The 230,686-nt window shown below is 48.5% G+C and carries 210 protein-coding genes, 2 tRNA genes and 12 pseudogenes (1 of these 224 cut by a window edge); 98 read left to right on the plus strand and 126 right to left on the minus strand.

What is annotated here, in order from left to right; all coding sequences use genetic code 11:
* Positions 1-415: 415 nt before the first annotated feature.
* The 11 genes from fimA (at position 416) to ACK8NJ_RS11705 (ending at position 13,964) form a co-directional block, all read left to right on the plus strand.
* The gene (gene fimA / locus ACK8NJ_RS11655) at positions 416-979 is read left to right on the plus strand and encodes a type 1 fimbrial major subunit FimA (RefSeq protein WP_001296758.1); all 564 of its coding nucleotides are present in this window, start codon (positions 416-418) and stop codon (positions 977-979) included.
* Between the two features lie 362 nt (positions 980-1,341).
* Positions 1,342-2,052: a fimbria/pilus periplasmic chaperone gene (locus ACK8NJ_RS11660; RefSeq protein ID WP_139823622.1), complete on the plus strand. Its 711-nt coding sequence runs from the start codon at positions 1,342-1,344 to the stop codon at positions 2,050-2,052.
* Positions 2,053-2,093: 41 nt separating this feature from the next.
* The gene (locus ACK8NJ_RS11665; RefSeq protein WP_328180501.1) at positions 2,094-4,745 is read left to right on the plus strand and encodes a fimbria/pilus outer membrane usher protein; all 2,652 of its coding nucleotides are present in this window, start codon (positions 2,094-2,096) and stop codon (positions 4,743-4,745) included.
* Positions 4,746-4,758: 13 nt separating this feature from the next.
* Complete coding sequence (locus ACK8NJ_RS11670; RefSeq protein WP_000876770.1) at positions 4,759-5,289, plus strand: fimbrial protein; 531 nt, start codon at positions 4,759-4,761, stop codon at positions 5,287-5,289.
* Between the two features lie 12 nt (positions 5,290-5,301).
* Positions 5,302-5,805: a fimbrial protein gene (locus ACK8NJ_RS11675; protein WP_000825458.1), complete on the plus strand. Its 504-nt coding sequence runs from the start codon at positions 5,302-5,304 to the stop codon at positions 5,803-5,805.
* A gap of 58 nt (positions 5,806-5,863) precedes the next feature.
* Positions 5,864-6,778, plus strand: coding sequence for a fimbrial protein (locus ACK8NJ_RS11680; RefSeq protein ID WP_000520696.1), 915 nt, complete (start codon positions 5,864-5,866; stop codon positions 6,776-6,778).
* A 332-nt stretch (positions 6,779-7,110) separates the two neighbouring features.
* On the plus strand, positions 7,111-9,390 hold the full coding sequence (gene ydeP, locus ACK8NJ_RS11685; protein WP_000726711.1) for an acid resistance putative oxidoreductase YdeP: 2,280 nt from the start codon (positions 7,111-7,113) through the stop codon (positions 9,388-9,390).
* A gap of 247 nt (positions 9,391-9,637) precedes the next feature.
* Positions 9,638-9,835: a two-component system connector SafA gene (safA, locus tag ACK8NJ_RS11690; RefSeq protein ID WP_000543389.1), complete on the plus strand. Its 198-nt coding sequence runs from the start codon at positions 9,638-9,640 to the stop codon at positions 9,833-9,835.
* 74 nt (positions 9,836-9,909) lie between these two features.
* Positions 9,910-10,671: an acid stress response transcriptional regulator YdeO gene (gene ydeO, locus ACK8NJ_RS11695; RefSeq protein WP_001556574.1), complete on the plus strand. Its 762-nt coding sequence runs from the start codon at positions 9,910-9,912 to the stop codon at positions 10,669-10,671.
* A 401-nt stretch (positions 10,672-11,072) separates the two neighbouring features.
* Complete coding sequence (locus ACK8NJ_RS11700) at positions 11,073-12,755, plus strand: sulfatase-like hydrolase/transferase (protein ID WP_080030145.1); 1,683 nt, start codon at positions 11,073-11,075, stop codon at positions 12,753-12,755.
* A gap of 51 nt (positions 12,756-12,806) precedes the next feature.
* Complete coding sequence (locus tag ACK8NJ_RS11705) at positions 12,807-13,964, plus strand: anaerobic sulfatase maturase (protein WP_062875693.1); 1,158 nt, start codon at positions 12,807-12,809, stop codon at positions 13,962-13,964.
* On the opposite strand, the gene ACK8NJ_RS11710 is transcribed toward ACK8NJ_RS11705, so the two are convergent.
* A complete protein-coding gene (locus ACK8NJ_RS11710; RefSeq protein WP_123008810.1) occupies positions 13,930-14,052 on the minus strand; it encodes a hypothetical protein in 123 nt (40 codons plus the stop codon). The genes ACK8NJ_RS11705 and ACK8NJ_RS11710 overlap by 35 nt on opposite strands.
* A 202-nt stretch (positions 14,053-14,254) precedes the next feature.
* On the opposite strand from ACK8NJ_RS11710, the gene ACK8NJ_RS11715 reads away from it, so the two are divergent.
* The 14 genes and pseudogenes from ACK8NJ_RS11715 to ACK8NJ_RS11780 all read left to right on the plus strand — a co-directional run bounded on the left by ACK8NJ_RS11715 (position 14,255) and on the right by ACK8NJ_RS11780 (position 36,496).
* The gene (locus ACK8NJ_RS11715) at positions 14,255-15,940 is read left to right on the plus strand and encodes an ABC transporter ATP-binding protein/permease (protein WP_137554775.1); all 1,686 of its coding nucleotides are present in this window, start codon (positions 14,255-14,257) and stop codon (positions 15,938-15,940) included.
* Between the two features lie 37 nt (positions 15,941-15,977).
* Positions 15,978-18,349, plus strand: a pseudogene (locus ACK8NJ_RS11720) (TonB-dependent receptor plug domain-containing protein).
* 56 nt (positions 18,350-18,405) lie between these two features.
* Positions 18,406-21,189, plus strand: a complete 2,784-nt coding sequence (locus ACK8NJ_RS11725; RefSeq protein WP_411962490.1) for a M16 family metallopeptidase — start codon at positions 18,406-18,408, stop codon at positions 21,187-21,189.
* Between the two features lie 361 nt (positions 21,190-21,550).
* Complete coding sequence (locus ACK8NJ_RS11730; protein ID WP_000358718.1) at positions 21,551-22,951, plus strand: glutamate decarboxylase; 1,401 nt, start codon at positions 21,551-21,553, stop codon at positions 22,949-22,951.
* Between the two features lie 155 nt (positions 22,952-23,106).
* On the plus strand, positions 23,107-24,642 hold the full coding sequence (gadC, locus tag ACK8NJ_RS11735) for an acid resistance gamma-aminobutyrate antiporter GadC (RefSeq protein ID WP_000246026.1): 1,536 nt from the start codon (positions 23,107-23,109) through the stop codon (positions 24,640-24,642).
* A gap of 130 nt (positions 24,643-24,772) precedes the next feature.
* Positions 24,773-26,092: a family 10 glycosylhydrolase gene (locus ACK8NJ_RS11740; protein WP_000350347.1), complete on the plus strand. Its 1,320-nt coding sequence runs from the start codon at positions 24,773-24,775 to the stop codon at positions 26,090-26,092.
* A gap of 375 nt (positions 26,093-26,467) precedes the next feature.
* Positions 26,468-27,850 (plus strand): diguanylate cyclase DosC, encoded by a 1,383-nt coding sequence (gene dosC, locus ACK8NJ_RS11745; RefSeq protein WP_000426277.1) that lies wholly within the window; start codon positions 26,468-26,470, stop codon positions 27,848-27,850.
* A 24-nt stretch (positions 27,851-27,874) separates the two neighbouring features.
* On the plus strand, positions 27,875-30,274 hold the full coding sequence (gene dosP, locus ACK8NJ_RS11750) for an oxygen-sensing cyclic-di-GMP phosphodiesterase DosP (protein WP_001559139.1): 2,400 nt from the start codon (positions 27,875-27,877) through the stop codon (positions 30,272-30,274).
* Positions 30,275-30,531: 257 nt separating this feature from the next.
* Complete coding sequence (ddpX, locus tag ACK8NJ_RS11755) at positions 30,532-31,113, plus strand: D-alanyl-D-alanine dipeptidase (RefSeq protein WP_034173774.1); 582 nt, start codon at positions 30,532-30,534, stop codon at positions 31,111-31,113.
* Positions 31,114-31,126: 13 nt separating this feature from the next.
* The gene (locus tag ACK8NJ_RS11760; RefSeq protein ID WP_411962491.1) at positions 31,127-32,677 is read left to right on the plus strand and encodes an ABC transporter substrate-binding protein; all 1,551 of its coding nucleotides are present in this window, start codon (positions 31,127-31,129) and stop codon (positions 32,675-32,677) included.
* Position 32,678: 1 nt separating this feature from the next.
* Positions 32,679-33,701, plus strand: coding sequence for an ABC transporter permease (locus tag ACK8NJ_RS11765; RefSeq protein ID WP_000145091.1), 1,023 nt, complete (start codon positions 32,679-32,681; stop codon positions 33,699-33,701).
* Positions 33,698-34,594 (plus strand): D,D-dipeptide ABC transporter permease, encoded by an 897-nt coding sequence (gene ddpC, locus ACK8NJ_RS11770; RefSeq protein ID WP_000979593.1) that lies wholly within the window; start codon positions 33,698-33,700, stop codon positions 34,592-34,594. Before ACK8NJ_RS11765 ends, ddpC begins: the two co-directional genes overlap by 4 nt.
* Positions 34,591-35,577: an ABC transporter ATP-binding protein gene (locus ACK8NJ_RS11775; protein ID WP_024044120.1), complete on the plus strand. Its 987-nt coding sequence runs from the start codon at positions 34,591-34,593 to the stop codon at positions 35,575-35,577. The genes ddpC and ACK8NJ_RS11775 overlap by 4 nt, the downstream gene beginning before the upstream one ends.
* A complete protein-coding gene (locus tag ACK8NJ_RS11780; RefSeq protein WP_328180507.1) occupies positions 35,570-36,496 on the plus strand; it encodes an ABC transporter ATP-binding protein in 927 nt (308 codons plus the stop codon). Before ACK8NJ_RS11775 ends, ACK8NJ_RS11780 begins: the two co-directional genes overlap by 8 nt.
* 55 nt (positions 36,497-36,551) lie before the next feature.
* On the opposite strand, the gene osmC is transcribed toward ACK8NJ_RS11780, so the two are convergent.
* The gene (gene osmC / locus ACK8NJ_RS11785; RefSeq protein WP_000152305.1) at positions 36,552-36,983 is read right to left on the minus strand and encodes a peroxiredoxin OsmC; all 432 of its coding nucleotides are present in this window, start codon (positions 36,981-36,983) and stop codon (positions 36,552-36,554) included.
* A 344-nt stretch (positions 36,984-37,327) separates the two neighbouring features.
* Here osmC and bdm point away from each other — a divergent pair, with 344 nt between their 5' ends.
* The 5 genes from bdm to ACK8NJ_RS11810 all read left to right on the plus strand — a co-directional run bounded on the left by bdm (position 37,328) and on the right by ACK8NJ_RS11810 (position 41,180).
* Complete coding sequence (gene bdm / locus ACK8NJ_RS11790; RefSeq protein WP_000495766.1) at positions 37,328-37,543, plus strand: biofilm-dependent modulation protein; 216 nt, start codon at positions 37,328-37,330, stop codon at positions 37,541-37,543.
* Between the two features lie 101 nt (positions 37,544-37,644).
* A complete protein-coding gene (gene sra, locus ACK8NJ_RS11795) occupies positions 37,645-37,782 on the plus strand; it encodes a stationary-phase-induced ribosome-associated protein (RefSeq protein WP_000841554.1) in 138 nt (45 codons plus the stop codon).
* Between the two features lie 155 nt (positions 37,783-37,937).
* On the plus strand, positions 37,938-39,635 hold the full coding sequence (maeA, locus tag ACK8NJ_RS11800) for a malate dehydrogenase (protein ID WP_000433462.1): 1,698 nt from the start codon (positions 37,938-37,940) through the stop codon (positions 39,633-39,635).
* Positions 39,636-39,768: 133 nt separating this feature from the next.
* Positions 39,769-40,779, plus strand: coding sequence for an alcohol dehydrogenase AdhP (gene adhP, locus ACK8NJ_RS11805; protein WP_000642407.1), 1,011 nt, complete (start codon positions 39,769-39,771; stop codon positions 40,777-40,779).
* A 116-nt stretch (positions 40,780-40,895) separates the two neighbouring features.
* Entirely contained in the window at positions 40,896-41,180 is a 285-nt protein-coding gene (locus ACK8NJ_RS11810; RefSeq protein WP_000781370.1) for a HigA family addiction module antitoxin, read from the plus strand.
* Between the two features lie 50 nt (positions 41,181-41,230).
* Here ACK8NJ_RS11810 and fdnI read toward each other — a convergent pair whose 3' ends face one another.
* From fdnI to fdnG, 3 genes are read right to left on the minus strand one after another with little or no spacing between them, the layout of a single operon-like run.
* Complete coding sequence (gene fdnI, locus ACK8NJ_RS11815) at positions 41,231-41,884, minus strand: formate dehydrogenase-N subunit gamma (RefSeq protein ID WP_000045648.1); 654 nt, start codon at positions 41,882-41,884, stop codon at positions 41,231-41,233.
* Positions 41,877-42,761: a formate dehydrogenase N subunit beta gene (gene fdnH / locus ACK8NJ_RS11820; RefSeq protein WP_001240582.1), complete on the minus strand. Its 885-nt coding sequence runs from the start codon at positions 42,759-42,761 to the stop codon at positions 41,877-41,879. The genes fdnI and fdnH overlap by 8 nt, the downstream gene beginning before the upstream one ends.
* Before the next feature lie 12 nt (positions 42,762-42,773).
* Complete coding sequence (fdnG, locus tag ACK8NJ_RS11825) at positions 42,774-45,821, minus strand: formate dehydrogenase-N subunit alpha (RefSeq protein WP_407219948.1); 3,048 nt, start codon at positions 45,819-45,821, stop codon at positions 42,774-42,776.
* 231 nt (positions 45,822-46,052) lie between these two features.
* Here fdnG and yddG point away from each other — a divergent pair, with 231 nt between their 5' ends.
* From yddG to ACK8NJ_RS11875, 10 genes and pseudogenes are all read left to right on the plus strand, one after another.
* Complete coding sequence (gene yddG / locus ACK8NJ_RS11830; protein ID WP_000198204.1) at positions 46,053-46,934, plus strand: aromatic amino acid efflux DMT transporter YddG; 882 nt, start codon at positions 46,053-46,055, stop codon at positions 46,932-46,934.
* Between the two features lie 258 nt (positions 46,935-47,192).
* On the plus strand, positions 47,193-48,293 hold the full coding sequence (gene ompC / locus ACK8NJ_RS11835) for a porin OmpC (RefSeq protein WP_112836653.1): 1,101 nt from the start codon (positions 47,193-47,195) through the stop codon (positions 48,291-48,293).
* A gap of 760 nt (positions 48,294-49,053) precedes the next feature.
* Positions 49,054-49,341: pseudogene (locus ACK8NJ_RS11840) on the plus strand (leucine Rich Repeat family protein); the annotation flags it as partial.
* 443 nt (positions 49,342-49,784) lie between these two features.
* Entirely contained in the window at positions 49,785-51,038 is a 1,254-nt protein-coding gene (locus tag ACK8NJ_RS11845; RefSeq protein WP_328136461.1) for a leucine-rich repeat domain-containing protein, read from the plus strand.
* A 314-nt stretch (positions 51,039-51,352) separates the two neighbouring features.
* Positions 51,353-52,741: a nitrate/nitrite transporter NarU gene (narU, locus tag ACK8NJ_RS11850; RefSeq protein ID WP_001207933.1), complete on the plus strand. Its 1,389-nt coding sequence runs from the start codon at positions 51,353-51,355 to the stop codon at positions 52,739-52,741.
* A gap of 94 nt (positions 52,742-52,835) precedes the next feature.
* The gene (gene narZ, locus ACK8NJ_RS11855; RefSeq protein WP_411962497.1) at positions 52,836-56,576 is read left to right on the plus strand and encodes a nitrate reductase Z subunit alpha; all 3,741 of its coding nucleotides are present in this window, start codon (positions 52,836-52,838) and stop codon (positions 56,574-56,576) included.
* Positions 56,573-58,117 (plus strand): nitrate reductase subunit beta, encoded by a 1,545-nt coding sequence (gene narH, locus ACK8NJ_RS11860; RefSeq protein WP_000702569.1) that lies wholly within the window; start codon positions 56,573-56,575, stop codon positions 58,115-58,117. Before narZ ends, narH begins: the two co-directional genes overlap by 4 nt.
* Complete coding sequence (gene narW, locus ACK8NJ_RS11865) at positions 58,117-58,812, plus strand: nitrate reductase molybdenum cofactor assembly chaperone (protein WP_001166367.1); 696 nt, start codon at positions 58,117-58,119, stop codon at positions 58,810-58,812. The genes narH and narW overlap by 1 nt, the downstream gene beginning before the upstream one ends.
* Positions 58,809-59,489: a respiratory nitrate reductase subunit gamma gene (narI, locus tag ACK8NJ_RS11870; protein ID WP_000617115.1), complete on the plus strand. Its 681-nt coding sequence runs from the start codon at positions 58,809-58,811 to the stop codon at positions 59,487-59,489. Before narW ends, narI begins: the two co-directional genes overlap by 4 nt.
* Positions 59,490-59,567: 78 nt before the next feature.
* Positions 59,568-60,461: a PhzF family isomerase gene (locus tag ACK8NJ_RS11875; RefSeq protein ID WP_097485362.1), complete on the plus strand. Its 894-nt coding sequence runs from the start codon at positions 59,568-59,570 to the stop codon at positions 60,459-60,461.
* A gap of 83 nt (positions 60,462-60,544) precedes the next feature.
* Here ACK8NJ_RS11875 and nhoA read toward each other — a convergent pair whose 3' ends face one another.
* Positions 60,545-61,390 carry an N-hydroxyarylamine O-acetyltransferase gene (gene nhoA / locus ACK8NJ_RS11880; protein ID WP_115424716.1) on the minus strand — a complete coding sequence of 282 codons (846 nt, stop codon included), beginning with the start codon at positions 61,388-61,390 and terminating at the stop codon, positions 60,545-60,547.
* Positions 61,391-61,564: 174 nt separating this feature from the next.
* Here nhoA and ACK8NJ_RS11885 point away from each other — a divergent pair, with 174 nt between their 5' ends.
* Positions 61,565-62,134 (plus strand): flavin reductase family protein, encoded by a 570-nt coding sequence (locus tag ACK8NJ_RS11885; RefSeq protein ID WP_000077285.1) that lies wholly within the window; start codon positions 61,565-61,567, stop codon positions 62,132-62,134.
* Between the two features lie 3 nt (positions 62,135-62,137).
* On the opposite strand, the gene pptA is transcribed toward ACK8NJ_RS11885, so the two are convergent.
* Complete coding sequence (pptA, locus tag ACK8NJ_RS11890) at positions 62,138-62,365, minus strand: tautomerase PptA (protein ID WP_001120147.1); 228 nt, start codon at positions 62,363-62,365, stop codon at positions 62,138-62,140.
* Between the two features lie 305 nt (positions 62,366-62,670).
* On the opposite strand from pptA, the gene ACK8NJ_RS11895 reads away from it, so the two are divergent.
* Together ACK8NJ_RS11895 and ACK8NJ_RS11900 are read left to right on the plus strand one after the other, a co-directional pair.
* Positions 62,671-64,647: an alkyl/aryl-sulfatase gene (locus ACK8NJ_RS11895; RefSeq protein WP_001176573.1), complete on the plus strand. Its 1,977-nt coding sequence runs from the start codon at positions 62,671-62,673 to the stop codon at positions 64,645-64,647.
* 94 nt (positions 64,648-64,741) lie between these two features.
* A complete protein-coding gene (locus ACK8NJ_RS11900) occupies positions 64,742-65,791 on the plus strand; it encodes a GGDEF domain-containing protein (RefSeq protein WP_000236740.1) in 1,050 nt (349 codons plus the stop codon).
* A gap of 74 nt (positions 65,792-65,865) precedes the next feature.
* Here the strand turns inward: ACK8NJ_RS11900 and ACK8NJ_RS11905 are convergent.
* Positions 65,866-66,416 (minus strand): annotated as a pseudogene (locus ACK8NJ_RS11905) (ISAs1 family transposase); the annotation flags it as partial.
* 240 nt (positions 66,417-66,656) lie between these two features.
* Between ACK8NJ_RS11905 and ACK8NJ_RS11910 the strand changes: the two are divergent.
* Complete coding sequence (locus ACK8NJ_RS11910; protein WP_000807556.1) at positions 66,657-66,986, plus strand: SymE family type I addiction module toxin; 330 nt, start codon at positions 66,657-66,659, stop codon at positions 66,984-66,986.
* Positions 66,987-67,036: 50 nt separating this feature from the next.
* Here ACK8NJ_RS11910 and ACK8NJ_RS11915 read toward each other — a convergent pair whose 3' ends face one another.
* Entirely contained in the window at positions 67,037-67,339 is a 303-nt protein-coding gene (locus ACK8NJ_RS11915; protein WP_000228044.1) for a hypothetical protein, read from the minus strand.
* Positions 67,332-69,092: an RHS repeat-associated core domain-containing protein gene (locus tag ACK8NJ_RS11920; protein WP_411962498.1), complete on the minus strand. Its 1,761-nt coding sequence runs from the start codon at positions 69,090-69,092 to the stop codon at positions 67,332-67,334. Before ACK8NJ_RS11920 ends, ACK8NJ_RS11915 begins: the two co-directional genes overlap by 8 nt.
* A 53-nt stretch (positions 69,093-69,145) precedes the next feature.
* Between ACK8NJ_RS11920 and ACK8NJ_RS11925 the strand changes: the two genes are divergently transcribed.
* Positions 69,146-69,388 carry a SymE family type I addiction module toxin gene (locus ACK8NJ_RS11925; protein ID WP_000936139.1) on the plus strand — a complete coding sequence of 81 codons (243 nt, stop codon included), beginning with the start codon at positions 69,146-69,148 and terminating at the stop codon, positions 69,386-69,388.
* Positions 69,389-69,443: 55 nt separating this feature from the next.
* Here ACK8NJ_RS11925 and ACK8NJ_RS11930 read toward each other — a convergent pair whose 3' ends face one another.
* Both ACK8NJ_RS11930 and ACK8NJ_RS11935 read right to left on the minus strand, forming a co-directional pair.
* Positions 69,444-69,716 carry a hypothetical protein gene (locus tag ACK8NJ_RS11930; protein WP_000104378.1) on the minus strand — a complete coding sequence of 91 codons (273 nt, stop codon included), beginning with the start codon at positions 69,714-69,716 and terminating at the stop codon, positions 69,444-69,446.
* Between the two features lie 6 nt (positions 69,717-69,722).
* Positions 69,723-71,348 (minus strand): RHS repeat-associated core domain-containing protein, encoded by a 1,626-nt coding sequence (locus ACK8NJ_RS11935; RefSeq protein WP_411962532.1) that lies wholly within the window; start codon positions 71,346-71,348, stop codon positions 69,723-69,725.
* Positions 71,349-71,611: 263 nt separating this feature from the next.
* Between ACK8NJ_RS11935 and ACK8NJ_RS11940 the strand changes: the two genes are divergently transcribed.
* Positions 71,612-71,854 (plus strand): SymE family type I addiction module toxin, encoded by a 243-nt coding sequence (locus tag ACK8NJ_RS11940; protein WP_198445216.1) that lies wholly within the window; start codon positions 71,612-71,614, stop codon positions 71,852-71,854.
* Between the two features lie 38 nt (positions 71,855-71,892).
* On the opposite strand, the gene ACK8NJ_RS11945 is transcribed toward ACK8NJ_RS11940, so the two are convergent.
* From ACK8NJ_RS11945 to ACK8NJ_RS11960, 4 genes and pseudogenes are all read right to left on the minus strand, one after another.
* Complete coding sequence (locus ACK8NJ_RS11945) at positions 71,893-72,249, minus strand: hypothetical protein (RefSeq protein ID WP_112834947.1); 357 nt, start codon at positions 72,247-72,249, stop codon at positions 71,893-71,895.
* A gap of 1 nt (position 72,250) precedes the next feature.
* Positions 72,251-72,706 (minus strand): annotated as a pseudogene (locus tag ACK8NJ_RS11950) (hypothetical protein); the annotation flags it as partial.
* 136 nt (positions 72,707-72,842) lie between these two features.
* Positions 72,843-73,271 carry a hypothetical protein gene (locus tag ACK8NJ_RS11955; RefSeq protein ID WP_106906168.1) on the minus strand — a complete coding sequence of 143 codons (429 nt, stop codon included), beginning with the start codon at positions 73,269-73,271 and terminating at the stop codon, positions 72,843-72,845.
* A 73-nt stretch (positions 73,272-73,344) separates the two neighbouring features.
* Positions 73,345-75,165, minus strand: a pseudogene (locus ACK8NJ_RS11960) (RHS repeat-associated core domain-containing protein); the annotation flags it as partial.
* A gap of 11 nt (positions 75,166-75,176) precedes the next feature.
* On the opposite strand from ACK8NJ_RS11960, the gene ACK8NJ_RS11965 reads away from it, so the two are divergent.
* On the plus strand, positions 75,177-75,419 hold the full coding sequence (locus ACK8NJ_RS11965; RefSeq protein ID WP_000936139.1) for a SymE family type I addiction module toxin: 243 nt from the start codon (positions 75,177-75,179) through the stop codon (positions 75,417-75,419).
* Between the two features lie 46 nt (positions 75,420-75,465).
* Here the strand turns inward: ACK8NJ_RS11965 and ACK8NJ_RS11970 are convergent, their stop codons facing one another.
* The 6 genes from ACK8NJ_RS11970 to ACK8NJ_RS11995 all read right to left on the minus strand — a co-directional run bounded on the left by ACK8NJ_RS11970 (position 75,466) and on the right by ACK8NJ_RS11995 (position 84,008).
* Positions 75,466-75,732 (minus strand): MafI family immunity protein, encoded by a 267-nt coding sequence (locus tag ACK8NJ_RS11970; protein WP_000989061.1) that lies wholly within the window; start codon positions 75,730-75,732, stop codon positions 75,466-75,468.
* Entirely contained in the window at positions 75,729-80,387 is a 4,659-nt protein-coding gene (locus ACK8NJ_RS11975) for an RHS repeat-associated core domain-containing protein (RefSeq protein WP_411962499.1), read from the minus strand. The genes ACK8NJ_RS11970 and ACK8NJ_RS11975 overlap by 4 nt, the downstream gene beginning before the upstream one ends.
* A gap of 18 nt (positions 80,388-80,405) precedes the next feature.
* On the minus strand, positions 80,406-80,858 hold the full coding sequence (locus ACK8NJ_RS11980) for a DcrB-related protein (protein WP_000141612.1): 453 nt from the start codon (positions 80,856-80,858) through the stop codon (positions 80,406-80,408).
* Positions 80,859-80,908: 50 nt separating this feature from the next.
* Entirely contained in the window at positions 80,909-82,903 is a 1,995-nt protein-coding gene (locus ACK8NJ_RS11985) for a type VI secretion system Vgr family protein (protein ID WP_411962500.1), read from the minus strand.
* Between the two features lie 221 nt (positions 82,904-83,124).
* Positions 83,125-83,481, minus strand: coding sequence for a hypothetical protein (locus ACK8NJ_RS11990; protein WP_000819258.1), 357 nt, complete (start codon positions 83,479-83,481; stop codon positions 83,125-83,127).
* Complete coding sequence (locus tag ACK8NJ_RS11995) at positions 83,478-84,008, minus strand: hypothetical protein (protein ID WP_000058705.1); 531 nt, start codon at positions 84,006-84,008, stop codon at positions 83,478-83,480. The genes ACK8NJ_RS11990 and ACK8NJ_RS11995 overlap by 4 nt, the downstream gene beginning before the upstream one ends.
* Before the next feature lie 937 nt (positions 84,009-84,945).
* On the opposite strand from ACK8NJ_RS11995, the gene ansP reads away from it, so the two are divergent.
* Positions 84,946-86,445, plus strand: coding sequence for an L-asparagine permease (ansP, locus tag ACK8NJ_RS12000; protein WP_001300590.1), 1,500 nt, complete (start codon positions 84,946-84,948; stop codon positions 86,443-86,445).
* 112 nt (positions 86,446-86,557) lie between these two features.
* Here ansP and ACK8NJ_RS12005 read toward each other — a convergent pair whose 3' ends face one another.
* The gene (locus ACK8NJ_RS12005) at positions 86,558-87,619 is read right to left on the minus strand and encodes a YncE family protein (RefSeq protein ID WP_000550676.1); all 1,062 of its coding nucleotides are present in this window, start codon (positions 87,617-87,619) and stop codon (positions 86,558-86,560) included.
* Positions 87,620-87,860: 241 nt separating this feature from the next.
* Here ACK8NJ_RS12005 and pqqU point away from each other — a divergent pair, with 241 nt between their 5' ends.
* Positions 87,861-89,963 carry a TonB-dependent receptor PqqU gene (pqqU, locus tag ACK8NJ_RS12010; protein WP_411961647.1) on the plus strand — a complete coding sequence of 701 codons (2,103 nt, stop codon included), beginning with the start codon at positions 87,861-87,863 and terminating at the stop codon, positions 89,961-89,963.
* Positions 89,964-89,998: 35 nt separating this feature from the next.
* Here pqqU and mcbR read toward each other — a convergent pair whose 3' ends face one another.
* Together mcbR and curA are read right to left on the minus strand one after the other, a co-directional pair.
* Positions 89,999-90,664 (minus strand): colanic acid/biofilm transcriptional regulator McbR, encoded by a 666-nt coding sequence (gene mcbR / locus ACK8NJ_RS12015; protein ID WP_001308642.1) that lies wholly within the window; start codon positions 90,662-90,664, stop codon positions 89,999-90,001.
* A 198-nt stretch (positions 90,665-90,862) separates the two neighbouring features.
* Positions 90,863-91,900 (minus strand): NADPH-dependent curcumin/dihydrocurcumin reductase, encoded by a 1,038-nt coding sequence (curA, locus tag ACK8NJ_RS12020; RefSeq protein ID WP_089706008.1) that lies wholly within the window; start codon positions 91,898-91,900, stop codon positions 90,863-90,865.
* Positions 91,901-92,080: 180 nt separating this feature from the next.
* Between curA and ACK8NJ_RS12025 the strand changes: the two genes are divergently transcribed.
* Positions 92,081-92,599, plus strand: coding sequence for a GNAT family N-acetyltransferase (locus ACK8NJ_RS12025; protein ID WP_411961648.1), 519 nt, complete (start codon positions 92,081-92,083; stop codon positions 92,597-92,599).
* The gene (locus tag ACK8NJ_RS12030; protein WP_411961649.1) at positions 92,596-93,045 is read left to right on the plus strand and encodes a DMT family transporter; all 450 of its coding nucleotides are present in this window, start codon (positions 92,596-92,598) and stop codon (positions 93,043-93,045) included. Before ACK8NJ_RS12025 ends, ACK8NJ_RS12030 begins: the two co-directional genes overlap by 4 nt.
* On the opposite strand, the gene ydcY is transcribed toward ACK8NJ_RS12030, so the two are convergent.
* Both ydcY and ortT read right to left on the minus strand, forming a co-directional pair.
* Entirely contained in the window at positions 93,046-93,279 is a 234-nt protein-coding gene (gene ydcY / locus ACK8NJ_RS12035; RefSeq protein WP_000018633.1) for a DUF2526 family protein YdcY, read from the minus strand.
* Between the two features lie 85 nt (positions 93,280-93,364).
* Positions 93,365-93,538 (minus strand): orphan toxin OrtT, encoded by a 174-nt coding sequence (gene ortT, locus ACK8NJ_RS12040; protein WP_000061178.1) that lies wholly within the window; start codon positions 93,536-93,538, stop codon positions 93,365-93,367.
* Between the two features lie 194 nt (positions 93,539-93,732).
* Between ortT and yncL the strand changes: the two genes are divergently transcribed.
* Positions 93,733-93,828 (plus strand): stress response membrane protein YncL, encoded by a 96-nt coding sequence (gene yncL, locus ACK8NJ_RS12045; protein WP_001303494.1) that lies wholly within the window; start codon positions 93,733-93,735, stop codon positions 93,826-93,828.
* Positions 93,829-93,924: 96 nt separating this feature from the next.
* On the opposite strand, the gene patD is transcribed toward yncL, so the two are convergent.
* From patD to hicA, 8 genes are all read right to left on the minus strand, one after another.
* Entirely contained in the window at positions 93,925-95,349 is a 1,425-nt protein-coding gene (patD, locus tag ACK8NJ_RS12050) for an aminobutyraldehyde dehydrogenase (RefSeq protein WP_125097074.1), read from the minus strand.
* Between the two features lie 21 nt (positions 95,350-95,370).
* Positions 95,371-96,165, minus strand: coding sequence for an ABC transporter permease (locus tag ACK8NJ_RS12055; protein ID WP_000555471.1), 795 nt, complete (start codon positions 96,163-96,165; stop codon positions 95,371-95,373).
* Positions 96,155-97,096: an ABC transporter permease gene (locus ACK8NJ_RS12060; RefSeq protein ID WP_411961651.1), complete on the minus strand. Its 942-nt coding sequence runs from the start codon at positions 97,094-97,096 to the stop codon at positions 96,155-96,157. Before ACK8NJ_RS12060 ends, ACK8NJ_RS12055 begins: the two co-directional genes overlap by 11 nt.
* Positions 97,097-98,110: an ABC transporter ATP-binding protein gene (locus ACK8NJ_RS12065; RefSeq protein WP_001599848.1), complete on the minus strand. Its 1,014-nt coding sequence runs from the start codon at positions 98,108-98,110 to the stop codon at positions 97,097-97,099.
* Between the two features lie 17 nt (positions 98,111-98,127).
* On the minus strand, positions 98,128-99,273 hold the full coding sequence (gene ydcS / locus ACK8NJ_RS12070) for a putative ABC transporter substrate-binding protein YdcS (protein ID WP_411961652.1): 1,146 nt from the start codon (positions 99,271-99,273) through the stop codon (positions 98,128-98,130).
* Positions 99,274-99,517: 244 nt separating this feature from the next.
* Positions 99,518-100,924, minus strand: a complete 1,407-nt coding sequence (locus ACK8NJ_RS12075; RefSeq protein WP_411961653.1) for a PLP-dependent aminotransferase family protein — start codon at positions 100,922-100,924, stop codon at positions 99,518-99,520.
* Positions 100,925-101,002: 78 nt separating this feature from the next.
* A complete protein-coding gene (gene hicB / locus ACK8NJ_RS12080) occupies positions 101,003-101,419 on the minus strand; it encodes a type II toxin-antitoxin system antitoxin HicB (RefSeq protein WP_001270286.1) in 417 nt (138 codons plus the stop codon).
* A gap of 45 nt (positions 101,420-101,464) precedes the next feature.
* The gene (gene hicA, locus ACK8NJ_RS12085) at positions 101,465-101,641 is read right to left on the minus strand and encodes a type II toxin-antitoxin system mRNA interferase toxin HicA (RefSeq protein WP_000813794.1); all 177 of its coding nucleotides are present in this window, start codon (positions 101,639-101,641) and stop codon (positions 101,465-101,467) included.
* A gap of 221 nt (positions 101,642-101,862) precedes the next feature.
* Here hicA and ACK8NJ_RS12090 point away from each other — a divergent pair, with 221 nt between their 5' ends.
* Positions 101,863-102,093, plus strand: a complete 231-nt coding sequence (locus ACK8NJ_RS12090; protein ID WP_000494244.1) for a YncJ family protein — start codon at positions 101,863-101,865, stop codon at positions 102,091-102,093.
* Between the two features lie 91 nt (positions 102,094-102,184).
* On the opposite strand, the gene rlhA is transcribed toward ACK8NJ_RS12090, so the two are convergent.
* Entirely contained in the window at positions 102,185-104,146 is a 1,962-nt protein-coding gene (gene rlhA, locus ACK8NJ_RS12095; protein WP_088144673.1) for a 23S rRNA 5-hydroxycytidine C2501 synthase, read from the minus strand.
* Between the two features lie 72 nt (positions 104,147-104,218).
* Positions 104,219-104,755, minus strand: a complete 537-nt coding sequence (gene sutR, locus ACK8NJ_RS12100) for a DNA-binding transcriptional regulator SutR (RefSeq protein WP_000429508.1) — start codon at positions 104,753-104,755, stop codon at positions 104,219-104,221.
* A 91-nt stretch (positions 104,756-104,846) separates the two neighbouring features.
* On the opposite strand from sutR, the gene ydcO reads away from it, so the two are divergent.
* Positions 104,847-106,019 carry a BenE family transporter YdcO gene (gene ydcO, locus ACK8NJ_RS12105; protein ID WP_042097662.1) on the plus strand — a complete coding sequence of 391 codons (1,173 nt, stop codon included), beginning with the start codon at positions 104,847-104,849 and terminating at the stop codon, positions 106,017-106,019.
* Positions 106,020-106,053: 34 nt separating this feature from the next.
* On the opposite strand, the gene ACK8NJ_RS12110 is transcribed toward ydcO, so the two are convergent.
* The 3 genes from ACK8NJ_RS12110 to tehA form a co-directional block, all read right to left on the minus strand.
* Entirely contained in the window at positions 106,054-106,722 is a 669-nt protein-coding gene (locus ACK8NJ_RS12110; RefSeq protein ID WP_001261031.1) for a DUF3313 domain-containing protein, read from the minus strand.
* Positions 106,723-107,024: 302 nt separating this feature from the next.
* On the minus strand, positions 107,025-107,618 hold the full coding sequence (gene tehB / locus ACK8NJ_RS12115) for a tellurite resistance methyltransferase TehB (RefSeq protein ID WP_000586719.1): 594 nt from the start codon (positions 107,616-107,618) through the stop codon (positions 107,025-107,027).
* Complete coding sequence (gene tehA, locus ACK8NJ_RS12120; RefSeq protein ID WP_001296725.1) at positions 107,615-108,607, minus strand: dicarboxylate transporter/tellurite-resistance protein TehA; 993 nt, start codon at positions 108,605-108,607, stop codon at positions 107,615-107,617. Before tehA ends, tehB begins: the two co-directional genes overlap by 4 nt.
* Positions 108,608-108,730: 123 nt before the next feature.
* On the opposite strand from tehA, the gene ydcK reads away from it, so the two are divergent.
* Positions 108,731-109,711: a YdcK family protein gene (gene ydcK, locus ACK8NJ_RS12125; RefSeq protein ID WP_411961654.1), complete on the plus strand. Its 981-nt coding sequence runs from the start codon at positions 108,731-108,733 to the stop codon at positions 109,709-109,711.
* On the opposite strand, the gene rimL is transcribed toward ydcK, so the two are convergent.
* From rimL to hglS, 4 genes are all read right to left on the minus strand, one after another.
* On the minus strand, positions 109,703-110,242 hold the full coding sequence (gene rimL / locus ACK8NJ_RS12130) for a 50S ribosomal protein L7/L12-serine acetyltransferase (RefSeq protein ID WP_001306517.1): 540 nt from the start codon (positions 110,240-110,242) through the stop codon (positions 109,703-109,705). The two genes, ydcK and rimL, sit on opposite strands and share 9 nt — an antisense overlap.
* Before the next feature lie 62 nt (positions 110,243-110,304).
* Positions 110,305-110,529, minus strand: coding sequence for a YdcH family protein (locus ACK8NJ_RS12135; protein ID WP_001296778.1), 225 nt, complete (start codon positions 110,527-110,529; stop codon positions 110,305-110,307).
* Positions 110,530-110,668: 139 nt separating this feature from the next.
* Entirely contained in the window at positions 110,669-112,324 is a 1,656-nt protein-coding gene (gene opgD / locus ACK8NJ_RS12140) for a glucan biosynthesis protein OpgD (RefSeq protein WP_000375963.1), read from the minus strand.
* 224 nt (positions 112,325-112,548) lie between these two features.
* Positions 112,549-113,892, minus strand: a complete 1,344-nt coding sequence (gene hglS, locus ACK8NJ_RS12145; protein WP_411961655.1) for a 2-oxoadipate dioxygenase/decarboxylase HglS — start codon at positions 113,890-113,892, stop codon at positions 112,549-112,551.
* 216 nt (positions 113,893-114,108) lie between these two features.
* On the opposite strand from hglS, the gene ACK8NJ_RS12150 reads away from it, so the two are divergent.
* Positions 114,109-115,032: a LysR substrate-binding domain-containing protein gene (locus ACK8NJ_RS12150; RefSeq protein ID WP_000414564.1), complete on the plus strand. Its 924-nt coding sequence runs from the start codon at positions 114,109-114,111 to the stop codon at positions 115,030-115,032.
* A 37-nt stretch (positions 115,033-115,069) separates the two neighbouring features.
* Here ACK8NJ_RS12150 and trg read toward each other — a convergent pair whose 3' ends face one another.
* Entirely contained in the window at positions 115,070-116,710 is a 1,641-nt protein-coding gene (gene trg / locus ACK8NJ_RS12155; protein ID WP_411961657.1) for a methyl-accepting chemotaxis protein Trg, read from the minus strand.
* A gap of 389 nt (positions 116,711-117,099) precedes the next feature.
* Between trg and hokB the strand changes: the two genes are divergently transcribed.
* Positions 117,100-117,249: a type I toxin-antitoxin system toxin HokB gene (hokB, locus tag ACK8NJ_RS12160; RefSeq protein WP_001320773.1), complete on the plus strand. Its 150-nt coding sequence runs from the start codon at positions 117,100-117,102 to the stop codon at positions 117,247-117,249.
* Here hokB and ACK8NJ_RS12165 read toward each other — a convergent pair.
* From ACK8NJ_RS12165 to cybB, 3 genes are all read right to left on the minus strand, one after another.
* A complete protein-coding gene (locus tag ACK8NJ_RS12165) occupies positions 117,227-117,295 on the minus strand; it encodes a hypothetical protein (RefSeq protein WP_212734533.1) in 69 nt (22 codons plus the stop codon). The genes hokB and ACK8NJ_RS12165 overlap by 23 nt on opposite strands.
* Before the next feature lie 25 nt (positions 117,296-117,320).
* Complete coding sequence (locus ACK8NJ_RS12170; protein WP_001559099.1) at positions 117,321-117,494, minus strand: hypothetical protein; 174 nt, start codon at positions 117,492-117,494, stop codon at positions 117,321-117,323.
* 244 nt (positions 117,495-117,738) lie between these two features.
* Entirely contained in the window at positions 117,739-118,269 is a 531-nt protein-coding gene (cybB, locus tag ACK8NJ_RS12175) for a cytochrome b561 (protein ID WP_001559098.1), read from the minus strand.
* A 188-nt stretch (positions 118,270-118,457) separates the two neighbouring features.
* On the opposite strand from cybB, the gene gap reads away from it, so the two are divergent.
* Positions 118,458-119,459, plus strand: coding sequence for a type I glyceraldehyde-3-phosphate dehydrogenase (gene gap, locus ACK8NJ_RS12180; RefSeq protein WP_001559097.1), 1,002 nt, complete (start codon positions 118,458-118,460; stop codon positions 119,457-119,459).
* Between the two features lie 40 nt (positions 119,460-119,499).
* Here the strand turns inward: gap and aldA are convergent, their stop codons facing one another.
* From aldA to hrpA, 3 genes are all read right to left on the minus strand, one after another.
* Positions 119,500-120,939 carry an aldehyde dehydrogenase gene (gene aldA / locus ACK8NJ_RS12185; RefSeq protein WP_001559096.1) on the minus strand — a complete coding sequence of 480 codons (1,440 nt, stop codon included), beginning with the start codon at positions 120,937-120,939 and terminating at the stop codon, positions 119,500-119,502.
* Between the two features lie 196 nt (positions 120,940-121,135).
* Entirely contained in the window at positions 121,136-121,936 is an 801-nt protein-coding gene (ydcF, locus tag ACK8NJ_RS12190) for a DUF218 domain-containing protein YdcF (RefSeq protein ID WP_001027934.1), read from the minus strand.
* Positions 121,937-122,208: 272 nt separating this feature from the next.
* On the minus strand, positions 122,209-126,111 hold the full coding sequence (hrpA, locus tag ACK8NJ_RS12195) for an ATP-dependent RNA helicase HrpA (protein ID WP_411961658.1): 3,903 nt from the start codon (positions 126,109-126,111) through the stop codon (positions 122,209-122,211).
* 200 nt (positions 126,112-126,311) lie between these two features.
* Here hrpA and azoR point away from each other — a divergent pair, with 200 nt between their 5' ends.
* On the plus strand, positions 126,312-126,917 hold the full coding sequence (azoR, locus tag ACK8NJ_RS12200; RefSeq protein WP_000048948.1) for an FMN-dependent NADH-azoreductase: 606 nt from the start codon (positions 126,312-126,314) through the stop codon (positions 126,915-126,917).
* A gap of 53 nt (positions 126,918-126,970) precedes the next feature.
* On the opposite strand, the gene ACK8NJ_RS12205 is transcribed toward azoR, so the two are convergent.
* The 8 genes and pseudogenes from ACK8NJ_RS12205 to ACK8NJ_RS12240 all read right to left on the minus strand — a co-directional run.
* Positions 126,971-128,263 (minus strand): phosphatase PAP2/dual specificity phosphatase family protein, encoded by a 1,293-nt coding sequence (locus ACK8NJ_RS12205; protein WP_411962534.1) that lies wholly within the window; start codon positions 128,261-128,263, stop codon positions 126,971-126,973.
* Positions 128,264-128,276: 13 nt separating this feature from the next.
* Positions 128,277-130,019 (minus strand): bifunctional alpha/beta hydrolase/class I SAM-dependent methyltransferase, encoded by a 1,743-nt coding sequence (locus ACK8NJ_RS12210; protein ID WP_411962535.1) that lies wholly within the window; start codon positions 130,017-130,019, stop codon positions 128,277-128,279.
* Between the two features lie 30 nt (positions 130,020-130,049).
* A complete protein-coding gene (locus ACK8NJ_RS12215) occupies positions 130,050-130,946 on the minus strand; it encodes a phosphatidate cytidylyltransferase (protein WP_000890942.1) in 897 nt (298 codons plus the stop codon).
* The gene (locus ACK8NJ_RS12220) at positions 130,946-131,551 is read right to left on the minus strand and encodes a CDP-alcohol phosphatidyltransferase family protein (protein WP_024229520.1); all 606 of its coding nucleotides are present in this window, start codon (positions 131,549-131,551) and stop codon (positions 130,946-130,948) included. The genes ACK8NJ_RS12215 and ACK8NJ_RS12220 overlap by 1 nt, the downstream gene beginning before the upstream one ends.
* Before the next feature lie 170 nt (positions 131,552-131,721).
* Positions 131,722-134,028 carry a DUF2773 domain-containing bactofilin gene (locus ACK8NJ_RS12225; protein WP_411961659.1) on the minus strand — a complete coding sequence of 769 codons (2,307 nt, stop codon included), beginning with the start codon at positions 134,026-134,028 and terminating at the stop codon, positions 131,722-131,724.
* A 63-nt stretch (positions 134,029-134,091) separates the two neighbouring features.
* Complete coding sequence (gene pdxI / locus ACK8NJ_RS12230) at positions 134,092-134,952, minus strand: pyridoxine 4-dehydrogenase (RefSeq protein ID WP_033869963.1); 861 nt, start codon at positions 134,950-134,952, stop codon at positions 134,092-134,094.
* Between the two features lie 230 nt (positions 134,953-135,182).
* A complete protein-coding gene (gene paaY, locus ACK8NJ_RS12235) occupies positions 135,183-135,773 on the minus strand; it encodes a phenylacetic acid degradation protein PaaY (protein WP_206288982.1) in 591 nt (196 codons plus the stop codon).
* Positions 135,755-135,907, minus strand: a pseudogene (locus tag ACK8NJ_RS12240) (phenylacetic acid degradation operon negative regulatory protein PaaX); the annotation flags it as partial. The pseudogene ACK8NJ_RS12240 and the gene paaY, both read right to left, overlap by 19 nt.
* On the opposite strand from ACK8NJ_RS12240, the pseudogene ACK8NJ_RS12245 reads away from it, so the two are divergent.
* Positions 135,908-136,114 (plus strand): annotated as a pseudogene (locus tag ACK8NJ_RS12245) (helix-turn-helix domain-containing protein); the annotation flags it as partial.
* A 171-nt stretch (positions 136,115-136,285) separates the two neighbouring features.
* Here the strand turns inward: ACK8NJ_RS12245 and ACK8NJ_RS12250 are convergent.
* Genes ACK8NJ_RS12250 through ACK8NJ_RS12260 form a run of 3 tightly spaced genes read right to left on the minus strand, consistent with a single transcriptional unit; the run spans position 136,286 to position 139,441 of the window.
* A complete protein-coding gene (locus tag ACK8NJ_RS12250) occupies positions 136,286-136,612 on the minus strand; it encodes a YdbL family protein (RefSeq protein WP_001306533.1) in 327 nt (108 codons plus the stop codon).
* A gap of 7 nt (positions 136,613-136,619) precedes the next feature.
* Positions 136,620-136,805, minus strand: coding sequence for a YnbE family lipoprotein (locus ACK8NJ_RS12255; protein WP_000698145.1), 186 nt, complete (start codon positions 136,803-136,805; stop codon positions 136,620-136,622).
* Positions 136,802-139,441 carry a YdbH family protein gene (locus ACK8NJ_RS12260; RefSeq protein WP_411961660.1) on the minus strand — a complete coding sequence of 880 codons (2,640 nt, stop codon included), beginning with the start codon at positions 139,439-139,441 and terminating at the stop codon, positions 136,802-136,804. The genes ACK8NJ_RS12255 and ACK8NJ_RS12260 overlap by 4 nt, the downstream gene beginning before the upstream one ends.
* A gap of 207 nt (positions 139,442-139,648) precedes the next feature.
* On the opposite strand from ACK8NJ_RS12260, the gene ldhA reads away from it, so the two are divergent.
* Both ldhA and hslJ read left to right on the plus strand, forming a co-directional pair.
* Positions 139,649-140,638 carry a D-lactate dehydrogenase gene (gene ldhA, locus ACK8NJ_RS12265; protein ID WP_000762229.1) on the plus strand — a complete coding sequence of 330 codons (990 nt, stop codon included), beginning with the start codon at positions 139,649-139,651 and terminating at the stop codon, positions 140,636-140,638.
* A gap of 110 nt (positions 140,639-140,748) precedes the next feature.
* Positions 140,749-141,171 (plus strand): heat shock protein HslJ, encoded by a 423-nt coding sequence (gene hslJ / locus ACK8NJ_RS12270; protein WP_064226711.1) that lies wholly within the window; start codon positions 140,749-140,751, stop codon positions 141,169-141,171.
* Here the strand turns inward: hslJ and ACK8NJ_RS12275 are convergent.
* Positions 141,168-141,434, minus strand: a complete 267-nt coding sequence (locus ACK8NJ_RS12275) for a putative hemolysin (RefSeq protein ID WP_064226710.1) — start codon at positions 141,432-141,434, stop codon at positions 141,168-141,170. The two genes, hslJ and ACK8NJ_RS12275, sit on opposite strands and share 4 nt — an antisense overlap.
* A 273-nt stretch (positions 141,435-141,707) precedes the next feature.
* Here ACK8NJ_RS12275 and nifJ point away from each other — a divergent pair, with 273 nt between their 5' ends.
* The 3 genes from nifJ to uspF all read left to right on the plus strand — a co-directional run bounded on the left by nifJ (position 141,708) and on the right by uspF (position 147,287).
* The gene (gene nifJ, locus ACK8NJ_RS12280; RefSeq protein ID WP_115423583.1) at positions 141,708-145,232 is read left to right on the plus strand and encodes a pyruvate:ferredoxin (flavodoxin) oxidoreductase; all 3,525 of its coding nucleotides are present in this window, start codon (positions 141,708-141,710) and stop codon (positions 145,230-145,232) included.
* Between the two features lie 361 nt (positions 145,233-145,593).
* Positions 145,594-146,712 (plus strand): porin OmpC, encoded by a 1,119-nt coding sequence (ompC, locus tag ACK8NJ_RS12285; RefSeq protein WP_252332656.1) that lies wholly within the window; start codon positions 145,594-145,596, stop codon positions 146,710-146,712.
* Positions 146,713-146,852: 140 nt separating this feature from the next.
* The gene (uspF, locus tag ACK8NJ_RS12290; RefSeq protein WP_001295593.1) at positions 146,853-147,287 is read left to right on the plus strand and encodes a universal stress protein UspF; all 435 of its coding nucleotides are present in this window, start codon (positions 146,853-146,855) and stop codon (positions 147,285-147,287) included.
* Between the two features lie 283 nt (positions 147,288-147,570).
* On the opposite strand, the gene ACK8NJ_RS12295 is transcribed toward uspF, so the two are convergent.
* A complete protein-coding gene (locus ACK8NJ_RS12295) occupies positions 147,571-147,753 on the minus strand; it encodes a hypothetical protein (RefSeq protein ID WP_137647632.1) in 183 nt (60 codons plus the stop codon).
* Between the two features lie 548 nt (positions 147,754-148,301).
* Between ACK8NJ_RS12295 and ACK8NJ_RS12300 the strand changes: the two genes are divergently transcribed.
* Positions 148,302-149,252 (plus strand): omptin family outer membrane protease, encoded by a 951-nt coding sequence (locus tag ACK8NJ_RS12300; RefSeq protein WP_001201817.1) that lies wholly within the window; start codon positions 148,302-148,304, stop codon positions 149,250-149,252.
* Between the two features lie 183 nt (positions 149,253-149,435).
* Complete coding sequence (locus ACK8NJ_RS12305) at positions 149,436-150,920, plus strand: alpha/beta hydrolase (protein ID WP_328071954.1); 1,485 nt, start codon at positions 149,436-149,438, stop codon at positions 150,918-150,920.
* 69 nt (positions 150,921-150,989) lie between these two features.
* On the opposite strand, the gene cdtC is transcribed toward ACK8NJ_RS12305, so the two are convergent.
* The 39 genes and pseudogenes from cdtC to ACK8NJ_RS12500 form a co-directional block, all read right to left on the minus strand.
* Complete coding sequence (gene cdtC, locus ACK8NJ_RS12310) at positions 150,990-151,562, minus strand: cytolethal distending toxin type IV subunit CdtC (protein WP_001220161.1); 573 nt, start codon at positions 151,560-151,562, stop codon at positions 150,990-150,992.
* On the minus strand, positions 151,559-152,380 hold the full coding sequence (cdtB, locus tag ACK8NJ_RS12315; RefSeq protein WP_000734594.1) for a cytolethal distending toxin type IV nuclease subunit CdtB: 822 nt from the start codon (positions 152,378-152,380) through the stop codon (positions 151,559-151,561). The genes cdtC and cdtB overlap by 4 nt, the downstream gene beginning before the upstream one ends.
* A complete protein-coding gene (gene cdtA, locus ACK8NJ_RS12320) occupies positions 152,377-153,090 on the minus strand; it encodes a cytolethal distending toxin type IV subunit CdtA (RefSeq protein ID WP_411961661.1) in 714 nt (237 codons plus the stop codon). The genes cdtB and cdtA overlap by 4 nt, the downstream gene beginning before the upstream one ends.
* Positions 153,091-153,988: 898 nt before the next feature.
* Positions 153,989-154,570: a tail fiber assembly protein gene (locus ACK8NJ_RS12325; protein WP_139535857.1), complete on the minus strand. Its 582-nt coding sequence runs from the start codon at positions 154,568-154,570 to the stop codon at positions 153,989-153,991.
* Positions 154,570-157,980 (minus strand): prophage tail fiber N-terminal domain-containing protein, encoded by a 3,411-nt coding sequence (locus ACK8NJ_RS12330; RefSeq protein WP_411961662.1) that lies wholly within the window; start codon positions 157,978-157,980, stop codon positions 154,570-154,572. Before ACK8NJ_RS12330 ends, ACK8NJ_RS12325 begins: the two co-directional genes overlap by 1 nt.
* Positions 157,981-158,044: 64 nt before the next feature.
* Entirely contained in the window at positions 158,045-158,644 is a 600-nt protein-coding gene (locus tag ACK8NJ_RS12335) for an Ail/Lom family outer membrane beta-barrel protein (RefSeq protein ID WP_060565155.1), read from the minus strand.
* Between the two features lie 67 nt (positions 158,645-158,711).
* Positions 158,712-162,107 carry a phage attachment tail tip protein J gene (gene gpJ, locus ACK8NJ_RS12340; RefSeq protein ID WP_411961663.1) on the minus strand — a complete coding sequence of 1,132 codons (3,396 nt, stop codon included), beginning with the start codon at positions 162,105-162,107 and terminating at the stop codon, positions 158,712-158,714.
* Between the two features lie 60 nt (positions 162,108-162,167).
* Positions 162,168-162,815 carry a tail assembly protein gene (locus tag ACK8NJ_RS12345; protein ID WP_032198003.1) on the minus strand — a complete coding sequence of 216 codons (648 nt, stop codon included), beginning with the start codon at positions 162,813-162,815 and terminating at the stop codon, positions 162,168-162,170.
* Positions 162,713-163,456, minus strand: a complete 744-nt coding sequence (locus ACK8NJ_RS12350; protein ID WP_411961664.1) for a C40 family peptidase — start codon at positions 163,454-163,456, stop codon at positions 162,713-162,715. Before ACK8NJ_RS12350 ends, ACK8NJ_RS12345 begins: the two co-directional genes overlap by 103 nt.
* Positions 163,457-163,460: 4 nt before the next feature.
* Positions 163,461-164,159 (minus strand): phage minor tail protein L, encoded by a 699-nt coding sequence (locus ACK8NJ_RS12355; protein WP_001526979.1) that lies wholly within the window; start codon positions 164,157-164,159, stop codon positions 163,461-163,463.
* Positions 164,159-164,497 carry a phage tail protein gene (locus ACK8NJ_RS12360; protein WP_000024053.1) on the minus strand — a complete coding sequence of 113 codons (339 nt, stop codon included), beginning with the start codon at positions 164,495-164,497 and terminating at the stop codon, positions 164,159-164,161. The genes ACK8NJ_RS12355 and ACK8NJ_RS12360 overlap by 1 nt, the downstream gene beginning before the upstream one ends.
* Entirely contained in the window at positions 164,490-167,723 is a 3,234-nt protein-coding gene (locus tag ACK8NJ_RS12365; RefSeq protein WP_411961665.1) for a phage tail tape measure protein, read from the minus strand. The genes ACK8NJ_RS12360 and ACK8NJ_RS12365 overlap by 8 nt, the downstream gene beginning before the upstream one ends.
* 471 nt (positions 167,724-168,194) lie before the next feature.
* On the minus strand, positions 168,195-168,554 hold the full coding sequence (ydaY, locus tag ACK8NJ_RS12370) for a protein YdaY (RefSeq protein ID WP_122984268.1): 360 nt from the start codon (positions 168,552-168,554) through the stop codon (positions 168,195-168,197).
* A 150-nt stretch (positions 168,555-168,704) separates the two neighbouring features.
* Positions 168,705-169,667, minus strand: coding sequence for a phage tail tube protein (locus tag ACK8NJ_RS12375; RefSeq protein WP_001516456.1), 963 nt, complete (start codon positions 169,665-169,667; stop codon positions 168,705-168,707).
* A gap of 26 nt (positions 169,668-169,693) precedes the next feature.
* Entirely contained in the window at positions 169,694-170,086 is a 393-nt protein-coding gene (locus tag ACK8NJ_RS12380) for a phage tail terminator-like protein (protein WP_001526972.1), read from the minus strand.
* Entirely contained in the window at positions 170,083-170,463 is a 381-nt protein-coding gene (locus ACK8NJ_RS12385) for a hypothetical protein (RefSeq protein WP_001029819.1), read from the minus strand. The genes ACK8NJ_RS12380 and ACK8NJ_RS12385 overlap by 4 nt, the downstream gene beginning before the upstream one ends.
* Positions 170,464-170,847, minus strand: a complete 384-nt coding sequence (locus ACK8NJ_RS12390) for a hypothetical protein (protein ID WP_000524260.1) — start codon at positions 170,845-170,847, stop codon at positions 170,464-170,466.
* A complete protein-coding gene (locus tag ACK8NJ_RS12395) occupies positions 170,847-171,242 on the minus strand; it encodes a hypothetical protein (protein WP_000634210.1) in 396 nt (131 codons plus the stop codon). The genes ACK8NJ_RS12390 and ACK8NJ_RS12395 overlap by 1 nt, the downstream gene beginning before the upstream one ends.
* A 3-nt stretch (positions 171,243-171,245) precedes the next feature.
* On the minus strand, positions 171,246-171,422 hold the full coding sequence (locus ACK8NJ_RS12400) for a hypothetical protein (RefSeq protein WP_000908084.1): 177 nt from the start codon (positions 171,420-171,422) through the stop codon (positions 171,246-171,248).
* 42 nt (positions 171,423-171,464) lie between these two features.
* Positions 171,465-172,604, minus strand: coding sequence for a P22 phage major capsid protein family protein (locus ACK8NJ_RS12405; RefSeq protein ID WP_001526967.1), 1,140 nt, complete (start codon positions 172,602-172,604; stop codon positions 171,465-171,467).
* A 98-nt stretch (positions 172,605-172,702) separates the two neighbouring features.
* A complete protein-coding gene (locus tag ACK8NJ_RS12410) occupies positions 172,703-173,467 on the minus strand; it encodes a DUF6651 domain-containing protein (RefSeq protein ID WP_000770040.1) in 765 nt (254 codons plus the stop codon).
* A 104-nt stretch (positions 173,468-173,571) separates the two neighbouring features.
* Positions 173,572-174,684: a phage minor head protein gene (locus ACK8NJ_RS12415; RefSeq protein WP_024188982.1), complete on the minus strand. Its 1,113-nt coding sequence runs from the start codon at positions 174,682-174,684 to the stop codon at positions 173,572-173,574.
* A complete protein-coding gene (locus ACK8NJ_RS12420; protein ID WP_000763705.1) occupies positions 174,668-176,074 on the minus strand; it encodes a DUF4055 domain-containing protein in 1,407 nt (468 codons plus the stop codon). Before ACK8NJ_RS12420 ends, ACK8NJ_RS12415 begins: the two co-directional genes overlap by 17 nt.
* Before the next feature lie 2 nt (positions 176,075-176,076).
* Positions 176,077-177,378 carry a terminase large subunit domain-containing protein gene (locus ACK8NJ_RS12425; RefSeq protein WP_411961666.1) on the minus strand — a complete coding sequence of 434 codons (1,302 nt, stop codon included), beginning with the start codon at positions 177,376-177,378 and terminating at the stop codon, positions 176,077-176,079.
* A complete protein-coding gene (locus ACK8NJ_RS12430; RefSeq protein ID WP_000089437.1) occupies positions 177,359-178,453 on the minus strand; it encodes a terminase small subunit in 1,095 nt (364 codons plus the stop codon). Before ACK8NJ_RS12430 ends, ACK8NJ_RS12425 begins: the two co-directional genes overlap by 20 nt.
* Before the next feature lie 3 nt (positions 178,454-178,456).
* A complete protein-coding gene (locus ACK8NJ_RS12435; protein WP_411961667.1) occupies positions 178,457-178,666 on the minus strand; it encodes a hypothetical protein in 210 nt (69 codons plus the stop codon).
* A complete protein-coding gene (locus ACK8NJ_RS12440) occupies positions 178,644-179,576 on the minus strand; it encodes a hypothetical protein (protein ID WP_411961668.1) in 933 nt (310 codons plus the stop codon). The genes ACK8NJ_RS12435 and ACK8NJ_RS12440 overlap by 23 nt, the downstream gene beginning before the upstream one ends.
* Positions 179,577-180,102: 526 nt before the next feature.
* A pseudogene (locus ACK8NJ_RS12445) lies at positions 180,103-180,360 on the minus strand (ParB/Srx family N-terminal domain-containing protein); the annotation flags it as partial.
* A 588-nt stretch (positions 180,361-180,948) separates the two neighbouring features.
* Positions 180,949-181,062, minus strand: a complete 114-nt coding sequence (locus ACK8NJ_RS12450) for a hypothetical protein (RefSeq protein WP_001305859.1) — start codon at positions 181,060-181,062, stop codon at positions 180,949-180,951.
* 226 nt (positions 181,063-181,288) lie between these two features.
* Positions 181,289-181,834 carry a glycoside hydrolase family 108 protein gene (locus ACK8NJ_RS12455; RefSeq protein ID WP_000836754.1) on the minus strand — a complete coding sequence of 182 codons (546 nt, stop codon included), beginning with the start codon at positions 181,832-181,834 and terminating at the stop codon, positions 181,289-181,291.
* A gap of 1 nt (position 181,835) precedes the next feature.
* Positions 181,836-182,114, minus strand: coding sequence for a phage holin family protein (locus tag ACK8NJ_RS12460; protein WP_411961669.1), 279 nt, complete (start codon positions 182,112-182,114; stop codon positions 181,836-181,838).
* Entirely contained in the window at positions 182,104-182,496 is a 393-nt protein-coding gene (locus ACK8NJ_RS12465; RefSeq protein ID WP_105289122.1) for a putative holin, read from the minus strand. The genes ACK8NJ_RS12460 and ACK8NJ_RS12465 overlap by 11 nt, the downstream gene beginning before the upstream one ends.
* A 559-nt stretch (positions 182,497-183,055) precedes the next feature.
* Positions 183,056-183,130: transfer RNA gene (locus ACK8NJ_RS12470), tRNA-Gly, on the minus strand.
* 3 nt (positions 183,131-183,133) lie between these two features.
* A tRNA-Thr gene (locus ACK8NJ_RS12475) sits at positions 183,134-183,209 on the minus strand.
* A 364-nt stretch (positions 183,210-183,573) separates the two neighbouring features.
* Positions 183,574-184,110, minus strand: coding sequence for a DUF1133 family protein (locus ACK8NJ_RS12480; protein WP_021555308.1), 537 nt, complete (start codon positions 184,108-184,110; stop codon positions 183,574-183,576).
* Positions 184,107-184,397, minus strand: coding sequence for a DUF1364 domain-containing protein (locus tag ACK8NJ_RS12485; RefSeq protein WP_000228029.1), 291 nt, complete (start codon positions 184,395-184,397; stop codon positions 184,107-184,109). Before ACK8NJ_RS12485 ends, ACK8NJ_RS12480 begins: the two co-directional genes overlap by 4 nt.
* Positions 184,397-184,996: a DUF1367 family protein gene (locus tag ACK8NJ_RS12490; RefSeq protein WP_000940343.1), complete on the minus strand. Its 600-nt coding sequence runs from the start codon at positions 184,994-184,996 to the stop codon at positions 184,397-184,399. Before ACK8NJ_RS12490 ends, ACK8NJ_RS12485 begins: the two co-directional genes overlap by 1 nt.
* A gap of 38 nt (positions 184,997-185,034) precedes the next feature.
* Positions 185,035-185,323: pseudogene (locus ACK8NJ_RS12495) on the minus strand (hypothetical protein).
* A gap of 222 nt (positions 185,324-185,545) precedes the next feature.
* Entirely contained in the window at positions 185,546-185,701 is a 156-nt protein-coding gene (locus tag ACK8NJ_RS12500; protein WP_000813259.1) for a Hok/Gef family protein, read from the minus strand.
* Between the two features lie 287 nt (positions 185,702-185,988).
* Here ACK8NJ_RS12500 and ACK8NJ_RS12505 point away from each other — a divergent pair, with 287 nt between their 5' ends.
* Together ACK8NJ_RS12505 and ACK8NJ_RS12510 are read left to right on the plus strand one after the other, a co-directional pair.
* Positions 185,989-186,873 (plus strand): hypothetical protein, encoded by an 885-nt coding sequence (locus ACK8NJ_RS12505; RefSeq protein WP_000273481.1) that lies wholly within the window; start codon positions 185,989-185,991, stop codon positions 186,871-186,873.
* On the plus strand, positions 186,861-187,322 hold the full coding sequence (locus ACK8NJ_RS12510; protein ID WP_187221783.1) for a hypothetical protein: 462 nt from the start codon (positions 186,861-186,863) through the stop codon (positions 187,320-187,322). Before ACK8NJ_RS12505 ends, ACK8NJ_RS12510 begins: the two co-directional genes overlap by 13 nt.
* 205 nt (positions 187,323-187,527) lie before the next feature.
* On the opposite strand, the gene ACK8NJ_RS12515 is transcribed toward ACK8NJ_RS12510, so the two are convergent.
* From ACK8NJ_RS12515 to ACK8NJ_RS12550, 8 genes are read right to left on the minus strand one after another with little or no spacing between them, the layout of a single operon-like run.
* Positions 187,528-187,839 (minus strand): hypothetical protein, encoded by a 312-nt coding sequence (locus tag ACK8NJ_RS12515; protein ID WP_187221785.1) that lies wholly within the window; start codon positions 187,837-187,839, stop codon positions 187,528-187,530.
* Positions 187,832-188,086: a hypothetical protein gene (locus ACK8NJ_RS12520; protein ID WP_137511026.1), complete on the minus strand. Its 255-nt coding sequence runs from the start codon at positions 188,084-188,086 to the stop codon at positions 187,832-187,834. Before ACK8NJ_RS12520 ends, ACK8NJ_RS12515 begins: the two co-directional genes overlap by 8 nt.
* The gene (locus tag ACK8NJ_RS12525; protein ID WP_411961670.1) at positions 188,083-188,505 is read right to left on the minus strand and encodes a DUF977 family protein; all 423 of its coding nucleotides are present in this window, start codon (positions 188,503-188,505) and stop codon (positions 188,083-188,085) included. The genes ACK8NJ_RS12520 and ACK8NJ_RS12525 overlap by 4 nt, the downstream gene beginning before the upstream one ends.
* Before the next feature lie 15 nt (positions 188,506-188,520).
* Positions 188,521-189,267: a DUF1627 domain-containing protein gene (locus ACK8NJ_RS12530; protein ID WP_187221788.1), complete on the minus strand. Its 747-nt coding sequence runs from the start codon at positions 189,265-189,267 to the stop codon at positions 188,521-188,523.
* 22 nt (positions 189,268-189,289) lie between these two features.
* Positions 189,290-190,036: an ATP-binding protein gene (locus ACK8NJ_RS12535; protein WP_161983334.1), complete on the minus strand. Its 747-nt coding sequence runs from the start codon at positions 190,034-190,036 to the stop codon at positions 189,290-189,292.
* Positions 190,037-190,042: 6 nt separating this feature from the next.
* On the minus strand, positions 190,043-190,900 hold the full coding sequence (locus ACK8NJ_RS12540) for a YdaU family protein (protein ID WP_161983335.1): 858 nt from the start codon (positions 190,898-190,900) through the stop codon (positions 190,043-190,045).
* 12 nt (positions 190,901-190,912) lie between these two features.
* Positions 190,913-191,335 carry a toxin YdaT family protein gene (locus ACK8NJ_RS12545; RefSeq protein WP_161983336.1) on the minus strand — a complete coding sequence of 141 codons (423 nt, stop codon included), beginning with the start codon at positions 191,333-191,335 and terminating at the stop codon, positions 190,913-190,915.
* Positions 191,319-191,546 (minus strand): Cro/CI family transcriptional regulator, encoded by a 228-nt coding sequence (locus tag ACK8NJ_RS12550; RefSeq protein WP_000920566.1) that lies wholly within the window; start codon positions 191,544-191,546, stop codon positions 191,319-191,321. Before ACK8NJ_RS12550 ends, ACK8NJ_RS12545 begins: the two co-directional genes overlap by 17 nt.
* Positions 191,547-191,622: 76 nt before the next feature.
* Between ACK8NJ_RS12550 and ACK8NJ_RS12555 the strand changes: the two genes are divergently transcribed.
* The 3 genes from ACK8NJ_RS12555 to ACK8NJ_RS12565 all read left to right on the plus strand — a co-directional run bounded on the left by ACK8NJ_RS12555 (position 191,623) and on the right by ACK8NJ_RS12565 (position 192,528).
* Entirely contained in the window at positions 191,623-192,030 is a 408-nt protein-coding gene (locus tag ACK8NJ_RS12555; protein ID WP_000787423.1) for a helix-turn-helix domain-containing protein, read from the plus strand.
* 197 nt (positions 192,031-192,227) lie between these two features.
* Positions 192,228-192,362 (plus strand): hypothetical protein, encoded by a 135-nt coding sequence (locus ACK8NJ_RS12560; protein WP_261988269.1) that lies wholly within the window; start codon positions 192,228-192,230, stop codon positions 192,360-192,362.
* A 10-nt stretch (positions 192,363-192,372) separates the two neighbouring features.
* A complete protein-coding gene (locus ACK8NJ_RS12565) occupies positions 192,373-192,528 on the plus strand; it encodes a YdaF family protein (protein WP_001169151.1) in 156 nt (51 codons plus the stop codon).
* Here ACK8NJ_RS12565 and ACK8NJ_RS12570 read toward each other — a convergent pair.
* Positions 192,525-193,013: a superinfection exclusion B family protein gene (locus tag ACK8NJ_RS12570; protein ID WP_001312793.1), complete on the minus strand. Its 489-nt coding sequence runs from the start codon at positions 193,011-193,013 to the stop codon at positions 192,525-192,527. The genes ACK8NJ_RS12565 and ACK8NJ_RS12570 overlap by 4 nt on opposite strands.
* A gap of 441 nt (positions 193,014-193,454) precedes the next feature.
* On the opposite strand from ACK8NJ_RS12570, the gene kilR reads away from it, so the two are divergent.
* The 13 genes and pseudogenes from kilR to ACK8NJ_RS12635 all read left to right on the plus strand — a co-directional run bounded on the left by kilR (position 193,455) and on the right by ACK8NJ_RS12635 (position 202,475).
* Positions 193,455-193,676: a killing protein KilR gene (gene kilR, locus ACK8NJ_RS12575; RefSeq protein WP_000560220.1), complete on the plus strand. Its 222-nt coding sequence runs from the start codon at positions 193,455-193,457 to the stop codon at positions 193,674-193,676.
* Positions 193,676-193,846, plus strand: a complete 171-nt coding sequence (locus tag ACK8NJ_RS12580) for a YdaE family protein (protein WP_097421803.1) — start codon at positions 193,676-193,678, stop codon at positions 193,844-193,846. The genes kilR and ACK8NJ_RS12580 overlap by 1 nt, the downstream gene beginning before the upstream one ends.
* A gap of 73 nt (positions 193,847-193,919) precedes the next feature.
* Positions 193,920-194,194 (plus strand): annotated as a pseudogene (locus ACK8NJ_RS12585) (hypothetical protein).
* 98 nt (positions 194,195-194,292) lie between these two features.
* Positions 194,293-196,326: a RecE family exodeoxyribonuclease gene (locus ACK8NJ_RS12590; RefSeq protein WP_411961672.1), complete on the plus strand. Its 2,034-nt coding sequence runs from the start codon at positions 194,293-194,295 to the stop codon at positions 196,324-196,326.
* A complete protein-coding gene (locus tag ACK8NJ_RS12595) occupies positions 196,304-196,600 on the plus strand; it encodes a host-nuclease inhibitor Gam family protein (protein WP_411962536.1) in 297 nt (98 codons plus the stop codon). Before ACK8NJ_RS12590 ends, ACK8NJ_RS12595 begins: the two co-directional genes overlap by 23 nt.
* A gap of 5 nt (positions 196,601-196,605) precedes the next feature.
* On the plus strand, positions 196,606-197,385 hold the full coding sequence (gene bet, locus ACK8NJ_RS12600) for a phage recombination protein Bet (RefSeq protein WP_262938647.1): 780 nt from the start codon (positions 196,606-196,608) through the stop codon (positions 197,383-197,385).
* On the plus strand, positions 197,382-198,062 hold the full coding sequence (locus ACK8NJ_RS12605) for a lambda exonuclease family protein (protein WP_411961673.1): 681 nt from the start codon (positions 197,382-197,384) through the stop codon (positions 198,060-198,062). The genes bet and ACK8NJ_RS12605 overlap by 4 nt, the downstream gene beginning before the upstream one ends.
* A gap of 32 nt (positions 198,063-198,094) precedes the next feature.
* The gene (gene ralR / locus ACK8NJ_RS12610) at positions 198,095-198,289 is read left to right on the plus strand and encodes a type I toxin-antitoxin system endodeoxyribonuclease toxin RalR (RefSeq protein ID WP_001307771.1); all 195 of its coding nucleotides are present in this window, start codon (positions 198,095-198,097) and stop codon (positions 198,287-198,289) included.
* A pseudogene (locus ACK8NJ_RS12615) lies at positions 198,282-198,471 on the plus strand (DUF1187 family protein). Before ralR ends, ACK8NJ_RS12615 begins: the two are co-directional and overlap by 8 nt.
* A 99-nt stretch (positions 198,472-198,570) precedes the next feature.
* Positions 198,571-198,786, plus strand: a complete 216-nt coding sequence (gene xisR / locus ACK8NJ_RS12620) for an excisionase XisR (protein ID WP_000079604.1) — start codon at positions 198,571-198,573, stop codon at positions 198,784-198,786.
* Between the two features lies 1 nt (position 198,787).
* Positions 198,788-200,023: a tyrosine-type recombinase/integrase gene (locus ACK8NJ_RS12625; protein WP_411961674.1), complete on the plus strand. Its 1,236-nt coding sequence runs from the start codon at positions 198,788-198,790 to the stop codon at positions 200,021-200,023.
* A 51-nt stretch (positions 200,024-200,074) separates the two neighbouring features.
* Positions 200,075-201,010 (plus strand): tRNA 2-thiocytidine(32) synthetase TtcA, encoded by a 936-nt coding sequence (gene ttcA, locus ACK8NJ_RS12630; protein WP_001157382.1) that lies wholly within the window; start codon positions 200,075-200,077, stop codon positions 201,008-201,010.
* A 116-nt stretch (positions 201,011-201,126) separates the two neighbouring features.
* Positions 201,127-202,475, plus strand: a protein-coding gene (locus ACK8NJ_RS12635) for an IS3-like element IS1397 family transposase (RefSeq protein WP_106376426.1) whose coding sequence is annotated in 2 segments (ribosomal slippage) — positions 201,127-201,607 and positions 201,607-202,475 — 1,350 coding nt in all. Because the reading frame shifts where the segments join, the coding sequence is not laid out codon by codon here.
* Between the two features lie 98 nt (positions 202,476-202,573).
* Here ACK8NJ_RS12635 and dbpA read toward each other — a convergent pair.
* The 4 genes from dbpA to ydaN form a co-directional block, all read right to left on the minus strand.
* Positions 202,574-203,947: an ATP-dependent RNA helicase DbpA gene (gene dbpA / locus ACK8NJ_RS12640; RefSeq protein ID WP_001599773.1), complete on the minus strand. Its 1,374-nt coding sequence runs from the start codon at positions 203,945-203,947 to the stop codon at positions 202,574-202,576.
* A gap of 29 nt (positions 203,948-203,976) precedes the next feature.
* Entirely contained in the window at positions 203,977-204,150 is a 174-nt protein-coding gene (gene ynaL, locus ACK8NJ_RS12645) for a protein YnaL (protein WP_001296046.1), read from the minus strand.
* A gap of 274 nt (positions 204,151-204,424) precedes the next feature.
* Entirely contained in the window at positions 204,425-205,408 is a 984-nt protein-coding gene (gene zntB, locus ACK8NJ_RS12650) for a zinc transporter ZntB (protein WP_000387388.1), read from the minus strand.
* A gap of 13 nt (positions 205,409-205,421) precedes the next feature.
* Positions 205,422-205,469: a protein YnaN gene (gene ydaN / locus ACK8NJ_RS12655; RefSeq protein ID WP_211180494.1), complete on the minus strand. Its 48-nt coding sequence runs from the start codon at positions 205,467-205,469 to the stop codon at positions 205,422-205,424.
* Between the two features lie 193 nt (positions 205,470-205,662).
* On the opposite strand from ydaN, the gene dgcM reads away from it, so the two are divergent.
* A complete protein-coding gene (gene dgcM / locus ACK8NJ_RS12660) occupies positions 205,663-206,895 on the plus strand; it encodes a diguanylate cyclase DgcM (RefSeq protein ID WP_001308631.1) in 1,233 nt (410 codons plus the stop codon).
* A gap of 20 nt (positions 206,896-206,915) precedes the next feature.
* Here the strand turns inward: dgcM and smrA are convergent, their stop codons facing one another.
* From smrA to ACK8NJ_RS12675, 3 genes and pseudogenes are all read right to left on the minus strand, one after another.
* Positions 206,916-207,479, minus strand: coding sequence for a DNA endonuclease SmrA (smrA, locus tag ACK8NJ_RS12665; protein ID WP_001046832.1), 564 nt, complete (start codon positions 207,477-207,479; stop codon positions 206,916-206,918).
* A gap of 253 nt (positions 207,480-207,732) precedes the next feature.
* Positions 207,733-209,188, minus strand: a pseudogene (locus tag ACK8NJ_RS12670) (DHA2 family efflux MFS transporter permease subunit).
* Complete coding sequence (locus ACK8NJ_RS12675; protein WP_000587190.1) at positions 209,185-210,213, minus strand: HlyD family secretion protein; 1,029 nt, start codon at positions 210,211-210,213, stop codon at positions 209,185-209,187. Before ACK8NJ_RS12675 ends, ACK8NJ_RS12670 begins: the two are co-directional and overlap by 4 nt.
* A gap of 96 nt (positions 210,214-210,309) precedes the next feature.
* Here ACK8NJ_RS12675 and ACK8NJ_RS12680 point away from each other — a divergent pair, with 96 nt between their 5' ends.
* The gene (locus ACK8NJ_RS12680) at positions 210,310-211,125 is read left to right on the plus strand and encodes an AraC family transcriptional regulator (RefSeq protein WP_000156573.1); all 816 of its coding nucleotides are present in this window, start codon (positions 210,310-210,312) and stop codon (positions 211,123-211,125) included.
* A gap of 172 nt (positions 211,126-211,297) precedes the next feature.
* On the opposite strand, the gene ACK8NJ_RS12685 is transcribed toward ACK8NJ_RS12680, so the two are convergent.
* The gene (locus ACK8NJ_RS12685) at positions 211,298-212,206 is read right to left on the minus strand and encodes a LysR family transcriptional regulator (protein ID WP_000885449.1); all 909 of its coding nucleotides are present in this window, start codon (positions 212,204-212,206) and stop codon (positions 211,298-211,300) included.
* 175 nt (positions 212,207-212,381) lie between these two features.
* Between ACK8NJ_RS12685 and abgA the strand changes: the two genes are divergently transcribed.
* From abgA to uspE, 6 genes are all read left to right on the plus strand, one after another.
* The gene (abgA, locus tag ACK8NJ_RS12690; RefSeq protein WP_411961675.1) at positions 212,382-213,692 is read left to right on the plus strand and encodes a p-aminobenzoyl-glutamate hydrolase subunit AbgA; all 1,311 of its coding nucleotides are present in this window, start codon (positions 212,382-212,384) and stop codon (positions 213,690-213,692) included.
* Positions 213,692-215,137 (plus strand): p-aminobenzoyl-glutamate hydrolase subunit AbgB, encoded by a 1,446-nt coding sequence (gene abgB / locus ACK8NJ_RS12695; RefSeq protein ID WP_411961676.1) that lies wholly within the window; start codon positions 213,692-213,694, stop codon positions 215,135-215,137. The genes abgA and abgB overlap by 1 nt, the downstream gene beginning before the upstream one ends.
* 36 nt (positions 215,138-215,173) lie before the next feature.
* A complete protein-coding gene (abgT, locus tag ACK8NJ_RS12700; RefSeq protein ID WP_000062969.1) occupies positions 215,174-216,700 on the plus strand; it encodes a p-aminobenzoyl-glutamate transporter in 1,527 nt (508 codons plus the stop codon).
* 10 nt (positions 216,701-216,710) lie between these two features.
* On the plus strand, positions 216,711-217,226 hold the full coding sequence (gene ogt, locus ACK8NJ_RS12705) for a methylated-DNA--[protein]-cysteine S-methyltransferase (RefSeq protein WP_000945046.1): 516 nt from the start codon (positions 216,711-216,713) through the stop codon (positions 217,224-217,226).
* Positions 217,227-217,420: 194 nt separating this feature from the next.
* Positions 217,421-218,173: a fumarate/nitrate reduction transcriptional regulator Fnr gene (gene fnr / locus ACK8NJ_RS12710; RefSeq protein ID WP_000611911.1), complete on the plus strand. Its 753-nt coding sequence runs from the start codon at positions 217,421-217,423 to the stop codon at positions 218,171-218,173.
* A gap of 151 nt (positions 218,174-218,324) precedes the next feature.
* Positions 218,325-219,275, plus strand: a complete 951-nt coding sequence (gene uspE, locus ACK8NJ_RS12715) for a universal stress protein UspE (RefSeq protein WP_001262123.1) — start codon at positions 218,325-218,327, stop codon at positions 219,273-219,275.
* Between the two features lie 49 nt (positions 219,276-219,324).
* Here the strand turns inward: uspE and ACK8NJ_RS12720 are convergent, their stop codons facing one another.
* Positions 219,325-219,582, minus strand: coding sequence for a DUF2534 family protein (locus tag ACK8NJ_RS12720; protein WP_000605090.1), 258 nt, complete (start codon positions 219,580-219,582; stop codon positions 219,325-219,327).
* Between the two features lie 243 nt (positions 219,583-219,825).
* On the opposite strand from ACK8NJ_RS12720, the gene ynaI reads away from it, so the two are divergent.
* Positions 219,826-220,857: a low conductance mechanosensitive channel YnaI gene (gene ynaI / locus ACK8NJ_RS12725; RefSeq protein ID WP_000559899.1), complete on the plus strand. Its 1,032-nt coding sequence runs from the start codon at positions 219,826-219,828 to the stop codon at positions 220,855-220,857.
* 50 nt (positions 220,858-220,907) lie between these two features.
* Here ynaI and mppA read toward each other — a convergent pair whose 3' ends face one another.
* On the minus strand, positions 220,908-222,521 hold the full coding sequence (gene mppA / locus ACK8NJ_RS12730; protein WP_059328019.1) for a murein tripeptide ABC transporter substrate-binding protein MppA: 1,614 nt from the start codon (positions 222,519-222,521) through the stop codon (positions 220,908-220,910).
* A gap of 336 nt (positions 222,522-222,857) precedes the next feature.
* The gene (gene pgrR, locus ACK8NJ_RS12735) at positions 222,858-223,757 is read right to left on the minus strand and encodes a DNA-binding transcriptional regulator PgrR (protein WP_000817700.1); all 900 of its coding nucleotides are present in this window, start codon (positions 223,755-223,757) and stop codon (positions 222,858-222,860) included.
* A 137-nt stretch (positions 223,758-223,894) separates the two neighbouring features.
* Here pgrR and ACK8NJ_RS12740 point away from each other — a divergent pair, with 137 nt between their 5' ends.
* The 3 genes from ACK8NJ_RS12740 (at position 223,895) to mpaA (ending at position 226,543) form a co-directional block, all read left to right on the plus strand.
* On the plus strand, positions 223,895-224,815 hold the full coding sequence (locus ACK8NJ_RS12740) for an alpha/beta hydrolase (protein WP_000981716.1): 921 nt from the start codon (positions 223,895-223,897) through the stop codon (positions 224,813-224,815).
* 70 nt (positions 224,816-224,885) lie between these two features.
* Positions 224,886-225,524 (plus strand): SDR family oxidoreductase, encoded by a 639-nt coding sequence (locus ACK8NJ_RS12745; protein ID WP_000800186.1) that lies wholly within the window; start codon positions 224,886-224,888, stop codon positions 225,522-225,524.
* Between the two features lie 290 nt (positions 225,525-225,814).
* Complete coding sequence (gene mpaA, locus ACK8NJ_RS12750) at positions 225,815-226,543, plus strand: murein tripeptide amidase MpaA (RefSeq protein ID WP_000219122.1); 729 nt, start codon at positions 225,815-225,817, stop codon at positions 226,541-226,543.
* Here mpaA and ycjG read toward each other — a convergent pair.
* Positions 226,518-227,483 (minus strand): L-Ala-D/L-Glu epimerase, encoded by a 966-nt coding sequence (ycjG, locus tag ACK8NJ_RS12755; RefSeq protein ID WP_411961677.1) that lies wholly within the window; start codon positions 227,481-227,483, stop codon positions 226,518-226,520. The genes mpaA and ycjG overlap by 26 nt on opposite strands.
* A gap of 118 nt (positions 227,484-227,601) precedes the next feature.
* Here ycjG and tpx point away from each other — a divergent pair, with 118 nt between their 5' ends.
* Positions 227,602-228,108: a thiol peroxidase gene (gene tpx / locus ACK8NJ_RS12760; protein WP_000084387.1), complete on the plus strand. Its 507-nt coding sequence runs from the start codon at positions 227,602-227,604 to the stop codon at positions 228,106-228,108.
* A gap of 43 nt (positions 228,109-228,151) precedes the next feature.
* Here tpx and tyrR read toward each other — a convergent pair whose 3' ends face one another.
* Positions 228,152-229,693, minus strand: coding sequence for a transcriptional regulator TyrR (tyrR, locus tag ACK8NJ_RS12765; protein ID WP_001306544.1), 1,542 nt, complete (start codon positions 229,691-229,693; stop codon positions 228,152-228,154).
* 147 nt (positions 229,694-229,840) lie between these two features.
* On the minus strand, positions 229,841-230,686 hold the 3' portion of the coding sequence (locus tag ACK8NJ_RS12770; protein ID WP_000138723.1) for a YcjF family protein. 216 nt of this gene lie beyond the right edge of the window; only the last 846 of its 1,062 coding nucleotides appear in the window; the start codon falls outside the window, past its right edge; it ends in the stop codon at positions 229,841-229,843.

Genomic DNA, 230,686 nt, shown 5'->3' on the forward strand with positions numbered 1-230,686 from the left:
GTTTAGAGCAATTCCGTGTTAGTTACACCAGGCAAACATTAACCATAGCTAATGTTTTATAGCCATATAAGCCATTGGTCGCTCTTGACCTTTCCTGACACTTCCCTTGTTCGCAATAATATTCTGTTTAGTCACGGTTTATAAATATCATGCATAATGAAATCGTCATGTTATTTAGCGACATAAAATGTCTTTGCAAATACTCTCTACAACAAGTGCTGCAATAAACTTGTTGTGATTAGGTGTCCTTGTAATTTAAAGATATTATCGTTCTTCGTGAAATGTAATAACCCTGGAAACTATATTATCAGGGCAACAACCAATTAAGAATGATTCTTGTTTTATAAGCAATAACAGAATGACTTAATTGTTAACTCTCTTTATTCAGCTACTTAAATATAAATTTTGGAGAATTATGAAACTCAAACATGTCGGTATGATTGTCGTTTCTGTGTTGGCGATGTCGTCTGCTGCGGTAAGCGCAGCCGAGGGTGATGAATCAGTAACGACCACTGTTAATGGCGGTGTTATTCATTTTAAAGGTGAAGTGGTAAATGCCGCTTGTGCGATTGATTCAGAATCAATGAACCAAACGGTTGAGCTGGGTCAGGTCCGTTCTTCTCGTCTGGCTAAAGCGGGTGACCTCAGCTCCGCCGTTGGCTTCAATATCAAGCTGAATGATTGTGATACCAATGTTTCCAGTAATGCAGCTGTTGCATTCCTGGGTACTACTGTCACCAGTAATGACGACACATTAGCGCTGCAGAGTTCAGCGGCAGGCTCTGCCCAAAATGTCGGTATTCAAATTTTGGACCGTACGGGGGAGGTATTAATACTTGATGGTGCCACTTTTAGCGCTAAAACTGACTTGATTGATGGCACGAATATACTGCCGTTCCAGGCTCGTTATATTGCTCTCGGGCAGTCAGTAGCTGGTACTGCAAACGCTGATGCGACCTTCAAAGTTCAATATCTATAATTCAATCTTAAGGTGGCTATACGTCATCTGAAATTGAAACAGGGTGTGTGTGGCATGGCTACGCACACCCGAGCAATTCACCAATGTTCATCTCATTATTAATGAGGAATAGTTTGTGTTTTGGAGCGGTATGAAAAAATCACATAATATCTAAACGATCAATAAACAACAGTAGTTAAACTTACTGTTATTTAAAATATTTACTTTGTAGCAAGGTTTTCCTATTAAAAGAGAACCAACATTTATTACAAACGCATTAAGTCTGGAAACCCGGCGAGTCGCCAATGTATTAGCAACATTTACCGATTGTCTGATGTAACGGTTTCCCCGCTTATCCTCTTAACACATGGAGAATGCATCAGATGCAAACTGCGCGTACCCCCTACTCTATTTCCTTTATGGCGACAGTGTTACTTTTATTGCTCTTTGCTTGCCATAGCACCGTTGCCAACGCAGCTGTCGCACTAGGTGCGACGCGGGTAATTTATCCGGCAAACCAGAAACAGGTTTTATTGCCTGTCACGAATAATGATCCTGCCAGTGTCTATCTCATTCAGTCATGGATAGAAAATGCAGGTGACCAAAAAGACACCCAGTTTGTCATTACGCCACCGCTTTTTTCCATGCAAGGTAAAAAAGAGAATACGCTGCGGATAATCAACGCCACTAATCATCAGTTACCAGGCGACCGTGAAAGCCTGTTCTGGGTTAATGTCAAAGCTATTCCTGCTATGGAAAAAGACCAGAAGAATGAGAATACATTACAGCTGGCAATTATTAGCCGCATAAAAATGTTTTATCGCCCCACGAACCTGGCAATGGCACCTGAAGAAGCGCCTGCAATGCTTCGGTTTCGTCGCAGCGGTAGCAAACTTACTCTTATTAATCCAACGCCCTACTTCATTACCGTAACAAATATGAAAGCAGGAAATAGCAATCTCCCAAATACCATGGTGCCGCCAAAAGGTGAAGTATCGGTGGATATCCCGCATGCTGCAACCGGGGATATCAGTTTTCAGACGATCAATGATTACGGTGCATTAACTCCGCGTATTAAGGCAAACATGCAGTAAACCAGTGACCTAATTAATAATAAACTCAATCGGAATTAATAATGACAGCCTTTCGTGCCGCATTTAAGGCATATCGTATGCATCAGGTGTTACTACTGCCTCGCTTTGCACGGCTTACCATTGCCCTTGGCTTAGCAACTGCGGTATTTCCCGTTGACGCAGAGTATTATTTTAATCCACGGTTTTTAAGCAATGATCTTGCTGAATCTGTCGATTTATCCGCCTTTACTAAGGGACGCGAGGCACCACCTGGTACATATCGGGTCGACATTTATTTGAACGACGAATTTATGACTAGTCGGGATATTACTTTTATTGCAGATGATAATAACGCAGATCTCATCCCATGCCTGAGTACAGATCTTCTTGTCAGTCTTGGCATAAAAAAATCTGCATTATTATACAATAAGGAACATTCGGCAGAAAAATATGTGCCGGACAACAGCGCATGCACACCACTTCAGGATCGTTTGGCCGACGCATCAACTGAGTTTGATGTTGGTCAGCAACATCTGTCACTCTCCGTTCCGCAAATTTATGTTGGCAGAATGGCTCGCGGCTATGTTTCTCCTGATCTGTGGGAAGAAGGAATAAATGCTGGGCTTCTAAACTATAGTTTTAATGGTAATTCTATTAATAATCGTAGTAACCATAATGCAGGAAAATCCAACTATGCATATTTGAATTTACAGAGTGGCATCAACATTGGTAGTTGGCGACTGCGCGATAACTCAACGTGGAGTTATAACAGTGGGAGTAGCAATTCATCTGACAGCAATAAATGGCAGCATATCAATACGTCGGCTGAACGTGACATTATTCCCTTACGCTCACGCTTAACGGTAGGTGATAGTTATACCGATGGCGATATTTTTGATAGTGTGAACTTTCGTGGCCTCAAAATAAATTCAACAGAAGCGATGTTGCCCGATAGCCAACATGGTTTCGCTCCGGTGATTCATGGTATTGCCCGCGGCACCGCACAAGTGAGTGTAAAACAGAATGGATACGATGTTTATCAGACTACTGTCCCACCCGGCCCTTTTACTATTGATGATATCAACTCTGCGGCCAATGGTGGTGATCTGCAAGTAACCATAAAAGAGGCAGACGGCAGTATTCAGACATTATATGTTCCTTATTCGTCTGTTCCGGTTCTCCAACGTGCTGGATATACGCGTTATGCGCTTGCCATGGGGGAATATCGTAGTGGAAATAACCTGCAAAGCTCCCCCAAGTTCATACAAGGTAGCTTGATGCATGGACTGGAAGGAAACTGGACACCTTATGGCGGAATGCAAATTGCAGAAGATTATCAGGCCTTCAACCTTGGTATTGGTAAAGATTTAGGACTTTTTGGTGCCTTTTCTTTCGATATCACGCAGGCCAATACGACACTTGCAGATGGCACCCGTCACAGCGGGCAATCGATTAAATCCGTCTACAGCAAATCCTTCTACCAGACGGGAACCAATATCCAGGTCGCAGGATATCGCTATTCTACGCAAGGTTTTTATAACTTATCCGACAGTGCCTACAGTCGAATGAGTGGTTACACCGTCAAGCCTCCTACCGGAGACAGCAACGAGCAGACACAATTTATTGATTATTTTAATCTGTTCTACAGTAAGCGTGGTCAGGAACAAATAAGCATCTCTCAGCAGCTTGGAAATTACGGTACGACATTTTTTAGTGCCAGTCGCCAAAGTTACTGGAACACGTCACGCAGCGACCAGCAAATATCATTTGGATTAAATGTGCCGTTTGGTGATATTACGACTTCGCTGAATTACAGCTATTCCAATAATATATGGCAAAACGATCGGGATCATTTACTTGCTTTTACGCTTAATGTTCCCTTCAGTCATTGGATGCGTACAGACAGTCAGTCGGCATTTCGTAATTCAAACGCCAGTTACAGTATGTCAAACGATTTGAAAGGCGGCATGACCAATCTATCGGGAGTTTATGGCACTCTGCTGCCGGATAATAACCTGAATTATAGTGTTCAGGTCGGTAACACCCACGGGGGTAATACATCGTCTGGCACCAGTGGTTACAGTTCTCTTAATTATCGTGGAGCTTACGGTAATACGAATGTCGGTTACAGTCGGAGTGGTGACAGCAGCCAGATTTATTACGGAATGAGTGGTGGCATTATTGCTCATGCTGATGGCATCACCTTTGGACAGCCGCTGGGCGACACAATGGTTCTGGTTAAGGCTCCTGGCGCTGATAATGTCAAAATAGAGAACCAGACCGGTATTCATACCGACTGGCGTGGCTATGCCATATTACCATTTGCGACAGAATATAGAGAAAATCGTGTCGCTCTTAACGCGAATTCCCTTGCAGATAATGTTGAACTGGATGAAACCGTGGTCACTGTCATCCCAACTCACGGTGCTATTGCCAGAGCAACATTTAATGCACAAATCGGCGGGAAAGTATTAATGACGTTGAAGTACGGTAATAAGAGCGTTCCATTCGGTGCAATTGTCACTCACGGAAAGAATAAAAATGGCAGCATTGTCGCGGAAAACGGTCAGGTTTATCTGACTGGACTTCCACAGTCAGGGAAATTACAGGTTTCATGGGGCAAAGATAAAAACTCAAACTGTATTGTCGAGTACAAGCTTCCTGAAGTTTCTCCTGGTACCTTACTGAACCAGCAGACAGCAATCTGTCGCTAAGGAACAATAGATTATGAAATACAATAACATTATTTTCCTCGGTTTATGTCTGGGGTTAACCACCTATTCTGCTTTATCCGCAGATAGCGTTATTAAAATTAGCGGGCGCGTCCTCGATTATGGCTGCACAGTCTCATCGGATTCGCTTAATTTTACCGTAGATCTCCAAAAAAACAGTGCCAGACAATTTCCAACGACCGGTAGCACAAGTCCAGCCGTCCCTTTTCAGATTACGTTAAGTGAATGCAGTAAAGGGACAACGGGGGTTCGGGTTGCATTTAACGGGATTGAGGATGCAGAAAATAATACTCTGTTGAAACTGGATGAAGGAAGCAATACGGCCTCCGGTTTGGGTATAGAAATACTGGACGGAAATATGCGTCCGGTGAAATTGAATGACCTTCATGCCGGGATGCAGTGGATCCCACTGGTACCAGAACAGAACAATATTTTGCCTTACTCCGCTCGTCTGAAGTCAACTCAGAAGTCCGTCAATCCGGGACTGGTGAGGGCTTCGGCAACCTTTACCCTTGAATTTCAATAATCAGAGTCAGATATGAAAAGACTTCACAAGAGGTTCCTGTTAGCTACGTTTTGCGCGTTATTCACAGCAACTCTCCAGGCCGCCGATGTCACTATCACTGTTAATGGTCGGGTAGTCGCTAAACCCTGCACTATTCAAACCAAAGAAGCTAACGTTAATCTCGGGGATCTTTATACGCGCAATCTGCAACAACCTGGTTCTGCATCAGGCTGGCACAATATTACTTTGTCATTAACCGATTGTCCGGTTGAAACAAGTGCAGTGACGGCAATCGTGACAGGTTCAACTGACAATACGGGTTATTACAAAAATGAAGGTACTGCCGAAAATATTCAGATAGAGCTAAGGGATGACCAGGATGCGACGTTAAAAAATGGCGATAGCAAAACGGTTATTGTTGATGAGATCACTCGTAATGCACAGTTTCCACTTAAGGCAAGAGCTATCACGGTGAATGGAAACGCAAGCCAAGGAACGATCGAGGCGCTAATCAATGTGATCTACACCTGGCAATAACGTCGATTCGATTTTCTTAGCCTCTTTTTAAATCAATTTTTTAACCTTAGGATATATCATGGGTAAAACAATAAGTATGAAGCTTCTGTTCGGTATTTATCTTCTATTAATGGCAGGCAAAGTTTTTGCCTTCAGTTGTAATGTCGATGGCGGGTCAAGTATTGGAGCAGGTACAACCTCTGTTTATGTTAATCTCGACCCTGTAATACAACCGGGCCAGAATCTGGTTGTAGACTTGTCTCAGCATATAAGTTGCTGGAATGATTACGGCGGCTGGTACGACACTGATCATATAAACCTGGTACAAGGCTCAGCTTTCGCAGGCTCTCTACAGTCATATAAAGGATCGCTGTACTGGAATAATGTGACCTACCCCTTCCCGTTGACGACAAATACTAATGTATTAGATATTGGTGATAAGACACCGATGCCATTACCGTTAAAACTCTATATTACCCCAGTCGGTGCGGCCGGTGGAGTTGTCATAAAAGCCGGGGAAGTTATTGCCCGTATTCATATGTATAAAATTGCAACATTAGGAAGCGGAAATCCGCGTAATTTTACGTGGAATATTATTTCAAATAACAGTGTTGTTATGCCAACAGGCGGCTGCACCGTTGATAGTCGTAATGTCAACGTGAATCTCCCGGACTTTCCTGGAAGCGCAGAAATACCCCTTGGCGTATATTGCTCAAGTGAACAAAAGCTCTCATTTTATCTTTCGGGTGCTACCACTGACAGTGCCAGACAAGTGTTTGCTAACACAGCACCAGATGCAACAAAAGCATCGGGAGTGGGTGTCTCTCTGATGCGTAATGGAAAAATACTGGCTACGGGAGAAAACGTCTCCCTGGGGACAGTAAATAAAAGCAAAGTACCTCTGGGTTTAAGCGCAACCTATGGACAAACAGGAAACAAGGTTGCAGCCGGAACCGTCCAGTCAGTCATTGGTGTCACTTTTATCTATGAATAATTGTGATTCTGACATTGGTCTATGCGCTCCATTCACGAAAATTGCGCGGATATTTATTTTGTGAAGGCTATTATCCTACATCTGTAAGAAAATCCGCGCACAATTGAAGCCAGAGTCTTATTTTTTATATTGAAAAATATGTTAATTTAAACACTATGAGAGATGATGCTTAATTTATCGTATTTAATCTTTTGTTTAACGATAATAGATTAAAATAGAAAGAGAGTAGTCCCCTACTCTTATATATCCATGTTGACGATAATCCCTTTGTATATACTGTGCATCATCGCTATTACAAATCCTAATAATTCATTTCCACACAGGATAAGCAGATGAAGAAAAAAATTGAATCCTACCAGGGAGCTGCCGGTGGTTGGGGTGCTGTTAAATCCGTAGCGAATGCAGTACGTAAGCAGATGGATATACGCCAGGATGTTATTGCCATGTTTGACATGAATAAGCCAGAGGGCTTTGACTGTCCGGGTTGTGCATGGCCAGATCCTAAGCACAGTGCGTCATTCGACATTTGTGAAAACGGCGCAAAAGCAATCGCCTGGGAAGTCACGGATAAGCAGGTAAACGCCTCTTTCTTTGCTGAGAATACGGTTCAATCATTACTTACCTGGGGAGACCACGAGCTTGAGGCTGCGGGGCGTCTCACCCAGCCTTTGAAATATGATGCCGTCAGCGACTGTTACAAGCCATTAAGCTGGCAACAAGCTTTCGACGAAATTGGCGAACGCCTTCAAAGCTATAGTGATCCCAATCAGGTTGAATTCTATACTTCGGGCCGCACTTCCAATGAAGCTGCCTTTCTTTATCAGCTTTTTGCCCGTGAATACGGGAGCAATAACTTCCCCGACTGCTCCAACATGTGCCATGAACCGACCAGTGTGGGTTTGGCAGCGAGTATCGGTGTAGGTAAAGGGACCGTGTTGCTGGAAGACTTTGAGAAATGCGATTTAGTCATTTGCATTGGGCATAACCCTGGTACAAACCACCCTCGCATGTTGACTTCGTTGCGCGCTTTAGTGAAACGGGGAGCGAAAATGATCGCCATCAATCCTCTACAGGAACGTGGCCTGGAGCGATTTACCGCACCGCAAAACCCGTTTGAAATGCTGACGAACTCTGAGACTCAGTTGGCCAGTGCCTACTATAACGTGCGCATTGGTGGTGATATGGCGTTGCTCAAGGGGATGATGCGCCTGTTAATTGAGCGCGATGATGCTGCAAGCGCCGCAGGTCGGCCCTCATTGCTGGATGACGAATTTATTCAAACGCATACCGTCGGCTTTGACGAGCTACGCCGTGACGTGCTCAATTCCGAGTGGAAAGATATCGAACGTATTTCTGGATTAAGTCAGACTCAAATCGCCGAACTGGCTGATGCATATGCCGCTGCCGAACGCACCATTATCTGTTACGGAATGGGGATCACTCAGCACGAACATGGTACCCAGAATGTACAGCAACTGGTCAATCTGCTGTTGATGAAAGGTAACATTGGCAAGCCTGGTGCGGGTATCTGCCCACTACGAGGTCACTCTAATGTACAGGGCGACCGAACCGTCGGTATCACCGAGAAACCGTCTGCAGAGTTTCTGGCTCGCCTGGGTGAGCGCTATGGTTTCACCCCACCTCATGCACCTGGACATGCTGCAATTGCCAGCATGCAAGCAATATGTACGGGGCAGGCTCGAGCATTGATCTGCATGGGGGGCAACTTTGCTCTGGCAATGCCAGATCGGGAAGCGAGCGCTGTACCGTTAACACAATTAGATCTGACGGTACACGTAGCCACTAAGCTTAACCGCTCTCATCTGCTGACCGCACGGCATAGCTATATTCTGCCGGTTCTGGGACGCAGCGAGATTGACATGCAAAAAAGCGGTGCGCAGGCGGTAACCGTTGAGGATTCAATGTCGATGATTCATGCCTCGCGTGGCGTGTTAAAACCCGCCGGTGTAATGCTGAAATCAGAGTGTGCAGTGGTCGCGGGAATCGCGCAGGCAGCACTACCCCAGAGCGTGGTAGCCTGGGAGTATCTAGTGGAAGATTATGATCGCATTCGCAATGACATTGAAGCTGTGCTGCCAGAGTTCGCCGACTATAACCAGCGCATCCGTCATCCCGGTGGTTTTCACCTGATAAATGCAGCTGCTGAAAGGCGCTGGATGACGCCGTCAGGTAAGGCTAATTTCATTACCAGTAAAGGGCTGTTAGAAGATCCCTCTTCAGCGTTTAACAGTAAGCTAGTCATGGCGACAGTACGCAGTCACGATCAGTACAACACGACGATTTATGGTATGGATGATCGCTATCGAGGGGTATTCGGTCAACGAGATGTGGTCTTTATGAGTGCTAAACAAGCTAAAATTTGCCGTGTAAAAAACGGCGAAAGAGTTAATCTTATTGCGCTTACGCCAGACGGTAAGCGAAGCTCACGCCGCATGGATAGATTAAAAGTGGTCATTTACCCTATGGCTGACCGCTCACTGGTGACCTATTTTCCAGAATCGAATCACATGCTAACACTTGATAACCACGATCCATTAAGTGGCATTCCTGGCTATAAAAGTATTCCGGTTGAATTAGAACCATCAAATTAATTCGCCTCCTCATTTCTTCTGCTGTCATCCGCACAGCAGAAGAATTCCTCATTGACCATTGTCGCGCAATTTACTCACATGTGCTAAATTAAACTGCTCGTTATAAGATATATACCTCCGCCTACAGCTGTAAGAAACTCCGCTCAGTACTGAAGCGCCAGTCCTATTTCCTCTATTCTCCAGCCTGTTATATTAAGCATACTGATTAACGATTTTTAACGTTATCCGCTAAATAAACATATTTGAAATGCATGCGACCACAGTGAAAAACAAAATCACGCAAAGAGACAACTATAAAGAAATCATGTCTGTAATTGTGGTTGTCTTATTACTGACACTTACGTTGATAGCCATTTTTTCGGCAATTGATCAGCTGGGTATTTCAGAAATGGGTCGCATTGCAAGGGATCTTACACATTTCATTATCAATAGTTTGCAAGACTGAAAATAAACAGCAAATTATAAATATGAAATGTTAAAAAAGTATCGATAAAAACTTTATTGTTTTAAGGAGATAAAATGTCGCTCGTTTGTTCTGTTATATTTATTCATCATGCCTTCAACGCTAACATTTTAGATAAAGATTACGCCTTCTCTGACGGCGAGATCCTGATGGTAGATAACGCTGTTCGTACGCATTTTGAACCTTATGAGCGGCATTTCAAAGAAATCGGATTTAATGAAAATACCATTAAAAAATATCTACAATGCACTAACATCCAGACAGTGACGGTGCCTGTTCCTGCGAAGTTTTTACGTGCTTCAAATGTACCGACTGGATTGCTTAATGAAATGATTGCTTATCTCAACTCGGAAGAACGCAATCATCATAATTTTTCAGAACTTTTGCTTTTTTCTTGCCTGTCTATTTTTGCCGCATGCAAAGGTTTCATTACACTATTAACTAACGGTGTGCTATCCGTTTCCGGGAAAGTGAGAAATATTGTCAACATGAAGCTGGCGCACCCATGGAAGCTGAAAGATATTTGTGACTGCCTGTACATCAGTGAAAGCCTGTTGAAGAAAAAACTTAAGCAAGAGCAAACGACATTCTCACAGATTCTTTTAGATGCCAGAATGCAGCACGCAAAAAATTTGATACGCGTAGAAGGTTCAGTCAATAAAATTGCCGAACAATGTGGTTATGCGAGTACATCTTATTTTATTTATGCGTTCCGCAAACATTTTGGCAACAGTCCAAAGAGAGTTTCTAAGGAGTACCGTTGTCAAAGGCACACGGGTATGAATACGGGCAACACGATGAATGCTTTAGCTATTTGATTATTTGCTAACGAGTAGTCAACCACACACGCTACGTAAGAATTAAATGGGGCAGCTATTCCCTGCCCCGCGTTGTTTTTAGGCGATATATTTATTGAAATAAATAAGTGACATTCATCACATATTTATGCATTTGCATAACCTGTTGCATGATTATTTATGATCTCAATTCGGAATTTTGTCAGTAAAACACAATAATTCATTAAATATCAATAGATTAGTTGTTTATCTGCGAGAAATTACTTAGTAGAATAGAAAGTAATGTCAACAGTTTATGGACTGTTATTTCTCTTTTTTTAGCTAAATCTGCTATCTCTTTATGTGACTAACTTCACTTACATCCACTTATTTCTCTTCGTAAAATTACTTTGGAATTAAGTACAATAAGAAGAGGAACATTTATGAAGTCTGCATTAAAGAAAAGTGTCGTAAGTACCTCGATATCTTTGATACTGGCATCTGGTATGGCTGCATTTGCTGCTCATGCGGCAGATGATGTAAAGCTGAAAGCAACCAAAACAAACGTCGCTTTCTCAGACTTTACGCCGACTGAATACAGTACCAAAGGAAAGCCAAATATTATCGTACTGACCATGGATGATCTTGGTTATGGACAACTTCCTTTTGATAAGGGATCTTTTGACCCAAAAACAATGGAAAATCGTGAAGTTGTCGATACCTACAAAATAGGGATAGATAAAGCCATTGAAGCTGCGCAAAAATCAACGCCGACGCTCCTTTCATTAATGGATGAAGGCGTACGTTTTACTAACGGCTATGTGGCGCACGGTGTTTCCGGCCCCTCCCGTGCCGCAATAATGACCGGTCGAGCGCCCGCCCGCTTTGGTGTCTATTCCAATACCGATGCTCAGGATGGTATTCCGCTAACAGAAACTTTCTTGCCTGAATTATTCCAGAATCATGGTTATTACACTGCAGCAGTAGGTAAATGGCACTTGTCAAAAATCAGTAATGTGCCAGTACCAGAAGATAAACAAACGCGTGACTATCATGACAACTTCACCACATTTTCTGCGGAAGAATGGCAACCTCAAAACCGTGGCTTTGATTACTTTATGGGATTCCACGCTGCAGGAACGGCATATTACAACTCCCCTTCACTGTTCAAAAACCGTGAACGCGTCCCCGCAAAAGGTTATATCAGCGATCAGTTAACCGATGAGGCAATTGGCGTTGTTGATCGTGCCAAAACACTTGACCAGCCTTTTATGCTTTACCTGGCTTATAATGCTCCGCACCTGCCAAATGATAATCCTGCACCGGAGCAATATCAGAAGCAATTTAATACTGGTAGTCAAACAGCAGATAACTACTACGCTTCCGTTTATTCTGTTGATCAGGGTGTAAAACGCATTCTCGAACAACTGAAGAAAAACGGACAGTATGACAATACTATTATTCTCTTTACCTCCGATAATGGTGCGGTTATCGATGGTCCTCTGCCGCTGAACGGGGCGCAAAAAGGCTATAAGAGTCAGACCTATCCTGGCGGTACTCACACCCCAATGTTTATGTGGTGGAAAGGAAAACTTCAACCCGGTAATTATGACAAGCTGATTTCCGCAATGGATTTCTACCCGACAGCTCTTGATGCAGCCGATATCAGCATTCCAAAAGACCTTAAGCTGGATGGCGTTTCCTTGCTGCCGTGGTTGCAAGATAAGAAACAAGGCGAGCCACATAAAAATCTGACCTGGATAACCTCTTATTCTCACTGGTTTGACGAGGAAAATATTCCATTCTGGGATAATTACCACAAATTTGTCCGCCATCAGTCAGACGATTACCCGCATAACCCCAATACCGAGGACTTAAGCCAATTCTCTTATACGGTGAGAAATAACGATTATTCGCTTGTCTATACAGTAGAAAACAATCAGTTAGGTCTATACAAACTGACGGATCTACAGCAAAAAGATAACATTGCCGCCGCCAATCCGCAGGTCGTTAAAGAGATGCAAGGCGTGGTAAGAGAGTTTATCGACAGCAGCCAGCCACCGCTTAGCGAGGTAAATCAGGAGAAGTTTAACAATATCAAGAAAGCACTAAGCGAAGCGAAATAACTAAACCTTCATGCGGCGGATTTTTCCGCCGCCTTATTGAGCGAGATAGCGATGCACGTTACAGCCAAGCCCTCCAGTTTTCAATGTAATCTCAAATGTGATTACTGTTTTTACCTTGAAAAAGAGTCGCAGTTTACTCATGAAAAATGGATGGATGACAGCACTCTGAAAGAGTTCATCAAACAATATATCGCAGCGTCTGGCAATCAGGTCTATTTTACGTGGCAAGGCGGTGAACCCACTCTGGCTGGTCTGGATTTTTTCCGTAAAGTTATTCACTATCAACAACGCTATGCAGGCCAAAAACGTATTTTTAATGCATTACAAACGAATGGCATTTTATTGAATAATGAATGGTGTGCCTTTCTCAAAGAACATGAGTTTCTGGTTGGTATCTCGATCGATGGACCCCAGGAGCTACATGACCGTTACAGACGCAGTAATTCAGGTAACGGTACTTTTGCAAAAGTGATAGCAGCCATCGAGCGTCTGAAATCATTTCAAGTAGAGTTTAATACGTTAACCGTCATTAATAACGTTAATGTCCATTACCCTCTTGAGGTTTATCATTTTTTAAAATCTATCGGTAGTAAACATATGCAATTTATCGAATTGCTCGAAACCGGGACGCCGAATATTGATTTCAGTGGTCATAGTGAGAACACATTCCGTATCATTGATTTTTCTGTGCCTCCTACGGCTTATGGCAAGTTTATGTCGACCATTTTTATGCAATGGGTTAAAAACGATGTGGGTGAAATTTTCATCCGTCAGTTTGAAAGCTTTGTCAGCCGTTTTTTGGGGAATGGGCATACCAGTTGTATTTTCCAGGAGTCCTGCAAGGATAATCTGGTTGTTGAAAGTAATGGAGACATTTACGAATGCGACCATTTTGTCTATCCACAGTACAAAATTGGAAACATTAATAAATCTGAACTCAAAACGATGAACAGTGTTCAACTGACAGCGCAAAAAAAACGGATTTCAGCGAAATGTCAGCAATGTGCATATAAACCTATCTGCAATGGCGGTTGCCCTAAGCATCGTATTACTAAAGTAAACAATGAGACTGTTTCCTATTTTTGCGAAGGTTATAAAATCCTTTTTTCAACCATGGTGCCTTATATGAACGCCATGGTGGAGTTAGCTAAGAACAGAGTACCGCTTTACCACATTATGGATGTTGCAAGACAAATGGAGAATAATTAATAACGCTCCCTCTTAGCTCCAGTCTTAGCCTCCTTCTTATGACCTTAACAAGGCACCCGACATAAATTCCTGTCGGGTGTTTCGTCATCATCATCTTCCCTTGCGAAAATCCTGGCTTACGTGGTATGCGTCAGGGCATTAGCAATATCCTTGATTATCAATAGCATAACCATAACCACTGAAAATGAAATATTCCTTTATATTTCATATTGTTAAATGATACTTAAATAAATTTCATCAGTAAATCATTGCCATAGATAATCATTGGATGGCACAATCAATTTACGCTAATGATAACCATTCCCATTACGTTTCGTATGTTGATAGCAAAGTATCTCTGTCTGCTGAAGCCCTTTTGGCTGCGTAAGAATAATAAAACTTCAGTGCTGTTAATCATTATTATCCTCGCCATGATCCTTGGCGTTGTTAAAATTCAGGTCTGGTTAAACGACTGGAATAATGATTTTTTCAATGCGCTAAGCCAGAAAGAAACCGATAAGCTTTGGCAGCTTGTTCTTTGGTTCCCTGCCCTGCTGGGGATCTTTGTATTAATATCCGTAAACAAAACATGGTTAATTAAACTACTGACTATTCGCTGGCGCGAATGGTTAACAGATTACTACCTTAATCGCTGGTTTGCAGATAAAAACTACTACTTCACGCAGATCTACGGTGAGCATAAAAATACAGATAACCCTGACCAACGTATCGCTGAAGACATTCTCTTACTGATCAGCAAAACGCTCAGTCTTTCATTTGGCTTCATTCAGTCACTTAGCATGCTGATCACCTTTACCGTTATTCTTTGGCAAAGCGCGGGTACGCTCTCATTCACTGTTGGTGGAACAGAATGGAATATCCAGGGGTATATGGTCTATACCGTCGTGCTCATTGTGATCGGTGGAACTTTATTTACTCATAAGGTTGGTAAACGTATTCGTCCGCTTAATGTGGAAAAACAACGTAGCGAAGCGACATTTCGAACTAATCTTGTGCAGCATAATAAGCAGGCAGAACTGATTGCGCTAAGCAATGCTGAGTCTCTACAACGCCAGGAGTTGAGCGACAATTTTCATACCATTAAAGAGAACTGGCATCGTTTAATGAATCGTCAGCGGTGGCTTGATTACTGGCAGAATATTTATTCGCGCTCGCTTAGCGTTCTTCCCTACTTTCTGTTATTGCCACAGTTTATTAGCGGACAGATCAATCTGGGCGGACTGATGAAATCGCGCCAGGCATTTATGCTGGTATCGAACAATTTAAGCTGGTTTATTTATAAATATGACGAACTTGCTGAACTGGCTGCGGTTATCGATCGTTTGTATGAGTTCCATCAACTCACCGAACAGCGCCCTACGAATAAGCCTAAAAATTGCCAACATGCGGTACAAGTGGCTGACGCGAGTATTCGTACTCCTGATAATAAGATCATATTAGAGAACCTGAACTTTCATGTTTCGCCAGGCAAATGGCTATTACTGAAAGGTTACTCTGGTGCGGGAAAAACCACACTGCTTAAAACATTATCCCACTGCTGGCCGTGGTTCAAAGGTGATATTTCTTCTCCTGCTGACAGTTGGTATGTGTCACAAACACCGTTAATCAAAACCGGCTTACTGAAAGAGATAATTTGTAAAGCACTTCCCCTGTCCGTAGACGATAAATCGTTGAGCGAAGTACTGCATCAGGTTGGTCTGGGGAAATTGGCTGCGCGTATTCATGACCACGATCGCTGGGGCGATATTCTTTCCAGCGGCGAAAAACAACGTATCGCGCTGGCACGATTAATTTTACGACGTCCGAAATGGATATTTCTTGACGAAACTACCTCTCATCTTGAGGAACAAGAGGCTATCCGCTTACTGCGTTTAGTGCGTGAAAAACTCCCCTCAAGCGGCGTCATTATGGTTACACATCAACCCGGTGTCTGGAACCTGGCCGATGATATTTGTGACATTAGCGCGGTTTTATAAAAACAATAAAAGCCCTGCTGTACGGAGATAAAAATAAATGAAGCGAGTTCTTATTCCTGGCGTCATTTTATGTGGCGCTGATGTGGCGCAGGCCGTCGATGACAAAAATATGTACAAGCATGTTTTTGAAGAGATGACGGTCTATGCTCCTGTCCCTGTACCCGTAAACGGCAACACGCATTACACCAGTGAAAGCATCGAGCGTTTACCGACCGGGAATGGCAATATCAGCGATCTGCTGAGAACCAACCTGCGGTACGCATGGATTCAACGCAAAGTACCTCATTGAACCAGGGAGATATTCGCCCGGAGAAAATCTCTATTCACGGTGCGTCGCCCTACCAGAATGCCTATTTGATTGACGGTATTAGTGCAACTAATAACCTGAACCCAGCGAATGAGTCCGATGCCAGTAGTGCAACCAATATTAGCGGGATGTCACAGGGCTATTATCTTGATGTCAGCTTACTGGACAATGTGACGCTTTATGACAGTTTTGTGCCGGTTGAATTTGGTCGCTTCAATGGCGGGGTAATTGATGCAAAGATCAAACGCTTCAACGCTGATGATAGCAGCGTGAAACTGGGTTACCGCACTACGCGTTCGGACTGGTTAACATCGCATATCGATGAGAATAACAAGAGCGCATTTAATCAAGGCTCTTCAGGAAGTACTTATTACTCCCCAGATTTTAAAAAGAACTTTTATACTTTGTCATTTAATCAGGAACTCGCTGATAACTTCGGCGTTACCGCCGGTTTATCGCGCCGCCAGTCTGATATCACCCGCGCGGATTATGTTTCGAATGACGGCATTGTCGCCGGTCGGGCACAGTATAAAAACGTTATCGATACCGCATTGAGCAAATTTACCTGGTTTGCCAGCGACCGCTTTACCCACGATTTTACCTTAAAATATACCGGCTCCAGTCGTGATTATAATACCAGCACCTTCCCGCAGTCTGATCGCGAAATGGGTAATAAATCCTACGGTCTGGCATGGGATATGGATACGCAGCTCGCATGGGCCAAACTACGTACTACCGTTGGTTGGGATCATATTAGTGATTATACCCGTCACGATCATGACATCTGGTACACCGAACTTTCATGTACATATGGTGATATTTCAGGGCGTTGCACCCGTGGCGGATTAGGACACATTTCCCAGGCTGTAGATAATTACACCTTCAAAACACGCCTGGACTGGCAAAAATTCGCCGTGGGTAATGTTTCGCATCAACCCTACTTCGGCGCGGAATACATCTATTCCGATGCTTGGACTGAACGCCATAACCAGTCTGAATCCTATGTGATTAATGCTGCAGGAAAGAAAACTAACCATACCATTTACCATAAAGGTAAAGGCAGTCTGGGAATTGACAACTACACGCTGTATATGGCGGATCGCATTAGCTGGCGGAATGTGTCGTTAATGCCCGGTGTGCGGTATGACTATGACAACTATCTGTCAAACCACAATATCTCCCCGCGATTTATGACGGAATGGGATATTTTTGCTGATCAAACCTCAATGATTACCGCAGGTTATAACCGTTACTATGGCGGGAATATTCTTGATATGGGATTACGTGATATCCGCAATAGCTGGACGGAATCGGTATCAGGCAATAAAACCCTGACGCGTTATCAGGATTTGAAAACGCCTTATAACGATGAACTGGCAATGGGGTTGCAGCAGAAAATCGGTAAGAACGTTATTGCGCGTGCAAACTATGTTTATCGTGAAGCGCATGATCAAATCAGTAAAAGCAGTCGTACCGACAGCGCGACTAAAACCACCATTACTGAATATAACAACGACGGCAAAACCAAAACGCATTCGTTCAACCTCAGTTTTGAACTGGCCGAACCCCTGCATATCAGCCAGGTAGATATTAACCCGCAAATTGTCTTTAGCTATATCAAGAGCAAGGGCAACTTGTCGTTAAACAATGGTTATGAGGAAAGCAATACCGGTGATAACCAGGTGGTTTATAACGGTAATCTGGTCTCTTACGATAGCGTTCCAGTGGCAGATTTTAATAACCCATTAAAGATCTCCTTAAACATGGATTTCACGCATCAACCGAGCGGGTTGGTGTGGGCGAATACGCTGGCCTGGCAAGAAGCGCGTAAAGCTCGCATTATCCTGGGTAAGACGAATGCGCAATACATCAGCGAATATTCAGATTACAAGCAGTATGTTGACGAAAAACTGGATAGCAGCCTGACCTGGGACACCCGCTTGTCCTGGACGCCACAATTTCTGAAACAACAAAACCTGACGATCAGTGCCGATATTCTCAATGTACTGGATAGCAAAACCGCGGTTGATACAACGAATACCGGTGTGGCGACCTACGCCAGTGGCCGTACTTTCTGGCTTGATGTCAGCATGAAATTTTAATAGTTCGGATTTTACTTAACCGGGTAAATTTGCCCGGTTTTCGCATGGAGATAATTATGAGAAACCTCTGTTTCTTACTGACGTTAGTGGCAACTCTGTTGCTCCCCGGGCGACTGATTGCCGCCGCCTTACCGCAGGATGAAAAGTTAATTACCGGGCAACTGGACAATGGCTTGCGATATATGATTTATCCGCATGCTCAACCAAAGGATCAGGTAAATTTATGGCTGCAAATTCATACCGGTTCATTGCAGGAAGAGGACAATGAGCGCGGCGTGGCTCATTTTGTAGAACATATGATGTTTAACGGCACAAAAACATGGCCGGGTAATAAAGTCATCGAAACATTTGAGTCAATGGGCCTGCGTTTTGGTCGCGATGTTAATGCCTATACCAGCTATGACGAAACGGTGTATCAGGTGAGTTTGCCGACTACGCAGAAACAAAATCTGCAACAAGTGATGGCAATCTTCAGTGAATGGGGTAATGCCGCAACCTTTGATAAACTCGAAGTAGACGCTGAACGCGGCGTAATTACTGAGGAATGGCGTGCCCATCAGGATGCGAAATGGCGCACCTCTCAGGCGCGCCGCCCTTTCCTGCTGGCAAATACCCGTAATTTAGAGCGTGAACCTATCGGCCTGATGGATACTGTCGCCACGGTCACACCGGCACAATTGCGCCAATTTTATCAACGCTGGTATCAACCAAATAATATGACCTTTATCGTGGTCGGCGATATTGACAGTAAAGAAGCGCTGGCGCTGATTAAGGATAATTTAAGTAAGCTTCCGGCTAACAAAGCAGCTGAAAATCGCGTCTGGCCGACAAAAGCCGAAAACCACCTGCGCTTTAATATCATTAATGATAAAGAAAACCGGGTGAACGGCATCGCACTCTATTATCGCCTGCCAATGGTGCAAGTGAGCGATGAGCAAAGCTTTATCGAACAAGCTGAATGGAGCATGTTGGTTCAGCTGTTCAATCAGCGTCTGCAGGAACGCATACAGTCGGGCGAGTTGAAGACTATTTCTGGCGGCACTGCGCGCAGCGTTAAAATTGCACCCGATTATCAGTCGCTGTTTTTCCGTGTAAATGCACGAGACGATAATATGCAGGATGCTGCGAATGCATTAATGGCAGAGTTGGCAACTATTGATCAGCATGGTTTTTCTGCTGAAGAACTCGATGATGTCAAATCTACCCGCCTCACCTGGCTCAAAAATGCGGTTGATCAGCAAGCTGAACGTGATTTACGTATGCTGACCAGTCGCCTGGCATCCAGCTCATTAAATAATACGCCGTTCTTGTCGCCGGAAGAGACATATCAACTTTCGAAACGTCTGTGGCAGCAAATTACCGTGCAAAGTCTGGCGGAAAAATGGCAGCAGTTAAGAAAGAACCAGGATGCATTTTGGGAGCAAATGGTAAACAATGAGGTTGCTGCCAAAAAAGCATTGTCTCCTGCGGCTATCCTGGCGCTGGAAAAAGAGTACGCCAACAAAAAGCTGGCGGCTTACATCTTCCCAGGCAGAAATTTATCGTTAACAGTAGACGCTGACCCACAGGCGGAAATTAGCAGCAAAGAAACGCTGGCTGAGAATCTGACATCATTAACACTTTCCAATGGTGCCAGGGTTATTCTGGCAAAATCCGCGGGTGAAGAGCAAAAGCTACAAATTACTGCCGTATCGAATAAAGGCGATTTAAGTTTCCCTGCGCAGCAAAAATCACTTATCGCGCTGGCAAATAAAGCAGTAAGCGGAAGCGGCGTTGGTGAACTCTCCTCTTCCAGCCTGAAACGCTGGAGTGCGGAAAACTCGGTAACCATGAGCAGTAAAGTCAGTGGCATGAATACGTTGCTCTCCGTTAGCGCGCGGACTAATAACCCTGAACCTGGTTTCCAGTTAATTAACCAGCGAATCATCCACAGCACGATTAACGATAATATTTGGGCATCGCTACAAAATGCTCAAATTCAGGCGTTGAAAACGCTCGACCAGCGTCCAGCGGAGAAATTCGCCCAGCAGATGTATGAGACGCGCTATGCTGATGACCGCACGAAATTACTGCAAGAAAATCAGATTGCACAGTTTACTGCCGCAGATGCGCTGGCTGCCGATCGCCAGTTGTTTTCATCTCCAGCGGATATCACGTTTGTCATTGTCGGTAATGTCGCAGAAGACAAACTCGTGGCGTTAATTACGCGTTACTTAGGATCAATCAAACACTCTGATTCGCCATTAGCCGCAGGTAAACCATTAACTCGCGCGACGGACAACGCATCGGTTACTGTAAAAGAACAAAATGAACCTGTGGCACAGGTTTCACAGTGGAAGCGTTATGATTCCCGGACACCGGTTAACCTGGCGACGCGTATGGCGCTCGATGCTTTTAACGTCGCACTGGCAAAAGATCTACGCATTAATATTCGTGAACAGGCCTCTGGGGCATACAGCGTTTCTTCTCGCCTCTCGGTTGATCCTCAGGCCAAAGATATCAGTCATTTGCTGGCTTTTACTTGTCAACCGGAACGACATGATGAACTGTTAACGTTAGCGAATGAAGTGATGGTTAAACGTCTGGCTAAAGGGATCAGTGAGCAAGAACTGAACGAATACCAGCAAAACGTTCAGCGCAGCCTCGATATCCAACAGCGTAGCGTTCAACAATTAGCGAACACCATTGTAAATAGTCTTATTCAATATGACGATCCTGCAGCATGGACTGAGCAGGAGCAATTATTGAAACAAATGACGGTAGAGAATGTTAACACTGCCGTTAAACAATATCTTTCTCATCCGGTGAATACCTATACCGGAGTATTATTGCCAAAATAATAACAGCCCCGTCAACACATCGTTGGCGGGGATTTTATCAATATTCGCTATTTTTATGTAATAATTTTATAAATGCGTTCAAAATAATAACCAAGTACTAATAGTGATATTTTAAGGTCTGATTTTTACGTGATAATTCAGGAGGCGTAGAAAGTGCATAAAAATAACAACACAAAACACCTTGCTACCACCCAATAATTCAATAATGTATTGATTTTCAATGAAAAAATATTATTCGCATAATATCTCACGATAAATAACATTAGGATTTTGTTATTTAAACACGAGTCCTTTGCACTTGCTTACTTTATCGATAAATCCTACTTTTTTAATGCGATCCAATCATTTTAAGGAGTTTAAAATGGATAAGAAGCTAGTAACGGATTTAAGGTCGGAACTACTCGATTCACGTTTTGGTGCGAAGTCTATTTCCACTATCGCAGAATCAAAACGTTTTCCGCTGCACGAAATGCGCGACGATGTCGCATTTCAGATTATCAATGACGAATTATATCTTGATGGCAACGCTCGTCAGAACCTGGCCACTTTCTGCCAGACCTGGGACGACGAAAATGTCCACAAGTTGATGGATTTATCCATTAACAAAAACTGGATCGACAAAGAAGAATATCCGCAATCTGCAGCCATCGACCTGCGTTGCGTAAACATGGTTGCCGATCTGTGGCATGCGCCTGCGCCGAAAAATGGTCAGGCCGTTGGCACCAACACCATTGGTTCTTCCGAGGCCTGTATGCTCGGCGGGATGGCGATGAAATGGCGTTGGCGCAAGCGTATGGAAGCTGCAGGCAAACCAACGGATAAACCAAACCTGGTGTGCGGTCCGGTGCAAATCTGCTGGCATAAATTCGCCCGCTACTGGGATGTGGAGCTGCGTGAGATCCCTATGCGCCCCGGTCAGTTGTTTATGGACCCGAAACGCATGATTGAAGCCTGCGACGAAAACACCATCGGCGTGGTGCCGACTTTCGGCGTGACCTACACCGGTAACTATGAGTTCCCGCAACCGCTGCACGATGCGCTGGATAAATTCCAGGCCGACACCGGTATCGACATCGACATGCACATCGACGCCGCCAGCGGTGGCTTCCTGGCACCGTTCGTCGCCCCGGATATCGTCTGGGACTTCCGCCTGCCGCGTGTGAAATCGATCAGTGCTTCAGGCCATAAATTCGGTCTGGCTCCGCTGGGCTGCGGCTGGGTTATCTGGCGTGATGAAGAAGCGCTGCCGCAGGAACTGGTGTTCAACGTTGACTACCTCGGTGGTCAGATTGGTACTTTCGCCATCAACTTCTCCCGCCCGGCGGGTCAGGTGATTGCACAGTACTATGAATTCCTGCGCCTTGGCCGTGAAGGCTATACCAAAGTACAGAACGCTTCCTACCAGGTTGCTGCCTATCTGGCGGATGAAATCGCCAAACTGGGGCCGTATGAGTTCATCTGTACCGGTCGCCCGGACGAAGGCATCCCGGCGGTTTGCTTCAAACTGAAAGATGGTGAAGACCCGGGATACACCCTGTATGACCTCTCTGAACGTCTGCGTCTGCGCGGCTGGCAGGTTCCGGCCTTCACTCTCGGCGGTGAAGCCACTGACATCGTGGTGATGCGCATTATGTGTCGTCGCGGCTTCGAAATGGACTTTGCTGAACTGTTGCTGGAAGACTACAAAGCCTCCCTGAAATATCTCAGCGATCACCCGAAACTGCAGGGTATTGCCCAGCAGAACAGCTTTAAACATACCTGATAACGTTTAACGGTAACGGTGTCCCGAAACACACCCGTTTCGGGACAATTTCCAAAGTCTGTTCACTGGCATTAGCAACGGAAAATATTGTTCTGAATACGCTTCAGAACAAAACAGGTGCGGTTCCGACAGGAATACCGTTTTAGGGGGATAATATGGCTACATCAGTACAGACAGGTAAAGCTAAGCAGCTCACATTACTCGGATTCTTTGCCATAACGGCATCGATGGTAATGGCTGTTTATGAATACCCTACCTTCGCAACATCGGGCTTTTCATTAGTCTTCTTCCTGCTATTAGGCGGGATTTTATGGTTTATTCCCGTGGGACTTTGTGCTGCGGAAATGGCCACCGTCGACGGCTGGGAAGAAGGTGGTGTCTTCGCCTGGGTATCAAATACTCTGGGGCCGAGATGGGGATTTGCAGCGATCTCATTTGGCTATCTGCAAATCGCCATTGGTTTTATTCCGATGCTCTATTTCGTGTTAGGGGCACTCTCCTACATCCTGAAATGGCCAGCGCTGAATGAAGACCCTATTACCAAAACTATTGCAGCACTCATCATTCTTTGGGCGCTGGCATTAACGCAGTTTGGTGGCACGAAATACACGGCGCGAATTGCTAAAGTTGGCTTCTTCGCCGGTATCCTGTTACCTGCATTTATTTTGATCGCATTAGCGGCTATTTATCTGCACTCCGGTGCCCCCGTTGCTATCGAAATGGATTCGAAGACCTTCTTCCCTGACTTCTCTAAAGTGGGCACCCTGGTTGTATTTGTTGCCTTCATTTTGAGTTATATGGGGGTAGAAGCATCTGCAACCCACGTCAATGAAATGAGCAATCCAGGGCGCGACTATCCACTGGCTATGTTACTGCTGATGGTGGCGGCAATCTGCTTAAGCTCTGTTGGCGGTTTGTCTATTGCGATGGTCATTCCGGGTAATGAAATCAACCTCTCCGCAGGTGTAATGCAAACCTTTACCGTTCTGATGTCCCATGTGGCACCGGAAATTGAGTGGACGGTTCGCGTGATCTCCGCACTGCTGTTGCTGGGGGTTCTGGCGGAAATCGCTTCCTGGATTGTTGGTCCTTCTCGCGGGATGTATGTCACAGCGCAGAAAAACCTGCTGCCAGCGGCATTCGCTAAAATGAACAAAAATGGCGTACCGGTAACGCTGGTCATTTCGCAGCTGGTGATTACTTCTATCGCGTTGATCATCCTCACCAATACCGGTGGCGGTAACAACATGTCCTTCCTGATCGCACTGGCGCTGACGGTGGTGATTTATCTGTGTGCTTATTTCATGCTGTTTATTGGCTACATTGTGTTGGTTCTTAAACATCCTGACTTAAAACGCACATTTAATATCCCTGGTGGTAAAGGGGTGAAACTGGTCGTGGCTGTTGTCGGTCTGCTGACTTCAATTATGGCGTTTATTGTTTCCTTCCTGCCGCCGGATAACATCCAGGGTGACTCTACCGATATGTATGTTGAATTACTGGTCGTGAGTTTCCTGGTGGTACTTGCCCTGCCCTTTATTCTCTATGCTGTTCATGATCGTAAAGGCAAAGGGAATACCGGCGTCACTCTGGAGCCAATCAACAGTCAGAACGCACCAAAAGGTCACTTCTTCCTGCACCCGCGTGCACGTTCACCACACTATATTGTGATGAATGACAAGAAACACTAACCATGTCTGAATGGTTATAAGATAAGGGAGCGATAATTCATCGCTCCCTTTTTCGTGCTTGCTGTCGTATTGACTTAACCGGGATAAGTACGAGAATGAGCGCACATCTGTTTACCGGAAACCAGCACATATGGATATCTGCTCCCGAAACGAGAAATTAGCGATTAGAAGACCAGCGATACTGGTTGCACTGGCACTTTTACTGTGTAGTTGTAAAAGCACGCCTCCAGAGTCCATGGTGACACCACCAGCGGGTTCAAAGCCACCAGCCACGACGCAACAATCGTCACAACCGATGCGTGGCATCTGGCTGGCCACGGTGTCTCGCCTCGACTGGCCACCGGTTTCCTCGGTTAACATTAGTAACCCCACCAGCCGGGCCCGTGTACAACAACAGGCGATGATCGACAAACTGGATCATCTGCAACGTCTCGGCATAAACACGGTCTTTTTCCAGGTCAAGCCAGACGGTACCGCCCTGTGGCCATCGAAAATTTTGCCGTGGTCCGATCTTATGACCGGTAAGATTGGTGAAAATCCGGGTTACGATCCGCTGCAATTCATGCTCGACGAAGCCCACAAGCGTGGGATGAAAGTACACGCATGGTTTAACCCCTATCGCGTATCGGTTAATACGAAGCCCGGTACTATCAGGGAACTGAATAGCACTCTGGCTCAACAACCAGCGAGCGTTTATGTGCAACACCGCGACTGGATCAGAACGTCCGGCGATCGCTTTGTCCTCGACCCGGGCATCCCTGAAGTTCAGGACTGGATCACATCAATAGTCGCGGAAGTGGTTTCCCGCTATCCGGTAGATGGCGTGCAGTTTGACGACTATTTCTATACTGAGTCACCGGGTTCACGGCTAAATGATAACGAAACGTACCGCAAATACGGAGGCGCATTTGCGTCAAAAGCAGACTGGCGGCGCAACAATACTCAGCAGTTAATTGCGAAGGTATCGCACACCATTAAAAGCATTAAGCCGGAAGTCGAATTTGGCGTTAGCCCGGCAGGCGTGTGGCGTAACCGATCACACGATCCGCTCGGTTCCGATACCCGAGGCGCGGCAGCCTATGACGAATCCTACGCTGACACCCGTCGATGGGTGGAACAAGGATTGCTGGATTACATTGCTCCCCAAATTTACTGGCCGTTCTCACGGAGTGCCGCACGTTATGACGTTTTGGCAAAATGGTGGGCGGATGTCGTTAAACCGACCAGGACCCGCCTGTATATCGGTATCGCCTTCTATAAAGTGGGTGAACCTTCAAAGATAGAGCCAGACTGGATGATTAACGGCGGCGTGCCGGAACTGAAAAAGCAGCTCGATCTTAACGATGCCGTGCCAGAAATTAGCGGCACAATCTTGTTCCGTGAGGACTATCTGAATAAGCCACAGACTCAACAAGCGGTCAGCTATCTGCAAAGTCGTTGGGGCAGTTAAACTCCCATTCTTACTTTGTAACAAGCCGGTGCTTTCCCCCCGGCTTGTTACCCTCTTGAAATATCCCACTAGTAATCATGCTTACTTAAGTCAAATTAACTACGCAATTAACCACACTTAGTTAAACAGTCATAAATCCCCTAATAAAAATGTATGAATATGAAAAAACATACGATATTCGCTGTCACCGAAAAATAATTACGATGGGCTATACTCTTCTGAAGAACAGTAGCGTAGATTGAAACTGTCCTAAGTCGCTTATTTGTTTTCAGTATATCTTCATATTTCAGGAGAATATGGTGCAGTTAGTCGATCTCGCACGTTGCGTTTCGTTTTGATTCCGTCTGCTTTCCCAGCCTTATAAGGGTGTGAATTATGGAGATGTATTTTAAAAGAATGAAAGATGAGTGGACCGGGCTTGTCGAACAAGCAGATCCGCTCATTCGTGCTAAAGCCGCGGAAATTGCCGTTGCGCATGCCCATTATCTGAGTATTGAGTTTTACCGAATTGTCCGTATCGACCCGCATGCCGAAGAATTCTTGAGTAATGAACAAGTTGAGCGGCAGTTGAAAAGTGCGATGGAACGCTGGATTATTAACGTGCTTTCTGCCCAGGTTGACGATGTCGAAAGGCTAATACAAATCCAGCATACCGTTGCGGAAGTGCATGCCCGCATAGGAATTCCGGTAGAAATTGTCGAGATGGGGTTTCGGGTGCTGAAAAAAATCCTCTATCCAGTCATCTTCTCTTCGGATTATTCCGCCGCAGAAAAACTCCAGGTCTACCATTTCTCTATTAACAGTATTGATATCGCTATGGAAGTGATGACCCGCGCGTTTACCTTTAGTGACAGTAGTGCCTCAAAGGAAGATGAAAACTATCGTATCTTCTCGTTACTGGAAAACGCCGAAGAAGAAAAAGAACGGCAAATAGCCTCAATACTTTCATGGGAAATAGATATTATCTATAAAGTCCTGCTGGATTCTGATTTAGGCAGTAGTTTGCCTTTAAGCCAGGCTGATTTTGGCCTGTGGTTTAACCATAAAGGTCGACATTATTTTAGCGGCATAGCCGAAGTGGGCCATATCTCCCGTCTGATTCAGGATTTCGACGGTATTTTCAATCAAACCATGCGTAATACCAGGAATTTGAATAACAGAAGTTTGCGGGTGAAATTTTTATTACAGATAAGAAATACCGTATCGCAAATTATTACCTTGCTGCGTGAATTGTTTGAAGAAGTATCGCGCCACGAAGTCGGTATGGATGTCCTGACGAAATTACTTAACCGCCGTTTCCTACCGACGATCTTCAAACGCGAAATTGCCCATGCCAACCGGACCGGTACACCGCTGTCAGTGCTGATTATTGACGTTGATAAATTCAAAGAGATCAACGATACGTGGGGCCATAACACTGGCGATGAAATTCTGCGTAAAGTCTCTCAGGCCTTTTATGACAACGTCCGCAGTAGTGATTATGTTTTCCGCTACGGGGGCGATGAATTTATCATTGTTTTGACTGAAGCTTCGGAAAACGAAACGTTACGTACCGCAGAACGTATTCGCAGTCGGGTGGAGAAAACCAAACTGAAAGCCGCAAACGGCGAAGATATTGCCCTCTCACTTTCCATCGGTGCCGCCATGTTTAATGGTCATCCTGACTATGAGCGCCTCATTCAAATAGCCGATGAAGCTCTGTATATCGCCAAAAGACGAGGTAGAAACCGTGTTGAACTCTGGAAAGCCAGTCTTTAGATGCGCCAGGATGCAGAGGTAATCATGAAGCTAACCGATGCGGATAATGCCGCCGATGGCATTTTTTTCCCCGCCCTTGAGCAAAATATGATGGGCGCGGTGTTAATTAACGAAAATGATGAAGTGATGTTTTTCAACCCCGCCGCAGAGAAGCTCTGGGGGTACAAACGTGAAGAAGTCATTGGCAATAACATTGATATGCTGATTCCGCGGGATTTGCGTCCCGCGCATCCTGAATACATCCGTCACAACCGTGAAGGCGGTAAAGCGCGCGTCGAGGGGATGAGTCGGGAGCTGCAGCTGGAGAAAAAAGACGGCAGTAAAATCTGGACCCGTTTTGCGCTATCGAAAGTGAGCGCCGAGGGGAAAGTTTATTACCTGGCGCTGGTACGGGATGCCAGCGTAGAAATGGCGCAAAAAGAACAGACCCGACAATTGATTATTGCCGTTGACCATCTCGACCGACCGGTGATTGTCCTCGATCCGGAACGCCATATTGTGCAGTGCAATCGCGCATTTACCGAAATGTTTGGTTACTGCATTAGCGAAGCCAGCGGTATGCAGCCCGATTCACTCCTTAACATTCCTGAATTCCCTGCCGATAACCGCATTCGTTTACAACAGTTGCTTTGGAAAACCGCCCGCGATCAGGACGAATTTCTGCTGTTGACGCGCACCGGTGAAAAAATCTGGATTAAAGCCTCTATCAGCCCGGTTTATGACGTGCTCGCGCATCTGCAGAACCTGGTAATGACTTTCTCGGATATCACCGAAGAACGGCAAATCCGCCAGCTTGAAGGCAATATTCTCGCCGCCATGTGCAGCAGCCCGCCATTTCATGAAATGGGGGAAATCATTTGTCGTAACATCGAATCTGTACTCAACGAATCGCATGTTTCGCTGTTCGCGCTGCGCAACGGGATGCCGATACACTGGGCGTCATCTTCGCACGGTACAGAAGTTCAAAATGCGCAAAGCTGGTCAGCGACCATTCGTCAGCGTGATGGCGCGCCGGCGGGGATCCTGCAAATTAAAACCTCGTCAGGAGCAGAAACCAGCGCCTTTATCGAACGCGTGGCAGATATCAGCCAGCATATGGCCGCGCTGGCGCTGGAACAGGAAAAAAGCCGTCAGCATATTGAACAACTCATCCAATTTGATCCGATGACCGGTCTGCCAAATCGCAATAACCTGCACAATTACCTCGATGACCTGGTCGACAAAGCCGTCTCTCCGGTGGTCTATCTCATCGGTGTTGACCATATTCAGGATGTGATTGATAGCCTTGGCTATGCGTGGGCCGATCAGGCATTGCTGGAAGTGGTCAATCGCTTTCGTGAAAAACTCAAACCGGATCAGTATCTCTGTCGTATCGAAGGTACGCAGTTTGTCCTCGTGAGCCTCGAAAACGACGTCAGTAACATTACCCAGATCGCCGATGAGCTACGGAATGTGGTCAGCAAGCCGATAATGATTGACGATAAACCATTCCCGCTTACCTTGAGTATTGGCATCAGCTACGACGTGGGTAAAAACCGCGATTACCTGCTCTCCACTGCTCACAATGCAATGGATTATATTCGCAAGAATGGCGGTAACGGCTGGCAGTTCTTCAGCCCGGCGATGAACGAAATGGTAAAAGAGCGTTTGGTTTTAGGCGCAGCGCTGAAAGAAGCAATTAGCAATAACCAACTGAAACTGGTTTACCAGCCACAAATCTTCGCAGAAACGGGTGAACTCTACGGCATCGAAGCCCTTGCTCGCTGGCACGATCCCCTGCATGGTCATGTGCCCCCTTCACGGTTTATTCCTCTCGCAGAAGAGATTGGTGAAATCGAAAATATTGGACGCTGGGTCATCGCGGAAGCTTGTCGTCAGTTAGCAGAATGGCGTAGCCAGAATATTCATATCCCGGCGCTTTCCGTTAACTTGTCGGCGCTGCACTTTCGCAGTAATCAACTGCCTAATCAGGTGTCTGATGCAATGCACGCCTGGGGTATTGACGGCCACCAGCTGACGGTGGAAATCACGGAAAGCATGATGATGGAACACGATACCGAAATCTTTAAGCGCATTCAGATCCTGCGCGATATGGGCGTGGGTTTATCGGTAGATGATTTTGGCACGGGCTTTTCCGGATTATCCCGCTTAGTCAGTCTTCCGGTAACGGAAATCAAAATTGACAAAAGTTTTGTCGATCGTTGTCTGACCGAAAAACGCATCCTTGCCTTACTTGAAGCCATTACCAGCATTGGGCAAAGCCTTAATTTAACCGTCGTGGCGGAAGGCGTCGAAACCAAAGAGCAATTTGAGATGCTACGCAAGATCCACTGTCGCGTTATTCAGGGATATTTCTTTTCCCGCCCCCTGCCCGCCGAAGAAATTCCAGGCTGGATGAGCAGTGTGTTACCGCTGAAAATCTGACAAATTCCTCTCGCCCGCACTCGCGGGTTTTCATTTAACGTGACACTGTCACTTAAATACTGTGATTTCAGCTACGATTCCGGGAGATTCCTTCCTTAACTTCCCCTCTTGCACCAAAACTGCACTACGATGCACAAATGTTGATCAAAAGTTAAAAAATATAACTTTAAGCCAGCATTCTGGCGCTTATCCCGGCATGGCATGAGATCTGCATAAGCGGAAAGCGCAGCAATTTTTGTCTTATACAGGAACCGTTTATGTCGGATACCACCGAACTGGTTGATTTAGCCGTGATCTTCCCTGATCTGGAGATCGAACTGAAATACGCCTGCGCTGATAACATCACAGGTAAAGCTATTTATCAGCAAGCGCGTTGTCTGTTACACAAGGATGCGATTACCGCGCTGGCGAAAAGTATCAGTATCGCCCAGCTGTCAGGCTTACAACTGGTGATTTACGATGCGTATCGCCCACAACAAGCACAGGCGATGTTGTGGCAAGCCTGCCCAGACCCGCAATATGTTGTTGATGTGGCGGTCGGTTCTAATCACAGCCGTGGCACGGCGATCGACCTGACGCTTCGTGATGAGCACGGGAACATACTGGATATGGGTGCAGAGTTCGATGAAATGCACGAACGTTCCCATGCTTATCACCCTTCCGTCCCGCCCGCCGCTCAGCGCAATCGGCTGTTGCTGAATGCGATTATGACTGGTGGCGGTTTTGTCGGTATCTCCAGCGAATGGTGGCACTTCGAATTACCCCAGGCAGCGAGTTACCCACTACTCGCTGATCAATTCACCTGTTTTATATCCCCTGGCACACAGCACGCCAGTTAATCAGGAAACTGTCATGAAGAGATCGATATCGTTTCGTCCTACATTGCTCGCGATCGTCCTTGCCACAACAATGCCGGTTGCGCACGCCGCCGTACCGAAAGATATGCTGGTGATCGGTAAAGCTGCCGACCCGCAAACCCTCGACCCAGCGGTGACAATTGATAATAACGACTGGACAGTGACCTACCCGTCTTATCAGCGACTGGTTCAGTACAAAACGGACGGTGATAAAGGCTCAACCGACGTTGAAGGCGATCTGGCTAGTAGCTGGAAAGCGTCTGACGATCAAAAAGAGTGGACGTTCACCCTGAAGGACAATGCTAAATTTGCCGATGGCACACCTGTCACTGCCGAAGCAGTAAAACTCTCTTTTGAGCGGTTACTAAAAATCGGCCAGGGGCCAGCAGAAGCATTTCCCAAAGATTTAAAGATTGATGCTCCCGACGAACATACAGTGAGGTTTACCCTTAGCCAGCCATTCGCACCGTTCCTCTACACGCTGGCGAATGACGGTGCATCCATTATCAATCCGGCGGTCTTAAAAGAACATGCGGCCGATGATGCCCGTGGTTTCCTCGCGCAAAATACCGCTGGCTCCGGACCGTTTATGCTGAAAAGCTGGCAAAAAGGTCAGCAATTAGTTCTGGTGCCAAATCCGCATTACCCCGGCAATAAACCGAACTTTAAACGAGTATCGGTAAAAATTATCGGTGAAAGTGCCTCCCGTCGCCTGCAACTCTCCCGTGGCGACATTGACATTGCCGATGCGCTGCCGGTGGATCAACTCAACGCCCTGAAGCAGGAAAACAAAGTCAACGTGGCAGAGTATCCGTCACTGCGCGTCACCTATCTGTATCTGAATAACAGCAAAGCGCCGCTTAATCAGGCGGATCTGCGTCGGGCCATTTCCTGGTCTACCGATTATCAGGGCATGGTTAACGGCATTCTGAGTGGTAACGGAAAACAAATGCGCGGCCCGATTCCGGAAGGCATGTGGGGATACGATGCGACGGCAATGCAATACAACCATGACGAAACGAAAGCCAAAGCCGAATGGGATAAAGTGACGGGCAAACCCACCAGCCTGACGTTTCTCTATTCTGATAATGATCCGAACTGGGAGCCTATTGCTCTGGCGACACAATCCAGCCTCAACAAGCTGGGCATCAATGTGAAGCTGGAAAAGCTGGCGAACGCCACCATGCGCGACAGAGTGGGTAAAGGTGATTACGACATTGCGATTGGCAACTGGAGTCCGGATTTTGCCGACCCGTATATGTTTATGAATTACTGGTTTGAGTCCGACAAAAAAGGTCTGCCGGGTAACCGCTCGTTCTATGAAAACAGTGAGGTCGATAAGTTACTGCGCAATGCGCTAGCGACCACCGACCAGACGCAGCGTACCCGGGACTACCAGCAGGCACAGAAAATCGTCATTGATGACGCTGCTTATGTGTACCTGTTCCAGAAAAACTACCAACTGGCGATGAACAAAGAGGTGAAAGGCTTTGTGTTCAATCCCATGCTGGAACAGGTCTTCAATATCAATACCATGAGTAAATAACGTGACCTTCTGGAGTATTTTACGCCAACGCTGCTGGGGGCTGGTGCTCGTGGTGGCGGGCGTCTGTGTGATAACGTTTATTATCTCGCACCTGATCCCCGGCGATCCGGCGCGGTTACTGGCGGGTGACCGCGCCAGCGATGCTATCGTGGATAATATTCGCCAGCAACTGGGACTGGACCAGCCACTGTACGTACAGTTTTACCGCTACGTCAGCGACCTGTTTCAGGGTGACCTGGGAACATCCATTCGTACCGGGCGTCCGGTGCTGGAAGAGTTGCGCATATTTTTCCCGGCGACGCTGGAACTGGCTTTTTGTGCCCTGCTGCTGGCACTCCTGATTGGCATCCCGCTGGGCATACTCTCTGCAGTCTGGCGAAATCGCTGGCTGGATCATCTGGTGCGAATAATGGCCATTACCGGAATCTCCACACCTGCGTTCTGGCTTGGGCTGGGCGTCATTGTGCTGTTTTATGGTCATCTGCAAATTCTTCCCGGCGGCGGAAGGCTTGATGACTGGCTGGATCCACCAACGCACGTTACCGGCTTTTATCTGCTCGATGCGCTGCTTGAAGGCAACGGTGAGGTCTTCTTCAATGCGTTGCAACATCTTATCTTACCGGCATTAACGCTGGCGTTCGTTCACCTGGGGATTGTCGCCCGCCAGATCCGCTCAGCGATGCTGGAACAATTGAGTGAAGACTACATTCGTACCGCCCGGGCCAGCGGCTTGCCCGGCTGGTATATCGTTTTATGTTATGCGCTACCCAATGCGTTGATCCCCTCGATTACCGTATTGGGACTGGCGCTGGGCGATTTGTTGTATGGCGCAGTGCTCACCGAAACCGTTTTTGCCTGGCCCGGAATGGGGGCATGGGTAGTGACATCAATACAGGCGCTCGACTTCCCTGCGGTGATGGGATTTGCCGTCGTGGTTTCGTTTGCTTATGTGCTGGTGAACCTGGTGGTGGATTTGCTCTATTTGTGGATTGATCCGCGTATCGGACGTGGAGGTGGTGAATGATGCTAAGCGAGGAAACGTCAGCCGTGCGCCCACCAAAACAAACGCGATTTAACGGTGCAAAACTGGTATGGATGCTGAAAGGCAGCCCGCTTACCGTGACCGGCGCAGTCATCATTGTATTAATGCTACTGATGATGATTTTTTCACCGTGGCTGGCGACGCATGATCCCAACGCCATTGATTTAACCGCCCGCCTTTTGCCGCCTTCTGCGGCGCACTGGTTTGGCACCGATGAAGTGGGACGCGATCTGTTTAGCCGCGTACTGGTCGGCAGTCAGCAATCAATTCTCGCCGGATTAGTGGTGGTCGCCATTGCAGGTATGATGGGGTCGCTACTCGGGTGTCTATCCGGTGTGCTTGGCGGACGCGCAGACGCGATTATCATGCGCATCATGGACATTATGCTGTCGATTCCTTCGCTGGTGCTGACAATGGCACTGGCAGCCGCTCTCGGGCCGAGTTTGTTTAACGCCATGCTGGCGATTGCTATTGTGCGAATTCCCTTTTATGTGCGCCTGGCGCGGGGGCAAACATTAGTTGTTCGCCAGTATACCTATGTTCAGGCGGCGAAAACCTTTGGTGCGTCGCGTTGGCATCTGATCAACTGGCATATTTTACGTAACTCCCTGCCGCCGCTGATTGTGCAGGCATCGCTGGATATCGGTAGCGCGATTTTAATGGCCGCCACGTTGGGATTTATTGGCCTGGGTGCTCAACAACCGAGTGCTGAATGGGGGGCGATGGTGGCGAATGGTCGCAACTATGTACTCGATCAGTGGTGGTATTGCGCATTTCCGGGGGCAGCGATTTTGCTTACCGCCGTCGGGTTTAATCTCTTTGGTGATGGTATTCGCGATCTGCTTGACCCGAAAGCAGGAGGAAAGCAGTCATGACCCAACCCGTTCTGGACATTCAACAGCTGCATTTGAGTTTCCCCGGTTTTAACGGCGACGTTCACGCGCTCAACAATGTGTCATTGAAAATCAACCGCGGTGAAATTGTCGGTCTGGTGGGAGAATCCGGCTCGGGTAAATCAGTCACTGCAATGTTGATTATGCGTCTGTTACCGACGGGCAGTTATTGCGTACATCGGGGACATATTTCACTGCTGGGAGAAGATGCTCTTAACGCTCGGGAAAAGCAGCTTCGTCAGTGGCGCGGCGCACGAGTGGCGATGATCTTTCAGGAACCGATGACCGCCCTTAATCCGACACGTCGAATAGGTCTTCAGATGATGGACGTGATCCGCCATCATCAACCCATAAGTCGTCGGGAAGCCAGAGCTAAAGCGATTGCCCTGCTGGAAGAGATGCAAATCCCGGATGCCGTAGAAGTTATGTCGCGCTATCCGTTTGAGCTTTCAGGTGGTATGCGCCAGCGGGTAATGATTGCGCTGGCATTCTCCTGCGAGCCGCAATTGATTATTGCCGACGAACCGACTACGGCGCTGGACGTCACGGTACAGTTGCAGGTACTGCGTCTGCTTAAACATAAAGCCCGCGCCAGTGGAACTGCGGTACTGTTCATCAGCCATGATATGGCAGTGGTGTCGCAACTGTGCGATAGCGTTTACGTGATGTATGCCGGAAGCGTGATTGAGAGCGGCGTGACGGCAGACGTTATCCATCATCCCCGGCATCCGTATACCATTGGTTTGCTGCAATGCGCACCAGAACATGGAATACCACGCCAGCCATTACCCGCCATTCCGGGGACGGTACCAAACCTCACCCATTTGCCTGACGGCTGCGCTTTTCGCGATCGTTGCTATGCGGCAGGTGCACAGTGTGAAAACGTCCCGGCGCTAACAGCGTATGGTGACAACAACCACCGCTGCGCCTGTTGGTATCCTCAGCAGGAGGTCATTAGTGTCTGACACGTTATTAACGTTACGCGACGTCCATATCAATTTCCCGGCCCGAAAAAACTGGCTTGGTAAAACTACGGAACATGTTCATGCCATCAATGGTATTGATTTACAGATCCGTCGTGGTGAAACCTTAGGGATCGTCGGTGAGTCAGGCTGCGGCAAAAGCACCCTCGCACAGCTTTTAATGGGTATGCTGCAACCGAGCCACGGGCAGTACATCCGTTCAGGATCACAACGCATTATGCAGATGGTGTTTCAGGACCCGCTCTCTTCGCTTAATCCGCGCTTACCGGTGTGGCGCATCATCACGGAACCGCTCTGGATTGCTAAGCGTAGTAGTGAACAACAGCGGCGAGCGTTGGCAGAGGAGCTGGCTGTGCAGGTGGGTATTCGTCCGGAGTATCTCGACCGCTTGCCTCATGCGTTCTCAGGCGGGCAGCGGCAACGTATCGCCATTGCCAGAGCACTCTCTTCGCAGCCTGACGTGATTGTGCTTGATGAACCAACCTCGGCGCTGGATATCTCCGTGCAGGCGCAGATCCTCAATTTACTGGTAACGCTACAGGAAAATCGCGAGCTGACTTATGTGCTGATTTCACACAATGTCTCCGTGATACGTCATATGAGCGATCGGGTGGCGGTGATGTATCTCGGACAGATTGTGGAACTAGGAGACGCGCAACAGGTGCTGACAGCTCCGGCACATCCATACACCCGATTATTGCTGGATTCCCTCCCCGCCATTGATAAACCGCTGGAGGAAGAATGGGCATTACGTAAAACGGATCTACCAGGAAACCGCACGTTGCCACAAGGCTGTTTTTTCCGCGAACGCTGCCCTCTGGCAACCCACGGATGTGAAGTCCGGCAATTATTAACAATAAGGGAGGACGGACGTGAGATCCGGTGCTGGCGGGCGCTGTAGAGACGCTAACAACGCATCAGGCAATCACACGCCTGACGCGTCATACGGCAACGCTTTATGATTTCAACTGGTAATCAAGCGTAATTTCAGCTTTCAGTACTTGAGAAACCGGGCATCCTGCTTTTGCTTTCTGGATAATGCCATCAAAAGTAGAGGCATCAATACCCGGCACCGCAACTTCGCTTTTCAGTGCGATTTTAGTAATCGCAAAACCGGCATCCACTTTATCCAGCGACACATCTGCGGTGGTATCAATCGATGTTGGCGTGAATCCCGCTTCCCCCAGCATTAATGAAAGCGCCATTGAGAAACATGCGGCATGCGCTGCGCCAATCAGTTCTTCAGGGTTGGTTCCTTTTTCGCCTTCAAAACGCGTGTTAAATCCATACGGCTGTTGGTTCAGCACGCCGCTCTCGGTGGATACTGTTCCCTTCCCGCGTTTGATATCGCCTTCCCAGTGTGCCTGACCTTTCTTATGGATTGTCATTGTTGCTCTCCTGTGGGCTTAAAAAGGAAATTATAGACTACGTGAGAAACCGCACGAGGATAAGCAGGATATTCCGAATAAAATCCGGCGAAAACATTATCTCTGTACTTAAATTAAATTCCCACAATAGATAACGGGGAATATATAATCCAAAAGATATTGTATCAATATTAATCGGATCGCCCCAATTACAATCCCTATGAATATCATGGTGTTAAAATATAAAAATTATCAACCAGGACTAATCTTAACAACGAAGCGGCAAATATTTGCCATGCTGAATGTGCTTTATAAATCTGCGATCCGTAGCAGACACCAAAAATACACAGACACGGAGAATCGCTATGTTTACTTATTATCAGGCAGAAAATTCAACAGCAGAACCCGCTCTGGTTAATGCCATTGAGCAAGGCCTTCGGGCAGAGCACGGTGTTGTCACTGAAGATGACATTCTCATGGAGCTGACCAAATGGGTGGAAGCTTCTGATAACGACATCCTCAGTGATATCTACCAGCAAACGATCAATTATGTGGTCAGTGGCCAGCACCCTACGCTTTAAGGTGCTATGCTTGATCGGCAACCTAATTTAGGGGTTTAGCACGTGTTTCTTCGCTACGGCGATGTTGTCCTTAAAACTAGCAACAGGATTGAGGAGTTAAAATGAAATCGAACCGTCAGGCACGTCATATTCTTGGACTGGACCATAAAATTTCTAACCAGCGCAAAATAGTTACCGAAGGTGACAAATCCAGCGTGGTAAATAACCCAACCGGCAGAAAACGCCCCGCTGAAAAGTAATTCATAACCATCAGTCCTCAATGACGATTAAACACCATTGCCTGCGCAATGGTGTTTTTGTTTTTATCTGCTTTATACTTGGGGTCGACGCCCTGGCGGTAAAGCAAAGACGATAAAAGCCCCCAGGGATGGATATTCAAAAAAGAGTGAGTGACATGGAACCAAAAACAAAAAAACAGCGTTCTCTTTATATCCCTTACGCTGGCCCTGTACTGCTGGAATTTCCGTTGTTGAATAAAGGCAGCGCCTTCAGCATGGAAGAACGCCGTAACTTCAACCTGCTGGGGTTACTGCCGGAAGTGGTCGAAACCATCGAAGAGCAAGCGGAACGAGCATGGATCCAGTATCAGGGATTCAAAACCGAAATCGACAAACACATCTACCTGCGTAACATCCAGGACACTAACGAAACCCTCTTCTACCGTCTGGTAAACAATCATCTTGATGAGATGATGCCTGTTATTTATACCCCAACCGTCGGCGCAGCCTGTGAGCGTTTTTCTGAGATCTACCGCCGTTCACGCGGCGTGTTTATCTCTTACCAGAACCGCCACAATATGGACGATATTCTGCAAAATGTGCCGAACCATAATATTAAAGTGATTGTGGTGACTGACGGTGAACGTATTCTGGGGCTTGGTGACCAGGGCATCGGCGGGATGGGCATTCCGATCGGTAAACTGTCACTCTATACCGCCTGTGGCGGCATCAGCCCGGCGTATACCCTTCCGGTGGTGCTGGATGTCGGGACGAACAACCAACAGCTGCTTAACGATCCGCTGTATATGGGCTGGCGTAATCCGCGTATCACTGACGACGAATACTATGAATTCGTTGATGAATTTATCCAGGCTGTGAAACAACGCTGGCCGGACGTGCTGTTGCAGTTTGAAGACTTCGCACAAAAAAATGCGATGCCGTTACTTAACCGCTATCGCAATGAAATTTGTTCTTTTAACGATGACATTCAGGGCACCGCGGCGGTAACGGTCGGCACACTGATCGCTGCCAGCCGCGCGGCGGGTGGTCAACTGAGCGAGAAAAAGATTGTCTTCCTCGGCGCAGGCTCTGCGGGGTGCGGGATTGCCGAAATGATCATCGCCCAGACTCAGCGTGAAGGATTAAGCGAGGAAGCGGCGCGGCAGAAAGTCTTTATGGTTGATCGCTTTGGCCTGCTGACCGACAAGATGCCGAACCTGCTGCCTTTCCAGACCAAACTGGTGCAGAAGCGCGAAAACCTCAGTGACTGGGATACCGACAGCGATGTGCTGTCACTGCTGGATGTAGTGCGTAATGTAAAACCAGATATTCTGATTGGCGTCTCAGGACAGACCGGGCTGTTTACGGAAGAGATCATCCGTGAGATGCATAAACACTGTCCGCGTCCGATCGTGATGCCGCTGTCTAACCCGACGTCACGCGTGGAAGCCACACCGCAGGACATTATCGCCTGGACTGAAGGTAACGCGCTGGTCGCCACTGGCAGTCCGTTTAATCCAGTGGTATGGAAAGATAAAATCTACCCTATCGCCCAGTGTAACAACGCCTTTATTTTCCCGGGCATCGGGTTGGGCGTTATTGCTTCCGGCGCGTCACGTATCACCGATGAGATGCTGATGTCTGCAAGTGAAACGCTTGCTCAGTATTCGCCGCTGGTCCTGAACGGCGAAGGTCTGGTACTACCGGAACTGAAAGATATTCAGAAAGTCTCCCGCGCAATTGCCTTTGCGGTTGGCAAAATGGCGCAGCAGCAAGGCGTGGCGGTGAAAACCTCCGCCGAAGCTCTGCAACAGGCCATTGATGATAATTTCTGGCACGCCGAATACCGCGACTACCGCCGTACCTCCATCTAAGCCTGCGCCCGGTGGTGAAAGCTGCCGGGCAATTTTCCTCTCTCTTTTTCAGATCTCATCCATACTGGGTAGTGGCGAATAAATCTCATTTGCCTCACCTGCTATGCAGAACATCATCCGAAAAGGAGGAACTATGAAGGCTGCAGTTGTTACGAAGGATCATCATGTTGACGTTACGGATAAAACACTGCGCTCACTGAAACATGGCGAAGCCCTGCTGAAAATGGAGTGTTGTGGTGTATGTCATACCGATCTTCATGTGAAGAATGGCGATTTTGGTGACAAAACCGGCGTAATTCTGGGACACGAAGGTATTGGTGTGGTGGCAGAAGTGGGTCCAGGTGTCACCTCATTAAAACCAGGCGATCGTGCCAGCGTGGCGTGGTTTTACGAAGGATGCGGTCATTGCGAATACTGTAATAGTGGTAACGAAACCCTCTGCCGTTCTGTTAAAAACGCCGGATACAGCGTTGATGGCGGGATGGCTGAAGAGTGCATCGTGGTCGCCGATTACGCGGTAAAAGTGCCCGATGGCCTGGACTCGGCGGCGGCCAGCAGCATTACCTGTGCGGGCGTCACCACCTATAAAGCGGTGAAACTGTCAAAAATTCGTCCCGGTCAGTGGATTGCTATCTACGGTCTTGGTGGACTGGGTAACCTCGCCCTGCAATACGCGAAGAATGTCTTTAACGCCAAAGTGATCGCCATTGATGTCAATGATGAGCAGTTGAAACTGGCAACCGAAATGGGTGCAGATTTAGCGATTAACTCACGCACCGAAGACGCCGCCAAAATTGTGCAGGAGAAAACCGGTGGTGCACACGCTGCGGTGGTGACAGCGGTAGCTAAAGCTGCGTTTAACTCTGCGGTCGATGCCGTTCGTGCAGGCGGGCGTGTTGTGGCAGTCGGTCTGCCGCCGGAGTCTATGAGCCTGGATATCCCACGGCTGGTGCTGGATGGTATTGAAGTGGTCGGTTCGCTGGTCGGCACGCGCCAGGATCTCACCGAAGCCTTCCAGTTTGCGGCCGAAGGCAAAGTGGTGCCGAAAGTCGCCCTGCGTCCGTTAGCGGACATCAACACCATCTTTACTGAGATGGAAGAAGGCAAAATCCGTGGCCGTATGGTGATTGATTTCCGCCGCTAAGAGGCCTTTGCTGCGACTGCCATGTTCGGGTCGCAGCATCGCACACTCTCCAACATGAAATGGCTAAATGGATTATTGTTGCGTAGGAAGGAACGCTACTGAGAGTAAAGACACTAATGAAAATGGCCAATCATCCCCGCCCGGGGGACATTATTCAGGAATCACTGGACGAACTTAATGTCAGCCTGCGCGAGTTTGCCAGAGCAATGGAAATTGCGCCCTCAACGGCAAGCCGATTGCTGACCGGAAAAGCAGCTTTGACACCAGAAATGGCGATTAAACTTTCCGTGGTGATCGGCAGTTCGCCGCAAATGTGGCTGAATCTGCAAAACGCCTGGAGTCTGGCAGAGGCAGAAAAAACGGTGGATGTGTCGCGACTGCGCCGTCTGGTTACGCAATAAAAAAATGGCGCTTCTTAAAGCGCCATTTTCAGCTTAAAGTTCAAAAGAGATTATATCCCTTCTTCACTCTCTTTTTTCGCTTCTGCCTTCTCGATTTCACGATACCAGCGTGGATGGTGTTTCTTCGCCCAGCGGCGGCTCACCTTCCCCTCGATCATCCCTTTAATCGATCCTTTCACCCAGAATGCCATATACATATGGATCAGGATGGCGTGGATCAGGATGATACCCGCAGCCGCGTGAATCAACAGGCTATAACGGACAACCTGCATCGGGAAGTACTGCGCAAAGTACGGACGCCAGATAATCACCCCGGTCACCAGCAGCACGAAAATCATGCTCATGATTGACCAGAACATCATCTTTTGCCCGGCGTTGTACTTACCGACATCCGCCACTTTATGCTCATTGCCTTTCAATACTTCGACAATGTTCAACAGCCACGGAATATCTTTCTTATCCGGGATGTTGTGATGCACAAAACGCACAAACATAAACATCAGCGCGACGAAAATCGCAATGCCGAAGAACGGGTGCAAAATGCGTCCCATCTGCGGCGTACCGAAGGTTTGCGTCAGCCATTGCAGCGTCGGGAAGAAGAACGAAATCCCGGACAGCGCCACCAGGAAGAAGCAAATCACCACGGTCCAGTGACAGGCGCGATCAATAAATTTGGTGCGCACAATCATTTTCGACTTACTCATGATGATCCTCCTCGTCATCGTCCACTTCCTTATTCGGGCCAATACCGATGTAGTGGAAAATCAACCCGGCAAAAGTGGCAATAAAGCCAGCCGCTGCCAGCGGTTTCAACGCGCCTTTCCACAGGCTTACCGAGGTGTCGATCTTCGGATCTTTCGGCAGACCGTGATACAGCTCCGGCTGATCGGCATGATGCAGCACGTACATAACGTGCGTACCACCGACCCCTTCCGGGTTGTAGACGCCAGCATGTTCGTAACCACGCGCTTTCAGTTTCGCCACGCGCTGTTCCGCCAGCTCCAGCATCTCCTTCTTGGTGCCGAAGTGGATAGCCCCGGTCGGACAGGTTTTCACACAAGCCGGTTCCTGGCCGACGCTGACGCGATCGACGCAGAGCGTGCATTTATATACCCGGTTATCCTCTTTGTTGAGGCGCGGAATATTAAACGGACACCCGGCAATGCAGTAACCACAGCCGATGCAGTTTTCCGACTGGAAATCGACAATCCCGTTAGCGTACTGAATGATTGCACCAGCAGACGGGCACGCCTTCAGGCAGCCCGGATCTTCACAGTGCATACAGCCGTCTTTACGGATCAGCCACTCCAGCTTGCCGTTCTGTTCGGTTTCGCTAAAGCGCATCACCGTCCAGGACTTGGCGCTCAGATCGGCGGGGTTATCGTAAACCCCGACGCAGTGCCCCACTTCATCACGGATGTCGTTCCACTCTGAACACGCCACCTGACAGGCTTTACAGCCGATACAGGTGGAAACGTCGATAAGTTTCGCGACTTCTGCTTTGTAATCACGCACCTGCGAAGGCGGCGTGATGGAGTTAGTTGCGGACCTTTTGATAATGTCCTGCGTTTCCATAGCCATCTGTTCGCCCCCTTACGCCTTCTCGATGTTGACTAAGAACGCTTTATATTCCGGCGTTTGCGAGTTTGCATCACCGACATTCGGCGTCAGAGTGTTAGCGATATAACCTTTACGCGCGACACCCTCAAAGCCCCAGTGGATTGGAATACCCACCGTTTCAACCTGCTGACCGTTTACATTCAGCGGTTTCAGACGGCGCGTTACCACCGCCACCGCGCGGATAAAGCCACGCTTGCTTGAGACAGTGACACGATCGCCATTATTAATGCCTTTCGCCGCCGCCAGCGTTTCGCTGATTTCCACAAACTGTTCCGGCTGAGCAATTGCGTTGAGCAACGCGTGCTTGGTCCAGGTGTGGAAGTGCTCGGTCAGACGATAGGTCGTACCCACATACGGGAACTGCTCTTTTTTACCCATCCGCAGCGCGTCTTGTTCATACAGACGAACCACCGGGTTAGACACCACGTTCGGATGCAGCGGGTTAGTGCCCAGCGGCGTTTCAATTGGCTCGTAGTGCTCCGGGAACGGACCTTCCGCCATTTTGTTGATGGCAAACAGGCGTCCCATCCCTTCCGGCTGCATGATAAACGGTCCGGTTGGTGTACCTGGCGCGGCATTGCCGAAGTCCGGAATATCGTTACCCGTCCACTTGCTGCCGTTCCACTGGATCAGCATCCGTTTCGGATCCCACGGTTTACCGTTGATATCCGCCGAAGCACGGTTGTAGAGTACGCGACGGTTGAGCGGCCACGCCCAGGCCCATCCCAGCGTATTCCCCAGACCGGACGGGTCGGAGTTATCGCGGTTAGCCATCTGGTTGCCCTGCTCTGTCCAGCTACCGGTGTAGATCCAGCAAGACGATGCGGTTGTACCGTCATCACGCAGATGCGCAAAGCTACTCAGCAACTGACCTTTCTTCGCAATCAGCACGCCATTGGCATCATAGAGATCTTCCAGCGCGTAGCCGTTGTTCTCTTTAGCTACTTCGTCAGATTGCGGTTCGTGCGGCTGCTTGTAGTTCCAGCTCATCTTCATCAGCGGTTCTACGCCTTTACCACCTTCGGCCTGGTACAACTCGCGCAGATGATGGTAGATACCCGCCAGAATTTCGCCGTCGTTACGCGCTTCGCCCGGCGCGTCCTGACCTTTCCAGTGCCACTGCAACCAGCGACCGGAGTTAGCGATAGAACCATCTTCTTCAGCAAAGCAGGTCGAAGGCAGACGGAATACTTCAGTCTGAATAGACGCCGGATCGACATCGTTCGACTCGCCGTGGTTCTGCCAGAAGGTTGAGGTTTCAGTCACCAGCGGATCGATAACCACCATGTACTTCAGTTTGCTCAGGCAGCTCACCACTTTGTTTTTGTCCGGGAAGGACGCAACCGGGTTAAAGCCCTGGCAGAAATAACCGGTGACTTTGCCTTCGTCCATCATGTTGAAATACTTGATGACGTCGTAGGTCTGGTCCCACTTCGGCAGCCAGTCATAGCCCCAGTTGTTCTCTTTCTGTGCAGCATCACCGTAGAAAGATTTCATCAGGCTAACGAAGAACTTCGGATAGTTGCTCCAGTAGTTCACCTGATCAGCCAGCGTCGCTTTCGGCGTATTCGCTTCCAGATACGACTGCAAATCAACCTGTTTTTCTGACGGCAGCGTCAGATAACCCGGCAGGCTGGTTGAGAGCAGACCTAAGTCGGTCAGGCCCTGAATGTTGGAGTGACCACGCAATGCGTTCACGCCGCCACCAGCCATACCCATGTTACCGAGCAGCAATTGGATCATCGCCATGGTGCGGATGTTCTGCGCACCCACGGTGTGCTGCGTCCAGCCCAGCGCGTACAGGAAGGTGGTTGTGCGATCCGGTGCGCTGGTGGAGGCCAGCACTTCACACACTTTCAGGAAGTCGGCTTTTGGCGTACCACAGATGTTTTCTACTACGTCTGGCGTGTAGCGGGAAACGTGCGCTTTCAGCAGGTTCCACACACAGCGCGGATGAGTCAGCGTGTCATCGCGTTTCGCATAGCCGTTTTCATCGAACTGATAGTTCCAGGACGACTTATCGTATTCACGTTTTTCAGCGTCGTAGCCGCTGAACAGACCGTCTTCGAAAGCAAAATCATCACGCACCAGCAGGCTGGCATTGGTGTAATGCTTAACGTATTCGGCATTGATTTTGTTGTTTTCGATCAGGTAGCGCAAAACGCCAGACAGGAACGTAATGTCCGTACCGGAACGAATAGGTGCGTAAATATCCGCTACAGAAGCGGTACGCGTAAAACGGGGATCGACAACGATCAAGGTTGCATCGTTGTTGTTTTTCGCTTCCATCGCCCAGCGGAAACCGACGGGATGCGCTTCAGCAGCGTTACCGCCCATCACCATTACGACGTTAGCGTTTTTGATATCCACCCAGTGGTTGGTCATCGCACCGCGACCAAATGTTGGAGCAAGACTTGCTACCGTTGGTCCGTGTCAGACGCGCGCCTGGTTGTCTACCGCCAGCATCCCGAGGGAGCGGGCAAATTTTTGAGTCAGCATCCCGGTTTCGTTGCTGGCACCGGAGGCACACAGCATACCGGTAGAAAGCCAACGGTTTACCGTTACGCCCTGCTCGTTCTTTTCAATAAAGTTAGCGTCACGGTCAGCTTTCATCAGCTTCGCAATACGGGAGAATGCTTCATCCCAGCTAATGCGCTGCCATTTGTCAGAACCTGGCGCACGATATTCCGGGTAGCGCAGACGGTTTTCGCTGTTGACGTAATCCAGCAAACCGGCCCCTTTCGGGCACAGCGCACCACGGCTTACCGGATGATCCGGGTCACCTTCAATGTGATAAATCGCTTCTCTGGCGTTTTTCGCGCCATCACCCAGGCTATACATCAATAGCCCGCAACCTACGGAACAGTATGTGCAGGTGTTACGGATCTCTTTAGCGCGTAATAATTTGTAGTTTCGCGCCTGAGCCAGTGCTTGCTTCGGGGCAAAGCCCAATGCCGCTACCGTTGTTCCAGCCATACCGCCCGCGCAGATTTTAAAAAATTGTCTGCGACTGACGTCCATTGCTTTCCTCTTTTTTCAGGGGTATTACTGCGCGAGGAAACTAACAGTAAAATTCTGAATCTTTTTGCGCGAAATCAAAAAGAACACGTGTTTGCCACAAAATAATCCGCCTGCGCAAATTGACCTACCTCAATAGCGGTAGAAAAACGCACCACTGCCTGACAGGCCAGTTAAAAAAATGCTATAAAATTCAGCTTAATTTTTAACGGCAAGAGAGACAAAACAGCGAGCATGACACGACAAAAAGCAACGCTCATAGGGCTAATAGCGATCGTCCTGTGGAGCACGATGGTAGGATTGATTCGCGGTGTCAGTGAGGGGCTCGGCCCGGTCGGCGGCGCAGCTGCTATCTATTCATTAAGCGGGCTGCTGTTAATCTTCACGGTTGGATTTCCGCGTATTCGGCAGATCCCGAAAGGCTATTTACTCGCCGGGTGTCTGTTATTCGTCAGCTATGAAATCTGTCTGGCGCTTTCCTTAGGATATGCGGCGACCCGTCATCAGGCGATTGAAGTGGGTATGGTGAACTATCTGTGGCCCAGCCTGACAATTCTCTTTGCCATTCTGTTTAATGGTCAGAAAACCAACTGGCTGATTGTACCAGGATTATTATTAGCCCTGGTTGGCGTCTGCTGGGTGTTAGGTGGTGACAATGGGTTACATTATGATGAAATCATCAATAATATCACCACCAGCCCATTGAGTTATTTCCTGGCGTTTATTGGTGCGTTTATCTGGGCAGCCTATTGCACAGTAACGAATAAATACGCACGCGGATTTAACGGAATTACCGTTTTTGTCCTGCTAACGGGAGCAAGTCTGTGGGTTTACTATTTTCTCACGCCACAACCAGAAATGGTATTTAGCACGCCTGTCATGATTAAACTCACCTCTGCGGCATTTACCTTAGGATTTGCTTATGCTGCATGGAACGTCGGTATATTACATGGCAACGTCACCATTATGGCGGTAGGTTCGTATTTTACGCCCGTCCTTTCCTCAGCGCTTGCAGCCGTGCTGCTCAGCGCCCCGCTGTCGTTCTCGTTCTGGCAAGGCGCGCTAATGGTCTGCGGCGGTTCCCTGCTCTGCTGGCTGGCGACACGTCGTGGCTAAAATAATTGTCGGGTCTACGGCCCGGCAGTTAATCAGATAAATTCCGACAATATTAAAAAATAAATTTCGAATACCAGTAATTCACCTTATATCTCATTTCGACTTCGATCACATATCGATAAATAATATTATTTCATCTATTTTTCTCATTGTTTTTAATCACCATTCTATTTTAAAAACAGTATGTCATTTATAAATGACGCCGTTTAAAATTCGTTTAAAAAATACGTTTAACGATAATTAAAAGGATTCTGTTAAATGAAATTAAAAATAGTTGCGGTGGTTGTAACTGGTTTGTTAGCTGCGAACGTAGCACACGCTGCCGAAGTCTATAACAAGGATGGTAATAAACTCGACCTTTATGGCAAGGTTACCGCTCTACGTTATTTTACTGATGATAAGCGTGACGATGGTGATAAAACTTATGCCCGTCTCGGCTTTAAAGGAGAAACGCAAATCAATGATCAAATGACTGGTTTTGGTCACTGGGAATATGATTTTAAAGGCTATAACGATGAAGCCAACGGCTCGCGCGGCAACAAGACCCGTCTGGCCTATGCAGGTTTAAAAATTAGTGAATTTGGCTCTCTGGACTATGGTCGAAACTACGGTGTCGGCTATGACATTGGTTCATGGACCGATATGTTGCCAGAATTTGGTGGCGATACCTGGAGTCAGAAAGATGTCTTCATGACATACCGTACTACCGGTGTGGCAACCTATCGCAACTACGATTTCTTCGGCTTAATTGAAGGGCTGAACTTTGCCGCGCAATATCAAGGCAAAAATGAACGTACTGACAACAGTCATCTTTATGGTGCTGACTACACGCGTGCCAATGGTGACGGTTTCGGTATCTCCTCAACTTATGTTTATGATGGCTTTGGTATCGGTGCGGTGTATACCAAATCCGATCGGACAAATGCACAGGAAAGAGCCGCCGCTAATCCTCTCAATGCCTCCGGTAAGAATGCAGAACTGTGGGCTACAGGTATAAAATATGATGCCAACAACATCTACTTTGCAGCTAATTACGCTGAAACATTAAACATGACCACCTATGGCGATGGTTATATCTCTAACAAAGCACAAAGTTTTGAAGTAGTGGCACAATATCAATTCGACTTCGGCTTGCGCCCATCACTCGCTTACCTGAAATCGAAAGGCAGAGATCTGGGTCGCTACGGCGACCAGGACATGATTGAGTATATCGACGTTGGTGCGACGTATTTCTTCAACAAAAATATGTCGACCTATGTTGATTATAAAATCAACCTGATTGATGAAAGCGACTTTACCCGTGCCGTAGATATTCGCACCGATAACATCGTCGCAACGGGCATTACCTATCAGTTCTAACATCCTCTCCTGACCAGCCCTTCTCTGGGCTGGTTTTTGATTTAAGTGCTGCTGTATGACTCCTTAAGTAAAAATGAGCAATTTTTGATATTTCTGGTCATTCACCTCAATTAATATTCTCCCATACCCTCCGGGGACATCTTACTATAATATTTATTGATGAGTGATTATGACCAATATTAATACAGCTTGTGTAAAAAATAATGCCAGTTATCAATTAAATAACGCATTACCTAACAAAGAAACCATCTCCTGCGATTTTTGTGAACGACTGGCACAATGGGGTAATAAGTCGCTTAATAATGGTGAAGAAAGAGCAATTGCCGTGGAGCGAATTAAAGAAGCTTACAATTCGAACATGGCATCTCTTGATTTGTCATATCTTGATTTGAGTGAGTTACCGCCTATCCCCTCGACAGTTAACACGTTAAATCTGGAAAACAATTGTCTAACTTATCTTGACTTTACTGACAATGCCAGCCTCGTCAATATCAACCTCAGCTTTAATAAAATTAAAACGATAACCTTTCCAAATGAATCAAAACTGGAAAATATTTATATTGATCACAACAATCTGGAAAATTTGGATTTAAAAAATCAGCATTCATTGGTTAACCTGGAAGCGCAAAATAACAACCTGACAAAAATTAATATTTCTGATAGTTATAAACTGAAATTTCTTAATCTTGATTATAACAAGCTAGCATCGCTGGATCTCTCCCGGCAAGAATCTCTGATTGAGTTAAGTGCCCATCACAATATGATCAATGACATTATATTACACAATCACCCCATAGTGGAGAAAATCACTTTAAACGACAACCATATTGCACATTTAAACACCAAAGCCACTACAAAACTGGAATATTTAAACTTAAGCAATAACAATTTATTGCCAACAGATGACATTGATCAATTAATATCATCAAAACATCTTTGGCATGTATTAGTTAACGGCATCAACAATGATCCACTTGCCCAAATGCAGTACTGGACTGCAGTAAGAAATATAATTGATGACACTAATGAAGTGACCATTGATTTATCTTATAACCTGGCAATCACAAATATCGATACCAGCGATGAACATCTTGTAGAAGTAAGCGAGAATTCCGAAGGAAATCATATAAAAGACAATGACTCAATGTCTATTCGTTATAGATCAAAATATTATTCCAGAGAGTACGCTTTAATAGAAGAAGAAACAATATTTTCTGACGCAGAACTAAAAGCCATTCTGCCTATGCATCGCATGTACGGGGTTGGTGACTATAAGTCAAATTCCTCTTCTCTACCCTCACACTCGGGGCTAAAGGACCCAACGGGCACACCCGTCTGTTATTATATTCATAATGAGGATAAACCTTCCTTAGGTTTTGGTCCAACATCCAATAATTGGTTAAGCCAATCCTTTACAACAGAGTTATAAAACACATCCTGATTTATCAAGGGTAATAAATCATTAAAATAAAGCATTACTACGGAGCAGTTATGAAATTCCCTTCAATATTTAATAAAATAAATCCACAATCCATACAGCAACATCCAGAAAAAAATGAACTTAACTGGATGCGCGAATTAAACCAATGGAAAGAAGAACGTATACTTACAGGTGAAATCCATCGTTCGGAATGCCGAAACGAAGCCGCTAAAAGGATAAACTGTGCTTTTTTGTCGAAACAGAATGACATTGATTTATCAGGACTTAATTTAACTACCCAACCACCAGGGCTGCAAAACTTCACCTCTATCAATCTTGATAATAACCAACTCACACATTTTGATACAACCAACTACGATAGACTCGTAAAGCTTAGTCTGAATAGTAATGCTCTTGAGTCAATAAATTTTCCTCAAGGCAGAAATGTAAGCATTACACATATATCTATGAATAATAATTCTCTCAGAAATATTGATATAGATAGGCTTTCATCAATTACTTATTTTAGTGCGGCACATAATCAACTAGAGTTTGTGCAATTAGAATGTTGCGAAAGGCTGCAGCACCTGAATCTCAGCCACAATCAATTAACTGATATTGTTGCAGGAAATAAAGATGAACTCTTACTTCTGGATCTATCCAATAATAAACTAACAAGTTTACATAATGCCTTATTTCCCAACTTGAATACGTTACTTATCAACAACAACTTGCTTTCTGAAATTAAAATATTCTTTAGCAACTTCTGCAATGTTCAGACATTAAACGCTGCGAACAATCAGTTGGAAAAAATAAACCTTCATTTCCTGACTTATCTTTCATCTATCAAAAGTTTAAGGCTGGACAATAATAAAATATCCCGCATTGACACTAAGAATACATCCGATATTGAAACTTTATTCCCCATAATAAAACAGTGCAAAAACTTAAATTTTTTAAATGTTTCTGGCGAGAACAATTGCCCTACTATGCAGCTCATGTTATTTAATTTGTTTTCCCCAGCACTTAAGCTTAATACTGGCCTGGCAATCCTTTCGCCTGGTGCATTTGAAGTTCACTCTGACGGAGTATATGTGGATAACGAACTGTTTCACTATCATATTAAAAATGCATGTAACCCATATAATATACATACTTATAAAACAGAAGAATTTGTAAACCAGAGGAATATAAAAATTAAAAATATGACCTTAGATGAAATAAACAATACTTACTGTAATAACGATTATTACAATGAGGCGATAAGAGAGGAACCGATAGACTTTCTGGACAGAACGTTTTCCTCCAGTTCATGGCCTTTTTAGTGAATAAATTATCACTAATTCTATAAGTGTCTGGTCTTGTTAAAAATATAAACCCTTTGGATTCATCATCTGAAGGGTTGGATCATGACATGCATACATAGCTTAACATCCGTTTAATGGTTAGCTTGTTAGTTACATTTAGTAACACATATCTGTCTGTTTAATCCCCATTCTGCCCCCGCGGTTACGCTTTCTTATCTATTCTTTCAATCAGCACTTCACCCAATTCATCCTTAATTCTAATAACTGGCTATTGCGCCTTACCTCCTGTTTTGTCTTTTTTTCATTACCAATGTGTACATGTGAGGAACAATATGGCACTGCAAAATGAGAAAACTAGTCGTTATCTTTTGCGCGACTGGAAACCAGAAAATCCAGCCTTCTGGGAAAATAAAGGAAAACATATTGCACGAAGAAACCTCTGGATATCAGTCAGTTGTCTACTTCTTGCCTTCTGTGTCTGGATGCTATTTAGCGCAGTTACTGTTAATCTCAATAAAATCGGTTTTAATTTCACTACCGATCAACTCTTTTTATTAACCGCATTACCCTCCGTTTCTGGCGCATTATTGCGTGTCCCCTACTCCTTTATGGTGCCTATATTCGGTGGACGCCGATGGACGGTTTTTAGTACTGCAATCCTGATTATTCCTTGCGTCTGGCTCGGAATTGCCGTGCAGAATCCGAATACTCCTTTTGGGATATTTATCGTTATCGCTTTGCTATGCGGTTTTGCAGGTGCGAACTTTGCTTCGAGCATGGGCAATATCAGTTTCTTCTTCCCAAAAGCCAAACAAGGGAGCGCACTTGGGATTAATGGCGGATTAGGAAACTTAGGTGTAAGTGTGATGCAGCTGGTTGCACCACTGGTCATTTTTGTACCCGTATTTGCCTTTCTCGGCGTCAATGGCGTACCGCAGGCCGACGGTTCGGTGATGTCGCTGGCGAATGCCGCATGGATTTGGGTGCCATTACTGGCGATTGCCACGATCGCCGCCTGGTCAGGGATGAATGATATCGCCAGTTCACGCGCGTCAATTGCCGACCAGCTGCCAGTGTTACAACGCCTGCATCTCTGGCTGCTGAGCCTGCTTTACCTTGCCACCTTCGGTTCGTTTATCGGTTTTTCTGCGGGTTTTGCCATGCTGGCGAAAACTCAGTTCCCTGATGTGAATATTCTGCGCCTGGCGTTCTTTGGCCCATTTATCGGTGCCATCGCGCGGTCGGTTGGTGGTGCTATTTCCGATAAATTCGGCGGCGTGCGGGTGACGTTGATCAACTTCATTTTTATGGCGATTTTCAGCGCCCTGCTGTTCCTTACCTTACCGGGCACAGGCTCCGGTAATTTCATCGCATTTTACGCCGTATTTATGGGGTTGTTTCTGACCGCAGGTCTGGGAAGTGGTTCTACTTTCCAGATGATCGCCGTCATCTTTCGCCAGATAACCATTTATCGGGTGAAGATGAAAGGCGGTAGTGATGAGCAGGCTCAGAGAGAAGCCGTCACCGAAACGGCGGCGGCTCTGGGCTTTATCTCAGCCATTGGCGCAGTGGGCGGCTTTTTTATTCCGCAGGCGTTTGGCATGTCGCTCAATATGACCGGCTCGCCGGTGGGCGCGATGAAAGTGTTTTTAATCTTCTACATCGTTTGTGTGCTACTGACCTGGCTGGTTTATGGTCGGCGGAAGTTCAGCCAAAAATAAGAGATCGATGCCTGACACGTCTTATCAGGCTACAACCGTGTCGCATCCGACAAGGCATCAGATCCCAATTCATTCCTGGAGCAGGAGTTATGTCATGAGTAAACTTTTGGATCGCTTTCGCTACTTCAAACAAAAGGGCGAAACCTTTGCCGATGGTCACGGACAGGTGATGCATAGCAACCGCGACTGGGAGGACAGCTATCGCCAGCGTTGGCAGTTCGACAAAATCGTGCGTTCCACCCACGGTGTTAACTGTACAGGCTCCTGTAGCTGGAAAATCTACGTTAAAAATGGTCTGGTGACCTGGGAAATCCAACAGACCGATTACCCGCGCACTCGCCCTGACCTGCCAAATCACGAACCTCGCGGCTGCCCGCGTGGCGCAAGTTACTCCTGGTATCTCTACAGCGCTAACCGCCTGAAATACCCGCTCATTCGTAAACGACTGATTGAACTGTGGCGCGAAGCCCTCAAGCAACACAGCAATCCGGTACTGGCGTGGGCATCGATTATGAACGATCCGCAAAAGTGCCTGAGCTACAAACAAGTACGTGGACGCGGCGGCTTTATCCGCTCCAACTGGCAGGAGCTAAACCAGCTGATTGCCGCTGCTAACGTCTGGACCATCAAAACTTACGGCCCGGATCGCGTTGCCGGTTTCTCGCCGATCCCGGCGATGTCGATGGTTTCTTACGCCGCCGGAACACGTTATCTGTCGCTGTTAGGTGGCACCTGTTTAAGCTTCTACGACTGGTATTGCGACCTGCCGCCCGCCTCGCCGATGACCTGGGGCGAGCAAACCGACGTACCGGAATCTGCCGACTGGTATAACTCCAGTTACATCATCGCCTGGGGGTCTAACGTACCGCAGACACGTACGCCGGACGCCCATTTCTTTACCGAAGTACGCTACAAAGGCACTAAAACCATCGCCATTACCCCTGACTACTCTGAAGTGGCCAAATTGTGCGATCAGTGGCTGGCACCGAAACAAGGCACTGATAGCGCCCTGGCGATGGCAATGGGCCATGTCATTTTAAAAGAGTTTCATCTCGATAATCCCAGCGACTATTTTATCAACTACTGCCGCCGCTACAGCGACATGCCGATGCTGGTAATGCTGGAACCTCGTGACGATGGCAGCTACGTTCCCGGACGCATGATCCGTGCGTCTGACCTGGTGGATGGACTGGGCGAAAGCAACAATCCGCAGTGGAAAACCGTGGCGGTTAATACCGCAGGTGAACTGGTGGTGCCGAACGGTTCGATTGGTTTTCGCTGGGGAGAAAAAGGCAAATGGAATCTGGAATCCATTGCCGCCGCTACGGAAACCGAATTGTCGTTAACTCTGCTCGGTCAACATGATGCCGTTGCAGGCGTGGCCTTCCCCTACTTTGGCGGCATTGAAAATCCGCATTTTCGCAGCGTAAAACACAATCCGGTCCTGGTGCGCCAATTGCCCGTTAAAAACCTGACATTAGCCGATGGCAACACCTGTCCGGTCGTCAGCGTTTATGATTTGGTACTGGCGAATTATGGCCTCGATCGCGGGCTGGAAGATGAAAACAGCGCGAAAGATTACGCTGAAATCAAACCGTACACCCCAGCCTGGGGTGAGCAAATTACCGGCGTGCCGCGCCAGTATATTGAAACCATCGCCCGTGAATTTGCCGATACCGCCCATAAAACGCATGGGCGCTCGATGATTATCCTCGGCGCAGGTGTTAACCACTGGTACCACATGGACATGAACTACCGGGGAATGATCAATATGCTGATCTTCTGCGGTTGTGTCGGGCAAAGCGGTGGCGGCTGGGCACACTATGTCGGTCAGGAAAAACTGCGCCCGCAAACCGGCTGGTTGCCACTGGCCTTTGCGCTCGACTGGAACCGACCACCGCGCCAGATGAACAGCACCTCGTTTTTCTACAATCATTCCAGCCAATGGCGCTATGAAAAAGTCTCTGCTCAGGAGTTACTTTCACCGCTCGCCGATGCCAGTAAGTACAGCGGTCATCTGATTGATTTCAACGTTCGCGCCGAACGTATGGGCTGGCTACCTTCTGCGCCGCAGCTGGGGCGTAACCCGCTCGGGATTAAAGCTGAAGCCGACAAGGCCGGATTATCCCCCACAGAATTCACCGCCCAGGCGCTGAAATCGGGCGATTTACGCATGGCCTGCGAACAACCAGATAGGGGCAGCAATCATCCGCGTAATTTGTTTGTCTGGCGTTCTAACCTGCTTGGCTCCTCCGGCAAAGGTCACGAGTATATGCAGAAGTATCTGCTGGGAACCGAAAGTGGGATTCAGGGTGAGGAACTCGGTGCCAGCGACGGGATCAAACCAGAAGAAGTCGAGTGGCAAACTGCGGCGATTGAAGGCAAGCTCGACCTGCTGGTGACGCTCGACTTCCGTATGTCCAGTACCTGCCTGTTCTCCGATATCGTTCTGCCCACCGCCACCTGGTATGAAAAAGACGATATGAACACCTCGGATATGCATCCATTTATTCATCCGCTTTCTGCGGCGGTCGATCCGGCCTGGGAATCACGCAGCGACTGGGAAATCTACAAAGGTATTGCCAAAGCATTTTCGCAAGTGTGCGTGGGCCATCTTGGCAAAGAAACCGACGTGGTATTACAACCACTGCTGCATGACTCTCCGGCAGAACTCTCCCAGCCGTGTGAAGTGCTCGACTGGCGCAAAGGCGAATGCGATCTGATCCCGGGTAAAACCGCGCCGAATATTGTAGCGGTGGAACGCGACTACCCTGCTACCTATGAACGCTTTACCTCGCTCGGGCCATTGATGGACAAACTTGGCAACGGCGGTAAAGGGATTTCGTGGAATACCCAGGATGAAATCGATTTCCTCGGCAAACTCAACTACACCAAGCGTGAAGGCCCGGCACAGGGGCGTCCGCTGATTGACACCGCCATTGACGCATCAGAAGTGATTCTGGCTCTTGCACCGGAAACCAATGGTCATGTTGCAGTCAAAGCATGGCAGGCGCTGGGCGAGATCACCGGACGCGAACATACCCATCTGGCGCTGCACAAAGAGGACGAGAAGATTCGCTTTCGCGATATTCAGGCGCAGCCACGTAAAATTATCTCCAGCCCCACATGGTCCGGTCTGGAAAGCGATCACGTTTCCTATAACGCGGGGTACACCAACGTTCATGAGTTAATTCCGTGGCGCACGCTGTCGGGACGCCAGCAGCTCTATCAGGATCATCCGTGGATGCGTGCTTTTGGTGAAAGCCTAGTGGCTTATCGCCCGCCTATCGACACCCGTAGCGTCAGTGAAATGCGCCAGATACCGCCAAACGGCTTCCCGGAAAAAGCACTTAACTTCCTGACGCCGCATCAGAAATGGGGCATTCACTCAACCTACAGTGAAAACCTGCTAATGCTGACGCTCTCTCGCGGTGGACCGATTGTCTGGATTAGCGAAACCGATGCCCGTGAACTGACCATTGTCGATAACGACTGGGTGGAAGTGTTTAACGCCAACGGCGCGCTGACTGCCCGCGCGGTGGTCAGCCAACGTGTACCGCCGGGTATGACCATGATGTATCACGCCCAGGAACGCATTATGAATATTCCTGGTTCGGAAGTAACTGGCATGCGCGGCGGCATTCATAACTCGGTCACCCGCGTTTGTCCGAAACCAACGCATATGATTGGCGGTTACGCGCAGCTGGCCTGGGGCTTTAATTACTACGGCACCGTCGGCTCGAACCGTGACGAATTCATCATGATCCGCAAGATGAAGAACGTTAACTGGCTGGATGATGAAGGTCGCGATCAGGTACAGGAGGCGAAAAAATGAAAATACGTTCGCAAGTCGGCATGGTGCTTAACCTCGATAAATGTATCGGCTGCCATACCTGTTCGGTGACCTGTAAAAACGTCTGGACCGGACGCGAAGGCATGGAGTACGCATGGTTTAACAACGTCGAAACCAAACCGGGCATTGGTTATCCGAAAAACTGGGAAGATCAGGAAGAGTGGCAAGGCGGCTGGGTGCGTGATGTGAATGGCAAGATCCGCCCGCGTCTGGGCAGCAAGATGGGCGTAATAACCAAAATCTTCGCCAACCCGGTGGTGCCGCAGATTGATGATTACTACGAACCTTTCACCTTCGACTACGAACATTTGCATAGCGCACCGGAAGGCAAACATATCCCTACTGCTCGCCCGCGTTCACTGATTGACGGCAAACGGATGGACAAAGTGATCTGGGGGCCAAACTGGGAAGAATTGTTGGGCGGCGAATTCGAAAAACGCGCCCGTGACCGCAACTTCGAGGCCATGCAAAAGGAGATGTACGGGCAGTTTGAAAACACCTTCATGATGTACCTACCGCGCTTGTGCGAACACTGCCTCAATCCCAGCTGCGTGGCGACCTGCCCAAGCGGCGCTATCTACAAACGCGAAGAAGACGGCATTGTGCTGATCGATCAGGATAAATGCCGTGGCTGGCGTTTGTGCATTAGCGGTTGTCCGTACAAAAAAATCTACTTCAACTGGAAAAGCGGCAAGTCAGAAAAATGCATCTTCTGTTACCCACGAATTGAGTCAGGCCAACCCACCGTGTGCTCAGAAACCTGCGTGGGTCGCATCCGGTATCTGGGCGTGCTGCTTTACGACGCCGACCGCATCGAGGAAGCGGCGAGCACCGAGCGCGAAGTTGACCTCTATGAACGCCAGTGCGAAGTGTTCCTCGATCCGCTCGATCCCTCAGTGATCGAAGAAGCCCTGAAACAAGGTATTCCACAAAACGTGATTGAAGCTGCTCAGCGTTCGCCAGTCTACAAAATGGCGATGGACTGGAAACTGGCGTTACCGCTGCACCCTGAATACCGCACCCTGCCGATGGTCTGGTACGTTCCTCCGCTGTCACCGATTCAGTCTTACGCTGATGCGGGCGGCTTGCCGAAAAGCGAAGGCGTGCTGCCCGCCATCGAAAGCCTGCGTATTCCGGTGCAATATCTCGCCAATATGTTGAGTGCCGGCGATACCGGTCCGGTACTGCGGGCGCTGAAACGGATGATGGCGATGCGCCACTATATGCGTTCACAAACCGTGGAAGGCGTTACCGATACCCGCGCCATTGACGAAGTAGGCCTGAGCGTCGCCCAGGTCGAAGAGATGTATCGCTACCTCGCCATTGCCAACTATGAAGACCGTTTTGTCATTCCAACCAGTCATCGGGAAATGGCGGGCGATGCCTTCGCAGAACGCAATGGCTGCGGTTTTACCTTTGGCGACGGTTGCCACGGCTCGGACAGCAAATTCAACCTGTTCAACAGTAGCCGTATCGATGCCATCAACATCACCGAAGTGCGCGACAAAGCGGAGGGCGAATAATGCAGATCCTCAAAGTGATCGGCCTGTTGATGGAGTATCCGGACGAGCTGTTATGGGAATGTAAGGAGGACGCGCTGGCGTTGATCCGCCGCGACGCACCGATGCTTACGGATTTTACCCGCAACCTGCTTAACGCGCCGCTGCTGGATAAACAGGCCGAATGGTGCGAAGTGTTTGACCGTGGACGTACCACATCGCTGCTGCTGTTCGAACATGTTCATGCCGAGTCCCGCGATCGCGGCCAGGCAATGGTGGACCTGCTGGCGGAGTATGAAAAGGTCGGTCTGCAGTTGGATTGTCGAGAACTGCCCGATTATCTGCCGCTGTATCTGGAGTACTTAAGCGTACTGCCGGACGATCAGGCGAAAGAAGGCTTGCTCAACGTTGCGCCGATCCTCGCCCTGCTTGGCGGACGCTTAAAACAACGCGAGGCACCGTGGTACGCGTTATTTGACACCCTGTTGCAACTGGCAGGAAGTACACTTTCAAGTGACAGTGTCACAAAACAGGTGAACAGTGAGGAGCGCGATGACACCCGCCAGGCACTGGATGCGGTGTGGGAAGAGGAACAGGTGAAGTTTATTGAAGATAACGCCACGGCGTGTGACAGCTCGCCGCTTAATCAATATCAGCGACGCTTTAGCCAGGATGTCGCGCCGCAGTATGTCGACATCAGTGCGGGAGGTGGGAAATGATTCAGTATCTGAACGTCTTTTTTTACGATATCTACCCGTACATTTGTGCGACGGTGTTTTTCCTCGGCAGCTGGCTGCGCTACGACTACGGGCAGTACACCTGGCGCGCCTCCTCAAGTCAAATGCTCGATAAACGCGGGATGGTGATATGGTCGAATCTGTTCCATATCGGCATTTTGGGGATTTTCTTCGGGCACCTGTTCGGCATGTTAACGCCGCACTGGATGTACGCGTGGTTTTTGCCAGTGGCAGCGAAACAACTAATGGCGATGGTACTCGGCGGCATTTGCGGTGTGTTGACGTTGATTGGCGGCGCAGGACTGCTGTGGCGCAGGCTGACTAATCAGCGCGTGCGTGCAACTTCCACTACGCCGGATATTATCATCATGAGCATTTTGCTGATCCAGTGTCTGCTGGGGCTAAGTACCATACCGTTTTCAGCACAGTATCCTGATGGTAGCGAAATGATGAAGCTGGTGGGTTGGGCGCAAAGCATTGTCACTTTCCGTGGAGGATCGTCAGAGATGCTCAACGGCGTAGCGTTCGTCTTCCGCCTGCATCTGGTGTTGGGAATGACCATCTTCCTGCTCTTCCCGTTCACCCGACTGGTGCATGTGTGGAGCGCGCCGTTTGAGTACTTTACTCGTCGGTATCAGATTGTGCGTTCGCGGCGATAATTTCACCCTGGCCGGATAGCCCTTCGCTCTCCGGCCACTTGCAGGCTATGATAGTTCTCCAGTCACAGGAGAACGTTAATGAAACCGCAGGTTTACCACGTCGATGCTTTTACCTCACAACCGTTTCGCGGCAATTCTGCCGGTGTTGTTTTCCCCGCCGATAATCTCAGTGAAGCGCAAATGCAGCTTATCGCCCGCGAATTAGGTCATTCGGAAACTGCTTTTCTGCTGCACAGCGACGACAGCGATGTACGCATCCGCTACTTTACGCCAACGGTTGAAGTGCCGATTTGCGGTCACGCGACAGTAGCTGCGCACTATGTACGTGCGAAGGTGTTAGGTTTAGGAAATTGCACGATCTGGCAAACGTCACTGGCAGGAAAACATCGCGTGACTATCGAAAAGCACAACGATGATTATCGTATTTCGCTGGAACAAGGTCCGCCGGGCTTTGAACCGCCGCTGGAAGGTGAAACACGTGCGGCGATTATCAACGCGCTTCATCTCACTGAAGACGATATTCTGCCAGGCTTGCCAATTCAGGTGGCAACCACAGGACACTCAAAAGTGATGATCCCACTGAAACCGGAAGTGGATATCGACGCCCTTTCGCCTGACCTTAATGCGCTGACCGCTATCAGCAAACAGATTGGCTGCAATGGTTTCTTCCCGTTCCAGATCCGCCCAGGCAAAAACGAAACCGACGGTCGTATGTTCTCGCCTGCGATTGGTATTGTGGAAGATCCGGTGACTGGCAATGCCAATGGCCCGATGGGTGCATGGTTGGTACATCACAACGTATTGCCCCACGATGGCAACGTGTTGTGTGTTAAAGGCCATCAGGGGCGCGCATTGGGGCGTGACGGCGTGATTGAAGTAACGGTGACAATTCGCGATAACCAACCGGAGAAAGTCACCATTTCTGGCACAGCGGTGATTTTGTTTCATGCCGAATGGGCAATTGAATTCTGAAACCGTTGCCTGATGCGCTTCGCTTATCAGGTCTATGTATGCCGGATAAGGCGTTTACGCCGCATCCGGCAACCTGACATAAATTATTTTCCCGCCTCCGGGTGCGTATCAAACGCCGCCATCACCAGCGCTAACTCATCCACGGTAAAGCCATGTTTCGCATCATCCACCCCCAGACCAAACTGTTCCTGCATCACGGCATATAACGACGCCACATCTGGTAGATTTCGCTGTTCCACCGCGTGCCCATCTTCATAATGGGTAAAATGAAAATTGGTCAGTGTCAGCTTGCCGCCGTCCGGCAAATGGCGGCACATCAGCAAATGATGGCGAAAATGCGACTGCGGCCAGTGCGCAGACCAGAAATTGCCCATTACATAATCGCTTTGTTGCTGCTCGCAGAGATCAAAACGGTACATCGACTGCCAGTGCTGATGATGATTAAACTGCAACACCCAATCATCACCCTCCTGCAACAACCGATACTCTCCGTGTGGCGTGGTCTGCACGAGCTCGGGAACTAATCGAATCGGCGCGGTTAGCGTCTGTCCACCGAAACCGACATCAGCAATCCATTTTTCCCCTTCCACTTCCACCAACAACAAACGATGGGTGCGCGGCGGTAATGCTGGCGGATTTGATAACACTACGCGCCCTAACAAGCTGCGAACGTTAAACCCCAGCTCGCGTAACACCCGCTCAAACACGCCATTCTGCTCAAAACAGTAACCGCCACGACGGGCTGTCACCAGTTTCTCTTCCAGCGATTGATCATCAAGCTGTATTTCCCTGGGCAGCAAAACGTCGAGGTTTTCAAACGGAATGGTGCAATTGTGTTTCAGGTGCAATGCACGCAGCGTATCAATATTGGCCGCAGCAGCTCCCAACCAGTTAATACGGGCAAAATAGTGATTCAGAATGGGCGTCATCAGGCGTTTCCCTTAGTGGTTTTCTCAACTTATAACCTGGAATAGACGCCGCACTGGCTATTTTGTGCGATCGCGGACATGCATCACGTTCGCAAATCGCCAATCCCGTTAATTTCGTTACTTATTGCGTTACGAGCTACGCTTTTAAAACACCCTTCATAGCGAGGCGATATCGTGAGCCAATTCATTCCCGTCGAATTACACCATGCCAGCCGTCTGTTAAATCATGGCCCAACTGTCATGATCACCAGTTTCGATGAGCAATCCCAGCGGCGTAACATTATGGCAGCAGCCTGGTCAATGCCGGTGGAGTTTGAACCGCCACGCGTGGCGATTGTGGTAGATAAATCGACATGGACCAGGGAGTTGATTGAACGTAATGGTAAGTTTGGCATCGTTATCCCGGGCGTTGCAGCAACTAACTGGACGTGGGCGGTGGGAAGTGTGTCGGGTCGTGAAGAAGATAAATTTAATTGCTACGGCATTCCGGTAGTGAGAGGCCCGGTGCTTGGTTTGCCGCTGGTCGAGGAAAAATGTCTGGCGTGGATGGAGTGTCGCCTGCTACCTGCAACTTCCGCGCAAGAAAAATACGATACGCTATTTGGCGAAGTGGTATCTGCAGCGGCAGACGCACGAGTATTTGTCGAAGGCCGCTGGCAGTTTGATGATGACAAACTCAATACGTTGCATCATTTAGGTGCTGGCACGTTTGTTACCAGCGGCAAGCGTGTTACGGCAGGTTAAGCATTACATGCTGTAACCGGGTTTCTTTATCAAAGCCTCCATTTGGGGCGCGATTTCGGCATCCCAGATAGCTTGCCAAGATTCTGGTTGAATCTGCTGTAGAGAAATGCTTATCGAGCTATCTTTACTGTTCAGATGGCGAATAATAACGTCGGTAATATCTGCAGCAAGTGCTGCTTTTTGTTGTTCGTCCAGTTCACGCGGAAAACATTTAATGTCTATGTGCGGCATGATTGTGCTCCTTTTGAAAGATGTCAGTAAAATTAACACACGTTGTGAATGTCGTGTGTCCGGTAATGCGTTTTTACGGCAATAATGCCTACTTGAAATTGTACATATTTGTACTACACACTTTTAAATAAAGCGCCAATGAAAACGTTAACTTGCAGAATATATTCTTCGCCAACATGCCATTAAGAAAACATCAATTTCCCGGCTTGCCAATTTGTTAACGCCCATTATAGTTATTCTTGCCCTCACTAAAAATTTTCATCCGTAATTACCCCCAATAAAAATCCATTCTGGAGACGCTTAAGATGCAGCTTAATCATATCGTTAAAAGTCTGCTAATAACGGGATTATTCACCACCAGTTCTTTACCTCTCCTCGCGGCGGAAGCTCCTAAAGACGCCACCGCAGCCACGCAACAAGCAAACAATTTACTCTACAACCAGTTGCCGTTTGCCGATAACACTGACTTTACTGATGCCCATAAAGGTTTTATTGCCCCTATCCCTCAAGACGTGATTAAGGGCGAACAAGGGAATGTTATCTGGGATCCACAACATTACGCTTTTATCAAAGAAGGCGATAAAGCCCCTGATACGGTGAATCCGAGTTTATGGCGTCAGGCGCAACTGATAAATATCAGCGGGTTATTCGAAGTAACTGAAGGTGTCTATCAGATTCGCAATCTCGATCTATCAAATATGACCATCATTGAAGGCAAAGAGGGTATTACCGTCGTTGATCCCCTTGTTTCAGCAGAAACAGCCAAAGTGGGTATGGATCTCTATTACAAAAATCGCGGCAAAAAACCGGTAGTGGCGGTTATCTATACACACAGTCATGTCGATCACTACGGTGGTGTTCGTGGCGTAATTGATGAAGCTGACGTTAAATCAGGCAAAGTTAAAATCTATGCGCCAGCCGGATTTTTGGAGGAAGCCGTTTCCGAAAACATCATGGCTGGCAATGTTATGAGCCGACGAGCCAGTTATATGTATGGCAACTTATTGAAACCTGATGTTAAAGGCCAGGTGGGGGCTGGACTGGGAACGACTACTTCAGCAGGAACAGTCACGTTGATTGCTCCTACTAACTACATCACCAAAACCGGACAAAAAGAAACTATTGACGGGTTGACTTATGATTTCCTGATGGCGCCAGGTTCTGAAGCGCCTTCTGAAATGCTGTGGTTTATTGAAGAAAAGAAACTGATCGAAACCGCTGAAGATGTCACGCACACCCTTCATAACACCTATTCGCTGCGTGGGGCTAAAATTCGCCAACCGCTGCCGTGGTCAAAATATATTAATGAAGCTCTCAATTTGTGGGGTGATAAAGCCGAGATTATTCTCGCTCAACATCACTGGCCAACCTGGGGCAACGATAACGTGGTCAAACTGCTTAAAAGCCAGCGTGATTTGTATCGTTACATCAATGATCAAACTCTGCGCATGGCTAATCAAGGGATGACCCGTGATGAAATTGCCGCAAACTTTAAACTGCCCTCTTCACTGGCTAACACCTGGGCGAATCGCGGCTATTACGGTTCGGTAAGTCATGACGTGAAAGCAACTTACGTGCTTTATCTCGGCTGGTTTGATGGTAACCCCGCGACGCTTGATGAACTGCCGCCAGAAGAAGGCGCAAAAAAATTCGTCGAGTATATGGGCGGTGCTGATGCCATTTTACAGAAAGCCAAACAGGATTATGACCAGGGTAATTTCCGCTGGGTTGCCCAAGTTGTTAGTAAGGTGGTGTTTGCCGATCCAAACAACCAGGCAGCGAGAGATCTGGAAGCTGATGCGCTTGAGCAGTTAGGCTATCAGGCTGAATCTGGGCCGTGGCGTAATTTCTATCTCACTGGTGCACAGGAATTGCGTAATGGCGTACAAAAATTACCAACACCAAATACTGCCAGCCCAGACACCGTGCGTGCGATGACGCCGGAGATGTTCTTTGATTATCTTGCCGTCCATATTAATGGTGAGAAAGCGGCAGATGCCAAAACCGTGTTGAATTTCGATTTTGGTGAAGATGGCGGCACCTATAAAGTGGAGCTTGAAAATGGTGTTCTCAATCATACCGCTGGTGTAGAGGCTTCGGATGCTGATGCCACTATCACTCTGTCTCGTGATGTATTGAACAAAATTGTACTGAAAGAAGAGACGCTGAAAGAAGCCACGGCCAAAGGAGATGTCAAAATTACTGGCAATGAGGAAAAACTCAACGAGCTGTTAGGTTATATGGATAATTTTGAATTTTGGTTCAATATAGTGACACCATAAATTTACTGCATACCGGGCAGGTATCCTGCCCTTTTTTGGTTAAAAAATGGCTGAACGAAGAAAAACTCATCACTCATGGAAAACCCGCCGCGATATGGTTATTCGCGGCATGACGATTAGTTTGCCATGGTTTGCTTTTATCAATGTCAGTTTTGCATTGATAATTTTGCTGCGCCGTGTTCTGTTTAATGACCTTACTCCACCCTGGTTAAATGAAAAAAGCCTTATACATTCTATTGATATATCTGCAACGGGTATTCTGCTGATTTGCAGTGGTTTACTACTCATCCCTCGGCAAAAAACATTACCTATCCAGGTGCTATTAGTTGCCCTGAGCCTGCTATGGTCATGGTGTAGTTATCACTTTATTGCGTACTGGACGCTGCAGTTTGCTTATCCACTATGTGTATTATTAATGCTTAGTGGCGTTGTCGCACTTTATTTCCATACCCCATCATTGCTCGCATTTGTCATTCCCTTATGGTTCACCACTCCAATAGCGAGTCTTATGCTTAATCAACAGATCAATATTCATTTTGCTGTTGTATGGTGTATTTTTTCACTGGCGCTATATGGTGGGCGACTCATTTTGTTACGTTGGTTTGAAGAAGCATGGGTACAAAACAGTTATAACAACCAGTTAATTAATCGCCTTGATGCATTAGCACATCGTGATCCTTTAACTGGGATAGCAAACCGACGTGCAATGAACAGTATCTTACACGACGCGATGGATAACGGCGGGTCATTTGCTCTTATTATGCTGGATGTCGATTTTTTTAAACGTTACAACGACACTTACGGGCACCCTGCTGGGGATCGTTGTCTAATACAAGTTGCCGACGCTCTACAGCGTTCAACTCGCCAGTCGGAGGATGTTGTTGTCCGTTATGGTGGCGAAGAGTTTGCCATCATACTTTTTAATGCAACATTGCCGGAAGCAGAGACGGTAGCAGCCAGAGTGAAGCAAGAACTTAAACTGGCAGCTATCCCACATCAGGCATCTGCTGTTAATGCATTCGTTACGGTTAGTCAGGGGATTACCTGTTCTGCTCCCGCAAAAACGGCTGAACAAATTATTTCAGATGCCGACGCTGCGTTATACCGGGCGAAAGAAAGTGGGCGAAATCGATGGGCTTTATAAGCATTAGGGGACTGGACAGATTACGTCTCTCCTCGCTTAACAAGGGCTGACGGAGGGTAATAACTGTCTATAGCTATCTTCTTAGCGATGTCTTTCTGGTATCACATTGGATCGGTGCAATTATTTTTCCTTTAATACCCATTATGTTAAGAAATTCAGAAACAGCTGTAATCTCATTGTTTTTTTCATTCGTCTTGATCTTCCAAGGAATCTGACTGTGCATTATTGAGAACACACTAATAACGTGAATCGCTCCCTTGCGACGACTCTTGTCATAAGAGTACCGGAGCGTTTTTCCATCAATTGCAATGACGTCTTTATCATCTGAAGAATGGCAGTCAAGCATCCAGTTAATAAAGCACTCATGAAATTTTTCAGGACTGATACAGGATACAACTCTGGCAATGGTATCGTGAACAGGAATACCATTATCAAAATCACCATATTGCTTCAAAAAATCGAGATGTGTTTCCCCAAAATCCTCTATATCTTCCCAGCCTTCTGCACCCGAAATAACGGCACAAATAGTCAACAGTAGAATATCCGATAATTTATGCTCCACTTTCCAGGCTTGTCTGTAATCGAGGATAATAGAAATATGTTCCATCAATTTTTTAAGTTCCATTTTGTTCTCCTTAATTATGTAAAGAGTATTTGATCATGTATAAGCAATAAAAAACAGCTTTAGGTAATGAGGAATATCTCAATTTTTAAACATAAAATGCGAATTATTTAGTACAAAAAAGCAGCGTTACGTGATCTTTCCATGGAAAAGAGAGTAATACACTGATTTTTAACGCAGATTGCCAGTGCTACCAACACTGACAATCTGCTCACCACAAGCAACTAACAGAGGTAGTTAATCATGGCTGAACACGATATTACGCCAGAAGTCGCCATTTCCAAAACACAGCGCCGCTATAAAGTCGGCTATGTCAGAGCCCGCCACATAAACAGCAAAACCTACATGACCACGTACTACTCACGACACCCCAGCCTGAACCTTAAGGGCGACTGGCTGAAAGAGGCCGGATTTGATACCGGACGGGGTGTCACGGTGAAGATTTCGGAGGGGTGCCTGACCATCATCGCTGACAGTGACGAGGTGCAGGAACTGCGGGAGGAACTTTATCAGGTTAAACAGGTGGTTAAGGGGATGCGGAACGGGATGTTTAGTGTGCTGAACGAGAATTAAATAATAAAAAAGCCGGGGAGATTTAAAATCTTCCCGGCTTTCTTTATCATCTAAAAAGGTAATAATCCTCTAATAGGAGAAAATTTTGTAATATCAATACCTTGTAATTTAAAGTAATTAAAAGCATCTTCTATATTGGAAAACGCACTAATTTCTTCAGTTGCATAATCTTCGAACACTTCCATTTTATTTTCTGGTATTTTGAAAAAATAGGTATTGTATTTTTCATCCTGTTTTTTAATGGCATATTGGAAAAAATAACTTTCACCATTTATTTCCTTTATCTCATCAAAACCTCTAACCTTACCATTCTCTATAGCAACAATTAATTTTTCAATAGACAAATCAACCATCTATATCTATCCTCACCATTGTCCCATCAGAACGTTTAATATTTATATGAGGCAAAGAACCATGCCCTGTGCCTTTATGGTCATCATGACCATATACACGACCAGTATTAGAATCAATAGGGTAATCTTTCCTATAACGGACAGTACCATCTCTTTTCTTAAATTGTTCCATCTTATGTTTTTTTCTAATACCGGCGGCATCCTGCGAACCGATCCCTCTTACTTTTTGAGCATCAGGAAAGGCCTCCATCAATAAATCATGGGCTTCCTGTTTTGATTTAACTGTGACAACGGTTCCTTGAGGCCCCTCTCGCAAAGATTTCGCGTTTTTGGAACATGCAGTCAGTCCCAGCGGATCGATCCAAGAGAGCGGATTCGGCGCGTATTGGTAGAGGTTTATTCCCCCCGCTAACCCTATCGGGTCCGTTACCATGAACCGCCCGACATCCGGATCATAGTACCTGTGCAGATTGTAGTGCAGCCCCGTTTCCCTGTCGAGGTACTGTCCCTGGTAGCGCAGGTTCTGCTCCACCCTGCCGTGGTCCTTCTCCTGTATCGTGTTACCCCAGACCTGATACCCCGTCTCCCACACGATTTTCCCGTCACTGTCCGTCATCTCTTCCGGCGCGCCGTTCACATCCGTGTGAAAATACAGTATCCGGTTCGGGCCCTCTTTGCCCGCCTTATCCACCCGCGCCAGCGGTTCATAACTCCCCGGGTCGCTGTAGATATACAGGCTGCTTATTCCCTCCGGCCTGCTCTCCTGCGCCAGCCGCATTCCGTCCCATAAAAATGCCGTCCGGTTGTACGGTTTACCGTCAGGGCTGATGTGCTGTTTTTCCGTCCGCCTCCCCAGCGCATCGTACACATACCGGTACGTTCCCCGCGCTGTCGTCACTTCCACCATCCGGTGTTCCGCATCATAACGGTAACTCTGCGTGCCGCTCCGCCCCTCCTTTTCCACCGTCCGGCCAAATTCGTCGTAACGGTAGTGCACACCACGGTAAGACATCAGCCGGTTGAACGGCACCACGCTGTTTTCTGCCGTGGCCCTTTCCCCCGCGCGCCGCCCCAGCAGGTTTCCCGCCGCGTCGTACTCCCAGCTCGCCAGATACCCCTCATCCTCCGAGCGGCACGCCGTGATGCGCCCCGTGGGGTCGTAGAAGTAATCCGTTTCCCCCCGCCGGCTGTGCCGCGTCTTCAGCAGTTCATCCTCGCCGCTGTAGCTGTACTGCCGGTCCGTGAACGTCTCCGGTACCACCCCGCGCATCCCGCTGTATGTCTCCCTGCGCTTCAGCCGCCCGGCGGGGTCATAAAGCTGCCGCGTGCTCAGTCGCCCCTGACTTCTGAGCACTTCCCGGTGCAGGGCGTCACGTGTGAACTCGCTGATGACCTCCCGGTCCAGATTTATCTGCTGGAGATGGCCGCTGCCGTAGTACAGATGACGCTGCGTTCTGCCATCCGGAAAGGTGGTGGCAGTCCGGTTGCTGAGTTCATCGTACTGATGGGTCAGGACGCCCTGCGCCGTCTCCTCAGTCAGCATCCGCCCCAGTCTGTCGTAACTGAAGCGGATAATCTCCGGTGCGTCTGTTTCCCCGGCATCCGACCGTCGGCGGCGGATTTCCAGTAGCTGGTCTGCCGCATCATGGACGTATTCCGTACGGCTATCGGCTGTCTCCTTTGCCGTGAGCCGGCCCGCCGCATCACGTGCCAGCCGGTGGCGGATTTCACCGCCCCGGTCCCCGGTGAACACCACTTTCGTGACCGAGTTCAGCGCGTTGTAACGGTACGTCTGGCTCTGCCGTCGTGCTGCCAGCGCAGCATCTGCCCAACCGCAGCGACACGCCGGTGATCAAAATCAGCGCCAAATGGCTGAGAGAAGCGGGATTTGAGATCGGCACAGGCGTTACTGTGAAGATCTCGGAAGGCTGCCTGATCCTGCTTGCGGATAACAACGAAGTACAGGAACTGCGCAGGGAACTTTATCAGGTTAAACAGGCGGTTAAGGGAATGCGTGACGGGATGTTTAGTGTGCTGAACGAGAGTTAAATAATAAAAAGCCGGGAGAATAAACCATCCCGGCACGTTATTAAATATATAGAGTTCAAATCAAATTAATCAAATAATTCAATTCTTGTTTTAAATAAGCATCATTCTTTTTCTCAATAAGCTCCATCATATATTTTTTTGTGTCATCATTGCCATACTCATTAATATAGAGTGAAATTGCATCCATAATATCTCGCTCATAATTATCCAATGCTAGAACATATATATCAATTAACGCGCGTAGTTGCTCATTTGATAAGGTGTCTATCAAACTATCTTCAAGTGTTTCATAACGAAAAACAAGCTCATTCCGACTAATGGTACTCATAATATATTACCTGTAAGGCCCTCGACCTGGTTGCATTGGTATATGTGCATCCGGCGACGTAACAGCTATATTCCCTGAAGCATCATATTTTACTATTGGAACAACTGGATTATTCTTGCCACCATAATTCCCATTTACAACCCCTGATGTAGGTAATGATTCTATATGAGCATGAGGTACTTCATCTGCAAAACCTTTGGGGCGAGTTCTTTGCTTAGCAGGATCAAGCCTCACTGCAACAGTATTTCCGTCAGGTAATGCTTTTGTCCAGACTTCTCCCCCGCTATGCGCTTGTACCGACGAATAACCTCGATTACGCAAAGTTTGTCGTATTTCCCCTGGCGTTTTTCCTGCAAAATTGGGTAGGCCACCTATTTCTTCCTGAATATTCTGTGTACTTCTGTAGCGCCCATCGCTTCCCCTTAATTTACAAAGACCAAGAGGATCAATATAACTTAGCGGATTAGGCGCATAAGCATATAAGTTCAGCCCCCCAGCCAGCCCTATCGGGTCCGTTACCATGAACCGCCCGACATCCGGATCATAGTACCTGTGCAGATTGTAGTGCAGCCCCGTTTCCCTGTCGAGGTACTGTCCCTGGTAGCGCAGGTTCTGCTCCACCCTGCCGTGGTCCTTCTCCTGTCTCGTGTTACCCCAGACCTGATACCCCGTCTCCCACACGATTTTCCCGTCACTGTCCGTCATCTCTTCCGGCGCGCCGTTCACATCCGTGTGAAAATACAGTATCCGGTTCGGGCCCTCTTTGCCCGCCTTATCCACCCGCGCCAGCGGTTCATAACTCCCCGGGTCGCTGTAGATATACAGGCTGCTTATTCCCTCCGGCCTGCTCTCCTGCGCCAGCCGCATTCCGTCCCATAAAAATGCCGTCCGGTTGTACGGTTTACCGTCAGGACTGATGTGCTGTTTTTCCGTCCGCCTCCCAAGCGCATCGTACACATACCGGTATGTCCCCCGCGCTGTCGTCACTTCCACCATCCGGTGTTCCGCATCATAACGGTAACTCTGCGTTCCGCTCCGGCCCTCCTTTTCCACCGCACGGCCAAATTCGTCGTAACGGTAGTGCACACCACGGTAAGACATCAGCCGGTTGAACGGCACCACGCTGTTTTCTGCCGTGGCCCTTTCCCCCGCGCGCCGCGCCAGCAGGTTTCCCGCCGCGTCGTACTCCCAGCTCGCCAGATACCCCTCATCCTCCGAGCGGCACGCCGTGATGCGCCCCGTGGGGTCGTAGAAGTAATCCGTTTCCCCCCGCCGGCTGTGCCGCGTCTTCAGCAGTTCATCCTCGCCGCTGTAGCTGTACTGCCGGTCCGTGAACGTCTCCGGTACCACCCCGCGCATCCCGCTGTATGTCTCCCTGCGCTTCAGCCGCCCGGCGGGGTCATAAAGCTGCCGCGTGCTCAGTCGCCCCTGACTTCTGAGCACTTCCCGGTGCAGGGCGTCACGTGTGAACTCGCTGATGACCTCCCGGTCCAGATTTATCTGCTGGAGATGGCCGCTGCCGTAGTACAGATGACGCTGCGTTCTGCCGTCCGGAAAGGTGGTGGCAGTCCGGTTGCCCAGTTCATCGTACTGGTGGGTCAGGATTCCCTGCGCCGTCTCCTCGCTCAGCATCCGCCCCAGTCTGTCGTAGCTGAAGCGGATAACTTCCGGCGCATCCGTTTCCCCGGCATCCGACCGTCGGCGGCGGATTTCCAGTAGCTGGTCTGCCGCATCATGGACGTATTCCGTACGGCTATCGGCTGTCTCCTTTGCCGTGAGCCGGCCCGCCGCATCACGTGCCAGCCGGTGGCGGATTTCACCGCCCCGGTCCCCGGTGAACACCACTTCCGTGACCGCGTTCAGCGCGTTGTAACGGTACGTCTGGCTCTGCCGTCGTGCTGCCAGCGCAGCATCTGCCCAACCGCAGCGACACGCCGGTGATCAAAATCAGCGCCAAATGGCTGAGAGAAGCGGGATTTGAGATCGGCACAGGCGTTACCGTGAAGATCTCGGAAGGCTGCCTGATCCTGCTTGCGGATAACAACGAAGTACAGGAACTGCGCAGGAAACTTTATCAGGTTAAACAGGCGGTTAAGGGGATGCGGAACGGGATGTTTAGTGTGATAAACGAGAAATAAATAAAAGGGGCGAGGCTGATTTCGCCCCCTTTTATTATTTAACAATATTTAATTTCATATTTCCCTATAATATCGAACACATGGTCATAAGTACTGATAATTATGTGCTGAACTCCATCTCTTTGGATATCCTCTACTAAATCGAAACTTGATTTAGTATATTGTTCAAAAGGATAATCATCAACTTTGTATATAGATAACTTTTCAATTTTGCTAATAAAAAACTCGAGACTAATATCATAAGCATCTTTAATAGCAGGTTTGCAGGCAGACAACGATAAGGAAGCTTTGATGGTAAAGTTAAATGGATACAGATTTAACTCTGTCCCAGTTAAAATCAACGCATCTCGACCATATATTTGACCATATTTTGTTTCTAGTGCTTTTACAATCATATTAGCCACAACCTCTTGTCCTCACTGTTCTGCCGCCATTTTGAGTTGAAAATCTTCGATCTAAATTAATTTTTGACAATTCCTCTGGAGTAGCCCATCTCGAAGGAATCTTCGATACACCGGCTGCTTTGGCAGCATAAAGTAGTCTGTTATCTAAAGTAAAGACTGAATCTTTATGAGCACCTTGTGATAACAATCTCTCTTGAACATTTACAGGTAAATCCCGCATTCTAACTTTTCTAATAGGTTCAACGTGATTTATATATGACGGGTCATTTATAAGTCTGTGAATAAGTCCATTAACATTTCTTCCGTCTTCAAAAACACCATTTATACTATCTTGTGAGAATAGAATTGTTTTAGGACTTACTGGTGATAATCCAAGAGGATCTATCCATGATAACGGGTTTGGAACATAACTATAGAGGTTTAATCCCCCCTCCAGCCCTATCGGGTCAGGATGCGCAATCTACCTATCTGAACGATCGTACCATCAACTTCGTATATAAATTATCAAGACTGTAACGTCATAGCGCCATGACTTACTGTTATGATTTCATAAACAGGGAAGATATAATTCCTTACCCGATATATTATTGGTGCTTCGATTTAAAAAACTCCCAATACTTTGGAGTATATCCTTTAAATGCTCTATGTTTCCCTTTTTCATAAGCTTTCAGGAAACATTCGTAAGCCTCATCGTTTTCACCTAATTCTAGACAAACACCCCCTAAGTTAATCAGTTCAGATGTGGAATATAGTGGAATTTCACACTTAAAAATTTCAACTGCCCAGTATTTTGCCTCATTATATTTTTTAAGGTCAAAATACACACCATAAATGCAACGAATCAACCATGCAGAAACTCCATCACCAAAAGAATATTTCGGCTCAGGTAAACTATCCCACAAAGAAAGATAAAGTTTTAAAGCACCATAGGCATCTCCTTGATCTTCAAGAACGTTACCATCTTCGATTTGCTTTACTATGCTTTCTTCAAGCACTGGTCTGGTACTACTCATTGCAAGCTACTCCATATGTATAAAATGAAAATTCACATAGTTCTAACTAGCTAATATATAACAACCGATTTCTCTATTTTATGATTGGCGGTACAATTGGAGGTGTCACTGGTGGTAAGTATACTTGACCAAGTTTAGCCCCAGCAGAACGGTTAAGAGAATAATGATCCAAATAATAATTTTTTGAATCCAGCATCCAATCCCTGACAGGTTTAGACTTCGGCCCCAAAAATCTACCAGTATTATTCCACCATGTAACGGCATCTGTCTTATGAGACATATCTGCTTCACTTAATGGATGCCAGACACCTTCAGAATCTTTAAACTCCATCCGGGAACCTGTCCCTCTAATTTTTCCATCATTTCTCATCCGAGCAATAACCTCACGGCCTGTTCGGCTATTCTTCCCTGGGGTTCTTCCTAAGAAATCACAACGTTTTGACAGCCCTAATGGGTCAATCCACCCCAGCGGATTAGGCGCATAAGCATACAGGTTCAGCCCGCCCGCCAGCCCTATCGGGTCCGTTACCATGAACCGCCCGACATCCGGATCATAGTACCTGTGCAGATTGTAATGCAGCCCCGTTTCCCTGTCGAGGTACTGTCCCTGGTAGCGCAGGTTCTGCTCCACCCCGCCGTGGTCCTTCTCCTGTATCGTGTTACCCCAGACCTGATACCCCGTCTCCCACACGATTTTCCCGTCACTGCCCGTCATCTCTTCCGGCGCACCGTTCACATCCGTGTGAAAATACAGTATCCGGTTCGGGCCCTCTTTGCCCGCCTTATCCACCCGCGCCAGCGGTTCATAACTCCCCGGGTCGCTGTAGATATACAGGCTGCTTATTCCCTCCGGCCTGCTCTCCTGCGCCAGCCGCATTCCGTCCCATAAAAATGTCGTCCGGTTGTACGGTTTACCGTCAGGGCTGATGTGCTGTTTTTCCGTCCGCCTCCCCAGCGCATCGTACACATACCGGTATGTCCCCCGCGCTGTCGTCACTTCCACCATCCGGTGTTCCGCATCATAACGGTAACTCTGCGTTCCGCTCCGGCCCCCCTTTTCCACCGCACGGCCAAATTCGTCATAACGGTAGTGCACACCACGGTAAGACATCAGCCGGTTGAACGGCACCACGCTGTTTTCTGCCGTGGCCCTTTCCCCCGCGCGCCGCGCCAGCAGGTTTCCCGCCGCGTCGTACTGCCAGCTCGCCAGATACCCCTCATCCTCCGAGCGGCACGCCGTGATGCGCCCCGTGGGGTCGTAGAAGTAATCCGTTTCCCCCCGCCGGCTGTGCCGCGTCTTCAGCAGTTCATCCTCGCCGCTGTAGCTGTACTGCCGGTCCGTGAACGTCTCCGGTACCACCCCGCGCATCCCGCTGTATGTCTCCCTGCGCTTCAGCCGCCCGGCGGGGTCATAAAGCTGCCGCGTGCTCAGTCGCCCCTGACTTCTGAGCACTTCCCGGTGCAGGGCGTCACGTGTGAACTCGCTGATGACCTCCCGGTCCAGATTTATCTGCTGGAGATGGCCGCTGCCGTAGTACAGATGACGCTGCGTTCTGCCATCCGGAAAGGTGGTGGCAGTCCGGTTGCTGAGTTCATCGTACTGATGGGTCAGGACGCCCTGCGCCGTCTCCTCGGTCAGCATCCGCCCCAGTCTGTCGTAACTGAAACGGATAATCTCCGGTGCATCCGTTTCCCCGGCATCCGACCGTCGGCGGCGGATTTCCAGTAGCTGGTCTGCCGCATCATGGACGTATTCCGTACGGCTATCGGCTGTCTCCTTTGCCGTGAGCCGGCCCGCCGCATCACGTGCCAGCCGGTGGCGGATTTCACCGCCCCGGTCCCCGGTGAACACCACTTTCGTGACCGAGTTCAGCGCGTTGTAACGGTACGTCTGGCTCTGCCGTCGTGCTGCCAGCGCAGCATCTGCCCAACCGCAGCGACACGCCGGTGATCAAAATCAGCGCCAAATGGCTGAGAGAAGCGGGATTTGAGATCGGCACAGGCGTTACTGTGAAGATCTCGGAAGGCTGCCTGATCCTGCTTGCGGATAACAACGAAGTACAGGAACTGCGCAGGGAACTTTATCAGGTTAAACAGGCGGTTAAGGGAATGCGTGACGGGATGTTTAGTGTGCTGAACGAGAGTTAAATAATAAAAGAGCCGGGAAGGTTTAATTTCTTACCCGGCGTTATTACTATTTAACTAATCTTTTTAAATAAATAACAACATCATGTTCTAACAAATTATTGAAGATATTATTAAAAGTACATAGATGCTCATATTCACTCTTTGTTATAACAAGGTCATTTTCGCAGATATAATCACATAATATTTCAAAAGCTAATGGTTCTTCCCCAAAATCGATGTAACTCAACGCATAATTCAGTTCATCTTCAGAAAGTCTGTCATGAAAATTTTCACCAAATTCTTTTAACTCGATACCAGTAGCAGTAGTCATCATTTTGCGCCCGGTAAAGGTGGAATCGGTCCACTATCAGGAAATGCAGTAACTATTCTTCCCTTGGCTGGTTGGAAAACTACTCGAATCTGTACTCCATCTCTGACTTCCCATGCCACCCAATTAGCAGCTTTTCCTGCTTTCGTTAATGCGCCTCCAGTTCCTTGCTGGGCGTACCATTTAGTCGATGGTGAATTCACAATATCATCAACTTCGGAAATAATCTTTTTCGCATCCCATGATTGAGGAAAAGTCGTTTTACCTGGCTGACCAGGCCACATATGACCACCACTACCAGGACCATCACCATGAAGAATGTGTTGTTGCGCTTTTGGACCACAACCAAATAACCCCAGCGGATCGATCCATGACAGCGGATTCGGCGCATATCGGTATAAGTTTAACCCGCCTCTCAGCCCTATCGGATCCGTAACTATGAACCGCCCGACATCCGGATCATAGTACCTGTGCAGATTGTAATGCAGCCCCGTTTCCCTGTCGAGGTACTGTCCCTGGTAGCGCAGGTTCTGCTCCACCCCGCCGTGGTCCTTCTCCTGTATCGTGTTACCCCAGACCTGATACCCCGTCTCCCACACGATTTTCCCGTCGCTGCCCGTCATCTCTTCCGGCGCACCGTTCACATCCGTGTGAAAATACAGTATCCGGTTCGGGCCCTCTTTGCCCGCCTTATCCACCCGCGCCAGCGGTTCATAACTCCCCGGGTCGCTGTAGATATACAGGCTGCTTATTCCCTCCGGCCTGCTCTCCTGCGCCAGCCGCATTCCGTCCCATAAAAATGTCGTCCGGTTGTACGGTTTACCGTCAGGGCTGATGTGCTGTTTTTCCGTCCGCCTCCCCAGCGCATCGTACACATACCGGTATGTCCCCCGCGCTGTCGTCACTTCCACCATCCGGTGTTCCGCATCATAACGGTAACTCTGCGTTCCGCTCCGGCCCCCCTTTTCCACCGCACGGCCAAATTCGTCGTAACGGTAGTGCACACCACGGTAAGACATCAGCCGGTTGAACGGCACCACGCTGTTTTCTGCCGTGGCCCTTTCCCCCGCGCGCCGCGCCAGCAGGTTTCCCGCCGCGTCGTACTGCCAGCTCGCCAGATACCCCTCATCCTCCGAGCGGCACGCCGTGATGCGCCCCGTGGGGTCGTAGAAGTAATCCGTTTCCCCCCGCCGGCTGTGCCGCGTCTTCAGCAGTTCATCCTCGCCGCTGTAGCTGTACTGCCGGTCCGTGAACGTCTCCGGTACCACCCCGCGCATCCCGCTGTATGTCTCCCTGCGCTTCAGCCGCCCGGCGGGGTCATAAAGCTGCCGCGTGCTCAGTCGCCCCTGACTTCTGAGCACTTCCCGGTGCAGGGCGTCACGTGTGAACTCGCTGATGACCTCCCGGTCCAGATTTATCTGCTGGAGATGGCCGCTGCCGTAGTACAGATGACGCTGCGTTCTGCCATCCGGAAAGGTGGTGGCAGTCCGGTTGCTGAGTTCATCGTACTGATGGGTCAGGACGCCCTGCGCCGTCTCCTCAGTCAGCATCCGCCCCAGTCTGTCGTAACTGAAGCGGATAATCTCCGGTGCGTCTGTTTCCCCGGCATCCGACCGTCGGCGGCGGATTTCCAGTAGCTGGTCTGCCGCATCATGGACGTATTCCGTACGGCTATCGGCTGTCTCCTTTGCCGTGAGCCGGCCCGCCGCATCACGTGCCAGCCGGTGGCGGATTTCACCGCCCCGGTCCCCGGTGAACACCACTTCCGTGACCGCGTTCAGCGCGTTGTAGCGGTACGTCTGGCGGCAGCCGTCCGGATTTATCTGCTCCGCCAGACGGTTCAGCACATCATGGCGGAACCGGTAGCTTTCTCCGTTCTCGTTTGTCAGCGTGACCAGACGCCCGTAAGCATCGTACCCGAACGCCGTCCTGCGCCCCGTCGCGTCCGTCCGGCTGCGCACCCGGCCCTGTCCGTCCCGCTGCCAGCGCGTTATCCTCCCCATCGGGCTGGTGTACTTCACCAGCCTGCCCGCCGCGTCCGACTGGTAATTCACCGTGCGGCCGTCCGCCAGTATCACCTCCGTCAGGTGGCCGCTGTCGTCATACCCGTAGCGCGTGCTGTGGCTCTGCGCGTCTGTCATCCGTATCAGCCGCGTGCGTTCGTCGTAGAACCAGGCCGTCTGCGAGCCGGAACAGTCCGTGTGCCGCATGAGCTGTCCGTCTTCGTTCCACTGAAGGTATTTATTCCCCCCACGGGCATCGGTTATCTGCACCACCTGGCCGTGGCGGTCATACTGATACCGGGTGTTCTGCTGCAGCGGGTCGGTCACCGCAAGAAGATTGCCGCGTTCATCGTACTCACAGCACCAGCTGTTCCCCGCCGCGTCCACCTCCGTTTCCGGCTGGTGCCACACCGGGTGCCACTGTGTCTGTGCCACCCGCCCCAGCGGGTCGTGCGTCTCCGTGATATGCCCCTGCCGGTCATACACATAGCGCCATTTGCCGCCCTGCGCATCGGTCATTCCCAGTAACAGCCGTTCTTCGTCGCTCCAGCGGAACGTCGTCACCTGCCCGGCTTCGTCCTGGTACGCCGTCACCTGGTTCTGCGCGTCCCACTGATGATAACGCGTGCGCCCCAGCCCGTCCGTCACGCACAGCCTGCGTGCCGCGAGGCTCCACGCCAGCCGGTACTGTTCACCGCTGTCCGTGTGGTGCCCCGTCACCCGCCACGCTGCGTCATCCGGGCCTTCATACCAGCCCCACTGGTAATAATACCCTTCGCCGCCCGGCTGGCGGTGCAGGGTCATGCAGTGGTTTTCGTCGTAAGCAAACTCGCGCAGCAGGTGCCCCGTGCTGTCGTACACGCCGTTCAGGTGGCCGGCCTCGTCATAGCGGTAACGACGCAGCAGTAAAGGAGCCGTCTCAGGGAAATGCTGATAAATCTGTGTCACCCGCCGGGGATGCGCCGCCAGTTCATAATGCAGACGGATGCACGGACGCTGCTGTTCACCGCTGATTTGCGTGATGCGCCCCAGCTCGTCGTAGTACAGATTCAGACAGTTGCTGTTGCGGTCGCCCAGCATTTTCAGCCGCTGGCGCTGCGGGTGATGCGGGTCGGCTTCAAACAGAAAAAACTGCCCGTCATCGCTGCTGATAAGCCAGTGCCCCTGCTCACCCCGCCGTACTGCCAGTCCTTCGCCGGGGCTGTAAAACCCGCTCCCCGGCAGCACGGCCTCCATATCCAGGCGTCGTCCCATGCCCGACACAAAGGTCATGCAGTTTTCGTCAGCAGTACCCGGCGTGCGCTCGAGGCTGACTTCATACATCACACTCCAGCCCTGACCGAACATCCCTTCCGTGCGGTCGTCACGACTGCTGTACACGCGCTGCCAGTCCAGCGGAAAGTGGCCCGGCAGACTGAAGTCAAAATCATCGTCATCGGCCAGATATTTGGCTCCGGTGGCGGCATTGACCGGATGCGGAAGGGCACTGATGGCCTTCTGCGTCATCACCCCCATCCCGACACTGGCAGCAAAACAGGCGATTTTAGAAAGCATTTTGCCCGGGCGAAGAAACATCAGCGCCACGGTTGCCACCAGGGTTATCTGCGACCTGCCGCTTCTGATATCCCTGACCACCAGTAACGGACCGCCAATGCGGACATCCGGTGACACAAACGCCCCGTTCCCCGGCTCATTCACCACCCTGGCCTCGCAGGTACAGCGTGCCCCGCTGCGCGCCGCCGGCTGGCTGTTGATACGCACATCCCGCGCGCCTTCCGCGATATATTCCGCTGCGGGCGGTTCATCATCGCCTTTGAACAGATTACTGATGCTGCCAATAACCGCATTCACTCCCTGAAAGGCGGTTTCCAGCATACCGCCCGGACTCAGCAGGTTAAGGGCCGTTCCCAGGGGGTCATCCAGAAAGGCGGTTTTTTTTTGTGCGAGAAACTGCGTCAGTGAGGAGGGATGTTTATGGCAGTCGATTTTATCGTCAGGGGTCGGGGTGGAGCCCGGGGCCGCACTGGCCACGGTGGGCTGCCATAGTTCCGACACAAAATGTGTCACGCCATCCACCATTTCAGAACGCCCTTCTTCCGTACTGAGCTGGTCGTGCAGCGCCCGGGACATCAGCACAGGCCCTGTCACCGGGTTAACCGCCAGGGCTATGGCCCCCGCCATTTCCAGATATTCCCCGGCCACATCCAGGAACGTTCTGGCATCCTCCTGACGCTGCGCTTCTTCCTGTTCCGCCTTCGCCTGCGCCTCCTGCGCCTCAATGTCCTGCCGCGATGCCGCAGTCGCCGCGGCCCGCGCGGCAGGTTTGCTGTTGATCCATGTGTCGCCAGAGCCGGTGAGGATGTAACCTTCAATCTGAGGCGGGAAAAGCCAGTTCGCCAGTTGCTCACTTTCCCTACTGATTCGGTCATTCCAGCCCTGATACGACATAAATACCGCTGTTGCTATACCGATCGCTAAAATGGTTGAGCAGCCCAGCGTTGCCACTTCAACTCCGCCCAGCGCCGCCATGGTTCCGACAACCAGAACATCCACCAGGGCTGTGGCGGCAACCTCTACAACTGCCCCCAGCACATCTGCCATAAACGACGTATGCAGCAGGGCATCACCCTGCCTTGCCGCCCAGAATGCCTCTTCCATGTCCCGTTCCCTGTGTGATTAATTCGTCCCGGCTTCCTGCCGCATCCTGAAGCGCAGATTCTTTTTAATTTCAGCCCAGCGCGTCATATCTGCCGGGGTCAGCGGTGTGGTTCGGGCGTAGGTGAAGGCCATCATGACCCGCTCACCCGGCAATACAAATGCCACCTGACACTGGTACACCTGCTCGTTACCCCGGAGAAACTGGCTCTGTATTTCCAGTCCTTCTTCACCGTCATTAATCCCCACCCGTGTTACCTGAACGGGCGTGTAGTGAAGATCCTTTACCTGTTTCTCCAGTTTTTTCATTTGCTGTTCAATCTGGGAGGCTAATTCGTCTCCTTCCTGCATCTGGCCCCGGCTGATAATGAGTGCAGCGTCGGGATCGCTGAGGCGCAGCATATTAATAGTACTGTCCTGAATAATATTCCCGGAAAAAGTCACAACAGTTTCATTGAGATAATACTCCGTCATAATGATATGAGTCCTTTTAAATTAATAAATTATTTAATGATGTTTTTTGTTTATTTTTTAGTCATAAAGGCGACGTCTATCGCCAATTGAAGGGCTGTTTTTTCCGATGTTCCAGGCGGAAGTATATCTGCCACCCTGTTATTCATATTTAAATCAAGCTGACCTGATTGTGTATTTATCTTTCCATTTTCTGTTGCAGTAATATTAAAATTCTTACAGGTTATATTAAATATTCCGTCACTGGTCATTTGCAGGATAGTGTTCCCACAACTAAGAATCATGGAATCTCCCGCAGCAAGGCGTAAATTCTGTACGGCCTGAATCGTTTTATTTTGTCCGGCAAGGGAGGTATCATCCATCTGAACTGTAAGAGAACGTTCCTCACCAATTATCGCTGTTTCTGTTTTATCAATGACTTTAAGGCGATTATTGCCCACCCAGTGGCTTTCATTATTATTTACTTCAATCCGCTGATCTTTTTCGGCATGTAGCCAGACCTCTTCACCGCCAGGTTTATCCTCAAAACGTAGTGCGTTGGCATTGGTTGGGCCGCCGCCGATAGTGTGACTGTAAAATCCGCTTTGCGTCGCTGCGCCCGGTAGTCCCCACGGTGGCATGGTGTCCTGGTTGTAGGTACGCCCAACAATTATCGGTAAATCCGGATCACCGTTTTTGAAATCCACCAGTACTTCCTGACCAATGCGCGGGATCTGAATGCCACCGAATCCTTTACCCGCCCACGGATAACTGACACGGACCCAGCAGGAACTATTTTCGTCATTCTTACCGTAACGATCCCAGCCAAACTGAACTTTCACCCGGCCATATTTATCTGTCCAGATTTCCTGCCCTGCCGGGCCGGTGACGATGGCGCTCTGCGGGCCTTTAGTGTGGGGTTTGCTCAGGGTTCGTTGTGGGCGGTAAACTTCGCTGGTGGGATGCAGTTCAAAGCTGGTTGAGTAAGAGAAATGCTGCTCCTGGCCGCTGTGTTGCGCATTGTCCTGTATAAATAGCGTGGTCTGTACCAGCAGATATTCCCGGTTCACTTCGGCTGTCGGATAGTTTTCCAGGATGAAGGTAAAACCTGTCATCAGGGTACGAATATTGCCGCTGCCCTGTACCCGACTACCTGGGCTACGCTGTTCTTCCATGCGAATGCGTGTCAGCATTTCACCTTCACTCTTTGTGAAGTAATCTCCCGGCCATTCGTAGTGCTCATATTCAGCAAGGCCGGTTTCACGCGGATTAGCCACGGTGCTCTTCAGCAGTGAACGCGGCTTCATAAAGTCGAAATCATTCAGCACCCACTGTCCACTGCGCAGACTTTCATTTGCTGTGATGGTATGGATAAACTCCTTGTCCAGTTTCAGCCCTTTCTGGTAATAACACACCAGCGGCGAATCTGCGCATGCCTTGTGGACATTAATGGCATCAGCCAGCACTAACGTGTGACTGTTCTCGCTGTGCTCAAACCACCAGTAGATACCCCACTCCTGCATCAGGCGCTGAACAAAATCGAAATCTGTTTCACCGTACTGCACCTGCCAGGTGCGAGTCGGATAATTTTCCACCAGTCGTTTTTCCACTGGCCAGGGGTACTCATCCAGTACCTCATCCAGGATCTCCACCACGTTTTTATTCTGAAACGCTTTGTAGTCACTAGTGTGGGTCAGTATTTTTAACCACGGTTCGAGCCGCAGTTCATACACCACCGAACGTCCTTGATGACCAGCCACGCGTGCCGCCGTCACCAGCCCGCTGATATAACGTTTTCCGCCGCCATCCAATTCGATATTGACGCACAGATCTTTGCCCACCATCGGTTTGAGCTGCAGGTTGGCTGCGGGGGAAACATAGCCCAGGTTCAGGATGTCAGGAGTTTTTAATTTAATAGAATAAGTAAATAGTTCCCCTACTGTTTCTGTACCCCCTAAGCTTGCAAACAGTAACATTCCATCAGGAACTGCGCTGCCGCTCAAAGTCACGTTATGTGTACCCGATCCAGTTAGTGCGCCGGATGGATAATCTGTAGCTGCAAAACTCATAATTAATCCTTTTAACTAGAAATGGATAAGTGCTAATAAGAAATCTTACAGAGAATAAAATATGCAATATATTCGTAGCTGGCATAAAACATCTCAATACTTATGCGTGCTACTGAAGATACTATCAACCATATATGCCTTGAAGAATGCACCGTCATGTTAACCTGGTGGAAACATTCACCTAAAGTACATTAATAAAACTAATAAAATTATTTAATTTGTTATTTGATATGATTATCATCAAGTCTTAAAATACGTTCTCCGGTTCTAATTATGCTAAAACCATAGTATTCTTTTTTACTTCCGGAAGAGAGCATATATTTCCCTATATACATAACATCTGAAGATAGCTCACTTATATCAATACATACGGGTTCGAACTGACCTGTCACTCTTTTCAACTTTATTGCATTGCCATATTTACCTTCATATAAAACATAATTTGAAATAATATTCCCATCGTCTGGTTTTGAACAAATCTGTCCGTCTTGCAAATATACACTACCGGGTAACAATGGGCGAACATAATCACCAACAGTGCATCCCGACAAAAAGAAAAACAAAAAGAATCTCTTCATATGACACCCGCAGGAAATAAATTAAGCACCTTTTTGTATTTTTCCGATAGAGTGTTCACTGATTCAGTTGTATCACCTACATAGTTAACATTTGCCAAATCAGCCACCAGTCCATAGTTAATTAATAGCCAATAATCAGCAACTATAGATGCTTGTTGTTCCATGGAATAAGAAGAAATTGACTGTAAATTAAGATCGTAATGATAATTTGCCGCCCAAGAAAATAAACCACGCAACTTAACTGCATACCCTTTCTGATATTGCCAAACATGCATCATTTCATGAATAAACAAGTGAGAAGCACCTGCTACTGTTTCACGATCACCAGGCATTGCTTGCGATGAATAATCTGAACTATAAACAGCATCAGGATAATACATTTCCCCGTTTGGGGTCATCGCTGTTCTTTCCCCTTGACCAGGCAAATATTTTTCATTGTGGATCCATACCTTGCTATAATCAATTGTATTCTCAAAAATCGATCTGGCCAATGTTAATTCACCAGATGTCATTCTCCTTAATGACATATCCTTTCCCCTGGAAATAATATCTTTCAGATAAAACACAAACGCCCTTTGATGTTCAATATTCCCACTTTATACAGTATTGATGACATCATCTTCATAGAAAATAAAATCAAAGCAAGTTATCAACGTTTCCCGTTATGATTTCTTAACATTAATTCTCAGCATTTTTATTAATCTATCTTCAATATCAATAACCGATGCAAATGATTACGCAGCTAACATAATTCTCATCAATTGATTAATGTCTGTAAACGCTACCGCCCCACCCTGATATCTTAATCTGCACATAGCAATCTTAACGTTATGCCCCATACATTAGTAATGTAAATTAAGAATTCGGAATATATCAAATTCACTTCATAAATTAATATCGGGAATGATATACACATTAATTATAATGAAGTAATGTTTTAAGAGTTGTAATGACCATGGAACAGGACTAATTCCAGAAGCTCCTGTTGGGCAATAGCGCGTTTATCATCCTACATGCCTCTTACATTTTTTAGCCTTTTCTTTAACGTCAGCAATTGGCTCATTTAATCAGCAATTGTATTGGTATTTGGCGTATTACCCCTGAAACCCGTCATGTGCTAGCACCTCACTATTCAATGAGCCAACCACGCCAGTGTCCACTGCAACCACTGGCGTTCAGAGCGACGAACGAGTGGCGCAAGAGTAGGACTGCCGTCGGGCATCATCAAACCAATAGTGGTTGTTTCCGTCAAAATTTCATCAGGTTGCTATTTTGTTGCCGGCCGCCTTTATCCCCACATATTTATAGCGGGATTATTTTGCATCGTTACACGATAAAAGGTAGGATTCTGCGCCGACAGTTATACCCATAAAGAATAATGGTGAATCTTGTCATCGCCAGGATGAATAAACATTGTTCATGGCAACTTATATGACTTTTTCATTAAAGCAATCAGGGAGAGCAATGAGTAAACACGACACCGACACTTCAGATCAACACGCCGCGAAACGCCGCTGGCTTAATGCCCACGAAGAGGGGTATCACAAAGCGATGGGCAATCGCCAGGTGCAGATGATCGCCATTGGCGGCGCGATTGGTACGGGTTTGTTTTTAGGCGCGGGAGCCCGACTGCAAATGGCGGGGCCAGCACTGGCACTGGTCTATTTGATCTGCGGCCTGTTTTCATTTTTTATTCTGCGTGCATTGGGTGAGCTGGTGTTACACCGCCCTTCCAGTGGCAGTTTTGTCTCTTATGCCCGTGAGTTTTTAGGAGAGAAAGCCGCTTACGTTGCAGGCTGGATGTACTTCATCAACTGGGCGATGACGGGGATTGTCGATATTACCGCCGTTGCACTGTATATGCATTACTGGGGCGCATTTGGTGGTGTACCGCAGTGGGTCTTTGCGCTCGCTGCGCTGACCATCGTTGGCACCATGAATATGATTGGTGTGAAATGGTTTGCCGAGATGGAGTTCTGGTTTGCGCTTATTAAAGTGCTCGCCATTGTGACCTTTTTGGTCGTGGGTACAGTGTTCCTCGGTAGTGGTCAGCCGCTGGATGGCAACACCACTGGCTTTCATTTAATTACCGATAACGGCGGCTTCTTCCCCCACGGTTTGCTACCTGCGCTGGTGTTGATTCAGGGCGTAGTGTTTGCTTTTGCCTCCATTGAAATGGTGGGTACAGCTGCCGGAGAATGTAAAGATCCGCAGACCATGGTGCCTAAAGCGATTAACAGTGTGATTTGGCGTATTGGCCTGTTTTACGTCGGCTCCGTGGTGTTGCTGGTTATGTTATTGCCGTGGAGCGCGTATCAGGCGGGGCAAAGTCCGTTCGTGACGTTTTTCTCTAAACTGGGTGTGCCGTACATCGGCAGCATTATGAACATTGTGGTGCTGACCGCTGCCCTCTCCAGCCTGAACTCAGGTCTGTACTGCACCGGACGTATTCTGCGCTCGATGGCGATGGGCGGTTCCGCACCGAGTTTTATGGCGAAAATGAGTCGTCAGCATGTGCCGTATGCCGGGATTCTGGCGACACTGGTTGTGTATGTCGTCGGCGTATTCCTCAACTATCTGGTGCCGTCGCGCGTATTTGAGATTGTGTTGAACTTCGCGTCGCTGGGAATCATCGCTTCATGGGCGTTTATCATCGTGTGCCAGATGCGCCTGCGTAAAGCGATTAAAGAAGGCAAAGCAGCAGATGTCAGTTTTAAACTGCCTGGCGCACCCTTCACTTCCTGGCTGACATTACTGTTTTTACTGAGTGTCCTTGTGCTGATGGCGTTCGATTACCCGAACGGGACTTATACTATCGCGGCGCTGCCGATTATCGGTATTCTGCTGGTTATAGGCTGGTTTGGTGTGCGCAAACGCGTTGCTGAAATTCACAGCACTGCGCCAGTCGTCGAGGAAGATGAAGAAAAACAGGAAATTGTGTTTAAACCTGAAACGGCGAGTTAATTGCAAAATTGCCCGGCTACGTGCCGGGCAAATTCAAATTACTGACGAAGGTGCCGGATGCGGCGTGATAAAAGTCAGGCAAGTCTCTCCGTTTTCACCCTCGCCATATCTATTACAGCGCAATACGAATCACATCGTCCGGCTGGGTTGCTTCCTGCTGTTTAGTGGATTTTTGTTTCACACTGACATACAGCGTTTTACCATCGGCAGACAGCGCCAGGCTGTTCGGATAAGTCGGCGTATCGAACGTTTTCACCACTTTATAGCTTTTCGCGTCAATCACACTGACTTTACCTGCCTGACGATGCGTTACGTAGGCTTCATTACGCGCCGGGTTAAACAGCACAGCCAGTGATTCCGGTGCCGCAACCTTCGCCAGAATATTGCCATTACGGGTATCGACCACTAACACTTCTGCGGCTTTAGAATCGGTGATAAATGCACGCTGCCTGGCGGTATCAAGGCTAATGTTGATAAAGAAGTGCTCTTTGCCGTCATCCAGCAGCTTTTTACGGCTGAGGATTTTATTGTCGGCGGTGTCGATGGTAATCAATTCGCCGTCAGCGTTAGTGGTGTAAAGACGTTTGCCTTTGCTATCCAGCGCCAGACCGGTACTCATTTTACCGGTGTTCTGGATGGCGGTTTTCAGTTTGATATTCTCGCCATCAACGACCCAAATCACGCTCTCTTTACCAATACCACTGATGTAAACGGTGTTCGTGGCATCATCAGCTACCAGCTCACGCGGTTGCAGCGGGCGCACCTCTTCCGTGCGCTTACGATCATCCAGCACCAGACGGCCTTTCACTTCGCCCGTTTTGGCATCTATCGCCGTGACCGCGCTGTTTACTGTGTTACCAAACCACAACGTCTGAGTCGTGTTATTGATGGTGGCACCAAACGGCTTGAGATCGTTATGGATCGCCTGCGTCACTTCCAGAGTGACCGGATCAAGACGATAAACCACGCCGCCTTTATCCAGTTTGCGGCTTTGCGAAGTGGCGAGCCACAGCGCGTTTTCTTGCTGGCTATAAGCCATTTCGTAGGCACCTTTACCTACCGCTTTACGCAGCATTTCTTCTGCGGCCTGCGTACTGAATGATGAAGCAACAAGCAATGAACCTAACAGTAATGAACCACGCAGGCGCGATGAAAACAGATGACGTAAATGCATGACGACTCCCTTTGATGAACCGATATTTTTGCTGCTTCACAATGCTTCGCTAAGCGTAATCATCGTTACGCTCTTGTTATAAATGGGAATGGTAATCATTATTTTCTTAAATGTGGAGCATTTCTTGCCGTTACGACTACAATTTTCTCAATTACTTAACGTATCGTGCCGTTTCGTTTTCCATAAATTTACAATTTTATTACCATAGCGGCGTTTTCCCATTCTTAACCTGGCTTTTTTCATGAAGATTTTTTCCGTCCGACAGACCGTTTTGCCCGCACTGCTTGTCCTTTCCCCTGTTGTTTTTGCCGCTGATGAACAGACCATGATTGTCAGTGCCACGCCGCAGGTGGTTTCAGAACTGGATACCCCAGCAGCCGTGAGCGTGGTGAATGGCGAGGAGATGCGTCTGGCAACACCGCGCATTAACTTGTCTGAATCACTGACCGGCGTGCCTGGTTTGCAGGTACAAAACCGGCAGAACTATGCGCAAGATTTACAGCTGTCGATTCGCGGATTTGGCTCCCGCTCCACTTACGGAATTCGCGGTATTCGCCTGTATGTGGACGGTATTCCCGCCACCATGCCCGACGGACAAGGGCAAACATCCAACATCGATTTAAGCAGTGTACAAAATGTGGAAGTGCTGCGCGGCCCCTTCTCTGCTCTGTATGGCAACGCGTCTGGCGGTGTAATGAATGTCATCACCCAGACCGGACAACAGCCACCAACCATTGAAGCCAGTAGTTACTACGGCAGTTTTGGCAGCTGGCGCTATGGGCTGAAAGCAACAGGCGCAATGGGCGACGGCACTCAGCCTGGCGATGTCGATTACACCGTCTCAACCACGCGCTTTACGACCCACGGCTATCGTGATCATAGTGGCGCACAGAAAAATTTAGCCAATGCCAAACTGGGCGTACGCATTGATGACGCCAGCAAATTAAGCCTGATTTTCAATAGTGTGGATATCAAAGCAGATGACCCAGGTGGGCTAACCGAAGCAGAATGGAAGGCGAATCCGCAACAAGCGCCACGCGCTGAACAGTACGACACGCGAAAAACCATCAAGCAAACTCAGGCTGGGTTGCGCTATGAACGTAGCCTGAGCGCACAAGATGATATGAGTGTGATGATGTATGCCGGGGAGCGAGAAACGACCCAGTACCAGTCAATCCCGATGGCACCACAACTTAACCCGTCGCATGCGGGCGGCGTGATTACTCTGCAACGCCATTATCAGGGGATAGACAGCCGCTGGACACACCGTGGCGAGCTGGGCGTTCCGCTCACGTTCACTACCGGCCTGAACTACGAAAACATGAGTGAAAATCGCAAAGGCTACAATAACTTCCGCCTGAATAGCGGCGTGCCGGAATACGGGCAAAAAGGTGAGTTGCGCCGCGACGAACGCAATCTGATGTGGAATGTCGATCCCTATTTACAGACGCAGTGGCAGCTGAGCGAAAAACTGTCGCTGGATGCTGGCGTGCGCTACAGCTCCGTGTGGTTTGATTCCAACGACCATTACGTTACTCCGGGTAACGGCGATGACAGCGGTGATGCCAGTTATCACAAATGGCTACCTGCCGGTTCGTTAAAATATGCAATGACCGATGCCTGGAATATCTATCTGGCAGCCGGGCGAGGTTTTGAAACGCCGACGATTAATGAGCTGTCTTATCGTGCTGACGGTCAAAGCGGTATGAACTTTGGTTTAAAACCATCCACCAACGATACAATTGAGATCGGCAGTAAAACGCGTATTGGTTATGGGCTGCTTAGTCTCGCATTGTTCCAGACCGACACCGATGATGAAATTGTTGTCGATAGCAGTAGCGGTGGGCGTACGACTTACAAAAATGCCGGAAAGACCCGTCGTCAAGGCGCTGAACTGGCATGGGATCAACGTTTCGCGGAAGATTTTCGCGTAAAAGCGTCCTGGACCTGGCTTGATGCGACCTATCGCAGCAATGTGTGCAATGAACAGGATTGTAACGGTAACCGGATGCCAGGGATCGCCCGTAATATGGGCTTTGCATCGATAGGTTATGTACCGGAAGATGGTTGGTATGCAGGCACGGAAGCGCGTTATATGGGTGATATTATGGCAGATGATGAAAATACGGCCAAAGCGCCGTCTTATACTCTCGTCGGCTTATTCACCGGGTATAAATACAATTACCACAATTTAACTGTGGATTTATTTGGTCGTGTCGATAATTTATTCGATAAAGAATACGTTGGTTCTGTCATTGTCAATGAGTCAAACGGGCGATATTACGAACCTGCACCCGGGCGAAATTATGGTGTCGGCATGAATATTGCGTGGCGATTTGAGTAATTACCTTGATGCCCGGTATTTGCCGGGCATTTAATTTAACGATTGTATTGCTGGTATAAAATAGCAATATTTTGTTGCATAATTTCAGCAAGACAATGTCTGCATCCCTCTTTGTCTTTTGCTTTTAACGCGGCGAGTAATAGACGATAGTTTTCTATACGCTCCCGTAATTCCGCTGGATTAATCGCTTCATAAAGATAATGTAAACCAGGTCCCATCCTGACCCACAGTTGCTCAATCATCTCACACAGGATGGGCATATTTGAACGATGATAAATTGCTAAGCGAAATAGCCTGTTCGCATTAATGATTTGTTCCATGTCGCCCTTTTCTTGCGCCTGCTGTAATTTCTCGAGCAATTCCTCGAGTTCCGCCAGGTCTTGCGGGGTGAGGTTTTCAACAGCCAGAGTAACTGCCATTAATTCCAGCTCGTAGCGGATCCGATTGATTTCGTCTAATTGACGTTTCCCCACTTCCGGAACTGTAAATGCTTGCGCTGGTGCGACAGAAAGCGCATTCACCGAAACCAGACGTAATAATGCTTCACGCACAGGTGTAATACTCATACCTAATTGCTCCGCCAGATTTTTAGTAATCAGGCGTGCGCCAGGTTTTAGTGCGCCAATACTAAGCTGATGTTTCAGGTCGTTCTCAACCTGCAGAGTCAAACTGACATGTTTCATTTTTTCCGTTCCAGGCATTTTAATTCCTTCGCGTGTTTTCTGTCCAACCCTGCCTGCATGGCAGAAGGAGTTCACCTGGGGTATTAAAGTGAATAATCATAAACCACTCACGTTTGTTGTTATTAGGAGCAGAACAATGACGTGGTTAGTTAATTAAAGCTGAAAATAAGCTTTTTGCCTGGATTTTTATGGCGGCTTTACGCCGCCGTCGTATCTTTAATCATCACCCGCCACGCGGATCACCACTTTGCCGAAGTTTTTACCCTTCAGCAGGCCGATAAACGTCTGTGGCGCATTCTCTAAACCGTCAGTAATTTCTTCGCGGTAGTGGATTTTATCCTCTTTAACCCATTGCCCCATCTCCTTCTGAAACTCATGGATGCGGTGACCATAATCCTGAGCGATAATAAATCCTTGCAAGCGAATACGTTTTTTCAGCACCGTAGCCATCAGCAGAGGTAAACGATCCGGGCCGGGTGGTAGCTCTGTAGCGTTATAGCTGCTCACTAAGCCGCAGACGGGAATGCGCGCAGATGTATTAAGTAACGGTAGCACCGCATCAAATACTTTACCGCCCACGTTTTCATAATAGATATCAACGCCTTTTGGGCACGCTTTCGCCAGTTGTTCGGCAAAATCATCCGCGTGATGGTCAAGACAAACATCAAAGCCTAACACCTCGGTAGCATGGCGGCATTTTTCCGCGCCACCGGCAACCCCCACCACCCTGCAACCTTTAAGTTTGCCGATTTGCCCCACCGTTGCTCCCACAGGACCTGTCGCCGCCGCAACCACCAGCGTTTCGCCCTCTTTAGGCTGACCGATATCCAGTAGGCCCATATAAGCAGTAAAGCCTGGCATCCCCAGCACACCCAGCGACCACGATGGATTTTGCGGATGATCGCTAAGTTTCACCAGATCATCACCACTGGATATGTCATAGTCCTGCCATCCACTGTAGCCCAGCACCCAGTCGCCAGGCTGATAATCAGGATGATTCGACTCCACGACACGGCTCACCGTGCCGCCGACCATCACGCCGCCAATATCAACAGGCGGTGAATAAGATGGCTCATCGCTCATACGTCCACGCATATACGGGTCCAGGGACAAATAAACTGTGCGCAGTAACACCTGTCCTTCACCCGGGGTGGCGACATCATCTTCTTCAAGACGAAAATTCTCCGGAACCGGCGCGCCATGCGGACGCGAGGCCAGAACCCAACGTCGATTACGCTGCTTTTGTTGCCCCATAATGCTCTCCTGTGCTTTTAGCATGAATCCATCAATAGTAGCAGGCTCACGGGATTGGTTTTGTTTGCAGCCGTCACATCCCCTCTGCAACACGCAATAATTTCATCGAGGAATCCGTTGCTTCGGGCTGTTTTCGATAGTATTGATAACATCATCATCATTATTTTATTGAGGCCAGACATGTCCATCCGTTTTGCCCGCAAAGCCGACTGTGCTGCCATTGCGGAAATTTATAACCACGCCGTGTTGTATACGGCGGCTATCTGGAATGACCAAACGGTGGATGCAGATAACCGCATTGCCTGGTTTGAAGCGCGGACCATAGCAGGTTATCCGGTGCTGGTGAGCGAAGAAGATGGCGTAGTGACGGGATATGCCTCGTTTGGCGACTGGCGTAGTTTCGATGGTTTTCGCCATACCGTGGAACATTCGGTTTATGTCCATCCCGATCATCAGGGCAAAGGTCTTGGGCGTGAATTGTTAAGCCGATTGATTGATGAAGCGCGTGATTGCGGGAAGCATGTCATGGTCGCGGGGATCGAATCGCAAAATCAGGCTTCGCTGCATCTCCACCAGTCGCTGCGATTTGTCGTCACCGCGCAAATGCCGCAGGTGGGCACTAAATTTGGGCGCTGGCTGGATCTGACATTTATGCAGTTGCAACTCGACGAGCGCACTGAACCGGACGCGATTGGATGAATCAGTCGCTCACCCTTGCTTTTTTGATTGCCGCCGGAATTGGTCTGGTTGTCCAGAACACGCTGATGGTGCGCATCACCCAGACCTCCTCTACCATTCTCATCGCCATGTTGCTGAACTCACTGGTGGGGATTGTGCTCTTTGTTTCTATTTTATGGTTTAAACAAAGTATGGCGGGGTTTGGCGAACTGGTGTCCAACGTGCGCTGGTGGACACTTATACCTGGCTTGCTGGGATCGTTTTTTGTCTTCGCCAGTATCAGCGGATATCAGAATGTGGGAGCGGCGACAACTATTGCGGTACTGGTCGCCAGCCAGCTGATTGGCGGTCTGGTGCTGGATATCTTCCGCAGCCATGGCGTACCACTACGAGCGTTGATCGGCCCAATTTGTGGCGCAATTTTACTTGTGGTTGGCGCCTGGCTGGTGGCCAGACGCTCATTTTAATCAGAGGATGGTGCCGCCTTTGGTTAACTGTTCATGGCGCGCTTCCATATCTTCTTTATGCTTGCGACCGTGATGAGCAATAGCGGTGCGCAAACGCTGCTGCTGGGTGTAGCGATCTTCCCGACTTAACTCCGCGTCATCGCTCAGGGCGATTAATAATTCGTTCATATGGGCAATGACGCTCTCTTCAATCGCGGCATCCACGCGCGCGATGACTTCATCCAGATGCGACATACTTTCTCCTTAGCCACTTGTGAAATTTATCGATTCATCCAAATGATATAAGTCTGCGTGGTGCCGTCAAGCCAGTGAGTAAGATTTAAAACAGTGAAAACAACAGCGCCACCGGGAAACTCATCGGCCATGTTGCCCCCACCAGAAAGGCGCTTAAGAAACGGATGCGTTTCTTATCGTGAGAAAGAAACCAGGTGATAAGAAATGCGATTGCTGCCATAACCGCATAAAAAACAAGCATGTGTTGATAGAGAGACATGTACGGGCGTCCAGCCAGATGAATAAAACGCGCGCAAATATGCGTCATTTTTTGACGTACATCAAGTTTTTTAACCGGTTTGAGAAAAAAACATCAAACAGCAACTTGCCCTTATCCATCTTCAGAATGAGTATTATTGCGGATTTTCTTAACCCGTACTATACACATAGGGGCAATGATAAAAGGTGGCAAAAATGAATGTTTCCAGTAGAACTGTAGTACTGATAAATGTCTTTGCTGCTGTTGGTTTGTTTACTCTTATCTCTATGAGATTTGGCTGGTTTATTTGATGTAGTGATTTTGCACGCAGCACGTACTGTCAGAGAAATCAGTGCTCTGACAGTACGCAAGATCATCTCATACTCTTACGATCTGCAATATTATCCTTAATGTTTAACCATGACGTGGCGGACGACGGTGTAATCCTCCAGCCCATAAAGTGACATATCCTTGCCGTAACCAGAAAGTTTCTGCCCACCGTGCGGCATTTCACTTACCAGCATGAAATGGGTATTGACCCAGGTACAACCATATTGCAGCCGCGAGCCGACGCGATGCGCCCTGCCCACATCTTTCGTCCATACCGAGGATGCAAGTCCGTACTGGCTGTCATTTGCCCAGTTTACCACCTGTTCTTCATTGTCGAAGAGCGTAACACTCACTACTGGACCAAATACCTCTTTTTGCACGATGGCATCGTCCTGTAATGCGCCAGCCAGTAGCGTCGGCGCATAGTAATAGCCATTACCCTTGCGCTTTTCACCGCCAGTGATCACTTTGATGTGCCCTGTCGCTTTCGCCTCTTCTACTGCCTTGCTGACGCGTTCGAGATGCGCCAGCGAGCTTAAAGGTCCAAGCTCCGTAGACTCGTCATCCGGCGCACCAGATTTTAACGTTGCCACCGCAGCACCCAGTTTTTCCACCAGCGTATCGTAAATGCCTTTTTGCGCGTAGATCCGACAAGCCGCAGTACAATCCTGTCCGGCATTGTAATAGCCAAATGTACGTACACCTTCGACCACTGCTTCAATATCCGCATCATCAAAAACAATCACTGGCGCTTTGCCACCAAGTTCCATATGAGTACGCTTAATGGAGGGCGCGGTATGGCTGATGATGTGCTCGCCGGTGGCGATAGAGCCCGTCAGCGACACCATCCGCACTTTGGGATGACCGGTCAGCGGATCGCCCACCGTTTTGCCTCTGCCAAACAGTACGTTAATCACGCCTGCCGGGAAGATATCTTTCGCCAGCTCTGCTAACTTCAACGCGGTCAGCGGGGTAATTTCTGATGGTTTAAGCACTACACAGTTCCCTGCCGCCAGCGCCGGAGCCAGTTTCCACGCGGCCATCATCAGCGGATAATTCCACGGTGCGATCGAAGCCACGACCCCCAACGGATCGCGACGGATCATCGAAGTATGACCTTCAAGATATTCACCTGCCGCCAGACCATTCAGACAGCGCGCCGCACCAGCGAAAAAGCGAAAAACATCGACAATCGCCGGGATTTCATCATTGAACGCACTATGCAGCGGTTTGCCACAATTACGGGACTCCAGTTCGGCAAAAACCTGACCATTTTCTTCGATAACATCAGCCAGTTTCAGCAGACATTCCGCACGCACTTTCGGCGTGGTTTGCCCCCATTCGGCAAATGCTGCATCTGCCGCGCGCACAGCAGCATCGACCTGCTCTGCGGATGCCTCGGCAATCTCCAGTAAAACGTCCCCCGTTGCCGGATTATAGACAGGCTGTTTTTCCCCTTCGCCGCTAACCAGTTCTCCGTTAATCAGTAACTTATGTTGCATAGCATATTCCTGTATCAGTGGTTATTGACCATTGTCGCCTTCGCGGGTTAGCCACCAGGCCCCCAGGATCGGCAAGGTTGTTACCAACATAACCAGCAGTGCCACCACGTTGGTTACCGGTACATCACGCGGTCGCCCAAGCTGATTGAGCAACCACAACGGTAACGTTCGTTCATGACCTGCCGTAAAGGTCGTCACGATGATTTCATCGAACGACAAGGCAAACGCCAGCATTCCTCCTGCCAGTAGCGCCGAACTGAGATTCGGCAACACTACGTAGCGGAAGGTTTGCCAGCCATTGGCCCCAAGATCCATTGACGCCTCAACCAGACTCCACGAGGTGCGGCGAAAACGGGCGATGACATTGTTAAACACCACCACTACGCAAAAAGTCGCATGACCGACCACGATGGTGAAAAATCCCGGCTCCAGATTGATGGTTTTAAAGGCGGTTAATAACGCCAGACCAGTGACAATGCCCGGCAGCGCAATGGGCAGCAGCAGTAACAGCGAAATGGCGTTTTTGCCGAAAAAGTCTCGTCGCCACAGCGCGGCAGCGGCCAGCGTCCCTAACACCAGCGCCATTAATGTCGCCAGCGCCGCCACTTTAAGTGACAGTGTCACGGCATCAAGAATATCACTACGCTGTGCTGCCACGCTAAACCAGCGCAGCGTCAGGCCCTGCGGTGGAAAACTAAACGCCGCATCTTCAGTGTTAAACGCATAGGCGGCGATAATCAGGATGGGAAAATGTAGGAAAACTACGCCGCCCCAGGCCGCCAGTTTGAGAAAAAACGGTGCGCGTTCAGAGTGCATCGAACGCTCCCAGACGTTTCACGAACGCCAGGTACAGTGCGATGAGAACAATCGGCACCAGGGTGAATGCCGCCGCCATCGGCATATTGCCAATCGCCCCCTGCTGGGAATAAACCATATTGCCGATAAAATATCCTGGCGGGCCAACCAGTTGCGGGACGATAAAATCACCCAGTGTGAGTGAGAAGGTAAAGATAGAGCCAGCGGCAATACCCGGGATCGCCAGCGGCAGCACCACATAGCGAAAGGTTTGCCGTGGACGCGCGCCAAGATCAGCCGACGCCTGCAATAATGACGGCGGCAAACGCTCAAGCGCCGCCTGCACGGGCAGGATCATGAACGGCAACCAGATATAGAGAAACACCAGAAAGCGCCCCAGCCCGGAAGTTGACAGCGTATTGCCGCCCACCGCAGGTAATGTAAGGAACGCAATCAGCAGTGGTTCCAGCCCAAGATGTTGTAAAAACCACTGAGCCACGCCATCTTTTGCCAGCAATAACGTCCAGGCATAGGCTTTCACAATGTAGCTCGCCCACATCGGCAACATTACCGCAATATAAAAAAACGCTTTCATTTTCCCGCTGGTATAGCGCGCCATATACCACGCCATTGGAAAAGCCAGAATGGCGCTGGCGATAGTGACTGCCACAGCCATAGTCAGCGTGCGGAGAATGATGTCGTAATTCGCCGGATTAAACAGCGCACGGATATTCGCCAGCGTCAGTTCCGGCGTTACCGACATGGTGAAATCGTCAAAGGTATAAAATCCCTGCCATAACAGTGTCAGCAGCGAGCCGAAATAGACAATGCCAAACCACATTAGCGGGCCAAGCAGCAGTAAAAACAGCCCCAGCCCCGGATTACGCCAGAAGAAACCGGACACCTTACCCAGACCTGGACGTGAAGGTGATTGCAATACATTCATCGCCATTCACCTCTCCTCAACCAGCGGCACCATCACATCACGCGACCAGGAAACCATCACCTGTTGTCCGGGCGTGAGCGTGGCAGGCAGTTCTTCGCCTGTCATATTGGCCTGACTCACCAGCAGTTTTTCACCGCCGTTCAGTCTCAGTTCAAAACGAGTTGCCGCTCCCTGATATTGCACTGCCTGGATCGTGCCATTAGCCTGCACTTCGCCGGGGGTGTTGAAGCGGATATGTTCCGGTCGCAGGGCGAAGCTTCCCGTCATGCCACAAAGTTTCTCTGCCATCAGTCCATCAAAAACATTCGATGTACCAACGAACCCGGCAACAAACGGCGTGCGCGGGCGCATATAGAGATCGCGCGGGGAATCGACCTGCTCAATGCGTCCATTATTGAAAACCGCAACACGATCAGACATCGATAACGCTTCGCCCTGATCGTGGGTAACGAAGATAAAAGTGATACCGAGAGACTGTTGCAGCTTTTTTAGTTCCAGTTGCATCTGCTCACGCAATTTGAGATCCAGTGCGCCGAGCGGTTCATCCAACAGCAATACGCGCGGTTCATTCACCAGTGCTCTGGCGATGGCGACTCGCTGGCGCTGACCACCAGAAAGTTGTGACGGTTTGCGTTGCTGAACAAAACCCAGCGCCACTTTCTCCAGCGCCTCTTGCGCCATCGCATGCCGCTGTTTTTTATCCACGCCTTTGACCATCAGCCCGTAGGCGACGTTGTCAAGAATCGACATATGCGGAAATAGCGCGTAGTCCTGAAAGACGGTATTCACGTCCCGCTCCCACGGTGGCAGATTGCTGGCGGGTTTACCAAAGATAGAGATAGCCCCGCCGGAAAGCTGTTCGAATCCGGCAATCAGGCGCAGGCAGGTGGTTTTGCCGGAACCGGACGGCCCCAGCATAGAGAAGAACTCACCATCTTTTATCGCAATACTGACGCCATCTACTGCGCGCACGTCACCGTACAACCGCGAGACGTTATCAAACTCCACTGCGTACGTCATAAAACACCCCAGCGAAGTTAGCGACCGCCCATAATGGCAATGTAATCCTGCGTCCAGCGACTGTAGGGAACAAACTTGCCCCCTTCTGCTATAGGCGTTTTCCAGAAGGCGATTTTATCGAAATAGTTAAAACCGTTTGTTTCACAACCTTTCTCGCCTAATAACGGACTGGCTTTACACCCTTCCGGCACTACTGGTAACGAGCCAAACCAGGCCGCCACATCGCCCTGCACTTTTGGGGTTAATGACCAGTTCATCCATTTGTAGGCGCAAACCGGATGTTTCGCTTCGCTATGTAGCATGGTGGTGTCAGCCCAACCGGTAACGCCCTCTTTCGGGAAAACGGTAGCGACAGGCTGGCCTTCGGCTTTCAGGGCGTTGGCCTGATAGGGCCAAGCACTGGAAGCAACCACACCCTCGTTTTTGAAATCGCTCATTTGCACGGTAGTGTCATGCCAGTAGCGATGGATCAAACTATGTTGATCGCGCAGCACTTTCAGCACCGCCTGGTACTGTTCTTCGGTGAGTTGATACGGATCGCTGATGCCCAACTGCGGCTGAGTGGCTTTAACGAACAACGCAGCGTCCGCAATGTAGATAGGGCCATCATAAGCCTGGACGCGGCCTTTATTGCTCTTGCCGTCCGGCAGATTCTGCTCAACAAAAACCACTTGCCAGCTATCCGGCGGCGTCGGGAAGGTTTTAGTGTTGTACATCAGCAGGTTCGGCCCCCATTGGTAAGGTGTGCCGTAAACTTTGCCGCCAACGTTAAACCAGTCGCCTTTAACCACGCGCGGATCGAGCGCTTTCCAGTTGGGAATCAAGGCGGTATTAATCGGCTGCACGCGTTTGCCCATAATCAGGCGCAGCGAGGCATCGCCGGATGCCGTAACCAGATCGTAACCCCCTTTGGTCATCAGACTGACCATTTCATCGGAAGTCGCGGCGGTTTTCGCATTCACCGCGCAGCCTGTCTCTTTTTCGAATTGCGTTACCCAGTCGTATTGTTTATCAGTTTGTCCGCGTTCGATGTATCCCGGCCAGGCGATAATATCCAGTCGCCCTTCCGGTTTATCTAAATTGGTAGGCGGTTCGGCGGCGTGAGCGGTCATTATTGTCATGGTGAGCGCACACAGGCTGCTGCGGGCAAATGTCTTGCTCATAAGGTCTTACTCCTGTCGTAATTAATTGTTCAGCCGCCGTGCCGTAAAAATATCTCCTTGTTTAACCATAGACGGCGGCTTGCAGGCACACCTTCGCCCCTGAGAAAATTTAATCAGGTTGTGAGCTACCGCGCATTATGCCGTCTGTAAGGTTATCTTCTGGAGTATAGACAAGGAGTTAGGAAATATGACTGCTATTCGAAATTCATATTACTTTACCTGAGAGGAATTAAATTAAACGCTATTACAGTCGTTCTTGAATAAGTTTGCCTAATTGTTTAACCGCCTGTTCTTCGCGCTCGCCCCACTGCCACGCGGTATTAAAACGGAAAAAACGTGACCAGTTTTCACCGGTAGAAAACATTTTACCCGGCGCAATACTGATATGATGCGTCAGTGCTGCCAGGCTTAATTCGCCCGCATCTAACGGCGCGGGGAGCTCCAGCCAGAGAAAATAACCGCTGTCATTATGATGAATTTTCACTTCCGCAGGCAGATAACGCAGCAGTGCCTGCCAGGCACGTTGTTTACGCTCCGCAAGCTGGCGACGCAAGCGACGAAGATGGGCGTCGTATCGGCGCGTGGAAAGGTAATCCACCAGTGCAAGCTGCATCGGTGAGCTGGTGGAAAGCGTACTCATCAACTGCAAGCGTTGAATTTTACGTGCATGTTTTCCGGCGGCGACCCAACCAATACGAAAACCAGGCACCAGACATTTCGAAAACGAAGAGCAATGCAAAACACCATCGTGGTGATCCCATGCTTTCGCAGGCAGCGGTTTTTCCCGTCCAAAATAAAGTTCGCTGTACACGTCATCTTCAATCAGCGTTACGTTGTACTGATTGAGCAACGCTACCAGCCTCGCTTTTTTCTGCGGCGTTAAGGTAAATCCGAGTGGATTCTGGCTATTAGTCATCAGCCAGCACGCTTTCACCGGATACTCCTGCAACGCTAGTTCCAGCGCCTTGAGATCAATCCCTTCTTTAACGTCCGTCGCCACCGATAACGCCTTCAGCCGTAACCGCTCCAGCGCCTGCAACGCGCCGTAGAAACAAGGATTCTCTACTATCACCCAATCGCCTGGTTCCGTTACCGCTTGTAAACTGAGGTTTAATGCCTCTAACGCCCCGGCGGTAATGACAATTTCATCAGGAGAAATAGTGATGCCCTGTAAGGCATAGCGACGAGCAATAGCCTGACGCAGTTCTGCGTTTCCTGGCGGTAAGTTTTCAATCACGCTCATCGCCGTGGCGGTTTTGCTTACCTGCGCCAGCGAGCGGTTTAGTTGTTGGAGGGGGAAAAGTCGCGGGTCGGGAAAGGCCGAGGCAAACGGAACTACCGACGGATCGCGACTGGCCTGCAACATATCAAAAATATAGGTGTTGATATCGACTGCTTCATCTCGAGTGACTGGAATGACTGGCGCTTTCGGCATTTTTATTGCCTGTGGCGCAACGTAATAACCCGACTGCGGTCGCGCGATAATATGTCCCTGACTTTCGAGCAACTGATAGGCATGGCTGACAGTCATAAAGCTCATGCCAGAAAGCGCCACCTGGTCACGCAACGAAGGCAAACGATCGCCAGGTTGCCAGATACCCGACACAATCTGCTCGCGTAATTGTTCTGCAAGCTGCTGGTATTTTTTCATTATCGAATCGTAATTATGTGCAGATGATTCGGCAGTCTATATCAGTTGTTAAAAATGACAACTTTTCATTAACTGTTATCAAACCATCACCAGCGATAACTCTTTGCCAAGCGCCTTAGCCGCAAGCTGGACGGCGTCGATTTTTGTCGCATGGTGCAAGTTAAATAAGCGAGTAATCTCCTGTTTAGGTTTGCCAATTCGTCTGGCTAACTCTTGCTGAGTGATTTCTGACTGTAAAAAAGCATTTAACAGCAATACCTTAGAGGCGACGCTCAAAGGTACTTCAATAAAGTGATCGTGACTATTTAATGGCGAAGGTAAAGGGATAAGCTCGTTATCTTCAAAATAAAAATCAAATGCGGTCAGTAAAGCATCTTTTGCCGCTTCCATCGCTTCAGCGACAGTTTCGCCCTGCGTCAACGCTTCAGGGATATCCACAAAAGAAACCATATAACCGCCTTCCGGCGCGGGTGTAAGAGTGACGGGATAACGCATAATTTCGACTGTCTCTCGCATGTCATTAACCTTTTTAATTGGCGATTAACTCAAACCGAGTTGTTTCAGGATTGCTTTACGCAATGGTTCTTTAATCTCATCGCAGGGGTGACGCGGCATGACACTGCGCCTCCCATGAAACCTGAGTTTCAAATGGTTGCTGCCATTCGCTACATCGACGCCCTGAGATTCGAGCCAACGTCTGAACTCGCTTTGTTTCACATCGCCTCCCTGCCGCTGAGTATATCAACAAAGTAAACATTAGTGTTTACCTCCGTGTGTAATTTGCTCGAAAATAGCACTAAATCGCCGCAACGGCAGAATGCAATGCAAAATCAGGAAGGAAGATTCCATAATTTCTTTGCGCTAATTTGCAAAACTGAATAATAACCTCAAGAAACGATCGGCATCATAGCGGCAAAAGGTAAGAAAAAGGTGGCAGGATGTTTACGAAGGCGTTATCGGTTGTCTTATTAACGTGTGCGCTGTTCTCAGGACAACTCATGGCAGGGCACAAAGGACATGAATTTGTGTGGGTAAAGAATGTGGATCATCAGCTGCGTCATGAAGCGGACAGCGATGAATTGCGTGCTGTGGCGGAAGAGTCGGCGGAAGGTTTGCGCGAGCATTTTTACTGGCAAAAATCGCGCAAACCAGAAGCGGGACAACGTTGAGTCATTTATTGCCGGATGCGGCGTGACGCCTTACCCGGCCAACAATATAATGCAGATTCAATAAGTTGTGAGTAACCAGAAAACTGGCGTTTTACCCTTTTCGCTTCGGTAAAGTTTTCAGCAGCTCATCCGGACTTACGGAGGCGACAACACTTCCCGGTAACGGCATTTTCAGAATGTGATTTTTGATTTTGCCAATGACGTGCATCTCACATGGGCGACAATCGAACTTTAGCGTTAATACTTCATCGCCATTAACCAGTTGCATTGGCGTCGCCTTCCAGCTTTTGATATTGCCTTTCGCCTGTTTCGGGCACAAATTAAAGGCAAAGCGCAGACAATGCTTGGTGATCATCACCGGGACTTCGCCCTTCTCTTCATGTGCCTCATACGCCGCGTCAATCAGCTGCACACCATAGCGATGATAAAATTCACGCGCTTTCTGGTTGTAAACGTTCGCGAGGAAACTCAGATGCGTTTGCGGATAAACCGGCGCAGGATCAGCAACCGGTTTACGGCTGCCGCGCTGGTAACTGGCAAGACGCGCAGCATCCAGCATTTCGGCGGCTTCACGGCGGAACTGGTTTAACAGACTGTTTGGTACAAACAGCGCACCAGGCAGGTTAATTTGCACATCGCGGGCGTAATAGAGGGTTTGCCCCAGCTTAGCCAGACCATCTTTCAGGTTATTAAGCGCTTTTTCGGCGTTATTAGCTTCGTCGAACTGCCCGTCCAGCGTATGCGTGACGCTGACGCCCTCTTCACTGGTCAGGGTCAGAATCAGTTGTTCCAGCCAGCCGCCCAGTTCAATGTCTACCGCTACGCGACGTTCGCTGGATGTTTTGGTCAACGCCTGCTGCCAGTTATGGTCCAGATTACGATTAAGCGGATGATGCGGGCGAATTTTGTGCAAATCTGCTGGCATTTCATTGGGCCAGACGCGGTACTGATTTTCTCCGGTTTTTTCGACTGTATTGGCGCGAAAGCCAACCACTTCACGTTTAATCATCACATTCAGACCATCGCCATTTGCTAACGGCTCGGTGACGGCAACATCGAGATGATCCTTCGCCACTTTTAATACTTCACCGACCGGGAGGCCGATAAACTTGGGGGAGTCGAACGCGCCGATATCCCCTTTACGGGCATTCACAAAATAATCTGTGCTACCACGGTGGAAAGTCTTTTCCGTCGATGGAACAAAGAAATGTTCAGTACGACCTGATGAAGCACGCGCCAGATCGCCACGTTCTTCAATAATGGCATCCAGCATTTGGCGATAATGCGCGGTGATATTCTTCACGTAGCTCATATCTTTGTAACGCCCTTCAATCTTGAAGGAGCGCACGCCAGCATCAATCAGCGCGCCAAGGTTGGCAGTCTGATCGTTATCTTTCATCGACAGCAGATGTTTTTCATAGGAAACCACCCGCCCCTGATCGTCTTTCAATGTGTATGGCAAACGGCATGCCTGAGAGCAATCGCCACGGTTGGCGCTACGCCCTGTTTGCGCATGAGAAATGTAGCACTGACCAGAATAGGCCACGCACAATGCACCATGAATAAAGAATTCAATGGTCGCGTCCGTGGCCTGGTGAATCGCGCGGATCTGCTCAAGATTCAGCTCTCGCGCCAGCACAATCTGCGTAAAGCCAACATCAGAGAGGAACTTCGCTTTTTCGACTGTACGAATATCGCACTGCGTACTGGCGTGCAGTTCAATCGGCGGAATATCAAGTTCCAGAATCCCCATATCCTGAACAATCAGCGCATCGACGCCGGTCTGGTAGAGGTCGGTAATCAGCCGTTGCGCAGGTTCCAGCTCATCATCATGCAAAATGGTGTTAAGCGTGACAAAAATTTTTGCACCATAACGATGGGCAAACGGCACCAGTTCGGCAATATCTTTCAGGCTATTACTGGCATTATGACGGGCACCAAAACCAGGGCCGCCGATATAAACAGCATCGGCACCGTGCAAAATAGCTTCGCGGGCAATGGCGGCATCGCGTGCCGGGCTTAACAGTTCAAGTCGATGAGAAGATACGGTCACATTCTTATCCAGTAGCTGAAAAATGGCGGCTATTTTAGCCACAAGCGCGACGTTGCGAAATAGTTTTCCCGCTTAACTGCGTGGGTAATGGATGAGAGAATGAAAATGTACGATTTGCTCCCCACCATTACGATAGATATGCGTAACGTCTGCAGCAAATCGAGCGCCTTCTCCACAATTAAGGCTCTGCCATTCACCATCAACGCACAGATCAAGTTGCCCATCAATGACGACAACATGTTCGATTACTCCCTTCTCATGGGGCGTCGATTCACTTAATGCACCTGGTGCCATCTGAATCGAGAAGTGTTCAAAGCAGAGTTGTGGATCATAAGGAAACAGTGAAGTGATCACCATCGCCTGCTGTTGCGGATCATAAACTGAAGGCGTATCGGACTGCGGCGGAGAAATAAATGTCGAAAATGGCACGTTCAACCCGGTGGCAATTTTCCATAATGTCGCGACCGTCGGGCTGGACTCATTACGCTCAATCTGCCCTAACATCGCTTTAGAAACGCCCGTCGCTTCTGCCAGTCGCGAAAGACTCCAGCCGCGCTGCTGACGTAGCTGTTTAAGTGTGGTGGATAAAAAGCGAGTGAGATTTTCCATGTGACTCCTCCGGCAAAGCGGAAGTTTATCACTTGTGCGTTATAACGGACAAATGCTACGGTGCCTGTACGCTATAACGCACGAGGTGACCATGCGTCTGTTTTCTATTCCTCCACCCACGCTACTGGCGGGGTTTCTGGCGGTATTAATTGGCTACGCCAGTTCAGCGGCAATAATCTGGCAAGCAGCGATTGTCGCCGGAGCCACCACTGCACAAATCTCTGGCTGGATGACGGCGCTGGGGCTGGCAATGGGCGTCAGTACGCTGGCTCTGACATTATGGTATCGCGTACCTGTTCTCACCGCATGGTCAACGCCTGGCGCGGCTTTGTTGGTCACCGGATTACAGGGACTAACACTTAACGAAGCCATCGGCGTTTTTATTGTCACCAACGCGTTAATAGTCCTCTGCGGCATAACGGGACTCTTTGCTCGTCTGATGCGCATTATTCCGCACTCGCTTGCGGCGGCAATGCTTGCCGGGATTTTATTACGCTTTGGTTTACAGGCGTTTGCCAGTCTGGATGGTCAATTTACGTTGTGTGGCAGTATGTTGCTGGTATGGCTGGCAACCAGGGCCGTTGCGCCGCGCTATGCGGTAATTGCCGCGATGATTATTGGGATCGTGATCGTTATCGCGCAAGGTGACGTTGTCACAACTGATGTTGTCTTTAAACCCGTTCTCCCCACTTATATTACCCCTGATTTTTCGTTTGCTCACAGTCTGAGCGTTGCACTCCCCCTTTTTCTGGTGACGATGGCATCGCAAAACGCTCCAGGTATCGCAGCAATGAAAGCAGCCGGGTATTCGGCTCCTGTTTCGCCGTTGATTGTGTTTACTGGATTGCTGGCGCTTGTTTTTTCCCCTTTCGGCGTTTATTCCGTCGGTATTGCGGCAATCACCGCGGCTATTTGTCAAAGCCCGGAAGCGCATCCGGATAAAGATCAACGTTGGCTGGCAGCTGCCGTTGCAGGCATTTTTTATTTGCTCGCAGGTCTGTTTGGTAGTGCCATTACCGGGATGATGGCTGCCCTGCCCGTAAGTTGGATCCAGATGCTCGCAGGTCTGGCGCTGTTAAGTACTATTGGCGGCAGTTTGTATCAGGCGCTGCATAATGAGCGTGAGCGCGACGCGGCGGTGGTGGCATTTCTGGTAACGGCAAGTGGATTGACGCTGTTCGGGATTGGTTCTGCGTTTTGGGGATTAATTGCCGGAGGCGTTTGTTACGTGGTGTTGAATTTAATCGCTGACAGAAACCGATGATAAAAAGCGCCATCTAACGATGGCGCGACTGGAATTACTTTTTGTTAACGTCAAACATGGTGGCATCGGTCGCCATGTCATCAATAACTTGTTTAATATTTTCGAAAGCCATTGGCGTACTTTCGTTATTCAGGTCTTTCCCTTCGCCCTGACGAACGACTTTGATAACCGGTTTATTAGTCGCTGCATCAATCAGCTCACCTTCAAAATAGAGGCGAGTATCCATGGTACGGTGGCCTGTAGCCATTTGCGTCCCCGCAACCACTAATGCAACAGGAACCACTTCATAGAATTGCAGCCCTTCTTTGCTGGTATCTACGCCGGTAATGGCCCCACGGAAAATCAGACTACGCGGCCCAGCGGTGGTAACCAGTGGTTTACGCTGCGCTATCGCTTCTTTCATTTCGGTGTTGGTATAGTTCAAAATTTTATCCAGAACTTTCTGCCCTACCTGGGTAGAAGGTTTTGGCACCGGATAATAAGTGATTGGGTTCCAGACGATGCTGTCATATTTGCTTTGATCAAAACTCGGGTCTACCCAACGTAAAACAGGTTTACCTGTTGCTGAGGTTGTTTCTTTTAAATCAGAGTAATTGTTTAAAAAACCAGAATATTTATCTGGCTGGGTGATTTTAGAGGCACAACCAGACAGAGCCAACAAGCCGCATAAAGCTGCAACTTTCGCAATTGATGTGGTACGCATGAATAGTTTCCTGAGATGATTATATTACTTTCTAAGTTATAGCAAAAAGCGCCGCTTCGTGTTGTGGCAAAAAAAGTGTTGGTGAAAATAAATTTTTCAGCCCCTTTTCAGACGACATAGTCAATGCCGAAAAAGGGGCTAAGTCAATCATCAGTAGTTAAATTTCAGTAAGTTAAGCGGCTAAAAAACTTCGACTACTGTGATTAATTTCACATCCCTTCGATAAAAAATATGCTTACCGAAAAGAAGAACAGTAAACCATCTCAGCGTGGGGAATTTTCACGCGCTTTGTTCTTACCGGGTCATTTTTTACGTGCCAGCATCGTGGCGAAACGCAGTTTAATACGATTACCGTTGGCGTCGGTGCGGTGCAGCTCGCCGACGTCTTCATTGTATTTCACCATCTCCCAGCCTTCGTAATATCGACGTAATTCCCCCTCTTTGAAGGCAAACGGGAAGCCGACGGTACATGGATAATCAGCGGTATCCATCGCCGCCACAATCAGGTTGTAACCGCCAGGTTTAGTGCAACGTTGCATATTGGCAATCAGCCCTGGGATGGTTTTAGCCTCAAGGAACATCAGCACCACAGTCGAAAGAATAAAATCGTATTGCCCATCAAACGTGAGGTTATTCAGATCAACGACCCGGGTGTGTAAATTATCCAGATTTTCAATGGATTTAATGCGCTCGACGTTGGCGATACTCATGGCATTTTTATCCCATGCGTCAACATCATAACCATTGGCTGCCAGGTAAAGACTATTACGACCATTGCCACAGCCCAGATCCAGCGTTTTACCCGGTTTAACCACTTTCACCGCTTCCAGCACTTCAGAGTGTGTGCGGGTTAATTCATATTTATCAGTAAAATAGTTTTCATCACGAATGATCATTCTTTGTCCTCTGCTTTCATTAAAACGGCGCGCTCGGTTCTGACTAACAATTTTCCCTGCATCAGAAGCGCAAAAGTACGGATGAGCAGTATTGCAATAATAAAATTGGTAAAGATAAACAGCGGCACCGCCAGCGTATGGAAAAATCCATTATCGCTGCCACTCCCCAGATGCAAACCGGTGGTTGCCAGTGCAGATACGCCGAACGAGAAACTCCAGAATGAAGCATTAAATGGCTGGGAGAGATACCATGGCATCAGACGTAGCATAAACAGCAGTTGCAGCAGTCCATAACCGAAAAGCATTTTCGCCAGCGTGTCACCCTCGCCGCCGTTGACGCTCAGCCAGGCACTACAGGCCACCAGTGCAGGAGCGAGCTGAATGCCGAGTGAGGTCCGCAGTGCCGTGGGTAATTCTCCCGAACTGCGCAGACGCTGCAAGATCACAGGTTCAAGGCTTAGCCATGAGAAAACGCCTGCGCCTAAAAACACCAGACCTGCGTCGGTGTAGCCCAACGCACCACAGGCCATTGCGCTGATAAAGTTGTTGGCAACTGTCGGCAGATACAGTCCAGGCGTGGTAGCTTCTTCAGGATGAGATCCGCGCCATAATCCCGCAGTTTGCCAGGCGGCATAAGCCAACTGTACAACGACACCAAAACTGAACAGGCATACCGCCAGTGGGCGAAACCACGGAACAAAACCAATCGCCACCAGCATCGTCGTTGCCGGAAACAAACTCACAAAACTGCTCAGCACTGGATGGCGAACTTCCGCCAGCACGCTATGCGGAAAGCGTATGAGTCGGGTAATAAATGCGCTAGTCAATAATCCCCAGATGATCATCGCCAGAATCACCAGCCCATCCCCTAACCAGTGGCTGACCTGCCAAACCTGGCTGGCATAGCGCCAGGCAAATCCCATCCCTATCGTCCCCAACACAATACCAAAGTAGCCTGCCGGCAAATTGAGCACTTTATCGCTCTGCATCTTCTTACTCATTTTGTTTAATTTATAAAGTATATTTGAAATGCATTTTATGGAATTTTCTCGAGCATAGCCAGAGCCGCAGAATTTGCTACGGTTATAGTAAGTCACCTGTGGGAAAACGCTATGCGCAAATATCGTCTAAGTGAAGAACAGCGAGCCTTTAGTTATCAGGATGATGGCACTAAAAAAAGTGTGTTATTACGGCAAATTATCGCCATGAGCGATTTTAACGATGTGATAGCAGGAACCGCTGGCGGCTGGATCGATCGCGAAACGGTGTTAGCGCAGGAAGGAAATTGCTGGATTTACGATCAGAATGCTATTGCGTTCGGCGGAGCGGTGATTTCCGGTAATACGCGTATCACCGGCACCAGCGTCCTTTGGGGAGAGGTTTACGCAACGGATAACGTCTGGATCGATAATAGTGAAGTCAGTCAGGGTGCATATATAAGTGACAGCGTCACCATTCGTGACTCATTAGTTTGCGGTCAATGTAGAATATTTGGTCACGCCTTAATTGATCAACATTCTATGATCGTCGCCGCGCAAGGCTTAACCTCCGACCATCAACTCCTGCTACAAATTTATGATCGCGCAAGGGTTAGCGCCTCGCGTATTGTCCACCAGGCACAAATTTATGGCGATGCCGTCGTCCGGTATGCTTTTATTGAACATCGCGCCGAAGTTTTTGATTTTGCCAGCGTTGAAGGTAATGAAGAGAACAACGTCTGGCTATGCGATTGCGCTAAAGTTTACGGTCACGCGCAGGTGAAAGCTGGCATAGAAGAAGATGCCATTCCGACGATTCATTACAGTTCACAGGTGGCGGAATATGCCATTGTGGAAGGTAATTGTGTGTTAAAACATCATGTCTTGATTGGCGGAAATGCCGTGGTACGTGGCGGACCGATTCTGCTCGACGAGCACGTTGTAATACAAGGTGAGAGCCGTATTACAGGTGCGGTGATAATTGAAAACCATGTGGAGTTAACCGACCACGCCGTCGTTGAAGCCTTTGATGGCGACACGGTTCATGTCCGTGGTCCAAAAGTCATTAACGGCGAGGAGCGCATTACGCGAACGCCGCTGGCAGGGTTATTGTGAATCGATAATACGCGCGTATAAGTTCACATCATCATAGGCATCATTCAGGAACTCAGCCTGTTTCAGGCAACCTTCAAGGATAAAACCATTGCGCAAAGCGACCTGGTTGCTTTGCGCATTGTCCACCCGACATTTGATCACGAAGCGTCTAAGTTCACCAGACTGAGCGTAATGATGAATCAATGCCTGCAGCGCCTGAGAAATGATCCCCTGCCCCTGATGAGATTCGTCCAGCCAGTAGCCGATTTCAGCGGTTTTATTCAGTGGTTCAATACGATTAAACGAGATAACGCCGATAAGTTCATCTTCTTTGAAAATCATGAACATTTTGGCATAGCCGCGTTGATGCAACATCACATTACCCTGCACCGTTTTTCGCGTGTCCTCTTCACTCTGAACAAACTGCGGCCAGTTTAGCGACTGCTGTAACCAGGTTTTATTTTTACAGATTAACTGATAAAGAGGTATGACATGACTTTCTGCAACAGCATGTAATTCAAGTGATTCACTTACTTTTATCGTTTCAGTCATCTTATCTCCAGTCAATCCATGCAGTTGTTAAAAAAGCCGCCTGGCTGGCGGCTTAGGAAAGTTTACACCTCTTTGACGCTCTCCTGCTGCAGGATTTTGAGCATCTCATCTTTTAACTGTAACTTTTGTTTTTTCATGCGGACCACTTCCGCATTGTACCCTCGACCGTCGGAACCTTCCTTTCTGGCAATTTCATGATCAAGTTTATTGTGTTTATCGAACAAGGACATAAAGCGAGGATTTTCGTTTTTCAGACGGGATATTAAATCTCGGTATTCTGGAAACATACGCACTCCCTGTTAGTGGCTGACAAGGTGTATCTGAAATACACACCATCAGATTACTCATTTAACTTAGGGAAAAATGCGAGCGGGATCGTGTTTAACCAGACGGCACCTCCCGAAGAAGGTGCCGAAGAAAAAACGATTAACTCATCACGCGGTCGTCAACATACTGACGTTTATCGGGCGCTGGCGGGAAATACTGATACAGCCATGTTTCACTGATAGCGTCGCCCTGACAACGCAGATACATCCGCATATCGACCGGATCAGTGGAGTCCGAAGTCGGATACCAGTCAAACTGAATACGATAACCATCAATGGGTTCAATATAGAGAATTTCGATTTGCTTCGCTTCCCCACTGGAAAGCGTAATCACCGGCTCAATGCCTTTTGGTGCGGCAGCTTTCAGATCACCACCAACGAAATCGACGGCAAAACGACGCGCCCATTTTTCGGGATAGTGTTCACCAGGCGCCCAACCTTCCGGGAAACCGCCCATGCCGGTACGCGTCGCCATAACGCGCGCTAATGGGCAATGAACAGGCGGTTGCGCACTCCAGTACAGACGATACTGGAATGCAAACTCATCACCCGCTTTTACAGTTTTTTCTGGCTGCCAGAAGCAGACAATGTTATCCAGCGTTTCGCCCGTTGTTGGGATTTCCATCAGGCCGATGGTGCCCTTACCCCACTTGTTACGCGGTTCCACCCACAGACTTGGGCGTTTGTTATACCAGCCCATAATGTCCTGATAATGAGAGAAATCACGATCCAGTTGCAATAAACCAAACCCTTTCGGGTTGTTGTCGGTGTAAGCATTGAACTGCAATTTTTGCGGATTATTCAGCGGACGGCAAATCCACTCGCCATTGCCCCGCCACATGGACAGACGATCTGAGTCATGGATTTGCGGATGAATGGTGTCGCACATCCGACGTTCATTAGTACCGCAGCTGAACATGCTGGTCATCGGCGCAATGCCCAGCTGTTTAATGTCTTTGCGCGCATACAGGTGATTTTCCACATCCATAATCACCTGACTTTTCTCACAATGGATAGTGAACTTATAGGCACCAGTAATGCTGGCGCTATCGAGCAACGCATAAACGGTAAAGGTGGTTGCCCCCGGTTTTACCGTATCAAACCAGAAGGCAGTAAAGTCGGGGAACTCTTCTTTACTGTCGGTGTAAGTGTCGATCGCCAGGCCGCGAGCCGATAGACCGTATTGATATGTATCATCAACCGCGCGGAAATAACTCGCGCCGAGGAATGATACGACATCACGGCGCGCCAGTTCGGGGGCTTTAAACACGCGAAAACCGGCAAAACCGAGATCGCTTTGCCCTTCTAATTGTTTGGTATCAACACCCGCATCGTTGTATTTGAACAACTCCGGGCGAAAGTGAATTTCACGCGCCAGATGTGTTGCGGGATCAACAGAAAACATACGAACGCGGCGACGGAATCCCATTCCCATATGGAAGAACTGAGCGTCCAGTTGACGGTTCTCAACGTTATGCCAGAGCGATTTTTCGGCGTCGTATTGAATACTGTTATAAGCCTGCGGCGTCATTGTCGCCAGAGTGTCAGGTAACGGACGCGGCGCACCACGCCACGCTGTTTGCGCTAAGTCGTGCGCCATTGACTGTAGAATGGAGAAGTCAAAACGTTGGGTTTGCCCGTCGGCAATATCAGAATCTGCCGCGAATGCCGCCTGAGAAAAAAGAGAAGCAATGCCGCTGGTACCGCACACGGCGGCCATAGCCATTGAACCTTTAATAAATCGTCTACGATCCATACCTGAAAGTGAGTCCTTCTGGTGTTGTGAATGGTCCCGCGCTGGTCGTTTTCAGCGGCAAGAAAGTGCTTATTTATGACCGCTCACTCTAGACAATATTTATTAATAATCCAATTGTTGAACTCAGAGAATATGCATTAATCGGCAATTTTTTTATGTCGATGGGATGAGCCTGATTCGTTTGTAAAATCAGGCAAATTTTTGCAAAGGCGTATGGTCAGAATTTAAAGCAAACCACAGCGACGTTTACTGCGTTCTTCCGCTTCCTGATAAAGCTGGAACTCATCCAAAACCGGACAACCCAACGCCTGCTCAAATGCTTCGCGACTGGCATTACCGTGACTGCGTGTCTGCGTTTCATTACCCAGATTTGACTGGAAGATCCCCGCCGCGCTAACAGGCAAGAAATCTTCATAGGTAATGGGTTGCGCCACTACCCAACCACGTTCAATTAAGGGCTGTGGATCGTCTCCGGAATGAATCGCCTGACGATGCGCCTCACCTGAAGGCGTCAGACGGTACCGGAACCATGCCAACCCTTGCTGACGCATTAAAAACTCACTGTCAGGAAAAGTGCGGAAGGTTTCCTGTAAATGCATTTGGTGAGTGAGATTATCCTGCCCGGTTCCAGCGTTACGCAGAAGATCATCATACAGTTGTCGCCCTTTCGGCGTTAATGCCACACCACGCTGCTCTATTTCACCAAAGCGCGCGGTATGCGTACCCTGTTTCTGCCCTGCAAACAACACCGTCTCTTCCAGTGCTTTAAAGCTGGTCTGGCGTAGTAAAATCGGTACCTCGCGGCGCGGCGGCCCTTCGATCAGAATTTTGGGTTCAATCCCGCATTCAGGCATCATCGACTGCACCCGGTCAATATCCAGCGTACGTGGCGTCAGGTGGTTGATATGGCATCCAGGAAAACAGACCACATCAGCAATCAACCGATGTTCGTTGTGCAAGGCGCGATAGGTTTCTTCATCTACCGTTGCTGACTGGTGCCAACGAAACGTTTCCAGGGCTTCCTGCACAAACTCCTGTACCTGTGTTTCGTTAAAACCGCCCCGCTGCTCATATTCCTCTAACAGTTGTCGACAACGTGGGGTGAAGATATCGCGCTGACGCAGAATCTCCGCCGCTTTCTGGCGCAAAATTTCGTTCTCGATAAGCTCAAGGCGGAGTAATGAAGTAAAAACGCGGAAGGGATTACGCGCCAGAGAAGCATCATCAATGGGCCGAAATGCTGTCGAATGTACCGGCACCCCCGCCTGCGAGAGATCGTAATAGCTCACCGGGTACATCCCCATAATAGCAAACATCCGCCGAAGAGTAGCAAGCTCTTGTGCAGTCCCAACACGAATCGCCCCATGACGTTCAACATTCAGTCGCGCCAGCTCGTCTGCATTTACCATTTTTTCGTGCAGTTGAGGATTGTTTTCCAGCACAGCCAGATTCACATCAGCTACCAGTTCCAGCAGCGTGCCGTACTGCGGAACTTCTTGCTGGTACATGGCTGACATTGCCTGCGAAAACTGTTCCCGAATCTCATCCGCCGTGATGCTGTTCGCCATAGTGTCTGCCTCCAGTGGTCAGTAATCTGGAGTGTAGGTAACCGCATTCACTCCGGCGGGAAGAATTTACAAACTGTGATCTCGCCGCGAAAACATCAATATTATCCATTTTGCTGTAACATAATTGCTTTAATTGTTAATAATATTTTGCAATCAAGTTATCATAATCAAACAACTTCACTTGTCAGCGACACCGCTTCGTTTTTAACATCGCTTATGGAAAAAAATAGTCTGTTTAGTCAGCGCATCCGTTTGCGCCACCTTCATACATTCGTAGCTGTCGCACAACAAGGAACTTTGGGGCGCGCGGCTGAAACCCTTAATTTGAGTCAACCTGCGCTCTCTAAGACATTGAATGAACTGGAGCAGCTGACGGGCGCTCGCTTGTTTGAGCGTGGTCGTCAGGGGGCGCAACTTACCTTACCCGGCGAACAATTTTTAACGCATGCAGTCAGAGTGCTTGACGCCATCAACACTGCCGGACAGTCGCTTCATCGTAAAGAAGGTCTTAATAATGATGTCGTCAGGGTTGGTGCACTACCGACTGCGGCACTGGGGATATTACCTTCGGTTATAGGTCAGTTTCATCAGCAACAAAAAGAGACGACCTTGCAAGTTGCGACAATGAGTAACCCTATGATTCTGGCGGGTTTGAAAACCGGGGAAATCGATATCGGCATTGGTCGGATGTCAGATCCTGAACTGATGACCGGGCTTAATTATGAACTGCTGTTTCTTGAATCGCTGAAGCTGGTTGTCCGCCCTAATCACCCGCTACTTCAGGAGAACGTAACGCTAAGCCGGGTGCTGGAATGGCCGGTTGTTGTATCACCAGAAGGCACTGCGCCACGCCAGCATTCAGATGCATTAGTGCAGAGCCAGGGCTGTAAAATTCCTTCGGGCTGTATCGAAACACTGTCTGCTTCTCTATCTCGTCAACTTACGGTTGAATACGACTACGTGTGGTTTGTCCCTTCTGGCGCTGTAAAAGACGACCTGCGTCATGCCACGCTGGTGGCCCTGCCTGTTCCGGGTCATGGTGCAGGTGAACCGATTGGAATACTGACCCGCGTAGATGCGACGTTCTCTTCTGGTTGCCAGTTGATGATTAACGCTATTCGAAAATCAATGCCGTTCTGAAAGGTGAAGGGATCTGTCGATCCCTCCTTGAACATTTTCACACCGTAGCGAAACTAACTTGTTCACCCGCTCCGCGAGGTTCTGCCGACACAGAATGTTTATTCAGACGGAATACGTCCACCGCCTCAGTTAATCGTGCAGCCTGTTCTTCAAGGGACACCGCCGCTGCTGAGGCCTCTTCTACCAGAGAAGCATTCTGTTGCGTCACCTTATCCATTTCAGAAATCGCCTGGCTAACCTGAGTTATGCCTCTACTTTGTTCATCCGAGGCGGCGGCGATTTCCTGCATGATATGTGTGACACTCGCGACGGCATCAACAATAGTGCTCATGGTTTTCCCTGCCATTGCCACCTCATCCGACCCCAGGTCAATTAACCTGACTGATTCACTGATCAAGCCTTCAATCTCTTTCGCCGCCTGAGCGCTGCGGCTTGCGAGTGTCCGTACTTCGCTGGCGACAACGGCAAATCCACGCCCTTGCTCACCCGCTCGCGCGGCTTCAACGGCAGCATTCAGTGCCAGAATATTCGTCTGGAAAGCAATACTGTTGATGACGGCGGTGATCTCAGAAATTTTCTTCGAACTCGTGGAGATAGCACCCATCGTTTTTACTACACCGGAAACCGTCTGCCCGCCATCGCTGGCTTTAATAGAAGCCTCTTGCGCCAGTTTGCTGGCATGATGCGCGTTATCCGCATTCTGTTTCACCGTCGCAGTGAGTTGCTCCATGCTGGAGGCAGTTTGTTCGATAGCCGCCGCTTGTTCTTCGGTGCGAGATGACAGGTCCGCATTGCCAGCTGAAATTTCGCTGGTGCCACGATAAATCTCTTCCGCACCCTGTCGAACAGTCCCTACTGTCGTCCCCAGTGAATGCTGCATTTGCTGTAAATGACGACTTAAGCGACCGATTTCATTACGACCCGCCGGTTCATCATTCATCGTCAGATCGCCACTGGCGATTTTTTCAATCCGTTGTGCGGCATGTTGCAGTGGACGAATGACGATCCGACGTAGCACTATAAATGTTATCAGCGTCATGACCAGGGCAAGCACAAACGCGCCAATCATGAACATCCCACCCAGGCGGGTGCGCTGATGGGCCAGTTCCGCCAGTTGGTTGGCTCTGGTGCTACGTATCTTAACGGCTTTGCTCAAAATATCGGTATAAGCATTATCCAGCGGTCGGATCTGCTCACTTTCATGATTGATAATCGCTTCAAACATGCCATTTTTGGCATATTTCAACATAGGTTGCATACCCGTGATATAAGCCTGGAAGCGTTGATTTAATTCAGTGTCGAGGGCTTCATCAGCAGGTGTTTTCACCGACCGATTCTGATAAGCACGATAACCTTGCTGCGACTGTTTAATCTCCGATTCGGCTTGCGCAATATTTCGCTTCATTGCTTCCATTTCCGCAATACGACTCGCAGCCCCGGCCTGAATCATATTAATCCGGGCTGAACGCAAAAAATCTGAACTGTTCGCTAACCCGGTCCGAATCTCAATCTCCGCAGTAACATCACGCTGATCGCGATCGGCCTGCCAAAGGAAATAGCCGGCCAGGGCTGAACTTAATGCGAATAGAACTAAGATACCGCCAAGAATGCAGGCAAATAACGGAACCAGCCTGATGTGATGCAAAAAACCTAATCGCTGTGAGGGAGTTGTATTCATTACCGTTGTCTCTCGTCCAGGTTTACTCCTGATAGAAAGTCATCGGCACTTGACGGTAATTACTTATGACCAAAAACCTCTTTGCGTCACATTTTTACAACAATTATGGCAGAGAAGAATAATGCCATTGGAATGAAGAGAGTAACGAATGGCTAAACCGAATGACGAAAAATTCTGGAAAACAGCACGCAATTTCGTCAAGTGATTATTTTCGTCCCTAAGGAAACCTCATAGGATGCCTGCGGGTGCCTGAGACTTTCTGTTTTCAGGCTAACCGGGAATCAGAAAGACGAAGGCCCCGACCGATATTTCTATCAACCGAGGCCAACGAATGAACCTAGCAATTCAGATCTTAGCCTCTTACCCGCCATCCGGCAAGGAGAAAGGCTATGAAGCACAACCCTCTGGTGGTGTGTCTGCTCATTATCTGCATTACGATTCTGACATTCACACTCCTGACCCGACAAACGCTCTACGAACTGCGGTTCCGGGACGGTGATAAGGAGGTTGCTGCGCTCATGGCCTGCACGTCCAGGTAAGGGCAAGCGCGGGGATTTTCCCCGCGCATCTGACTAGCGGATTCATTTTCTCATGGCACCCCTTTTACACTTCAGTTAGTGCATGTTTTTTTCGATGCACTAATAGAACCATCATTACAGACAAATTTGCCGCCTGCCGTACAGTGTGAGATCCCCCCTTTCGAACCAGAACAGGGTTTGCGCCCGGCATCGGCATAAAAGGAAACAAGCGCTCCCATAACCAAGAAAAGTGCCAATTTTTTCATATAACCTCCATGGTTTATCGAATCTTATGTTCGATTTGAACGTTATACGCTGGTTTATTTTGATACCGTTGATGAGATCAAAGATCGGGTGAATTGATTAAAGATAAGCCAGATGGACGTATGGATAAGGATTATGGTTTTATTTGTCATACAAATAAATATAATAGGCGCTTCCGATGTAGACCCGTATTCTTCGCCTGTACCACGGGTCGGTTTTAGTACAGGCGTTTTCTTTAAATATCCTTCAGGAACGTTTACGCGGCATCATGCGTAGAAGTGTGTTGTCCTTCCAGAAATAGTGGTGTGCCAGTGCAGCCGCAGCGTGCAACCCGATGACAAAATATCCCAGATTCGCCAGCGTTTCATGCCACGACTTTAAGCTATCGACCCGTTCGAAATTGGCCTCTGATGCATAAGGCATCGTCATACCAAACGCAAACCACGGGTTACCACGGTAATACATCATCACCAAACCAATCACTGGCAGCGCAATAAACAGGAGATAGATCACCAAATGTCCCAAATGCGCCAGTCCCGTCATCATCGGTTTTGGCTTAGGTATAATCGGCGGGGTTGGGTATTTCAGCCTTAACAAAAGACGAACCACCATCAGCACGAGAATTGTGATGCCACAGGAAACATGAATCATGTTGATGAGCGGCCGATCGCTACGTGGGAAGAAACCACGAAACTCCATTGCGCAATACGCTGCGATAACCAGCAAAAAGACCAGCCAGTGAATGCTGATTTGTAACCTTGAGTATTTATTTTCCATAACATTTCCTGCTTTAACATAATTTTCCGTTAACATAACGGGCTTTTCTCAAAATTTCATTAAATATTGTTCACCCGTTTTCAGTACGTTACGTTTCACTGTAAGAATGGAGATTGCCCATCCCGCCATCCTGGTCTAAGCCTGGAAAGGATCAATTTTCATCCGAACGTTCCTGACAGGAGAAGACCATGAGTAAAGTTGGTATTAACGGTTTTGGTCGTATCGGTCGACTGGTGTTGCGTCGATTACTTGAAGTCAAAAGCAACATAGACATTGTTGCTATTAATGATCTCACTTCCCCAAAAATTCTCGCCTACCTGTTGAAACATGATTCAAACTACGGACCATTCCCCTGGAGCGTTGATTTTACGGAAGATTCACTTATCGTTGATGGGAAAAGTATCGCGGTTTACGCCGAAAAAGAGGCTAAAAATATTCCGTGGAAAGCAAAAGGTGCAGAAATCATTGTCGAATGTACTGGCTTTTATACCTCCGCCGATAAATCGCAGGCGCATCTTGATGCTGGTGCGAAGAAGGTGTTGATTTCCGCTCCTGCCGGTGAAATGAAAACCATCGTTTATAACGTTAATGACGACACACTGGATGGCAACGACACCATTGTTTCCGTGGCGTCATGCACCACTAACTGTCTTGCACCGATGGCCAAAGCCTTGCACGACAGTTTCGGAATAGAAGTCGGCACGATGACGACCATTCATGCCTATACCGGCACTCAGTCACTGGTGGATGGTCCGCGAGGTAAAGATCTACGCGCTTCACGTGCAGCGGCAGAAAATATCATTCCCCACACTACAGGTGCGGCAAAAGCCATTGGTCTGGTGATCCCGGAACTGAGCGGCAAACTGAAAGGTCATGCGCAACGCGTACCCGTGAAAACCGGTTCGGTGACTGAACTGGTGTCTATTCTTGGAAAAAAAGTGACTGCCGAAGAGGTGAACAACGCGCTTAAAAACGCGACAAACAATAACGAGTCATTTGGTTATACCGATGAAGAAATAGTCTCTTCTGATATCATTGGCAGCCATTTCGGGTCGGTGTTTGATGCCACGCAAACGGAAATTACCGCCGTGGGCGATTTACAACTGGTGAAAACGGTCGCCTGGTACGATAACGAATATGGCTTCGTCACACAGCTCATTCGCACCCTCGAAAAATTCGCTAAACTCTGACGCACACAGGCGGAGGAAAAACCTCCGCCTCTTCCACTCATTAAGACTGTAAATAAACCACCTGGGTCTGCAGATATTCATGCAGGCCATGTTTACCATCTGCGCCGCCAATACCGGATTTACGCCATCCGGCGTGGAATCCTTGCATAGCTTCGAAGTTTTCACGGTTGATGTAAGTTTCACCAAACTTCAGCCCTTTAATGGCTTTCATCGCGACGTTCAGATTTTGGGTATAGATTGATGAGGTCAGGCCGTAATCACTGTCATTCGCCATTGAGATAGCCTCTTCCAGCGTGTCAAATGCGACCACTGGCAGAACCGGGCCAAAGGTTTCCTCATGCATAATCGACATTTCCTGGCGAACATCCAGCAGCAATGTCGGCGGATAATAATATCCTTTCCCCTCTACCGCTTTGCCACCCAACGCCACTCTCGCCCCTTCTTCTACTGCGCGCGCCACTTTTTGCTCGACCCTTTCCAGCGCCGCGGCGTTAATCAACGGCCCCATCGCAATGTCGTTGCGTTCAGCGGGGTTACCAAATTGAACCGCCTGCAACGCTTCACCCAGCCGATTGACGAACTGATCATAAATGCCTTTCTGTACATAAACACGTTCTGCACAGTTACACACTTGCCCACTATTAATGACGCGTGAATCAACGATGGCTTTGACTGCCAGTTCAAGATCGGCATCGTCCATTACGATAGCCGGTGCTTTACCCCCCAGTTCCAGGCACACTTTGGTGATGTTTTTCGCCGCAGTCGCCATAATCTTTTCACCTGCAGAGACGCTGCCTGTCATACTGACCATTGCGACCTTTGGGTTACCCGCCAGTTCTTGCCCAACGGTTTCACCACGCCCCAGAACAAGGTTAAACACGCCGCGCGGAAGGCCTATTTCATCGACAATTTTGGCGAATGCAATCGCATTGTTTGGCGTAAATTCACTGGGTTTAATGACGATGGTATTACCGGTCAAAAGAGCGGGAGCCATTTTGCGGGCAATGAGGAAGAACGGGAAGTTCCACGGCAGAATGCCGGTAGTCACACCAAGCGCACGTTTAAACAGAAGAATATTTTCTCCTGGACGATCGCTTTGAATAATCTCGCCTTCATAACGCCGCGCCCACTCCGCCATGTAATCGATATAGTCCGCAGTAAAAGCCACTTCGACTTCAGCCAGTTGCTGGATCTTGCCCCCTTCTTCGACAATCAGCGCACTGATTTCACTGGCACGTTCCCGGATCCCGGCGGAGATTTTGCGCAACCAACTGGCGCGTTCAATAGCAGGCAACGCTTCCCATTCTGGTTGTGCACGTTCTGCTGCATCGATTGCCTTACGGGCATCCTCGGCCTGACCATCGGGAATGCGGGAAATGACAGCCTCTGTAGCAGGGTTTACCACATCAATCCATGCGTCTCCACGCCAGGTAACAAACTGTCCATCGATATACATAGGATGTTGAACGGGTACTGACATGGGCGACTCCTGTGATTTACATGTTTGTTTTTGGTAAATTTATTGTTAATTAACATCAATTATCAGAGAGACGGCATCGTGAAAGGACAATTCTGTGAAGGGCTTCATAAAAACAAGTGTAAAAGGAATTAAAGGCAGAAATAAAAGTCAGAAGTCATGCCCGTTTGCAAACAAGTGGTTCACAAACGGGCAATTTTTAACGTAACGAGCGACTTTCCATCGCCTCGATGAGCACCGCATCGTGTTTCAGCGTTTGCCATGCCTGGATGACTTCTGCCGGAAAATCAACGTGAACGATAAAATCTCGCCCGCGGGGGCCGTAGCCATCGCTATCATCGCGTAAACGCGGCAGCTCGCCAGTGAGTAGCGATAGATAACGCTCAACCGGCCATAATCCTTGCAACGGATTAACAAAGATTACACTGTCTGCGTTATTTCCTAACTGAGGAACGAATCCGGGATAACTTAACCAGCGTGGTGCATCGGGATTATCCCCGGTTATACGGCGGAACGTCGCCATCGTGCGCCGCTGCATGGTGGGGTCCTGAACAACGATAGCCGTATGAACTCGTTCTACGGCCTGATTCAATAGCGCGATGCTAAAGCGTGCGTTTTCACCGCAGTTTGTTGACTGGTCTTCAATCCAGATTTTTTCATGCGGAATATGCCAGAACTGATGAGCGATATCCGCCAGGATGGTAGCTTCAGCTCTGCCAGTGGTGCGGATAGTGTTGTAGTGTGGATGCTGTGCGATGGCGCTATACAAAAAAGTTGTCGAGTGACCGATACCACCACTAATCAGTAAAGGAATTTGCTGATCGCGGGCAATCTTACATGCCGCATCGATAGTCGGCATAACCGCATTGCCTGCAAGGATCACGCAATCGGCCTGATACGGTACCTCACCGGAGAAATCATCCTGCGCCAGCCACTGTCCGATAACATTTATGGCATCTATGGTTGCCGGCGAAAGCGTCGGAAACGGGGTAATATTCATGGTTCCTCCTTATCGTTCCCTTAAGAATACTGCGTGAGATAATAGTGAGAAGCGGAGCACTCTGAAAGGAGGAAGTCGTATTTCCTTAACTGCCACTCCGCCAGCCTGACATATCTTTTAAGGAAATGCTGTAGATAAACATTATTCATCTTGCAGCAGAGAATTGTATTTTTCTGAACTCCTGAATTTTTTCCCTTATCGTTTTTAGAATTAATAAAAAACCCGGCGCTAAATGCTTACCGGGTTTTAGATTTATCAGGCAAATAGCAGTGTTAACCGCTAATCTGCTCCATCGCCTGCAAAATACGCTTATCCGAAATCGGATAAGGCGTGCCAAGTTGTTGAGCGAAGTAACTAACGCGCAGCTCTTCTATCATCCAGCGGACCTCTTTCACGTCTTCATCCTCACGACGTGCAGGCGGTAGTTTGTTGATCCATTGCTGCCACGCCTGCTGGACGTTTTCGACTTTCAGCATCTGAGCACGGTCGCGATGTGGATCAATCGCCAGTTTTTCCAGTCGTTTTTCAATCGCCTGCAAATAACGCAGCGTGTCGCCCAGCCGTTTGAAGCCGTTACCAGTCACAAAACCGCGATACACCAGCCCGCCCATCTGCGCCTTAATGTCAGAAAGCCCCAGCGCCATCGTCATATCCACCCGCCCTTTCAGACGTTTGTTGATATTGAACACCGCAGTGAGGATTTGCTCGACCTGCTTCGCAATATCTACCACCGTGTCGTTCAGTTCGGCACGCATTTTCTCATGCAGCGCAGCAAAGCCTTCTTCCGTCCAGACCGGGCCACCATTGGCGTCGATCAGTTGATCCACTCCGCAGGAGATACAGTCGTCGATCAGCTCCAGCACTTTGCCATACGGGTTAAAGTACAGCCCCAGCTTGGCTTTGTTCGGTAACTTTTCATGCAAATACTTGATCGGCGATGGAATATTCAGCAGCAGTAGACGGCGAAGACCGTTCCACATTGCCTGCTTTTGTTCCAGCGGATTATCAAACAGTTTGATCGCCACGCTGTCGCGCTCATCCACCAGCGCTGGCCACGCCTTCACTTTGTAGTTGCCACGCTTCTGTTCGTAGCTTTCCGGCAGCTGACCAAAACTCCAGATATGTAAGCCGCTCTGCTCGATACCGTCATCCGCCACCGCAGACAGCGTTTCCTGCACTTTGCCTTTCAGCGCATCTTTCAGATCTTGTAGAGAGCTCCCTTCTTTTAGCTTCTTGTTTTTGTCATCCACCACGCGGAAGGTGATTTTCAGGTGATCGGGCACCTGATCCCAGTGCCAGTCTTCGCGGTCAACGGTAACACCGGTCATCCTCCGTAACTCACGCTCAAGGCTGTCGAGCAACGGTAACTCCAGCGGTGTGACGCGGCCTAAAAACGCTTCGGCGTAGTTTGGCGCAGGTACAAAATTACGGCGTACCGGTTTCGGCAACGATTTAATCAGAGCAATCACCAGTTCGCGGCGCAGACCGGGGATCTGCCACTCAAACCCACTCTCCTCAACCTGGTTAAGTAACGGCAGCGGGATATGCACAGTCACACCGTCAGCATCCGCACCGGGCTCAAACTGATAGCTCAAACGCAGCTTGAGATTGCCCTGATGCCAGAAGTTCGGATAATCCAGCTTGCTGATTTTTTCCGCCCCTTCTTTGATCAACATGCTCTTTTCAAAGTTGAGCAAATCAGGCGTTTCGCGGCTGACTTTTTTCCACCAGCTGTCGAAGTGACGTGCGGAGATCACATCGTGGCTGATGCGCTGGTCGTAGAACTCAAACAACGTTTCGTCATCAACCAGAATATCGCGGCGACGTGATTTGTGTTCCAGCTCTTCCACTTCGGCCCGCAGTTTCAGGTTTTCACGGAAGAATGCGTGACGCGTCTGCCAGTCACCTTCCACCAGCGCGTGGCGAATAAAGAGTTCACGACATAACGCCGGATCGATCTGGCTGTAGTTGACCTTGCGCGCAGCAACAATCGGCAAACCATAAACAGTGACTTTTTCCGTTGCCATCACCGCGCCCTGCGCCCGTTCCCAGTGCGGTTCGCTGTAGGTGCGTTTAATCAAATGCTGAGCAACGGGTTCTACCCATTCCGGGTCGATACGCGCAGCAATGCGCCCCCACAGGCGGCTGGTTTCTACCAGTTCCGCCACCATTACCCATTTCGGCGGTTTTTTGAATAAACCAGAACCGGGGAAGATGGAGAAACGCGCGTTACGTGCGCCGGTATATTCTTGTTTATCGGCATCTTTCATGCCGATATGGGAAAGCAAACCCGTCAGCAACGCAATGTGAATTTCGCGATACTCCGCCGGTTCGCTGTTAACCGGAATGCCAAGTTCTTTCACTACCTGACGCAACTGGGTGTAGATATCCTGCCATTCGCGCACGCGCAGATAGTTGAGATAATCGGTACGACACAGGCGACGGAAGGCGTTAGAAGAAAGCGCCTTTTGCTGCTCGCCGAGATAATTCCACAGATTTACAAACGCGAGGAAGTCGGATTCTTTGTCGTGGAAGCGGCGATGTTTTTCGTCCGATGCCTGCTGTTTATCCATCGGACGCTCGCGCGGATCCTGAATGGAGAGCGCGGACGTGATAATCATTGCCTCACGCACGCAGCCATGTTTTTGCGCTTCCAGCACCATACGCGCCAGACGTGGGTCGACAGGCAACTGCGAGAGCTGGCGACCGAGCGGCGTCAGTTTATAGGCGCTGGCCTGTTCATCCGTGGTGATCGCGCCCAGTTCTTCGAGCAGACGCACGCCATCCTGGATATTGCGTTTATCCGGTGCTTCGACAAACGGGAACGCCGCGATATCACCCAGCCCCAGCGCGGTCATCTGCAAAATAACCGAGGCCAGGTTGGTACGCAGAATCTCCGGATCGGTAAACTCCGGGCGCGAGAGGAAATCGTCTTCGGAATAGAGACGAATACAGATCCCTTCGGACACACGACCACAGCGGCCTTTACGCTGATTGGCAGACGCCTGCGAAATCGGCTCAATCGGCAAACGCTGCACTTTGGTGCGATAGCTGTAGCGGCTGATACGTGCTGTACCGGGGTCGATAACGTATTTAATCCCCGGTACGGTCAGCGAGGTTTCCGCGACGTTGGTCGCCAGCACAATACGCCGTCCGCTGTGCGACTGGAACACGCGGTTCTGTTCGCTGTTCGAAAGCCGCGCATAAAGCGGCAAGATTTCGGTATGCCGCAGATTTAGCTTGTTCAGCGCATCGGCGGTATCGCGAATTTCCCGCTCACCACTCATAAAGATCAGAATGTCGCCAGGGCTTTCCTGACTCAGTTCGTCTACGGCGTCAAAAATCGCCTGCAACTGATCGCGCTCGGTGTCATCGGCTTCTTCAACAATCGGGCGATAGCGCACTTCCACCGGATAGGTCCGACCGGAGACTTCGATAATCGGCGCATTATTAAAGTGGCGCGAAAAGCGTTCCGGGTCGATAGTCGCGGAAGTGATAATGATTTTTAGGTCAGGACGTCGCGGCAGCAACTCTTTCAAATAGCCGAGCAGAAAATCGATATTCAGACTACGTTCGTGCGCTTCGTCAATAATGATAGTGTCGTACTGCATCAGCAGGCGGTCTTGCTGGATCTCCGCCAGCAGGATACCGTCGGTCATCAGCTTGACCATCGTGTTATCACTTACGTGATCGCTGAAACGCACTTTGTAACCGATGCAACCGCCCGGCTCCGTTTTCAGCTCTTCCGCAATACGGTTCGCCACCGTTCGTGCCGCCAGGCGACGCGGTTGGGTATGACCGATCAGCCCTTTAATCCCGCGCCCCAGCTCCATACAGATTTTCGGTAGCTGAGTCGTTTTACCGGAACCGGTTTCCCCGGCGACGATCACCACCTGGTGATCACGAATCGCTTCGAGAATGTCCTGCTTTTTCTGACTAACCGGTAAATTGTCAGGATAAATAATTTCCGGACGTGCCGCTTCACGCAGCAGGACTTTCCCTGCCGCCTGGTCAATCTCTTTCGCCATCTCCTGGAAAATGGCCTGTTGTGCATCAGGATTTTTAACCTTCTTCACACCGTGAAGACGGCGTAAAAAACGCTGTCTGTCGCGCAGCATCAGCGAATCCAGCCGCTGCTGCAAGGCCGTAAAGGTCAATTTTTGTTGTTCTGTCATAACGTTAGTGGGCAGTAGTCTGCCTGATTAATTTTCTTTTAAATGATAGATATAGAGTACCACATCGCGGCTTTCTATGCGTTGTTCAATAAATTCGAACATAGGCTTCGATTTATTGCGCTATCTCTGTGGCAGGATTGTGAATAAAGTGTCAACAAGCAACGGGGCATCGCCCATTCAAACATCTATAAGGAAACACCATGAGCAAGGTATTAGTTCTTAAATCCAGCATCCTGGCAGGGTACTCTCAGTCTAATCAGTTGTCCGATTATTTTGTTGAACAATGGCGCGAAAAGCACTCCGCTGATGAAATCACCGTTCGCGACCTGGCTGCAAATCCGATTCCGGTACTGGATGGCGAACTGGTTGGTGCGCTGCGTCCGAGCGATGCACCGCTGACTCCGCGTCAGCAGGAAGCTCTGGCACTTTCCGATGAGCTGATTGCCGAGCTGAAAGCCCACGACGTTATCGTTATTGCGGCACCGATGTATAACTTCAACATCTCGACTCAGTTGAAAAACTATTTTGACCTGGTTGCACGTGCAGGCGTTACTTTCCGCTATACCGAGAATGGTCCGGAAGGTCTGGTAACGGGTAAAAAAGCCATCGTTATTACCAGCCGCGGCGGGATCCACAAAGATGGACCAACGGACCTGGTGACGCCGTATCTGTCCACGTTCCTCGGCTTTATCGGCATTACTGATGTGAAATTTGTCTTCGCCGAAGGGATCGCATACGGTCCGGAAATGGCAGCGAAAGCGCAGTCTGACGCGAAAGCAGCCATCGACAGTATTGTTGCTGCATAACCGGACACGGTCTTGATGTGGACTGTAGATATTCAGTCCACATCTCAATCCACTTACCTGTTTTCCCATAATCTCAGCATCGCTTTGTGCTCGTCTGTCAGCACAATCTGCGGGCGTCTGGCTCGAATATAGCTAATCGCTTCATTAACGGTTTTACAATGTCCGTAACATAACAGCCATGCCGCCACTACCAACGCACTGCGCGATAATCCCAACGCGCAATGGACCAGAACGCCGCCTTGCTCTTCGCGTAATGTTTCCAACATCGCCACGGCCTGTCGGAGCTCCCCCTCTTCCGGAACCACCAGATCCAACATCGGTACACAAAAATAGAGTCGATCTTTTGTCGCTCGTCCGCGAGGGAATTCAAAGGTGACGTCCAGAACCGCATTCTGTGCCGGAATATGTCGTGGAAACGCCCCTAAATAAACACCAGCAGTAATTTTGCTCACCGGCTCCAGGCGAAGGCAAAACCAACGCATAGACAGCCACATCCCGATGCGCCATGGCAATGTCAGCCAGTAAACGGCGGGCGGGAGTTTCCCTTGACTATCTTTACCTGTTGTTATCGCGCCAAGCCCACCGTACCCACGGCCAATAAAGAGTAGCGATAATACTGGCCAACATAACCAGACTGACCACCAGAACTGAAGCATTATCATTAGCTCCATCAACACAATGCACGAGCACGCTCCTACGACATATGGCAGTGCTATTTTGATTCGATGTTGATCAGGTTCCTGATAATTCCAACGACGGTCGACGGGCACCATCCAGTCAATTAACATACCTACCGCCAGCCCTGTGATGACATCAATAAAATGATGCTGCCAGGTCGTCAGCGTCGAAATGGCGATGAGTAAAAACCATCCGCCGCAGACTTTACGCCACCTCACAGCCAGATGCTGACGAAAGTGACGCCAAAGTAGCCAGCAGAGAATAATATGCAGCGAAGGAGACTGGTTATAAGGCAGATCAAACAATTCAAGTTGCGAAAATAACCATCCTGTCACCCCACTCACTTCAGGACGGATAAAACTAAACTTCAGCGGATAGAGAAAAAAACCGCAGCAGGCCATTACCGTTGCCAGAATAAGCCGGTGGACCAGTCGGCGCTGCTCAAATGTCGAGCTACAAACGAACAGCGAAAATCCATATAAAAGATCCAGACTCCAGTAAGGAACAATAGTCCAGGGAAGAAAAGGGATCGCCGTTTCCCAACCGAATACCTGACTGGGGATATCATGGCTGTTAAGGTCCTGCACCGCGGTGAACTGATTAAGAGATCCATAGGTGAAGAAGAAAAACGGGGCCAGCAACAATAACCAGCCAGCGCCTTGTAGCAATACATTCCGACGTTCAGTTATCACGACGCACCGCCATCGAAACCGTAAAAATACCCCACTCATCAATCCGTTGTGTGCATTTATCGAATCCGGCATCATGCACGAGCGAATCCATCTCCCCTTGAGAACGCACGCGCATTACCCACGGTTTACCATCTTTATGACTGGTTAACACCCCGGCAATCAGCTCCAGTTGTGGGTGCCACGGCTGCCCGGTGTAGATGAGAATGCCACCCGGATCGATGGCATTGGCAAGACCTGCGAGTGAGTTTTTTACCTGCTCATTTTCGGGAAAAAGCTCATACAGGCCAGAGACAATCGCCAGCGTAGGCCGCGGAGTTAACGTGCTGAGTTCTGCAGGATTAAACGCATCGCCCTGTTCAAAACGCGCCCGCCCAGACATTCCCCGTTGGGCAATCATCTCTTGCCCTTGTGCAACATTTACCTCACTGTAATCACGTAACAAAATTTCGCTTACGGCAGGCTCGTTTGCCAGCGCATCCAGTACATAGCGCCCATGCCCTGCGGCAATGTCAACCACTCGGACGGCTAAACCTTTGGCGTGGAGATGGGTAACGGCTTGTTTAATCAGCATTTGTAAATGGGTTTTGCGCTGGCGAATACCGCGCCAGCCAACACTGTTCAGGTAGATTTTGTCGATAAAGCGCCCGAATGCGTTACTGCCTTGCGGTTGATTTTGATAGACATAATCCAGCGAACTGCCTGAATCAAAGCCGGTGCTCATTCCGAGATGCAGGCCCGCAGAGTGCGCCCCGAACAGTTTCATCGCCTTTCGCATAAAGCGATACGCCAAATCAACCGGCGATAACGGCACGGGTCCACCAGAAAGGAGCCGCCATCGATCCGCTGATGGTCCTGTGCGGTCTTCATGCTGATAATCAAATTTTTGCGACTTGTTAGCATATAAGCGACTAATAAAGCTTTGCATTTTTTCAAATGCCTGCGCCCTTTTCTCTTCACCCAACGTGTCGTGATAAAAGCCTGGCAGCAGATGCAGCTCTTTCAGAGGACTACGTAAACGCTGATAAAAATCAATCTGCGGTTGGCGATGCACCAAATAGTCATCGCCTGATATCAGAAGTTGCGTGGGGAGCGTAATCGCCGCCGCATCGCTAACAATACGTTCAGACGTTTTATAGAGATCGAGCAAGATATTGACGGCAATCGCCCGTGTGATCAGCGGATCATTATTGAAACTCGCCACCCGTTGCCGATCGTGGGTCAAATAGCGTCCTTTCACATAGGAATTAATAAAAAACAGACCACGCAGACGATGCCATAACGCCAGCCCAGGACGTGCCAGCGGCACATACAATTTAACCTTAAAGGCCGGAGAAGCCAGCACTAGTCCGCGAATAGCTGGCGCATAATCATGACCCCATGTGGCAACCAGCACTGCGCCAACGCTTTGCGCGATCACAACCACCTCTTCCAGTCCAACCTGGCTGTCGCTGGCAGCAAAACGGACAAATTCATCGACATCCTGCACTGAACGCGCAAGAGACGGACTATAACCACGCGGCCCCGAAGTTTGTCCATGCCCTCGGGCATCCCATGCATAAAAAGCAGTATCTGGCATCGCCAGTTCATCAACGATATGTTGTAGACGACCAGAATGTTCATGACCGCGATGAAATAAGACGATGACCTTTTTCGCCCCTGGCTGTAAAGTGGGCCAGTGCCGATAAAACAACGCTGTATTATCACTGGTGGTAAAAAAATGTTCCCCAGGGATGCGTGAATTTTACATTTTCTCTATTTTCCTTCAGTAACAGCAGTAGCGAATAAAATAAAAAAATACCGGAGCGGTGAAAATTAATGAGTCAATCCTGTCAAGGAGTCCGCCATGTCCTGGTAATAGTTTTCCACTATCTTTAACACCAATATCTCGTTTGATGGCTGACATCACTACATCGCCGCAAAAACCACTAATACCAATTAACAAACCCGCTAATAATGCCTGTAATGTATCTAGCGGTGTCAGCAACGGTCCAATAATCAGTGACGCAATCATGGTGGTGATTACGCCGCCCATCAGACCTTCCAATGTTTTTCCCGGGCTGACTTTAGGGACCACTTTTCTTCTGCCGCAGGATTTTCCCCATAAATACTGTGCAATATCGTTTGACTCGGTTAATGCCAAAAGAAATAACACCAGTAACGCCCCGCCCTGGATATTTGTGGTTGGCAACATTAATAACCAGGCGGCATGACTCAAGGCGAAAACGGTCATTATCCAGCCACAAAAAATGGCGCTCACGGTATGCAGAAAACCGGAGGGGTCACCCACTAAAACTCGCCAGGTGGCTAATATCAGAAACCCAGCCAAAGGTATAAATAACAGAAACAGCTCAAAGCAATTAAAACCGATAAGCAAATAGTTAAGAGGAATACCCCAATATAACCAACGCGGAAAATGTACAGATATAAGCGTACAATATTCTTTCAATGCCAGAAAACTTATCAGCGCAAAAAACGTCAACGTCATCCAGCGTGGACCTGAAATCACCATTGAAAAACAAATGACGATGCCCCACCAGGTACGAATACGTAATGTAACTTCATCCCCTTTTCTCTCCGGTAACCGCCATACCAGAAAACGGTTTATCAGCGTTGCTAAAATTAACAACGCGAAAAGTGTTGCCAGAGATTTTTCCAGCATTATCTTTCAGCGCTCATAAGAAGCACACTCCGACAACGATTAATCGCAGTCCAGAGAAGCAGAATTGAAGTAATGCTCCATAAAAGATTATTCCATTGCATCCATTGTGGATAAATGGCAATGGCCAGCCCCCACAAACCAAATATTAACGCGCGATCGCTTTTGCCAAATGGACCGACATAACTACGAATACCGTTAATCGTCTGCGCGAGTAAACCGCAAAACTCGGTCAATATGGTGCAAAATAACATGAGTATCACGAGTGATGCATTACTTTCAGGTAAAAATAAAAACGGTAAATAGAGCGCAATATCGGAAATAACATCGCCAGTCTCATTCAAAATCGCCCCAAGACGTGTTTGCTGATTGCACTCACGCGCCAACATGCCATCCAGCGCATTGAGTGCCATACGAATAAAAAGCACGATGGGCAATAGCAGAAACATGCCAGGATATGGCACCAACGCCAACAACAAACCGGTGAGAAGAGAAAGTGCCAAAGCGGCAAGTGTGATCTGATTTGCAGACACTTGCAGCTTATGAAGCCAAAACATCGTCGGCCTTAACAGCGACTGAAAGAGCGGTTTTATCTGGTAGAGCGTCATTATCAATCCTTGATAATTCTGTTTGCGCTATGGTGCATCAATTCCCCTGACGGAGATATCGCAACACGCCGCTTCATTAAAAATTCAGAATATATCAAGGTATTGGGGACTCACCGTCAGGAATGATTATCCCCAATAAATCAAGTGGTTAAAAATTATTACGCTGTTATTCAATACAACTCATCAAGTTTTCTCATCGCTTGTTCCCGTATTGCGCGCGTCTTACCGTTAAGCGCCAGCTGGCGGACTAAATCCAGTTCAGGGTTAACAAGCTCTAACGCCAGCAAAGGATCACGTTTCAGCCTCGCCTTTAATACATCAACTGGAAAACGGGGATTATTCATCGCCACAATCCACCACTCGGGATCAATTTCTGCCGCCAGTACTGCAGGCGGTGTGTGGCGGTTATTAAGTGCGCCGAACTTGAAAAATGTGAGATTGCTTTTCGCCAGCGTACTCCACCATATACGATCCGGTTGTTTTGCCAGTACATCCAGTTGTGCTAACGCATCGGGGTCTAGTGCATAATAAACACGTAACGCTTCGTTAACCTGCGCACGAGAGCTGTTTTCCTGCCTCAGAAAAAACTTCGCCCAAATATCATTGCGTGGCATATTTTGCTGTAATTCCTTGAGGACAACAGCGGGTAAATTATCCCAACTAACTAATGCACTCTCTAAAAAGTCCCAGCCTTCCGAACGTATCAGAGAGGTGGCATTTAATAGCATCTGGTCATCAACTTCACCGTGGCTAATCAGCTCAGACAAAATCATATCAGCGCTGGTTTCATATGCTGCAGAATCTGCTTTCGGATTATTTTTTCGATGCGATAAAGCGCGATGCCAAATTTTTTGTTTCATCGCCGTACTCAGATACTGATTTTTCGCCAGATTACTCCACCCCGCAGGATCGTTGAAACGTGTCAATAACCGTTGTAAAGCAGCGTCAGAGTGAATTACCTGCATATCCCCACAGCAAAAATAGGCAGGAAATTTTTTCTCCATCTTTTTAACAAAATTAAACTGTAAGTTATCTGGCAATGCTAAAAATAACACACGTATTAGATCATCGTCATTCTCGAATTTTTGGTGTAAATATACTGCTATTTTGTCACTCTCTTGTGGCGTCATCCGCAACAATTGACCATGGTGTTTCATCTCTGCCAGCTTTGACGCTAAGCTTGTGACAACATCGTTTGATGAATCGTTCGCCAACTGCATTGCCTGATTGTAGGTGAGTTGTCCTCCAGCACCGACCTGACGAATAGAGAAATCATCACTGCGGATATAGCCATCAATAATGGATTCGGGCAATAACCACGCATCTTTATAAAGCTCCTGAATGATCATATCCCAATCTCTTTTCGCCAGAGTCATGACGATATCCAGAGGGAGATTTTCACGTAGCGCAAGATTCAACGGACCGGCACCATCAGGTAGATGGCTAATTCGCGTCATTATTTCGACAGAGAGCGGTTCACGGTTGAGCAACCCCAGAACCACAGGCTGGTAACCCAATTGCTGATCGGTCAACTCCAGAATCTCATTGTCAGGCATATATCTCGCCATACTTTCAATCGTTTGTTCATCATTGCTATTAATAAGTTGTTTGCGTAGGTTAGCTGAAATTCCTTTAAGCCTTGGGAGAGTTCGCATTATGGCAAGATCAAATGTCGCAATGTCTCGCCCTTCAAATGCAGCAACTTTGCCTTCATCCAGCATTTGCAATTCCTGCACTAATTCAGGTGAAGGCTTAGGGCGAAACAGCGCTTCTTTTTTCATCTGATTACAGACATTCCCTGCTATGCGAATATTGCTTCGCTTAAAAATTTCTTTCAGAGCATCTTCATCATTTATTAGGCCCCAATAATATGCATCAGGATTTATTATCGTCAGCGCTTTTTTGACATTTTCAGTGTCATTTTTGTCTCCCGCACGGACCATGAATTCACTATTTGTCGAAGACACAACAACAGGTGCAATTATGTCATTGATAAATATCCCGCGCGCATTAATACTTCCCTTAATCGTAGACGGATTATCGTAATATGAGTCGATAAATACCAGTCCACTTGCATTTATCGAACCGGTAATTAACAGTGGTGAATCCGTAACTATATTCGTTGCCGTCACGTTACCGAGAATAACCCATGGATTAGAAAGAGAGAAAGTGGAAATATTACCTTTGACTGTCAAATTGCCAAGAACAATCAATTTTTGATTACTCTCTATATTACCTTCTACCACTAAATCGCCACGATGCACTTTCCAGTCCGATGCAGATAAACCGAAGGGGACAAGATTCACGCTACTGTTGATAGCTTGTTCAACTTGTTGTTTATCTTCAGCGGTAGCCGCAGAAAAAAATGGTTCAATATCAACTGCATTTGCAACACATCGAAGTTCCGCCTGTACTGGAAGACTCAGCATAAACAGGGGAAGTAAACCTATCCAGCTGCAAATCCTGGGCTTAAACATATGCACTCCATGCCATTAAAAAAGAAACAAAAGGGAAATGCATCTTTCCCTTTTGTATATTCGTTATTCTCGCGAAATACCATCCAACGTAGACAACACTTCCTCAGAAAGATGCAATTTTTCAGCAGCCATATTCTCCCGTAAATGCGCAACAGAAGACGTCCCTGGGATCAGCAAAATATTCGGTGAACGTTGTAACAGCCACGCCAGCGCCACCTGCATGGGTGTTGCACCCAGGCTCGCAGCAACATCCGACAGCGTAGAGGATTGCAGCGGTGTAAAGCCCCCGAGCGGGAAGAACGGCACGTAGGCAATGCCATCGTGGGCCAAAGCATCAATCATTGCATCATCAGCACGGTGCGCGATGTTGTATTCGTTTTGCACACAGACAATTTCGGCAATCTTGCGCGCCTCTGCAACCTGCGTCGGTGTGACGTTGCTCAGGCCAATATGTTTTACCAGGCCTTGTTGTTGCATCTCTGCCAGCACGGTCAGGCTGGCCTCAATCGATCCTTCCGCTGGGCCATGACCATCCCCCATCATAACGCGCAGGTTAACCACATCCAGTACGTCCAGGCCGAGATTACGTAGATTATCGTGCACCGCTTTTTGCAACTCTGCCGGAGAAAAGGCGGGCAACCAGGAAGCGTCCTCTCCACGCCGCGCACCAATTTTAGTGACAATTGTCAGGTCGTCAGAGTAAGGGTGTAGCGCTTCGCGGATAATCTGATTGGTGACGTGCGGACCATAAAAGTCGCTGGTATCAATATGATTGACGCCCAATGCCAGCGCCTCGCGCAGCACGGTTATAGCAACGTGGCGATCTCTTGGGGGGCCAAAAACCCCAGGGCCTGCCAGTTGCATCGCGCCATAACCAAGACGGTTAACGGATTTTGTACCGAGAGTAAATGTATTGCTGCTCATCGCACCCTGCCCTGTAATAAAACGGATTAAGAAAAATCAGTATAGAAACGAAAAGAGATAAATAATGCGAAGGCGTAAACAAGATTACTGGATGAGTTGCTCTATTGCCCTGAAAGACACCAAAACAAAACGCCTAAAGCATCGCATCCGGCAATAAAAAACCGCAACCTGTATCAGCGTTGCGGTTTGTGTATCACATGCTAAAAATTAGAACGTCCAGCATCAGGACGTTACTGTTTCGGTCGCAGATTCTCATCAAATACCAGGCGCTGCCTGCCAGGTTCAACTTCCCGCAATGGCTCGACTTGATGTAACGTCTGCTTACAGCGTGTCACCAGCACCTGGTACTCATGCGCACCCTGCTTTTTCCATGCCAACTCCTGCTCACTGAGTTCACGAATCGCTTTCGCCGGGCTGCCGACAATCAGGTAATTAGCTGGCATTTCTGCTTTGGCTTTCACAAATGCGGATGCGCCAACAATGCTGTTCTCGCCAATCACCGCACCGTCTATCACTACCGCGTTCATTCCCACTAATGCATTGCGGCGGATAATGCAGCCGTGAAGGATAGCGCTATGACCAATATGTCCATCTTCGTCCACGACAGTATCCTGCTCGGGAAAACCGTGCATAACGCAATTATCCTGAATGTTCGCGCCATCTTTCACCACGATACGACCAAAATCGCCACGCAGGCTGGCATTTGGCCCAACGTAAACACCCTTGCCGAGAATAACATCGCCGATCAATACCGCTGTCGGATGAACAAAACTCTCTTCTGGCACAACCGGAGTCAGACCGTCTATCTGATAAATTGGCATAACGCGTCCTGTTCAATATTCAAGCCGCCAAAACGTTGAAAATACAGGCTTCCCGGCGCAGGCAGTTCACCGACCGAGGTTTCACCTTTTTCACTAACGAACGCTAAAGCAGCAGGCGCTACGCGCTGATAAAGTTTGCCGATAAAGGTTTGGTGGTCGCGCAATATATTCGTAACCGTCGTCTCGATTTTTGTGCTGATGCGATTCGCCATGCCGCAGATGATGAAAAACTGGCAGGTATTGGCTTTCATTGGGGATTTTCCGATCAGAGTCATTTTTCAACGGTATTTAAGCAACGCTTTGGGATGACGCCAGGCGAGTATCGACGTAAATTCCGCTAACTAATTCGCGTTGCATGTACAGCAACGCGAATTAGTTAAAACAGATATTTGACTATGCATTTTTCAGGGCGAAAGGCAATTTGACAGGAATTTTTGAATATTCACCTTGTTTCCGGAAAATAGAATAATCGCCTTCTCCTGTAGCGTTATCCCGATATTGCGGTTTTGCTATTAAAATTTTCGCACCCATTTACCGTTTATCCCTTGTACATATTCCCCCGGTTTAGCCCGAGCTACGAGCTTTTGCCCGGCGAGTTTCGCGATATCATCTACCGAGACATTATTTTGCTTTGCCAGTTGTTGGTAACTCGCTTTACGTTCGGCATTAATGTCGTTTACTAATTTCTCTGTTTCAGCATCTGTTTTCAGCGCAACCAGATAACCATAAAATGTTTCCCCTACCCGCCCCTGAGTTCTGGCTTCATCCAGAGTCAATGCCATTACATTGCTGCTTACAAGCCCAACAAGAAACGCACAAAGAAGTAATGTTTTCTTCATCATCGCCTCAGAAAAGATCGCTACGAGTCTCAAGCAGCTCTTCGACATCTTTGTCTGCCTTGATGATGATCTCATGCTCAATTTTAACGTTCATATTGATAGTGATCGGTTCCTTAGGTGCAGCGACTTCAATGCGAGGCGTACAGCCAACCAGCATAAAAGATGACGTCAACGCAGCCAGTAAAATTTTCATTGTTTTTCCTCACACTCTTTTCCTTGCGGACAGTCATTTCCCGGCAGACGTGCGTTCTGCTCCAACCATGCCTGGAGATTATCGCCAAAGCGTAAACTGCGCCACAGCGTAAAAATATTCTCTTCATGATGGTAATTAAGGTTTACCGTACCGCTTTTACCATCAACGCGACTGGTACCTGTAATGTTGGCCTGCATGGTTAATAAACCGAGATTATCTAAGTTAATTTTTGTCGATGAACGGCTAATTTCCATATAGCGCAACCAGTTAATTGCTGAACCCGCAGTCATATTATCTTTTACCACCGCATCAGCAGTGTCTTTATCCAGCCGCAAGGTCATTGGCCCACTATTTGCCAGCCAGCCATCTTTCACTATCCATTTTTCATTGTTTAGCCATAACGGCAATGCACCACTAAATGCCCCGGACATGGCGAATTGTTTCGGATTGACGGCGCTAACCAGTTCGCTGGATGAGAGATTATTCAGCCGCAACAGCGCCGGGTCATGTTGCGGCATGCGTAATTGTTTCATCAGCACGTTACCGCCTAACACATCGACGCTAACATCAGTCAACAGCAATGGTTCTTCTTCTGTCCACGGATAACGCCCTTGCAAATCAGCCGTAATATTTTTCGCTGTCACCAGATTAATCACTTCGGCAATTCGCAACGTAACGGGGCCGCGAGTCCCCAGATGCCAGGCTCCATCGGCAAAACGGAAAGGCAGGACAAAATCGACACCGTTAACCTGATTATCTGGCATCCAGGCACTACCGCCTTTCAACACGCCGTGCCCTCCCGCGCGGAATCCTTGTTCAGGCGCAGCAGAAAATGCGACCTGAGCATACAGTTCGCCATCGCGTAAGTTCATCTTCCAGTCGGGTGGCACCAGCGGCTGGAATACGGTCAGTGATTGTTTAGGCCACCAGGCGTTACCGCGCAGACGAATACCGTCCCAGCGACCATTTACCCGAACCGGGCCAATCTCACCAGCATGTAAATCGCCTTTATATAGGAAATACGTCGGATCGCGTCCATCGACGCTAAATTTTAAGGTTGATGGCGGTAACACACTGCCGCCAGTGAACAGCGTTTGCCCGGCGTCCAGTGACAGCGCGCCGCTAAAGGAGGGATGCTGTGCGTCACGTACCCAGACGACGGGCTTGTCGAGAATTAATCGCGGCTTTTCTACCGTCATCGTACCGTATTGTAACTGGTCGAAACCGGTGGAGAGATCGGTCAGCGTAATCGTGCTGTCATGCCACTCACCTTTTCCTGCAACATCCCAGGTGGCATTCATCGGTGTAAAACTCCCTTTTCCCCAGTAGCGCCACTGCCAGCGGCCAGCGTCAGGGAGAAAATCATTCGCCAGCCCATCCATATGCAGCACGAAATCGCCCAGTTCATTTTCATGCGCCTGCAAAATGGCCTGCAAACGTCCGTCAACACCACGTTGGGTGACTTTTACACCCGCTAAAGGCCAGCGGATTTCATCGATGTCCAGCGAATCGATGACTCTTCCCTTCGAACGTAATAACGCGCCTGGCTCAAAGGCCAGCGTTGGGTCAGTCAGACTTCCACTTAGCTGCGCAGGTAAACGGGCATATAAAATGAGGTCCGCCTGTTTCGCTTCACCGGTCAGTTGCATAGGCAGCTGGCTGTTATCCATGCTTAATTTTCCTGGGCCAAAATTAAGCACCGCGTTGCCTTTACCCGCTTGCCCCTGGGTCAGCACACTCAGTCGTCCGCTGACCAGAGCGTTCTCGAGCCCTGCCTGCCAGTTGTCGACTTTGACACCCAGTCTGCCACTCAAAGGAAAACCTGCATACGGCCAGCTCCAGCGACCATCGCTTACAGTCAATTGTTGACGAGTAATTTGCCACGGCAGATCGAGCAACGGATCGCCGTTATCCCGTGCCAGCACAATCAATTGCCCGCTATTTTCCTGCCAGTCCAGCTCGGCATCCACCAGTGAAGGCTCCTGCGGCAAGTTTAACGTCGCAGTAGCATGACCACTTACAGGAAGTCCATCCGGCACGAGCGGCATAGTAAATTCCCCCACCAGTTTAACCGGCGGCTGATTTTCAAACGCGACGACATCCAGTTCGCTGACTGTAAGTTGTTGCCCTTTCAGCTGGCCTTGAAATTTAACTTTTTCGCCCTGATAACGCAGTTGCTGGATATCAGAGGTTAACGCGAGAGAGAGTTTTCCCTGCCACTCCTGCCAGGGAGAAAAAATCAGTTTATCGATATTGATCCAGGTGTTAGGCAACATGGCCTGCCACTGCGCGAGGGTTTTTGGAGCGGCAGGCGATTGCTCCGTCTGCGGCAATTTCGCCAGACAAGCAGAATCAAGTTCTACCGTACCGACGTTCAATAACCAGCGGCTGGGATGTGAAAGGCTGGCGTTGGTGATATGCGCAAGCTGACAATCTCCCACCAGATAACGGAGATCGGGGATGATTAAACCTTTACTCGTAATGCGTGGGCTTTCATCTAATGCAATACGTGTCCCGAGCGGTAGCCAGATGCCCGCCAGCGTGGGAACCCACAAGCCGAGCGTCATCAGCAGCGTCAACGGCACAAGAATAATCAGTAATAACAGCGCGAGAACGGCTTTATATTTACCCAGCATGGGTAGTTAATATCCTGATTTAGCGAAAAATTAAGCATTCAATACGGCTATTGTGGCATGTTTAACCGTTCAGTTGAAGGTTGCGCCTACACTAAGCATAGTTGTTGATGAATTTTTCAATATCGCCATAGCTTTCAATTATATTTGAAATTTTGTAAAATATTTTTAGTAGCTTAAATGTGATTCAACATCACTGGAGAAAGTCTTATGAAACTCGCCGTTTATAGCACAAAACAGTACGACAAGAAGTACCTGCAACAGGTGAACGAGTCCTTTGGCTTTGAGCTGGAATTTTTTGACTTTCTGCTGACGGAAAAAACCGCTAAAACTGCCAATGGCTGCGAAGCGGTATGTATTTTCGTAAACGATGACGGCAGCCGCCCGGTGCTGGAAGAGCTGAAAAAGCACGGCGTTAAATATATCGCCCTGCGCTGTGCCGGTTTCAATAACGTCGACCTTGACGCGGCAAAAGAACTGGGGCTGAAAGTAGTCCGTGTTCCAGCCTATGATCCAGAAGCCGTTGCTGAACACGCCATCGGTATGATGATGACGCTGAACCGCCGTATTCATCGCGCGTATCAGCGTACTCGTGACGCCAACTTCTCTCTGGAAGGTCTGACCGGCTTTACTATGTATGGCAAAACGGCAGGCGTTATCGGTACCGGTAAAATCGGTGTGGCGATGCTGCGCATTCTGAAAGGTTTTGGTATGCGTCTGCTGGCGTTCGATCCGTATCCAAGTGCGGCGGCACTGGAACTCGGTGTGGAGTATGTCGATCTGCCAACCCTGTTCTCTGAATCAGACGTTATCTCTCTGCACTGCCCGCTGACACCGGAAAACTACCATCTGTTGAACGAAGCCGCCTTCGATCAGATGAAAAATGGCGTGATGATCGTCAATACCAGTCGCGGTGCATTGATTGATTCTCAGGCGGCAATTGAAGCGCTGAAAAATCAGAAAATTGGTTCGTTGGGTATGGACGTGTATGAGAACGAACGCGATCTGTTCTTTGAAGACAAATCCAACGACGTGATCCAGGATGACGTGTTCCGTCGTCTGTCTGCCTGCCACAACGTGCTGTTTACCGGGCACCAGGCATTCCTGACAGCAGAAGCACTGACCAGTATTTCTCAGACTACGCTGCAAAACTTAAGCAATCTGGAAAAAGGCGAAACCTGCCCGAACGAACTGGTTTAATCTTGCCGCTCCCCTGCATTCCAGGGGAGCTGATTCAGATAATCCCCAATGACCTTTCATCCTCTATTCTTAAAATAGTCCTGAGTCAGAAACTGTAATTGAGAACCACAATGAAGAAAGTAGCCGCGTTTGTTGCGCTAAGCCTGCTGATAGCGGGATGTGTAAGTAATGACAAAATTGCTGTAACCCCAGAACAGCTACAGCATCATCGCTTTGTGCTGGAAAGCGTAAACGGTAAGCCCGTGACCAGCGATAAAAATCCGCCAGAAATCAGCTTTGGTGAAAAGATGATGATTTCCGGCAGCATGTGTAACCGCTTTAGCGGTGAAGGCAAACTGTCTAATGGTGAACTGACAGCCAAAGGGCTGGCAATGACCCGTATGATGTGCGCTAACCCGCAGCTTAATGAACTCGATAACACCATTAGCGAAATGCTGAAAGAAGGTGCACAAGTGGATCTGACCGCGAACCAGTTAACGCTGGCGACCGCGAAACAGACATTAACTTATAAGCTGGCGGATTTAATGAATTAATAGCTGCCACAGCTCCCGGCGGCAAGTGACTGTTCGCTACAGCGTTTGCCGTTGGGTAATGCACACATCCCAATCGCCGTACCATCCAGTTGACGGGCAACAGAAAGCGAACCGCCGATCATTGCACAACTTGCTTCTCCACTACTGGACATCGACGCTTTTAAACCTGGCGCTACGTGCGCCGCAGTCGCCTGCTGAACAGGTTCACTACTACACGCCGACAATAATAAAGCGGCACACCCTACCCAAAACGCTGCTCGCATCTTTTCTTCCTCTGATCTTCAAGCCAAACGACACCGCCATAAATAATAGGCAGCACAGAGGGCGACGTCGAGAGCTGTCCTGCGCGTTGCCCCGCATTTTTACTTTTTTATGGCTATTTTTTTGCCCTCTGTTTGATCAAAACATTCATTACGCTGATGTGGGGGACACAAAAGCGAAAATGCAGAAGAAAGCCATTTGCTAAAATTGAAAGATAACTACTGGGCGCGCAGCAATTTCGTGCGCCCCTCATTTGCGCAATGTAAGGGTGTCATATGATTACTATTGACGGTAATGGTGCGGTTGCTTCGGTGGCGTTTCGCACCAGTGAAGTTATCGCCATCTACCCTATTACCCCCAGTTCCACGATGGCAGAACAGGCTGATGCATGGGCCGGAAACGGCTTGAAAAACGTCTGGGGAGACACACCACGCGTGGTTGAAATGCAGTCGGAAGCGGGGGCTATCGCTACCGTGCATGGCGCTTTGCAGACGGGTGCTCTTTCAACATCGTTTACGTCATCGCAGGGTTTGCTGCTGATGATCCCGACGCTGTACAAACTGGCAGGCGAACTCACACCGTTTGTCCTGCATGTAGCGGCACGTACCGTTGCCACACATGCACTCTCTATTTTTGGCGATCATTCCGACGTTATGGCGGTGCGCCAGACGGGTTGCGCGATGTTGTGTGCAGCAAACGTCCAGGAAGCGCAAGACTTTGCTCTCATTTCGCACATCGCGACGCTGAAAAGCCGCGTTCCATTTATTCATTTCTTTGATGGTTTCCGCACGTCCCACGAAATCAATAAAATTGTCCCGCTGGCCGATGACACGATTCTTGAACTGATGCCGCAGGCCGAAATTGATGCCCACCGCGCCCGCGCGCTGAATCCGGAGCATCCGGTGATTCGCGGTACCTCGGCTAACCCGGACACCTACTTCCAGTCACGTGAAGCCACCAACCCGTGGTACAACGCAGTTTACGATCATGTTGAACAGGCGATGAATGATTTCGCTGCCGCGACAGGTCGTCAGTATCAGCCGTTTGAGTATTATGGGCATCCGCAAGCGGAACGGGTGATTATCCTGATGGGCTCAGCCATTGGCACCTGTGAAGAAGTGGTTGATGAGTTGCTAACCCGTGGCGAAAAAGTCGGCGTGCTGAAAGTTCGCCTGTACCGTCCCTTCTCCGCCAAACACTTGCTACAAGCTCTGCCGGGATCCGTACGCAGCGTGGCGGTACTGGACAGAACCAAAGAACCCGGTGCCCAGGCAGAACCGCTCTATCTGGATGTGATGACCGCACTGGCAGAAGCCTTTAATAATGGCGAGCGCGAAACCCTGCCCCGTGTCATTGGTGGGCGCTATGGTCTTTCATCCAAAGAATTTGGCCCGGACTGTGTACTGGCGGTATTTGCCGAGCTCAACGCGGCTAAACCGAAAGCGCGCTTTACGGTTGGTATTTACGATGATGTGACCAATCTGTCACTGCCGTTGCCGGAAAACACCCTGCCAAACTCGGCGAAACTTGAAGCCTTGTTTTATGGCCTTGGTAGTGATGGCAGCGTTTCCGCGACCAAAAACAATATCAAGATTATCGGTAATTCCACGCCGTGGTACGCACAGGGCTATTTTGTTTACGACTCCAAAAAGGCGGGCGGCCTGACGGTTTCTCACCTTCGCGTGAGCGAACAGCCGATTCGTTCCGCTTATCTCATTTCCCAGGCTGATTTTGTTGGCTGCCACCAGTTGCAGTTTATCGATAAATATCAGATGGCTGAGCGTTTAAAACCTGGCGGCATTTTCCTGCTCAACACGCCGTACAGCGCAGATGAAGTGTGGTCGCGCTTGCCGCAAGAAGTTCAGGCCGTGTTAAACCAGAAAAAAGCGCGCTTCTATGTGATTAACGCGGCGAAAATCGCCCGCGAATGTGGCCTGGCGGCCCGTATTAATACCGTCATGCAGATGGCTTTTTTCCATCTTACGCAAATTCTGCCTGGCGATAGCGCCCTCGCAGAATTGCAGGGTGCGATTGCCAAAAGTTACAGTAGCAAAGGTCAGGATCTGGTGGAACGCAACTGGCAGGCTCTGGCGCTGGCACGTGAATCCGTAGAAGAAGTTCCGCTGCAGCCGGTTAATCCGCACAGCGCCAATCGACCGCCAGTGGTTTCCGATGCCGCCCCTGATTTCGTGAAAACCGTAACCGCGGCGATGCTCGCCGGGCTTGGTGATGCCCTCCCCGTTTCGGCTCTGCCGCCAGACGGCACCTGGCCGATGGGCACCACGCGCTGGGAAAAACGCAATATCGCCGAAGAGATCCCCATCTGGAAAGAGGAACTCTGTACCCAATGTAACCACTGCGTCGCTGCTTGCCCACACTCAGCTATTCGCGCAAAAGTGGTACCGCCTGAAGCGATGGAAAACGCCCCTGCCAGCCTGCATTCGCTGGATGTAAAATCGCGTGATATGCGCGGGCAGAAATATGTCTTGCAGGTGGCACCGGAAGATTGCACCGGCTGTAACCTGTGCGTCGAAGTTTGCCCGGCGAAAGACCGTCAGAATCCAGAGATTAAAGCCATCAATATGATGTCGCGCCTGGAACATGTCGAAGAAGAGAAAATCAATTACGATTTCTTCCTCAACCTCCCAGAAATCGACCGTAGCAAACTGGAACGTATTGATATTCGTACATCGCAGCTAATCACGCCGCTGTTTGAATATTCCGGTGCTTGCTCCGGTTGTGGCGAGACGCCGTATATTAAATTGCTGACTCAGCTGTATGGCGACCGGATGTTGATCGCTAATGCCACTGGCTGTTCTTCAATATACGGCGGTAACCTGCCCTCTACACCGTATACCACCGATACCAACGGTCGCGGGCCGGCATGGGCGAACTCGCTGTTTGAAGATAACGCCGAATTTGGCCTTGGTTTCCGCCTGACGGTCGATCAACACCGTGTCCGAGTGCTGCGTCTGCTCGATCAATTTGCCCATAAAATCCCGGCAGAATTACTGACTGCGTTGAAATCAGACGCCACGCCAGAGGTTCGTCGTGAACAGGTAGCAGCTTTACGCCAGCAACTCAACGATGTTGCCGAAGCACATGAACTGCTGCGTGACGCAGATGCACTGGTGGAAAAATCAATCTGGCTGATTGGTGGCGATGGCTGGGCTTACGATATCGGCTTTGGCGGTCTGGATCATGTATTGAGTTTGACGGAAAACGTCAACATTCTGGTGCTGGATACGCAATGCTATTCCAACACCGGTGGTCAGGCGTCGAAAGCGACACCGCTGGGTGCAGTAACTAAGTTCGGCGAGCACGGCAAACGTAAAGCGCGTAAAGATCTTGGCGTCAGTATGATGATGTACGGTCATGTTTATGTGGCGCAGATTTCTCTCGGCGCGCAGCTCAACCAGACGGTGAAAGCGATTCAGGAAGCGGAAGCGTATCCGGGGCCATCGCTGATCATCGCTTATAGCCCCTGTGAAGAGCATGGTTACGATCTGGCACTCAGCCACGACCAGATGCGCCAACTCACAGCTACCGGCTTCTGGCCGCTATATCGCTTCGATCCGCGTCGTGCCGATGAAGGCAAACTGCCGCTGGCGCTGGATTCACGCCCGCCGTCAGAAGCACTGGAAGAAACGTTACTTCACGAGCAACGTTTCCGTCGTCTGAATTCGCAGCAGCCAGAAGTGGCAGAACAGTTATGGAAAGATGCCGCAGCTGATTTGCAAAAACGCTATGACTTCCTGGCACAAATGGCCGGAAAAGCGGAAAAAAGCAACACCGATTAAATGCTCTGGATAAGGATTATCCAATTCTAAAAAAAAGCCCGGACGACTGTTCGGGCTTGTCTCATTATTTGTTGGATAAACAGTAACAAGGGTCCAACAGAAAATAATCTTTGTGACAATAAAGGCATATAACCCGCGAAGAATAACGCATCACTATTTAAATGTATAATTTTTATTTTGTATATGTCGCCAACAATATATTCACCAAACTTATCATCATTTCCGTAGAATTATTTGATTGAGGTTTTACTTAAGGCGTAACAAATGATATTTATCGGCTAACTGAACTTCTCCTTTAGGATGCTTTCACTCCCCAAAATGGGGATGAAAAGGCAAATAAAATAACTAAAGGATTTATTCAATGAAAAGCAAAGTACTGGCACTTTTAATTCCTGCCCTGCTCGCCGCAGGTGCTGCACATGCAGCCGAAGTTTATAATAAAGACGGCAACAAATTAGATCTGTATGGCAAAGTTGATGGACTACATTATTTTTCTGATAATACCAATAGTGATGGTGATCAAACTTATGTGCGTTTTGGTTTTAAGGGTGAAACGCAAATCACGGATCAACTGGTTGGGTATGGCCAGTGGGAATATAACGTGCAGGCTAATGGCTCTGAAGGTGATAAAGGTGATTCCTGGACTCGTCTTGCTTTTGCCGGTCTGAAATTTGGTGAATTGGGTTCATTCGACTATGGTCGTAATTATGGCGTAATGTACGACATCGAAGGCTGGACCGATATGCTACCGGAATTCGGTGGTGACTCTTATACCAAAGCCGATAACTATATGACCGGTCGAGCCAATGGCGTAGCAACCTATCGTAATACTGATTTCTTCGGTCTGGTTGATGGTCTGAATTTTGCGTTACAGTACCAGGGCGCGAATGAAAACCAGGTCACCCATGAGCAAGAAGGTACCGCAAACGGTGGTGATCGAAACATTAAGAACGCCAATGGCGACGGTTTTGGCATCTCCACTACCTACGACTTAGGTATGGGCATGAGTTTTGGTGCCGCCTATACCAGCTCCGATCGCACTAACCAGCAGGCTGAATTCTCTACCGCAAAAGGCGATAAGGCTGACGCCTGGACTGCCGGGGCAAAATACGATGCTAACAATATCTACCTGGCGACCATGTATTCTGAAACGCGTAACATGACACCTTACGGTGATTCAGCAAATACGATTGACAACAAAACCCAGAACTTTGAAGTTACTGCACAATATCAGTTCGATTTTGGGCTGCGTCCGGCAGTCTCTTTCCTGATGTCTAAAGGCAAGGATTTGGTCGGCTCCGACGGTGATAAAGATCTGGTTAAATACGCCGATGTTGGCGCGACTTACTATTTCAACAAAAATATGTCCACCTACGTTGACTATAAAATCAACCTGTTGGATGAAGATGACAGCTTCTACGCTGCCAACGGCATCTCTACCGATGATATTGTCGCTTTAGGTCTGGTTTATCAGTTCTAAATCCTCCTGCCCGCTGTTATGGCGGGCTTTTTCTGCTTATTCTTCCTCCTTTGATCTAAATTAAAAATGTGAACTCCGTCATTACACAAAAAGTGTCATCTGGCGTTACACTTTATGCGGATACTAAAACAGGAGGTTTTATGAACAGAACGATTCTTGTCCCTATCGATATTTCCGATTCAGAATTAACTCAACGCGTGATTAGCCACGTTGAGGCAGAGGCAAAGATTGATGATGCAGAGGTTCATTTCCTGACGGTAATACCTTCACTGCCCTACTATGCCTCTCTGGGTTTAGCGTATTCCGCAGAATTACCGGCAATGGATGACCTGAAAGCGGAAGCCAAATCGCAACTGGAAGAGATCATTAAAAAATTTAAACTGCCAACCGACAGAGTGCATGTCCATGTTGAGGAAGGCTCGCCCAAAGACCGCATTCTGGAATTGGCGAAGAAGATCCCCGCTCATATGATCATCATTGCTTCCCATCGACCGGATATCACCACTTATCTGCTCGGTTCCAACGCCGCAGCTGTAGTGCGTCACGCAGAGTGCTCCGTGCTGGTTGTGCGCTGACACTAACGCCCGCACATTGCTGCGGGCTTTTTGATTCATTTCGTAAATGTGCTGACATTTTCCCCTCTAATCCGTACCATACACGCCACAGTTTTTATATCAGATTTCTTATGCTGGGCGTTCCGGCATGACGCATACTCTTCTGATGCCATATAACGAATTGAGTCGCTTTTAAATGTCGCAAAATCAAGAAATTAGCAAGAAAGAACAATACAACCTGAACAAGTAAGGGCAAAAATCACAACTATCTGACCCATAAGTATTTTATTTATTTTTCAATATGTTAAACATTATCAGCAACTACAATAAGCCACGATAACCCACTCTTTTTTTGCCCCATTTTTGCCCCTTTTGCAGTGTTTTGCCCCATTTTTGCCACCGAAAAATGCGAGAATTTCTCAATCTGTAGTCTGCAAATTGCGCCAATGAGTTCTTTCCAAGAGAATCTGTTTCGGCTGGAAATCATTCAATACTCACGCTATCGAAGGTTATCCAGCCTGTTGTGGAACGTCCTTGCATGTGACATATCGCGGGTCTCTTTACGATTTTTATCTGTATTGGTGAATTATAAGCAATCTGAATCTATGCATGACGTGTGGTGCCTGTTTTGCTTTTTTCCATCTATTTTTGCTGGGTCGAAGCCCATATCTGTGAGTCTGGCGATACGCCCCCCACCAGACTCACCGCCCCCTTTTCACCGATGCATGAGCGGCCACAACCAGAAAAAACTGAACAAGAGTACTGTAGCAATACCTACAACAATGATATTTTTGTTAATATGCGTCTAAATGAATAACAATGTATAGATAAAAATACCAGTGAGAAGAAAAACCCCAAAGCTTTAAACCGCAAAACAAAACCTTATCAGGTAATTTAACCACAGAGTATTAATGCAACCAAATAATAATTCAAACCTAAACAAACCATAAACAGTTAAACAATATACAATTGACTCATCAAGTTAGATATAAAAAATACATGTTAAATCATTAAAACGATTGAATGGAGACCTTTATGCGGGCGAAACTTCTGGGAATAGTTCTGACAACCCCTATTGCGATCTGCTCTTTTGCCTCTACCGAGACTTTATCGTTTACACCTGACAACATAAATGCGGACATTAGTCTTGGAACTCTGAGCGGAAAAACAAAAGAGCGTGTTTATCTAGCCGAAGAAGGAGGCCAAAAAGTCAGTCAACTCGACTGGAAATTCAATAACGCTGCAATTATTAAAGGTGCAATTAATTGGGATTTGATGCCCCAGGTATCGGTCGGGGCTGCTGGCTGGACTACTCTCGGTCAGAAAGGGGGTAATATGATTGACCGTGACTGGCAGGACCCAGATAAACCTGGCATCTGGACAGATGAAAGCAGACATCCCGATACCCGCCTTAATTTTGCCAACGAATTTGATCTGAATATCAAAGGCTGGCTCCTCAACGAATCCAATTACCGCTTGGGGCTTATGGCCGGATATCAGGAAAGCCGTTATAGCTTTACAGCCAGAGGTGGTTCCTATATATACTCTGACGAGGGATTCAGAGATGATATCGGCTCCATCCCGAATGGAGAAAGAGTAATAGGCTATAAACAACGTTTTAAAATGCCCTATATTGGCCTGACGGGTAGTTACCGTTATGAAGATTTTGAGTTTGGTGGCACATTTAAATACAGTGGATGGGTGGAAGCATCTGATAACGATGAACACTATGCCCGTGTAAAAAGAATCACTTATCGCAGTAAGGTCAAAGACCAAAATTACTATTCTATTGCAGTCAATGCAGGTTATTACGTAACACCTAACGCAAAAGTTTATGTTGAAGGCGCATGGAATCGGGTTACGAATAAGAAAGGCGATACTTCACTTTATGACCATAATGATAATACTTCTGAATACAGCAAAAATGGTGCAGGCATAGAAAACTATAATTTCATCACTACTGCTGGTCTTAAGTACACCTTTTAACACCGTTAACTAAAATCTCCCCGGTGGTAATGCATAGCCCCGGGGAGTTTATCTGCTATTCAAAGTAAACAACATTCTCTAATTTTGTACACATTTGACCAATATCCGTAACGTGTAGCCCCTACCGCAACACAGGGGTCAATATATTCAAATTTTATCTTTATACTGATATTCAGAGGCACAATGCGAAAGATAATTGCTCATTTCAAGATTGTTTTAACCTTACTTCTACCCGTAACCGTATCTGCCCAGCAGATCGAGTGGCAATCCTGTATGACCAGTCAATTCAACCACTGGTTTGGTGAGGAAAAACCGTCTCCTGACTTACTATGTGGTTATTTGTCTGTTCCATTAAAATATACAGACACAGGCGGAGATGCTTCTTATGAAAAAAAATCACAAGTCAAACTAGCGTTGACAAAATTGCCGGCAAAAAGCAAGCATAAAGGAAGCATCCTGATAATAAGTGGTGGGCCCGGGTTACCAGGCATAAATCCTTATATTAACTTTGACTGGCCAGTCACAAATCTGCGTGAGTCATGGGATATTATTGGATTTGATCCTCGAGGCGTCGGACAGTCCACTCCGACAATAAACTGCCAGCAATCAGATACAGAGATTCAGGAAAACATAACCGAAAAGCAACGAGTATTAAATAAAATTAATGCCTGTATCCATAATACCGGAGCCGAAGTCATTCGCCATATCGGCTCTAATGAGGCTGTATATGATATTGATCGTATTAGGCAAGCCTTGGGTGATAAACAACTGACAGCCGTGGCGTATTCGTATGGAACACAAATTGCAGCCTTATATGCAGAACGTTTTCCTTACAACGTCAGATCTATCGTTCTGGATGGAGTCGTCGATATTGATGACCTGGAGGACAACTTCACATGGCAACTCAAACAGGCACAAAGTTATCAGGAAACGTTTGATCGCTTTGCATCCTGGTGTGCGCGTACAAAAAGTTGCCCGCTTTCTTCAGACAGAGATAAGGCAATAACTCAGTTCCACGAACTGTTATTAAAATTGCATCACAGACCTTTAATCGACAGCAAGGGAGAAAATATATCTTCAGATGAACTCATATCATTAACAACAGACCTTCTATTATGGCGTTCATCATGGCCAACCCTTGCAACTGCCATACGCCAGTTCTCACAGGGGATTGTCAGTAATGAAATTGAAACTGCGCTCAGTGCTCCAATAGCCTCAGAAGAGTCAAGTGATGCTTTGGGGGTAATCCTTTGTGTTGATCAGGGAGATGAGAAATTAACACCAGAAGAGAGAAAATCCCGAAAAGACGCTCTTGCGAATGCCTTCCCAGCTATTAACTTTGACAATGGACGCTCTGATTCACCTGATTTTTGTGAATTGTGGCCAATACATAGCGACCTGAACAAAACTCGCCTGAAAAATACAGTTCTGCCTTCGGGTTTACTGTTTGTTGCACACAAATACGACCCAACAACGCCCTGGATTAATGCTCGCAAGATGGCAGAGAAATTTTCCAGCCCGTTACTGACAATAAATGGTGATGGGCATACATTAGCTCTTACCGGAGTCAATTTATGTGTGGATAAAGCAGTTGTACATCACCTGCTCACTCCACAGAAAACAGAAGATATATCCTGTCCAGGAAATGCTGAAGTAGAGATACAATAATAAAAAATAGCATCCAACCACAGCACGCTCTTGCTTACGACGTGCTGCGGTTTTATTGATAATTCCGGATTAGATCGTCAATGGAGACATTATTGCCGGAGATAATGGTGGATTCAGCATCCAGAGTAATCCCGGCGACACCGTATCAAAAGGACGGCTCAGATCATTAACACATTTTGTTAACTTGAAATCTGTAACACTTTCTCCATTCCCCAAACATTGACCATTTCCAATCGACTTGATTTGCACAGCTCCAGTTTCACTGGTTATAAATGTAAATAATGCATTGCGATTGCTTTCAGTGCACTGTTTAGCCACCGCTAATTGCCCATTTAGAATTGCAAGGCATTCATTACCATCAGGGTTTTTTATCTGAACATGCCCCCCCGGTGCCGATATCAAATCCAAATCATTAGTCTTTACTTCTGATATAACCCAATTATTTACATTGAAGTCACGACCTACAGGGTTTCTGAGTATCCCACCAGTAAGAACGTTTCTAATATTAACCAACACAGGTCTGGGTTCAGGATCTCCAGAAGCATTGTTGCCAGCAAACTGAGTGAGAAGCCCCCGTTGATTTACTGCATCAGAAGTACATCCCGTCAGCAATAAAACCAAAATCGTAATAATTATTCTCATCTTCTAGCTCCTCTTCCGGGAATGAAGCCAACCGGAAAGTGATCAGAGGCAATTTGCCCTCTTAACAACCCAAATAACAACGAGGCCCTCAACAGGGGAAGCACAAAACTCACTGAGTTTCCAACTACAGCATAATCAAGCACTCCACCACTGGCCTGCGTCGGGTCTGGTGGTGCAATAATATTTACGTGATTACGGATTCCCGGCTCAAGTGTTGAAAATAACATAGCAGGTGAACGGTTGAAATCTCCCGCAATCATCCAGTTAGCGGCCTGTCTTATAGGATCTGTTTGTCTGTTGAAAAACTCAAAAACACTGTTAACAATTGCTCCAGAATCTATACCTCGGTTTGCCAATGCATGAGTTGAGAAGAAAACATCATTACCTATTCTTATTCCAATGATCGGACGCGATGCCACTGTTGGAGGTGATAATACAATCACCTCATCAGCTCTTCTGTTAGATACTATCGCTAAATTTACTCTATTAGAAAGAGCATCAGTTCGCGAAAAATAAATAAAAAGCTGCTGTGGACGGCTATTCGTTCCAGTATTCCAGATATACTCATTCATTGGGATACCTGGTGTACGAAATTCACGTTCCGTTAGTGTAGCTGAAGATGGTATTGAACCAGCCTCCTGAACCATCAGGATATCAACAGCACCACTTCCCGTGACAAGTTGTCGAACATGTGTGTTCCATTTATTTTCTGTCGGTGCATTTGAGCCCTGCAAATTCCAGGTTGCAACTTTAAAGTCGCTTAAATCTGCAAAAGAAATACCCGGCAAAATCATTAACAGGAATAATAATTTTTTCATACTCCCTCCATTCCATCAGGTTTGTCATGAGGTGGAATTGGCAATGGTCTGAATGGTCTTAATTCTGGTTTAATCAGATTTGGTTTTGCCGCTCTGACAGGTGGACTTATTGCCCATAGCATTTCTTGCGTTTCTTCTTTTGCACCAGGACACTTCTCAAGGGTGATTGTAAAAGCAAACGGTGACAGTATAGTTCTGCTTAAATAGTCTGCTCTTATACACGTCTGCAAGGCACTACTTCTTATAAGCACATTACCATTAGTAGAAGGCAGTAACTGAAACTCCTGAGATAACGAATTACCATCACAGGTATTATGTATCACCCCGTTTTTAAAGGCCTCCATGCAAGTCCCCTGGGCAACATTAACAAATTTCACTGTACCGGCATCTTTACCATCCACAACCTTCCAGTTCCGATTCTCTCCAAAACTTACTGAATCAAACGGAGTATATCCCCAAAGCCAGTTACGGACAGGTCTGGCCCAAACAGTAAGCATCGCTCCCCCTGTGCTCATTATTGAAACATCAGGAAAGTCAGTACTGTTGCTCCCAAATGTTGGAGATGTGCCATTTGAAGCAACAGCGACACCTTGCCCTGGAATTCCGACTAATTCTACATTCTTTCCCGGTGGCGAAGGTGAATCACCGATCCCATCCGAGCAACCAGTAATTATAAGTGTGCACAAAAATGCAATTAGTTTTTTATCCACTATATTTCCTCCTCTGCACCACCTCTTTTTTATAAAAAAACAGAAACAACAAAGCAACAAAAATATTACTGGTAAGATTAATGAGAAAATGTGAAAGCAGCACAACAAACAAGTTTATTATAACATTCGTTATTGTTTTTCAGGTTACAAACAGCGAGCTCATATATAATTCTTTATATTCCAAAACACTATGCAACATGACCATAACGTCTGCGGTTCAGTGGAGTTTGCTCAAACATATTCGCCAGTCTGTTTCATTACGTAATACACCTGTTTAGGTGTATGCATAAGACCAGTCAGGTATAAATAACTATATTGTTTTGCATAAGAAGTTGGTTGCATAATCACCAGTTAATATAAACTCCATTATTTCTCCACATTTTCATGTTAGAAGTTGCAAAGAGAAACATGATGTTTCTCTTTGAGATAATTAATCATTCCTGTTGCCCACTTCACTGGTGGGCTTTTTTATGTAAAACCAGCTCCTGCTGTGTTCCCCTGACATGATGACTTTAGCGATTAACCAACAGCCAGATCAGCAGACACGCCACCACCGGCACAGCAAAATCCAGCGATATTCTGCCTGGGTGTGTTCACGCGCAATGAAGAACATACAACCGGCTATAGCTCTGTAAGCCCAGTTTCCGATAAGAAGGTGAGCGAATTAGATGATTAATCCTTTATATTCAATATATTAGGTTTATTTTTGAGTAATTTTGCCGTTTAAGGTAACGGCGTTATAGATCCTATCAAAATCAATCAATTGCATTCTGGTTTTGGAGAAAGATTTTTCGAGAGCCTCAGTCTTTTACTAAAACTGATTGCATATAATCCCAATATCTCCTCCCCGACTATCTGAATGGTCGGGGAGGCACTTCAATCATCCCTGCGCCGTTGATTACTCTGCAGGCCAAGTCGGCCACTCAATATCAGGTGCAGTTGATGTATCAACACGGTTCAGCAACACCCGATACTTCTTCCAGGCTTCCAGCAACGAGTTTTCTTCCTCCGTTGCAATTTCCAGATCTGCAGCATCCTGAAGCGGCGCAATATGCTCACTGGCTACCTGCATCAGGCTGTTTTTTGTTTCTTCCGCCTCCCGGATCCGGAACAGTTTTTCTGCTTCCGTATCCTTCACCCAGGCTGTACCGTTCCACTTCTGAAACTCCCCTTCCGGGGATAACCAGGTGACATTTTCCGGTAATGAGCCGAGTTCAGAAATAAATAACGCGTCGCCGGAAGCCACGTCATAGACCGTTTTTCCCCGATGGTCTTCAACGAGATGCCACGATGCCTCATCACTGTTGAAAACAGCCACGAAGCCAGCCGGAATATCTGGCGGTGCAATATCGGTACTGTTTGCTGGCAGACCTGTATGAGGCGGAATGTATGCGTCACCTTCACCAATAAATTCATTAGTTCCGGCCAGCAGATTATAAATTTTTATGGTCCGTGGTTGTTCACTCATTCTGAATGCCATTATGCAAGCCTCACAATATAGTTAAATGCGATGTTTTTGACGGTGTTTTCCGCGTTACCAGCAGCGTTAACGGTGATGGTGTGTCCATGTGAGCCAATCGCAACAGAGTGCGTATGAGCACCAATACCGACAGTATGCGCGTGTGCACCCGCAGATGCTGCTGTGCCGGACAGTGAGTGTGTATGGTTTCCTTCTGAAGATGATTTACCTACCCATTGGGAGGTGCCACTGGTTAATGAGCCACTGATACCAACCTGATTAGTCCCGCTAACTTGAGTACTCCCTGCCGGAAACATTCCAGTAGGTTGACTCCCGCTATTCGTTCTGGGCCCAGTCTGACTATGTTGGTGGGCCCCAGCTGAACTTGTAGAGCCGCTCAGACTGTGCGTATGCGCCCCGGTGTTATTCGTGGATTTAGTGCCGTAATCAAACGACGATGTGGTTTTCGTACCCAAATCCGTACTGGATGCGCTGGCACTGTGGGTGTGCGATTTAATGCCATCCTGTTCCTGAGACAATACGGCCCGACCACTGGCAGGTTTGCCCTTAATCGTCCAGCCACGCATATCAGGGATCACGCCTGACGGATAAGCGGCTGCAAGTTTCGGGTATGCAGATTTGTCAAAAGTCTGCCCCTGCATCAGGGCATAACCAGACGGAACGGTATCTGATGGCCACGGGATTGGTGCGCCGACTGGGTAGCTTTCTGGTGGAAGATTTTTCGAGGTATAAACTTCTGCCCAGTCTTCCTCAAAACCATAGCCATCTCTTGAGGAACGGTAGAACAGACCTCCATTTCTGTAATGTGCCTTCATCTGCAAGGTCCGGCAACTTCCGACTCCGGTATAGAAGTTAACCAGAATATAGCTGTCGCCAGAGCGGGTGACATTGTAAGCGCCTGATTCGGCATTCCATGGAACGCCCCCATCCGCATCGGCATACGTATCCGTTGCCCTTCTGGCAAAAGCAGCCACATGCGCGGCGGTTAAAGTAATATCTTTGGAACCATCAAACTCAACACCAGAAACCAGTCTTGGCGTTTGCAGCTTTGTTGCTGTTAATGCATTACCGTTCAGACTTGCGGACAGTTTGGTTCCAATAACCAGTTCGCCGGTTGCGTTATCAATAGCAAACGGTCTTAATGTATTCCAGCCACCATAAACATCACCTTGATTGGTAAGCAGCAGGTAAGTTTTAGCGCCATCATTACGCCATAATGCACCATACTCCCCACCTATCATTCGAATCTGATTACCACCACGCGCTACAATTTCGTCTGTGGCAAAAAGTTTTTTGCACGACAAGTTATCGTTAACGATTAACGAATGAGACTCATAAAAACCACGCCCACTCTTAAAATCAAGGATAACGTCCGCCGCGATACATTCAGTCGCTGGATTTGTTGCCCCAAACTTATAGGTCGTATCATTAACAACGAGATCAGCACCAGGTGCGGATATTGACAGGCCATCTTCGATAAACGCAAAAACAGGGAAAGCAGCGCCATCAACATAGAACACAGAGCGCAAATCATCGCCCTTATTACTCATCATTATTGAGTGGATGGCTCGTTCATTGTTTTGATATTGCCAGAACATTCCATAAGCATAACGCCCCCTGTCAGTCCAGCCACCAGGCATAACAAATCCGTTAAACTCGCAGTTATTCATCGGATCGCCTGCGGTTCGCGTTGCCGTGGTGATAATGACCCTTGATGCCAGTTCGCTTACTGAGCCAGCAGAACGCATAACAACAACAGGGTAATATTTTCCAGATGTTGCACCTGCAGGAGCGTTAACCCGCACATAACGCATACCACGCTTATCAGCAAAGTCTGTTTTACTGACCGCGTTAATGTTGTTCAGGAAGCGTCCCTTATCGGGTATATCAGCGCCGTTCTGGTCTTTCTGCAGACGTTTCTCAGCATTGTCATTGGCTGCTTTTACTGCCTTTGGCGTTGCCGCCAGCGTTTCAGACGTGCTGTTGGTCGCACTGCTGAGCTGTACTATCCCCTTTTTCGTCGTGCTCGCATCCTCAAGCGCCACGGCGGATGCAATATCCTCTGCCCGTTTTGCTGCTGTCTCGGCGCGCGTTGCCGCGGATTCCGCCGTACTTTTGCTCTGAGCTGCCGCTGCCGCACTACCAGCTGCCTCTGTCGCCTTCGTGGATGCCGTCGTGGCGCTGCCTTTCGCTGCTGATGCCTGTCTGCTCGCCTCATCTTTTGAAGCCGACGCAGATGATGCCGATGACGCCGCCGAACTGGCGGACGATGCAGCTGCCATTTTTGAGGATTCTGCACTGGTTTCCGAGGCTTTCGCGTTCGTTTCGGATGTCTTCGCTGCGGATGCAGACCTCGCTGCTGCGCTGGCCTGTTCAGCGGCTTCGCCAGCCTTCGTTGTGGCTGTTGAAGCAGACGATGCGGCACTTTCTGCCGATTTTCCGGCGGCAGTGGCTCTGGCTGAGGCCTGCCCGGCACTTGTTGACGCGGCACTGGCAGATGATGCAGCCGCTGTTTTTGAGCCTGCCGCAGCTGAGGCACTCTGTCCCGCTGCCGTTTCAGAAGACCTGGCGTTCGTCTCGGACGTTTTTGCCGCCTTCGCGGAATTTGCTGCCGCCGTTGCCGAGGAAGCGGAACTACTGGCGCTCGAGGATGCGTTCGTTTCTGATGATTTCGCTGCCTCTTTTGAGGCCGCCGCATCCCGGGCTGAGGTGGCAGCTTCTGACGCTTTCGTAGTCGCGGTGGATGCAGAAGTGGCTGCTGATTGTTGTGACGCTGCGGCATTCGTTTCTGACGTTTTCGCCGCACCGGCACTGGTGGCCGCCGCGCTTTTTGAGGACTCTGCAGCGGCAGCACTTTTTTCCGCTTCAGTGGCCTTTGTTGATGCCGTTCCTGCGCTGGAAGACGCTGACTGAGCCGACGAAGCGGCCTGTCCGGCTGACGTGCTGGCTGCGCGTGCTGAGCCTGCAGCATCAGTCGCATGGGTTGCCGCCTCACGGGCTGATGTGCTGGCATCGCTGGCTGACTTCTTCGCGGCTGCCGTGTTCTGTGCCACCGCGGACGCGTTACGCGCCACCTCTTCCACCATCAGTTCAAAACGGCGCAGTGCCTCAGGACGGGCATCATCCTCCGTCATGGCACCGAGAAAATCATTCAGCGTACCGGGTCGGGAATCTTCATACACGGTGATGGTCCCGGCATGTGACGGCGGGAATCCTTCCACCAACAGAATAACGCTGTACTGACCGTACTCAACGTCCATGCTGTAACGCCCGGCTTCATCCGGATTTTCTGAGGCCAGCGTGTTCACCACCACCGTGTTGCTGTTACGTTTTGCTTTCAGCTGGATTGTGCAGTTCTGTACCGGTTTTCCTGTGCCGTCTTTCAGTACACCTGAAATCTTTACTGCCATATTCACCCCACAAAAAAGCCCGCCTGAACCGGCGGGCTGTCATAACACTGTGTTACCTGGCTAATCAGAATTTATAACCGACACCCACGATGAAACCGTCAGTGCGCCAGTCACCACTGCCGGAGCCTTCATAAGCAATATCAATGGCCACGGATTCGGTCGGGTTAAACTGCACACCAGCCCCCCACGCCAGAGACGTGTTGCTGTGGCGACCGTCATCACTTCCGGTCAGCACATCGTGCGTTTTCCCCTTGTTGTCAGTTACGCGGAGATAATCCCCGGAGAAAGTCGACACACGGCTGTAAGCCATACCCGCCATCGCATACGCGCTGAACCATTCATTCACGCGTACAGACGGCCCCGCCATCACGCTGAACCAGCGGTTACGCTCGGAATCTTCATGCCAGCGGGTATCGCTGTAGTGCGTTTTTTGCTCATCCTCAGCATTGGCATAACTGAAGGACGTAATCAGCCCCAGCGTGTCCGTAAACTCATAACGGTATTTCACGTTAATCCCGTTCAGATTATCGCTGCCGGGAGCGTTCGTACGGGCATGAAGATACCCTGCGCTCAGTGTGGACTGATGTTCAGACGCCCATGCAGGCGCACCGGATACGGACAGACAGATGGCTGCGGACAAAATGGCTGCACAAACTTTACGCATAATTACCTCTCGCTTTTCTGCAATAAAAAAGGCGCCATTTCTGGCGCCCGTATATGGGTTATAAAATTCAGCTGATACTGATGCCTGCGGTGGCTTTCTTCATCACCACAACCAGCAAATCGCTGATACTTGCTGTGGGATACCAGTCATTTACCAGCCATGCTGACACCGAAAACTCCAGCGTCATGTGACCGTGACCGGCAGGCATATCAATAACGCCACTGTAAATCAGCGTATTATCCAGCGCGGTACGGTTATAAATTTCAGCACCGTTTTTCCGCACTATCAGACGGCATGAGGAGTAAATATCAGTATGCTCTCTCTCATGTTTAGCGCCGCTGAATGCCACCGCCGGAATAACAATCTGCCGGTCAAACGGCTGATCGTCATAAACCCTGACGGTAATGGTCCCTGATGGCCACCGTTCCGGTGCACGGGAGTCCCGGGGGAAAGCTTTGCCCACTGTTTTAACGAGATCGCCTTCAATCTGATTGGCGGACAGTTTTCCCAGAACCCGACAGTTCTCGTTAATCGTGACGTTGTTGAGCGTCCCGGAGTTCGCATTCACGTTACCGCTGATATCGGCATTTTTCGCCGTCAGCCGCCCATCCGGTGTCAGGGAAAATGCCGGAGGATTACCGCCGCTGGTAATGGTCGGAGCCGTCAGGCGTTTCAGGAACACGTCGTTCATGAATATCTGATCGCCCTGACCAACAAACATTGGTCTTGTGTTGCCATTAGACGGATCAATAAACGCGATACGGTTAGCGGCAACCAGAAACTGACTCAGTTTGCCTTCCTCCGTGTCCTCCATGCTGAGGCCAATACCCGCGACATAATGTTTGCCGTCTTTGGTCTGCTCAATTTTGACGCCCCACATGGCATTCCACTTATCACTGGCGTCCTTCCACTCTTTCGAAAACTCCTCCAGTCTGCTGGCGTTATCCTCCGTTAGCTCGACTTTTTCCAGCAGCTCCTTGCCGAGATGGGATTCGGTTATCTTTCCTTTGAAAAAATCCAGGTAACCTTCCGCATCATCGCTCGCCCGACCAACAGCCTCCACGAATGCCGATTTGCCAACGGTGTTCACACTGCGAACGTAAAAATAATAATCATGGCCCGGCCTGATATTGATACTGGCGGCTATCCAGTACAGCGCCGTACCAAGATAGCGGGCAGATTTGTCCACCTGTGAGATATCTGAAATCTTCGTTTCAGAAAACCAGAACTCAAACTGTACCGTCGGATCATAAACCGCAAGATGCGGCGTGGCGGTTATCTGAAAATAGCCCGGTGTCAGCTCAATCTGTGACGGCGCTGCCGGTGCGGCAATCCGGAACGATACCGACGCCGGATCGCCCTGCTGCCCCCGGGCATTTACCGCCCGGACTGTCAGCCTGTAGTTCCCCAGCGCCAGTTGCGTGAAGCGGTAAGTGGTTTCCGTCGTCCGGGCCGTGCTGACCAGCCGCTCACTGCCGTCATCCGCTGCCACGGTCAGGCGAAGCATAAAGCTCACGCCCTTCACCACCTTCGGCGTGTCCCAGCGCGCCAGCACCTGATATTCCCCGCTGTCTGCGGTGACTTCGGCGGTCAGGTGCTGCACCGCTGGCGGCGTGACACCATTTACCGTGCCGCTCTGGTCGCCGTCAAAGTGCGCCCCGTTATCCACGATGGCCTCTTTTTCCGGTACATGCTGCACGGCGGTGATGGCATACGTGCCGTCGTCGTTCTCACGGATACTCACGCAGCGGAACAGGCGCTGGCGCAGCGTCGGCAGCTTCAGCCCCCACACGCTGTATTCAGCAACGCCGTCAGGAACCCGGCTCACTTTCACCTTCACGCCGTCGGTGACGGACTGAACCTCCACGCTGACCGGATTGCCATTTCCGTCAACCAGGCTTATCAGCGTGGTGCCGGAGGATGGCAGCGTGATTTCACGGTCGAGCGTCAGCGTCCGGGTCTGGCTGTTCACCGCCAGCACGCGACCACCGGTGCTGATACCGGCATAGTCATCATCGCAGATTTCAATGACATCGCCCGGCACATGGCGAAGCCCTTCAGCACCCACGCTGAAGTCCACGGTCTGCGTTTCCAGCAGCTCCGTTTTAATCAGCCACAGCCCGGCGCGGTGTGCCTGCCCCCGGCTGGTACAGCCAAAGGCATCCATCTTCGTGACATTACGACCGTAACGGGCAATGGCCTGCGTGTCCTCCACAAGCTCTGTTGCCGTTTCCCAGCCGTTATCCGGGTCAATCCAGTTCACCTCAACGGCATTATGGCGGTCCTTCAGGGCGCTGAAACTGTAGCGGAACGGCGCGCCATCATCCGGCATCACCACATTACTGCGGTTATAGGTCCACACCTTATCCGACGGTCGGTCCTGCACGAACGTCAGCGTCTGCCCGTTCCATACCGGCATACAGCGCATCGCCGAGCAGAAATCACTGAGCACATCCCACGCCTTACGCTGTGTGGTCAGGTACGCATTACAGGTGATGCGCGGCTCCGTGCCGCCAAAGCCGTCCGGCACCGACTGGTCGCAGTACTGGCCGATGACATACAGCGCCCATTTGTCCACATCCGCCGCACCAAGACGTTTCCCCATGCCGTAGCGTGGATGGGTCAGCATATCCCACAGACACCAGGCCATGTTATTGCTGTATGCTGGCTTAAACGTTCCGTCCCAGATACCGCTGTATTGCCGCGTCTGCGGGTTATAGTTCGACGGCACCTGCAGAATACGCCCGCGCAGATGATAATTACGGCTCACCTGCTGGCTGCCGAACTGCTCCGAGTCCACCTGCACGCCGACCAGTGCCGTGTTCGGGTAGCACTGTTTCACATCAATGATTTCGGTGTATGACGACCAGAGCGTTTTGTTCTGCAGCTGGTCTGTGGTGCTGTCCGGTGTCATTCTGCGCATCCGGATATTAAACGGGCGCGGCGGCAGGTTATCCACCACCACCGAGGCCAGATACTGCGAGGTGGTTTTGCCCTTAATGGTGATGTCTTTTTCCGTCACCCAGCCACCGTTACGTTGTATCTGAACCAGCAGGCGGACTTCCGACGGATTCCGGTCCCCCTTTGAGGTGGTTTCCACCAGTGCCTGCACGCCGAAAGTAAAACGCAGACGGTCAATGTTTGCCGACGTGATGGTCCGGGTGATCGGCGTGTCATATTTCACTTCTGTACCGAGCACCGTCTCGGAGCCGGAGGATTCAAATCCCTCCGGCGGTGTCTGCTCCTGCTCACCGGCCCGGAACACCACCGTGACGCCGGAGATGTTGGTATTCCCCTCACTGTCCAGCACCGGCGTACTGTTCAGCAGCACGCTTTTTAAGCTATTCACCGGACCTTCAACCGGCCCTTCGCTGATGGCATCAATCACACTCAGCAACTGCGTGGACTTCAGGTTATCTTTCGCTTCGCGCGGGGTATGCCCCTTACTGCTGCCTTTACCCATTCCTCACGCTCCATAAACGACAAAACCGCCCGGAGGCGGTTTCACATAAAACATTCTGCATCAGCGACCAATCACCACAACCTGACCACCATCCCCTTCGTCTGCCGTGCTGATCTCCTGAGAAACCACCCGCGACCCCACGCGCATTTCACCGTACAGAACAGGCAAAACATTGCCCTGGGCAACCATGTTATCCAGTGAGGAGAAATAGGTGTTCTGTTTGCCGTTATCTGTACTGGCTGCCGTGGGCGTCCTGGCTTTCGGTGCCAGCATCTGCGCCACTCCGCCCAGGATCATACTGGCCCCTGCCGCATACATGCCCGATACAGCCGCGGCACCTAGCCAGCCCACAGGGTTCCACCATGCCACCGCAATCAGCGCCGCCCCAAGCACCACCTGAAACACACCGCCACTTTTAGCTCCTGCCAGACGCGGCACGATGTGGATCACGGCACCATTTGCCAGCGGCTCATTAAGACGGGCAGATAATTCATTTTCGCCTGCATCACGCCCGGCAATGCGCACCTGATACCAGCCCTTATTCAGTTTCTGACGAAACGCCGGGAGCTGTGTGGCCAGCGCCCGGATGGCTTCGGCCCCCGTTTTCACACGAAGGTCGATGCGGCGGCCAAATCGTTGCAAATCCCCGTAAAGGCAGATGCGTGCCATGCCCGGTGACGCCAGAGGGAGTGTGTGCGTCGCTGCCATTTGTCGGTATACCTCTCTCGTTTGCTCAGTTGTTCAGGAATATGGTGCAGCAGCTCGCCGTCGCCGCAGTAAATAGCGGCATGATTCGGCACCGATGAACCAAAACAGCACAGCAGCACATCGCCCGGCTGCGCCGCTGACAACGGCACCTGATACAGCCCTGTGGCCTCCAGATTATCCAGATAGAGATTCTGACCGTTACGCCACCAGTCATCCCCGCGATGAAAATCCGGCATCTCAATCCCCGCCAGATGGTAAGCATCCCGGAACAGCGTGTAACAGTCCGTCACCCCGTGCTCAAAGCGCCGCCCGGTGAGATGCGGCACACAGCGGAATTTATGAATCTCACCCCGGCAGACCAGCCACCACGGCAAATCACTCTGCACCTGCAGCCGCCGGTCAGCCTCACTCAGCCAGGGCAGACCACCGGGGTGGCTGTGGACCAGCGCCACAATCTCACCCTGCATTTCTGCCCGCAGCCAGTCCTCCGGCGACATCCGGAAATACTCCTCCGGCTCACCGGAGATATTCACGCAGGGAAAATATCTTTCCCCTTCCGGCGTTCTCACCACGAAGCCGCACGACTCCGCTGGCGCACATCGCCGGGCGTGCGCCAGAATCGCTGATTCTGTCTGTGTCATGGGATTACTGCGAAAGTTTGTTAATGGAAAGGAAGCCGCCAAAGTTGCCGACGTTATTGCGAAACTTACAGCCGCTCAGGCATTTGCTGCATTTATCCTTCGTGATATCGGACGTCGGCTGGTCATATTCATCCGCGACAGCCGGACCATGATAACCGCACTCATCACCGCGATAGGTCCAGGTGCAGGTGTTGGCCAGCATGATGCGCCCCGGAAAAACAGCACCATCCGTTTCCGTCGGTGTGGAGAGCACAAAGGAGGCACTGACCGCACTCAGTTCGCTGCACTGCTCGATGCGCCAGCGGCTGATCACCTCCTGCTCCGGATCGGCGTCGCTGTTTCCGTTGACGAAGTTCACCGCATCCAGAAAACGGGCGTAAACCTTACGCCTGACCACCGTTCCGCCGACCAGACTCTGCAGGTCTTCCGCCATCCCGGTGACCATGCCGTGCAGGTTAGAGACCGTCAGTGTCGGACGGGCAGCACTACCCTTACCGTTCAGTTCAAATCCCGTCCCCTGAATAGGGTATACCTGATACTGCCGCCCCTGCCAGGTGACCGGCTCACCTTTTTCGTTCTGCTCATTACAGAAAAAATAACGTTCACCACCGACCTCTGTCAGATCGATTTCCCAGAGCACCACCTGGGCTGACTGAGTAAGGCGTGTCGTCTCATGATGTGTTTCCTGTCGTATGTCCTGCATCAGATCACCACTTCGTCAAACTGACACGAAAAATCGGTATAGGTGATATGTTCTGTCGCTGACCACGTTCGACACACCACTCTGATTTTTCTGTTAATACCCGGCGGGCGCCAAAAAAAAGATTTATAGCCTCCATGCCGAGCCAGAAACAGTTCAAATGAATTACGTTCATTCGCCTCAACCCTGAAATCACAGGTAAAAACACGCAGAGAATGATTAAGTCCGTTTGGGCTTCGTTGTTCATAACCATCGCCAAATCTTACAGTTTTTATCGATGGCTTATTTTCTGTTTTCATTCCATCCTCTGGTAACCAGTAAAATTCTTCCGTATTAGCCACTTAACATTCCTCCATCACGTCGCATATTTAACAGAGCGCCCTGCACCCGCTGATCAACCATCCCCATAAGTGCTTTTATTGCCTGAGGACCAATCTCTCCATTCTGGCCGTCATTTTGAATAGTGATTTGGTATACAGGGGCATAAGTAATATCTCTGCCTCCATTACCACTTTTACTATTAATAGCTCTGACACCAAGAGAACCATCGGAAGTTCGCGTTAATGGCATAATAGCTTCCGGTCCAGCCTCACCAAAAACACCAGCTCCTTTTGCAAAAGCAAAAAATTGCGGGGAGTCATAAATACCGTTCGAATATGTACTCAATGACGGAGACTCATAAACACCGCCCTTTGCATTCGGAATAAATTTACTAATAGCACTCCCGATAGTTCCTAAAATACCCCCAGAAGAACTGTTACTAATGCTGTCGAAAATCCCAGTAATTGAAGCCTTTAATGCAATTCGACTAAGATCCGAAATCACGGAAGTAGCGAAAGAACGAAAATTTGCCTTGCCTGTCGTGACAAAATCACCTAGCGCATCGGTCATCCCATCAAACATCTGAGTCGTGGTTGATTTTATCTGCGCACCGATATCCTTAGTGTCATCCAGCCAGTTATTGAATCCCTGGGAGGCACCACTAATCCAGTCTCTTGCCTGAATATCGAGCTGCTCGTTTATCTGGCTGACAATTTCTTTTTCTCGTTCCAGAGCATCATTCAGAGCCTGCATTTTCTCCTGAAAAACATGATTTGACATTCCACGGGATTTATCTGCATAGTCACGTTCAAGTTGCAGACGCTGATTGTTATATTCACGTTTAATCCGCAGTAATTCCTGCTGGCGTTGCTGATTTTTATCGCCAACCCCATAACCAGCAATCTGAATGTCATACCCCTGTTGACGATTATCAATCGAAGCCTGCAATGAATCACGCCATGCAGCTATTTCGGCGGATTCCTTGATTAGCCTGTTATTTTTTTCAATCGCAACATTTTTCTCCATCAACGCGGTTATTTCTTCCCGGTGTAAGAGAAGCGATTTCTGATCCTGGGTTAATTTCGATGACGGTCGTGACTCCAGGTCGGCAATCTGCTGACGCCACTTAACCAGTTCCTGTTCAGAGGAACTTAATTTAACGGTCAATTCAGCTTGTGAACTTAGTAACGCATTCTGTTGATTCAGATGATCAATCATTCGTTGGGCAGCATCATCCGAATAACCTTTCGCCTTTGGTTGCTTTGGATCTTTATAACGCTCATTTATTTGAGCGATAAGATTATTATATTCTTCCTTTGAATACTGATTCTTTAGCTTTTCCAGTTTTGCAAGTTCACTAGCTCTCTGCTGCTCCCGGGTCTGATATTGTTTTGAAAAAGCATCTGCTCTCTGTCTGAGTTCAATTCCTTCCTGTTGTCGCTTGTTGTAATCGTTTATTGATGAATTTAGTACGTCCTGAGCAATTTTTTCTGCTTGAAGTACGCCCAATTGCTGCTTTAATCGTGCCAGCTTTTTATTTTGAGCTCCGCCATCTCCAATGCCACCTAACCCGAAAACTCCGGGTCGGGTATTTTTTTCTATTTCATCAATTTGACGGAGAACATCTGAGATTTTTTGATCAAGGGAGGCCTCACGGCCAATATCCAGCATGGAATCCCATGCCCATTTTGCGGAGTCTGCGACAGCTTTCCATGCAGTCTCAAGATAACCAAGATTTTCTTTAATCTGGTTGGTGCGCTGGATCATTGAGGATGAGTATGCTTCTGTCGCAATGCGGGCGGCCTCCTGCTGGTTCCCTTCATCCTGTAGCGCCTTAATCTGGTTATAAGTCGCAAGTGTCAGAAAATGGTACTGATCATTAAGTTTTGATATAGCACTGACAGGATCCTTTGCAATTTCATTGAAGTCATTAACCAGTTGTTCGGTTGATATTCCTGTTACTTCGCTCGTTTTTACTATCGCTGTCGTCACTTGCTCCAGCGAACTGCTCGCTACCTTTCCCGAACGCACAAGCTGGTTTAATACTGCCGCCGCAGCGCCAGTTGTCGAATCAGCCGCATTCCCGGCACGTTGAGCTATATCGGCCAATTGCCCGCTGGTTGTCCCCAACTGATTTCCGGTAAGAATAAGAGATTTATTAAATTCGTCCTGCTCCTGAGAGCCTTTATAGTAAGCCAGCCCTAAGACGCCAACGGCTGCTGCGGCCAGGGTAAAAGGATTAATTAATCCCAGCACATAAGAACCTACACCTTTGATCGCCGGGCCAATCCCACCGAACATATCTTTTAGCTGGCCGCCCTGCTGCATTAACACCATAAATGGCGACTGACCAGTGGACAACCCAACAACAATATCCGTCATTTGTGCAGGCAACATGCGCATAGCAAAAGCCGTTTGTTTTGCCGACATTCCGGTTTTGCTTAATTGCGATTGAGTAACCTCAAGCTCACTCCGCATAGCACGAAGTTTTCCAGAAAGCTCCTCATACATTTCAGGAGAAAGCATCCCCTTAGCTTTTGCTTCATTGAGCTGTTTCTGTTGTTCTACCAGACGATTAAAAGCAGTTCCGACAGGATCAAGTTGAGCAATCAGACGTTGCAAAGCAGCAACCTGTTCATCATGCGCTTTTGCTGCTTCTCGCTCTGCCTGAGCCTCTCCGGTAAGCTCTCGCCGTGTTTCCTGTATTTTTCGGCTATAATTCTCAAACTGAGAACCATTTATTTTCCCGGATGCAAACGCAGCATTAAGTTCATCCTGCTGTTGTTCAAGATTTCTTAGCGCCGCAGCCAGAGGGTCGATCTTGTCCAGCATTCTTTGAAAGGCCTGAGCCTGCGCTTCCTGCTGGGCGGCAGCAAGTTTTCCGGCCTTCTCGGCTTCTCTCTGCGCTTGCGCAACCCCGCTCAATTCCTCTGTGGTTTCATTAAGTTTACGGACAAGAAATTCATATTCTTCTTTATCAATAAGCCCTTTATCGAAAAATTTCTTTAATTCAGAATAGCGTCGACCGACAGTATCAATTGCGGCACCAACTGGATCAATAGCTGCTTTTAATTTTGCGAGCGCGTTCTTCTCATCTTCTGTTGCCTTAGTCACTTTCCCTGCGCTATTTGCAGCAGTTTCCCCAGCCTGCGTCATTTTGACTAATGAGGAGGCCAGATTGTCAGCATTATTTTTCGCTCCAGTGCTATCAATAATTATTGCGAGACGCGAGGTTTGCTCTGCCATTCATTAAAACTCCTGACAACAAAAAACCCACCGAAGTGGGTTTCAGGCGACATAATAGTAGATATAGCGATTACGAGGCCACGCAATGCTTTTCTCCAGGAGCATCATCGATTTAATTAAAGACACCATCACATCTCTGTAACAGAGTGTACGTAATTAACAACTACACACACTGCTCCTGAAAATACTGGTCATCCAGTGCAAAGATCACTGCTTCAAATTCATCGCGCTCAATCAATACCGGATGAGTGGCTAAATATTCATTTATCTCTGTCAGAGATAAAGGCAAAGGCACCCCAGTCATTCCAGCATAACGTCGGGCACGGGATATTACCGAATAGGCGTACAACAATTCCTTAAGCACCGGGTCTATTTCTGGTTCCGGTATCGGTGGCAACCTGAGTTTTTCTCGCTTCCATCTTGCCTTTTCACCCTTTTCTCCCCCGAACTCCGATAACCACCGCTGGGCGGCTATGGCTTTTTTATCGTATCCTGCTTCTGCTGCTCTTTACCTTGGGCGATGCTGGCTGCTTCTGCAAGGATCTGCCAGTACAACTCCGGATTCTGCTTAAGCAGCGCGATCCCTCGTTCTGGCGTATATTCCAGTGCAACCTCAACACCATCAACCAGTTCACCAACCCCTTTCCAGTCTTTCAGCAGATAACGAGCAGCATTATCAATGAGTAAATCATCAACAGAATCCACCTCGGAAACCTTTGCAATATCAAACTCCTTCGTTCCGACGTGCAAACTGGCATCCATTTTCTCAATGTGGCGACGGATTAATGCATTACGGGAGCGATACTGATCGTTATCGCTGCTTGCCACCAACAGTTTTAACCCGTCTACAGGTTTTAAGTCCTTCATTGGGGTAAACCAGCGTTCACCACCGATGATAATTTTCTGATTAAGAATAAACATCCATAACCTCATTCAATGCGCCCCCCTGTAGTGCAGTACCACAGGGGGAATAACGGAAAATCAACTAATCGCCTCAGCACTGGCTTTTGCGATCACGGCAGCCGGGGAGGCTTTTTTTCTGGTTATCGTAGGTGCTTCATCTGCTGCGGTAATGCTCAATTGAACCTGGATAATGTCGGTATTACCCCCATCAGGCCATTCACCTGACACCTGAACCTTCGGGAAACTGAAAGTGTATGCCCCCTCTCCATTCGAAAGCGTGAAGCTGAACGGAACTGTTTCTCCAGTCAGTGTTTTACTCCAGATTTCCCACGCAGCTTTAGACCATGAAAGCGTCACCGTACCGGACGGTGTAAAAGTAGTCGGAATATTTGCTCCTGCATAAGGCGAGCCAGTCCCGATACAACGCTGTGTCTGGAGTTTGTTATCGAACTGAATATCAAAACTGTCGATACAAAAACCGTTACCTCCGGCAACACCATTCAGGCTTACTGCTGAAACCTCCTTAAACGAATAACGTAGCTTTCCTGCACTATCCACAGGTTCGCCTTTGATAAAATTCGTATCATCGGCCTTTGATTCCCAGTCCAGCCCGGCAAAGGTTACGGTCGCTGTAATATCGCCGTCGTTAGGGATCTGCATTTTCCATGAGCCAACCTGCGCTCCTCTGACGACAGAGGCAATTCCGACATCGGACGCATAGGTCGCCAGAGAAAATGTTATTCGCTCATTCCCCATTGTCAGAGAATCGCCTGACCATTCCGCGCCGAAACAGGATGCAAGAAAATCATCATGTTGACCCCAGCGAAATTTGGTACCAACATCACCGCCGACATCCACAGTGCCAGGCGTCGCCCCCTGAGCCATCCGGGAGCCACCAATCTCATTATTTTCGCCTTTATTCTGGGTGGGTTTTACTCCCCAGCTTGTGCGTTTTAATAAACTCCAGTCACCACTTGCTGGCGTAGTGCCTGCAACTGTCTCCCGGATAAATGCCGAGATAACCTTTGCACCTGAACTCACAGGAGCCTCCTATGTCATTAATTGCGCTAGAGCGCGCGATATGGTATTTGAAGATTAAGCTGGAACCAGCCATTCTTTTCGCCAACGGCTATTGAGGAAACAGCCTGGTAACTGAGACGATCGTCATCCTGAAACTCAAACAGTTCCCGCAATTTATCGGCTGTCTCAGTAATGAGTTTTGAACCAGAACCTGCGGGGACAAATAACTGAATAATGATTATCCCCGTGCGATAAACAACCGGCCCCGCGCCAATTTCATTAACTCCAGCCTGCCCGGGAATATTACTTAACCGCGCCCAGATTAATTTACCGGAAGGATCGAACGTTGGCCCGTTCGGATACAATACGTCTTTTCCATCAATAATCGTCTGTGCCGTCATTCTGGAAATAACCGTATTTCTGATTTCAGTAAACGTCATTTGTAAGCCTGTAAAACACCATGAAAAGCGTTGGCATACACGCCAGTTGGCGCTTGTTGTGAATGACCGTTTTCAAGAGCCTCTGCATAAGGAAGGTTATTCTGGATATAAATAACTCCGTAATTTGCAGCTTTCGAAATAACCCCGATCCCACGCTGAACCGCAATCGTACCGTTCGGATCCACGTTATCAGATATACCAAAATCGGGATGCTGTAACGACACCAGGTTGTTATTTCTGAAACGTCCGGTATCAACCGGAGCAGCAATATCAATAGCAGTAAGAATCTGCATAGCGATGTAGCGAATCTTCAGCCCCACATCTTCCTCAATCATCCCGGCAAATATTGACGGTTCTATATCCCATGCCTTTGCCATTTACGCTCTCCTTAACTGGATAGAGTAAACTGATGCGGAAGGATCTACACTCGCTGTAATTACCTCGTATCGTTGTAACTGCCTTGATACAGGATCATAAATCTCAATAATATGGTCGACAGCGGGTTTATCCGTAACCTCGCATACCAGAGCGGTTAATTTAAGGTCACCATGCAAAATATTAATCCCATCAATTCTGCCCAGCTTATAACGTGTCAACACGCCTCGCCCGGTATAGATTGCGGTGGATTCGCCGCCAGTTTCCGTCACAGGATCCCAGTGCCGGTGCGTAACGTAAGAACCAGAAAAATCACTCACGGCGTCCGCTAAATCCTCATCAAAAGCAGCGGCAACCTCTGACTGAATCTCTTCACGAAGCCCCATTATCCCCCCCTCACAACCCTGACTTGTGAGCGACTAAGTCCGTACGGTTTCAGCAGTGCTATCGCAAGCTGTAAATCGGGTTCAAGCAATGCAGTGCTGTTTGCTGGCAACTCAGCAAATGATTTCGATACACTGACCCCGTCAGCCGACACGGCTTTACTGATAACAACGCCAGAATCATTTTTCTGCTGAAACAACTTACCGAATGAGGCAATTCTGGCTGCATATGCTCCCGCAAGTTTTACCTCTTCCGGAATACGGGATGGGTTAATTTTCAGGTTGAAGCCATTAAGCCAGGCATTAGCCATTAAAACAGCTTTATTTTTAGCGTTCTCACTCGTCCATGCGTTCCCAAACGCATTATCAACGTCATCACAGGTCACGTAAGTGATCATGTGTTACTCCTGAGTTTTCCAGCCCATAGCTTTCCAGTTGTCAACTTCATCAGGATGAACATTAGCGATAGTTGGTGCGCCGGGAAACATCTGATAATCGGTCACCATAACCACTAACTCAATTTGCGTTTTTTGTGCGGCTTCACGCTGTGCTCTTTGCTCTTTAGTTAATCCGGCCATATGCCCTCCATTAAAAATGGGGCCGAAGCCCCGTTTGAATGTTTAACCAAGAATCAGACAACCATGTGCCGGCTTCACTGATGAAACACCCCATGCCAGTCCAACTTCATAGCGCACCTGGCGATACTGACGATACAGTGCAATCTGGAACGTAATCCCTGAAATCGGGTCCGTAACATTCATTACATCATCAGCATTATCGCCACCTTCCGGCATTGCCGGAGTACGGGATGCCAGCAGAAACGCGTTGCGATCAAACGCCATATTTGCAGTAAAGGAGCCAACAACTGTGATTGCAGTATCATCGGCCAGATCCTGACGCAGTCCGGGCGCTGCAAGAGTAATCAGATTGCTGGTCGCTGCTGCCACAACATACTGATTCGGATCGCCAGCGAACGTAACAATCTGACCTGCAGAAATACTCCCCGAACCAGTATCAATGGAAATAAGAACATCGCCTTCTTTTTTCTCGCCATTCACGAGATAACCAGTTGCAGCAACCTTTGGCGCTCGTTTTACACCTGCCGAACTGTGAATATTGAATCCCTCCAGACGCCCCAACACGCCCTCACGCAGTAGCTGTTCAGTGCCGGATTCATTCACTTTAAACAGTACAGACTGTTTTCCGCGCAAATTAGCAATGGCAGTGGAGCCAAGCACCATCTGCAGATCGGTTGTCGGTGCGCCGTTATCCTCCAGAACCTGACGAGCCAGAGCAGCATCAGAAAGATCATCTTTAACACCAAACGGCGTTGTCCCTGCGGTTCCCACGGCGCGGGAAGCACCGAAATACAACGCACCAAGATCAGCCTCAACCTCGTTTGCAAGGGCGCGAAAAGCCTGCTTGAACTGATCAGCCAGAATGGTGTTGTAAGTCCCTGAAGGGCCAAGAGCCAGTTGTTCTTCACCATTCCATTTAACCGGTGCCATTTTGGATTTAGTAATTTTCACATCAACAGTGCCAATATTTTGATCACCGGTATTCGGAGCTGACGGCCCCGGTACGATATCTTCGGTTTTCGCCTCAGGCGCAACTGGCGCGGTTACCGTCTGATCTTTTGCTGCGGCGTCAGCTTTTGCGTTTTTTGCTACCGCAGGGATAAAACCTACCTGCTCACGGGATACAACATCCAGGGCGGTATAAATAGTCGGGATCAACCCGGTCAGGGTATTTCCAGCCATAATTAAATATTCCTTAAAAATTTGCGTAATTGTGAATAGATGGAGTAATGAGCTATCCAGCCCTGACACCAGCTCCCATCCGGAAGCTGACAAATGTGTTAATCAACAATTGTGATACCGTCTTTCAATGCGTTTTGCTTACCTGCAACATCCAGTGCATCAAAAGCAGAGCGTTTCATCGTTTTCTGACCAATATCATGCTGTGTCGGACGGGAGCCGCCGCCATTGTTGCCACTGGCTTTCAGGATGTAGTCTTTCTGAGGGTAATTTTCGACGAGGAACTCCAGCGCCTCATCAAACTGCGCCAGTTCGCCAGGCTTCGCGCGGGAATAAATTTTGTTGCCGGAAGCGTCATAAGCAACGATCTTCCCTTCTTCCACTTTGAATGCCTGCCCGAAGCGGGCTTGTAATAAATCTGCCGGGATCGCAATTTTATCGGCAATATATTTTGAACCCGCAAAACTACCGCCAATCATAGAATCGTAAAGCTGCTTCTCCAGCATCTGAGAGCGTTGCTTTTCTTCATCTAATTGCTGCTGAAAATTTTTCGTAATTTCAGCCTTAACCTGGTCAACCTGTCCCGCATCGATCAGCTTTTTCTGGTCGATTTTTGACAGCATTTCCAGTGCCTCGATCGCCTTCTTCGGGTCTTCGATAGCGGCAAACTTAGCCAGTTTTTCCTCTGCAGCTTCTTTAGCCAGGCGATGATTTTTTGCCTCGCCATTAAGTTCTGTAATTTTTTTTGTCGCCAGCGGTGCATCGAAGCCGATTTCTTTACCATCGTCGTGCACATAAACTGGCAGGCCAGCAGTATCAATTTCTGCGTATTGTTTTCCGTTAATCTCGACCGTTTTCAGTTTCATATTAGTACCTGGTTTAAGTCTTCCGACAGTTACGCTGCTCACCATCCGGATCGCAGCAATAAAAAAGGCCACCCGAAGGTAGCCTGTTGTAATAAATGATTTATTTAAATCCCTGCTTTTCTGAATACCTGTGCATCACGCTCACGGAGTTGCTTCAGCGTCAGCCATTCGCCTTTATCGGTGTAAAATTCATCTGGCGACATACCACCATCCCGAATCAGCTTTGCCCGGGTTTCCCCCACAATCTGTTTTTGTCTGGTGTAAGGCTGACGCAAAAACCATTCCCTGTAGGTTGTATCTCCGGCCACTACGCCATCCATGCTGGCCCGCTCAACCGGGGAAATATCACGAACATCAATACCCAGTTCCTTCGCTGATTTCAGAATGAACGTTTCCGTTGAGCGGCAGCAGAAATGAATTTTTCCCGGCCCCTGCAAATAAGGCACGCTGTGACCTACAGGTTTATTATCCAGCGTATATTTGAGGCGATCCCTGATTCGACATTGTGGCGTAGTACGATTATCAAGCGTTGATAACCATTGCTTACCCTTAATCAAATCATTATTCGCGCGTGCAAAACTCTCACGAGCAGTAGCAGCAAGATGTCCAACCGCTGTTTTTGCAATGCTGGCCGCATTAGCCCGGCTCATCTGCAATGCACCATCCTGAAATCCCTTACTGACATGTCCCCGAATTTTTCTTGCGATCTGCTCATTGGTATCCCCCAGCAAAAAACCCTGACGCACCGTATTTGTTATGCGTCTGAGCCGATCCGCCTCAAGATCTGAGGCCCACTCACTGAGCAGTCGTCCCTGGAATGGTCGCGCCATTGCAGCGGCGTAAAGTGCATCAGAAGAGATACCAACCAGAGGGTGAACATCAGCAACAAAATCAGGTAGCAGAGAATCAAACAGACTTAACTGATAACCAGCCTCATAAATTGCCAGCTCGTTCAGCTCTCCGGAGAGACTGGTAAACATGCTGTTAATAGCAGCGCGGTTAACCTCTCTGACACTCGCCAGAAGTGACTCCAGGCGCGTAACGGTAAAACTACCAGGATCGAGGCTGTCCAGTGCTACCAGCAGGCGAGCTGTAAGCTCCGCATCGCTGTCATTCAGTATTTTCACCATTCTGGCAGCCACACCAGTGCTATAGCGGGATATCCAGACTGCATGAGCAATTGATTCATCACGCAGCCGTTCATTCACGGTTTGCATCATTGATTTCCATCAGCATTACACTCTGATTTTTTAATTCATCGATCACTTCCTCTGGACGGGAATCCTGATCGATAAATTTCAACGCCTGCAACACCCGAACCGCATCAATCTGACGTATATCACCGCCCTGACGCAATGACTGAACAGCCAGCGCGGAGGATGAGTCAAACACCTGGGCAGATACATCCAGTTCAGTGCGCACATCCACATTGCCACCGCAACTCTCTCCGCTCCATTCCGCCATTATCTGGAGAATATTATCGAGGGCATCTTCGAGGGAGTTCGCCATTGTATAAAGCGGCGAGTGTTCCTGCATCCGCTCTTCATTAGTCTGATCAACAGATTTGGTGGATGTATTTTCAGCCCGCAGAAGTTTAGCGCCGGCATGACGCATCTGATTTTCCAGCTTCTCAAGTGATGTTTCGCCAGATTCTATCGCTGCGCCACTATGTTCAACATATTCGAGGCCATTTTTTGTTCTGTCCTCAAAAATCGTAGCGGTGGATGCACCAACCGTCAGTTCTTCATTCCTGTCCAGCCCGTAGGCCACCAGCAATGGAACGCGGGCAACATGAAGAATATTGTCCTGCTCGCTCTGGCTTTGCCAGTGCTTGATATTCAGCAAGCCAAGATTAAGCAATGGCGGTGTACCACGCATAAACCCTGTTTTCTTCGTATACAGTGTTACCAGAGGAATATCATCACGGCTGGTATTCCATGACTCATGAAGCGTCCAGACAGATTCGCCATTAGTACCTTCGCTGCGTCGATAAATTTCAACTCGACGGGGCATAATATGGCGGATCTGCTCCACCTTCTTCTGCCCGAAATCATCACCATCAATAATGATGACCTCTTTTATACGCAAATCAGTGAGAACAACTTTCCCTTTTTCAACTTTCGATTTCCATCCAATAACCTGGCGTGGATTCAGCATCGTAACGTACGGGCGACCACCGGCCGCGTTTTCATCGGCTTTTGTCCGAATCTCTTTCATATCCGTTCGTGGATAGTCCACCAGCGCATGTGCCACACCATACTGAAATGCGAGACTGAAAAATTGCTGCGCCCACACATCCAGTCGGCTCCCCTCCATGTCGATATTTTCTGCATATTCCCTGATTTTTTCCGGCGTTTCCTCACTCAATACTGTCGGCTCTGCAAATATGCGCCCAATATTTTGTTTGATGCTTTCTTCATACACAGGAAGTAGCGTAGCCACAGACAGGCGTTTTTTATAAGCGTCTTCATCTTCATTAGGCCATTTGGGGAGATAATTTTCCCCCTGCCTGCGCATTTCAAGCGTACCGCCCATCAATGCGTCGTTAATATCCCACGCCTCCAGCATATCGTTATAGTCGAGGTTGGGTGTTGATATATCAGCCATAATTAAATCCGAAGTGATGTGACTCTTCCGGTCGGTTTGACAATAGGGAATTGCTTAACGATGAAATAACCTCCGGCATCATTCGGGTGATCATTGCCAGATTTTTTATCAGGATCCCCCTTATCATCCCAGACCTGTTGCTCCAGAGATTCGGCATATACCGGACAACGCTTCACATTAACTTTATAGCGACGCTCACCATTGGCATTGCAGAACATTGCATTCATTGAGTTAACGCGATCTTTTACTGGCGGGTTCGAGCTGTTCACCACAACGTTAAAACCAGCCTGCTTAAGCTGGGCTATATCCGTCGTACTTGCGTTACTTGATTTTCTGGAATCTCCGGAAGCATCTGGATAAATATAAATCTCCCTCACTTTCCGGTAATCATTCCCGTCATACAGCCAGAAGCGTTCTTTAATGATGCGGATCATATCCGGCGTATCGTAGGCATTGATGATTTCAGTTACCGCACATGGAAGCCCCAAACGCAGCACATGGACGATCCCCGCCATCTTTCCAACGTTAAAATCCATCCCAATATAAATCGGCTCCCCTGGCTGCTCCACTTCTTCGCAATTATTCAGTTTCCGGTCAAACTGATGGTAAACAGTACCACTTGTCAGGTTAGTAAACTGTCCTCGAAGATAGGCTTTAATCAGCTCTGGAGGGTATGATTCAAGAAGCGAAGGAATGTAATCTGCTGGCAGGTTCTTTTCATTATCGAAAGTAGATGCCTGCACCAGACCATACAGTGAGGCCAGCTCTGTTTTTTCACGCACGGCTTTAACAAACTGCTCGTAGACAAATTTGAATCCTTCCGGCGTGGTTGTAACGTCAATACCGTTGCGAAGTCCATCAATCTTATAACGCATACGCGCAATTATCTTGCGCCACGCCGTTCTGGCTTTTTCCTTCGGCAAAATGTCCAGTTCATCCACCAGCGCATTACCAATTTTGAAACCGACGATCGTTTGTGGCTTCTCCATCGATCTGCAGATAGTGGTTCCCCGATACTGGCGTCCGTAATAAAAGTGAACCTCTTTATTTCCCTCATTAATTTTTACGTTCAATCCCCAGTCAGCAGCAACTTCTTCCACTGTAGGGTAAAAGATATCGCGAATTTGGGGATACGTTGGCGCAAAATATCCCTGATTTATACCTGGATGCTCCCAAATCCCCTTGCATATGCCGCCACACCCAACCCATGTTTTGCCCGAGCCAAAACCAGCAATATAGGCTTTAAATTTATGGGGCATTGAAAGAAATCGCGCCTGAGGCACATTAAGCGTCGGAGAGATCATCTTCATCACTCCTTACTCTGGCATCAACCACATTAATATTGATCGCCACAGGCTGGGGATGTTCATTATCTTCCACCGTTTCGATCTCTTTGCGCAGCTTCTGGTTTTCCATTCTGCGTCGTTCAATTTCCAGTTCCTGTAGCCGCTTATCTGCACATAAAGCCCCGCCAGCAGAAAGCAAACGCAACAATTCACGCCGGGCGGCAGCCTTATCCTCCAGCAGGATCTCAACGCCGAATTTTCCGAGTTTTGCCCCTGCATATAATTGCCGCGCATCCCCATCAAGCAGAGTGGTATCAGCCATATAAAGCTGTCCCGTTCCCTCACCGCAGCACTTCGGGCAGTCCGGATTGGGTATGGCGTTATCAACAAAGCCGAGGCCTCCATATTCCGGTTCGGGTTTGCCATCTCTGGAAGCCTGCGCCGCTGCCTTGTCGAATTCTGCTATATCGCGCCACTGGTAGAGATGATTCTCGCCCCAGCAATAACGGCAGTTAACACGGCGAAATTGTGCAAGCTGATTGGGGTCGGCCAGGACAATGGCCATCAACTGACTCACCAGTAAATCCAGGTCTGCGGTATAGCGTTTCTGGTACTGATTGCGGAAGTAGCTGATAGCGCGAAAAACCCTGGCATTTCTAAGCATACGACTGGCGTTGCTGTTAGCTGTCGCACCTTGCCCCTCATAACCGGCTAGTCGGTACGCCTCTGTCGGCTTTTTCCCCTGAGCAACAAGCATCGCAAACTTAGCCTGCTGGTCAGAAATGCCGAATTCATCGGGACAGAACGAAAATTCCTCCGCGTCGCCCTCATTCAGGCCCGCATCGAATACTGGCTTTTTTTCCTGAGATTTTTCGTTCCGCTTTTGTGCAGTCTGCGCAGATTTTTTCTGCGCACTTTTTTGCGCAGTTTTGCGCATTTCTGTCTGCGCATTTTTCGGAGGTTTTTTGATGTAACGACGGGCTGTTGCGTAATTCAGTCCCCTTGCTTCACACCATGCCACCGGAGATATACCGGAGCGGGTGTATTCAGCAATATACTCCTGCTGCAACGCCCCCCAGTCCGGTCTGCTCATCAGTTAGTCCTGATTTTTATCCACCCTGAGTAGTTCGCGCAGAGCAAAGGCATCCCCTTTTCTGGCAAGCTTAAACAATGCCGCTCGTAACTCGGCTTCACCTTTCGCTCTGCCCTTACGGATGGTCGCATAAAAATCTGTCATTGCTTCCCGATTTTCTTTCAGTCGGTTCAGATCAACATCCAGAACGTCAGCGATTTGTTGTGCAGTCATCCGGCACGCTGCCAGAGACTCGACTTTCGAATACGGAATCATTTGTCACCCCTATTGATATGCAGGGTGTCTTCTTCCTGTATTTTTCGTGAAGGATTTTTACTGCAGCGTTGTTCCAGGTGACCTGATGGTGAATGCGTTTATGGCTGGCTCCCATCAGTGAGATTTTTACGCACGACGGCGCATACATGACGGAGTAAAAACTTTTAACGTAGGTTCCGGAATCCAGATACAGCTCGGTCATTCCGCCGCTGTTTTTCTGCGTCTGTTTCTGCCCTAACTGGACAGCACCGATCGTCATAAACAATTCACCACAGCGACCGAGATTCGTGTACGTATTCACATCCTCGTTAATGCGCCCCATGAATGAGAACGGTCGATCAACCGAACAGATAAAGCTGTTCATTGCCTTGCGTTTCACCCACGAAGCATGGCCGCCATTGTCACCAAGAAAATCCCCGCCCTGCGACATAGCGATGGAAAGCGCAGGTATTGATTCGTAATACGCCAGCATTTCAGAAAGGATCGCATCCAGTTTCCTTATCGGAAAATAGGCCTGATCATAGTTACGATCCACCCGAAACTGGAACTCGTGATAATCATCATCGAGCTGAATGAAGTATTTACACCCGACCAGTTTTGCCAGTTCGAAACAGGCATTACGGGCGTAAAAAATTGATCGGCGGTCACCGAAATTATCGGCTTCGTCAAAACGACTGGCGATATCGGCTTTGGAAAACACCAGCACCTGTTCACTAAATTCAGCTATGTACTGATGCCGTGTATTATCTTCATCATCAACAACGATAAAAATTTTCCCGGTATAGCCAGCACGACGCAACGTCCGGTAAGTCAGAACTTTGTCCGGTCGCCCGTGAGTCAGAATAAAGGCGCAAAAATCATCACGCATATTCCTCCTCCTCCCCGCCATGCATGATCTCCACCATACGCTGCGTCATCCGGACAAATCCATTTTCAATAGCCTGCTGATAATCAATGATCACCAGCGCCGATTCCTCGAAAAAGCACTGAATTTCAGCGGGGGCGTGAGCGTAATAGTCCGCAATTCTGCTGAAATTAAACACCGTATGACGTTCTGCCGCACACAGGAGGAATTTCTCAATATCAGGCTCAAGGGACGCCGAACGTATCCGGCTGATCAACTCCTGAGTTTTCGTATCGTCGTACAGTTCACTGATATCCGGTTTACCGCCCGACGGCTTATAAACAGGCGTATCAATTTTCGTCGTATACGGCTCCTCCTCATTTCCTGTACCGGGCAAAACATCCGTCAACAACTCATCAATTTCTGTCGGGCTGAAGCCTGTCAGGGAGACATCAAAATCAGCATTGATTAGGTCCGACAGCTCCATCCGTAACAGATCTTCATCCCAGCCAGCATTCATCGGCAGGCGATTATCTGCCAGGCGGTACGCCTTTTTCTGCTCATCCGTCAGGCCAGACAGAACAATGACCGGAACAGAATCCATTTTGAGCATTTCAGCCGCCATAACACGACCGTGACCCGCAATAATTTCGCCCTTTTCGTCAATCAGCACCGGATTAGTCCAGCCGAATTGCTTAATGCTTTCTACCAGTTGTGCCACCTGTTCAGGGCTGTGTGTCCTGGCGTTGTGTGCATACGGAGACAGTTCTTGTAAAGGGCGATAGACGATCTTCAATTTCTCGCTCATACAGACTCGCTTTATGAATAAAAAAGCCCGCTATCGGCCAGTGCGCTGGGTGCGCGGCGGGTGCTGATAACGAGCTTTGACATTATCGCAGCCCCTCACACTGAAGGGCTGCTGTAATGCCTGTTACTCACGAATCAAACGAGCATGCTGACCACTCATTTCAATGCGTAAGTATTGTGGCTTGCCGTCAATCAACGCGGTGATTAACTTGTCACCTGTAGGTTTCCACATAATTTTCTCCTGTTTTAATGCCCCTTGCCGCTGGGCAGTTGTTCAAATTTCATCTTGATTCGGCAAGATTTAGAATGAATAAGATAAAATTGGCACATGCAGCAGAATTTCATGCTTTCCGGACGCTGGCGCATCCTTCATTTTTCAGCAAAATATTCTGCTCTTACAGGCGATCAGTTCTGCATACACCGCCGGACACTATCAACAATTTCGCAGACCTGAGAAGCTGTATCGAAAAGCTGGCGCGCCTTATCCAGGCTGACGCACCCCACCAATAAAAAAGGCACCAGTATCGCTACCAGTGCCCATTTTGCCGCCGCTCGCGGCATTCTGTGTGTCCAGTGTTTTCGGCTCATATCACCACCAACGCACAGCCCAAATCAGAACAGCGACCGCCACAAGGCGAATTGCAAAGGCCGCAGCCCTTGTCAAATCAAGGCTCGCGGGAGTTTCCACTTCAATACCTTTCATAATGGACAACCTCAAAAAGAATCTTTTATACTTTCCCACGAGGATTTTCTCCGTACTCACTACTCACAATTTCCTCTTTGACGTGAAAACTAAAAACCCCGGACTGTTCCAGCAGCCGGGGTTTTTGCTATCTGATGCTTGATGCTGTACCCCTTACTTTCACTCATCGTAACCCCAGAAAAGAGCCTGCGTGAGTTGAGGGTGTTCAGCACTTCAGCGTCAGTTTTTAAACTGCTACGCGCTCTTTCATCCAGCCGTAGACAAACGACTCGTTGGCCTCGCGTTTTTCTGCCAGCTCCAGATAGCGGTCGCCCTGCGTGCAATTCAGCGCCTTCAGCATCACCAGTTCGCCGTCTTTGCCGCGTTTTTGCAGATAAGTCCGTAGTGCATTAATCGTGCGGGGGCCGATACGCCCGTCTGCGTCCATATCCGGGAACAATTTGCCTTGCAGGTTGAAAACGTTCAGCCAGCGTTGGAGCATTTTCGATGCTACGGACGGCCCCATATTCACACCGGTATCACACAACTCTGCAGCAATATCAGAGGATAATGCGGCCACCTGATCAAAGCGTGGTCCGAACCAGTAATCCGCCTCAAGGATTTCCAGCGCCTGTTCGCGTGTCAGGTCACGCATATCGCCCTGATATCCGTGAGCGCGGGCGACTTTTTCCGTAATACCCCATTTTGTCGGTCCGCCTTTATCATCCGGGTGATTGACGTAACCGCCCTCTTTTCCCAGAACTTCGTCAAAAATTTCATCTTTCGACTTCATATCAGCGCCTTCGTAATACAAAGATTTTTGAAACGTTCCCGCGTGCGCGAATCACCAACACGCAGAACAGCAGATTAAGCCCCACCGCCAGCCAGTTCGCCGCTAACGGGCGACCGCACAGATAGCTGAGTGGTGCAAAGGCATAAAGCAGCATCAGCAGCCAAGCCAGCCATGACATCAGCGGTTTATGTCTGGAATCACGGCGACGATAAAAAAAGAGCGTCAGCACAATAACCGTGCATACCGCCACATTCAGCAAGCCGGGAAGGTTACTTAACATTGCCACCTCCTCCGCCCCGCAGGCGGGAGAACAGACCGGACACCAGTGATGCGATATCCTGCTGGTGGATGAACGACAGAATCTTCACCGACACTACCGCGACAAGCACCGCGCACAGCGCATCTGCCGATGTACCGTCATAACCTGTTTTTGCCGCTATCCAGGCTGACAGCACACGCGCTCCCAGCACGCCAACAATGAACGACACCAGAAAATGCGCCGCCACACGCCAGGCTGAAAGCTGCTGCGGCATCGTTGCCACAAATAACGCCCCGGCGAACGCACCAAACACAATCCCGAAATCCGTTCCGGTAAACAGCCCGAATACCGTCGCCCCGCCGAGCGCCGCAGCCGTGCCGGAACCGGATAAGGGTTCAGACATACTTTTTTCTCCTGTAAATAAAAAATGGCCACCAGCGGCCCATAAAAAACAACACCACATCAAAGGCACCCACAAATGCCTTTTATCTGGTGTTATTTGATGAGCGCCAGTCGTGACGCAGGTATGAAAAAGCTCGCCGTAGCGAGCCATAAGAAACAGGATTGTGAATAAAAAAAACCGCCTGGTGTGGCGGTTGGTCAATGCAAAATATAAGCTGTTTTTATTGTTGTAAAACTGAGGTGTCGGGTGCCTCCCGAAATACCTGACCCGTTAGCAGATACTGTGGTTTCCCGCTAAACCGACTCTTTAAACCACCCTCGCACTGAGGAACGCCTCTGCGGTGCTTTTACAACACCAGAATGATGCATCACCGACCCTGCCAGGAAATACAAAATCTCCACCGATAATGCACCATTCTGCTGCCGTAAAAAAATCAGCACTGAGGCTACACCCGGCCTCAAATCATAGCCAGAGAACAGAATGCTTTTTCAAAACAACCTGCTCCCACGTAATAAAAAAATACGCCAGTGCCGCAATACAATAGGCTTGTTTCAAATGCTGGAGCGGGTAGCGGGAATCGAACCCGCATCATCAGCTTGGAAGGCTGAGGTAATAGCCATTATACGATACCCGCATATGGTGCCGACTACCGGAATCGAACTGGTGACCTACTGATTACAAGTCAGTTGCTCTACCTACTGAGCTAAGTCGGCATTGGTTCTTCAGGGGAGCGATATCACCGAGCAAAGAAGAGTTCCCCCTCAGAACCGTTTTCGATAATACGATTTAATATTCCAATCGCAACAACACTTTGCGTCAAGTTATGTAAATTTATTTATATGTTTTTATATTATGTGAATAATTCACTTTCACTTAAAATATACATGACAATATATAAACAAATTTATTTTGAAGGAGATTATTAAATGTCGTTTCTTATATAACACCGCAGAAACAACAAAACCCGCTCGATGGCGGGTTCTATTAAAGTTCAATTGCGCTTGATTCGCCTCGCGATACAGCTTTGCGAAGCATACCGAAATTGAAGCAGTTTGTGGCTCATTTTGCAATGATTTTTTAAGCATAATCGAACGCTTCTCTCATAGGTGAATACAAAATGAACTCAGCAACACGCAACCACTGATCAACACGACGTCGGCATGTAATCAACGCCCACTCTGGGTACTGTTCGTTTAATAACTCTGCCATCCTTCTCTTACTCATCCCTCGCCCCACATAACGCTGACTCAGGACATTTAGTAGTCCTGGATGATCCGCCAGAACTTCACCTATAACACTATCAATTTTTAGTGCCTCTGCATCAGTGCAGTGAGTTAACCAGCTTTTTTGCTTTCCTTCGATCATCTCACGCAAAAATGCTTCCAACTCTGGTTTATCAATTCCCGCTTTTTTCAATCTGCGCAGGGCTTCATTGATGGCTGTTTTTGTCATTTTTTGGGATGCCAGCAACTGGTTAAACATATTCCCTGACCTGCCGCCGCCAATATACGACCAGCGCCCCCACATACGTAGTTTTCCCTGAATCCAGACACTTTCCAGCGTGGTGAGACGAAGGTGTTCTCCGCTTTTTCCTGTATTCGTTGGGTAAATCATAAATATCCCTCCTTTCTCCAGATTTCTTGTGTGCGAAAAACACCTTCTGCATGCATCAGGCGTAATTCTTCTTTGGTGTAATCGCTGGTTTTTACCCGCCCGTCGATTAAATCGTGGCACGAGCTACAGGCAATCGCTGCCTGCATATCGTGTGGCTTTATCGCTGTTCCGCACGTTCCCGCCAGTCGGTAATGCGCCAGCACAGACGTTTCCGGATCGTGATTGCAGTAGCCAGGAATTCTGACGGTGCACATCTGCCCCCGCGCCGCTTTACGTAAATCCACCATTACGCAAACTCCAGTAGCTGCGCGGCCACATTTTCGACTTGTTCCGGAGAGGAAAATTTACGGAACAGAATCCAGTTCCACAGTACATTCAGCACAGATTTATAAACCTGCTGAAACTCGGTTTCGTCCATATTCGCAAACGAGATGGATTTCGCCCTGCGCCCACGGCTACCGTCCGGATAAATATGCTCGGTGTAAAATCCGGCCTGAATGGTTACCCACTCGCGGAAAGCCTCAAACGACTTTAGCAATGCTGTATCTCGGGTTCTGCGTGTCGCAACTGTATTCAGATATTGCTCTGCGGCTTCGCTCAGAGCTGGCGTATGTTCCCGGCCTACTGATTCACACAGATAATCAACGAAACCGGACACCAGTTTTCGTTCGCGAGGAGTGATCGCCCCACCGACCGGAGTCCAGTAATCGAATCCGAGTTGCAGAAGTTTGAAAAAACGCTTATGGAATGCGTAGTTACGAACGCGCTTAAAATCAGCGTGTATCCACTCGCCTATTTTGATTTGATGCAGAAAATCACAACTCTCCGGCGTCGCCGGGAGAAGTAATCCGGAAGAGGTTTGTTTGACCAGTTGTATATGTGCCATCGGCTTTCTCCGGTGGCACGGTGTTACTCAGCAGGAGTTCAATCCTGCTCAAGATTGTAGATGAGTTTATTCTTCAGCAAAAGCAGAAAAACCAGCCTTAAAACCAATCTCTTTCAAAACCCCTAATGATGTGACAAATTCGTCCTCACGCAAAATAAAACCGTCCGTCAGAAGTCCATTACAAAAATAAAATAACGCAGCTCCACTCTTCCTTTGTTGAGACTGTAAACATTTAATACGGCAGTGACTGACAATAGCGCCATTCTCAACGCGCACAGTATAGAGGCCATTTTCACTAAAAATTTCACGCAATTCTTCGATTTTCATCAACAGAATCCTTCCAGATAAATAGCACTCCCCTGTTCGGGGTCCATCCCTCTTCTCCCTGCGCGCTACTTAAGTATTTTTGATTCTATTCCGGCACTATCCAAAACTTCAAACGCGTTGAAAATAAAAACAAAAACCCGCCGAAGCGGGTTAAGTGTGGGTGCATTGAGGATGCCTGACACATCAGAGGTGGCGGGAGATTACTCTCCCGCCTGGTCACTCTTACTCTCTAGATTCGTAGTCTACGAAGACAGCGACCTCCGTCTGCCCGGTTCGGATTCGTACCTCGCAGAGGTCTTTCCTCGTTACCAGTGCCGTCACTATGACGGTTAAACAGATGACGATCAGGGCGATTAACATCGCCTTTTGCTGCTTCATAGTCTGCTTCTCCTTGCCTTTCGGCACGTAAGAGGCTAACCTACATGTGCAAAGCATGAAATTGGCCTCAGATTAATGTTAAGCGTCTTGCCGGACGCGTAATGTTAACTGGGGCTTTTCTCTATCTATCTGCCTTTGGTGGCATGCCCGAGGCAGATAGCCTCAAGCACCCGCAGCAATTCTACCTATCGGACATGTTGCTGCCAACAATTTTAGTTTGAAGCCCCCCCATTGAATGTTTCCTCGGAATAGTGATAATAGCGGTAAACTTTATATGGAGATTCTCAATGTATTTTTTTGCTTTACGCGTACTATTAAAGCCCAGAGATCCAGATTTGTTTCAGCATAGTGGCGAAGAGCGATGTATTGAACACTTCGAGCAAGCGATCGTTCACGCATCAAAAAATATAAAACGAGTGTCACAAACACCATCTGTCCATAAAAACTGGCAGTATAGATTAAAACTTTCTGTCGCCCCGACTGATGGCGTCATGGCAGGTTTGATTTCGAAACAAAAGAAACTGCATGGTTACAATGAGGACTTTCAAGAATACAATGTTCCAAGTTTCCCTCCTGTAGTATGGTTATGGGATCGTCAAGAACAAGTTATTTTAATTGAACGAAAAACCACTGTTTTTAAAAGTGCTCACAATGCGGCAATGATGTTTGAGGAATTATCTAACAATGATTACCTCGTCGAAAAAGGATTACGCATATTTATTGAACCTTGTCTGGAGAAGGACAACTTTTGGGTTGAATATGACAAGTTAAGGCATATTGAGCAAGTGACATTTGCTCTTGTTATGCCAAATATTTTTGGGGATAGTAAAAAAGCACTAACAGACGCCTTAAACAAAATAGAAGATGATACCAATGCTACTGCTCTAACCACAACATTTGAAAATAAAGATGGAAATCTTAATCTTCGTGATTCCACATGGGCAAATGTTTTAGTTGATTGGACTAATGATGGCGGAGGAAGTTGGCAGATAAAAGGGAAAAAGAGTCCTACAGCCAAAAGTATTACTTTAAATAGTGAGCCTACAGCAAAATTAATTTTTGTAGATGGTTCTCTTTCAGAATGCACATTAAGTGGTTATTCTGCAAATGACGTAAAGGACATTATTTCCCTAGTAAGAAAAGATTATCGGTTTGAAAAATGCAAAAACTAGCAACCTTGATGGTGAGACTAATTGTTCTTGGTGTAATTTGCTTTATTTTTTCCTCAGAGGATAAAAACACTTACTCTATAATCGAACAGTCTTCAGCTGGTATTATTGGTGCCACCTTAGGTGGCATCATCGCTGGTATATCAGTAATTTTTAGCATGCTAATCAACATCTGCCCTCAAAATAATAAACATGTATTTGATGATTATTTTGTCAAGCTGGAATCAGATTTGAAAATCCTGATTTTTTGTCTTGGTGCATCCGTTTTTATTCCTTATTTAAGGGAGATGAACATACCTTTGCTAGAATATCCAAAATGGGAGTTTTTTATGTCAAGAGCGCGATTATTTACCACGTTTGAAATATTATCCATTGCATTATCATTAAATATAACACTGGAGGTCATTAGCTCTATGATTATGGTTGTAAAAAAAGCATTACAAAACAAATAAAACAGTTTGCAACATCTAACACCCCATTTCACTTCCTGATTTCTTTAAGCGTAATAATCATCGTGTTTTATTTATATTTTCTCACCGCCCTTTCGGGCGGCCTCCTGATGTTTTGAGGGTGCAGAAATCCCTCCGGTTAAGGATTTAATAAAAACCACTTCTGATTTAAATTTTCAGTGTTTTGTTATCAGGTGGTTTATCACCTTTATGCTTCAGCCTTATTTCGCAACCAGACACAAACCGGGCCATCTTCGGTGTCATGTATTGAACCAATAAACCATCCATTGCCCTCTGGTCGTTCCGGTTCCCATGCAGAAATATCAGCATCACACGCATCAAGGTCAGCACATCCTTCATCTCTGAAGCAGAGGACGTATTGAAGATTATTTTCCTCCATCCAGGCGTTAAACTCTTCCGTTGAAATATATTCCCGACCGTCACAGAATTTTTCATATTCAGGATGTGTCCAGCAGCCATATTCATCACGTTCTACTGGTATTTCTCTAATTTCATTCATTTCTGTTCTCCCACGTTTTCAGACTTTCACCGCAGAACGGGCAAAATGAAACCCGAACTGGTGATTTAGAAAATTCACCGGAACGCAACGTCACCAAATCAGGGGCGCGAGTTAAATTCTCATTCCAGATTTTGTATATCAGCAGACCTTTTCGCGTCGTGTATTCAGCATCATGCTCAAGGGCTTTTGCCAGTACCGCACATGGTTCTATCTGATTGCCATTAACCTGACATTTTGATTCGCTCACAGCATCACCTCCTGAAATTTCCCCTGATAAAACGCCAGCACTCGCTGCATAGCTTCGCTTTTCCGGCACTCGCGACAGATTATATTCTGTCGTCTGTTGTAACGACGTATTTCTCCGTCTGGTAATGACCAGATAAGGTCAGGATCAACCACAACCGGTTTCTTCACCTTTGCCCTTGATAGTTTTTTGCGGGCGTTTTGCCAGTCTTTACGCGCCTGCTCAGACGGGAATAATCCGTAGCCTGAATTGTAAACATCACCACTGGCGACCAGCTCTCTGGCGAGAACACTCATCAGATATCTTGTCGCACCTGTATTCGCTTCCAGTTGCCGTAACGTCTCGCGACCGCTCAGACGTACAAGTTCAACAACCTGCCCTTTAATTTTTTCCCGCTCTTCTGGTGTAAATACTTTTGCCATAGGTGCCTCCGGCAATCACTTTTCCGACACAATACGACTGGAGGAATCGAAAATCTGTCGAACAATATCCCGGTGCTTGTTCAGCTCCCGCAGCGCGGCGCAGACTCGCTCCCACTTCTGGACATGATTTTTCGCCCGACGCAGTTCGCGGTTTGCCATATGCAGCGATGGTAAAACTAGGTCATCCGCTCGCGTTTCAGTAAACGATGGCAGCGACTGCACAATGTCCGCCACCGTTTCTGTTTTAATATCTTTCGGTGCCGGTAACGCAACACCTGCTGGCTGAGGAAAGGCTTTAAAATCAGTTTCCGTTACCGATGCAGCTTTCGGCTCTGCTGGTAAATTATCGCCCGGTATGCAGTAACGAAATTTACCGTTCTGATTAACGCGAATCAGACGGCCTTTGCTGATTGCCATTGCCAGCGTTGAAGCCACTTTGCGTGATGTGGTGCCGAAAAACGTAGCCAGTTCATCCGCCGTTTGTGGGCCACGTTGTTCAATCGTCGCGGTTAAATCGCACTCTGAGATTTTCGCTACTGTTGCCGTGGTGGTTTCTTCCGGCAGTTCTGCCTGCTCTGGCTGTTCCTGCTGAACGTTGTTATCAGCCACACGCCAGGTGTATACGCTTTTATCAACGAAGCCAGCCTTTTTAAGTTCCCACAGCTCGTTCAGCACTTCTTCACGACTGATATCAAGTCGCGCAGCCAGTTCTACCGACGTGGCTTTTCCCATTGCTTTCAGTGCATCAAAAACGGTTTCCATTAAAATTTCCTCCCGGTAAAAATCACTTCGCAATTCCTGGCTGGACGACATTCGGACGCCAGCTCTCCCAGTTAAAATTCACCCATCGCCCGCCGTTCATGGTCATGCGATCCATAATCCGCTCGCCGAGCAATGTTTTCATGGCCTCATAGTTCAGGTTTGTCAGCATCCCCACGCTGCGCATCGACGCTGTCCGGCGATCAACAATCTGGTGCAGCACCACCTGCTCGTTTTTTGTCTCGCGCTGAATGCCAATTTCATCAAGAACCAGCAGATCCACTTGGCACAGTTCCCGCAAAAATTTTTCGCCTGATTGCCCGTCGTCATAGCTGGCGTGTAGAGCACTCATGACATCAGCCACGGTAACCACAATCACTGTCTGACCATCTTTCAGCAGGCGATTCCCGATAGCCGCCGCCAGATGGTTTTTTCCAGTACCAGGTTTTCCGCTGAACGCAAAATTTGTACACCCGGTCATCAGTTCATCAGCGATAGATTTCGCCTGGCTCAACGCGTATCGCTGACCGTCGTTCTGCACCCGGTAATTCGCAAACGAGCATTTACGGTGCAACGGCTGGATGCCTGAGCGATTCAGAATTTTTTCCACCCGCAATTGGCGATTCAGGCGGTTGATCTCCTCGCTACGTTTCTGGCCTTCAGCAAGTTGCCACTCGCGCCACTCCGCTACCGTTCTGAATGGCGCGGTTACATGTGGCGGGGCCAGCCTGCGGATACGTTCAAGAACGCCGCCTGTCGCAATATTTTTCATGATCAGTTACCCCCTGAAGCCTGGCGGGATCGCACTATCCGGTGACGAGACGGTGTTAACCTGTCGGAGTAACGTCTCAGGTCGAACACCTTTCGGCGCGAACAGGCCCTGGTATTCATTGGCGATGCTGTGTCGAATCACCTGCTCAGGTGAAAAACCCTGCTGGCGGAATTTTTCCAGCTCCCGTATCGCCCCGTTAGCGCCCTGCTCCGTTCGAATCGGTTTACGCAATGCCTGGCGAAATTCAACCCACTCACGCCAAAGCGAGACAGAAATCCAGTTCGGCAAAGCAATATCCAGAGGGTCAAACTTTTTGACACCTCGATTCCCCCGGGGGGGATTTAGGGGGGGATCTGTTTTTAGATCTTTATCTGTATCTTTATTAGTTGCCTTTGTGTTGACATCATGTTCAAACACCACTTCAACATCTGTTTGAACACCTGTTAAATTTCTCTCTTGTTTTGTTTGAACATCTGCTTCCTTTCTGCTTCTTCTGGCCTGAACAGATGCTTTTCCTGCGGCTGATTTTTTGGTTAATTTTTCCCTGACTGATGCCAGATCTTCCTCAATCCGAAGATGCACCCATTCCTCGCCGTTATCGCAAAAAAACTCCCGCAAGGATGGTTCAACATCAGCCCATCGCTCGTTAGTCAGACGGGCAATTTTTGCCAGCCTGTTTTTGGGTATTGGCTTTCCTGTTTGCCAGTAATTGAACATCAGCAACAAATACGCACCGTGCTCCTCTGCTGACAAATGCATGGTGTCAGCCAGGTAATCAGCTATGTACAGTTGCATGTATGGTAATGCGGCCATAATTGCCCCGTATGATGCTGCCCGGTTGCTTAGAATAAGCACAAACAGCATGAAAACTTTTGCTTAATGAACAATGACAGAATCGTCGGACGACCCACCACCGCTGAAATGCGCTTTCCGGTAAACGGCCTGGACTGCATCATCATGCGCATCAATTGCCGTACTCAACGCTTCCTGCGCCGCCAGTAATGCACGGCGTTCCAAGGTATCGAAGATGCTGAGTCGGTGGCGCAGCTCGCGCGGAAGGATTGCCAGAATTGCAGGGATCAGTTTCTGAATTTTTTCCCTTTGCGCTTCCGTTTCACCTTTCAACCAGCGGTGATAGATATTCTGCTGATTGTTCCAGTCCTTGCCTGGTACCAGGGGTAATTCGCCGCCCCCCTGGCGCAGATATTCTTCAGTAATTGCGTTAGCGACCCACGCCTGCCCTTTTTCGGCTGCCAGGGCTAACAGCACTGATTCGATGTGCTCATGCCTGATTTTCATGAATCACCTTCCCTGCTCGCTTTGCCTTACGATATTCGTCATAAACGTTGGGGTCGTACTGAAGCTCCCCGCCGGATGCCTCCTGCAGGCGCATCGCGCGGCCTTCAGGAACCAGTTCCCCCCATGCAGCAATGCTTGCCAGCCTCACCCCTGCAGCATTCGCGAGCTTCGTTTTGCTGCCAAAAAAAGCTATAGCATCGGTTTTCAACATATCGAACTCCTTAGATTTTCCTAAGTAAACTAGATTGTAGAGAAACCTAAGTCAAGAAAAATTAGAATTACCTAATATGAAAAACGAAACCTTCGGTGCCCGCCTCTTACACAGGCGTAAAAAATTAAAACTGTCCCAGGCCGCATTAGGTAAGCTGGTCAAAGTGGCTCACGTAACAATTTCTCAGTGGGAAAGGGATGAAACACAGCCTGCGGGGAAGAGATTATTCGCGCTGAGTCAGGCACTTCAGTGCTCACCGACCTGGCTTCTTTTTGGGGATGAAGATAAGCAACCAGGCGAACCGATCCCGGCGAACCAACCAACCAATCTGACAGAAGAGCAAAAAGAGTTACTTCAACTGTTCGACGCACTGCCTGAATCAGAGCAAAAAGCTCAATTGTCAGAGATGCGTGCCAGAGTTGAGAATTTCAACAAACTTTTTGAAGAACTACTCAAAGCTCGCAAAAGAAGCACAAATAAATAACCCCCCTCTTTACCCCCTCTCTGTAATAAAAAACACAAATTTTCAAACAGTTGTGTTTTTTGCATCAAAAAACTTAGGTTTTTCTACACAAAACACTTGACCATCATTCTTAGGTTATTCTAAATTTTAGCCATCAAAACACCGCACGGTGTTCTCAGCAAACAGTTCCGCCACCCGGCGTTAAGGGGAGAGATGAGATGGTGCATTACGAAGTAGTTCAGTATTTGATGGATTGTTGCGGCATCACTTACAGCCAGGCTGTGCAGGCTTTACGCAGCAACGACGGGGATCTCTGGCAGGCAGAAGCCTCTATCCGCAACAACAAGATGTGAGGTGCGAAAAATGCAAAAAATCGACCTCGGCAATAACGAATCCCTTGTGTGCGGCGTGTTCCCCAACCAGGATGGAACGTTCACTGCTATGACGTATACCAAAAGCAAAACATTTAAAACCGAAACTGGTGCGCGCCGATGGTTGGAGAAGCACACAGTAAGCTAACGATTAAAACGTCTACTCCTGCTGTTCCAGAATAACTTCATAAAATGGGAGTATTTTTCGGTGACGAGATAATAAGAACAGTTTGCGCTATCACTCTGATGTTGAATGATGCCCTTCCGTTCTAATTTTTTCATAACCGGGTTACGGCAAGGAGAAGTGATAATAAGATTTCCTGTTTTAAGGAAATCTTTAAATACAGCGATTTCTTTCTCAGATAAACGAAGCAATACTCGTTGCTCTGGTAGTAATGAATAATGCTTTTGAATATGTGCTCGCAATCTTGAGAAGGAAATGGCGACCACGAAAGAAAAGGCAAAAACGATAATCTGAAAGAGCCAAGGTATTTCAGTATAAGCATTGAATGCGACAGTAAACTCTTTCGGTATCAGCCAGAGAGTGAGACCAAAAATGATAATCGTATACATAAGTCTTTCGAGTGGCTCGTTAGCAAAAAGTTTCAACAATGGAGTAAATACATCCAACATATCAATAACTCTCAACTGTAAGGGTATTGAAATGTTAACACAAGCTCTCGCTGTAGGGGTATAGCCGAGACCACCGAAGCCCGGAGGTGGTGAAATAAAATCGGGCACAACACGAAGGCGCATTTCCGGTATCCATAAAGAGTCGGTCTTGTCTGTTAAATTTAAATGGTGGGAGTGCGCCTCCGGTTGTAAATAACGACATTGCTGTGTGTAGTCCTGGCGGCATCAGTTTTTTTCTTGAAGTTCGGCTGATGTCCGCCCTTTTTAAAGTGAATTTTGTGATGCGGTGAATGCGGCTAAGCGCACGTGGCACAGTTAAAAGTCATGTTAGTCCTTATTGGTTTGGGTGGGAAAGCCGACTGTAATTGTTAACTGGTTGCAGTCACCTGGAAGCACCAGGCACCGCATCAACAAAGTTCATTTGTAAAAATGGAGATAATTATGATTGCACATCACTTCGGAACTGATGAAATACCACGTCAGTGTGTGACTCCTGGCGATTATGTTCTTCATGAAGGCCGGACATATATTGCCTCGGCAAACAATATTAAAAAGCGAAAACTATATATTCGTAACCTGACCACAAAAACATGCATTACTGACTGCATGATTAAAGTCTTCCTCGGACGTGATGGTTTACCTGTAAAGGCGGAGTCATGGTGATGACTAAGAAAATAAAATGTGCTTACCACCTTTGCAATAAAGGAATTGAAGAAAGCAAAAGCATTAAAAGACCACTTCATTTCATGCATGGAGTTATCCCAACGACGGAAATGAAAAAATATTGTAGTGAAAATTGTGCCGAAAAAGACCAGATGGCACACGAACTTTAATTAACTGACTATGCGAAACTGAATTTATGCCAGCAATGGCAGGGATTCGCTCAACCTTAATTAAGGAGAAAAAATGATTACCAATTATGAAGTCACTGTTGTAACTACCGATGACATTGTTCACGAGGTTAATCTGGAAGGAAAGCGTATTGGCTACGTGATTAAAACAGAAAATAAAGAAACCCCATTCACTGTGGTTGATATTGACGGCCCATCAGGCAACGTAAAAACACTTGATGAAGGTGTCACAAAAATGAGTCTGGTTCACATCGGAAAGAATCTGCCCGCAGAAAAAAAGCCGGATTTCTGGCAACTCTGATTGCAATGAAATTAAAAGGTGAAATCTGAAAAAAGAAAGCCTGCACAACGTGCAGGCCTGAGTGAAGAACCTGGGACATTTATTCATCACTCGCAGTAATTTTAATCTGAGTTGAGGTTAAAAAACAATGAGCACAAAACCACTCTTCCTTTTACGGAAAGCGAAAAAATCATCCGGTGAACCTGACGTCGTCCTGTGGGCAAGTGACGATTTTGAATCGACCTGTGCCACTCTGGACTACCTGATCGTTAAGTCAGGTAAAAAACTGAGCAACTATTTTAAAGCTGTTGCCACAAATTTTCCTGTCGTTAATGACCTTCCCCCTGAAGGTGAGATCGATTTTACCTGGAGTGAACGCTATCAACTCAGCAAAGACTCCATGACCTGGGAACTAAAACCAGGAGCAGCGCCAGACGACGTTCACTATCAGGACAATGCTCAGGAAACTGAAAAACTGACGGGAGGCCAGGAAGAAAACGCGCAGGCAGACGCCCACGGGGATTGCCAGGATTGTGAAGTCTCTATAGCCACTTTGCGGTTCACTCAGCGTCTTCTGCACATTTTTACGTATGCGGCCGGGGATCGGAAATACCTGCATCATGCCACCCGTGAACAACGCGAACACATTACTGCTCTTGAGATGGATCAGGAAAACAGCTATGTCCAGAATCTGCTGTTGGCCATACGCGGCATGGCAGAACCGACAACTCTGGATAATGCCGCCCTGCTCCGCCTGACTGATGCAATTAAGGCAGTTTTCTCTATCACGAAAAAACATCAGCCCTATGAATTTAAGAATTTCATTTCAGCCTGGCTGGATACCGAACACATTGATCGCGGTCTTCTGACAAAAGAATGGAGGAAAGGGAATCGTGTTTCACGCATCACTCGCACGGCTTCCGGTGCTAATGCTGGCGGCGGGAACCTCACCGATCGCGGCGAAGGTTTCGTCCACGATCTGACGTCACTGGCACGCGATGTAGCCACTGGCGTACTGGCCCGTTCAATGGACGTGGACATCTATAACCTTCATCCGGCACACGCTAAACGCATTGAGGAAATTATCGCTGAAAATAAACCGCCCTTTTCTGTTTTCCGCGACAAATTCATCACCATGCCTGGCGGGCTGGATTATTCCCGCGCCATCGTGGTTGCGTCCGTGAAAGAAGCACCAATTGGGATCGAGGTCACCCCCGCGCACGTCACTGAATATCTGAACAAAGTACTGACTGAAACTGATCATGCCAACCCTGATCCGGAAATCGTGGATATTGCCTGCGGTCGTTCCTCTGCCCCGATGCCGCAGCGTGTAACAGAAGAAGGAAAACAGGATGATGAAGAAAAACCGCAACCATCTGGAACAACGGCAGATGAACAGGGAGAGGCTGAAACAATGGAACCGGACGCAACTGAACATCATCAGGACACGCAGCCGCTGGATGCTCAGTCACAGGTAAATTCTGTTGATGCGAAATATCAAGAACTGCGGGCAGAACTCCATGAAGCCCGGAAAAACATTCCATCAAAAAATCCTGTCGATGCCGATAAGTTGCTTGCTGCATCACGTGGTGAATTTGTTGAGGGGATTAGCGACCCGAATGATCCGAAATGGGTGAAGGGGATTGAAACCCGCGATTCAGTGAACCAGAACCAACAAGAATCGGAACAGAACGACCAGAAAGCGGAACAAAACAGCCCAAATGCGTTACAAAACGAGCCAGAAACGAAACAGCCTGAACCAGTGGCGCAACAGGAAGTAGAAAAAGTTTGCAATGCCTGCGGTCAGTCTGGCGGGGATAACTGCCCTGACTGTGGTGCGGTGATGGGCGACGCAATATATCAGGAAACATTCGATGACGAGAATCAGGTTGAGGTTCGGGAAAATGAGCCGGAGAAAATGGAAGGCGCTGAACATCCACACAAGGAGAATGCTGGCAGCGATCCGCATCGCGATTGCAGTGATGAAACTGGCGAAGCAGCAGCTTCATCATTAGAAAAACTCGACTGGAAAAGACAAGTGGTGATTGCGGCGGTTTACGGTTTATGTGCGAATCCTGCAGGTATAGCCTCAGCGCCATTAATTCCGGGTATTGCAATGATGATCGCAAACAAACTTGAAAATTTTGGGGTAACAGATGATGAGCACATGCCCGATTTTTGATCGCATTGAAGAGCTGGTATGGTCACGCCACTACCAGAAGATCGTTCGCGAAGAAAAAGAAACGGAACTGGCGGACGACCTGGAAAAAGGTCTGCCCCAGCACCTGTTTGAATCGCTCTGCATCGACCATTTGCAACGCCACGGTGCCAGCAAACAGGCAATCAGTCGCGCATTTGATGACGATGTTGAATTTCAGGAACGCGTGGCGGAGCACATCCGGTACATGGTTGAAACCATTGCGCGTCACCAGGTTGATATTGATTCAGAGGTATAAAACGAATGAGTACAGCACTCGCAACGCTGGCCGGGAAGCTGGCTGAACGTGTCGGCATGGATTCTGTCGACCCACAGGAACTGATCACCACTCTTCGCCAGACGGCATTTAAAGGTGATGCCAGCGATGCGCAGTTCATCGCATTACTGATCGTCGCCAACCAATACGGCCTTAATCCGTGGACGAAAGAAATTTACGCCTTCCCTGATAAGCAGAACGGCATCGTTCCGGTGGTGGGCGTTGATGGCTGGTCCCGCATCATCAACGAAAACCAGCAGTTTGACGGCATGGACTTTGAACAGGACAACGAATCCTGCACATGCCGGATTTACCGCAAAGACCGCAATCATCCGATCTGCGTTACCGAGTGGATGGATGAATGCCGCCGCGAACCATTCAAAACCCGCGAAGGCAGAGAAATCACGGGGCCGTGGCAGTCGCATCCCAAACGGATGTTACGGCATAAAGCCATGATTCAGTGTGCCCGTCTCGCCTTCGGATTTGCTGGTATCTATGACAAGGATGAAGCCGAGCGCATTGTCGAAAATACCGCATCAGAAAGTCAGCCGGAACGCGACATCACTCCGGTTAACGATGAAACCATGCAGGAGATTAACGCTCTGCTGATCGCCCTGGATAAAACATGGGATGACGACTTATTGCCGCTCTGTTCCCAGATACTTCGCCGCGACATTCGCGCATCATCAGAACTGACGCAGACCGAAGCAGTGAAAACTCTTGGATTCCTGAAACGGAAAGCCGCAGAGCAGAAGGTGGCAGCATGACTCCTGACATTATCCTGCAACGTACAGGAATCGACGTGAGAACTGTTAAACAAGGGGATGATGCGTGGCACAAATTACGGCTCGGCGTCATCACAGCTTCAGAAGTTCACAACGTGATAGCAAAACCCAGCTCAGGAAAGAAATGGCCTGACATGAAAATGTCCTACTTCCACACCCTGCTGGCTGAGGTCTGCACCGGAGTGACCCCGGAAGTTAACGCTAAAGCACTGGCCTGGGGAAAACAGTACGAGAACGACGCCAGAGCCCTGTTTGAGTTCATTTCCGGCGTGAATGTTACTGAATCCCCGATCATCTATCGTGACGAGACTATGCGCACCGCCTGCTCTCCCGATGGCTTATGCAACGACGGTAACGGCCTTGAACTGAAATGCCCGTTTACCTCCCGGGATTTCATGAAGTTCCGGCTCGGTGGTTTCGGGGCCATAAAGTCGGCTTACATGGCCCAGGTGCAGTACAGCATGTGGGTGACGCAAAAAGATGCCTGGTACTTTGCCAACTATGACCCGCGTATGAAGCGTGAAGGCCTGCATTATGTCGTGGTTGAGCGGGATGAAAAGTACATGGCGAGTTTTGACGAGATGGTGCCAGAATTCATCGAAAAAATGGACGAGGCACTGGCTGAAATTGGTTTTGTATTTGGGGAGCAATGGAAATGAGCGCAGCCACAAAGCTCACAGGAGAAAAACCAGTGCGATACACAAAAGTCAAACCATGCCCTTTTTGTGGTTGTCCATCAGTAACGGTGAAAGCCATTTCAGGATATTACCGCGCGAAGTGTAACGGATGCGAATCCCGAACCGGCTATGGTGGAAGTGAAAAAGAAGCACTCGAACGATGGAATAAACGAACCACTGGAAATAATAATGGAGGTGTTCATGTATAAAATTACCGCCACTATTGAAAAAGAAGGTGGCACTCCTACTAACTGGATAAGATATTCAAAATCTAAATTAACGAAATCAGAATGCGAAAAAAATGCTCTCAGGGAAAAAAGAAGCAGGCGTTTCCAGAGAGCAGAAAGTAAAACTGATAAATTTTAATTGCGAGAAACTTCTGTCCTCGTGAGTTGCATTGTATTCAAATTAAAACTTCATAGCTGATTATTAATAATCAACGTCGGGCGTCAATTTCAGTCTAATATTGTCGCCCGCCAGAGGTGATGCGATGGCACAAGTGATTTTTAATGAAGAGTGGATGGTTGAATACGGTCTGATGCTTCGTACTGGTCTGGGGGCCAGACAAATTGAAGCATACCGCCAGAACTGTTGGGTGGAGGGCTTCCACTTCAAGCGAGTATCTCCTTTAGGTAAGCCAGACAGCAAACGAGGGATTATCTGGTACAACTATCCAAAGATAAATCAGTTTATCAAAGACTCATGATATGTCTAAATTACCAACAGGTGTCGAGATTAGAGGTAGATACATTCGCATCTGGTTCATGTTTCGAGGAAAACGATGTCGGGAAACATTAAAAGGCTGGGAGATTACAAACAGTAATATTAAAAAGGCCGGAAATTTAAGAGCGCTGATAGTTCATGAAATCAACTCCGGTGAATTTGAGTATTTAAGACGTTTTCCCCAGTCCAGCACGGGGGCAAAAATGGTGACAACGAGGGTCATAAAAACGTTCGGGGAGCTTTGTGATATCTGGACAAAAATTAAAGAGACAGAGTTAACAATAAACACAATGAAGAAAACGAAATCACAATTAAAAACACTCAGGATAATAATTTGTGAGAGTACCCCGATATCGCATATTCGTTATAGCGATATCTTAAACTACCGGAATGAACTGCTGCATGGAGAAACGCTTTACCAGGATAATCCAAGAACCAACAAAAAAGGAAGAACCGTGCGCACAGTTGATAACTATATCGCCCTGCTCTGTTCGTTGTTACGTTTTGCGTATCAGTCGGGATTTATATCAACCAAACCATTTGAAGGAGTAAAAAAATTACAGCGAAACAGAATAAAGCCTGACCCGTTATCTAAAACAGAATTCAATGCATTAATGGAAAGTGAAAAAGGACAGAGCCAAAACTTGTGGAAATTTGCCGTTTACTCCGGGCTTCGTCACGGGGAACTGGCAGCTCTGGCGTGGGAGGATGTGGATTTCGAGAAGGGAATTGTGAATGTCAGAAGAAACCTGACGATACTTGATATGTTCGGTCCCCCAAAAACAAATGCCGGGATCCGGACGGTAACATTACTGCAGCCGGCTCTTGAAGCACTGAAGGAGCAATACAAACTGACCGGGCATCATCGCAAAAGCGAAATCACTTTTTATCATCGGGAGTACGGCAGAACCGAAAAGCAAAAACTGCATTTTGTTTTCATGCCCAGGGTGTGTAACGGAAAACAGAAACCTTATTACTCGGTAAGCAGTTTGGGTGCGAGATGGAATGCAGCAGTAAAACGTGCTGGTATTCGCCGCCGTAATCCGTACCATACGCGACATACTTTTGCCTGCTGGCTGTTGACGGCAGGAGCGAACCCGGCATTTATAGCCAGCCAGATGGGGCATGAAACTGCGCAAATGGTGTATGAAATTTACGGTATGTGGATTGATGACATGAACGACGAACAGGTAGCTATGTTGAATGCGCGGTTATCGTAGTTGCAAAGTTTGCCCCCAATTTGCCCCATTTAGTACCAGAGAACTGAAATAATGCAAGAAAATCAAAAGAATACGAAGAAAGAACAATACAACCTGAATAAATTACAAAAACGCCTGCGTCGTAACGTGGGCGAAGCCATTGCTGACTTCAATATGATTGAAGAAGGCGATCGCATCATGGTTTGCCTCTCCGGGGGTAAAGATAGCTATACCATGCTGGAGATACTGCGCAATTTGCAGCAAAGCGCGCCAATCAATTTTTCGCTGGTGGCTGTTAACCTCGATCAAAAGCAACCGGGCTTCCCGGAACACGTTCTGCCCGAGTATCTTGAAAAGCTGGGCGTTGAGTACAAGATTGTTGAAGAGAACACTTACGGTATCGTGAAAGAGAAGATTCCAGAGGGCAAAACCACTTGCTCACTGTGTTCTCGTCTTCGTCGCGGTATCCTTTATCGTACCGCAACGGAACTGGGAGCGACGAAGATCGCGCTGGGTCACCATCGTGACGATATCCTGCAAACGTTGTTCTTAAATATGTTCTACGGCGGCAAGATGAAAGGTATGCCTCCGAAACTGATGAGCGATGATGGCAAACATATCGTGATTCGTCCGCTGGCCTACTGCCGTGAGAAAGATATTCAGCGCTTTGCCGATGCAAAAGCGTTCCCGATTATTCCGTGCAACCTGTGCGGTTCACAGCCCAACCTGCAACGTCAGGTGATTGCTGACATGTTGCGTGACTGGGATAAACGTTATCCGGGGCGTATCGAGACGATGTTCAGCGCGATGCAGAATGTGGTGCCGTCGCATCTGTGCGATACCAACCTGTTCGATTTCAAAGGCATTACCCACGGTTCTGAAGTGGTTAACGGGGGTGATCTGGCGTTTGATCGCGAAGAGATCCCTCTACAACCGGCGGGTTGGCAGCCTGAAGAAGATGAAAATCAGTTGGATGAGTTACGGCTGAATGTGGTTGAAGTGAAATAACCCGGATAGCGCCCGATGCGCAAGCGTATCGGGCTACTCTTATGGAGGCCGGATAAGACGCGGTCTGAACTGCACCCCAAATGTTGGACATAATCTGACATCTGAAGGTGCAGTTTATGAAACATTCATTTGAAGTAAAACTTGCCGCTGTAAATCACTACCTGGCTGGTCATGCAGGCATCATTTCTACGGCAAAACTCTTTCAACTTTCTCACACCAGCCTCTCACACTGGATTAATCTTTTTCTTCTTCACGGTCCTCGGGCACTGGATTGCAGACACAAGCGTAGCTATTCTCCTGAAGATAAACTTTGCGTGGTTCTTTATGCTCTCGGGCATTCTGAGTCTCTACCCCGGGTAGCTGCCCGGTTTAACATTCCCAGCCACAACACGGTTAAAAACTGGATAAAAGGCTACCGCAAATCTGGTAATGAGGCCTTTATCAGGCGCAGGAAGGAGAAAAGCATGACCCGTTCTGATGATACCCATGAAAACGAGGCAAACATGACGCCGGAAGAGATGAAGAATGAGCTACGTTATCTTCGCGCAGAAAATGCATATCTGAAAGCCATGCAGGAGCATCTCCTGGAAAAAAAGCGCCAGGAGCTGGAGAAAAAACGAAAGTCATCCGGAGCCTGAGGTGCGGACACTGCCAGTCTGACCTGTTAAAGGCTGCAGGGCTGGCCAGAAGCACGCTGTACTACCAGCTGTCACTGCAGAAGGCTAAGGACAAGTATGCTGATGTGAAACAGCTCATAGCCTCCATCTTCCATGAACACCGGGGATGTTATGGGTACCGGCGGATCCATTGTGAGCTTCAGAAAAGAGGTCTTAAGTTCAGTGGCAAAACGGTGCGAAAACTGATGCAACAGCTCGGCCTGAAGTCTCCTGTGCGCCTGAAGAAATACCGGTCTTACCGGGGAAATATGGGACTCGCTGCAGAAAATATCCTTCAGCGACAGTTCAAAGCGGAAGCTCCCTGTGAGAAATGGGTGACAGATATCACCGAATTCAGGGCTGGCGGACAAAAACTGTACCTGTCCCCGATACTTGATTTGTTTAACGGGGAAATCGTGGCGTGGGAAACTGCCTGCAGGCCTACAGAGGAGCTGGTGAAGCGGATGTTAAATAAGGGGCTGGAAAGCCTTGCTGAAGGGGAGAAACCGCTGCTCCACAGTGATCAAGGGTGGCATTACCGGATAAAAAGTTATCAGTCTGCCCTGGCAGACAAAGGGTTAGTGCAGAGCATGTCGCGCAAGGGCAACTGCCTTGATAATGCGGTAATGGAGAATTTCTTTGGTCACCTGAAAGAAGAAATGTACTATCGCCGGGACTACAGAAATGTAGAAGAGCTGGAAAATGCCGTTAACGAATACATAACTTACTGGAATCAAAAAAGAATAAAACTCAGTCTTGGGGGACTCAGTCCGGTAGAATACCGGACTGAGCATCAAAAAGCCGGTTAACTGAAACTGTCCAGGTTTTGGGGTTCAGTTCAGTCAGCGACACATCCGGCAATGCCGAAGAAGATGTTTACTCTTGCACCCGGCAATTCAACATTTCATTATTTTAATAACCGCACCCGGCACGTTTTTCCTTTAATCTTCCCACCCTGTAACTGTTTCCATGCTTTATGAGCAACAGCCTGACGCACCGCGACATAGACATGCGCCGGATGCACGGCGATTTTGCCAATATCTGCGCCATCAAGCCCGATATCTCCTGTCAGCGCACCTAATACATCACCCGGGCGCATTTTGGCTTTTTTCCCGCCATCGATACATAACGTTGCCATTTCGGCTTCCAGCGGCACAATGGAACTATTAACTGGTGGCGTTTGCCAGTTAAGTTTTATCTGCAACATGTCAGAAATGATATTGGCCCGCTGTGCTTCTTCCGGGGCACAGAAACTGATCGCCAGACCGCTATTTCCTGCACGCGCTGTACGACCGATGCGATGTACATGAACTTCAGGATCCCACGCCAGCTCAAAGTTCACCACCAGCTCAAGCGATTTAATATCCAGACCTCGCGCAGCAACATCAGTCGCAACCAGTACACGGGCGCTACCGTTAGCAAAACGTACCAGGGTCTGATCGCGATCGCGTTGCTCCAGATCGCCGTGTAACGACAATGCACTTTGCCCTACTTCATTCAGCGCGTCGCAGACAGCCTGGCAATCTTTTTTGGTATTGCAAAACACCACGCAAGAGGATGGCTGATGCAAACTTAATAACCGTTGCAACAACGGAATTTTGCCTTTGCTGGATGTCTCATAAAATTGTTGTTCAATAGGTGGCAGAGCATCTGTTGAGTCAATTTCAATCGCTAAAGGATCGCGTTGCACTCGTCCGCTGATTGCGGCGATGGCTTCCGGCCAGGTTGCCGAAAACAGAAGCGTCTGTCGAGATGCTGGCGCAAAACGGATGACATCATCAATGGCATCGCTAAATCCCATATCCAGCATGCGGTCGGCCTCATCCATCACCAGCGTATTCAACGCATCCAGTGATACCGTGCCTTTTTGCAGATGATCCAACAAACGGCCCGGCGTTGCCACGATAATATGCGGCGCATGTTGCAACGAATCACGCTGCATACCGAACGGTTGACCACCGCACAACGTCAAAATTTTGGTATTTGGCAGAAAACGCGCCAGCCGACGCAATTCACCTGCCACCTGATCCGCCAGTTCACGCGTAGGACACAGCACTAAAGCCTGGGTTTGAAATAGCGACGCATCAATTTGCTGTAACAAGCCGAGGCCAAAAGCCGCCGTTTTGCCGCTGCCGGTTTTCGCCTGCACGCGAACATCTTTTCCGGCAAGGATCGCCGGAAGCGCGGCGGCCTGCACCGGCGTCATGGTTAAATAACCCAACTCATTAAGGTTCGTGAGTTGGGCGGGAGGCAAAATATTCAGGGTAGAAAAAGCGGTCACAATCTATTCTCGTGGTCATCGACGCAAAGTTAGCAGGCGCGTATCCTCGCAGATCTACGCTCACGATGCGACAATTTAATCGGTTCTTCATCGGGTGGTGGGTCAGGCATGGGTTGCGGACGAGGGATCGGATCGGGCACTGGAACAGGATCGCCAGGAATCGGTTCAGGGACAGGAATTTGCAAATAAATAAGTGTCGTCATATTTCCCTCCGGTCATTGGGTGGACTCTTAAAGGGTAGACGCTGATAAATAACAGGCAAAAAAAAGCCGACTCATCAAAGTCGGCGTCGTACGAATCAATTGTGCTATGCAGTAATTCAAAAAAGGAAGTAAGACAATATGGAGCGCAACGCCCATCGCTTGACGTTGCATTCACCTGCAAGAGAGATATTGCCCTGAATGGGTAGAGAGTTTATTGACTTCGCTCAAACTTTACGGCGTTTTTGTATACAGACCGCCGGAAAAATTGCTTTTGTTACAACCATTTACTACGATGCAACCATAAAGCAACACCACCAATAAGAACAACTAACAGAATACAAAAAATTGAAAATCCGAATTGCCACCCGCCGCCTGGGATCCCACCAAGGTTGACGCCAAATAACCCGGTCAGAAAGGTACTGGGTAAAAAGACCATTGCCATCAACGACATTGTATAGGTACGACGAGCTAAATTTTCCTGCATCACCTGAGCGATTTCATCCGCCATCACGCCAGTCCGTGCTATACAGGCGTCGATTTCGTCAAGGCCGCGCCCAAGGCGATCGGCAATATCCTGCATCCGACGGCGTTGGTCATCGCTCATCCACGGTAAACGTTCACTGGCAAGACGAGCATAAACATCACGTTGCGGTGCCATATAGCGACGCATCACAATTAATTGTTTGCGCAGCAGAGCCAGGAATCCACGCGGTGGAATTTGCTGATCAAGGAGATTATCTTCAAGGTCGATAATTTTATCGTGCAGCTGCTCGATAAATTCGCTGGAATGATCGGTCAACGCATCGCACACATCCACCAGCCATCCCCCGCAATCGGTCGGACCAGTGCCTTCTTCCAGATCGCTTACCACATCGTCCAGCGCCAGCACTTTGCGTTGTCGGGTCGAAACAATTAACCGCCCGTCCATATATACACGCATGGCGACCAGTTGATCGGGGCGTTCATCGGTGCTGCCGTTTATACAGCGCAATGTAATCAGCGTACCTTCACCGAGACGGCTGACTCGGGGCCGTGTGCTCTCGCCCGCCAGCGCATCACGTACGTTATTGGGAAGCAGCGGTGTTGTCGCCAGCCATTGGGCGCTATCATGGTGTACATAATTAAGGTGGAGCCAGCAGGGATGCGCTTCATCAATCACATCTGTATTTTCCAGCGGTTTAACGCCGCCTCTACCATCCAGCATCCAGGCAAATACTGCATCCGGGACATTAACGTCCGATCCCTTAATCGCTTCCACAGTGCCTCCATCATCAACGCATTATTTTGTAGTCTAGCCTTCTGGCCCTGTTACGCAACATCTCATCACCCCATTACCCTGAAATGATTAATAAAATTCTGTCTAAATTGAATACAAAAAGCAAAATGCTTTTCCGTATACAAACCGTGTGAAGTGTTAAATAGCGTCTATCATTATCAGAATTATCTGATCATATGACGTGGCTTTTTTGCGATCGGATAGCAACAAAAATTGATAAAAATAACGGGATCTCAATGATTACGCACAACTTCAATACCCTGGACTTACTCACCAGTCCTGTCTGGATCGTTTCGCCCTTTGAGGAACAGTTAATTTATGCCAATAGCGCGGCGCGACTGTTGATGCAAGACCTCACGTTTAGTCAGCTACGAACCGGTCCCTATTCCGTCTCCTCACAAAAAGAACTGCCAAAATACCTCTCCGATCTGCAAAACCAACACGATATTATCGAAATCCTCACCGTTCAACGTAAAGAAGAGGAAACAGCATTAAGCTGTCGGCTTGTTTTGCGAAAGCTGACAGAAGCAGAACCGGTGATTATTTTCGAAGGTATCGAAGCACCGGCAACGCTGGGTTTAAAAGCCAGTCGCTCGGCAAATTATCAGCGCAAAAAACAAGGTTTTTATGCGCGCTTTTTTCTGACTAACTCTGCACCAATGTTGTTGATTGACCCCTCACGAGATGGCCAAATCGTCGATGCTAACCTCGCCGCGCTCAATTTCTATGGCTATAACCATGAAACGATGTGCCAGAAACATACCTGGGAAATAAATATGCTCGGGCGACGCGTCATGCCTATCATGCATGAAATTTCGCATTTACCCGGTGGCCATAAGCCTTTGAATTTTGTTCATAAACTGGCGGATGGTTCGACTCGTCATGTGCAGACCTATGCTGGGCCGATTGAAATTTATGGCGACAAGCTCATGTTATGTATTGTGCATGATATTACTGAGCAAAAACGGCTGGAGGAGCAGCTGGAACATGCTGCCCACCATGACGCGATGACCGGATTACTGAATCGGCGACAGTTTTATCACATTACCGAGCCAGGCCAAATGCAGCACCTCGCCATCGCTCAGGATTACAGCTTATTGCTCATCGACACCGATCGTTTTAAACACATTAACGATCTCTATGGGCATTCTAAAGGTGATGAGGTGTTATGCACCCTCGCCCGCACTCTCGAAAGTTGCGCTCGCAAAGGCGATTTGGTGTTTCGTTGGGGAGGCGAAGAGTTTGTCTTATTGCTACCAAGAACCCCACTGGATACCGCGCTTTCGCTGGCTGAAACTATCCGCGTAAGCGTGGCAAAAGTGAGTATTTCAGGCTTACCACGCTTTACCGTCAGCATTGGTGTGGCGCATCACGAAGGAAATGAAAGCATCGATGAACTGTTTAAACGCGTTGATGATGCTTTGTATCGGGCGAAAAATGATGGACGCAACCGCGTGCTGGCGGCATAGGCCGCGGATGCGTCTCGAGATCAACGACTGCGCTTAGCGTGGCGCTCCCAGTTTTCTTGCTTCGCCTGCGCCGTTTTACGTAGTGCGACGTAACACGCCCCGCTGCCGCCATGATGCGGTAGCGCGGTACAATATGCCTGGACATCATCAAATTCGGTCAGCCAGCGCGCCACATAGCTGCGGACAATATTGGCATGCGATTTATCTTCCCGCCCTTTACCATGAATAATCAGCACATTACGCAAACCATCCGCCAGGGCTTGTTGAATGAAACTGAACACCATTTTGCGGCACTCTTCCACCGGCTGGCGCAAAAGATTTAGGCTCGCCTGTTGCGGATATTTACCACTGCGCAGCTTATCCAGCACCCCATGTTGCAACCCTTCCCGCCGAAACTCCAGCGGCTGACTTAGCGGGATGATGTCGAGAAATCCGGTGGTGAGGAAATTATCAAGTTGCAGCGTGTCGATACGCTGCGGCGCACGTTGGTTACGCGTTGGATGCCAGTGGACATCTGTAGCACGTTTCAGCGGCTGGACATCTTCCATGGCGTCAAGAAACAGCGATTTGTCGTCAAGGTTCATGTAACCTCCTATGCACCTTCACACGTCGTGATTCAGACGGGTTAATTGTTCATACTTACTGCATCGTTCCCTTCACAGATTGAAACAATATTCTACTTCATACCTGTGAGTATCTGCGCAGGCGGGGCATTTTATACTAGCCTGTTAGCAGTATCGAACAGTTTAGCCCGAGTTTAATTCAGCACAGGCTCCGATCAGGATGATTTATTCATAGCAGGAACCAACAAAAATGCGATAAATAACAGACCACTGATTAGCAGAAAGGTATCCGAAAATGCCATAGTTTGCGCCTCCCTCAGCATCAATTGACTCAATAATTTGGTTGAAGCCAGTATTTCCGATGTCTGGTCACTTCCACTGCGATTAAAAAACAAAGCACTTCTGGAAATGAAGTCATTCACCGTATGGGGAACAGAAACCATTTTTTCACCCATTCTCGAAAAATGAAAATTAGTTCGATTATTGAGAATAGAGCCACACAGGGCAATACCAATCGCGCCCCCAAGATTACGTGTTAAATTAAATACACCAGAGGCTAACTTCAGCCGTTCTTTTGGAATTCCCCCCAGCGTTAATGTTACGATGGGGGCCATCGCAAACTGCTGCGAAATCCCTCTAATTGCCTGTGGAAACAGTAACTCCTGCCATCCCCATTCGTGGGTTATAGGGGTAAAAAGATACATTGAAAACACAAATCCACCCAGCCCCGCCATCAACAGCCATCGCAGATTTATTTTTTTACTTAACCAGAAGTAAAAGGGAACAGAAAATAACTGGAAAATACCTGTTGTGCAAACGGCAAAACCTATCTCTTCGGCATTTAATCCGCGAACCTGCCCCAAAAACACAGGTATTAAATATACAGTAGAGAATATCCCAACCCCTCCAGAAAAAGAAAAAAAACATCCCAGCGTGAAATTTTTATCCTTAAAAGCATGAAGATCCATTATCGGATTGGATATTGTAAGTGTACGCGCAGCAAATAAAATAAAACTCACCAATGCCAGAACTGATGTCAGCAAAATAGTATTATCATCCAGCCATCCCCAGCGCGCTCCTTCTTCAAGGGTATATTCCAGACATCCCAGTGTCATGGCCAACAGGATAATACTCGGATAATCAGCAACTTTCAGTAAAGAGAGATCAGGTTTATCAAAATTAACCAGAAAAGGAATACTCAAAACTAAATATATGCCAGGTAATATATTGATATAAAATAGCCATCGCCACTCGAGGTTATCAGTGATCCAGCCCCCCAGAGTTGGCCCTAGCGTCGGTGACAGTGAGGCCAGCGCACTGACTACCGCAGCAGCCAACCCCAACTCTTTACCCTGGTAATAAATAAACGCCGTCGTGAAAACTAAAGGGATCATGGATGCGCCAGCCGCTCCCTGTAAAGCACGAAACAAAATCATGATCTGAATATTCCATGCAAGTCCACACGCGATACTCATTAAAGTAAATATTCCCGCGGATAGAGTAAAAAGCCAACGAGTGGAAAATACCCGTGACAGCCACCCAGAGAGCGGAATAACAATAATCTCAGCAATTAAATAGCTGGTCTGAAGCCAGGCCATTTCGTCTTTACCTGCGGACAGACCACCACCTATTTCATTTAGGGATGACGATACAATTTGAATATCAAGCTGAGCAATAAATAATCCTATACACATACTGGCGAAAGCAATATGTTTACGCATAGACATCATCTCTCATCAACACTGACGGTGACGGACAGTCCCGGGCGAAGAAGTTGCTTTAATTCCTTTGCGTCGTCAAATGCAATCCGTACCGGGACACGCTGAACAATTTTGGTGAAATTGCCAGTGGCATTTTCTATCGGAATCAAGCTGAAACTGGCTCCTGTCGCTGGGGAAAGGCTTTCAATGTGACCGTGAAACACTTCCCCTTTGAGAATATCAGCACGGATCTCAGCCTTCATTCCTGGCTTCATTCCCGCTATTTGGTTTTCTTTATAATTTGCATCAACCCACAACTCACTGACTGGTACTAGTGAAACTAACGATGTGCCGCCTTCCACCCAACTGCCTGTATGGGCGCTGCGGTTTGCGACAATGCCATCAATCGGCGCACGAACAAGGGTATATTCCAGATCCAGTAGTGCCTGAGTCAAAGCGGCCTGAACTTCTTCGATACTTGCACGTACGTTTTCTTCCTGAGCAGATAAAACTGCCAGCCGTTGCTTCTCCACCATGAAATCGTTCGCGGCTTTGCGCTCCTTTGCTGCGACCTGCTGGTAGTCAAACCTGGCGTTATCAATAATTTGTTGCGATATTGCCGCTGATTGTGCGAGTTTTTCATAACGTTCAGTATCTCGCAGGCGCTTTTGCTCCTCATGTTTTACTGCCTGCCATGTTTCACTGGCACTTTGAATTATCGACTGCTGCATCGCAATAGTGGCTTGAATGCTTTCGAGATTGGCTTTGCTACTTTTTATTTTTGCCTCAAGCCTGGCGACATTTGCACGATAATCCCGATCATCGAGACGCAGGATAATATCGCCTTTTTTTACGCTCTGATTATCGCGCACCTCTATAGCAGAAATATAACCAGAAACTTTACTTGCTACCGTGGTGATATTACCACCAATGTAAGCATCATCCGTCGTCTGTATAAATCTTCCTTTGCTTACCCACCAGATAAAAAAGACAACGCCAGCCAAAATAATACCGATCGCTACCACCCCAATAAGCTGTTTTTTAGAAATTATCATCACTCTTTACACCGTATATATCCGGAAACTTGCATTCGTCATATTTAAAATTTAACATGGCTTATTTGATGATTTCTGACAAAATACCTACTGTAAATGACAATCACACTGCAACCCAAAGCATCACCAGGGCATCACATTATCGGACTGGATTCGGAACATCTGAATGGAGGCACAGTTCCCTGGCATAAACATCTCTATGCCCAGTTGCTTTACCCGGCTGAAGGAGTCGTTCGTGTATGGGCTGGAGAAAGCGTCTGGCTAGTGCATGCCAGCAGCGCGCTTTGGCTGCCCCCACAAATGCCGCATAAGTTTGTTGCGACAGGCAACGTACTTTTAAAAACCGTACTGGTTTCAGAAGCGGAAAGTGAAACGCTGGGAAAAGTTTGCTTCATGACGGGTATTTCACCCCTGTTAAGGGAATTACTAATTGCAATTAACCAACTTCCACCGTCGCAAAGTACCACAGATAAACAACAGTTACGTTTTTCAGCCCTCGAGACACTGATACTTCAGGAAATAAAAATGGGGGTGAAAATGTCACTTGAACTCCCTTGGCCAAATGATGAGCGGCTACAGCAGCTTTGTGAGAATTTGCTAAACAACCAAGGTTATCTGCCAACACTGGATAATCTAGCGGATAAAATTAACGTCAGTAGCCGTACACTCATGCGCTTATTTGTTAAAGAGACGGGATTAACATTTCGCCACTGGGTTCAGCAAATGCACGTTATTTCTGCAGTGACGCTTCTTGATGATGGATATTCGTTGACCAAAATTGCCCATCGTCTGGGCTATGCCTCAGCTGAATCGTTCGGCAATATGTTTAAGCGTCGAACGGGCTACTCGCCCGGTAAATTTACTCGTCGATTAACGATGCATGATTATGCAATCACAAGACAAATGATTTAACTTATATTTTCGTGAAATCTGTCACTGAAGAAAATTGGCAACGGATGGGTAAAACCGTTATAACACTGTCACCGGTCACCAGGACCCCAGGCCGGATTTAAGACGAGGATGCACTGCTGTGTGTACTGTAGAGTCTGGCGGATGTCGACAGACTCTATTTTTTTATGCAGTTTTAACTTTGCAGATAGCCGCATTCTCGCCGAAATTGCGTGATTAATGACGCGGTCAGTGGTGTCTGGCGACTATCACGCCGCTGAATCAAATAATAGGTCGCTTTCGGTAAAATTTCGCTAACCGGCAACATCACCAGCCCCTGTCCGTGCAAGGGATCGCAGCCCATTTCTTCAGGTAGTATGCTGAGAAAATCGCTTTTTGCCACCAGACTGATACAGGCTGAGAACGTCTCGCAGACTACGCCGACCTGTGGCGTTTGCGCCTGATCGTCAAGCAATTCACTCAAGTGTTTGTAGTAGCTGCCGTGTGGCGTCGGCATTGTCCAGCTGTAGTCCAGTAACTGTTTGATCGAACGGGCACCAATGGCGGGATGTCCCGGGCGGCAAAAGATCGCGAATTGCTTTTCCAATAATTTCTCAAAAGTAAATTCGTGGTCGTAGGGTCCCTGATAATAGGTATTGATGGTGAAATCCAGTTCCCCCTGGCGCAATTCATTAATCATCGATACCAGTTGCCCTTCCATAATGCGTACTTTTACCTGCGGATGCTGCTGATGAAAACGAGATATGACAGCTGGCATCAGACTGCGGGAAATACTGGCCCCCATGCCGATATTAATTTGCCCAGCCAGTTGCCCTTGTCGTTGGCGAATATCCTCTTGCGCTGCGCGCAGCTCTTCAAGAATAAGACTGGCGTGCTGATAAAAACTTTCACCGGCATCAGTTAACGTCACGCCTTTACTACGGCGAAAAAAGAGTTGTGCCGCCAACCCTTCTTCCAGCTCCTGAATAGATTTACTCAGTGCCGGTTGCGACATATTCAACATTCGGCTCGCTCCGCGAATGCTGCCCTGACGAGCCACTTCAACAAAAGCCCGAATTTGATGAATTTTTACCTGAAAAGCCATGACGCCACCGATAACCGTTATTTATCAGACCAAAGAAACTGGCATCTACTTTAATGCAGATGATTGTGTCAGGGTAATTTATGAACGGTTAAAACTGTGAAAAATCAGTTAGTGATAAGTAAAAACTATCGCTACGTGAACCGGGTCACACTTTTTACTGATGACGGGAAAGGTTATGGAGTCTTTGAATCAATTTATTAATTCGCTTGCCCCAAAATTATCGCACTGGCGACGTGATTTTCACCACTATGCAGAGTCTGGCTGGGTGGAATTCCGCACTGCCACCCTTGTTGCGGAAGAATTGCACCAGCTCGGTTATTCACTGGCGCTGGGCCGCGAAGTAGTTAATGAAAGTAGCCGGATGGGATTACCTGATGAATTCACTCTACAACGCGAATTCGAGCGCGCTCGTCAACAGGGTGCGCTAGAACAATGGATTGCGGCTTTTGAAGGCGGTTTCACTGGCATCGTCGCTACCCTGGATACCGGTCGCCCCGGTCCGGTGATGGCTTTCCGTGTCGATATGGACGCGCTGGATCTCAGTGAAGAACGGGATGTCAGCCATCGCCCCTATCGCGACGGTTTTGCGTCATGTAACGCCGGAATGATGCATGCCTGTGGTCATGATGGACATACCGCCATTGGGCTTGGGCTGGCGCATGCCCTTAAACAGTTCGAGTCCGGACTACATGGCGTCATCAAACTGATTTTTCAACCTGCAGAGGAAGGTACGCGTGGCGCGCGGGCGATGGTCGATGCAGGAGTAGTGGATGATGTTGATTATTTTACTGCCGTGCACATTGGCACTGGTGTACCTGCGGGCACAGTAGTGTGCGGCAGTGATAATTTTATGGCAACCACCAAATTTGACGCGCACTTCACCGGGACCGCCGCTCACGCAGGCGCAAAACCAGAAGACGGTCACAATGCCTTGTTGGCGGCAGCACAAGCAACTCTTGCACTGCATGCAATCGCCCCGCACAGCGAAGGCGCTTCCAGAGTAAACGTGGGCGTTATGCAGGCAGGAAGCGGTCGTAATGTTGTTCCCGCCTCAGCGTTGCTGAAAGTGGAAACACGCGGGGCCAGCGACGTCATTAATCAATATGTTTTTGACCGTGCACAACAAGCGATTCAGGGCGCAGCAACCATGTATGGTGTCGGCGTTGAAACTCGTCTGATGGGTGCAGCTACCGCCAGTTCTCCTTCGCCGCAATGGGTCGCATGGTTGCAAAGTCAGGCAGCTCAGGTCCCGGGGGTCAATCAAGCCATTGAACGTGTTGAAGCGCCTGCGGGTTCCGAAGATGCCACATTAATGATGGCCCGCGTGCAGCAACATCAAGGGCAAGCCTCCTATATGGTGTTTGGCACACAGCTGGCGGCAGGTCATCACAACGAAAAATTCGATTTTGACGAGCAGGTTCTCGCTATTGCCGTCGAAACGCTGGCGCGCACCGCGCTCAATTTTCCCTGGACGCGAGGTATCTGATGCAGGAAATCTATCGTTTTATCGACGATGCGATTGAAGCCGATCGCCAACGTTATACCGATATTGCCGATCAAATCTGGGATCATCCAGAAACACGTTTTGAAGAGTTCTGGTCAGCGGAGCATCTGGCTTCGGCGCTGGAGTCTGCAGGCTTCACCGTTACCCGCAACGTAGGCAATATCCCAAATGCCTTTATTGCTTCGTTTGGTCAAGGCAAACCGGTTATCGCCCTGCTGGGGGAATATGACGCCCTGGCAGGTTTAAGTCAGCAAGCAGGTTGCGCGCAACCTACATCCGCGACGCCCGGTGAAAATGGTCACGGTTGCGGACACAATTTGCTGGGAACCGCCGCCTTTGCCGCAGCAATAGCCGTCAAGAAATGGCTGGAACAATATGGGCAATGCGGCACGGTGCGCTTTTATGGTTGTCCTGGCGAAGAAGGCGGCTCGGGTAAAACGTTCATGGTCCGCGAGGGGGTATTTGATGATGTGGATGCGGCACTCACCTGGCACCCGGAAGCCTTTGCCGGTATGTTCAATACCCGCACGCTGGCAAACATTCAGGCATCATGGCGCTTTAAAGGGATCGCAGCACATGCCGCGAATTCCCCTCATTTGGGACGCAGCGCCCTTGATGCCGTAACGTTGATGACCACTGGCACCAACTTCCTCAACGAACATATTATTGAAAAAGCGCGCGTACACTATGCCATCACAGATAGCGGCGGGATCTCGCCCAACGTGGTCCAGGCGCAGGCAGAAGTGCTTTATCTTATCCGCGCCCCCGAAATGACCGATGCGCAGCATATTTATGATCGGGTCGCCAAAATCGCCGAAGGTGCGGCATTGATGACCGAAACCACGGTTGAATGCCGCTTCGACAAAGCCTGTTCCAGTTATCTCCCGAATCGCACCTTAGAAAATGCCATGTACCGAGCCCTATCCCATTTTGGTACCCCGGAATGGAACTGCGAAGAACTGGCTTTTGCGAAACAAATTCAGGCTACGCTCACCCCCAACGATCGGCAAAACAGTCTGAATAATATCGCTGCAACCGGTGGCGAAAACGGCAAGGCTTTTGCACTACGTCATCGTGAAACGGTACTGGCGAATGAAGTCGCTCCATATGCCGCCACCGATAACGTGCTTGCGGCATCGACTGATGTCGGCGACGTCAGTTGGAAACTGCCTGTTGCCCAGTGTTTCAGCCCCTGCTTTGCCGTCGGTACCCCGCTACATACGTGGCAACTGGTTAGCCAGGGGCGAACATCTATTGCTCATAAAGGAATGCTGCTGGCGGCGAAAACTATGGCAGCAACCACACTTAATCTCTTCATTGATTCAGGGCTATTGCAAGAATGCCAACAAGAGCATCAGCAAGTTACGGACACGCAACCGTATCACTGCCCTATCCCGAAAAACGTGACACCGTCACCTTTAAAATAACAACAACAACGCAAACACAACAAACGAGGAATGCCCATGAGTATGTCATCCATACCGTCGTCCTCCCAATCCGGGAAGCTCTATGGCTGGGTCGAAAGAATTGGTAACAAGGTTCCCCATCCTTTTTTGCTCTTTATCTATTTGATTATCGTACTCATGGTTACGACGGCAATTTTGTCGGCCTTTGGCGTCAGTGCGAAAAACCCGACCGATGGTACGCCGGTGGTCGTGAAAAACCTGCTCAGTGTGGAAGGATTACACTGGTTTTTACCCAATGTTATTAAAAACTTTAGCGGTTTTGCTCCACTTGGCGCGATCCTGGCGCTGGTTTTAGGTGCCGGTCTGGCGGAGCGCGTCGGCTTACTGCCAGCGTTGATGGTTAAAATGGCATCGCATGTTAATGCCCGCTACGCCAGTTATATGGTGCTGTTTATTGCTTTTTTCAGCCACATTTCTTCCGATGCGGCGTTAGTGATCATGCCACCGATGGGTGCACTGATTTTTCTGGCGGTGGGCAGGCATCCAGTTGCAGGTTTACTGGCTGCCATTGCAGGCGTAGGTTGCGGCTTTACGGCTAATTTACTGATTGTCACAACCGACGTGTTGCTGTCGGGGATCAGCACGGAAGCGGCGGCTGCGTTCAATCCGCAAATGCACGTCAGTGTAATTGATAACTGGTATTTTATGGCCAGCTCCGTAGTCGTACTGACGATTGTTGGCGGCCTGATAACCGACAAAATCATCGAGCCACGGTTAGGTCAATGGCAGGGAAACAGCGATGAGAAACTGCAGACATTGACCGAAAGTCAGCGTTTTGGTTTACGCATAGCAGGTGTCGTATCGCTACTTTTTATTGCTGCGATTGCGCTGATGGTGATCCCGGAAAACGGGATATTGCGCGATCCGATTAATCACACCGTGATGCCATCACCCTTTATTAAAGGTATCGTGCCACTGATCATTCTTTTTTTCTTTGTGGTCTCGCTGGCTTATGGCATCGCTACCCGCACAATTCGACGTCAGGCGGATTTACCGCAATTAATGATTGAACCGATGAAAGAGATGGCGGGATTTATCGTGATGGTTTTTCCCCTCGCCCAGTTTGTCGCCATGTTTAACTGGAGCAACATGGGGAAATTCATCGCCGTGGGGCTGACCGATATACTGGAAAGTTCAGGGCTTAGCGGCATCCCGGCGTTTGTCGGTCTGGCGTTGCTTTCCTCTTTCTTATGCATGTTTATCGCCAGCGGTTCCGCAATCTGGTCGATTCTGGCCCCCATTTTCGTACCGATGTTTATGCTACTTGGCTTTCACCCGGCATTTGCGCAAATCCTCTTTCGTATTGCCGACTCATCCGTATTGCCTTTAGCGCCGGTATCTCCTTTTGTTCCACTGTTTCTTGGATTCCTGCAACGCTACAAACCAGACGCGAAACTGGGTACTTACTATTCGTTAGTTTTGCCCTATCCACTTATCTTTTTGGTGGTATGGCTGCTGATGTTGCTGGCGTGGTATCTTGTCGGTCTGCCGATAGGTCCGGGGATTTACCCACGTTTGTCTTAAGAGAGAACGGATGCTGAGATTACTTGAAGAAAAAATTGTCACGCCACTGGGTCCACTGTGGGTGATTTGCGATGAGCAATTTCGCCTGCGGGCGGTTGAATGGGAAGAGTACAGCGAACGCATGGTGCAGCTGCTGGACATCCATTACCGCAAAGAAGGCTATGAACGCATTTCTGCCACCAACCCAGGTGGTTTAAGCGACAAGCTTCGTGAATATTTTGCCGGTAATCTTAGCATTATTGATACGCTTCCCACTGCCACAGGGGGGACGCCATTTCAGCGCGAAGTCTGGAAAACACTACGCACTATCCCCTGCGGGCAGGTAATGCATTACGGCCAACTGGCTGAACAATTGGGCCGCCCCGGTGCGGCGCGTGCCGTTGGTGCGGCAAACGGATCGAATCCCATCAGCATCGTCGTACCTTGCCATCGGGTTATTGGCAGAAACGGTACCATGACCGGATATGCAGGCGGAGTTCAGCGAAAAGAGTGGTTATTGCGCCACGAAGGTTATCTTTTGCTGTAAACATTAAACAATTTGTGCCAGCTTGTTCACACTTTTATGTAAAGTTACCCTTAACAACTTAAGGGTTTTCAAATAGATAGACATATATTTACATCTAATATCGGAATTCTCTGCTGTTAAGGTTTGCTTAGACTTACTTGCTCCCTAAAAAGATGTTAAAATTGACAAATATCAATTACGGCTTGAGCAGACCTATGATCCCGGAAAAGCGAATTATACGGCGCATTCAGTCTGGCGGTTGTGCTATCCATTGCCAGGATTGCAGCATCAGCCAGCTTTGCATCCCGTTCACACTCAACGAACATGAGCTTGATCAGCTTGATAATATCATTGAGCGGAAGAAGCCTATTCAGAAAGGCCAGACGCTGTTTAAGGCTGGTGATGAACTTAAATCGCTTTATGCCATCCGCTCCGGTACGATTAAAAGTTATACCATCACTGAGCAAGGCGACGAGCAAATTACTGGTTTCCATTTAGCGGGCGATCTGGTGGGATTTGATGCCATCGGCAGCGGTCATCACCCGAGCTTCGCGCAGGCGCTGGAAACCTCGATGGTATGTGAAATCCCGTTCGAAACGCTGGACGATTTGTCTGGTAAAATGCCGAATCTGCGTCAGCAGATGATGCGTCTGATGAGCGGTGAAATCAAAGGCGATCAGGACATGATCTTGCTGTTGTCGAAGAAAAATGCCGAGGAACGTCTGGCTGCATTCATCTACAACCTGTCCCGTCGTTTTGCCCAACGCGGCTTCTCCCCTCGTGAATTCCGCCTGACGATGACTCGTGGCGATATCGGTAACTATCTGGGCCTGACGGTAGAAACCATCAGCCGTCTGCTGGGTCGCTTCCAGAAAAGCGGTATGCTGGCAGTCAAAGGTAAATACATCACCATCGAAAATAACGATGCGCTGGCCCAGCTTGCTGGTCATACGCGTAACGTTGCCTGATTTTTCCGCATAACTCACTATCCTTCTGTCATATCATTAAATTTTTCTGATTTATTGATCTGGCAGAAGGTTCATCACTGTTTCATTCACCAGATATGGGTTAATCTTTTAATTACAAACTGCGTTGACAGTTGTTGTAAGGAGACCCTGTATGGCTATGTATCAGAACATGCTCGTTGTTATCGATCCTAACCAGGACGACCAACCAGCATTGCGGCGAGCTGTTTATTTACATCAACGGATTGGTGGCAAAATTAAAGCCTTTTTGCCGATCTATGACTTCTCATACGAAATGACCACCCTGCTCTCTCCGGACGAACGTACCGCTATGCGTCAGGGCGTCATCAGCCAGCGTACAGCCTGGATCCACGAGCAGGCAAAATATTATCTCAATGCTGGCGTTCCCATTGAAATTAAAGTGGTCTGGCATAACCGTCCTTTCGAAGCCATCATTCAGGAAGTGATCAGCGGCGGGCACGATTTGGTGCTAAAAATGGCGCACCAACATGACCGTCTGGAAGCGGTGATTTTTACGCCAACGGACTGGCATCTGTTACGCAAATGCCCAAGCCCGGTGTGGATGGTGAAAGACCAGCCGTGGCCGGAAGGGGGTAAGGCGCTGGTGGCGGTGAATCTCGCCAGTGAAGAGCCGTATCATAATGCGCTCAATGAAAAACTGGTCAAAGAGACGATCGAACTGGCGGAACAAGTCAACCATACCGAAGTTCATCTGGTTGGCGCTTATCCGGTAACGCCAATTAATATCGCGATTGAACTGCCGGAATTTGATCCGAGCGTTTATAACGATGCCATTCGTGGGCAACATTTGCTGGCAATGAAAGCCCTGCGGCAGAAATTCGGCATTAATGAAAACATGACGCACGTAGAAAAAGGTCTGCCAGAAGAGGTGATTCCTGATTTGGCGGAGCATTTACAGGCGGGGATTGTGGTTCTGGGCACGGTCGGACGCACCGGTATTTCAGCGGCATTCCTCGGCAACACGGCGGAACAGGTGATTGATCATCTTCGCTGCGACCTGCTGGTCATTAAACCTGACCAGTATCAGACACCCGTTGAACTGGATGACGAAGAAGACGATTAACGACTCTTCAATAACTGACAAGGCCCGAGTTATCGGGCCTATTTTTTACTTACTGCTCTTCGCCGCCAAGAAAATAAATTCCCAACGGGATTGCCAGCAACACAGTAAAGACCAGGCTATAAACAAAAATCATCGATGACTGAATCACATACATTGATGTCGTCCACTCAGACAGCGGAATATTGTACTGTTCTATAACGCCGCCGATGGTCGCGCGAGTCACAACCGACGCCGCAATAATGAAAACCGCCAACAAACCAAAGAGAAATTTCTTCCCTTTCGCTGACTTCAGTTTCGCCATAATCATGATGTAATCCTTGTGCAGACAAATTTCTTGTTACCTAAACGTAACAATACCATGACATTTTACCGTTGTCTGCTCTGAAAACCTCACCTCTTAGCTGGATTTACAATCAACGCATTGATTAGTTAGCTAATGTTGCTACTTCCTTCCCTGACTATTGATGATCTGAATGAATTGTCGCGGTAAAATAGCCCCGCCAGGGGTTTCCGGCATGACGACAATTATCTGGAGGAGCCTGATAAAACAATGATCGCTGAACTGTTTACAAATAATGCGCTTAATCTGGTCATTATTTTCGGTAGCTGCGCAGCATTGATTCTGATGAGCTTTTGGTTTCGCCGCGGAAATCGTAAAAGAAAAGGGTTTTTATTCCATGCGGTGCAATTTTTAATCTACACCATAATTATCAGTGCTGTTGGTAGCATCATTAATTATGTTATAGAAAACTATAAACTCAAATTTATCACCCCAGGCGTTATCGATTTTATCTGTACGTCCCTGATTGCGGTTATTCTGACGATTAAACTATTTCTGCTGATAAATCAGTTTGAAAAACAGCAGATTAAAAAAGGTCGCGATATCACCAGTGCGCGGATTATGTCGCGTATCATCAAAATCACCATTATTGTTGTGCTTGTTCTGCTTTATGGCGAACATTTCGGCATGAGCCTTTCTGGCTTGTTGACCTTTGGTGGTATTGGTGGTCTGGCTGTCGGTATGGCCGGTAAAGATATTTTGAGTAACTTCTTTTCCGGGATTATGCTCTATTTCGACCGTCCTTTTAGTATTGGCGACTGGATCCGTTCACCGGACAGAAATATCGAAGGTACAGTAGCGGAAATTGGCTGGCGAATTACCAAAATTACGACTTTTGATAATCGTCCGTTGTACGTACCGAACTCGCTGTTTTCGTCAATCAGCGTAGAAAACCCAGGACGAATGACCAACCGGCGCATTACCACGACCATTGGTTTACGTTATGAGGATGCGGCAAAAGTGGGCGTTATTGTCGAAGCCGTACGTGAGATGCTGAAAAATCACCCGGCCATCGACCAGCGACAAACCTTACTGGTTTATTTCAACCAGTTTGCTGACTCTTCATTGAATATTATGGTTTATTGCTTTACCAAAACCACGGTATGGGCTGAATGGCTTGCTGCACAGCAAGACGTTTATTTGAAGATTATCGATATTGTACAGTCACACGGCGCGGACTTTGCCTTCCCCAGCCAGACGCTGTATATGGATAACATTACACCGCCGGACCAGGGTCGCTAAATCAGACATCACTGGCGTTATCCACAAGGGTAACGCCAGCTCCCATCACATCAATGCTTCACAATATACATAGTCCGACTGTACGCCACATCTTCCGGGTTATTAATGGGATAACCTTTCAGCCACGGCTTGATTAATCGTCCATTGGTATATTGATAAATTGGTGCAATCGGTGCTTGCTCCATGAGGATTTTTTCTGCCGTATTGTAATCGGCATTACGCGCTTTAACGGTATTTTCCGTTGATGCCTGGGCCAGTACTTTGTCGTATGCCGGATTGTTAAAGCGTGAAATATTCCCGGAATGCGTTGACGTTAATAATGTCAGGAAAGTGGAGGGTTCATTATAATCCCCTACCCACGAGGCTCGGATAACATCAAAATTGCCGGTGTTACGGCTATCGATATAGGTTTTCCATTCCTGATTTTGCAATTTAACATCTACGCCAAGGTTCTTTTTCCACATCGATGCTACAGCAATCGCAATTTTTTGATGGTTTTCTGAAGTGTTATACAAAAGCGTCAGCTTCAGCGGTTTTTGCGGACCATAACCAGCTGCGCTCAACAAAGTTTTTGCCTGCGCATTCAGTTCTTCCTGACTCATTTGTTCAAACGGCGAAGGTTCCGGCGTAAATCCTGCAGTAACATCTGGTGTAAAATGCCACGCTGGCTTTTCGCCCGTCCCTAATACTTTTTCGGTCATCAGGCGGCGATCTATCGTCATACTTAATGCCAGGCGAACGCGCTGATCTGCCGTCGGCCCTTTTTGCGTGTTAAACGCATAATAATAGGTCCCGAGCTGCGGCGGCGTATAAACCTGCCCCGGAATATCCTTCAACAGCTTCTGATACATATTTTTCGGGAAGGATTCGGTGATATCAATATCCCCCGCGAGGTAACGCTTAGTGGCTGCGGATTCCTGATTAATTGGCAGGAAGGTCACTTTTTGCAGTACCGTTTTGGCGTTATCCCAATAATGGGTATTCGGCACCACGACCAGTTTTTCATTGACTACGCGCTCTTTAAGAACATAAGCGCCATTGCCGATCAGATTTCCGGGTTTCGTCCACTCTTTACTGCTTTCTACGTTGGCTTTTTGCACCGGGAAGAAGGCAAAGTTAGCGGTTAAATTCACAAACCACGGCAACGGTTTATCAAGCTGGATTTTCAAAGTATGGGCATCAACTGCGGTGACGCCAAGCTGGTCAGGCGTGGCTTTACCATCAATAATCGCCTGTGCGTTGTTGATTCCCGCCAGCGCGGCAAACCATGCAAATGGCGACAATGTTTTTGGGTCCACCAGACGTTGCCAGCTGTAGACAAAATCTTGCGCCGTTACCGGTGTGCCATCCGCCCATTTTGCGTTATCGCGCAGGGTAAAAGTCCAGATACGGTTGTCATTACTTTTCCACTGAGTCGCAACGCCGGGGACAATCTCCCCTTTCTCGTTCTGATTCACCAGTCCTTCAAACAGATCGCGAATGACCTGAATCTCCGGCAGGCCCACGGCTTTAGCGGGATCCAGCGACGCTGGCTCATCTTTAATGTGGCGCACCAGCTCCTGCTTCTCTGCCAGTACTGTGCCGCTCGGAACTTCAGCAGCATACGAAAGAGAAATGCTGCTGACCAACAGCGCACAACACGTGACTGAAACAGAGTGCTTCATAAGTTTCCCTCTAACCGACATTAAAATTGATGCGTAATTATTTGTTTCGCCTTAAAGAAATGCAAACAACTTCCATCAAAAAAGTGACAAAGGAAGCATCAAATGTTTTAAGTATCAATATATCAAATCAGATTTAGTGTAAATAATAGTCTCCAAAATGCGGTAAAGCACATAGAACTCCGAACACTACGTTCGGGCTTCGCACGTTCAAACCCGTTTTCGGTATCATAATCAGCATCTGTCGCCATTGTACGAAGAATAAAAAATAACCAAAACGTTGAAAGGAACTGAGAATACGTTAAGAGAAGAATTAAATTAATGTATCAGCAAGTAGTGCTAAACAGCACCTTTATACTTCAGCCTATCTATAAATAATGAGAATGCCGAGCCAGCATGTCGACGGTGTGGATAGTACAGGTGATAACCGGGTAAATCTGGTGTGAATTTATCCAAAACACGTATCAGTTTTTTTTCTTTAATAGCCCGCTCAACCTGATCATAAGGTAGATACGCCAATCCATGCCCATCAATTGCAGCATCAATGATCAGGTCTATCGTATTCAGTAAAAGCTGACCTTCCATGCGAACACGAACTTCACGTCCACCGCGTATTAATCTCCAGCGATTTGCTGTACCCGATGTGGGAAGATACAAATTAATTGCCTGATGATCTATTAATTGTGACACTGACGTTGGAGCACTTCGACGAGAAAAATAATCCGGTGAGCCAACAATAGCCATTGGTATATCTGGCCCGATTCGAATGGCGATCATATCTTTATCCATCTCCCCACCCAGACGGACGCCTGCATCAAAACGTTCAGAAACGACATCGGTCAAACCATAATCAATGGTAAGCTGGATATCAATTTCAGGATGCGATTTCAGGAATGTGCGCATAGCTGGTAACAATATCGTTTTTGCTGCATGTTCTACAGTAGTAATACGTATTGTCCCGGATGGGCGGTTCTGCAGATCGCTCAGGGATGTCAGGGCAGAATCTATGTCATGCAACATAGGGCCAAGAACAGACAAAAGATGCTCGCCCGCTTCAGTGGGTACAACGCTGCGCGTGGTTCGCGTCAGAAGCCGCAATCCTAATCGTTCTTCTATACGGCGCACTATCTGGCTTAAAGCTGACTGCGCCATGCTCAGGCGGGCTGCTGCGCGAGTGAAGCTACGCTCCTCTGCAACGACGACAAACGCCATCAGATCAGCGATTTCTTCACGCTTCATTCAGTATCTCCATACAATCTATTAATCATTTAAATGATAGGTCTAATCATGATTTAGGGTCTAATCAACTTAATGATCAATATCTATAGTGATATCACCAACCGTTAAAACGAACCGACAACTCCATGAGGAACGGAATGATGAATAATAAAGTCAGCTTCACTAACAGCAATAATCCAACCATCTCTTTGTCTGCAGTGATCTATTTCCCTCCAAAATTTGATGAAACCCGTCAGTATCCGGCAATTGTGGTATCTCACCCAGGTGGGGGCGTTAAAGAGCAAACGGCCGGAACCTATGCCGAAAAGCTGGCGGAAAAGGGATTTGTCACTATTGCTTATGACGCATCTTATCAAGGTGAAAGCGGCGGCGAGCCGCGTCAGTTAGAAAACCCATACATTCGTACTGAAGACGTCAGTGCCGTGATTGATTACCTGACAACGCTTTCTTATGTCGACAATACCCGAATTGGTGCGATGGGAATTTGTGCCGGTGCAGGATATACAGCCAATGCTGCAATTCAGGATCGCCGCATCAAGGCCATCGGTACCGTTAGTGCGGTCAATATTGGTTCGATGTTCCGTAATGGTTGGGAAAACAATGTGAAATCTATTGATGCCCTACCATACGTTGACGCGGGTTCAAACGCCCGAACCAGCGATATTAGCAGCGGAGAATACGCCACTATGCCACTGGCACCAATGAAGGAGTCCGATGCGCCGAACGAAGAACTGCGTCAGGCCTGGGAGTATTACCACACCCCTCGCGCGCAGTATCCAACAGCACCGGGTTACGCTACTTTGCGCAGCCTTAACCAGATTATTACCTATGATGCTTACCATATGGCGGAAGTGTACCTGACTCAGCCGATACAGATTGTGGCGGGCAGCCAGGCAGGGAGCAAATGGATGAGTGACGACCTGTACGATCGAGCATCAAGCCAGGATAAACGCTATCACATTGTTGAAGGCGCAAACCATATGGATCTTTATGACGGCAAAGTCTATGTGGCTGAAGCAATTTCAGTATTAGCTCCGTTCTTTGAGGAAACTCTGTAATGAAACATATTCAAATCCGTAATAGTGATATGGCCTGGCATATTGCTGCCAACAATCTGGGAAAAGTTTCATGAAAAATGTACTGATTCTTGGTGCTGGCGGTCAGATAGCCCGCCATGTGATTAATCAACTGGCAGATAAACAAACCATTAAACAAACTTTATTTGCCCGTCAGCCAGCAAAAATCCACAAACCCTATCCAACTAATAGCCAGATTATTATGGGGGATGTACTGAATCATGCAGCACTGAAGCAGGCCATGCAGGGACAGGATGTTGTGTATGCCAACCTTACGGGGGAAGATTTAGATATTCAGGCAAATTCAGTGATTGCTGCGATGAAAGCCTGTGATGTTAAACGTCTGATCTTTGTTCTTTCCCTCGGTATTTATGATGAAGTTCCAGGAAAATTTGGCGAATGGAATAATGCAGTTATTGGTGAGCCCCTAAAACCATTCCGCAGGGCTGCGGATGCAATTGAGGCTTCTGGACTGGAATATACAATTCTTCGCCCTGCCTGGCTGACTGATGAAGATATTATTGATTATGAGCTTACCTCACGCAATGAACCATTCAAAGGTACGATCGTATCACGTAAGAGTGTCGCAGCATTAATTACAGATATCATCGATAAACCTGAGAAACACATTGGTGAGAATATAGGAATCAATCAACCCGGGACTGATGGCGACAAGCCATTCTTCATGTAAATCAATTATATAGCTACCATCGTACTGTACTATGTGCAGTACGATTTATTAAACTTATTAAGGTGAACTGATCAATCAGATGCGATTAACATGTGTAGAACCAGTAAGAATAAAATACGCCATGTATATAACATTACGACAATTCTAATATCTGCACATCAATGAAAATGCAAACAACTTCCGGCAAAAAAGTGATACAAGATCGATGACATAGCGTTGAAGAAAAGGATTTGATAATCCGCAAAATTTGCACAACACTGCCTGTAATACTTCCTGAACCAGAGACGATCATGACCGTAACCCGCCCACGCGCCGAACGCGGCGCATTTCCGCCCGGAACAGAACATTACGGACGTTCATTATTGGGCGCGCCGTTAATCTGGTTTCCTGCCCCTGCAGCCAGCCGCGAAAGTGGTTTGATTCTGGCTGGCACTCACGGTGATGAAAACTCTTCGGTCGTCACGCTCTCCTGTGCTCTGCGGACGTTGACACCTTCTTTGCGCCGTCATCATGTGGTGCTGTGTGTGAATCCTGACGGCTGCCAGTTGGGGTTACGGGCCAATGCTAATGGTGTGGATTTAAACAGAAACTTTCCGGCGGCGAATTGGAAGGAAGGTGAAACCGTTTATCGCTGGAACAGCGCCGCTGAAGAACGTGATGTCGTATTGCTGACAGGTGACAAACCTGGCTCCGAACCTGAAACCCAGGCGCTGTGCCAGCTTATACACCGCATTCAACCCGCCTGGGTGGTCTCATTCCACGATCCGCTGGCCTGTATTGAAGATCCCAGACACAGTGAATTAGGCGAATGGCTGGCCCAGGCGTTTGAATTGCCTCTGGTAACCAGCGTCGGTTATGAAACACCTGGCTCTTTCGGTAGTTGGTGTGCGGATCTCAACCTGCATTGCATCACCGCAGAGTTTCCACCCATCTCCTCCGACGAAGCCAGCGAAAAATATCTCTTTGCGATGGCAAACTTGCTGCGCTGGCATCCTAAAGATGCAATTCGCCCGTCGTGAACTGAAGCGCCGGTTCCACATCTACCGCCAGCCAGGTCGGTCCGTCAAGATCGACGAAACTGACCTGCGGCACCAGCGGTAAAGCGGCGCTAATGGCCCGAGAGGTACACAACATGCAGCCCAGCATCAGACGAAAACCTTGTGCACGCGCTTCAGTCGCCAGCGCCAGCGCTTCCGTCAGACCACCGGTTTTATCAAGCTTAATGTTAACCATCTCATAGCGCCCTTTCAGCGCCTTCAGATTGCTACGAGTATGACAACTTTCATCTGCGCAAATCGGTAACGGATGAATAAAATTCTCCAACACCGCATCGTCCTGCGCAGGAAGCGGTTGTTCAAGCATCACAACGCCTAAATCCGCCAATAGCTGGCAACGCGCCGCCAACCCTTCTGCACGCCAGGATTCATTTGCATCAACGATCAGCGTCGCATCGGGCACAGCGGTGCGAATTGCCACCATCCGCTCACTGATAAGATGGTTATCCAGCTTCACTTTCAGTAATTTCGCGCCTGCCTGCCAGAGTGTTGATGCACTATTGGCCATCTGATCAGGCGTACCGATGACTACCGTCTGTGCAGTGATAACTGTCTCGGGAAGCGTTATGCCGATCAAATCAGCCAGCGATTGCTGCTGTTTTCGCGCCGCCAGATCCCACAATGCACAATCCAGCGCATTACGTGCTGCGCCGGCAGGGAGAATTTTTTGCAACTCCTCCCGTGTCAGCCCTTTCTCTAATTGCGGCACGACGCTCATAATTTGCGCCATTACCGAGGCATCACTTTCTCCATAACGCGGATAGGGCGTGCATTCACCGGTGCCTTTAATACCCTCTTCTTCCAGTTCAACCACCACCACGCGCGCTTCACTGCGACTTCCCCGAGCAATCACAAACGGGGTATGTAAGGGCCAGGCTTCCTCAAATACCTTAACGGTTCTCATCTTTACTCCTTGTTGTCGCAGTGGTCTGCGGATTAAGCGCAAATAGCGTTTGCTGTGTTATTGACAGTTAGCATAAACTAGGTGTGACGTTAACTATATGTAAACAGGAAAGATAATCATGTCACAAACCGTTCATTTCCAGGGCAACCCGGTTACAGTCGCCAATTCCATCCCGCAGGCGGGTAGCAAAGCGCAGACTTTTACTCTCGTGGCAAAAGATCTGTCTGACGTCACCCTCGGTCAGTTTGCGGGTAAACGCAAAGTGCTGAACATTTTCCCGAGTATTGATACCGGTGTTTGCGCCGCATCAGTACGTAAGTTTAATCAACTGGCAACCGAGATCGACAACACCGTTGTGCTGTGTATCTCTGCCGATCTGCCGTTCGCCCAGTCTCGTTTCTGCGGCGCAGAAGGTCTGAACAACGTTATCACCCTCTCCACTTTCCGTAACGCTGAATTCCTGCAAGCCTACGGTGTGGCAATTGCTGATGGCCCACTGAAAGGTCTGGCAGCGCGTGCCGTTGTGGTTATTGATGAAAATGACAATGTGATTTTCAGCCAGCTGGTGGATGAAATCACCACCGAGCCGGATTACGAAGCAGCTCTGGCTGTACTGAAAGCATAAGTTAATATGCCTGATGGTGTTGCACCATCAGGCATATTCGCGCTTACTCTTCGTTCTTCTTCTGACTCAGACCGTATTCCCGCAACTTATTGGCAATCGCGGTATGCGAAACGCCCAGGCGTTTTGCCAGTTTGCGCGTGCTGGGATAATTGCGATAAAGCTGGGTTAATACCGAGCGTTCAAAACGGCTGGTGATTTCGTCCAGCGAACCTTCCATCGCATCTTCGCCCACGGCTACCGTTGCGGCGTCATAATCCGGTAACAAAATATCCTGTGGACGCAGCTCATAACCGTCCAGTTGTGTCAGTGCGCGATAAATAGCGTTCTTTAACTGCCGCACATTTCCCGGCCACGCATAACGCGTAAGTACAGTATTCAGGTCAGCGGCCAGTTTCGGACGCGGCACGCCCTGCTCGTCGGCAAAGCGGGCGACGAACAGCTCTGTTAACGGCATGATGTCCTGCGGACAGTCACGTAGCGGCGGCAGATTGAGCGTCAACACGTTCAGACGATAATAGAGATCTTCACGGAACACGCCTTTTTGCACCAGTTCGACCAGATTCTTCTGCGTCGCGCAAATCACCCGCACATCGACATGCACCTCATGGTCTTCGCCAACCCGACGGAAAGTGCCATCATTAAGGAAACGCAGTAATTTCGCCTGCATCCGTGGTGACATCTCACCTATTTCATCCAGCAGTACCGAACCACCGTTCGCCTGCTCAAAGAACCCTTTCTTCCCTTCCGGAGCATGACCAAACAGTTCACTCTCGACCGCATCTTCCGGGATAGAAGCACAGTTCAGCGCCAGATAGGGTTTGCCCGCGCGTGGGCTTGCCTGATGACAGGCATACGCAAAGAGATCTTTTCCGGTGCCGGTATCACCCGTAATCAGCAGCGGCGCGCTTAGCATCGCCAGTTTCTGCGCCTGTTCGACAACATGCTTCATTTTCGGGCTGACAGCGACAATTTGACTAAAGGCGCTGACGTCCTGGGCGGCGACATTTTGCAACTGACGGCCCATACGAATCGTTGATCGCAACATCACCACCGCACCGGTCAGGACGTGTTGATCATTTTCATCCTGAAGATAAACAGGCGTAATCTCCATCAGGAAATTCTGTCCATTAATAACGACATGCTCGTTATGGGAATCCTGCGGTTCGCTTTCCAGCCAGCGTAAAAAATTAAAGCCGTTAATCAATTGCGCGGCGGTATGGTTGCGCAGACGATCCAATTTTTGCCCAAAAAGCTGACAGCTCGCCGGGTTCGCCATATCCACTTTGCTTTTCATATCGACAGAGAGCACAGGTTCAGGCAACGCCTCCAGTAACGCGCTCAACGCCAGATGCTCACGTTCGGAAGGCATCCACGGGACAGTACGCACATCGGTAACACCTGCAATACGGCGTATTTCGGCCATCAGACTGCTGAAACTCTCGAACTCCAGTTCAGCAAAATTGAGGTAGATTCGCCCAATGGGATCAATCTCAATACCGCGTAAATCAATGCCTCTTAGCACGAGTAGATCGAGTAATTCGCGGGTCAGACCGAGTCGGTCTTCACAAAAGACTTCCAGACGCATGGGAACCTTCACCTGAAAAAAGAACAATTAATATGATGATATGACACTATTTGGATAGCAGGAAGGTTTCTGTCAACAATCATTGACACAAAGACGGAAAAACGGGCACTTCGGCGTAAAGATATCCGGTCAGCACCCGATATTGCATTATTTTTCGCTGGGCGTTTTGCCTTTTTGCAGCGTCTCTTTCACCTGACCGATAAGCTGACGACGGAAATCCCCGAGGCGAGGTTTGTCATCGTCAATCCACGGCAGAGGGCGGCAAAGCTCCATAGCTTTAATCCCCAGTCGTGCCGTCAGAAGTCCTGCACCAATCCCCTGAGCTGCCCGGGTAGACAAACGCGCAGCGAGATCTTGCGACATCCAGTCCATCCCCACTTCGCGCACCAGTTCGCTGGCTCCGGCGAAAGCGATATTCAGCAATACCAGCTTAAACAGGCGCAAACGGCTGTAATATCCCAGTTCAATGCCATACAGCGTGGCGATGCGATTGATCAAACGCAGATTGCGCCAGGCGATAAATGCCATATCCACCAGCGCCAGCGGGCTGACCGCAATCATCAACGTTGATTCCGCCGCCGAACGGCTGATTTCGCGCCGCGCCTGGGCATCTAAAACCGGCTGGACCAGATGAGCATACAGGCTGACCACTTCACGATCGTTTTGCGTTTCATGGATTGAGGCATACCAGCGTTGCAGTGCCGGATGCGACTGGTCGATGCCCGCCTGCTGCGCCAGTTTTTCGCAAAATGCGCGGCCTTTACCCGTGCCGTGACTGTGCAACAAATCGCGCGCTTCGTCGCGTTCATGGGCGCGCTGTCGCAAGCGCCATAAGCGCCGCCACTCTGTTACCACAGAACCTACGCCAGCGCCGATAATCAATGCCCCAGCGGCACATCCACCCAGCGCCACCCAGTCCTGAGTTTGCCAGGCGTTCATTGTCCACTGCACGCCCTGCCCGACAACGCTTGCGCCAAACAGAGCCAACCCGCC

Source organism: Escherichia sp. F1 (genome assembly GCF_046764225.1).
Lineage (GTDB): Bacteria > Pseudomonadota > Gammaproteobacteria > Enterobacterales > Enterobacteriaceae > Escherichia > Escherichia coli.

Excerpts from the sequence above, each read along its gene's own strand:
- ACK8NJ_RS12490 (WP_000940343.1), bottom strand. The coding sequence starts at position 184,996 with ATGGCACATATACAACTGGTCAAACAAACCTCTTCCGGATTACTTCTC.
- narW (WP_001166367.1), top strand. The coding sequence starts at position 58,117 with ATGCAGATCCTCAAAGTGATCGGCCTGTTGATGGAGTATCCGGACGAG.
- ACK8NJ_RS11995 (WP_000058705.1), bottom strand. The coding sequence starts at position 84,008 with ATGTCATTAAGGAGAATGACATCTGGTGAATTAACATTGGCCAGATCG.
- kilR (WP_000560220.1), top strand. The coding sequence starts at position 193,455 with ATGATTGCACATCACTTCGGAACTGATGAAATACCACGTCAGTGTGTG.
- ACK8NJ_RS12295 (WP_137647632.1), bottom strand. The coding sequence starts at position 147,753 with ATGATTTCCAGCCGAAACAGATTCTCTTGGAAAGAACTCATTGGCGCA.
- ACK8NJ_RS12030 (WP_411961649.1), top strand. The coding sequence starts at position 92,596 with ATGAATCAGTCGCTCACCCTTGCTTTTTTGATTGCCGCCGGAATTGGT.
- ACK8NJ_RS12405 (WP_001526967.1), bottom strand. The coding sequence starts at position 172,604 with ATGGCTGGAAATACCCTGACCGGGTTGATCCCGACTATTTATACCGCC.
- ACK8NJ_RS12480 (WP_021555308.1), bottom strand. The coding sequence starts at position 184,110 with ATGATTTACCCAACGAATACAGGAAAAAGCGGAGAACACCTTCGTCTC.
- sra (WP_000841554.1), top strand. The coding sequence starts at position 37,645 with ATGAAATCGAACCGTCAGGCACGTCATATTCTTGGACTGGACCATAAA.
- ACK8NJ_RS12555 (WP_000787423.1), top strand. The coding sequence starts at position 191,623 with ATGAAAAACGAAACCTTCGGTGCCCGCCTCTTACACAGGCGTAAAAAA.
- pdxI (WP_033869963.1), bottom strand. The coding sequence starts at position 134,952 with ATGAGCAGCAATACATTTACTCTCGGTACAAAATCCGTTAACCGTCTT.
- maeA (WP_000433462.1), top strand. The coding sequence starts at position 37,938 with ATGGAACCAAAAACAAAAAAACAGCGTTCTCTTTATATCCCTTACGCT.
- ACK8NJ_RS12440 (WP_411961668.1), bottom strand. The coding sequence starts at position 179,576 with ATGCGTGATGATTTTTGCGCCTTTATTCTGACTCACGGGCGACCGGAC.
- ACK8NJ_RS11975 (WP_411962499.1), bottom strand. The coding sequence starts at position 80,387 with ATGGAAGAGGCATTCTGGGCGGCAAGGCAGGGTGATGCCCTGCTGCAT.
- ydcK (WP_411961654.1), top strand. The coding sequence starts at position 108,731 with ATGCGCAAATATCGTCTAAGTGAAGAACAGCGAGCCTTTAGTTATCAG.
- fimA (WP_001296758.1), top strand. The coding sequence starts at position 416 with ATGAAACTCAAACATGTCGGTATGATTGTCGTTTCTGTGTTGGCGATG.
- osmC (WP_000152305.1), bottom strand. The coding sequence starts at position 36,983 with ATGACAATCCATAAGAAAGGTCAGGCACACTGGGAAGGCGATATCAAA.
- ydcS (WP_411961652.1), bottom strand. The coding sequence starts at position 99,273 with ATGAGCAAGACATTTGCCCGCAGCAGCCTGTGTGCGCTCACCATGACA.
- uspF (WP_001295593.1), top strand. The coding sequence starts at position 146,853 with ATGAACAGAACGATTCTTGTCCCTATCGATATTTCCGATTCAGAATTA.
- ACK8NJ_RS11775 (WP_024044120.1), top strand. The coding sequence starts at position 34,591 with ATGACCCAACCCGTTCTGGACATTCAACAGCTGCATTTGAGTTTCCCC.
- ACK8NJ_RS11900 (WP_000236740.1), top strand. The coding sequence starts at position 64,742 with ATGGTTATTCGCGGCATGACGATTAGTTTGCCATGGTTTGCTTTTATC.
- ACK8NJ_RS11680 (WP_000520696.1), top strand. The coding sequence starts at position 5,864 with ATGGGTAAAACAATAAGTATGAAGCTTCTGTTCGGTATTTATCTTCTA.
- ACK8NJ_RS11875 (WP_097485362.1), top strand. The coding sequence starts at position 59,568 with ATGAAACCGCAGGTTTACCACGTCGATGCTTTTACCTCACAACCGTTT.
- trg (WP_411961657.1), bottom strand. The coding sequence starts at position 116,710 with ATGAATACAACTCCCTCACAGCGATTAGGTTTTTTGCATCACATCAGG.
- ACK8NJ_RS11895 (WP_001176573.1), top strand. The coding sequence starts at position 62,671 with ATGCAGCTTAATCATATCGTTAAAAGTCTGCTAATAACGGGATTATTC.
- gpJ (WP_411961663.1), bottom strand. The coding sequence starts at position 162,107 with ATGGGTAAAGGCAGCAGTAAGGGGCATACCCCGCGCGAAGCGAAAGAT.
- ACK8NJ_RS11725 (WP_411962490.1), top strand. The coding sequence starts at position 18,406 with ATGAGAAACCTCTGTTTCTTACTGACGTTAGTGGCAACTCTGTTGCTC.
- ACK8NJ_RS11705 (WP_062875693.1), top strand. The coding sequence starts at position 12,807 with ATGCACGTTACAGCCAAGCCCTCCAGTTTTCAATGTAATCTCAAATGT.
- nifJ (WP_115423583.1), top strand. The coding sequence starts at position 141,708 with ATGATTACTATTGACGGTAATGGTGCGGTTGCTTCGGTGGCGTTTCGC.
- ttcA (WP_001157382.1), top strand. The coding sequence starts at position 200,075 with ATGCAAGAAAATCAAAAGAATACGAAGAAAGAACAATACAACCTGAAT.
- ydcF (WP_001027934.1), bottom strand. The coding sequence starts at position 121,936 with ATGAATATTACCCCGTTTCCGACGCTTTCGCCGGCAACCATAGATGCC.
- ACK8NJ_RS12720 (WP_000605090.1), bottom strand. The coding sequence starts at position 219,582 with ATGATTATGGCGAAACTGAAGTCAGCGAAAGGGAAGAAATTTCTCTTT.
- ldhA (WP_000762229.1), top strand. The coding sequence starts at position 139,649 with ATGAAACTCGCCGTTTATAGCACAAAACAGTACGACAAGAAGTACCTG.
- ACK8NJ_RS12400 (WP_000908084.1), bottom strand. The coding sequence starts at position 171,422 with ATGGCCGGATTAACTAAAGAGCAAAGAGCACAGCGTGAAGCCGCACAA.
- abgT (WP_000062969.1), top strand. The coding sequence starts at position 215,174 with ATGAGTATGTCATCCATACCGTCGTCCTCCCAATCCGGGAAGCTCTAT.
- ACK8NJ_RS12005 (WP_000550676.1), bottom strand. The coding sequence starts at position 87,619 with ATGCATTTACGTCATCTGTTTTCATCGCGCCTGCGTGGTTCATTACTG.
- ACK8NJ_RS12565 (WP_001169151.1), top strand. The coding sequence starts at position 192,373 with ATGCAAAAAATCGACCTCGGCAATAACGAATCCCTTGTGTGCGGCGTG.
- adhP (WP_000642407.1), top strand. The coding sequence starts at position 39,769 with ATGAAGGCTGCAGTTGTTACGAAGGATCATCATGTTGACGTTACGGAT.
- ACK8NJ_RS12450 (WP_001305859.1), bottom strand. The coding sequence starts at position 181,062 with ATGAAAGGTATTGAAGTGGAAACTCCCGCGAGCCTTGATTTGACAAGG.
- ACK8NJ_RS12460 (WP_411961669.1), bottom strand. The coding sequence starts at position 182,114 with ATGTTAAGTAACCTTCCCGGCTTGCTGAATGTGGCGGTATGCACGGTT.
- curA (WP_089706008.1), bottom strand. The coding sequence starts at position 91,900 with ATGGGGCAACAAAAGCAGCGTAATCGACGTTGGGTTCTGGCCTCGCGT.
- ACK8NJ_RS12065 (WP_001599848.1), bottom strand. The coding sequence starts at position 98,110 with ATGACGTACGCAGTGGAGTTTGATAACGTCTCGCGGTTGTACGGTGAC.
- ACK8NJ_RS12570 (WP_001312793.1), bottom strand. The coding sequence starts at position 193,013 with ATGTTGGATGTATTTACTCCATTGTTGAAACTTTTTGCTAACGAGCCA.
- ortT (WP_000061178.1), bottom strand. The coding sequence starts at position 93,538 with ATGTCTCTCTATCAACACATGCTTGTTTTTTATGCGGTTATGGCAGCA.
- ddpC (WP_000979593.1), top strand. The coding sequence starts at position 33,698 with ATGATGCTAAGCGAGGAAACGTCAGCCGTGCGCCCACCAAAACAAACG.
- ACK8NJ_RS12745 (WP_000800186.1), top strand. The coding sequence starts at position 224,886 with ATGAAAAATGTACTGATTCTTGGTGCTGGCGGTCAGATAGCCCGCCAT.
- cdtB (WP_000734594.1), bottom strand. The coding sequence starts at position 152,380 with ATGAAAAAATTATTATTCCTGTTAATGATTTTGCCGGGTATTTCTTTT.
- ACK8NJ_RS12465 (WP_105289122.1), bottom strand. The coding sequence starts at position 182,496 with ATGTCTGAACCCTTATCCGGTTCCGGCACGGCTGCGGCGCTCGGCGGG.
- ogt (WP_000945046.1), top strand. The coding sequence starts at position 216,711 with ATGCTGAGATTACTTGAAGAAAAAATTGTCACGCCACTGGGTCCACTG.
- smrA (WP_001046832.1), bottom strand. The coding sequence starts at position 207,479 with ATGAACCTTGACGACAAATCGCTGTTTCTTGACGCCATGGAAGATGTC.
- ACK8NJ_RS12325 (WP_139535857.1), bottom strand. The coding sequence starts at position 154,570 with ATGGCATTCAGAATGAGTGAACAACCACGGACCATAAAAATTTATAAT.
- ACK8NJ_RS12580 (WP_097421803.1), top strand. The coding sequence starts at position 193,676 with ATGACTAAGAAAATAAAATGTGCTTACCACCTTTGCAATAAAGGAATT.
- ACK8NJ_RS11945 (WP_112834947.1), bottom strand. The coding sequence starts at position 72,249 with ATGATTGTAAAAGCACTAGAAACAAAATATGGTCAAATATATGGTCGA.
- ACK8NJ_RS11675 (WP_000825458.1), top strand. The coding sequence starts at position 5,302 with ATGAAAAGACTTCACAAGAGGTTCCTGTTAGCTACGTTTTGCGCGTTA.
- ACK8NJ_RS11970 (WP_000989061.1), bottom strand. The coding sequence starts at position 75,732 with ATGATGACTACTGCTACTGGTATCGAGTTAAAAGAATTTGGTGAAAAT.
- ACK8NJ_RS11730 (WP_000358718.1), top strand. The coding sequence starts at position 21,551 with ATGGATAAGAAGCTAGTAACGGATTTAAGGTCGGAACTACTCGATTCA.
- ACK8NJ_RS12505 (WP_000273481.1), top strand. The coding sequence starts at position 185,989 with ATGTATTTTTTTGCTTTACGCGTACTATTAAAGCCCAGAGATCCAGAT.
- tehA (WP_001296725.1), bottom strand. The coding sequence starts at position 108,607 with ATGCAGAGCGATAAAGTGCTCAATTTGCCGGCAGGCTACTTTGGTATT.
- ACK8NJ_RS12540 (WP_161983335.1), bottom strand. The coding sequence starts at position 190,900 with ATGCTGTTTGTGCTTATTCTAAGCAACCGGGCAGCATCATACGGGGCA.
- abgA (WP_411961675.1), top strand. The coding sequence starts at position 212,382 with ATGGAGTCTTTGAATCAATTTATTAATTCGCTTGCCCCAAAATTATCG.
- ACK8NJ_RS12250 (WP_001306533.1), bottom strand. The coding sequence starts at position 136,612 with ATGAAGAAAACATTACTTCTTTGTGCGTTTCTTGTTGGGCTTGTAAGC.
- ACK8NJ_RS12595 (WP_411962536.1), top strand. The coding sequence starts at position 196,304 with ATGAGCACATGCCCGATTTTTGATCGCATTGAAGAGCTGGTATGGTCA.
- ACK8NJ_RS12260 (WP_411961660.1), bottom strand. The coding sequence starts at position 139,441 with ATGCTGGGTAAATATAAAGCCGTTCTCGCGCTGTTATTACTGATTATT.
- mpaA (WP_000219122.1), top strand. The coding sequence starts at position 225,815 with ATGACCGTAACCCGCCCACGCGCCGAACGCGGCGCATTTCCGCCCGGA.
- ACK8NJ_RS12625 (WP_411961674.1), top strand. The coding sequence starts at position 198,788 with ATGTCTAAATTACCAACAGGTGTCGAGATTAGAGGTAGATACATTCGC.
- yddG (WP_000198204.1), top strand. The coding sequence starts at position 46,053 with ATGACACGACAAAAAGCAACGCTCATAGGGCTAATAGCGATCGTCCTG.
- ACK8NJ_RS12530 (WP_187221788.1), bottom strand. The coding sequence starts at position 189,267 with ATGGAAACCGTTTTTGATGCACTGAAAGCAATGGGAAAAGCCACGTCG.
- ACK8NJ_RS11670 (WP_000876770.1), top strand. The coding sequence starts at position 4,759 with ATGAAATACAATAACATTATTTTCCTCGGTTTATGTCTGGGGTTAACC.
- ACK8NJ_RS11915 (WP_000228044.1), bottom strand. The coding sequence starts at position 67,339 with ATGGTTGATTTGTCTATTGAAAAATTAATTGTTGCTATAGAGAATGGT.
- bdm (WP_000495766.1), top strand. The coding sequence starts at position 37,328 with ATGTTTACTTATTATCAGGCAGAAAATTCAACAGCAGAACCCGCTCTG.
- ACK8NJ_RS11665 (WP_328180501.1), top strand. The coding sequence starts at position 2,094 with ATGACAGCCTTTCGTGCCGCATTTAAGGCATATCGTATGCATCAGGTG.
- ACK8NJ_RS12255 (WP_000698145.1), bottom strand. The coding sequence starts at position 136,805 with ATGAAAATTTTACTGGCTGCGTTGACGTCATCTTTTATGCTGGTTGGC.
- tyrR (WP_001306544.1), bottom strand. The coding sequence starts at position 229,693 with ATGCGTCTGGAAGTCTTTTGTGAAGACCGACTCGGTCTGACCCGCGAA.
- ydcO (WP_042097662.1), top strand. The coding sequence starts at position 104,847 with ATGCGTCTGTTTTCTATTCCTCCACCCACGCTACTGGCGGGGTTTCTG.
- nhoA (WP_115424716.1), bottom strand. The coding sequence starts at position 61,390 with ATGACGCCCATTCTGAATCACTATTTTGCCCGTATTAACTGGTTGGGA.
- ACK8NJ_RS12300 (WP_001201817.1), top strand. The coding sequence starts at position 148,302 with ATGCGGGCGAAACTTCTGGGAATAGTTCTGACAACCCCTATTGCGATC.
- ACK8NJ_RS12435 (WP_411961667.1), bottom strand. The coding sequence starts at position 178,666 with ATGACTGCACAACAAATCGCTGACGTTCTGGATGTTGATCTGAACCGA.
- ompC (WP_112836653.1), top strand. The coding sequence starts at position 47,193 with ATGAAATTAAAAATAGTTGCGGTGGTTGTAACTGGTTTGTTAGCTGCG.
- azoR (WP_000048948.1), top strand. The coding sequence starts at position 126,312 with ATGAGCAAGGTATTAGTTCTTAAATCCAGCATCCTGGCAGGGTACTCT.
- ACK8NJ_RS12560 (WP_261988269.1), top strand. The coding sequence starts at position 192,228 with ATGGTGCATTACGAAGTAGTTCAGTATTTGATGGATTGTTGCGGCATC.
- ACK8NJ_RS12675 (WP_000587190.1), bottom strand. The coding sequence starts at position 210,213 with ATGATAATTTCTAAAAAACAGCTTATTGGGGTGGTAGCGATCGGTATT.
- ACK8NJ_RS12385 (WP_001029819.1), bottom strand. The coding sequence starts at position 170,463 with ATGGCAAAGGCATGGGATATAGAACCGTCAATATTTGCCGGGATGATT.
- ACK8NJ_RS11740 (WP_000350347.1), top strand. The coding sequence starts at position 24,773 with ATGGATATCTGCTCCCGAAACGAGAAATTAGCGATTAGAAGACCAGCG.
- ynaL (WP_001296046.1), bottom strand. The coding sequence starts at position 204,150 with ATGACGACACTTATTTATTTGCAAATTCCTGTCCCTGAACCGATTCCT.
- ACK8NJ_RS12355 (WP_001526979.1), bottom strand. The coding sequence starts at position 164,159 with ATGCAGGACATACGACAGGAAACACATCATGAGACGACACGCCTTACT.
- dosC (WP_000426277.1), top strand. The coding sequence starts at position 26,468 with ATGGAGATGTATTTTAAAAGAATGAAAGATGAGTGGACCGGGCTTGTC.
- uspE (WP_001262123.1), top strand. The coding sequence starts at position 218,325 with ATGGCTATGTATCAGAACATGCTCGTTGTTATCGATCCTAACCAGGAC.
- ACK8NJ_RS11660 (WP_139823622.1), top strand. The coding sequence starts at position 1,342 with ATGCAAACTGCGCGTACCCCCTACTCTATTTCCTTTATGGCGACAGTG.
- pqqU (WP_411961647.1), top strand. The coding sequence starts at position 87,861 with ATGAAGATTTTTTCCGTCCGACAGACCGTTTTGCCCGCACTGCTTGTC.
- ACK8NJ_RS12410 (WP_000770040.1), bottom strand. The coding sequence starts at position 173,467 with ATGAAACTGAAAACGGTCGAGATTAACGGAAAACAATACGCAGAAATT.
- ACK8NJ_RS11700 (WP_080030145.1), top strand. The coding sequence starts at position 11,073 with ATGAAGTCTGCATTAAAGAAAAGTGTCGTAAGTACCTCGATATCTTTG.
- ACK8NJ_RS12425 (WP_411961666.1), bottom strand. The coding sequence starts at position 177,378 with ATGATCTCTCCGACGCTTAATGTGCCTCAGGCGCGATTTCTTTCAATG.
- ACK8NJ_RS12510 (WP_187221783.1), top strand. The coding sequence starts at position 186,861 with ATGCAAAAACTAGCAACCTTGATGGTGAGACTAATTGTTCTTGGTGTA.
- sutR (WP_000429508.1), bottom strand. The coding sequence starts at position 104,755 with ATGGAAAATCTCACTCGCTTTTTATCCACCACACTTAAACAGCTACGT.
- narH (WP_000702569.1), top strand. The coding sequence starts at position 56,573 with ATGAAAATACGTTCGCAAGTCGGCATGGTGCTTAACCTCGATAAATGT.
- cdtC (WP_001220161.1), bottom strand. The coding sequence starts at position 151,562 with ATGAGAATAATTATTACGATTTTGGTTTTATTGCTGACGGGATGTACT.
- gap (WP_001559097.1), top strand. The coding sequence starts at position 118,458 with ATGAGTAAAGTTGGTATTAACGGTTTTGGTCGTATCGGTCGACTGGTG.
- ACK8NJ_RS12060 (WP_411961651.1), bottom strand. The coding sequence starts at position 97,096 with ATGGCGATGAATGTATTGCAATCACCTTCACGTCCAGGTCTGGGTAAG.
- ynaI (WP_000559899.1), top strand. The coding sequence starts at position 219,826 with ATGATCGCTGAACTGTTTACAAATAATGCGCTTAATCTGGTCATTATT.
- narI (WP_000617115.1), top strand. The coding sequence starts at position 58,809 with ATGATTCAGTATCTGAACGTCTTTTTTTACGATATCTACCCGTACATT.
- pptA (WP_001120147.1), bottom strand. The coding sequence starts at position 62,365 with ATGCCGCACATAGACATTAAATGTTTTCCGCGTGAACTGGACGAACAA.
- ACK8NJ_RS12335 (WP_060565155.1), bottom strand. The coding sequence starts at position 158,644 with ATGCGTAAAGTTTGTGCAGCCATTTTGTCCGCAGCCATCTGTCTGTCC.
- ACK8NJ_RS11910 (WP_000807556.1), top strand. The coding sequence starts at position 66,657 with ATGGCTGAACACGATATTACGCCAGAAGTCGCCATTTCCAAAACACAG.
- ACK8NJ_RS12090 (WP_000494244.1), top strand. The coding sequence starts at position 101,863 with ATGTTTACGAAGGCGTTATCGGTTGTCTTATTAACGTGTGCGCTGTTC.
- opgD (WP_000375963.1), bottom strand. The coding sequence starts at position 112,324 with ATGGATCGTAGACGATTTATTAAAGGTTCAATGGCTATGGCCGCCGTG.
- ycjG (WP_411961677.1), bottom strand. The coding sequence starts at position 227,483 with ATGAGAACCGTTAAGGTATTTGAGGAAGCCTGGCCCTTACATACCCCG.
- ompC (WP_252332656.1), top strand. The coding sequence starts at position 145,594 with ATGAAAAGCAAAGTACTGGCACTTTTAATTCCTGCCCTGCTCGCCGCA.
- tehB (WP_000586719.1), bottom strand. The coding sequence starts at position 107,618 with ATGATCATTCGTGATGAAAACTATTTTACTGATAAATATGAATTAACC.
- mppA (WP_059328019.1), bottom strand. The coding sequence starts at position 222,521 with ATGAAGCACTCTGTTTCAGTCACGTGTTGTGCGCTGTTGGTCAGCAGC.
- ACK8NJ_RS12395 (WP_000634210.1), bottom strand. The coding sequence starts at position 171,242 with ATGATCACTTACGTGACCTGTGATGACGTTGATAATGCGTTTGGGAAC.
- mcbR (WP_001308642.1), bottom strand. The coding sequence starts at position 90,664 with ATGCCTGGAACGGAAAAAATGAAACATGTCAGTTTGACTCTGCAGGTT.
- ACK8NJ_RS11985 (WP_411962500.1), bottom strand. The coding sequence starts at position 82,903 with ATGAGTTTTGCAGCTACAGATTATCCATCCGGCGCACTAACTGGATCG.
- ACK8NJ_RS12550 (WP_000920566.1), bottom strand. The coding sequence starts at position 191,546 with ATGTTGAAAACCGATGCTATAGCTTTTTTTGGCAGCAAAACGAAGCTC.
- hrpA (WP_411961658.1), bottom strand. The coding sequence starts at position 126,111 with ATGACAGAACAACAAAAATTGACCTTTACGGCCTTGCAGCAGCGGCTG.
- ACK8NJ_RS12415 (WP_024188982.1), bottom strand. The coding sequence starts at position 174,684 with ATGCAAACCGTGAATGAACGGCTGCGTGATGAATCAATTGCTCATGCA.
- rimL (WP_001306517.1), bottom strand. The coding sequence starts at position 110,242 with ATGACTGAAACGATAAAAGTAAGTGAATCACTTGAATTACATGCTGTT.
- ACK8NJ_RS11715 (WP_137554775.1), top strand. The coding sequence starts at position 14,255 with ATGATAACCATTCCCATTACGTTTCGTATGTTGATAGCAAAGTATCTC.
- ACK8NJ_RS11760 (WP_411962491.1), top strand. The coding sequence starts at position 31,127 with ATGAAGAGATCGATATCGTTTCGTCCTACATTGCTCGCGATCGTCCTT.
- ACK8NJ_RS11990 (WP_000819258.1), bottom strand. The coding sequence starts at position 83,481 with ATGAAGAGATTCTTTTTGTTTTTCTTTTTGTCGGGATGCACTGTTGGT.
- fnr (WP_000611911.1), top strand. The coding sequence starts at position 217,421 with ATGATCCCGGAAAAGCGAATTATACGGCGCATTCAGTCTGGCGGTTGT.
- ACK8NJ_RS12110 (WP_001261031.1), bottom strand. The coding sequence starts at position 106,722 with ATGCGTACCACATCAATTGCGAAAGTTGCAGCTTTATGCGGCTTGTTG.
- ACK8NJ_RS12740 (WP_000981716.1), top strand. The coding sequence starts at position 223,895 with ATGATGAATAATAAAGTCAGCTTCACTAACAGCAATAATCCAACCATC.
- dosP (WP_001559139.1), top strand. The coding sequence starts at position 27,875 with ATGAAGCTAACCGATGCGGATAATGCCGCCGATGGCATTTTTTTCCCC.
- ACK8NJ_RS12055 (WP_000555471.1), bottom strand. The coding sequence starts at position 96,165 with ATGCACTCTGAACGCGCACCGTTTTTTCTCAAACTGGCGGCCTGGGGC.
- safA (WP_000543389.1), top strand. The coding sequence starts at position 9,638 with ATGCATGCGACCACAGTGAAAAACAAAATCACGCAAAGAGACAACTAT.
- ACK8NJ_RS12485 (WP_000228029.1), bottom strand. The coding sequence starts at position 184,397 with ATGGTGGATTTACGTAAAGCGGCGCGGGGGCAGATGTGCACCGTCAGA.
- ACK8NJ_RS11710 (WP_123008810.1), bottom strand. The coding sequence starts at position 14,052 with ATGACGAAACACCCGACAGGAATTTATGTCGGGTGCCTTGTTAAGGTC.
- ACK8NJ_RS12605 (WP_411961673.1), top strand. The coding sequence starts at position 197,382 with ATGACTCCTGACATTATCCTGCAACGTACAGGAATCGACGTGAGAACT.
- hglS (WP_411961655.1), bottom strand. The coding sequence starts at position 113,892 with ATGGCGAACAGCATCACGGCGGATGAGATTCGGGAACAGTTTTCGCAG.
- bet (WP_262938647.1), top strand. The coding sequence starts at position 196,606 with ATGAGTACAGCACTCGCAACGCTGGCCGGGAAGCTGGCTGAACGTGTC.
- ACK8NJ_RS12365 (WP_411961665.1), bottom strand. The coding sequence starts at position 167,723 with ATGGCAGAGCAAACCTCGCGTCTCGCAATAATTATTGATAGCACTGGA.
- ACK8NJ_RS12590 (WP_411961672.1), top strand. The coding sequence starts at position 194,293 with ATGAGCACAAAACCACTCTTCCTTTTACGGAAAGCGAAAAAATCATCC.
- ACK8NJ_RS11955 (WP_106906168.1), bottom strand. The coding sequence starts at position 73,271 with ATGAGTAGTACCAGACCAGTGCTTGAAGAAAGCATAGTAAAGCAAATC.
- narU (WP_001207933.1), top strand. The coding sequence starts at position 51,353 with ATGGCACTGCAAAATGAGAAAACTAGTCGTTATCTTTTGCGCGACTGG.
- cybB (WP_001559098.1), bottom strand. The coding sequence starts at position 118,269 with ATGGAAAATAAATACTCAAGGTTACAAATCAGCATTCACTGGCTGGTC.
- ACK8NJ_RS11935 (WP_411962532.1), bottom strand. The coding sequence starts at position 71,348 with ATGCTGAGCGAGGAGACGGCGCAGGGAATCCTGACCCACCAGTACGAT.
- ACK8NJ_RS12330 (WP_411961662.1), bottom strand. The coding sequence starts at position 157,980 with ATGGCAGTAAAGATTTCAGGTGTACTGAAAGACGGCACAGGAAAACCG.
- ACK8NJ_RS12525 (WP_411961670.1), bottom strand. The coding sequence starts at position 188,505 with ATGGCAAAAGTATTTACACCAGAAGAGCGGGAAAAAATTAAAGGGCAG.
- fdnI (WP_000045648.1), bottom strand. The coding sequence starts at position 41,884 with ATGAGTAAGTCGAAAATGATTGTGCGCACCAAATTTATTGATCGCGCC.
- ACK8NJ_RS12455 (WP_000836754.1), bottom strand. The coding sequence starts at position 181,834 with ATGAAGTCGAAAGATGAAATTTTTGACGAAGTTCTGGGAAAAGAGGGC.
- abgB (WP_411961676.1), top strand. The coding sequence starts at position 213,692 with ATGCAGGAAATCTATCGTTTTATCGACGATGCGATTGAAGCCGATCGC.
- ACK8NJ_RS11980 (WP_000141612.1), bottom strand. The coding sequence starts at position 80,858 with ATGACGGAGTATTATCTCAATGAAACTGTTGTGACTTTTTCCGGGAAT.
- dgcM (WP_001308631.1), top strand. The coding sequence starts at position 205,663 with ATGATTACGCACAACTTCAATACCCTGGACTTACTCACCAGTCCTGTC.
- hslJ (WP_064226711.1), top strand. The coding sequence starts at position 140,749 with ATGAAGAAAGTAGCCGCGTTTGTTGCGCTAAGCCTGCTGATAGCGGGA.
- ACK8NJ_RS12515 (WP_187221785.1), bottom strand. The coding sequence starts at position 187,839 with ATGAATGAAATTAGAGAAATACCAGTAGAACGTGATGAATATGGCTGC.
- pgrR (WP_000817700.1), bottom strand. The coding sequence starts at position 223,757 with ATGAAGCGTGAAGAAATCGCTGATCTGATGGCGTTTGTCGTCGTTGCA.
- narZ (WP_411962497.1), top strand. The coding sequence starts at position 52,836 with ATGAGTAAACTTTTGGATCGCTTTCGCTACTTCAAACAAAAGGGCGAA.
- ACK8NJ_RS12275 (WP_064226710.1), bottom strand. The coding sequence starts at position 141,434 with ATGCGAGCAGCGTTTTGGGTAGGGTGTGCCGCTTTATTATTGTCGGCG.
- ACK8NJ_RS11810 (WP_000781370.1), top strand. The coding sequence starts at position 40,896 with ATGAAAATGGCCAATCATCCCCGCCCGGGGGACATTATTCAGGAATCA.
- ACK8NJ_RS11845 (WP_328136461.1), top strand. The coding sequence starts at position 49,785 with ATGAAATTCCCTTCAATATTTAATAAAATAAATCCACAATCCATACAG.
- xisR (WP_000079604.1), top strand. The coding sequence starts at position 198,571 with ATGGCACAAGTGATTTTTAATGAAGAGTGGATGGTTGAATACGGTCTG.
- ydcY (WP_000018633.1), bottom strand. The coding sequence starts at position 93,279 with ATGTCGCATCTGGATGAAGTCATCGCGCGCGTGGATGCCGCGATTGAA.
- ACK8NJ_RS12500 (WP_000813259.1), bottom strand. The coding sequence starts at position 185,701 with ATGAAGCAGCAAAAGGCGATGTTAATCGCCCTGATCGTCATCTGTTTA.
- gadC (WP_000246026.1), top strand. The coding sequence starts at position 23,107 with ATGGCTACATCAGTACAGACAGGTAAAGCTAAGCAGCTCACATTACTC.
- ACK8NJ_RS12220 (WP_024229520.1), bottom strand. The coding sequence starts at position 131,551 with ATGACGCTCTACCAGATAAAACCGCTCTTTCAGTCGCTGTTAAGGCCG.
- patD (WP_125097074.1), bottom strand. The coding sequence starts at position 95,349 with ATGCAACATAAGTTACTGATTAACGGAGAACTGGTTAGCGGCGAAGGG.
- ydeP (WP_000726711.1), top strand. The coding sequence starts at position 7,111 with ATGAAGAAAAAAATTGAATCCTACCAGGGAGCTGCCGGTGGTTGGGGT.
- ACK8NJ_RS12390 (WP_000524260.1), bottom strand. The coding sequence starts at position 170,847 with ATGGGGCTTCGTGAAGAGATTCAGTCAGAGGTTGCCGCTGCTTTTGAT.
- hokB (WP_001320773.1), top strand. The coding sequence starts at position 117,100 with ATGAAGCACAACCCTCTGGTGGTGTGTCTGCTCATTATCTGCATTACG.
- ddpX (WP_034173774.1), top strand. The coding sequence starts at position 30,532 with ATGTCGGATACCACCGAACTGGTTGATTTAGCCGTGATCTTCCCTGAT.
- ACK8NJ_RS12535 (WP_161983334.1), bottom strand. The coding sequence starts at position 190,036 with ATGAAAAATATTGCGACAGGCGGCGTTCTTGAACGTATCCGCAGGCTG.
- aldA (WP_001559096.1), bottom strand. The coding sequence starts at position 120,939 with ATGTCAGTACCCGTTCAACATCCTATGTATATCGATGGACAGTTTGTT.
- ACK8NJ_RS12420 (WP_000763705.1), bottom strand. The coding sequence starts at position 176,074 with ATGGCTGATATATCAACACCCAACCTCGACTATAACGATATGCTGGAG.
- ACK8NJ_RS12150 (WP_000414564.1), top strand. The coding sequence starts at position 114,109 with ATGGAAAAAAATAGTCTGTTTAGTCAGCGCATCCGTTTGCGCCACCTT.
- ACK8NJ_RS11930 (WP_000104378.1), bottom strand. The coding sequence starts at position 69,716 with ATGAGTACCATTAGTCGGAATGAGCTTGTTTTTCGTTATGAAACACTT.
- yncL (WP_001303494.1), top strand. The coding sequence starts at position 93,733 with ATGAATGTTTCCAGTAGAACTGTAGTACTGATAAATGTCTTTGCTGCT.
- ACK8NJ_RS12685 (WP_000885449.1), bottom strand. The coding sequence starts at position 212,206 with ATGGCTTTTCAGGTAAAAATTCATCAAATTCGGGCTTTTGTTGAAGTG.
- ACK8NJ_RS12075 (WP_411961653.1), bottom strand. The coding sequence starts at position 100,924 with ATGAAAAAATACCAGCAGCTTGCAGAACAATTACGCGAGCAGATTGTG.
- ansP (WP_001300590.1), top strand. The coding sequence starts at position 84,946 with ATGAGTAAACACGACACCGACACTTCAGATCAACACGCCGCGAAACGC.
- ACK8NJ_RS12380 (WP_001526972.1), bottom strand. The coding sequence starts at position 170,086 with ATGACGTTTACTGAAATCAGAAATACGGTTATTTCCAGAATGACGGCA.
- ACK8NJ_RS12305 (WP_328071954.1), top strand. The coding sequence starts at position 149,436 with ATGCGAAAGATAATTGCTCATTTCAAGATTGTTTTAACCTTACTTCTA.
- ACK8NJ_RS12345 (WP_032198003.1), bottom strand. The coding sequence starts at position 162,815 with ATGGCAGCGACGCACACACTCCCTCTGGCGTCACCGGGCATGGCACGC.
- ACK8NJ_RS12350 (WP_411961664.1), bottom strand. The coding sequence starts at position 163,456 with ATGACACAGACAGAATCAGCGATTCTGGCGCACGCCCGGCGATGTGCG.
- ACK8NJ_RS12025 (WP_411961648.1), top strand. The coding sequence starts at position 92,081 with ATGTCCATCCGTTTTGCCCGCAAAGCCGACTGTGCTGCCATTGCGGAA.
- ACK8NJ_RS12215 (WP_000890942.1), bottom strand. The coding sequence starts at position 130,946 with ATGCTGGAAAAATCTCTGGCAACACTTTTCGCGTTGTTAATTTTAGCA.
- ACK8NJ_RS12545 (WP_161983336.1), bottom strand. The coding sequence starts at position 191,335 with ATGAAAATCAGGCATGAGCACATCGAATCAGTGCTGTTAGCCCTGGCA.
- hicB (WP_001270286.1), bottom strand. The coding sequence starts at position 101,419 with ATGCGTTATCCCGTCACTCTTACACCCGCGCCGGAAGGCGGTTATATG.
- paaY (WP_206288982.1), bottom strand. The coding sequence starts at position 135,773 with ATGCCAATTTATCAGATAGACGGTCTGACTCCGGTTGTGCCAGAAGAG.
- ACK8NJ_RS12135 (WP_001296778.1), bottom strand. The coding sequence starts at position 110,529 with ATGTTTCCAGAATACCGAGATTTAATATCCCGTCTGAAAAACGAAAAT.
- ydeO (WP_001556574.1), top strand. The coding sequence starts at position 9,910 with ATGTCGCTCGTTTGTTCTGTTATATTTATTCATCATGCCTTCAACGCT.
- ACK8NJ_RS12430 (WP_000089437.1), bottom strand. The coding sequence starts at position 178,453 with ATGAGCAGACCGGACTGGGGGGCGTTGCAGCAGGAGTATATTGCTGAA.
- fdnH (WP_001240582.1), bottom strand. The coding sequence starts at position 42,761 with ATGGCTATGGAAACGCAGGACATTATCAAAAGGTCCGCAACTAACTCC.
- tpx (WP_000084387.1), top strand. The coding sequence starts at position 227,602 with ATGTCACAAACCGTTCATTTCCAGGGCAACCCGGTTACAGTCGCCAAT.
- ACK8NJ_RS12680 (WP_000156573.1), top strand. The coding sequence starts at position 210,310 with ATGACAATCACACTGCAACCCAAAGCATCACCAGGGCATCACATTATC.
- ACK8NJ_RS12225 (WP_411961659.1), bottom strand. The coding sequence starts at position 134,028 with ATGTTTAAGCCCAGGATTTGCAGCTGGATAGGTTTACTTCCCCTGTTT.
- ACK8NJ_RS12170 (WP_001559099.1), bottom strand. The coding sequence starts at position 117,494 with ATGAAAAAATTGGCACTTTTCTTGGTTATGGGAGCGCTTGTTTCCTTT.